Raw genomic sequence first — 230,686 nt, 5'->3', positions numbered from 1 at the left:
CCCAGTGAGCAGCATGGCCAGCGTCGATTTACCGCTACCGTTGCCGCCAATCAGGAACACCAGTTCGCCACGCCGTAACGTCAAATTGATCGGCCCAACCGCAAACCCTGATTGCTGTTCACCCGCCGCATAGTGGAATGCAACGTCGCGTAGTTCCAGCGTTTGCCACGCGCGAGCCTTTGGAGCCGGAAATGCCGGATCATAGTCCGCCAGTTTGAGCGTCTTCACTTTATTGAAGGCCACTTCGGCCGCAATCAGCGTCGGGAATGCCCCAACCGCCTGTAATAAGGGGGTACGCAGGAACAATAAGGTCAGGGAATAGGTCGCCGCCACCGTGGTATTCGCCCAGCCCAGGCTGTTTGCCATATAGAACACCAGGCCGATGGCGCCCAACATCATGATATTCGACCAGTTCACGGCGCTAAGGTGGAAGGTATCTGCACGGATAATATGATAACGGTAGTCACCGGCATCGGGCTGGTAAGCCTGCTGGAATAGCATTTTTGCCCGATCGCGGTTCAGCGCCAACTCTTTACGCCCATCGATCGCCGCTTGATAATGCAGATAGAGCCGCTCTTCCGCTTCGCGCACGCTGCTCAGGTGGCTATAAACCCGCGAGACCAGATACCAACTCCCCAAAATGGTGACCGTCACCCATATCGCTGTCACGCCCAACATGGCAGGCGACAACCAGCCCAGATAGGCAGCCGATCCCAAGGTCAGGATCACCCCCTGAACCAACTCCGGTAGGCGGACAAAAGCAATGGTGATATTGCGAATATCGCTCGACAGGCTAGCCAGCAGTGAGGCACTACCCAACTGTTCCAACCGTTCAATATGGGTATCCAATATTCGCTTCACCAGTTGACCACGCAGCCGGTAAACAAAATAGTGCCCCAACGAGGTCAACGCCAACTGAGAGCCGAGCGTAACCGCCATCAATAGGGCCAACAGGCCGAGAAACTGCGGCAACACCACTAGCGGGTTACCCGCCGCGCCCATCAGTTGCACGTTAATAAATGCAATGATGCCAATCCCCAACGCCGCACTGGCCATGGTTAACGCCATTACCGCCAGAAACGGCCAGCGATACTGCTGGAACACCACCCGTAACAACTCCATCAGAAACCCTATTCAAAAATCATGCACTGGCGGGCATTGTAGTTGGCGAAAGCGTGATATCAATAACAATTCTCATTTTGTTGGGTGAGCAGATGATGCCCCTGGCCTGGCCGTGCAGGCCAAACGCAGGGCGATGACTAAAGAAAATAGAGGGCTAGCAGCAGCTTATCGGGCTAAAAAACATTATTAACGCAATAATAAAAATCTCAAAAATAGGCATAAACCCAAAGATGTTCAAGTCGCTTTAGATAAACAGCTAACCGGTTAGATTAGATAAATCATTTCTAAATATACGGTTTACAAACCTATCCAACAGGGCTTCCTGATGATCAAGTGAGTTGATTTTTTCTTAATAAATAACCGTTAACCCCCCTTCAACCCTAGTAATAAGATAATGCTGTAGGATTAACCCCGCAGTAACACTGCTATTTTGTTTGCTGATAAGGGTATTCAATGTTTAAATGAATATACCATCCGTCATATTTGCTTTATTTAACTTAGGGATAAGAGAATGACAAAACGCAAATATCTCAGCCATATTGAAATTGAGAGAATGATCTCCGCCGTCCCGGACGGCGTCAACGGTTGCCGCGATCGTTGTATGCTGTTGATGTGCTTTATTCATGGATTACGCGTCAGCGAACTACGGGGACTGCGGCTGGAGGATATTGACCTGGCTACCAACCGCTTACACGTATCCCGCCTAAAGAACGGTTTTTCGGTCCAGCATCCTATTCAAATCCGTGAGCGTATCGCGCTGAGCCGCTGGCTGGCAAAGCGCCCGGGCTACCTGGAACCTGATAGCCCCTGGTTGTTTCTTTCTCGCCACGGTGGGCAAATTTCACGCCAACAGCTTTACCGATTAATAAAGTCCTACGGTGAATTAGCCGGTATCGACGTCCAGGTCCATCCCCATATGCTACGCCATTCCTGCGGCTATGCCCTGGCAGATAGAGGGATAGACACCAGACTCATTCAAGATTACCTGGGCCATCGCAACATTCAAAATACCGTTATTTATACTGCCAGCAATGTTGAACGCTTTCGGGTAATACATATTTAACCCAACGCAGGCCACCGATTAACACTGGCACCGCATTTTTTACTTCGCGGGTGTAGCTAGCTGTGTAACAGCCAATATTCTAACGTTATATATCATAGTCGATCACGATGGGATATCAGGGGCTGACCTTTATTGCCATAAGCCAAGCTTGGCGGCACGATCATCGTGATACTGCCGTGATTTGGCCGCTTGGAGATCGCCGGTCAGAATATCCATGGATAGCGGCTCAGTAACTGGATGATCGAGGTACCGTTCCGTCAGCTCTGCGGTATGCCCCGCCATACTTGATGACAGCACGGCGGGGCATCAAGCGATTTCCAGCCATCAATCACAGGCAAACTGCTGGCTAATGTTTTTTCTCAACGAGAACAGTTCGCTGTCGTTTTTAACCTGTAGTTTGCGCATGGCATTACATTTGTGCGCGCTGATGGTCTTGATGCTGCGTTGTTGCAGTTCAGCAATTTCCCGCAGGCTCATCCCGTTGAACAAGAACGACAGAACATCATTTTCGCAGCGGGTCAGATGATGCAGGCTTGAAACATCTTCAGGATCGCTACGCGCCAGGTAAGAGCCGATCAATGGACTCAATACGCGCTCACCGTTAAATACCCGGTGAAAGAACTCTCCGACCAGTGGCAATTCATCCCCACGGGACACCACGCTGATATTGGCCACATCAAGCAGCTTGCACAGATCCTCGCCTGTCTGGCTGCGGGTGTAAACAATGACCCGTAACTCAGGCTGCTGCGCACACAAATTCAGTAGAACTTCACGGCACTGCGCGATGGTTTCATTCAGGCCATTGAGTTCGGTGATGAGAATATCGACAGGTTGGTACAGCAACCTTTCGGCAACCGCAGCCATGCTGGTTTCCTGCACGATAATCTCATTGGCGACGTTAAGCGTGCCAATAAAGCAAGACAGCCCAGTAAGTGTGAGTGGGCTGCGATCCATTAATGCCAAGCCAAGCGGCTTTTGTGACAACGGTTGCATAGACGACTCCTGTATAAATATCTCGTTGATTCCATCCAGAGAATAAGTGCATAGCGATATCAAAGGTTAGCGGGCAAACACCGGGCCGGTCTTTGCCATCCACTTGCCTTGCAAATAAAGTTCACCATCATTCTGAAAGCCCAGCTTGTGCATCGCATTACGCTTGTGGGTGCTAACGGTGCGAACATCACGGTGCATCATCAACGCCGCGGTGGTCACGCTTTTGCCTGAAAACAGGTGTGTCAGCACATCCAGTTCACGGGACGTCAAGGCTTTGCCAATAGCAGACTGACTGCTCAACAATTGCCGCACCTTATGGCTATAGCTGCGACACCCCGACAAGACCTGCTTTACGCATTGCGCCAGCGCAACTCCAGGCTCCTGTTTGAGCACCAGCCCTTTGATGCCTGACGCGGTCAGCAATTGCAGCACCCGAGGATCGTCAAGAGCGGTACACACAATCATCGCCGTGGCTGGCCAATGCTCCAGGCACTGTGCAATCAGTCTTAAACCATCCAGAACCGACTCTTCTTCACCACACAGTTCCATAATCAACAGCCGGGCCGGGCGGTGGCGCATCAATCCAGGGATTTGCTCCAGATTACTGACCCGCTGTACCTCGTCCGTCAGGCCACAGGACTGGGCCAAAATATTACGCATTCCAAGTGCAGTGATGGGGCAAGATTCCATTACAATCACACCGTCCCCTTTTAACCCATTAGGGCTGGGGGAATGCGCACTCCCTCTCTGATAAGTATGAACCATTGTCATATTGAACCTCCCATTTCTGCTAAATACCCTTTTTTACTTCCTTGATAAATTGGTGTGCAAAAATGTCATTCCCTCTCATATATATGAGGGTTATCTCTTCTTATTTTTATTGATCAAACAACACATTGAAAATATAGCCAGCTATCAAAAATTAATAAGCCCCAGGCAATTAACTCAACAGACACAGGTAAAGCTAAAGCGGCCATAAAAAAATGGGGCCAGGTTTTCTTATGGCTAGAGGGTATTACTGGTGATTACTGATAGGTAAGAGCCACCTGCACAACCCCCTCAATACTGCCTGGGGTTGCCCCACCGTTAGTGCTAAAAGCGCGCGCCTTCAGCGGGAAGCTCGCCTTGTTGGTGGAGTGATCGACAAGCACGGTCATATCACTGCCGCTGCCCAACCGGCGATTAGCTCCTGATGTACTCCCATCAACCATTTCAATCTGCACAGCACCGGCAGGATTGGCCGCGGCGTTCTTATACAAATCCGCGCTTTCATCCGCTGCCGTACCGGTGAATGTCGCAGTAACGTCAGTGGTTGAAACGGGGCAATCACTCAGATCCAGGCTGAAACTCTCCCAATCGCTCCCCGCCCCCGCGGTCAGAGTATGTGCCTTAACTTCCCCCAGATCGACATTGACATCGCCCCCCACGGCATCGACCGTACACGGCGAAGCTTTAACCGTACCGGTAATCTTTATGCGTGCATCGACCGCCGAAGCCGAGCAACTGATCCCCATACCACCGAGAGCCAGGCACAATGCAGTCGTTTTAAAAATTGCTTTCATATCCATAATAAATATCCTTCTCCATTTTAATTAAACTTACTTTCGCAGAAAGTCCGAGCTTTCCGATGCAAACGGGATTATTCCATTTTTACCGTAATAGTCGCGGTTGCCTCAAAGTCTCCAACTTTCGGTGCTTTGCCGGTCGTGCTGATAGGGTAGATGTTCAATGTCGTCTGACTATCACTATCGATATTACCCAAGCCATTCATTTCCATAGACAGTTTGTCCCCAGGCGAAATAACCTGGGTATTTCCGCCACGCTTTTCTTCAATTCTGATCGCAATATCATCATTATCCGACGTCACTGAACCATTAGTGGTGGTGGTCTTCAGGGCAGTAGGATCATGAGGATTCACCTCCCCCTCAAACAGCAAGCTGATTTTTGCGCGTGTCGATAGGTTGGTGCACTCCAGATACAGGGTTTCTTCATGTATCTGGACGGTACTTGGCTTTTGGCCTTTATCTTTAAAATCGGTGGACATAATGCTGCCAAAGGGCACGGTAATCATTGGGTTTTTAAGTTCGCATTTTTGCGGCACGGTGATCTTACCGCTCATGCTCACTGACGCCGTTGGCCTGTTCCCCCGGCCTACATTGGGATCCGAATTAATATAGACATCCAACAAGGGAGAATAGGTTATTGTCGAGGTGCCAATGACCGCCTGTCTGAAATAGAGATGAACCAAGCCTTGTGCACCACTATCATAGAGTACGCCCTTACAATCCTGAGGCCGGTTAAAAAAACCATTCCCCCTCCATCCGTTGCCGGGGAAAGGCACAGGGAAATATTTATTGACGGCACCGGCAATATACACGTCCATAGCTGCAGAAAAATCATCGCTACCGCTCAATGAATAGAACTGCCTGCTACCATCCCCATCCGGCAGAGGCGCCCCCCTTGGGACAGCCATAATAAACGACTCTTTCATCCGAGTTTCACTACCGCAGTCGCAGTTGACCAGATACCCGTCCCCCTCGTTCTGCCACACATTTTCGGCCTTATTCACCTCATAAAAAGTCTTGCCAGCCGTGTTCTTATCCGGATGGTCGAACAGCTGATTAAAGGTAAAGTGATAACCCATAGTCGAGCCTGCAGGTTCGCACTGCCCGATGGCTGCCTGCGCCGACGGCAGGATCCCCAACCCTAAGGCGATAACTCCCCCGATTGCTGAATAATGCACTAACGATTTCCATTTATTCATCATTAAAGCCTTTATAAACATTGGCCATTCATCAGACGGATCCCGGCGCTATCTTTTTGCTCCGGCACACTGTAAGACACTTGGCATTGTTGCGACGCGGCGTTGCCCCATTTGACCAGCAACTTGCCGCTACCGGCCATCCCTGAGAGGAATACCTGACCACCGTCACCGACGATGCTGCCGTTATCTCCCCCATTGCTATCGGTTACGGTGGCACCGAACGGTACTGGCGCACCGCCCTGCCTCAACAGGGTCATCAATACCCGTTGGCCGATATTAGGTTTGAACTCGGCACGCACTATGGCACCACGGGTTGGGATCACCGTCTGACTGGTTATCGTCATATCGACATCATCCGGCAGAGTAGTGGTGTTTATCGCAATATTGTTTTTGCGATATACCGTGGCATAAGGCACTACGGCATAGCCACGCCAGTCGGTAGTCACCCCTGATTGGTTGGCTATATTGACACCCTTGGCTCCCGGTGCTTTCACCAGCACCGCCGTCTCATTCATCTGTTGCGAGAGTGTCAGACCGTCTTCGTGCAAGAGGATCCCGCCCTGTACCCCGTAGTTGAGGCGTTGATCGGAACGGTTATAGCCATACCCCACATTGACTCTGCCCAAGCCGCCACGATAGCCAAGGCTGCTATTGCCGTAAGCCCCGACTCCCTGGCTGGTGTAGCCCTGGCTGACGTTATAGCTCAGGTTATTACTGGGTAATGCGGTACCATTAAGGCCGACTGAGTTACTGGTGGTACCTTTGCGGCTGGTATTCAGGTTGTAACTTGCATAGCTGTCAGACAGCCTTCCGCCCAATGGCATGCTGATATTGAAGGCGAGAATATGGTCGTCGTAGTTGACGCGTTCGCCGCTGCTGTCATAACCATCTCTGCTGAAGGTATAGTTCAGGCCATAGCTGATGCTGTTCCAGCTATTGTTATAGCCAACGCTTACCGACTGGTTACGGCGCCGATCGTTCCAGTAATCCTCGTTGTACAGACTGAGCGACAGTGAACCTGCACCTTCCCATAGCGCCTGGCTCATCGACAGTTCAGCACGACTCTTCTTGTGGTTCTGACTTTGTGAAGTTTTGCCGCCGGTATAGGTATTTAACGTTTCCTGCAGGGTATAGAACCCCGCCGTCGAGTAACGATAGCTGGCCAAGGTGAAGCTGGTACCCGTTTCGACAAAGTTCTTGCCGTAACGCATACGCCACGACTGGCCACGCTCTTTGGCAGCAAATTCAGGTTTAGACCAAGCCTGGGTAACATCGGTAGAAAACGCGCCGATAACCCCCATGTTTTGCCCCCAGCCGAAAGCCAGTGCCTGATATTTGCTGGCGGCCTGCACGCCGCCGTAGAGGGTGGCGCCCCTCGGCAAGCCGTAGATCGCCGTGCCTTGAGTAAACAGCGTATCATCCACGTTACTGTTGGATGAACGATATTGGCCGCTGGTCAGGCTATATTTGAAACGCCCTTGCCGCTGTAACACCGGGACGGAAGCAAACGGCACCACTAGCCTTTGCTCGCTGCCATCGCTCTCTTTAATGCTCACTTGCAGATCGCCGCTGCCCGCCGTCGGGTAGAGATCGCTGATTTCAAAGGCCCCTGGCGGCACATAGCTCTGATAAATGACATAGCCGTTCTGGCGAACGGTGACCTGAGCGTTACTGCGGGCAATACCGCGTACCGTCGGCGCATAACCCCTCAAACTCTCTGGCAGCATGTCATCATCCGAGGCTAACTGACCACCACGAAAAGGCACGCTGTCAAACACCTCACTTTGAGAGGAGCTGTCACCCAGTATCAACTGGCTCTTCAGCGCCACGATGTCGCGTTGTAAATAGGTATTGATGGAATCCCAGTGGCTTTCGCCATCAGAGTCACGATTCCAGGTTGAGTAGTTACGCAGACGCCAGGCGCCGAGGTTGACCCCTGAACGCAGGTTGAGATAATAGCTATTGCTGTCCGAGCTGTTACTGCTTCGTGCCCAGCTGTTGGCACCGCTAAAGTTATAGTTAACCAACAGCGCCGGTATTCCCTGATCCCATTGGTCTGGCGAAACATAGCCACGCACGGTCGAGTTCAATGCCGCCTGGGGAATACTGATATCCAGCCGCTGTTGATTAAAACGGAACGAGGCCGATGCCTGAGGAATGATCTGCGCCAGATTAACGCACTGCCCAGAGGCCGGAATAGCGGGGAAGGAAGCGATCTTCACACCCATTGCCTCCAGCATATCGCTGCTTAAGCAAGGCTGCAGGCTGTCCTCACCTGCCGGGCTCCGCTGCAGGGAGAAATCAAGATCCTGGGTATCGATCATCCCCCCATTCAGATAGATATCAACCCGGTACGTACCTGGGGCTTGAGTCCGACCATCTTCAAAAACCGTCAGATCGGCCCCTCTCTGAGACGGATTATCAAGCTCCAGCAGTGCCGGGTTAAAGTAATCGCGGGCCTGTGCGCTACCGGACATTCCCATTAACATGGCAACCTGACATGAGATCAACCACGCCAACGGGGTACGGTTAAATCCGCGCGAGCCTATACGCTTCGGGTTTTTCATCCATTTAACTCCATTTATCAGCCGCGCCAGTAAATTCCGGCAAGCCGCGTCCCTTCCCTGAACTACCTGTGCAGGGATTAGCTGTATTTAATCTGGTGAATGCCTTATAGATTCCCGATAAACGGTTTAGTAATACCGCCGTAATCGTTAATAACTTCCCAGCTCAATGCCCCACCAGAGCTACCGTCGGGTAACTCGAAGCGTGCACTGGACTTCGGCGCAACCATGCTGACATTTTTCAGCGGACTACCATTAACCTTGACTGAGAACAGAGTGATAAAGTAGGGCGATGCATTGGTCACCTGAACCGCGTTACCGCTACGCTGCCAGGTCAATGTCTTGGCAGCATCCTCTAACGTACCGGGTAACCCCTGAGGGCGATAAATCAGCTTGATACGGGTCTTGACCGCAATTTGTAAACTGTTTTCCTGCTTCTTGGCTGAAGGAATAGATTTGATGTTCAGCCAATAGAGAGATTCTTTATCGGTCGGCAAATTCCCCCCGGCACGCACTACGCGTAGGATATTATTCTGCTCACCATCCAAACGGAATAAAGGGGGGGTAATGATAAATGGCGCCTTGGAGGTGTCCCCTTCGTTTGTATCAACCCAGGATTGGATGAGATAGGGCACCTTATCCGGGTTATTGATCCCCAGGGAGGCTTCTTTTTTACCACCGTCATAAACCAGGCGCGTTCCGCCGACAATAATGCCCGCCTGTACCTGCGCACCAAAGGTTAGTAACAGCGCTGCGACTATTGTGCTCCGCCAGACTTTCATTTCTTATTCACCACTTCGCCCATTGAGAGAAAGGCCAGGGGGTGACTTTCGCTCCCCTGACCAGCCTTATACCGCCCGTATCAGCCAAGCGGATAAAACTTACTGATAGATAATGGTAAAGTTGCTCACTGCATTAGCCTTGCCAGCAGTTACGGTGGCTGAAGTCGCGTAGTAACGTGCAACAAACCCGAGCACGTTATCATCGGTGCTGCTCAACGGGTAAACGCTTGAATCCGTGTGCAGGTTAATCACTTTGTTGTTGTTGTCAGCAATCTGAACACCAACACCCGTGGCCACACCCGGCTCTTCGGTCAGCGCCAGAACGGCATCGTTACCTGCGACCTGGATACCATCAAAACGCACTGTCGCCGCTGTAACCGTATCTGGGCAGTTTTGCAGGATCAGGGAGAAATCCTTAGAGGCAGCAGTTACGCCAGCGCCACCTTTGAATGCGCCGACATACACTTTACCCAAAGTAACGGTCTGGTTTTCTGAGTCAGAATGCACGGTACAAGCTTGATCGATGATCTCACCAGAGAAGTTTACTTTGCCGTCTGCAGCGAACGCAGCGGTAGAGAACGCGGAGGCAGCCAGTACAGCCACGGCGAGCAGATTCTTGTTCATATACTACTTTTCCTTTTAAATAATGCACTTCGAATGCGCGCATTTGTTTATTTTTGACATAACCCTATGTCATTCCTTTTTATTTAGTTCATCGACTGAAAGCCGCGTCCGCAAATAGCGATAGGGCAGTAATACCTTTCCAGCCAAACGATTCATTTTGAACTAAAGTGACTCCTTTGGTTTAACGTGCCAAGGATGGCCTTATAACAAATAATTTTCAGCTCAATATTCTGACAAATTGAATAATAAAAGAATTATTAACTGGATATAAAACAGGCAGGTTTTGCACTTGGCTTTTTATAGGTGTTTAAGTAAGAAAACACTTAAGGCTGGATGGGATTTTTTTAGGGCAGGAATTATTTAAATCATTGTTATTTAATGCATTTGTCAATCAAGGTGGATTATTGAATAGTTAGTGTTGACATTATTTTTGAGTATCCTTAGAGTATGTTGCAATTTAGTTCAAAGTGACTCATTAGACATATTTCCTCATACTTCAATCACCATACTTCCTTAAACCTTCTGGCATTACTTGCCGTATATAACACCGTATTCTGAATATTCCTATGGCCAAGAAAATCCTGAATCAAACGCGTATCAATTCCCCGGTCCGCCAAGGCAAAACCGCAGCCATGACGCAGCATATGGGGATGTGCATTGACCTCCAGATTGGCCGCCTCACTGTAATTACGAATTAGCCAATAAATACGTTGACGTGATAAACGAGATCCCCGGTTAGAAAGAAACAACCACTCGCTATCCGCACCACGATAATGTTTTCTCTTGGCCATCCAACGCTGTAAACACTTCCGCTCGCGCACATACAAAGGATGAACCGTTGAGAAGCCGTTTTTCAATCGATGAATATAAATATTGCCACCTTCAAGATCGATATCTGATAGCCGCCAGCTATTGATTTCACTCACGCGGCAACCATGGATAAAACACATATAAATCAAACAGTAGTCACGTTCTGGATTATTGCCTTTCAGCGTTGCCTCTAGCAGTTTTTCCACTTCGGAAGGCGTTAAATGTTTACGACTGGTCATAATACCTCTTTGACTTTTCACCAAAAGTATGTGGATTTTTCCTCCCTTTTATTTCCACAACAACGCTCAGGAGCATTAGCCCCCTACCTTCGGATAACATCCTGGATCCTAAGTGGAGTATAGCCGATAAGTAATCACGAAACAGCCTGGTCATGGAACAATGCTAATTGCTTATGATCTAACGCAACTTAGCCAACAATGAGATTAAAATCAGTAGTTCAGTTCAGCTGTAGGTTAATAAAACATCAAGGTTAAATTATGCAACATAATAACAACAGGATGAATGCAATAAATACAAAATATAAACACCCTGATGAAAAATTGAATAACACCCATCTCCAACAGCCAAATGGGACGTTGAGTAGAGAGGCTTCCTACAGCGGTTCCTTTAGAGAATAATCCCAAAATAAAAACACATAAAATAAATGACAAACATAACCCAAAACTATACAAAGAGGCATATCTATCGGAAAATACGTATATGAGTGGGTTGAAAATCAAACGGACCTGAATATATTCGCGGGAATGTACGGCAATAAAAAAGGGCACCGATAGACAGTGCCCCAACATAATACAGGAGGTATTAACGCGTTCAGACGGTAAAACCTCCGTCAAGGATCAGGCTCTGGCCCGTCATATAACGGCTGTCATCACCGATAAGAAACGCGGTGGTACGCGCCACCTCGCTGGCTTTGCCCAGGCGGCGCAGAGGAATCTGCTTGCGCAGCGCCTTCAGCGCCTCCGGCGGAATGGCCTGCGTCATCTCGCTTTCGATAATCCCGGGCAGCAGGCAGTTTACCCGGATACCAAAACGGGCCACTTCCAGCGCCAGAGATTTCCCCATGCCGATCATCGCCGCCTTACTGGCCCCATAGGCCGTTTGCCCGGTGTTGCCCTTGATGCCCGTCACCGAAGACATCAGCACCATCGCCCCCTCCCCCTGCGCCATCATGGCGGGCAGCAGGTGGTGGTTCCAGTAGAAGATGGCGTTCAGGTTGGTGTCGATCACCTGCCGCCAGCGCTCACCGGTTTGCTGGATATGCAAATCATCCAGCGTGATCCCGGCGTTATGGATCACCGCAAAAGGTGCACCGAGGCGTGCCAGCAACGGCGGAGCCACAACGTTCACCGCCTGCTCGTCACTGCCGTCACAGACGCAGCTTTCCACCCAGCCCGGCAAACCCGAGCAGGCTTCAATCACCGCCGTGCTGGCTGACTGAGCGTGACGGCAGGTGAACACCACGTTCCATTGCTTGGCCAGTTCTTCCACCAATGCGCGGCCAATCCCCCGGCTCCCACCGGTCACCAACACCCATTGTTTAGTCATGGGATTACTTTTGCGCATCGGCCAGGTTTTGACAGAGTTCACCCAGCGTCATAGTCGGCTGATTGATGAACATTTCTGCGGTGAGCGTTGCCCCGAACTCGCGTTTGGCCAATACCATCAGCTCCACATAGTCCAGGCTGTCCAGCTTCAACTGATGCAGGGGCATCTCTGGTGCCAGATCGGCCCTCTCGAGATCTTTGGCATCACAAATCATTTCCGTGACGGTATCGTAAACCTGTTGGTAGTTTTCCATGGTTATATCCCTATGTTAATGATCGGCCATTGGCCATGTTTTCAAGGTGATGGAAGTCGCGAGCAGCGGATGCCACTGCGTTCTGGCCTCGATCACCGTGCGTAACACCAATCCACTGCTTTTGTTTCCGATGATCAGCATCGGCTGAATGCAGTAGTACAGCCGATCTTCGGGTGCAAAAAGCGTTTCTGGGTTGAATAATCGGGCGCTGAAGTGAGTCTCATGATGTGTCTGTACCACTGGGCTCAGGGCAAACACCTCAATCAGCGTGGTGGCCTGCAGCTCCGGCAACGCCGTCGTCAGCGCCGCCAAGGTTTCCGGGGATTTCACCAGCAGTTGGAACAGCAGGGCGTCAAAGAAACTCCACGCCTGGGTGATCTCCGATGCCTGCCCCGGGAACGGCTGGCAGAGTGCCATCACCTCGTTAACGGTCAGCGCATGCTCGTGATCGCAAGCCACCAAGTCTAGTGATCTGGCCGGGGCCAGCTTGCTGCTGAAGCAGCTTTCCTGCGTGGCGCAATCCCGCAATTCACCGGTGATCTGCTTGCCGTTACCCGCTATCTGCAAGTGATACGGCGTCTGGCACAGCACCGGTCGGCGCATGCGGGTGCTGAAAACATAAAAGTCATGCTCCAACGGAGTCGCAAGCAACACCGCACTCAGATGACGTTTCATATCCAGCATCGCACGCATCCCATGGACGCTCAGTTGATCGGCTCCCATTTTACGTACGTGTTGCAGATCAAAGTGGATCGGGTTGTAGTCGCCGGAAAAGGCGGCCCACTCCTCGGCATCGCGCAAGGTGTAGTTGAGGATCATGCTCATGCCCGCCCGATAACCAACGCCGCGTTAGCGCCGCCGAAACCGAAGCTCAGATTCAAGATGTTCTGTAACCGGGCCGGGCGGTGCCCTTCGCTGACGTAGTCCAGATCGCACTCCGGATCGGCATTTTTCAGGTGACAGGTGGCGGGCATCAGTTGATGCTGTAACGCTTGCAGGCAGATGATGGATTCAAAGCTGCCGGCCGCCGCAATCAGATGCCCGGAGTAAGACTTGGTGCTGGAAAGCGGCGTGCTATAAGCCGCCTCGCCGAAGGCCAGCTTGATCGCCTGGGTTTCATTCAGATCGTTGAGGGGCGTAGAGGTGCCGTGCGCATTGATATAGTCAATCTCCTCCGCCGTCACCCCGGCCTGCCGCAAGGCGTGCTGGATGGTTGTCACCCGGGCAATCTTGTCTTCCGCCGGGGCGGTAAAGTCGAAGGCATCAGAGTAATTGCCGTAGCCCTTGATTTCCCCCAGGATGGTTGCCCCACGTGCCAGTGCGGCTTCGCGCTCTTCCAGGCACAACACGGCAGCACCTTCGGAAAGGACAAAGCCGTTGCGATCGAGGCTGAATGGGCAACAGGCCTTGCTGATGTCGTCCTGCTCACTCGTCAAAGCACGCAGCACATCGATATTCCAGACGGCAGTGTCGCTGCTTAACGATTCCCCTGCCCCGGCCAGCATCATCGAGGCACGGCCACTGCGGATCACCTCAAACGCATCGCCAATGGCGATCGTTCCGGTGGCGCAGGCCGCAATCGGGCTATTCTGATAGCCGCGCAGGCCCCAGAACAGGCTACAGGCGGCCGTCGCGACATTCGGCATGGACAGGAAACAGCCAAAGGGTGAACCCAGTCCTGCACGCAGAAAGTCCTCATGATTGTTTTGTATTTCATCCTGGCCCGCCCAGCCGCTACCGATGATGGTGCCGCACTCCAGCAGATCGTAATAGGCCGCCGGGCTTTCCCCATGGAAAGCCATCTCCATTGCTTCGCGGGCCGCCCCCAAGGCTAACCGGGCAAAGCGTGGCAAACGGCGGCGGATCGCGGCAGGCACCCCTTTCAAGTCAGGTTCGTCGTCTATCACCCCCAAAAAATGCGACTGGATCCCCACGGCAGATTTATCGTAATAGCGATAACCCAAGCGGTAATCCATCATCGCCGCCCAGCTTTGCTCGGTATTCATCCCTAATGGCGTGACCGCACCATAGCCTGTAACCACCACGCGACGTGGCAAAGCATCTCTATTCATGATCTCATCCTGTTATATCACCGTCTTTTTCCACACCGCCGCCCAACGCCAGCCACAGCTTCATGGTGGCATTGAGGTAGTTGTACTGCAGATCTGACAAATTGCTTTCAATGGTCAATAACGCATCCTCGGCCTCCAGCAAGGTCTGGAGAGAGGCAGCACCGGCATGATACTGGCTGCTGGCCAGCGCCAAACGCTGCTGACCAAGCCGCAGGTTGCGTTGTTGATTGATTTTTTGCTGTTGATAGCTAAGCCGTTGCGACATGGCGTTATCCACGTCGGCCAACGCGTTGTAGACCTGGCTGCGGAAAGTGATCGCCGCCTGCTTGACGTCCAAATCGGCTATTTCGATGGTCAGTTGCACGGTATTCCAGTTCAGGAAGGGTAAAGCAACACTGCTCCCCAAGCTTCTGCTCGGGTTACTGAACCACTGCTGGAAAATCGTGCTGCCCGCATTGAGTGAAGCACTCAGCGAAAGCGTAGGATAGAAGTTCAAGCGCTCCACATCCGACCCTGCCAGCGCAGCACGCAAGTTCTTTTCTGCCGCCTGCACATCAGGCCGACGAGCAATGACGACTACCGGCAAAGCGCTCGCTACCGGCACTTCCTGATTGATATCCAGGGAAGGGCGTTCGGCCTGACGATCGGTGGGTGAACGGTTGAACAGGATCGCCAGCGCATTACGGTTCTCTTCCCGCTGTTGTTGCAGCGTGCGGTAAGTGTTCTCACGATTAATCAGCGATTGCTGCGCCTGTTGCAGGTCGAGTTGCCCGGCGGCACCGGCGTCATAACGGGATTGCACCATCGCCAGCGTCTGCTGGCCAATTTCCAGCCCCGCCTGCTGTTGCTTGATTTGCTGATTAAGGTTGGCGATCTGCCAATAATACTGCGCCGTATTGCCGATGAGCGTCAGCGCGGTGTTTTGCCGATCCTGTTCCTTGGCCTCAGCCTGCCACTGCGCCTGCTCCCTGGTTCGTGCCAGTTTGCCCCACAAATCCAATTCATAGCTTAGCTCCAGCCCACTGCTGTAAGACTCTGTGGAGTTCGTATTCTGGCGTAGATTCTTGCTATTACTGACCCCGCCGTTTGCCGTCGCGGTTGGCGTCAGGTTGGTATTCTTCAGCCCGGCCGCCAGCCTCGCCTGCTGGAGTTGCAGCCCGGCAATGGCCAGATCGTTGTTGCTGGTCAGCACCCGCCCAATCAGCACGGAGAGCTGCGGATCGTCGAAGTTATCCCACCAATGCTCGGTGTGTTGCAGAAAATCGCTTCCGGTCTGCTGCATCCGCCACTCGGCAGGTACTGACAGCATTGGCCGCTGATAGTCGCTTTTCGTCAACGAGCCACAACCGCTCAGCAGCAGGGGCAACAGTAGTAGAGGGAGTTTGCTCTTCATCATTCGCGCGCCAACGCCTCCGTGGGATGCAGACGCGCCGCGTTGCGCGCCGGGAAAAAACCAAAACCCAGGCCGATCAACGCCGAGAACCCACAGGCCAGCACCAGCGGCGGCCAGGTAAAAATCATGGTGAACTCCTGCGTCACCAGGGAGAACATCACCCCGGCCAGCCCGGAGCCAATAATGCCGATCAACCCGCCCAACGAGCAGATCACCATCGCCTCAATCAGGAACTGACGCATGATGTCTGCGGGCCGCGCACCGACCGAAAGGCGTATGCCGATCTCATGGGTACGTTCGGTGACAGACACCAGCATGATGTTCATCACGCCAACCCCACCCACCAGCAGAGAAATCCCGGCAATGGCGGTGATCAGCAGCGTCATGGAATCCGAGGCTTTACGGATGGCCTTGGTCATCTGGTCATTGGTCTGGGTGAAAAAGTCGCGCCGGCCGTGCATCTGTTCCAACAGCCGTTCGACGCGCCCCTGTGCTTCGATAAGCGAAGTCCCCTCGTGCACACGCAGCATAATCGACTCGATCGGCATATCGCCGGACATGCGCTCCAGCACCGCGGTATAAGGCATCCAGGCACCCAACATCATGCCGCTGTATTTACCACCTTTACGTTCGGCAACGCCGATCACCCGGTAAGGCGTACCCGCAAGCTGGACGATCCCGCCCTCAGCCACTTCATCCGGCTCAAACAGTGTGTCGCGTAATTCCGGATCGATGATCACCACCGGCTCACGCTCATCCAGATCGCGCCGGGTAAAGCCGTTGCCGGAAAGGAAATTCAGGCCCTGCACACGAAAATAGGCGTTGCTGATACCGGAAATCGAAGCCATCGCCTCTTTGCCACCGCGCACGGCGGCCACGGTATTGCTGACCACCGGCGACACGCTGTCGACATAAGGCTGGTGCTCCAACAGCTCAACATCAGCCACCGTCAGCGAGCGGGCGAGATCCGGACGCGGTTTATCCCACCCCAGGCCGGGGCGAACATCTAACGTGCTGGTGCCCAATTGGCTAATTTCATTGAGTATATTTTGCCGAGCGCCCTCACCCACCGCCATTGACGACACCACGGAAGAGACGCCGATAATGATGCCCAACATCGACAAAAAGGCCCTTGCTCGGTGCCCCAGCAACGCACGCCAGGCCATCTTGACCGCCTCTTGCACGCTCGGCCAAAACGGGTTGCGCCCGGTAGCCGCGGCAACCGGCAGCGCAGGTTTGGTTTCCTGTAGGGCTAGCACCTCATTACGCTGGTCGGCCACGATCTCGCCGTCGCTGATTTCGATGATGCGCTGCGCCTGATTGGCCACGTCCCGATCGTGGGTGACGATAATGATGGTATGCCCCGAACGGTGCAGCGAGTGCAGGATCCCCATCAGTTCCTGGCCACTGGCACGGTCGAGCGCACCGGTCGGCTCATCGGCCAGAATAATTTCCGCCCCGTTCATCAACGCCCGCGCAATACTGACGCGCTGCTGTTGCCCACCGGAGAGTTGTGCCGGTTTGTAATCCATCCGGTGCTGCAACCCAAGCCGGGTGAGCAGGTATTCGGCCCGCGTCTCGCGTTCTGCCGCAGGCATCGCGGTATACAGGGCGGGAATGGCGACGTTTTCGGCAGCACTCAGATAAGGCATCAGGTGATAACGCTGGAAAATAAACCCGATGTACTGGCTGCGTAACTGGGCCAACTGCTCACTGCTGGCGAGTTGGGTGGAGATACCTTTGATCTGCATCTCGCCCTGTGTGGGCTTGTCCAGGCAGCCGATGATATTCATCAGCGTGGATTTCCCCGAGCCGGACGCGCCGATAATCGCCACCATTTCGCCACGCTGAATGGAGAGGGTGATATTTTTCAGTACCGCCACGGTCTGCAACCCGGAGACAAAATGCCGGGAGATGCCGCGCAGTGCGATCAAGGGAGCGGATGACTTAACCATTGCTAGCACTCCCGGCTGAATGCTGCACCAACACTACGCGATCGCCCTCTTTCAGCCCCTCTTTCACTTCGGCAAACTGGCGGTCGTTCAGACCGATGCGGATCCAGCGTGATTCAAGCTGTTTACCGTTCATCACCTGTACCTGATAACGATCTTTACCCTGCTGTTCACCAAAGGCGGCCACCGGCACGCGCAGGGCATTTTTCACCTGTTCGGTGATAATAAAGACCTGGGCGGTCATCGAGGTGCGCAACAGACGTTTGCTGTTGGCAATGGCAAACACACCGCTGTAATACACCGCCGAGGCTTGCTGATTGGCAGAACCTGACGAGTTGCCTTCCTGCAAGGCTTCGTTCGGGGCTTCCTGGATCGAACCCATCACGCTGTCGTAGCGCTGTTTTGGATCGGCAACAACGTAGAACCACAGCGGTTGCCCCACGCGCACCTTCAGGATATCGGTCTCCGAAATACGGGTGTGCACCGTCATGGTGTCCACATCCGCCAACACCAGAATGGTCGGGACGGTTTGTGACGACACGATGGTCTGCCCTTCTTTAGTGACGATCCCCAGCACTTCACCGTCGATCGGCGCGACGATGCGGGTGAAGCCCAGATTGGCTTTCGCGGTTTGCTGCTCCATCTGCGCCTGAACGATCTGCGCATCGTTGACCTTCAACTGGGCAAGCTGGGTTTGGTACTGCGCCTGCGCCTTCTCCAGATCGCTTTTCACGCCTGAACCATCGCGATCCAGCTTCATCTGACGCTTCAACTCCTGCTGATACTGCTTGAGCGTTGCCTGGGTGACCTGCTTCTGCGCCTGAGCGCTTTGCAAGGCAGCCTCCGATTTACGCAACTCATTCTGTTGCAAGGTCGGATCGATTTCCGCCAGCAGTTGCCCTCGGGTGACGCGATCGCCCTGCTTCACATACAGCTTTTGCAATTGTCCGTTAACCTGCGCACCGACGCTGACCTGCAGCGCTGGTTTGAGGATACCGGTGGCCAACACGGTTTTCTCGATATCGCCACGGGCGATCTCTTCGATGTCATAGGTATTATTCTGCGTAGGCCCAACGATGAACCAGGCGATCGTGCCGATCAACACCACCTGACACAGCAAGGCAATCGGCACTAGCCTGCGTTTATCCATGCCAAACATTTGCAACTTCATTAACTCATCGCCGTGGTTAACGCCGCTGGCGCTTCAAGCTCCGTGGCAACGCTCACCACATGGCCGTTACTCACGCGGTATACCCGATCGAACATCGGTAATACGCTTTCGCTGTGCGTCACGGTGATCAACGTTTTATGCTGCTCGCGGCAATGTGCCAGCAAGGTGGTCATCACCTGGTGCGCCGTTTCCTCATCCAGGTTGGCCGTAGGCTCATCGAGCACCAACACCGGACGATCGCTGTACATAGCTCGCGCCAGCAGCAGACGTTGGCGTTGCCCCTGAGACAGCCCTGCATGGCTTTCGCGGATCAGGGCATTCAACCCCCCCGGCAGTTTTTCTATCACCAAGCTCAGATTCAGCCCTGCAAGGGAACGCTCGACCTGCCGATGTTTGCGCTCATCAAACCTCTCATCAAACAGGGTGATATTTTGCAGCACCGAGGCATTGAACAAGATGTCCTCCTGGCTTTGCAGGAAGAACAACGCGTGCACCTGCTGATAATCGAGCGGCTGGCCATCAACAATCACCTGCCCCTGCTGGGGTGTCATCAGGCCGGTCATCACCTTCAGCAAGGTGCTTTTTCCCGCACCCGACTCACCCACAATGGCAATGCTTTTCCCCGGTTTGAGCGACAGGGAAAGGTCGTGCAATACCGGTTGCTGGGCGTCATAGGCAAAGGCGATATTTTTATAACGTAACTGCGAAGTGAATTTAGGGATGGGGGCAGGTAGCGCATCCTCCGCCCTATCCTGTTCAGACCGCGACGGGAACAAGTCTCTGGCGCGGGTATCGATCACGTGCAGTTGGTTCTTTTGCAGGACGGAGTAGAAAATCTTGGTGATATAAGAGGTGAAGATTTCACGCACAAAACTGTAGGCAAAGAACTCACCCAGCGTGATAGTGCCGTTTTTCAGCAACGGCAGCGCCAGCAACATAAAGAACACCATCTCCAGGCTACCGATCAACTGATACAGACTGCTTTTGACCTGCTCGTACATCTTCTGCTGTTGGCGACAGGTAAACAGCGCCAGAGCAAACTTGGCGAACATCCCTTTACGCTGGCTGTCCAACCCGGCGGACTTGATGGTGGAGAATCCTTGAATACTCTCCAGGATAAAGTCGCTCTGCTCGGCGGTTTTTACCTGCAACTGCTGGGTGTAGAAACGGTCACGATAGATGGCCCAAACGCTGACCAACCCCATCAGGGTGACCCCCACACCAGACACCATGGCCAGCAGCGGGCTCATGTAGCACATCACCGCCAGTGCGATAGCGCCGATGATCCAATCGGTACGCAGGCCGTTATCCAGTTCGATTTTAGTCCCCGACGCCATCTGCCAGTTGGAAAAACGGCTGAAGACTTCGCCCGGTGCGCGTTTATCAAAGAAGTTCAGCGAATTGCTGAGCAAGCGCGAGAATCCAGCCACGCTGTTGATCACCACAAAGCGTTTGATAAAGCGCTCGGTGATCCAACGCACGCCGAAGGCCAGCGTGGTCGAAACGACAAATGCCAACAGGAAGTAGAAGTAAGGGAAGTCGGTTTCACCTACGCTGGAAAAAACCTGATTGATGGCGCTGCTGACCATCGTCGGCATGATAAACAGCGTTAAAGAGATCAGAAACGCCAGTATCATCAGCCGGTAAATACCGGGGATACGCGCGGTTTCTTTCAGGCTCATGGTATCGGACGCACTGAAGCGTTTACTGGGCTTAACATTGGCCAACGCCTGAGGGTCAGGCTGGGCTTCACTGTCCAGTACCAACGCATAACCGCTGATTTCCATTTTTAGCGCATCAATAGGCAACAGTTGCTGGCCAATGCCTGGGTTCATCACGCAAACGTGATTACCTTTACGGTAGGCCAACACCACATAATGGCTCGCCCCATAATGCAAAATGGCGGGCAGCGGTATTTCCGCCAGTTCACCGTGCTCGAAGGCAACGGGATAGGCGGGCATCGCCAGCTCAGCCATGATGTCGCACAGTGTGGCCAGCGAGGTGCCATGCTGCGAGGCAGGATAGCGCTCACGCAGGCTTTCCAATGGCACACTGATGCCCTGCGTTTCCGCCATCATGGCGATGCAGGCCAGTCCACATTCATTCGTTTCGCCTTGAAACACCAGCGCCGGGATTATCTTTTCCATGATCTGACTTCTTCAATTTCCAGGTTATTCATTGATAAAAAATAACGAATGTGAGTGCCATAACAGCCAATCTTCAGGGTGCCTGACGATCGACGTTTCAATCAGTTCCGGCAGTTTGGCTTTCAGGTTGCAGGCCGCTATCGGCGGATCAATGTGGATCTTTATTCCCTGGTCGTAATACAGGTAATAAGAGACCACCTGCGCAGACAAGGCTCTGGCGATTCGAATAACGCCGCTGTGCAGGTTGGCCGGGCGATCAAACAGGCGACAACGGAGCTTCGCCGTTTTTGCCTCATTGGTATTGACGGTGTAATCCGGCGAGATATCGGGGAAAATCATGATATTGCATTGATGATCGGCCGCCGCCATAATCGCGCTCGTCAAATTGCCAGCAATCGCCCGGTTATCGTCATGGATAGAGCAGTAAGACAGGTTAATTCCCGCTTGCTGTCGCGTTCTTTCCTGATAGACCTCTGCACTGGCAGAAACCACTACCGTTGCCTGCCCCGGAAAAACCCCGGCCCCTACCATGCCAGCCAGCACGTCAGAGACCATATGCAGCGGTGCAAGCACCACCGGTTGCCCTGCTCGGTGCAAGGGCTCAACTACCGCGTTGAGCTGCACCTGACAGTGCTCCAACTGGGCCAGGAGCTGGGCATTACCGGCATAGGCAGCGGCCAGATCCAGCAAGCGACGCCGCTGACTGATCTTGGCAAAATCCACCTTGCGGCCATCGTTAATCAGGCATTGCTTATTGGCTGCGGCCACAAAAGCACGCCTGCGTTCCCCCCGGTTACTCAACCGCAGCCAGCGGCTAAACGCCGCCAGCCCAAGAAACCAACGATAATCGCCATGCCGCAGCAACCAGCAAGCAGTGTTGTTCTGTGCTCTACGCAACGGCAAAAAACTCCGCGCGACTTTTGCCAAGGCATCTCTCCATGCCAGGTAAACCCACACGGCAAAGAAACGCATTATTGCTCCAGCGGTTTATCATGCTGCAGCAGCGACAGCAGGTGATCGGCAAACTCAGGGAAATCGCGATCCTGCAGGGCCAGCCACTTCTTGCTGACGATAAAGGTTGGGGTCGCGTTGATTTTGTAGTGATCGGACACGGTGGTCATATAGCGCAGCAACTCTGCGACCTGCGGAGTTTGACTGGCAGCGTGATAAGCCGCGAGGTCGATACCGTTCTCCGCCAACCAGCTATCACGGTGTTGAGGGTGACTCAGATCGCTTTTTTGTTTGATGACGGCGTTATAGGCACTTTCACGGTGCTGCGGTTCAATGCCCATCACCGTCAGGGTGGCAAATAATGGGGCGAAACTTGCCAGGCCATTGCTCTGTGCATTATTGAGATGCAGGCGGACCAGTTTTGTACCTGCTGGCATACGCGCTTCCAGCTTGGCAATATTCTCTTCGTTTATGGCACAGTAGTGGCAGCCGTAAGAGAATATCTCGACGATGGTATTACTCTCGTTGATCGGGCTATTTTTGATCTCGTCATCGCTGACGGCAACCAGAGCTTGCTGTTCGATGCCCTGATTCAATACAAAATAGTGGAAATAGGCCGTCGTGATCAACGAGGAAATAACGATAATCGCCAAGGTGTAAATGAGAAGCTGCAGGGGTCTTTTGAACATAAACCGTACATCCTAAAAAAGGCACACCAATGAGATCTTATAACGGAGGGATAGCCATTTTTATTTAGCACGTAGCGCCGTTGGCAAGCCAAAAGTCATTACATCCCTGTCCATCAATAAGCACCATTTTCAAACAGGCCGATGCAAAAATCCTATCGCACCAGCCCAAACTTATATCCTGAAACTCAGGAAGAGCTTACGGTCGGCCAGCCGGGCAGTTGGCAGGATCAACAGAGGAGCTAGTCTGACTCACAATTCGGCCATTCTTATCCAGGCAAGTTCTAACGACATAGCAAGCACCACCAGCGCCACCCACATACTCAACAGCACAGACTCTTTTACATTTACCACCAACAATTGCACCTGCATCTAAGGTATTAACTTTTTTCACAGTATCGTCCTTTTTATAAAAGTGAAACAAAAACAGCCCGAGTAACATCTATCATCAGTGATAGAGTAATCCTACGCTTGATATAAAGGCACGATTAACCATACCTTTATTAAAGCGCAAGAAATTAGGTCAAACTGAATTATTTCGTTCTTTCAAAAGAGTTATGACCCAAGGATAGCCCGACGTTTAAATCAGATCAATAATAATTTTTGTGGCAATTGACACATTACAAAAAAATCATAACACCGCTAATACAGGATGTTTCTCGTTAAACAATAAGATTGAATACAATAAAAAATACGCCACTAGATATACCGTAAAAAATAACAATAGTTAATAAAGGATAATTCCCTGAGCGTAAAATCAGCCCCGCTTCAAGAACGAAAGATATTAAAGAAAATCTAAACGGTATTACGAGGTAATAATCGGAAGGAGAAAGCGGAGCAACTTGCAATGTTGATAACGCGAGGTGTACGGCAATGGGCTTTTTATCATAGCCAACACAATAATGCGGAAAATGATTCAGATCATAACCAGGAATCATCTTAATCCGTACCATCATCGGCATCCTGCCACCGCGGGTACTCATTATCTTAGTCGGGAAATCATTAGCGTTGATAGATTAGCCATAGCCAAAAACCGGGCCGACGGCATCAACTGAAGATAATTTACTCACATTGGCAAACGGCATACTAAGCTTGAAGAGTCTACGAGTGGTTGAAACTGAAGGAAACAATATGGGTTGCGCACGTCCGCTAGTGGGTAAGGGGAATAGCGCCGGGAGTGCGTGAAATCCGAAGTGGTTGTGTCCTACGGTCACAGTAGCAAGATTAAGTTCTCGCAGCAGCGTGAACAAAGGCCGGAGCTGGCCTAGACGAGCGGTAAGACGTGATGCATATGGTCAACGAGTTAACTCATCGCTCCCCCTAAAATCCGATCCTAAGAGATTGCATCGTGAATATAAAACTGGTTGCCGTTGTGCTTTGCACACTTTTTCTTACTGCCTGTGACAGAGAGACGCCGAAAGAACCCGCAAGCGTCCGTCCGGTGAACATTTTTGAGGTTAGCAACAGTGCCCAGCAAGGAGTACGCATCTTCCCTGCCAGGATTATCGCAGGTGACCGTACCGACCTGGCCTTCAAGCGCCCAGGGCAACTACAGCAATTGCTGGTGCGCGAAGGCGAACGAGTCAACCAGGGGCAAGTGATTGCCGAACTAAACAGCAATGACGCACGGCTACGGTTACGTGACCGGCAAGCCACGTTCGATCTGGCACAGGCTCAATTCAATCGTTTCGCCACCCTGAGTGCCCGCAATGTTATTCCCCGTGCCGAACTGGACGTTCATCGCGCAGCGCGTGATTCGGCCCAGGCCGCCTTGAAGTTGGCCAGGGAAGAGGTGAGCGATATGCAAATCCGTGCCCCCTTTACCGGTGTGATTGCCACGCTCACTGCCCGCAACTATCAAGTGATCCCGGCAGGCCAACCGATAGCGACCTTGAACTCGCTGGATTCACTGGATGTAGTATTCAGCATCCCTGAAAATCTGTTCATTGTGATTGATGAAAACAATGCACAGTACCAACCTATTGTTCTGTTGAACAACTTGCCGGGCCGCGAGTTTACCGCCCGCTATAAAGAACACACCACCAATACCACCGCAGGCTCATTGACTTATCAAATGACCCTGACCATGCCGCGCCCGCAAGACCTGCCAATGCTCTCGGGGATGAGCGGCAGCGTGAAAATCAACCTCGGTAATCTGGCCGGGGCTTCGCAAAAGGCCAATGTCATTGTGCCCGTCGAGGCGGTATTTAACCCGGATAACAGCCCACGCAATCAACCCCACGTGTGGGTGATCAAGGAACGTGATGGCAAACTGTTTGTGGAATCTCGTCAGGTTGAAACCGGGCAACTGACCGCTAACGGAATACAGATCGTCTCCGGTCTGGCCGATGGTGAACGGATCGTCGCCGCCGGTACTCGCGAACTGCGCCCCAATCAGGAAGTGCGCGCCTGGGTCCGTGAGCGAGGTCTGTAATGAAACTGACAGAGAATTTTATCAACAACGGCACCCGAATCTGGCTGGCGATCCTGCTGCTAGGTATTGGCGGTGTGCTGGCGTTTCTCAACATCGGCAGGCTGGAGGATCCGGCCTTTACCATCAAGACTGCGGTGGTGGTCACCCGCTATGACGGCGCTTCGGCCCAGCAGGTGGAGGAAGAAGTCACCCTGCCGCTGGAAAATGCCATTCAGCAGCTGCCTTATATTGATAACGTCACCTCCATCTCCAGCGTGGGGCTGTCGCAGATCACCATAAATATCCGTGCTGAATACGGTGCCGCCGAACTGCCACAAATCTGGGATGTGTTGCGCCGGCGCATTGGCGATGCCGCGATACGGTTACCGCCCGGTGCCAGCCCTCCGATAGTGAACGATGACTTTGGCGATGTGTACGGCTTCTTCTTCTCGCTATATGGCGACGGCTTTAGCAATCAGGAGCTGCGCAACTTTGCCGAGCTGCTACGCCGTGAGTTAGTGGTGGTGCCGGGCGTGGGTAAGGTGGGGATTGTCGGGGTGATCCCGGAAGAGGTGCAGATTGAGATTTCCCGCGCCCAGATGACCGCCGCCAATATTATCCCACAGCGGCTTTACGATCTGTTGAGCCGGCAGAACGTGGTATCCAACGCCGGGGATCTGTTGGTGGGCAGCGAGTCGATCAGGCTGCATCCCACCGGGGAATTTGCCAGCGTGCAAGAGTTGGGTAACCTGCTGATTAGCGAGCCGGGTAGCCCGCGCAGCGTTTACCTGCGCGACATCGCCACCATCAGCCAGGGCGTAACCCACTCCCCCAATAATATCTACCGTGCCAACGGGCGGCCTGCGCTCTCCATCGGCGTATCCTTTGCCCCGAATGTGAACGTGATTGTGGTGGGCGAAGCGGTCAAGGCCCGGTTGGCCCAACTGCAAGCCGAACGCCCCGCCGGGATGGATATCAGCGTTTTCTACGATCAGTCCCATGAAGTAGAAGGCGCGGTGAACGGCTTTATCATGAACTTCTTGCTGGCGCTGCTGATCGTGGTCGGCACCCTGCTGATCTTTATGGGGGTGCGTAGCGGGCTGGTGATCGCCGCCTCGCTGGCGCTGAACGTGCTTGGCACCCTGCTGATCATGAAGCTGTTCAACATTGAGCTGCAGCGCGTTTCGCTCGGGGCGCTGGTGATCGCCTTAAGTATGTTGGTAGATAACGCCATTGTGATCGTCGAGGGCGTGCTGGTTGGGCGGCAACAGGGTGAGAAGACCCTGCAGGCCATTAATAACGTGGTCAAACGCACCATGTTCCCGTTACTGGGGGCGACGGTGATCGCCATTCTGGCGTTTGCACCGATCGGCTTATCCAACGATGCCACCGGGGAATACTGTAAGTCACTGTTCCAGGTGCTGCTGATCTCCCTGATGCTGAGCTGGTTCACCGCCTTGACCCTGACGCCGGTATTCACCAAATGGGCGTTTGAAAAACAGAAAATGGCCGAGCCAAAGCCCGATGAGCCGGTCAAATCGCCTTATGATGGTTGGCTGTTCCGCGTCTATCGCAATCTATTGGGCAAACTGCTGCGCCAGCGCACCATTACGTTGGGGGTGCTGGCCGCGTTGATGGTCGTCTCGGTGATCGGCTTTGGCAACGTGCGCCAAAGCTTCTTCCCGCCGTCCAATACGCCGATCTTCTTCGTCGATCTCTGGCTGCCCTACGGCACCGATATCGCCTACACCGAAAAGATTGCTGCCCAAATCGAACAGCATATCCAGGCGCAAGACGGTGTCAGCGATACCATGGTCACCATCGGCCAGGGTGCGATGCGCTTTATGCTCACCTACAACGCGCAGCGGCAATATTCCAACTATGCACAGATAATGGTACGAGCCAAGCAGCTCAACCAGATCCCCGGTATGATCGGCCAAATAGAGGGCTACGTACGCAATAATTACCCCCAGGTGAACGCCCAGGCCAAACGCATCATGTTCGGGCCTTCGAATAACAGTTCCATCGAGGCGCGCTTTATCGGGCCGGATCCGAACGTGCTGCGAACGCTGGCGGCCAAGGCAGAAACCATCGCCAGCGCCGACCCCAATGCCGACGGCGTTATGCACGACTGGCAACAGCGCAGCATGGTTATTCGCCCGCAGTTCTCGGATTATCTTGGCCGTGAATTAGGGGTGGATAAACGCGAAATCGACAGTGCGCTGCGCATGAGTTTTGGCGGGATCACCGTCGGCCTATACCGTGATGGAACCCGGTTAATGCCGATTGTGTTAAGAACGCCGGACTCGGAGCGGTTGAATGCCGAACGGTTGAACGACGTGATGATCTGGAGCCAGGCGCGGCAGGCGTTTATTCCTATCGACAACGTGGTCAACGGCTTTACTACCGAGTGGGAAGACCCGCTGATCATGCGCCGGGATCGCAAACGCACCCTGACGGTTCAGGCCGATCCTAGCTCCCAGAGCGGTGAAACCTCTGCCGAACTGTTGCAACGCATCAAACCGGGTATCGATGCCATCCCATTACCGCGTGGCTATGAACTGAATTGGGGCGGCGACTATGAAAGTACCAAGGAAGCCCAGGCCGGGTTGTTCACCAGCCTGCCGGTGGCCTTTGTGATCATGTTCATCATCACCGTGCTGATGTTCAGCTCGCTGAAAAATGCCGTCGCGATCTGGCTGACCATTCCACTGGCCTTGATTGGGGTAACCGTAGGCTTCCTGCTAACCGGTATTCCGTTTGGCTTTATGGCGCTGATTGGCCTGTTGAGTTTAAGCGGCATGTTGATCCGTAACGGCATTGTATTGGTAGAGGAGATCGGGTTACAGCGACAGGAAAAACCGATCCTGGAGGCCATCATTGACGCTTCTACCTCGCGTTTGCGCCCTATCCTGCTGACGGCCTTTACCACCGTACTCGGCCTGGCCCCACTGCTTAGCGATGCTTTCTTCCAGAGCATGGCGGTGGTGATCATGTTCGGCCTGGGCTTCGCTACCGTGCTGACGTTGTTGGTGCTGCCGGTGATCTACAGCTGTATGAACTCCGATAAGCAAAAGGTCACACCGCAAACTGAGAGCTAAGACTTAAGTAAGGGCACTGCATAAGCCCGGTTGAATATTTGTATTCGATCGGGCTATTGCAAACGCGGGCATTGGTTTACTGTGTAGCCAGTTCAAAACCAAACACGGAGAAGTGCAAAGTGATTAAAGAAACAATCTTGGGATGTTCGCTGCTGTTGGTCTCTGCCACAGCGTTGGCCGGGGGTTGTGACAGCCCGCGTACCCCTTATGACGTGACCTACTGCGCGGCATTGGAGATGGTGCAGTTGGATCAAGAGATCAATGTGCAATACAAAAAGGTGATGGGGCTACTGACTCAGCCGCAAAAGCAGACGCTGAAGCAATCGCAGATCGAATGGCTGAAAAATCGGGACAGTCAATGTAGCGACGACTCCATGATCAATGTCGCTTGCTCAAACAAGACCATGCAAAGCCGTATCGATTTTCTGAAAAGCGTAGAGCGGGAATGCAAGAGTACCGGCTGTGACAGCAAAAAACTGGCTCAACAGCAGTAATAGGATCGGGGCGCCGACGCTGCGCCCCGACTAAAAAATCACTATTTGGTTAACGCGATAATGCCCAATGTCAGGCCAGCCACCGCTGCCGCCCCGCCTGCAATCGCCCCTGCGGTTTCCCAGTTATCCTGGGTGGTGCCTTTCATACAGGTATTGGTATGAACCAGACGGCCTTGGTCATCATAGACCGGTACGCAAGGCGACTCGGTAGCACACCCGGACAGTAAAACGGCCAGCAGGCCCGCTGCAATAAACTTACTCATACTCACACCTCGGCGTTCAACAGCCAAAAAAACATCAAATGAATGAAAATCGCGCCACTGTACCACCGATGCCTATAGCGATGGATCCGGAATAGTCGCAAAATGTGTGAGGGTGAAACAATTAGATTAGGGCTGGTGATGGTAAAGTTGGTTCATGCTTTATCGCGCTGCCTTCAATGGATGACGGACAGGGTATGAAAAATGAGTACATGAAGGAGTTCAGCATTTCCCCCTTCACACCACTAGCGCTGTTGATATTTTCTGATGGCAGGCTTGAGCAAACCACCAAACACATTGACCAGCAAGCCCACGATGATAACCAATGCACCGATCATTTGTTGCAATGATAGCCTTTCGTCTAATAGCCATGCGGCAGAGAGAATACCGATAACCGGCACCAGCAGCGTCAACGGCGCAACGCGCCAGGTTTCGTAACGGCTCAACAGGTTACCCCAGATGCCATAACCCATAATGGTGGCAACAAACGCCAGATAGATCAGCGCTAGAATAGTTTCGCCTTGAATATGCACCAGGCTGTCAATCAACTGAGTTTTCCCCTCAAACAGCCATGAGCATATGAAGAACAGCACCACTGGTACGGGCGTGCTCCACACCACCAGTGACATGATCGGCACATTGCGATCGCGCATAATCACCTTATTAGTGATATTCCCCAGTCCCCAGGATAACGCTGCGGCCAGCGTCAACATCATGGTGGTCAACGTGATGCCTGCCGTCGTTTGCCCAGCCATGCCCGCACTAGCCAACATAAACATGCCAACGGTGGCAATCATAATCCCGGCAATATGGTTCCACTTCAGCTTTTCGGCCAGCAGCAGCGCGCCGAGCAAAATGGTAAAGAAAGCCTGAGCCTGCAACACCAGTGATGCCAAGCCCGCAGGCATGCCAAGCTTGATCGCCATAAACAGGAAAGCGAACTGACCAAAGCTGATGGTGATGCCATACGCCAGCATCCAGCGGAGCGGGACCTTCGGTGGTTTGACAAACAGCATCGCCGGGAACAACACCAGCGCAAAACGCAGGCCTGCCAATAAAAACGGTGGCATGCCATACAGCCCAACTTTAATCACCACAAAGTTCAGCCCCCAGGCTACCACCACGAACAGCGCCAAAAACCTATCCTTCACTGACATCATGCATTCCTTTTATTTCCCGTAGAGAGGTTGCGACTCGTCAGGCCAGCAGCCACAGTATCAAGACGATTTATTGTTTATAGCCGAAATGTTAGCATTACCGGGCGGCATATGATGCTGCTGCACTACCTCTCGTATTATCGCGGCTGCTGAACCCCGATAACACCGATGAGGCATTAACATGACTGACATACGTGGCCGGGCCTGGCGCCTGGTTAATAACAAACGCAACAAACACCGTGAGATGGGGGATTTTCAACCCAAGTTCACCAAAGAGAAGCGGTGGAAAATGCTCTACACCCGCTCACATAAAATAACGCGAGCGAGTCAATTAGGCATAGAGTATCCGCAGATATCCCGCGCCGTAGCCCGGCGTAACGCACTCGATGAGATCGAATAACCATGAATGTGCTGTTTGTCTGCAGCCGTAATCAATGGCGCAGCCCTACCGCAGAACGTATATGGCAACGGACTCCCGGCCTGACCGCAAGGTAGGCCGGGACCAGCCGTCATGCCATTAAAACGGTGACGCCGGAGTTATTGCGCTGGGCAGATATGATTTTTGTCATGGAGCAAAAACACAAAAACCGGCTGGTGGCCGAGTATCGCCGCCTGTTGGAACACAAGCCGCTGCACGTTCTCGATATACCTGATGACTACCAATATATGGATCCCGAACTTATCACTCTACTAGAGCAATCTACTGAGCCATTCCTGCTGCCTTTCATCCTGAAATAATCTTCTAGGGGACATGTCCCCGTAAGTGGTGGATGCCAGTAAACGCTCTCTGCTCATCCAGATTAACCTTTCCTGAATTCCAGATTCAACGTACGAATAATCAATAGGATAACGTCATCGTAACGGTATCTTTATAGCTCCCCGCCGGCACATTCTGTTGTGATGGATCGGTAGCATAGAAGACTCTCAATTTTTGCTCTTTGCCATTGCCCTCCCCCGCGGCTTGATTTGCATCCCATACCTGAGTATGTAATTCATCTTTATACATCTGGTAACGTAAAAAAGTATCCGAGGTCTGCGATTTCATCTGGTGCCAACCAATGCTGTCGTTCCCCCCCTGAAAGCTAATGGTATAGGGCGTCGTGTTAGTACAACGCAGGGTAATATCTTGCGTTTGCGTCAGTTCCGATGAAAAGGCGCCATCAAAATGCACATCGGGGGTATTGATAATGCGGCAGTCGTCTTTCAGCGTTGCCGTCAAGGTAACCGTCGGGTTGTTATCGGCGGTCAAGTCAAGATCAGGGATGAGGGTGCGGCCAGAAGCCACCTGCCCGTTGAGACGAAGAGTAATGTTATCAGAGTAAGCTCCTGGTATGGGAGGCGATAAGGCAATCTTTTTCGGATCGGTGGTGATATGCACATGCGCAACGTAATCATACGGTCCACTGGGGATAGGCCATATACGACCTTTACCGCATGTGCCCTTTGTTGCACAATCATCAGGCATTTCTCCATCGGTGACTTTCTGAAAAATCTGCGGCATCAGAGAAGGAACAGATGCATCCGTTCCCCAATTGTAGGTTATTTTTTTATTCACCGTATCGACGCAAAGCAGATTGGACCCATGATTACCAAGGCAAAAGACAAAGGGCAATAAACTTTGGTTCGCCTGATTTGCCGACATGGCCAGAAAAGAAGTCGCGCTATTATGCTGCTGCTCTACCACTAACCCGATATGCTGAGCATCTTTGGTGGTGATATCGGGAGCCTGATCGCACCAGACATGAACCGCTTGGCTGTAATCCTGTGGGGTATCGGCCAGATCCAACGGAGAAACTGCCCCACCCGCAGTGAAATCGACTACTTCATCCGTCCAACTAATATCACAGATCTTAGACCAGTTTATGGTAATAGCCCAAGTCGAAGGCACAAAAGTCAGGCTAAGTGCCAGCAAAAGAAAATGCAGGGTTATTGTGCGCATGTCGCTACCTCAATGCCGTGTTTATTTTCTGCTGAAAGCTGGAAGGAACACCGTTTTTGTCCATCCGAAACCAGCGTGTAAGTCTCGGTCACCCGCGGCCTTCTCATTGAAACCAAGCCACCATTACCCAACAGCGCGACGGTATGGTGATGTTGATCCTGGATCTCGCTTCCTGATGTGAAAGTCACTCCACGTGGCGGAACAAGGCGCAGCAATACTTGGTCATTCAAGTTTTGTAGGGAAAACTTCGCGCTGTAACCCGAGTTTTCCGGCACAAAGAAACTCTTTCTCACGTCAGTGACATTGACATCTTCAGGCAAATAGGAAGGATCGATCGTGACCAGATTTTTTTCATAGGGGACGACGTCACTGATAAAACCAATCCCCTGATTATTCGTTTTGCCTTTCAAGGCTCCATCCAAGTAATACGGGACCCCCTCTACGCCATAGGTGTCCACTTTGACAAACGCATTTCCCACCGTTTTGGTGAAAAAGACGCTTTTATCCATAAACACCACACTCCCCTGCAGCCCAGCCCATGGCGTCAGATCCCTGTAACCATATGCCCCACCACTGGCGCTGAACGCTGGCGTTTTCCAAGTGGCAGACATATCGCGATAGCCCATGTCGGCATTTCTCTCGCGGCTATAATTCAGATCCCAATCAACCCCTAGCTCTGAACCGGAGTTATGCGTCAGTGAAACGACATTCGTACTGGCGTTACTGTTGCTCTGCATATTTTGTACACCGATTCGGGTATTACTGCCGAAAGGAAGTGATATCCCTAGCATAAAGTTATCCGCCCGGTCCTCAGAGAAGGCTTTACTGTAGGAAATCGACAGACTGAAAAGGTTGGCGACAAGGGTACTGTAAGACAGATTGGCTATTTTATGCGTAATGCCAATATCATCGCGCTGATATATAAGCCCAGCCCCCAGGACGCCAGCCGAAGCGCCAAGTGCATAAGAAGCAAAGATCTGATCCGAGGCTAATGCACTACCGTAATCAGAATCAAAACTGTCCAAATCCCGGTAGCCGCCGCTTGAGCGGATGTGACTGATGTTAATATTGGCGCGCTGGAATTGTTTGCTGTAACCAAGGTATTCTCTGGCACCTCGCCGCGAGTATTGCGCATCACTCATGGTAACCGTGGCATCAAGACGGCCCCAGCTATTCATATTGAACTGGACTCCGCCCCCCATCATCTTCAACCCGTCCGCGCCCTCAATATGGGAAAGTGCGGTGAGGCGGTCGGTCATACCATAGCGATAAGTACCACTGAGGGCGATATTCTTGTATTGATCATCCTGCCAACCATAATTGTAGCGCAGCGCTCCAACTGAAAAATTGAAGTCGCTTAATCCAGGACGCAGCATGTCAGTCTGGATACTGTAAGGAATACGGCTAGAGACCTGCCGACCATTCGCATCGGTGGTCACTACCGTCATAGTTCCATCACCATTAATAAAAGGGATATTGTTGATAACATAAGCGCCAGGATCGACATGAGAACTGGCCGAACGATAGCCATTCACAAAAAAGTCTAGCGAAGAGGGCGTCGAAGCAGTGCCTCTCAGACGCAGAGAGGGATAAGTGACAATATCGGGGCGTAGCGTGTAGTCCCGACGGAGCTGAATTCCCCCCATGTAGACACCACCAAAACCATTGCCAGAATCGGTTTGAATATCACCAAGTATCAGTTTTTGTGCACTGTTGCGATTATTGAAAACCCAACTGGTATTCAGCCGCTTGAATCGGGAATAGCCGTGCCCTCCTTGATGGAGATCGATATACTGCCCGGAAAGATTCACGTAGCCAAAGTGATTAAAGTAGCGCCCGTTCATCCAGGAAGAGAAATAACTACTGTTACGAGGGTGCTCATCATAAATATCGTAATCAAAAACAAAGCCTGGTGTTACATTCTCAGCGTAATAGGGGGAATTCCAGCGATCCGGGATTTTAACGAGCTGTAATGGTATCCAATCTGGAGGGATATCAATCGCCAACTCCAGCGTTTTGGCATTATAAATGGCGGTGACACCGCTGATTTTGCTGATGTCCACATAGTGATCTTTTACCTGATAGCCTGCATAACGAATGTGTAGGCTGTCCAGAGTCTCTGTAGACAGAGCAATCATACTGCCATTCATGATGACCCGCTCAGGAGAGGGCAAATGTTTCCCGTTTTCGCTAATATTGACCATGAAAATATGGTCCTGCCTTGCGTTGTTCTGGGCGGGAATAGTGTCAACGTAGGTTGCTGCATGAACCATCGCCGTCGGTATTATGATTAGCAGAGATACCGTAATCTTATTCATTATCATTTCGCTCTCGCTCTCAGCCAGGCGCAGGGAAAATTGCTGCTACTTATCTGGATGGATGAATTTCCAAAGCGCTTGCAGCAGCTGGAATTAAATGATCATGAGGGAGTACGAACGCCATTTTGGCATTTGGCAAAACATAGCTGACGGGAATATCCTGGTGATAGCATGATTTTTTTCCACATTTAAAATCAATGGAGGTGATTTTTACGTGTGTCTTATCATGATTCTCTATCCATAACGTATTTTTTTCAACAGACCACATTAAATGATGTTTTTCTTTTGGTACACCGTCTGCACCAGGAAGAATAGCGGGTTGCAACTCTTGCCCATAAACAAACAGGGGGAGAATATATTGCATGCGGATTTTTATATTGTTCTGTGTGCTCTTTTGATTTACATCAGGCGTCGGTAACTCGTCGATAATAACCTTTAAGTCATGCTCTTTGTCGCCTTGATTCTTGATACCATATATCCTTATCGGGATCTTTTTTTGCGGCGGTATAATGGTAAAAGCAGGTACCGTATAAACCTCATTTTGTTCCGCATACAAGTTCTTAGAGTCTGCCTGTTGCCAGTTCAATACCCTGACTTGCAGACTGACACTTTCACTACCTACGTTTTTTAACCAAAAAACGCTGTTCTTAGCACTACCAGTAAAAGAAATCGTGACCGGCCAGATTTCCATATTTGCTGCGGAAAAGCAATGAGTAGAAAATGCCAGCATGGCAAAAGAAAAAAGTAATTTATTCATGCGGTATTCCACCAAACAATTTATTTTGCATTTAGTAAGAGACAGTTATAGTTGCTGTATCTGTATAATGACCTGGTATAAGTGGAGATGGAGGGTGATTTATTTCCACGTCAATTTCAATTTTGTTATTTAACTCATCGGGGGTGAATACAATGGGCGTTTCCCATTCAATCTTCTTTCCCTCTTTCACTGCAAAAATCTGATAGGGGATCAGTTGATCATTTCCTCCATCTAATGCTAGCGCCCGGTTTCCCCCGCTTAAGGAATGCTGCCCACCATCAATGCTAATGGTTGCGTTAGCACCAGGTGTACACTGCAGGTTAAAATAGGTTTGGCTGGAAACTGAGGATTGACCAATCAATAGATCAGGCAGATCCACAGAAAGTTTATTGCTCCCTATGAATCTGCAACCGTTATTAATAGTGGCCGTGACATCAAACTTCGCGCTGACTTGCTGGCCAGCCTTAGCCTGTACAGGGGAATTCATGGTGGATAACCCCAGCACCAGTATCAAGGATGTTGAAGACAATTTGATGCCCATGACCTTCAATTACCAGCTTATGGTGGCTTTAATGGTGTCCGTATACTTCCCTGCCTGAGCATTTTGTGGAACCGTGGCCTTAGCATAGAGCACGACATCGCCAGAACTGGTGATTTTTACTGGCTCATTCGGTTTGATAATACTGGTACCTTCCTGATCGCTGGAAAGGGTATAGGGCATTTTCGTTGTACTATCTTCATTCAACATATTGTACATGTCTTTATCACCCTGTTTCCCTGCGTCTAATGTCAATGAAGGCTGTGCTCCCGCCGTACATTGAACATTCATTTTATCTTGTGCGTTTAGTTGAGAGCCTGCGGTTGCGCCAGTATCAGGAAAAGCTAACGTCATCCATTGCTGACCATCAGCGACAGTCGATAAGTCATTGGGTTGTTGGGCAGATTTAACAACGCAGCCGGGTAATACATTCAAGGAAACTGAAATTTCACCAGAAATAGAGCTGCTATTTACACTAGCATTAGCCACGACGGAAATGGCCGCACCAAGTAAAAAGCACAAGCTTCTTGCTTTAAAAAAATGACATTTCATTACAACCTCTTAAATATTAATTAAGAATTTTCGCAAAAGACTAAATCAATAACACCTGCAGTAAAACACGTTATTACCAATGAAAAAACCTCAATCGATCGTTTTTATCTATGTTACAGATTGGATATAAAACACAACAATCCCTTGTTTTAATTGCCATTTATAGTGAGTAAAAAAATCTGTTGAAATCTTTAGTTTCATAAATAAAAATAGCCTTACATAAATATATTTTTTTGATTTACACTTTGATATATCCCCTTACCAATTCCGTTATACAAAATAATTATCATCATTCAAAAAATGAAAGATAATTTTAATGGGAAATCAGGCCAAAACACAAAAATAAAGTTCAATAATAATTATCATTATTGAAGTGATAATGGGATCTATTATCTGAATAAAGTCATTATCATTACTGGTAATATTACAACGTATGGTCTGCCATCCGTGGGCCAGTACAGCCCGACGTTGAACGGTTGAAGTAACTTGAAGACGAGAATGCGCAGCCCGAAGAGGCTGCTCGTACATGTCATATTAGATAAGAAGGCGCTATAAGTAGCTCTGGACTGAAAGAATGACAAACTAAACGTAGTGTTGATGTGTGATATGACCATGGCATTGCAACGTTTCGCCTGCAAGAACGCCTGAGTTAAAACCCTGTTTAATATATTTACATGTGAATATCAATAATAGATAAAAGCTCCTTTGTAGTATATGCAATATAATCTGGCTTAACTTTCCAGTGTTTAGGTTCAGAAAGACTATATGCCGCAGCGACTGAGATAACATTAATTCCGAGTTCGGATTGTATGTTACGAGCAAATTGCGTATCAGACTCATGGTCACCTATATACATAATTGAATAATTTTTAGCACGGCCAAAAATTGACTTTAAACATTTAACACCACCAAATGGATGTGGTTTTTGGTAATGATTTGGAACATCATCGTAACCAACAATAGCTTTAAAAAATTCAGACACCCCATTTATTTCAAACACTCTACGGATATTTCCCTTTGAGTTTTGTGAGCAAATACCATGAGGGATATTTTTTGATTTAATTAAAACATCTTTAACACCATCAAAAAGCACAACTTTGGTTTTATTTTTATCTTGAAACTCTGCCCACAGGCTTCCGGCAATTAACATTTCTTCATGTGACAACCCATAGTAATCAATATATAGCTCTTGCCAATTTTTAGCTCTATGATTAGCAATATGGTATAACTCTTCACTCTGTAAGCATTTGGGTAAATTTTCTTTTGTCAAATGCGGCGCGACAATGGATAGAATCTCCTTAGTGATGGAAATATTTTTGGGAACGGTATTAACCAGTGTTCCATCATAATCCCAAAGTATTGCATCTAACTTCATTGAATCAATCTCTCACTGATAGTTAATCAACCTCAATCATAGCATAAAATCATATGCCATTAAACATGCCCCAACATTAGACCATGCCTAGAAAATCACTAAACCCTCATCAAAATTATTTACATAGAAAGAATTATTAAAATCACTCTTAATTTAAAGTAAACAATCATCATGGATTTTAAACTGCATTTGTGGCGTTGCCGCATTGATTCTAAGTTAAACTATAGTAAGTAATGTAGCTAATTAGTAAGTGAGATGTGCATGGTAATGATACCAGTGTGTAACCTCTAAAAATAAAATAAATATAATACAATATGTTAGTGGGGCGCCATTTATCATTATTTGGGTCTTGAAAATCTTGTTTTACATTTTTATTTTTCCCTTGATTTCCCTGTTTTGTTGAATGATAATTGACTTAAAGGTAATGGTGCTCTACCTTCTCCGAACCGCCACTTATAATTAAGTTATAAAGTGGATAATGGCGCCTGATATATTTTCGCTTATTCAAATAGGCTAACTTGTCAGGTATCGTCATGAAAAAATCAACAAAACCTCATTATTACTTGGTAAACGTAGAGAATAAACCCTCTACATCCATTCTTGCCTTTGTTTTACCCTGTATTTATTACCTCTGCTATTGCTCAAACTCTGTAATTAGCGATAGAAAACATCATGAAATGTTTTTTAAAACAGTGAGTTATAAGAATATGCATATATTGGACATTACCATCATGAATAAATTTTTAAAAACCCTGTTTTTAATAGTTACCATCATTTTAGTTAACAATATGGTGAGTGCCTCTATGAGAGGAGTGTCAAATCATCATCCTATCCATACAAAAACCGCAATTAAAAGACTGGGTAGATTATCTTTTAGAGCATCAATCAATAGACGAAACCATTGTTTAGTTTGTTAATATTACCATTGGCATTACATCATGGTGATATTAACAAAAAACATTTTCCACCAGAAAACCTTTAGTTATATCTAAGGAGTGAATTTTGAAAATTAAAAAAACATGCTATGCTATTCTTTTCCTCATTGCTCCGCTATCTGCACTTGCGGGGCAGGAGCTATCTTTAAATTCAGGTGTTACTTATATAGAAGGTAATGATGCAGGTGGTCATATACAAATAGGATATCAATATGATTTTACAAAAAACCTAGGCATTTATACTGGCTATGCGTATGGGCATGCAAACGTAGCTGGCGACACAACCTTCATCATTTCAGATGGTTACGCTCATCCTGAAAACATAACCTATCATACAATTCCGCTCGCCTTGCAAGCCACACTGCCTTTGGGGCATCATTCACTCTATATTCGAGCAGGCACTAACCTTTATCATGAAGATAATACTATTGAGAGTAAAAACGGACTTGGCCTTTATGGCGCCATTGGGTGGAAATATTATTTTGGTGATGAGCGACATTGGAATATCGGCTTATCTTATCAACGTATGAAAATGCACAATTACAATGCAAACATAGGGACATTTGATATAGGATATGGCTTTTAGTGATTAATCGGCTATTATTCCATCACTGGAGCACTCCCAATTCTACAGACTGCTTCTGTCCTCACGATGAGGCCTTTTCGAAGGCCTCTTGACAGATGCCGCTGTGATAACGGTGGCACCGGGTCCGGTTGTAGAGTACTTCAAAGTAGTCGTGAAACGTAATTCAGAATAATAAAATTCACCTAGAATTCAAAGTAGTGAAGCTTTAAACGATTTTCTGAATGTCAGGAAAAAATGATCACGGTCAAATTAGGCGGCATTTTTGTTGCACAGATTATAATTTTGCCCTATGCTTTTTTTTCAAGGTGATGGTGTTCCACCTTTCCCAACCGCCGGACTGTCCAGTTCGGATGATGACGCCTGATATACATTTTTGCTTTTATCCTTAGGCACGTATGTCAGGTACACTTATGAAAAAAAATCATCTTTTACCTTTGATCTTTCTTGCGTCTGATACCTCAGAGGAGACGCTGAAATGATCTATGTCTTTGGCCATCAGAATCCCGACAGCGACAGCATCTGCAGCGCGCTCATTACAGCAGACTGGCTGACAAATCTCGGCAAGCGCGCGACTCCTTTTAGGCTCGGTGACATTACACCTGAAACGGCGTTTATTCTGCAGCAGGCCGGAGTAGCCCCTCCCCCCTTGCTCGACGAAGACCTCAGTGGCAAACAGGTATGGCTGGTCGACTTTACCGATCTGGAACAGGGCCCTTCCTCACTTGCCGACGGCAACATTGTTGGCATCATAGACCATCACCGGCTGGGCACGGTTATGACACAGGATCCTCCGGATGTTTGGATACGTTCCTACGGCTGCTGTGCCACGGTGATCTGGCAAATCCTTACCCTTGAAAATCCTCAGCCGATCTCTTCATCTCAAGCCATCCTGATGTTAGGAGCGATACTGAGTGATACTGTTGCGCTCACATCACCTACCACTACAGCTCATGACATCGCTGCCGTGCAGTCATTATTCTCCATAAGCCAACTCAATTATGACTCTTTCGTGAAAGAGTTGCTGATCGCGAAAACAGATATTGGGGGGCAAACACCAGACTCACTTCTTAAGAAAGACGCCAAGCACTACCGGATTAACGCCCAGTCGGTGCTGCTTTCTCAAATCGAAGTCGCCAGCATGTCAGCAGTAGATGCAATGCTCGCTGACCTACTTATCGCATTAACAAAAGAGTGTCAGTCCGGCGATTTTGACATTGCGATGTTGGCGGTCACGGACATCTTTAAGAAAAACACAACGATATATTTCTCAGAAAATAATGCGCTCAATCTAACGTGTCTGTCTCTTCCAGGCATTATAAGCAGGAAAAAAGAGATACTGCCGTGGCTGACGGATACTTTCTCAACCTCCTCGAGGTAGTCAATGCAAATGTATAAACATGCTCTGTTAATGCTCAGCGATGAAACCGACGGCCAGTTTCTGCTTCAAAGTGTCGCCAGGAGTTTTCATGAACAAGGGACGGCGATCACCCTTGGACACCTCACTTCAGATCTTCAAGAGTTAGACATTACCTCAGACTCTTTAACGAAATACCGGCAGTCTGCTGAAATTATTGCGGCAAAAGCAATGCTTAGTCGGTTAGTGAAGACAGTCAATTTTCCCGTGGATGTGAAAGAGATAGTGACGATCAGCCGCTTTAAAGACCTAGAGGCCTACGTCGCCGATGCGGGTGTAGATCTGGTCATTATGGGACATAAAAACAGACTTTTCGGGATGCTCTCTTCCCATTCAATTGAATTCGTCAACCATCTGACCGTTGACGTGTTGATTAAGCATATTGCAACCAACTGATATTAGAGGTTTATATGAGCTTTATTATTGAAACAATCCATGCCCGTGAAATCCTGGACTCTCGGGGTAACCCAACCCTGGAAGTCGATGTTTCAACCCAATGCGGTACTGTTGCAAGAGCCTCCGTCCCCTCCGGAGCAAGTACCGGTTCGCGAGAGGCTATAGAGCGCCGCGATGGTGATAAAACGCGCTTCGGCGGGAAAGGTGTCCTCAATGCGATCAAAAGCGTTAACACTGAGATTCATAACAGCCTTAAAGGGCATGATGTACGCGATCAGCGCGGCATCGATAACATTATGATTGCCCTGGATGGGACGGATAATAAAGCGCGCCTGGGGGCAAATGCTATTTTGGGCGTTTCATTGGCCGTATCACGGCTCGCCGCTCAACTATCTCATACGCCTTTGTACCGCTATCTTGGTGGGATTGGGGCAAATCTGCTGCCGGTGCCTTGCATGAATATCATCAATGGGGGCGTTCATGCCCGCGGTCAGGGGGCTGACTTTCAGGAATATATGATTGCGCCTTACGGCGCACCAACGTTCAGGGAGGCCATGCGTTGGGGTAGTGAAGTATACCAGTCGCTTCGTCAGGTTCTTCTTGAAATGGGCCTGTCGACCGGTGTGGGCGATGAAGGAGGTTTTGCTCCGGCAGTTTCTTCAAATCGTGAACCGCTGGAACTGATTGTCCTTGCCATAGAGAGAGCTGGGTTCCGCCCTAATGAAGATATCGTTATCTGTATGGACCCAGCCTCCAGTGAGTTTTATCGAAACGGAAAATATCATCTGCGTACGGAGAATGCCGAGCTGACCTCGCAGGAGATGGCGGACTACTACCAGATGCTGGTTAAAACCTTCCCGATTGTCCTTATTGAAGATGGCCTCGCGGAAGATGACTGGGCAGGATGGAAAATTCTGCATGATCGATTGGGAGATCAGATTGAACTGGTTGGTGACGATCTGTTTGTGACCAATGTGAAGTATATACAGCACGGGATTGATGAAAATCTTGCGAATGCTGCATTGATTAAACTCAATCAGATTGGCTCCCTGAGTGAAACCTTTGATGCGGTTCAGCTCTGCCATGACAACAACTGGGGTGCCTTTATCTCACACCGCAGCGGAGAGACGATCGACAGCTTTATCGCCGATATGACAGTGGCCATGCGTGCAGGTCATCTCAAAACAGGAGCCCCGTGCCGGGGTGAGCGTATCGAAAAATACAACCAGCTCATGCGAATTGAGGATGAGTTGGGTTCGTCAGCACAGTTTGCAGGAAAGTCAGCCTTTAAATAACCTATCATGGCAATAACCCTGGCGAACCGCCGGGGTTATTAATGGATATATATTTATTCTTTCTATGCTTACACCTGCGATGCAAAGCTTGATTGTCATAAACAGGAAAGCAAACTGACCAAAGCTACTGAATATCGGGCACATGCCCCCAGAAGCGGAGATTTCCCTTGCAGTGAGCCGTGTATCATAAGCAGAAAATAGTCACTGAGTCTGGTAATCTACCAGGCTTGAGTTCCTTGGTTTTAAGCCTTCCGGCTAACTAGCTAGGGTACAGCAAGACACTAATTCAGGATTATGTGATTGATTATATGGATATAAAAGTATGATTGCCGAACATACCGCGTTTTTCGCCAGCTCCTCCAAGCGATGTGATGATGTGTCAGCCATCGAGCGTAGAATAGCGACAAAGACGCTCTACTTATTGCTTTCTCCCGTTTTCATACTTGTTTTCATTGCATCTCTGGCTACGCCAACCCTATTTTTTATCGAGGGTGATACCTTTCTACTTGGTGTTTTATTTTTATTGATCCTTCTCCCCTTGAATTATTTATTCTTTAAAAGAATTAGCGACAACTTAAAATTAAAGCATGGAGAGGTATACTTTAACGTCACCTCTCAAGGTGTTTTTTATACGCGATACAACGATCTGTCAGGCGGTGTAAGTCATTATCAGCTACTATGGCCAGAAGTCACTGGCTCGTTAGAGGACGGCACCAAGGCCACGATTGGCTTTCGTAATACGGGCTATAAAAACAACACTAAAAACCTGGTTATCTACACCGTAAACCAATCCGGTGAAACGAAAGAAAATTTAGTCCCGGTGCATGAAATAAAGAAATTCAAGCATCACTGGAACATTACACGTGCAATACTGATGCAGATTGCCTCGCTGCAACGGCCTGAGCTGGTGATTTCTGAGGAGGTTTTCTATGACTTCAATGTTAACCCCTCGACGTTTCAGTTTCAGAAGAAAAGCCTTCGAAGAAGGCTGGCAAACTTCGTTGGGATCACTACGTCACTTATCCTTATATGCGGGGCCTTGTATGGTGCATCTATAGGGCTTACAACGATTGAAATAAGTGGCTTCTGGTTTGCGATGTCTCTGGTGATTTTGTTTTTGGTTATGATATTAATCATCGCGTTCACCGTGGTGATCTTTGATCGCATCCCTTTCTTTAGGAATAGCTTTCCAGCGTATACTTTAGTTGCGTACAGAGCTGATTAAGAGCCATCAGGCGTTGCCATCAGGCGTTGCCATCAACGTGAGCGCTCCGTAGTATGGACCAGCTGATTTAAGGGATAGAGAACTTTTAAGGGGTGGTAACCATGCGTTTTTTGGCTTTGCTTTGTTTTTCTCTCCTTTCGTTTGCTGCACTCCCACAGCCCGCCTCGGCCATTGAAAATCCCAGTGCCTTTTTAGCACGGATTTATGCCACCTATAGCCATGATGAGGTTACAGCCGCATTCATCGGCGAAACAGGCCCGAAGCGGATTGCCTCAAAGAAATTCATCGCGGTGTTGGCAGAGGATCAGGCGCTAACCTTACCTGGCGATATGGGCTATCTTGACGCCGACCCGATCTGCCAGTGTCAGGATTATCAGAACCTGGTGGTGACGGATATCAATATTCTCTCTAACGATAATAAAAAATCGCATGCCACAGTCACCTTTCGCGCTTTTAGAGATAGCAACCTCACGACAACCACCGAGTTTGATTTAGTGGCTGAGAATGGGCAGTGGTTTATTGACGATATTTTTGATACCAATCAGCAGAGTGTTCGTCATGCTATTGATGCCAATAATAAAGCCCTGCGTATAAAGGGGGAAACATTGCCATAATCGCTAGTTGCCTTTGTCATTTGAGGGCTCACTGCGAACGCCTGACGCTATCGTGCCCTGCGCTTTTTCATCGCGCCATTGCTTGCGCAAAGAAAACATTTTCTCCAGGGCACGTCGTATGGTGGTTATCCAGCCAGCCGGCCGGGGATCCGCCAACATGCTTAATGCACGAGCATAGTCAAGTATCAGCCCTGGTGTCCAGGCCATCGTTTTTGCACGTTTACGTATTTGTACCGCCACCCATAATTCCGGCGTCGTGAGAATTTTACTCAACACCCACCAGTGGCCACGTTGCCCCCATATTTTACTCACTACGCCTTCCAGCGCCGCTTCAAGACCCCGTGCCACACTGCTTGAGCAGTTACGATAGGTGAGATTATAAGTATTGTCTTCACGATAAACTTCCCAGAACCGTTTCAGACGTTCAGCATCGTAGTTCCTGATCCGCACTCGCTGGGTTGAAGAACACCATGCACCTGACTCAGTCACATAATCCGGTTGGAATCTCCCTTCAACATTATTGTCTGCGGTTGCCCGTAGCAAGCGGGTAAATTGATCTGGCGACCGGTCAATATCGACCGCCGGATACAAACTGATATAAATACCTTCCGGAGATTCAAGTGCAGCATGGCCAGTGGAAATCACTCCGTTTTTATCCACCGCAGCAATATAACGATCAATAACAGGATGAGGCACCGTTGCACTCTTCGAGGATCCCACAGGAGTCCAGACATGTATGGTCAATGCAGGTTCATCATCATCCGGAGGACCTTCCCATTCAGTTACCAAAGGCGTGGTTATTGCGCTACTGGCTTCCTCTGCGGCCTTATTACCCAAAACTGCGGGGTTGACCTCCAGCTTTTTGACGCGCATCGCCAGCATAACCATATTCCACCCACCAAACATCAACCCCAGTCCTAAACAATAAGGTACGGTGCCGACATAATGGGTCGGATAGGGCTGAAAGAAGAAAATAGCTAACATAACTTCCAATACACCGCCAGCCACCACCAACTTCCAGTTTTTATAGCGCACGACCCCAGCGGAGACGATTTGCAGTAGCCCATCGGCCAAAAACAAAGTGCCAAAAATCATCGATAAAATAAAATGGCCATGGTGTTGCCCACTCAATATCAATATCGCGGCCAGTGAAAATGCTCCTCCTTTTACGTAACGCAAGGTACGTTGCCCGCCGATGCCGGTATGCGCGACCATCAACGTTGCCAGTCCCTCTACCAACAACAGGAAAGCGAAGGGATGCAAAGGGAAATAAATCGCGTCATCCAACGCATCGATGAAAACGATTAAACCCGCTAACACGCCTAACCAACCGGCAATCATCAATCCTCGCCAGCGGCTACGCAAATAATCAACCCCAAGTAAAATCATTACCAACCGAACCATGCCTTATCCCCTCTAATTGTAAGGCGGCTTGTCAGATCTACGCAGAGGTGCTCTTCCAAGATGGCATGAGTATAGTTTCCACCTCTGAAATCACGCAATTTGTGTCGTTTCAAACTGCATAGGTGCAACTACAGGCATTTCTGTACAAGATACTGGGTTGATTGGGGAAATGCGGGTTAAACCAAGTTGATATGGAAAATGATAAAAACGCTGTTAAATCAGAGAGTTGTTGATTTTGGTGGAGTTCGGGGAGACTTGAGATTGGAGCGGGTGAAGGGAATCGAACCCTCGTATGCAGCTTGGGAAGCTGCCGTTCTACCATTGAACTACACCCGCTTAGGTGTGCGACTGGCATTATAACCGGTTATGCGCGCCGGGCAAGAGAAGAAAGTGTATAACTGCCGATGTTTTAAGCGGTTAGCAACACCCTGCTCTCTTCAGGCGAAAAAAAACCGGCACAGTCGCCTGCACCGGTTTAATCACTTGGTGAGAATTACTTGCTCGGGCGCATGGCCGGGAACAGGATCACGTCGCGGATGGTGTGGCTGTTGGTCAACAGCATCACCATACGGTCGATACCGATGCCCAGACCCGCGGTTGGCGGCAGGCCGTGTTCCAGCGCGGTGACGTAGTCTTCGTCGTAGAACATCGCTTCGTCGTCACCAGCATCCTTCGCGCTAACCTGATCGGCAAAACGCTGCGCCTGATCTTCTGCGTCGTTCAGTTCCGAGAAGCCGTTACCGATCTCACGCCCACCGATGAAGAATTCGAAACGGTCGGTGATTTCCGGGTTTTCGTCGTTACGGCGTGCCAACGGAGAAACCTCTGCCGGATACTCGGTGATGAAGGTTGGCTGGATCAGATGGCTTTCCGCGGTCTCTTCGAAGATCTCGGTAACCACGCGGCCCAGGCCCCAGCTCTTCTCAACCTTGATGCCGATCGACTCGGCAATCGCTACGGATTTAGCCATATCGTTCAGATCGTCCAGATTGGTTTCCGGACGATATTTCTTGATCGCTTCGCGCATGGTCAGCTTGTCAAACGGCTTGCCGAAGTCGAACACCTCATCGCCATAAGGCACTTTGGTGTCACCCAGCACGTCCTGCGCCAGCGTACGGAACAGCGACTCAGTCAGTTCGATCAGGTCTTTGTAATCCGCATACGCCATATAGAGTTCCATCATGGTGAACTCTGGGTTATGACGCGGGGAAACGCCTTCGTTACGGAAGTTACGGTTGATCTCGAACACGCGCTCGAAGCCACCTACCACCAGGCGCTTCAGATACAGCTCTGGCGCGATACGCAGGTACATGTCGATGTCCAGCGCGTTGTGGTGAGTAACGAACGGACGAGCAGACGCGCCGCCAGGGATCACCTGCATCATCGGGGTTTCGACTTCCATAAAGCCTCGACCCACCATGAAGTTACGGATCGCCGCCATCACCTGAGAACGGATCTTGAAGGTGTTACGGGATTCTTCGTTGGCGATCAGATCCAGATAACGCTGGCGATAACGGGTTTCCTGATCGGCCAGGCCGTGGAACTTGTCTGGCAGTGGACGCAGTGCTTTGGTCAGCAGACGCAGCTCGGTACAGTGGATAGACAGTTCGCCAGTTTTGGTCTTGAACAGCTTACCGCGTGCGCCAAGGATATCGCCCAGGTCCCATTTCTTGAACTGCTCGTTGTAAACGCCTTCAGGCAGATCGTCACGTGCCACGTAAAGCTGAATGCGGCCACCCACGTCCTGCAGCGTCACGAAGGAGGCTTTACCCATAATACGGCGGGTCATCATACGGCCAGCCACGGTCACTTCGATACCCAGTGACTCCAGCTCTTCGTTTTCTTTGCTGCCGTATTCGGCATGCAGCTTGTCGGAGGTGGAATCACGACGGAAGTCGTTCGGGAACGCAATGCCGTTCTCGCGCAGCGCGGCCAGTTTTTCACGGCGTGACTGCAGCTCATTGTTGAGATCCAACGCCTGTTCGGCGCCTTGTGCTTGTTGCTCAGACATTTCTGTTCCTCATAACCCGGCTTTCAAACTTGCCTCAATGAATTTATCCAGGTCGCCATCCAGTACGGCCTGCGTATTACGTGTTTCGACGTTGGTGCGCAAATCCTTGATGCGGGAATCATCCAGCACGTAAGATCGGATTTGGCTGCCCCAGCCGATATCGGACTTGTTGTCTTCCAGCATTTGCTTGTCAGCATTTTTCTTTTGCATCTCGTATTCATACAGCTTGGCGCGCAGCTGTTTGAATGCCTGATCCTTGTTCTTATGCTGAGAGCGATCGTTCTGGCACTGCACCACAATGTTGGTTGGCAAGTGGGTAATACGCACCGCCGACTCGGTTTTGTTAACGTGCTGACCACCGGCACCGGAGGCGCGGTAAACATCAATGCGCAGATCGGCCGGGTTGATTTCGATATCGATATCGTCATCCACTTCCGGATAGATAAATACGGAACTGAAGGAGGTATGGCGACGGCCACCGGAGTCGAATGGGCTCTTGCGTACCAGGCGATGCACGCCGGTTTCAGTACGTAACCAGCCAAACGCGTAGTCGCCGATAATCTTGATGGTTGCCGATTTCAGGCCCGCGACGTCGCCGTCGGACTCTTCAATCACTTCCGTTTTAAAACCTTTGGATTCCGCCCAACGCAGGTACATGCGCAGCAGCATGCTGGCCCAGTCCTGTGCTTCGGTGCCGCCGGAACCTGCCTGGATATCCAGGTAGCAGTCCGCGCTATCATATTCACCAGAGAACATACGACGGAATTCTAGTTGTTCCAGCTTGGCGCTCAGTTGATCGAGCTCAACCACGGTCTCGTTAAAGGTGTCTTCGTCTTCCGCCTCGACTGCCAGTTCCAGCAGGCCCGTGACGTCTTCACAGCCTTGTTCCAGCTGATCGATGGTTTCAACAATGGCTTCCAGCGACGAGCGCTCTTTGCCTAATGCCTGAGCGCGTTCAGGTTCGTTCCAAACGTCCGGCTGTTCCAGCTCGGCGTTAACTTCTTCTAAGCGTTCTTTCTTGGCATCATAGTCAAAGATACCCCCTGAGAACGGCTGTCCGCTCGGACACATCCTGAATGCGGTTTTTTACCGGATTAATTTCAAACATGATTTTTTGCGTTCTTACGTTGATGTCGTCGATGGCGAAATGCCATTGGAACCGGTAATTCTAGCGGATCCAGTCGCCAGTTTATAGCGAGTTGGTCAGTTTTTGTGGGGGATTGAGATTAGGGCACCCGCAGGTGCCCTGATAAACCGGTTAACGCGGCCAGAGGTGTTGAATTAGCAACTGCACATTACGGTTGCCACGGAACTCATTCACGTCCAGCTTATACGCCAGTTCCACTTCTTTGATGCTGCTATCCGGCCACTGCGTGGTATCGATGTTGAAGGCGATGCCGTCCAGCAATGGGCCACCACCGAGCGGTTCGATCATCAGCTTCAGGTGTTTTTCGCCCACCAGCCGCTGTTGCAGGATACGGAACTTGCCGTCAAAGGTTGGCTCAGGAAACGCCTGCCCCCACGGCCCGCCCTCACGCAGAAGTTCTGCGGTGGTCAGGGTCAGTTCTTGCATCATCAGTTCGCCGTCCGACCAGATCACGCCTTCCAGCATGGCGGGATCTAGCCATTCGCCGACCAGTTCGCCAAAACGCTGGCGAAACTCGTCAAACTTGGCCTCCTCCAACGACAAGCCCGCCGCCATCGCATGGCCGCCGAACTTCATCATCAGCCCAGGATTCAGGGTATCGAGCCGCTCCAGCGCATCACGCATATGCAACCCGGCCACCGAGCGGCCAGAGCCTTTCAGAATGCCGTCGCCCGCAGGGGCAAAGGCGATCACCGGGCGATGGAAACGCTCTTTGATACGCGACGCCAGAATGCCCACCACGCCCTGATGCCACTCCGGGTGATACATCGCCAACCCGTAAGGCAGTTCAGTGGTCGTGCGTTCCAGTTGATCGCACAGCTCCAGCGCTTCCACCTGCATCCCCTGCTCAATCTCACGCCGGGTCTGGTTGAGCGCGTCGAGATCGTTGGCCAGCATACGCGCCTGGGCAATATCGTCGCTCAACAGCATGGCTACACCGATCGACATATCGTCCAGCCGCCCTGCCGCGTTCAGCCGTGGCCCAAGGGCAAAGCCGAGATCGCTGGCGGCCAATTGCCGCGCATCGCGGTTGGCCACCTCCAGCAAAGCGCGGATACCTGGCCGACACTTGCCAGCCCGGATGCGGTTCAGCCCCTGATACACCAGAATACGGTTGTTGGCATCCAGCGGCACCACGTCTGCCACCGTGCCCAATGCCACCAGATCCAGTAATTCGGCCAAATTAGGCATAGCCAGCGCGCGCTGTTCGAACCAGCCGCTGTCACGCAGCTTGGACCGCAACGCCAACATCAGATAGAAGGCAACGCCAACACCAGCCAGGGATTTGGAGGGAAAATCGCAGTCACGCAGGTTCGGGTTAACGATCGCCTCTGCCGCAGGCAGCGTATCGCCCGGCAGATGGTGATCGGTGACCAGCACCTGTATTCCCAAGCCGTGCGCAACGTCTACACCCGCATGAGAAGAGATGCCGTTATCGACCGTAACGATCAGCTCGGCACCCCGAGCCGCCGCCTGTTCCACCACTTCGGGGCTCAGGCCATAACCATCCTCAAAACGGTTGGGCACCAGATATTCGATGGAGCTACAGCCCATGCTACGCAAGGCCAGCACCGTCAGTGCGGTACTGGTGGCACCATCTGCATCAAAGTCGCCCACCACCATGATGCGACGGCCATCGGCCAGTGCCTGCTGCAATATCGCTACCGCAGCATCGATACCGCTCAACTGTTGCCAAGGCAACATGCCCTTGACGCTACGCTCCAGTTCCTGTTCACCCTTAACTCCGCGCAACGCGTATAAGCGACGCAACAGGGGGGGCAGGCTGGCGGGTAAATGGCTGGCATCTGCCGCCTCACGGCGGCGTAATTGGGTTTTAATACTCACCGTAACTTATTTCGTGGCTGCGGAGGCTGCATGCGCATCCAACATCGCGGCCATCTCTTTCGGCCCTTGGTAGCCAGGGACAACCATGCCGTTTTTCAGCACGATAGCCGGAGTACCGTTGATACCAAACTGTACGCCCAGTGCATAATGCTGGCTGATATCGGTTTTGCAGGTCGCCGGAGACACTGCGTCGCCCTTCATGGCGGCATCAAAGGCTTTAGCACGGTCTGCGGTACACCAGATGGAACGCATATCTTTCTCTGCCTGAGATTCCAGGCCCTGACGCGGGAACGCCAGATAGCGCACGGTGATCCCCAGATCGTTGTACTCTTTCATCTGCTCGTGCAGCTTGTGGCAATAGCCACAGGTGATATCGGTAAACACGGTGATCACGTGTTTCTCTTTCGCCGCTTTGTAGACGATCATCTGATCTTTCAGCGCTTCCAGACGGGTCATCAACAGTTGATTAGTCACGTTGACCGGCTCACCGCCGCTGACGTCAAACAGCGGCCCTTGCAGCACGTGTTTGCCATCTTCCGTCACATACAGCGTGCCGCCTTCGGTCAATACGGTTTTCAAACCAGCGACCGGCGAGGGTTGCACGTCTGCCTGCTTAATGCCCAGGCTACCTAGTGCTTTCTGAATAGCTGCATCGTCAGCATGGGCCGCACCGGTAACCGAAGCCACCAGCAGGGAGAGCAGCATTAAACCTTTTTTCATTCTTCCAATCCTTTCGATCCCTGCGCGTCAGGCGCGCGGGTGATGCTGTTGATGTAGCTGTTTCAATCTTTCAGTGGCTACATGAGTATAAATTTGTGTGGTTGAGAGGTCGCTATGCCCCAATAACATCTGTACGACACGAAGATCGGCCCCATGGTTCAGTAAATGGGTGGCGAAAGCATGGCGCAGCACATGCGGAGACAACCGTTCGCTGTCGATACCCGCTAGGATCGCATAGTGTTTAATCCGATGCCAGAACGTCTGGCGGGTCATTTGCTGGCTGCGGTTGCTGGGAAACAGCACATCCAGCGTCTGGCCGTTCAGCATCCAGGGCCTGCCGTGTTCCAGATAATTTTCGATCCAGTACACCGCTTCTTCGCCCAACGGCACCAGGCGCTCTTTGTTGCCTTTACCGATCACCCGCACCACGCCCTGGCGCAGGCTGACATCGCTGATGGTCAACCCCACCAGTTCCGACACGCGCAAGCCGGTGGCATACAACACCTCGAGCATAGCCTTGTCACGCAGCTCCAACGGTTGATCGACGCAAGGCGCCTGTAGCAAGGCCTCAACCTGCGCTTCGCTAAGATCCTTGGGTAACCGCTGCGGTAATTTGGGCGAGGCCAGCAACGCGGTGGGGTCATCCGCCCGCATTTTTTCACGGTTGAGATATTGGAACAGGCGGCGCATCGCGCTTAACAACCTGGCTGAGCTGGTCGCTTTGTATCCTCCCTCTACCCGTTCGGCGAGAAAGGCCTGTAAGTCCAGAGCTTCGGCCTGTAAAAGGCTGCGGTTGTTGAGAGCCAGCCAACCGGCCAGCGCCTGTAAATCGAGCCGATAAGAGGCCAGCGTATTCTCTGCCAGATTGCGTTCGATCCACAACGCATCCAGGAATTGCTCAATCAGCGCACTGTCTTGCTGTTGCACGCGGTCCCCTCTTCATTATCTTCATACCCTATGGATTTCAAGCTGCAGCTTGAAAGACGACGGGTATATGCCACAGGCATTATGCCTTAAGGTATACTCGTTGCAATTCTACACACGGCATTATAAACGGTTTAAATATGAAGATTGGTCTGTTTTACGGCTCCAGCACCTGCTACACCGAGATGGCGGCAGAAAAAATCCGTGAGATTCTGGGTGAAGACCTGGTCGACCTGCACAACCTGAAAGACGTTTCTCCCAAGCTGATGGAAGACTATTCCATCCTGATCCTGGGTATTCCAACCTGGGATTTTGGTGAGCTGCAAGAGGATTGGGAAGCGATCTGGCCGCAACTGACTGAACTAGACCTGAAAGGCAAGATCGTCGCCATGTACGGGATGGGCGATCAGTTGGGCTATGGCGAATGGTTCCTGGATGCGCTGGGGATGTTGCACGACCAGCTTGCCCCGCAGGGCGTGCAGTTTATCGGTTTCTGGCCGATTGACGGGTTTGAATTCACCAGCCCCAAACCGCTCAGCGCCGACGGCAAACACTTTGTTGGCCTGGCGCTGGATGAGGTGAACCAGTACGATCTGAGCGAAGAACGCCTGCAACAGTGGTGTGAACAGATCCTGCTGGAAATGGAACCGCTGCTGTAACGAAATGGGGCGCGATATCGCGCCCAACAAAATCCTTATTTCCACAACCTGAAACGGCTCTCGCCATTACTGGCCGGCGTCTCAGCGGTTTCTGGCTCAGCAGCGTTGCCTTTCGAGCGAGCCGGGTCGGCCACCTGATACCAGTCCAGTTTACGCGTCAGCAGCATAATGCCCGCCAGCACCCCGAACAGCAGCACCGAACCTAATACCAGTGCGTTATCTTCCGACTGCAACAGCATATACAGAATGCCATACAGCAGGAGCAGACTGGCGGCGAACAGCATGCCACGGCGCATCCCGCGCAGCACGGCGCTGAGGTAGAAGGCAATCAGTCCACTACAGGCCACGCTTGCCAGCAGGTAGGCTACGTCGAATCCCAGATGTTCCGAGAAAGCCAGCAGGATCAGGTAGAACAGCACCAGCGCCGCCCCCACCAACAGATACTGGATCGGGTGTACCCGCAGCCCGGTCAGGGTTTCGAACAGGAAGAACGCCATAAACGTCAGCCCCAGGAACAGCACCGCATACTTCACCGCTCGCTCGGTCAATTGATAGTGATCGACCGGTTCGATCAGGCTGGTCGTGAATGTCGGCAGCTTTTCCTCTTCCATAATGCCGTTGTCATACATGAAGGCGCTATTAATGTTGTTGGCAAACCAGGTGCTGCGCCAGCGGGCCGAGAAGCCTTTATCGGTCACCTTGCGCTCATCCGGCAGGAAGTTGCCGAGGAAGTTCGGGTGCGGCCAGTTGCTTTGTAATAGCAGCTCGGAACTGCGCCCTACCGGCACCAAAGACAAGCTGCTGGTCCCTGCCAGGTTCAGTGTGAAATCCGCCGTCAGCCCTTCTTTCTGCAACGAGGCCAGGGTCAGCGGTGCATGGATCCCCTGAGAAAGCCCGCTGACCAAAGTACCCGGTTCAAACTTGGCCTGCTGTTGAATGCCGTTGAGGGCAGAGATGCTTTTGATACCACGAGAATCGCTTAATGACAGCATCAGGAAGGGTTGGCCGACCGTAATGTTGCTATGCTGCAAATCCTCCAGATCGGGTTGGCCGAATTTCACCTGGAAATCCAGTGGCCCCTGATACACCTGAGTCTGGTAGATACCCAACTTGCGGATCTCAACGTTGGGCCTGCCATTCACCACCAAGGATTCGGGCAAGACAAAGCGTTGATAGCGGCTGGTCTCTATCTTGATTTCACCTTTTTCATTTTTCTTCTCTTCGCGCAAGGTGTACGGGATCACGATCACTGGCCCAAGAATACGCTGCGCCCGGCTAGTGCTTTCGCTCACTTGCCCCACCACGCTCTGGCGATAGCCGCTGCGTTCCTGTACCACATCCATGAGCATGCCCACCGGGATCATCATCAGGATCATCAATCCCAGCAGGGTGGTTATTTTCCAAAACAGTACCGATTTAAACATCGTGGCAGACTCCTTGTAGGTAATGTCGCTACGATAAAGTCGGCAAGTGAAATCAGAATGTGGTTATGTGAAGAGAAGGTGAAGTGCGGACAATATGTTGTAATCAGAGGGGTAAAGTGAGGATGGCCTTCGCGCCGGTGGGTTGCAGGTTTTGCAAGCGGATGGTGCCACGATGCAGGCGCGCCACTTCCTGCACGAAGTTCAGGCCCAGGCCGCTGCTCTTGGGTTTATCTTCCCGCGCCAGGGAATAGAAGCGTTCAAACACCTTATCCAGCGCATAGTCGGGTATGCCGCTGCCAGTATCGCAAAGGGTGAGCTGGTAATGATGCTCCAACCGCTCGCCATCAATACTGACCGAGCCACCCTCCGGGGTGAAATCCAGGGCATTATCCAGCAGGTTGCTCAGCGCCTGCCCCAGTAAAAAAGCATCCCCGGTCAGCGATGCTTCCGCTAATGCCCCCAATTCAATCGTGACACCACGCTGCGCCGCCTGTGCTTCTTTGCCCGCGACAATCTGCCGGACTAACGGCACCATCGCTACCGTAGCCAGTTCCAAACCGGGCCGGCTTTCTAACTGCGCCTGCACCAACAGCTTATCGACCAATTGTTGAATGCGGGCGCTCTGCTGTTCGATGTTGGTCAAAAAGCGTTTTGCCGTCGCCGGAGGCGGTGATTCCTGCAATAGTTCCGCCGCGCCACGGATCGCCGCCAGCGGGCTTTTCAGTTCATGAGTCAGGGTATGCACATACTGTTCAATGTAAGCCTTGCCTTCCAGCTTCATGCGCATGCTTTCCAACGCTTGTGCCAGTTGGGTAAGTTCAACGCTGCCCATGCGTGGTAACGGCACCGCCTCGCCGTGCGCCACTCCGTCGGCATAACTCACCAGGCGGTTGATCGAGCGGTTAATCCACCAGACGAAGCCCAGGCCGATCGCCAGCGCAATCCCCAGCAGCACCGCGCCCGCCAGCAAAATACGCCTCTCGCTGCGGCGGATCACCGGTGCCATGGTGCTGTTGGGCTTGCCGACGCTCAACACGCCGATAATCTGCCCTTGCTCCACCACCGGTGCGGCCACGTACATTACCGAACTGCTCTCGTCATCAGCAATCGTCCGGGTACTACGAGCACCGTATTGGCCACGTAATGTCAGATAAACATCGTTCCAGCGGGAGTAATCCTGCCCCAGCGCCTGGCCTGATGAATCGAAAATCACCTTGCCGCGCCCATCGGTAAGATAGACGCGATATTCGTTACGATCTTTACGGATCCCGGCAATATTGGCCCCGATCGGCCGCTGATTTAGCTGGGCGATAGCCTGTGCCAACTGACCTTTTGCCGCATCCCCATGTCTCATATCCAGCCGCGCCACCTGTGCCAGCAAGTTGGCGGTATCCACCAGCGTGCCTTCAGTGGCACGCCGTACGCCAGGTTTGACCTCCTGCACGAAAATGCTCAGTACGAAATAGCCCGCCACCGCCACAATCAGGAAATAGCCCAACAGCAGGCGCAGGCCAATCCTCATGGCTGGCGGCTCACGCTATAGCCTAAGCCACGATGGGTATGGATTGGGGGTTCTGCGGCATCGATCGCCCGCAGTTTGGCACGCAGCGTTTTGATATGGGTATCGACGGTACGATCCAGGCTCTCTTCCGCCTGGGCCCAAACGATGTCCATCAACTGCTGGCGGGAAAACACCCGGCCAGGCGCTTGCAACAGGGTTTTCAGCAACAAGAATTCATAGCGGGTCAGCGGCAACGGCTGCTGGTGGTAGCAGATAGTGGCCCCCTCTTCATCCAGGCTGAAGGCACCAAAATGATAAAGGGCAGGCTGTTGCAAGCACTGCTGCTTGTGTAAACGCCGTAGGATCGTGCGCACACGAGCGCTGACCTCACGCGGGGAAAAGGGTTTGGCGACATAGTCATCGGCACCGATTTCCAGCCCGATCAGGCGATCGAGTTCACCGCTGCGCGCGGTAAGAAACAGGATCGGTAAATCCACCGCCTGCGCCAGCAGCCGACGGCAAAGCTCAAAACCGTTGATATCAGGCAGGCCGACGTCGAGGATCACCAATGCCGGTAAGCCCTGTGGCAAAGCCTGCAAAGCAGGCTCGCCACGATCAAACCAACGCACCTGAAAGCCTTCGCTCTCCAGGGTATAAATCAGCGTATCCGCAATGCTGGGCTCGTCTTCTACCAGCCAAAGCAGCGGTTTCATTATACGTCCTCGTCGGTAGCGGATTGTTCAAACAACAACCGCTGACGCAGTTGGCGCCAATCCGCTTTGCTCATGGAATCCGAAGCCAACCACAGCCGATGGCGTTTTTTGCCGTTGGCCTGCTGAAGCGACAGTAAAATACCGAACCCTGGCATCCAGGGCTTGTTCACCATCAGCCATTCCTGGCCATGCCACTCAATCCGGCGTTCAGCCAGCAAACGCAGTTCTCCCTGCCTGGATGCAATGCGCTTTTGGCTGCGAATGCATTCAAACACCACCAACGTCAACAGCACTAACCAGATCGGGCCATAGCCTTCCGGCCAAGGGGCGATCAGGATCAGCAAAATCAGCAGGCCGTGAGTCAGCAACGAGACTAACTGGGTACGCCAGGAAACGCGGACATCACATCGCCACTGGGCCACGGGCTTTATTTCGCGTTTGGATCAGGGACACCATTCTCTGCAGATCTTGATCCTGCGGAGCGCCATGATTCATCAGCCAGTTGAACAAATCGGGGTCGTCACATTCGAGCAAGCGGATGAATACGACCTTGTCTGCATCACTCAGCGTATCGTATTCATGTTCGAAAAACGGCATGATCGAGATATCCAACTCGCGCATGCCACGGCGGCAGGCCCAGTGAATACGTGCTTTATTATTAATATCCATGTTGTTATGACTAACCTCTTTTCGGCATGGCTTGCCATGCTCTTGGGCAACCGACACTTGGTATGGCAACGCGCGCGCAATTTAATTCCGTCAGCCAACGATTTGGGTGCAATTGGGTCTCGTTGGCCGTAAGCGCCTAGAGTAACAATTTGACATACTCGCCGGGAAGGGCGTTTACCCAACAAAACGTAAAATGTCAAAAAAAGCGCTGCCTGGTAATAACTGCTTGCAAAGCCAGCCACCTCTTTTACCATGGTAGCAACCCCAACAGGTATGCTAAACATGCAGCAGGAACCGATTATGGCGTTCAATATTCCTTTTCCACCCCGTCAACCTTCCGCCTCCTCCCATCTGCCACTGACGCTGATCTCACTGGAAGATTGGGCCATGGTGCAGTTGAGCGGGCCAGACACGGTAAAATATCTTCAGGGCCAGGTAACGGCTGATATCGACAAACTGGCGGCCGATCAACACGTGCTGTGCGGCCATTGCGATGCCAAAGGCAAAATGTGGAGCAACCTGCGTTTATTCCACCGTGGTGAAGGCTTTGCCTATCTTGAGCGCCGTAGCGTGCTGGAAAGCCAACTAGCGGAAATAAAGAAATACGCGGTGTTCTCCAAAATCACCATCGCGGCAGACAGCAATGCGGTGCTGCTGGGCCTCGCTGGCCTTGAGGCGCGGGCCGCATTAGCGAAAGTGTTTAGCACCCTGCCAGATGCAGAACATCAAGTGGTGCAAGACGGCGATACCACTTTGCTGCACTTTGCGCTGCCAGCAGAACGTTTTGTGCTGATTACCACGGCAGAAACCGCCGCTCTGCTAGCTTCCAAGCTGGAAGGACAGGCTGAGCTGAACGACAGCCGCCAATGGCTGGCACTGGATATCGAGGCCGGTTACCCGGTGATTGATGCAGCAAACAGTGCACAGTTGATCCCTCAGGCGACCAATCTACAGGCGCTGGACGGGATCAGCTTCAGCAAAGGCTGCTATACCGGGCAGGAAATGGTGGCCCGCGCCAAGTTCCGGGGAGCCAACAAGCGTGCCCTGTACTGGCTGGAAGGTAAAGGCAGCCAGGTACCTCAGGCGGGTGACGATCTGGAGTTGAAGCTGGGTGAAAACTGGCGCCGTACCGGCACCGTGCTGGCGGCAAGCTTGCTGGCTGACGGAACACTGTGGGTGCAGGTGGTGATGAATAACGATCTGGAAGCGGACAGTGTGCTGCGCGTACGCGATGATGCCAGCAGTCAGCTCGCCATCAAGCCTCTGCCTTACTCACTGGCGGAAGAAAAGTAAGTGGTTTGGCCGCAGGCATCGAGCCTGCGGCCAGACGAGTTATTCGTCCAATTCCCCATCACGCGGCACCAGATAAATCAGCACCAGCAAAATAGTGACAAAGAAGCGGAAGGCATCGGGCACCCCGTTCCACTGTTTTGACATCCACATGCCAAACCACTCACCCCCAACTGACATAAAGGCCACCTGCCAGGTGAGGAAGCCTAACGTCAACCCTGCGATGGCAAAAGTCTTGGCCCGGTTAAAGCTGGCCGCAGGCAATTTCAGGCCGCACAGCAGGCGGATCCCCCCAATCCAACACAAAATAGCGGTAAGGGTTTCCAACGCAATAATGCCGATATATCCCACCTGATGCAGCCATGGCGACTGAATGGAACGATAGGTGATAGTGGCATCAGGGAAGATCGTATCCATCATAAAAACATGGCGTACGAAAGCGAAGTTGGTGTCGTAATCGGTGATATTGCCAAAGGCCACCAGTGAGGCAAATAGCGCGATAGCGCAAACCAGCAGGGCTTTGGATAAACGAACGATCATAGTGAAGAGTCCTGGGTAATGATTAAAGGCACCGGAAGGTGCAAATACCCCATAGATCTCAAGATGCAGGTCAGCCAGCAGCAAGCGCAGCCAACCCCCTGCGACTTGAAAGCGAGGGGTTTGGCGGGCTCAGAAATAACGCTAAGGCTTGCTGGATACCCGAAAGAAACAAGCGCCTCTTTTTAACCCAAAAGAAACGCTTTGGCAATATATCGACAACAGATGGGCAGGTTATACGTAAAGGTAGATCGCCATGAAGTGGCACACACTGCCGCCGAGCACAAAACCGTGCCAGATCGCATGGCCAAAACGGAAGCGTTTCGAGGCGTAGAAAATCACCCCTAGCGTATACACCACGCCCCCCACCGCCAGTAAAGTGACTCCACCGACGTCCAGGCGCATTGCCAACTGGTAAATCACGATCAGTGACAACCAGCCCATGGTTAGATAGGTCACCAACGACAGCACCTCAAAGCGGTGCGCAAATGCCAGTTTGAAAATCACGCCGAACAGCGCCAGCCCCCAGATCACCACCATCAGCCCTCGCGCCAACGGTGAGTCCAGCCCCACCAGCAGGAACGGCGTATAGGTTCCGGCGATCAGCAGGTAGATAGCGCAGTGGTCAAATTTTTTCAGCCAGTGCTTGGCTCCCTGATGTGGAATAGCATGATACAGCGTAGAAGCCAGATACAGCAGGATCATACTGCCGCCATACAGGCTATAACTGGTGATGGCCGTTACCCCAGCGCCGTCGTTTACCGCCTGAACCAACAGCAGCACCAGGCCGACAATCCCAAACACCAAGCCAATACCGTGGCTGATGCTGTTGGCAATTTCCTCTGCCCATGGATAAGCCGTGGCGGGCAACTGGTCTGCCCCGACTTTCACTTCGTCCTTTTTCCCCATAACGCGCAACCCCTCAAAACAACGCATATTGTGCGAATTAACTGCAAATGAGATTAACTGAGAACGATTCCAGTGTACACGTGTACGCTAAAATAAAACTGTGTACGCTTGTAACACCAAGCGAACATCGAAATCCTCAGCCTGCTGGGCTACAATCGATATGCTTTGCACCCTATGGATTTCAGTTACGGCTGAATACGGCGGGTATCCCATCATTCACCTCGAGGTTCGTACCATGTCATCCGCTGTACCCGCGTTAGACTTTGGCTCCATGACTCAAACCATCCAGTTTCTGATGGAAATCGACAAACTTAAAAGCGTGCAACGCCGTACCAAGGTGATGGGCACCCAGCGTCAGGAAAACTCGGCCGAGCACAGTTGGCACTTTGCCATTGCAGCCTTGAGCCTGGCCCCTTATGCCAGCGATGAAGTGAATATTCAGCGCGTGATCCAGATGGCTCTGCTGCACGATATCGTCGAGATCGATGCCGGTGACGTTATGGTTTACGATCTGGCGGCGCGAGCGGCGATCCACGATCAGGAAGTGGCGGCGGCAAAACGGCTGTTCGGGATGTTACCGGAACCTCAACGTGGCGTTTTCACCGATCTGTGGCAGGAGTATGAAGCAGGCGAAAGCGCCGATGCCCGCTTTGCACTGGTGCTGGATCGCTGCATGCCAATGCTGATGAACCTGCACAACGGCGGTCAGAGCTGGGTAGAGAATGATATCAGCCTGCAACAGGTACTGGACCGTAATACGATGATTGCCGATATCCATCCCGAGCTGTGGCAATATTTGGAACAGCATTTGCGGGATGCACAGCGTAAAGGCTGGCTGAAGTAATGCCCCTCACCCTAACCCTCTCCCACAGGGAGAGGGGACCGATCGAGTTCGCTGATTTCTCTGCGTAATACCCAATCTTCTTACTGCTCACTTCCCGCAGCAGCAAGGGCCAACCAAGCGCTCCGACCAACTCCCTCTCCCTGTGGGAGAGGGTCGGGGTGAGGGAACACCGCGATTGCCGTACTTAACGCCCTCCAGCGGCTTCGATAAAACTGCCGGTGACGTAGGACGCCGCATCGGAAAGCAGCCAGGCAACAGCTTGCGCCACTTCCTCTGGCTGACCACCCCGCTGCATTGGCAACGCAGACTTCACACGATCTACCCGCCCCGGCTCTCCTCCGCTGGCATGCATCTCGGTGTAAATACAACCCGGCCTAACACAGTTGACGCGTATCCCCTGTGCCGCCACTTCCAACGCCAGACCGGTAGTCAACGTATCCACCGCCCCTTTTGACGCCGCATAGTCAATATATTCCCACGGAGCCCCAAGTCGCGACGCAGCGGAAGAAACGTTGACGATCGATCCGCCCTGCCCACCATGCCGTAGCGCCATACGCTTTACCGCTTCGCGGCAGCAGAGAAAATACCCGGTGACGTTAGTCGTCAGCACCTTATTGATCCGCTCGGCGGTGAGTTGCTCAATGCTCGCCTGTTGGAACAAAATGCCTGCGTTATTGACCAGAGCACTGATTGGCCCCAACGTGGCTTCCAGTTCGGCAAACATCGCCACCACCTCTTCTTCCTCGGCGATATCTGCCTGCAGAGCCAGTGCCTTGCCACCCTGTTGGCGGATCTGCGCCACCACTAACTCAGCAGCAGCACTATCACGCAGATAATTGACCCCCACCGCATAGCCCTGCTGAGCTAGCAATAACGCCGTCGCACGGCCTATGCCCCGGCTGGCACCGGTCACTAACACTACTTTTGTCATTACGGTTCCTTGCTGTTGAGATCAGAAATAATAGCGGGTACTCACGAGGGCAAGCCAGACAACTTGCTGCTCAAAGATAGGTTAATCAGTGAACAGCAATCGCTGCGGTGCTGCAATAAAAAAGGGACACGGCATCATGCAGTGTCCCTCGATCATCGTTTTGGCAGATGGTGTTATTCGTAGTCGCTCATCGGTACGCAAGAGCAGAACAGATTACGATCGCCGTAGACATCATCCAGGCGTTTCACGCTCGGCCAGTATTTGTTCTCACGCACACCCGCTATCGGGAACACCGCCAGCTCGCGGCTGTAAGCATGCTGCCAGTCGCTGACCAATTCTGCCTGCACGTGCGGTGCGTTGACCAATGGGTTGTCTTCCAGTGGCCATTCGCCTTGCTGCACGCGGTCAATCTCGCTGCGGATCGCCAGCATCGCATCAATAAAGCGATCCAGCTCCACTTTGTTTTCCGACTCAGTCGGTTCAACCATCAGCGTGCCTGCCACCGGGAACGACATGGTCGGCGCATGGAAACCGTAGTCGATCAGGCGCTTGGCGATATCCATTTCGCTAATGCCTGTCTCTTCTTTCAGCGGGCGAATATCCAGAATACATTCGTGCGCCACGCGATGATCGCGGCCGGTATACAGCACCGGATAAGCGTCTTTCAGGCGGGTTGCGATGTAGTTGGCATTGAGGATCGCCACCTGGCTGGCCTGCTTCAGCCCTTCCGCGCCCATCATCCGGATATACATCCAGCTGATAGGTAAGATAGAGGCGCTGCCGAACGGTGCGGCAGAAACTGCGCCCTGCTGGGTGGTCACGCCATCAATCTGCACTACGCTGTGGCCTGGAACGAACGGTGCCAGATGAGACTTGACGCCGATAGGCCCCATGCCTGGGCCGCCACCGCCGTGAGGAATACAGAAGGTTTTATGCAGGTTGAGGTGCGATACATCCGCGCCGATATAGCCCGGTGTGGTGATTCCCACCTGCGCGTTCATGTTGGCGCCGTCCAGGTAAACCTGGCCGCCAAACTGATGCACGATCTGGCACACTTCGCGGATGGTTTCTTCATACACGCCATGGGTTGACGGGTAGGTCACCATGATGCAGGACAGGGCTTCCCCGGCCTGCTCGGCTTTCACCCGCAGATCGTGCAGATCGATGTTGCCGTTCTTGTCACAGGCCACGACCACCACGCCCATGCCCGCCATCTGGGCAGAAGCCGGGTTGGTACCATGCGCCGAGCTTGGGATCAGGCAGATATTACGCCCTGCCTCATTGCGGCTTTCATGATAGCGGCGGATCGCCAGCAATCCGGCATATTCACCTTGAGCGCCCGAGTTAGGCTGCATGCACACCGCATCGTAACCGGTCAGTTGCACCAACCATTGAGAAAGCTGCCCAATCATCACTTGATAACCTGCGGCCTGTTCTGGTGGGCAGAACGGGTGCAGTTCAGAGAATTCAGGCCAGGTGATCGGGATCATTTCCGCAGCGGCGTTCAGCTTCATAGTGCAGGAACCCAGCGGGATCATCGCCTGATTCAGCGCCAGATCTTTACGCTCCAAACGATGCATATAGCGCATCATCTCGGTTTCGCTGTGATAGCGGTTAAACACCGGATGCGTGAGGATCGGATCTTTACGCAGCATGGCCGCCGGGATCGACTGGCTGTTTTTGCTCACGGCTGCATCCAGCGCATCAATATCCAAACCGTGGTTATCGCCTGCCAACAGGGCAAACAGCGTCTGCACATCTTCACGGGAAGTGGCTTCATCCAGCGTGATGCCAACTGCCCCGTGGATATCGGTACGCAGGTTAATGCCAAAGCCCAGCGCGCGTTCCAGCACCGCCGCCTTATCTTTCACTTCCACGGTCAGCGTGTCGAACCAGGTTTGATGGCGCAGTGTCAGGCCCGCTTGTTGCAGGCCCGCGGCCAGAATATCGGTCAGGCGATGGATACGCCCGGCGATACGTTGCAGGCCTTGTGGACCATGGTACACCGCATACAGACTGGCGATATTGGCCAGCAGCACCTGCGAGGTACAGATATTCGAGTTGGCCTTTTCACGGCGGATATGTTGCTCACGGGTTTGCATCGCCATACGCAGCGCAGTATTGCCGGCAGCATCGCGGGACACCCCGATAATACGGCCAGGCATCGAGCGTTTGAATTCGTCACGGCAGGCGAAGAACGCCGCGTGTGGGCCACCGTAGCCCATTGGTACGCCAAAGCGTTGTGCAGAACCGAATACCACGTCGGCCCCTTGCTTGCCCGGTGCCGCCAGTAGCACCAGCGCCATAATATCGGCTGCCATGCTGGTGATGATTTTGCGCGTTTTCAGTTCTGCCAACAGGGCGCTGTAATCGTGCAGCTCACCGGTGGTGCCAACCTGTTGCAGCAGTACGCCAAACACCCCTTGCAGCTCCAACACCTTCGCCGGTTTGTCGACGATCACGTCAAAGCCAAAGGTCTCGGCACGGGTACGCACCACGTCCAGCGTCTGTGGGTGCACATCATCAGCCACAAAGAAGCGGTTGGCGTCTTTCAGTTTGCTGGCACGTTTGGCCAACGCCATCGCTTCTGCGGCAGCGGTAGCTTCATCCAGTAAGGAGGCAGAGGCCAGATCCAGCCCAGTCAGATCGAGAGTCAGCGTCTGGAAGTTGAGCAGCGCCTCAAGGCGGCCTTGCGACACTTCCGGCTGATAAGGGGTATAAGCGGTATACCAGCCTGGGTTTTCCAGCATGTTGCGCAGGATCACCGGCGGCGTCAGCACCGCGCTGTAACCCATACCGATATAGGATTTGTAGCGCTGATTCTGTGAGGCAATCGCCTTCAGTTCGGCCAGCGCCTGATGTTCCGTGGCCGCATCGCCTACCGGCGGAGGCCCTGGCAGTTGGATATCGGCTGGCACAATCTGCTGGATCAGCGCGCTGAGCGAGCGAGCGCCCACGGCTTCCAGCATCTGCTGCTGTTGCTCTGCGGAAGAGCCGATGTGGCGCTCGATGAACGCTTCGCTGTGTTCAAGTTGGCTGAGTGTCTGAGTCATTGCTACAAATTCCTGAATGCTTGCGGGGTACGGGATATAGCCTGAACTGCAAAACGCCCCACAGGGTAGTGGGGCGTGATAGTGATTATTCGTCGATGGAGGCCTGGTAAGCACCCGCATCTAGCAGCTTGTCTAGCTCTGACGCATCGGATGCCTTGATGCGGAACAGCCAACCTTCACCGTATGGCTCGCTGTTGACCAGCTCTGGGGAGCTTTCCAGTTCGCCGTTAACCGCGATGATCTCACCGCTGATTGGCGCATAAATATCGGAAGCGGCCTTGACCGACTCTGCGACGGCACAGTCATCACCCGCGGAAACCGTGGTGCCGACTTCCGGCAGATCGACAAAGACCATATCGCCCAGCAGTTCCTGCGCGTGTTCGGTGATACCGACAACGTATTCGCCGTTGCCTGCATCACGCACCCACTCATGGGAGGTGGCGTATTTCAATTCTGTTGGCACATTGCTCATTGGCCTGCTACTCCTTCGAAGAATAAAAACTAATTGATCAGTGACTTACCGGCACGAACAAAACCTGGCTTACAGACTTTCACCGGCATTTCACGGTTACGGATCTGTACGATGGCCTGCTCACCGATACCGGCCGGAACCCTTGCCAGCGCAATGCTGAAGCCCAAGGTCGGTGAGAAAGAACCGCTGGTGATCACCCCAACCTGAGGTTGACCGTTAGCATCGGTGAAATGTACCGGCAGCTCATTACGTAATACGCCTTTTTCCGTCATGATCAAGCCGACCAGTTGTTCGGTGCCATTTTCGCGCTGCTGTTCCAACGCTTCACGGCCGATAAACTGACGATCCTGCGGTTCCCAGGCAACGGTCCAGCCCATATTGGCAGCCAGTGGTGAAACGCCTTCGTCCATTTCCTGTCCGTAGAGGTTCATACCGGCTTCCAGGCGCAGGGTGTCGCGAGCGCCCAGCCCGGCAGGTTTTACCCCAGCGGCCAGCAGTTTCTGCCAGAAATCCACCACCTGCTCTTTCGGCAGGGCAATTTCATAGCCCGCTTCTCCGGTATAGCCGGTGGTAGCAATAAACAGATCCCCCGCCTGCACGCCGAAGAAAGGCCTCATGCCTTCTACAGCCTGCTTCTGTTCTGGGGTAAATAAGGTGGCGGCGCGCTCTTTGGCCTGTGGGCCTTGCACCGCAACCAGCGCCAGATCGTCACGCACCGTCAGCTCAACGTTGAACGGAGCCGCATGCTGTTCGATCCAGGCCAGATCCTTTTCACGGGTGGCGGAGTTCACCACCAGGCGGAAATAGTCTTCGGTAAAGAAATAGACGATCAGATCGTCGATCACGCCGCCGGACGCATTCAGCATGCCGGTATACAGCGCTTTACCCGATTGAGTGAGTTTGGCGACATCGTTCGCCAGCAGATAACGCAGGAATTCACGGGTACGAGCACCGCGCAGATCCACGATGGTCATATGGGAGACATCGAACATGCCGGCATCCTGACGCACGGCGTGGTGTTCATCAATCTGGGAGCCATAGTGCAGCGGCATCATCCAGCCATGAAAATCAACCATGCGCGCACCGCACGCCACGTGCTGGTCGTACAGTGGGGTTTGCTTTGCCATCTTTTCCCTCTTTCCACTCAAGTAGCCGAAGACAGGGTGTTATTACGCAATAAGGCGGGTGTAGCTCGCGGGCCTGATTGCGCGAAACACGCTGGCTGCTCAACACAATTGCCTCGCCAATGGTTAACGACGCAAACGATACCTTTGCCCTGACGTTAACACCGAACGCCCCTATTAACCATAAGTTAAAATAGGTTCGACCGGGTTCAGGGTCGGTAAAATGCCGCGTTAGTTTGCAGAGTTTTTCACTGGAAAAATGCGCTTTGAGGCACAAAATTAACAATTAAAGCGGCAAAAATCCGAAGTTATATAACAAACAGGGGCTGGGATAGAGAATTTCGGTTTTTGATAACCGACCATGGAATTAGAAAAAGTAATGAGAAATTCTGCCTGAAATTAGAATTTCTCAAACGAAGGAAGATATAAGGGAAATCGATGACGGGTAAACATGCAGATTAGCGGGCGCGGCATGTGGCGCCCCATAGTGAGGTTTGTCAGCTCCAAGCTGACTAGGCGAGCCAGTCCGGCAGATCGTTAAGCCCCATGGCCTGCCGCACCAGTTTCGGCTTCACGCCCGGCAGACTGTCGGCCAGCCTTAAGCCCACGTCGCGCAGCAGCTTCTTCGCCGGGTTATGGCCTGCAAACAGTTCGCGGAACCCTTGCATACTCGCCAGCATCACTGCGGCACCGTGCTTGCGGCGGCGTTCATAACGGCGCAGATACAGATGCTGGCCGATATCCTTGCCCTGACGTTGCAGGCGTTTCAGCTCGGATATCAGCTCGGCGGCGTCCATAAAGCCCAGGTTCACCCCCTGTCCGGCCAGTGGATGCACAGTATGTGCCGCATCCCCCACCAGCGCCAGACGATGGGCGGCAAAGCTGCGAGCGTATCGCCCGGTAAGCGGGAAGGTCAGCCGCTCGCTTTCAAGCTTGCAGTTGCCCAGACGCATATCGAAGGTCATTGCCAGCTCGCGGTTAAAGGCTTCCGGTTCCAGCTGTTGCAGCCGTTCAGCTTCTTCTGGCGCAACCGACCAGACGATAGAACTCAAATGCGGATCGCTAAACGGCAGGAAAGCCAGGATCCCTTCGCCATGAAACACCTGGCGGGCCGTAGCCAAATGGGGCTCTTCGGTGCGAATAGTGGCCACCAGCGCGCTGTGGCGGTAGTCCCAGAAGGTCAACGGAATATCGGCGTGCTGACGCAGCCAGGAGTTGGCTCCGTCGGCACCGATCACCAGCCGGGCGGTTAACATACGGCCATCTTCCAGCGTGACGAAGGCGTCGTTTTCCCCCCATGCCACCTGTTTCAGCGCAGCCGGGGCGAGCAGCGTCACATCGGCCAAGGTGGCCGCCTTGTGCCACAGCGCCTGCTGGATCACCTCGTTTTCTATGATATGGCCAAGATGGCTGAAACCACATTCGTCGCCGCGAAATGCGATCTTGCCGAAGCTGTCACGATCCCAGACTTCCATCGCGTTATACGGGCTAGCGCGCAGGTTGCGGATCTCATCCCACACGCCAATGCTTTGCAGCAAGCGCTCGCTGGCGGCGTTAATGGCAGATACGCGCAACGCTGGCTGTTCTGGCAGCGGTGATAAATCTGGCTGCCGATGTTCCAGCACCGCTATGCGCAGGCCACTGCCCTGCAAACCGCAGGCCAGTGCCAATCCCACCATACCGCCACCGGCGATAATCACATCAAATGATTGCATGCTGCTTGAGTTCCTTAAATTTGCCCCTCACCCCAACCCTCTCCCACAGGGAGAGGGAGCTGATTCGGTGACTTTTATCAAAATATTGCCCTACTTCGGCAAGGCAGGTAGGGCAAAAATTAGTGTTCATCCCAACTTCGACCCAACCCTCTCCGACAAGGAATATGAGGGAATAAATCAGCGTTCAACCCAGCCTAACGTGCGTTTGGCAAAGGCATCGCGCATGGCCGGTAGCTGCTCCATTGCCATCAGCCCCAGATTACGCCCGGCGACCAGCGGCGCGTAGCTATTGGCAAACAGGCGGATCAAACCGTCGGTGACACCGATGGTCGCCTGCTGATCCTGTTGCCGACGTCGCTGATATTGGCTCAATAGCGCATAGTCACCCAGATCGGTGCCAGCCTGCGCGGCTTCTGCCAGGGTTTCCGCCAGCGACATCACGTCTCGCAAACCCAGATTGAATCCTTGCCCGGCGATCGGATGTAGCGTTTGCGCCGCGTTGCCAACCAGCGCCAGACGATGGCTAACGTGCTGATTGGCCCTCAGCAGGCTAAGGGGGTAACTGTGGCGCTTACCCGCCTTCAGCATCTTGCCCAGCCGCCAGCCGAAGGCCTGTTGCAGCTCACTGAGAAAACGCTCATCACTCCAGCTATCGACCTGCTGACGAGCTTCCCGTGCGTGGCACCACACCAGCGAGCTACGCCCGCCAGACATTGGCAACAGTGCCAACGGCCCGTAGCGGGTGAAACGTTCGAACGCCCGCCCTTGCGGAGCCTCGGCCGTCGAAACGTTGGCAATGGTGGCAAACTGCGGGTAATCACTCTGCTGCCACTGGATATTGCAGGCCTGCGCCAGCGCCGAACGTGAACCATCCGCCGCTACCAGCAACTGGCCCGTCAGGCGCTGCCCGTTATCCAACTGCACTTCAGCGCGATCGACGGTACGCAGCACATCGACAACTTTAGCCGGGCAATGCAGGGTGATCCCTGGGGCCTTTGCCAGCAGGGCAAATAACCGCTGCCCAGCGTCGTGCAGTTCAATCACCTGCCCCAACGCCTCCACCTGATAGTCCTGCGCATGCAGGTTCACGAAACCGGCATGCCCGCGATCGCTGACGTGGACGTGAGTGATCGCCGTGGCACAGTCCCGCAACGCAGCCCAAACGCCGATACGCATCAGCTGTTGGCAGGTTCCCTGCGCCAGAGCAATAGCCCGTGCATCAAAGCCAGGATGCGCACGATCGTCTGGCAGGGTTGCCTCCACCAGATCGACGGCCACCTTGCCCTGAGTCAAAGATGAAATCGCCAGCGCCAACGTAGCGCCCGCCATCCCACCGCCCACAATGATTACGCTCATGTTATCTGGCCGCCGCCATCAGGGCTTCAATCGCGTCGGCATCCTTCACCACGCTGGCGGTCAAATTCTCATTACCGTCCTGGGTGATCAGGATGTCATCTTCGATGCGGATACCGATACCGCGATACTCCTGCGGCACATCAGCATCCGGTGCGATATACAAGCCAGGTTCTACCGTCAACACCATCCCTGGCTCCAGAACGCGATCGCGGCTCGCAGAGCCATAGTGGCCCACGTCATGCACATCCAGCCCCAACCAATGGCTCAGGCCGTGCATAAAGAACTGGCGGTGTGCCTGCTCGGCAAACAGCTGTTCCACGTCGCCCTTCATCACGCCCAGCTCAACCAATCCGGCGATCATGATGCGAACGACCTGATCGTTCACTTCGCGAATGCTGATACCCGGTTTAAACATTTCCAGCGCCTTGTTGATCGACGCCAGCACGATGTCATATACCTCACGCTGCGGCTTGCTGAACTTGCCGTTAACCGGGAAGGTACGGGTAATATCGCCAGCATAACCACGATATTCACAACCGGCATCAATCAGCACCAAATCACCGTCACGCATTTCACATTCGTTTTCGGTGTAATGCAGGATGCAGCCATTTTCTCCGCTGCCGACGATGGTGTTATAAGACGGGAAGCGGGCGCCCAGGCGGTTAAACTCGTGCAGGATCTCCCCTTCGAGCTGATATTCGAACATGCCCGGACGGCACTTTTCCATCGCACGGGTATGCGCCATGGCGCTGATTTCACCGGCGCGGCGCATAACGGCAACTTCTTCTGCCGATTTGAACAGGCGCATGTCATGTAGCCACGGACGGTAATCCGTCAGGGTTGCAGGGGCTTCCAGATTCTGGCGGAAGCCTTTACGCAGTTTATCCAGCGCGCCGAACAGGATTTCATCGGCATAGGCATATTGCCCCTGCGCGTGATACACCACGTCCAGGCCGTTGAGCAGCAGGTGCAGTTGATCGTTGATTTCGTCGAAGGCCAGCGCGCGGTCTACCCCCAGCTTGGCCGGAGCCGCGTCTTGACCCAAACGGCGGCCAAACCAGATTTCTGCCGTCAGATCGCGTACACGGTTGAACAGCACGCTGTGGTTATGAGTTTCATCACTCTTCACCAGGATCAACACCGCTTCCGGCTCGTTGAAACCGGTCAGATACCAGAAATCACTGTTCTGACGGTAAGGATATTCAGAGTCTGCACTACGCGTCGCTTCCGGTGCGGCGAAAATCACTGCCGCGCTGGCCGGAGCCATCTGTGCCAACAAAGCCTGACGGCGTTTATGGAATTCCTGCTGGGTCATCACATCTCCTGAAATCGGTTTATGCCACCTGCTGAACGCAGTCAGTAGGGGTTATCAGCGCTCTCGGCCAACGGACGTGGGATCCGCCGGTCAGTGCAACGTTGGCCTTTTATTTTCCGGGGCCGTCGGTTTCTGGCGGGTAAATTCAGTATGGCAAAGCAGCGCAGCAACGCGCACGTACTCCACCACTTCTTCCAGCGACTGTTCCAGTTCTTCCTGGTCTTCGCCTTCGTCATAACCCAGTTGAGCGATATTACGCAGATCGTCGATCGCCTCGCCCACTTCATCTTTCACCTGCGCCAGCTTCGGCTGCATCATGCCCAGCCCCAACAGGAAGTGGTTTACCCAACCCGCCAAGGCATCCGCACGGTCAAACACGCTGACGGTTTCGCCTTCCGGCATCATCAGTTGGAACATGAATTCATCATCTTCCAGCGTATCACGGGTGATTTCATGCAGTTGCTGTAACGGTTGGCTCAACGCCTGCGGGAAGGCAATGCCTTCGTTGGTCAGATCAAACACCAGCGTCTGCCAGCTGGCATCACGGTTGCCACCGCACAGCAGGCCACTGATCAAACCGTGCATCTCGGCTGCGGTCAAAGCAACCGCCTGCTGGTTAAGAGCCACGGTCAAAGATTGGTAACTTGGAAATGTATTCTGTATAGACATGCGCATTCGTCATCGTTGGCAGGATAAGTTCGTGTTATGCTACCACCAAGGTCCGTTGGTATACCAGTTGAGGCAACACCTCAGTGGCTAGTTATAATCAGCGCAGTCCGGGCAAACGTACGGTAAATACGCATTTTGCAACCGTTTTTTGTTTGGTAATGTTAGGCGCGGTAGATTACAACCAGGTACTGAAAAAGTGTTGAATCTTGGTACCCAGGTATATATAGTGGCGCCCGCTTCGGTGGCCCGGCAATGGCTGACCGGTGCTGGCGCGAAATTTAGGCAGGAAGGTGGCATGTCTGCACAACCGGTAGATATTCAAATTTTTGGCCGCTCGTTAAGAGTCAATTGCCCGCCAGAACAACAAGATGCGTTGAACATGGCAGCAGAAGATCTTAACCAACGGTTGCAAGATCTTAAAGTTCGCACTAGAGTCACAAATACAGAGCAACTCGTATTTATCGCAGCATTGAACGTCTGTCACGAACTTGCTCAAGAACGCTTGAAAACGCGTGACTATGCGGCCAATATGGAACAACGAATTCGTATGCTGCAACAGACCATTGAACAAGCGCTGCTTGAACAGGGTCGCATCTCTGAACGTCAGGATGCACAATTCGAATAACTTAAGTTGCTGGAGTTGAAGGCTCCGGCAATGAGTGAAAAATTTCTCTGAGATGTTTGCCAGCGGGCCAGTCCCCTGAGCCGATATTTAGTACCAACAGAATGTGATGATCCACGATCGGTGTGCATGCTCGGCCCGTCCGAGAAGCCTTAAGATTGTGACAGCACGTTCACCTTGAACCATGGGTTCAAGGGTTACAGCCTGCGACGGCATCTCGGAGATCCCTTCACCTGCGTTTTCAGTGTGTTAACTCACCACTACTGGCGAATCTAACACTATGTCATTGCAACCTCAGTTCGCTCAGCAACGCCAACTCATCCGTAACGAAATACGCCAACGACGTCGTGCCTTAACGCCCGCTCAACAGCATGATTTCTCCCAGCAAATAGCCAGTAATATTGCACAACATCCGCGCATTCAGGCAGCCAGACACATTGCGGCGTTTCTCTCTTTTGATGGCGAACTAGATACAGGCCCGCTGATCGAGCGGCTGTGGCAGCTAGATAAACAGGTTTATCTGCCGGTGTTACATCCATTCAGCCCTGGTAACCTGTTGTTCCTGCATTACACTGCGCAAACGCCGCTGGTGAGTAACCGCTTCAAAATCCTTGAGCCAGCGCTCGATGTCCGCCACGTCTTACCAGTGTCACTGTTGGATGTGGTATTGACGCCGCTGGTCGCCTTCGATTCGGCAGGGCAACGTCTGGGGATGGGCGGCGGGTTTTACGATCGCACCTTACAAAACTGGCAGCACGCAGGCCCCTATCCGCTGGGGATTGCGCACGATTGCCAACAGGTTAGCGCCCTGCCGGTGGAGCAATGGGATATCCCTCTGCCAGAGATTATCACCCCGTCACAAAGCTGGGCCTGGCCAATCTCCACATAGCAAAAGGCCGGATTGCTCCGGCCTTGGTGTTCCGTCGGTTACCGATTACAGCAGTAAGCGGGCACGGATGGTCCCTTCGATCGCTTTCATACGTTGCAACGCTGCATCAGCACGTTCAGTTTCCGCTTCGATATCGATAACCACGTAGCCAATTTCCGAGCTGGTCTGCAGATACTGGGCCGCGATGTTCACCCCTTCTTCGGCGAAGATCTGGTTAATCTGCGTCAGGATGCCTGGGCGGTTTTCATGAATATGCAGCAAACGGCTGGCGTTCGGGCCATGTGCTGGCAGCGACACCTCTGGGAAGTTGACCGCAGACAGCGTTGAGCCGTTATCGGAATACTTCGCCAGCTTACCAGCCACTTCATCACCGATGTTCTCCTGAGCTTCCTGGGTTGAACCGCCGATATGCGGCGTCAACAACACGTTATCGAACTCGCACAGTGGAGAATTGAACGGATCGCTATTGGTTGCAGGCTCTTCCGGGAACACGTCGATTGCCGCACCGGCCAGATGGTCGCTCGCCAAGGCGTTACACAGTGCCGGGATATCCACCACGGTGCCGCGTGAGGCGTTGATCAGGATCGCACCTGGCTTCATCAGCGCCAGCTCTTCGGTGCCGATCATGTTCTTGGTCGACAGCGTTTCCGGCACGTGCAGCGTGACCACGTCGCTCATATTGAGCAGATCGGACAGATGGCGCACCTGTTGGGCATTACCCAGCGGCAGCTTGTTCTCGATGTCGTAGAAGAACACTTTCATCCCCAGGCCTTCCGCCAGGATGCCGAGCTGAGTACCAATATGGCCGTAGCCGATGATCCCCAGCTTCTTGCCCCGCGCTTCATACGAGCCCACGGCCAGTTTCTGCCACTGGCCACGGTGTGCCTTGGCGTTGGCCGTTGGGATCCCGCGCAGCATCAACAGCAGCTCACCCAGCACCATTTCGGCCACGGATCGAGTATTGGAGAAAGGCGCGTTAAACACCGGAATGCCGCGTTTGGTCGCCGCTTTCAAATCAACCTGGTTGGTGCCGATACAGAAACAGCCCACCGCAACCAGCTTCTCTGCGGCCGCAAAGACTTCCTCGGACAGATGCGTGCGCGATCGGATACCCACGAAGTGTGCATCACGGATCGATGCCTTCAGCGCTTCGGTGTCTAACGCACCTTTGTGATATTCAATGTTGCTATATCCGGCAGCACGCAGGTTATCCACGGTGCTCTGATGAACCCCTTCTACCAACAGGAACTTAATCCTGTCTTTCTCCAATGATACTTTTGCCATTTACCCGACCCTATGTTCAGACTTCAGAAGCGGCTGTTTTCCCCTTTATACCCGTCATCCTTTAAACCACACGACGGGGATAGCTTTCAAATTGCCACCACACTGGCGGCAACCCAAAATCAACAGCACGTCCCTCCAACATAACAAAAATAACGCGCCCGGCAATACAAACGATTGCCTGCCCGTTAGCACAAGGCTCAGCGATGTCGATGGTTTCTGGTGGAAAATGCCATTGGGAAAGATTTAGGCAGAAGCTTAACGGAGGTTATTAACGGAATGTGACATATGTCACCAAATTCGCCCGTTTTAAGAAAAGATATTTTAAGACAAGAATTATGCGTGGCGGACCGTAAGCCAGTAAAAAGCGGCGAACCGGCTGAGACTTTGTCAGCAGGCTCACCGCTTTTACGGCCAGATTATCTGACCACTTTTTTTACGCCATCCGGCGTGCCAACCAACGCGACGTCCGCGCCACGGTTGGCAAACAGGCCAACGGTAACCACGCCAGCAATGCCGTTGATTTTGTTTTCCAACGCGATGGCATCGAGGATTTCCAGGTTGTACACATCCAGGATCACGTTGCCGTTATCGGTTACGACGTTCTGGCGGTATTCCGGCAGGCCGCCCAGCTTGACCAGCTCACGCGCCACGTAGGAGCGGGCCATCGGGATCACTTCTACCGGCAGCGGGAATTTACCCAGCACATCAACCTGCTTGGTGGAATCGACAATGCAGATAAACTGACGGGCAATGGCAGCAATGATCTTCTCGCGGGTCAGCGCTGCGCCACCGCCTTTAATCATCTGCATGTGGCCGTTGATTTCATCGGCACCGTCAACGTAGATATCCAACGAATCCACTTCATTGCTATCGAAAACGTGGATCCCCAGGCTTTTCAGCTTGGCGGTCGACGCGTCTGAGCTGGATACCGCACCTTCGATCTGGTGTTTGATCGAACCCAGCGCATCGATAAAGTGAGCCGCAGTCGAGCCGGTGCCCACGCCCACGATAGTGCCAGGCTTCACGTATTCCAATGCTGCCCAGCCTACCGCTTTTTTCAGTTCATCCTGAGTCATGATGTGTTCATTGCCTATGTACGAAAACGTGTGCGTATTATAGGGTAAATCACTGATGGCAACTTAGGCTAAAACACACTTATTTAACCTGACGCACATTTCTGCCCCTCCCTACGACGCCCGCTCTGAAAAGAGCGGCGGGATTTTTTCACCTGAGAAAGTGCAAAAATGTGGCATAGTGCCTGAATCAACTTACTAAAAGGGATCTTCTCTCCGATGAAACGCCCAGACTATAGAACGCTGCAAGCGCTGGACGCGGTGATCCGTGAGCGTGGCTTTGAGCGCGCGGCACAAAAACTTTGCATCACCCAATCGGCGGTATCCCAGCGCATCAAACAGTTGGAAAACCTGTTCGGCCAACCGCTACTGGTACGCACCGTGCCACCGCGCCCAACCGAGCAGGGTCAAAAACTGCTGGCCTTGCTGCATCAGGTCGAGCTGCTGGAAGAGGAGTGGTTAGGGAATGACAATGGGGTCGATACGCCGCTGTTGCTGTCACTGGCGGTCAACGCCGACAGCCTGGCAACCTGGCTGTTACCGGCGCTAAAACCGGTGCTGGCCGATTCCCCGGTGCGCCTGAATTTACAGGTGGAAGACGAAACCCGCACGCAGGAACGTCTGCGCCGGGGGGAAGTGGTGGGCGCGGTCAGTATCCAGCCGCAGCCGCTGCCAAGCTGCCTGGTCGATCGGTTAGGCGCGCTGGACTATCTGTTTGTCGCCTCGAAGGCCTTTGCCGATCGCTATTTCCCCAACGGGGTGACCCGTTCCGCCCTGCTGAAGGCACCAGCGGTGGCATTCGATCATCTTGATGATATGCATCAGGCTTTTTTACAGCAGAACTTCGATCTCTCGCCGGGCAGCGTTCCCTGCCATATCGTTAACTCGTCAGAGGCGTTTGTTCAGTTGGCACGGCAAGGCACCACCTGCTGTATGATCCCGCATTTGCAGATTGAGAGAGAGCTGGCCAGCGGAGAACTGATCGACCTGACACCGGGCCTGTTCCAGCGCCGTATGCTGTTCTGGCACCGCTTTGCCCCGGAAAGCCGCATGATGCGTAAGGTCACCGATGCGCTGCTGTCGCATGGGCATCAGGTGTTAAGGCAGGATTAAAGGCGCAGCGTGACGCCGCGCCCAGGCAAGAGATTACTTACTGCGCGGCGTTGGTTTTCAGCTCGAACACCACGTCCACCTGATCGTCGAAGTGAATGCTTTGCTGCTCGTAAGTCTGAGCGGCATCGCTTTCCGGTGCCGCAGAAGCGGCTTTAAACATGCGAGCTACCGGCATCGGCTGGTAGTTGGCAACGTGATAGCGAATGCTGTACACCGGCCCCAGCTTGGCCTTAAAGCCCTGCGCCAACGAAGCGGCTTGCTGAGTGGCATTTTCAATCGCTTTCTGACGTGCCTGCTCGCGATAAACCTCTGGCTTGGCTACCCCAAGCTCAACCGCACGAATTTCGTTCAAACCCGATTTCAGCGCACCGTCCAACAGCTCGTTGAGTTTATCCAACTGGCGCAAGGTTACCTGCACCTGGCGCACGGCCTGGTAGCCTTTCAGCTGCGATTCACCGGTTTTCAGATAGTCATATTCTGGCTGGGTACGCAGGTTGGCCGCATTGATATCTTTCTTTTCAATGCCGTTTTTTTGCAGGAAGTCAAAATACTGCGCTACGCGTTCATCAACCTGTTTTTTCGCCTGGGCGGCATCTTTGGCAGAGACGCTGACTTCGATCGCCAGCGTAGCAATATCCGGGGTGGCGTCCACGCTGGCCGTACCGGAAGTGACCACATGCGGCCCTTCAGGTACTTCTGCTGCCTGCAGCGCCAGAGGTAACGTGCCTAATCCAATCATTGCGGCCATGGCCAATGCTTTAAGCTTCACAGTGTCTCCTTGAATGACTAAATGCTTACCTTCAAAGCTAACACATCCTGCCGCCCTTGGAGTTCGGATTAGTGACAAATATAAGGGCTAATCGGGCTGTAGGGGCGCCGCATGCTGCGCCCGGCTCGCCCCTACGGCCGATTATTACCAATTAGCGGTTAGCCCATGCCAGGCCAATTGCAGTGCAATAACCCACATCACCAGCCCGACCAGGACGTTGATAATCCGTTGTGCCGTCAGGGTTTTCAGCCACGGAGCCAGCCATGAGGCCAGCAATGCCAAGGCAAAGAACCAGACGACCGAAGCACTGACCGCGCCAAGGGCAAACCAGGATCGAATGTCTGGCGTCAGTTGCCCTCCCAGGCTGCCGAGCACCACAAAGGTATCGAGGTACACGTGCGGGTTCAGCCAGGTGACCGCCAACATGGTCACCACAATGCGCCAGCGGTTTTGCTTCATCTCTTGCGCCGCTGTCAGCTCCAGATGTTGGCTAAACGCGGTACGGAAAGCCCCCCAGCCGTACCACAGCAGGAAAGCAACGCCGCCCCAGGTCACCAACGCCAATAGCATAGGTGAACTGCTGAGCAAGGCGCTACCGCCAAAGATACCGGCGCAAATCAGAATGATATCGCTCAACGCGCACAGCGAGGCGGTCATCAGATGATAATGGCGGCGGATCCCCTGGTTCATCACAAACACGTTTTGTGGGCCAAGCGGCAGGATCATCGCGGCGCTCAAGGCAAAGCCTTGCAGATAGATGGCTAACATGGTGTTCCTTCTGGCAATATCAGCGCCGGGAAAGCGGCGTGTGCTGTTCAACACGCGCATCATACGAAGAGAAAATTATTAGGGGAAATGGATATTTCTAATCAGGCATCAGTAATGCTAATGCTCAATCGTTACGGCGATGATCGATCCACTCTTCAATCTGAATCGGGAAGACATCTGGCGCCTTTCTCAGCATCCGCCGCACCAGATCCAGCACGGTATGTTGTGATAGCGCCTCTTCCATACGTTGCTGGGCAATATTCATCACCTGGCGTACGCCGCAAATGCCTTCACAGGCCCAGTCGGGCGCAGTTGCATCAAATACGGCCAAGCGTTGGCGTATCTCTTTGCAGTCGAAGATTGCCTTTTCACCGTCGATAGCCGCCACGATATCCAGCACGGTGATCTGATCGGCCGGTTTGGCCAGCCGGAAGCCACCGCCTTTACCCTCGGTGCTTTCAACCAGTTTAGCCTTGGAAAACTTGGTGAATATCTTGGCCAGGTAGTCATAAGGCACACCCTGCAATTCGGCGATTTCACGCACGCTCATCTCGCGCCCTTCGCCTTTGCTATCGACCATACACATCAGGCTATGGATGCCATACTCCACCCCGGAACTGTAGAACGCCATGTGTTCTCCGCACGATTAATTCTGAGTTAAATAGTAATTTCTTCCCTTCAACGATGCAATGCCAGCATACCTCCACGCCATAAATAATAAAAAGATAATAAAATTCAATAAATTAAACAAACCACATCCGGAATGACGTGTAAAAGGCTTGATGATCTTAACTACGATCAATATAGTCGTAGTTAATAATTAAGCCAATGTGCAGATGAAACAACAGCGGAGTGACAGTATGAAACAACAAATTCTTATCCTGGGTGCCGGTTTTGCAGGGATGTGGGCGGCATTGAGCGCGGCACGATTAGCCGATCTCCACGGTCGTCACGATATCGAGATTACCGTGCTGGCCCCCCAGCCTGAGCTGCGTATCCGCCCACGTTTCTATGAGTCCGAGGTGGAAAACTACGCCGCTCCGCTGCTGCCATTATTCGCAGTAACCGGGGTAAAATTCCTCGCCGGGGTTGCCAGTGAGATTGATAGCGCCGGCCAGCAGGTTTGGTACCGCAACGAGCAGGACCAACTGACTGCCGTACGTTACGATCGCCTGATCATGGCGACCGGTAGCCACATCGCTCATGCCCTACCAGGAGCACAGCTGTACGCCTTCAACGTCGATAAAATGGAGAGCGCAGCCCGCCTGGAGCGGCATCTTGCTGCGTTAGCCGAGCAGCCTGAGAGCGCCGCACGTAATACCGTCATCGTTTGTGGCGGCGGCTTTACCGGTATTGAGGTGGCCACCGAAATGCCTGCACGCTTACGGGCGATCCTCGGTGACTCAGCTGCAATTCGTGTGATTGTCGTCGATCGCAGCCCAGTGGCGGGAGGCCGTTACAGCGAGCAACTGCGCGACGTGATTAGCCAAGCCTCGGTAGAGTTGGGTGTCGAGTGGCGGCTGAATAGCGAGATTAAGGCCATTGACGAGAGCGGGCTGACGCTGAAAAACGGCGAACATATCGCCTCCAGCACGGTGATTTTAACCGTGGGCGTACAGGCCAGCCCGTTAACCCGGCAAATCCCGGGTGAGCGCGATCCGCAAGGCAGGCTGCATGTCGACCAGCAGTTAAGAGTGATTGGGCAAAACGCGGTTTATGCGACCGGCGATGTCGCCTTTGCCCGTACTGACGATCAAGGCAATCACGCCCTGATGACCTGTCAGCACGCCATTATGTTAGGGCGCTTTGTCGGCCATAACGTCGCTGCCGATCTGATCGGTATTGAACCCTTGCCCTACCGCCAGGTGAATTACGTTACCTGTCTGGATCTGGGGGCCTGGGGCGCGGTCTACAGCGAAGGTTGGGATCAGGTGGTGAAATTCACCAAAGAAGAGGGAAAGAAAATCAAAGTCTCCATTACCAACGAGTTGATCTATCCCCCGCAGGCGGAACGTGAAGTGGCCTTTGCCGCCGCCGATCCGTTAGCACCGTTTGTTTGATTGATTGAAATCCGTTCCCTCACTAGAAAGTGAGGGAACGTCAGATCATTACTCCGGCTGCTCTGCCGCTTTCGCTACATGGCGGACATGCACGTCCATCTGTGGGAATGGAATACCGATCTGGTGAGCATCCAACTGACGCTTGAAGTTTTCCATCAGATCAAAGTACACGTTCCAGTACTCGGCATTGGTGGTCCAAGAGCGGGTCACAAAGTTCAGTGAAGAAGGGGCCATTTCATTGAGGCGAACCGTCACGCCTTTATCGTGCATGATGCGCTTATCTGCCGCGATCACGTCACCCAACACTTTCTTCACCAGATCGATATCAGCGTCATAAGCTACACCCACCACGATATCCACGCGGCGGTTTGGCTCACGGGAATAGTTGATGATATTGCCCGCGATGATTTTACCGTTCGGCACCACAATGGTTTTGTTATCTGAAGTACGCAGCGTAGTGGAGAAGATCTGCACCTGATCTACCGTGCCGGAAACGCCACCCAGATCGACAAACTCCCCGGCCCGCAGCGGACGGAAGGCCACCAGCAGCACACCGGCTGCAAAGTTGGAAAGTGAACCTTGTAGTGCCAGACCCACAGCCAGGCCAGCGGCACCCAGCACGGCAATCACTGAGGTGGTCTGAACACCAATACGCCCCAGCACCGCAATAAAGGTAAACGCCAGGATGCTGTAACGCGCCATCGCAGCCAGGAAATCCGCCACGGTGGCATCGATGCCACGCAGCTTCATCACGCGGCTGAGCGCATTACTCACTACACGAGCCACCACTGAACCAATAATAAAAATCACGATCGCGGCAACAATATTCACCGCATACTGGATCAGCATATCCTGATGGTTGACTAGCCAACTGCTGGCATTGTTAATGCCTTCTACTACGTTAAGTTCTTCCATTCTGACGTCCTACTTGACATCCCCATGCGGGGAAAATGAGCAAAATATACTGGCGAAACAGGGCCAATAAACAAACCACAGCTAAGGGTAACCAACATTTTGCCGCAGTGCCAACCGCAACGGGTAAAATTTTCCACCAGTTTTACCAGGTATAACCTGAATAAATCTCGGGTTAACCTGGTATCAGCTATGATTGAAATGATTTTACGGTACAAGGAGAGCTTATCGTGATCGCTATTTTTCCCTCGCTGAAACACTATTGGCAAGTGCGCCCCAGGTTATTGATTTCGGTAGGCTTAGGGCTTCTGTGTATCGGGCTGCTTCCTGCTCATCTCCCATGGTTGCAACGGTTGATCGTTGGTTGGAACGTGATGGCCTGGATCTATTTATTATGCCTTTGGCATCTGATGCTGGGCTGCACGCCACAACGTACCCGGCAATTGGCACGCAAGCAGGACGAGAGTGCAAGCCAGGTATTGGCGTTGGTCAGTTTGGGCTGCGTAGTGAGCATTCTGGCCATCCTGTTTGAATTGAGCACTGCCAAACAGGTCAGCGATGCGTTGAAAACGCTGCATCTCGCCCTGACCGGCTCCACACTGGTGGTTTCCTGGCTGCTATTACCCACGGCATTCACCATGCACTACGCCCACCTGTTTTACCTCCAGCGGGCCAATACGGAGGTGTTACCACTTTTGTTCCCCGGCAAGCTGGCCGAGCCAAACTACTGGGACTTCGCTTATTTCTCCTTCACCATTGCCGTGGCTTCACAAACCGCCGACGTGGCCGTGGGCACCGCAGACGTGCGTAAAATCACCCTGTTGCAATCGGTGATCTCTTTTGTCTTCAATATCTTGATCCTGGGGCTGTCGATTAACGTTGGGGCGGGGTTATTGGGGTAGCTACTTAGGTGACGGGTGCCTGGGTAAAAAAAGAAAAGGCTCCCAAGGGAGCCTTTTAGCGTCAATCTGAACGGAGGGACGATATTACAGCACGTCTACCGCGTTCAGTTCTTTGAATGCCAGTTCCAGACGGGTGATCATGGAAGTCTGAGCAGCACGAGTCCATACGCGTGGATCGTAGTATTTCTTGTTCGGCTTGTCGGCACCTTCTGGGTTACCCAGTTGGCCCTGCAGATAGCCTTCGTTCTTTTTGTAGTAGTTCAGGATACCTTCCCAAGTTGCCCACTGGGTGTCGGTATCGATGTTCATTTTCACTACGCCGTAGCTGACCGCTTCTTTGATTTCTGCTGCGGTAGAACCTGAACCACCGTGGAACACGAAGTTCAACGCATTGTGCGGCAGGTTGTGTTTCTTGGAAACATAGTCCTGAGAATCGCGCAGAATGGTTGGAGTCAGTTTCACGTTGCCTGGCTTGTAAACACCGTGTACGTTGCCGAAAGAGGCAGCGATGGTGAAGCGCGGGCTGATAGCGTTCAGTTTTTCGTACGCGTAATCAACGTCTTGTGGCTGAGTGTACAGGGAAGAAGCGTCCATGTGGCTGTTGTCTACGCCATCTTCTTCACCACCGGTGCAGCCCAGTTCGATTTCCAGGGTCATACCGATCTTCGCCATGCGAGTCAGGTACTTGCTGCAAATTTCGATGTTTTCTTCCAGTGACTCTTCAGACAGGTCGATCATGTGTGAAGAGAACAGTGGCTTACCGGTCGCCGCGAAGTGCTTCTCACCCGCGTCCAACAGGCCGTCTAACCATGGCAGCAGTTTCTTAGCGCAGTGGTCGGTGTGCAGGATCACTGGCACGCCGTAATGTTCAGCCATCTGGTGCACGTGGTGCGCGCCAGAGATTGCGCCCAGGATCGCAGCACCTTGTGGCACGTCAGTTTTGATGCCTTTACCCGCGATAAAGCCAGCACCGCCGTTAGAGAACTGCACGATCACTGGAGCACGCACCTTGGCTGCTGTTTCCAGCACTGCGTTGATGGAGTCGGTACCCACGCAGTTTACCGCTGGCAGTGCAAAGTTGTTCTCTTTGGCAACTGCGAAGACTTTCTGCACGTCATCACCTGTGATGACACCTGGTTTTACGAAATCAAAAATTTTAGACATTAGACGTTGTCCTGTTTCGTTGGCCGTATACCCGTCGTCTTGCAAGCTACAACCTGCAAGCTAGTGGTAGCGATGGATAAATAGCGATTTTTTACCCCCACAGCTCAGCTGGGGAGCATAAACAAACGGGCGGCTTGCGCCCCCCGTTATCTGAATTACTGCTTAGCGCGCTCTTCCAGCATCACTACTGCAGGCAGAGGTTTCCCTTCAACGAATTCCAGGAAGGCGCCGCCGCCGGTAGAGATGTAGGAAATTTTGTCAGCGATACCGAACAGATCGATAGCTGCCAGAGTGTCGCCGCCGCCTGCAATGGAGAAGGCTTCGCTATCTGCGATAGCGCGTGCAACAATTTCGGTGCCCCGACGGAAGTTAGGGAACTCGAAGACGCCAACCGGGCCATTCCACAGAATGGTTTTGGCGTTCTTCAGGATAACGGCCAGACGCTCGGCAGAGACGTCGCCCATATCCAGAATTTGCTCGTTGTCTTGGATCTCGTTGGCCTGCTTCACCGTGGCCACAGCGGTTTCAGAGAACTCGGTCGCAACGCGTACGTCGGTTGGCACCGGAATATCGCAGGTTTCCAACAGTTTTTGCGCGTTCGGGATCAGATCGGGTTCGTACAGGGACTGCCCCACGTTATTCCCTTGTGCCGCCACGAAGGTGTTAGCGATGCCGCCACCAACGATCAGCTGATCGGCGATCTTGGACAGAGAATCCAGCACGGTCAGTTTGGTAGAAACTTTAGAACCACCAACGATAGCCACCATTGGGCGAGCCGGGTTACCCAGCGCTTTGCCCAGGGCTTCCAGTTCCGCAGACAGCAGCGGGCCTGCACAGGCAACTGGAGCAAACTTGCCCACGCCATGTGTAGAAGCCTGCGCACGGTGTGCAGTACCAAAGGCGTCCATCACATATACGTCGCACAGCGCAGCATATTTCTTGGACAGCACTTCGTCGTCTTTCTTCTCGCCTTTGTTGAAGCGAACGTTTTCCAGAACAACCAGTTCACCTTCTGCAACGTCAACGCCTTCCAGATAATCCTTCGCCAGACGGACTGGGGATTTCAGATGCTCTTTCAGATAGTTGACCACTGGCAGCAGGGAGAATTCTTCGTTGTACTCACCTTCGGTAGGACGACCCAGGTGGGAAGTTACCATCACGCGGGCGCCTTGTTTCAGCGCAGCTTCGATAGTCGGCAGGGAGGCACGGATACGCGCATCGGAAGTCACTTTACCGTCTTTCACTGGTACGTTCAGATCGGAACGGATCAGAACGCGTTTACCCGCCAGATCCAGATCGGACATCTTAATTACAGACATGGTGAACCCTCTTTGTTGATTCTCTATAAAGTTGCCTGAGCGACGCATCAACACCACGTTGATAGCGCCTTACTAGAAACCGCTTGCGGCCATTGCCCGTGTTGTATCCAACATCCGGTTGGCAAAGCCCCATTCGTTATCACACCAGACCAAGGTCTTGATCAGGTGCTGTCCGCTGACCCGGGTTTGCGTTCCATCAACAATGGCGCTGTGCGGGTCATGGTTAAAATCAATCGAGACTAATGGTAGTTCTGTATAGTCAACTATACCACGAAATGATCCCTGTGCCGCCTTTTGCAACAGCTGGTTTACCTCTGTGACCAACACCTTCGAGCTCACGCTGACGCTAAGATCGATGGCCGTTACGTTGATCGTCGGCACCCGCACGGAGATCGCTTCAAAACGATCGCAAAACTGCGGGAAGATGCGCGTAATGCCCGCTGCCAGCTTGGTGTCGACCGGAATAATCGACTGGCTCGCCGCGCGGGTACGCCGCAAATCCTGATGATAGGCGTCTATCACCGGCTGATCGTTCATCGAGGAGTGGATGGTAGTTACCGTGCCTGACTCAATGCTGTAGGCATCGTCCAGCAGCTTGATAATCGGAATAATGCAGTTGGTGGTACAGGAGGCGTTGGACACAATGCGATGCTCGCCACGCAGCGTTTGGTGGTTAACCCCAAACACGATGGTCGCATCCAGATCGTTACCGCCCGGATGGGCAAACAGTACCTTTTTTGCCCCTGCCGCCAGATGAGCTTCGCCATCTGCCCTGCTGCCGTATACACCGCTGCAATCCAGCACCACATCTACGCCCAGTTCACCCCAGGGCAACTGGTCCAGCTCGGGTTGATGTAACAGCCGAATGCTGTCATCTCCCACGCTCAACACGTCACATTCCTGGCGCACATCCCAGGCAAAGCGGCCGTGGCTGGAGTCATATTTCAGCAGGTGGGCCATCCCCTCGGCATGTGCCAGTTCGTTGATGGCGACGACGGAAATTTCGGCGCGTCTCCCCGATTCGTACAGTGCGCGTAAAACGCTACGGCCAATACGGCCAAAGCCGTTTATCGCTATGCGGATGGTCATGCTACTCCCTGAAAAAGGGCGATCTCTGGCGGTAATGTTCAACGTCAAGGATCGCGCAGACTGATTATCTCGCCTAGAGTACTTTAGCGCACCGCCTGCTGTGAATCGCTGCTTTGCATTATTCGTCAAACCCCATTGCTCATCGCAACCGCTCACTCTGGCGTTTCCACTGACAACAGTGATAACTGAAACGCTTCAGCCGAGCATAAACCAAAGTTTTGCCAAAAGGAACAGGTGCAACGCACTGCCTGTCATGTCGAAGAGACTTTGCGAAAATAAAATGATCTAGCGCACATTTTTACCCTCAACTCTCGTTAGCCAAATGAGGTCGAATGCGCAAATGACTTGCCGGTAACGCCAAGTTCTCCATAATGAACCCAGCGTTTGTTGGGTGAAGCAAATGCCGATGGGTACAATTCTCTTTCTTTTGTGGTCGATGTTATTTACAAGGAACCAAAATGAGTGAAATCAAAGTAGTCGCCCTGATTAAAGCCATGCCAGAACACCGTGCTACGGTAGATAAAGCGGTACGCGCCATGGTCGCCCCGAGCCGTTCCGAGCCGGGTTGCATCCAATATGATTTGCATGAAGAGCAGGGCCATCCGGGCGCGTTCGTCTTTATCGAGCGCTGGACTTCTGAGCAGGCGCTGAAAGAGCATATGGCAATGTCTTACCACGATGCCTTCCTGGCTGAATTGGAAGGGAAGCTAGTGAGTCTGGAAGTGAAAAAACTGACTCAACTGTAATTGTAACGATTAGGGGCGCTGTTCATTCTGCGCGCCCCTTTACACTCTAACAACAGCAAACAATTTCAGTTAATCAGCCCCTGGGGAAAATCCACAGATGCTCGGCGGGCAGAGACAGCGTGCACATTTCTTGGCCACGAACTTCACTACCATAGGCACGAACCGCAAAGTCCTCTGCCACCGTGCGGAACAGATACTCCCATCGGTCGCCCAGATACATACTGGTCAGCAGGGGTAGCGAGATCTGATTGCCTTGCGGATCTTCCCCCAAGCGTACTCGCTCAACGCGGATCACCGCAGTTGCTTCCTGCCCAGTGGTTAACCCAGCCCCAGCCTTACCCCACAGCCCCCAGTCTTTACCTTCGATCCGCGCGTTGCCTTCACGGATCTCCGTCACCTTGCCAAACAGACGGTTGTTGCTGCCCATAAATTCGGCGGTGAACAGGGTGGCAGGCGAGCCGTACATTTCCTGTGGCGTACCCTGCTGCTCGATCTTGCCGTTATTGAGCAGCAGGATCCGATCGGAAATTGCCATCGCCTCATTCTGATCGTGGGTTACCATCAGCGCAGAAAGGCCCAGTTTGATGATCAGCTCACGCAGGAACACCCGCGCTTCCTCTCGCAACTTGGCGTCCAGGTTAGATAACGGTTCATCCAGCAAGATCACCGGTGGGTTATAGACCAACGCACGGCCAATCGCCACACGCTGCTGCTGACCACCGGAGAGCTGATGAGGATGGCGCTTACCTAACTGCCCCAGACCGAGCTGTTCGAGTACCGCCTGTACACGCTGGGTAATTTCCGCTGCAGGCGTTTTGCGTAATTTCAGCGGATAGGCCACGTTATCAAATACGGTTTTGTGGGGCCATAACGCATAGGATTGAAACACCAGGCCCAGATTGCGTTCTTCCGCCGGGATCTCGCTGCGCGCCGTGCCGTTATAGACGGTATTGTTGCCAATAACGATTTTCCCCTGGGTGGGTTTTTCCAACCCGGCTACCGCTCGCAGCAAAGTGGTTTTACCACTGCCTGACGGCCCAAGTAGTGAAACTACCTCTCCCCGTTTGAGCTGCATCGAAACGCCCTTCAATACCGGGTTATCGCCGTAGGTCAGGTGCAGGTTATCTACCGAAAGCTCAATCATGTATTTTCACTCCAAATCGCAGGGCAATCCCTAGTCCTAACACGACCAGAAGGATGTTAATAAAAGAGAGCGCGGCGACAATATCAATCGCCCCCGCCGCCCACAGGGAAACCAGCATGGAACCTATGGTTTCCGTACCCGGTGACAGCAGATAGACCCCGGTGGAATATTCGCGTTCGAAGATCAGGAACATCAGCAGCCAGGATCCAATCAGGCCATAGCGGGAGAGCGGGATCGTCACATGGCGCGTGATCTGCCCGCGAGAGGCTCCGGTGCTGCGTGCAGCCTCCTCCAACTCGGGAGCAACCTGCAACAGCGTCGATGAGATCAGCCGTAGGCCATAAGCCATCCACACCACGGTATAAGCCAGCCAGACGCTGAAAATGGTGCTGCGCAGAGAGCGTAACCACACCACCAGGTTTTCACGCAGCCATTCGGCGATCGGTAGCGCGGAGAGCCAACCGGCTTTTAGCGATTTATCCAGCCACATCGGCAGGAACAAGAATACCCACAGGAAAGCCAAGCCTGCCAGTAAGCCAGGCACCGCACGCGGCACCAGTACGCTGTAATCCAGAAAGCGGGTCACGCCGTCAGGTTTACGGTGCATCGCAATGCCGATAAACAGATAACACACCACCGCCAGCGCACCACCAAACACCCCGATCGCCATCGAGTTGACAATCGCCCGCAGCAGGTTAGGTTGCTGCCATATGGTGCGGAAGGTGTTGAGCGACAGCTCATCCCAAATGGAAACCCCGACGCCCCAGTTGGAAATAAAGGCGCGCAGCACCACACCCACCAGCGGAACACCGATGGTAACGGTAAGCCACAAGACCACTACGCCACCGGCGACCCAGCGCCATTTACCCAACGGCAATGCACGGGCCTGAGAGGCTTTTCCCTTGACCGTGACAAAGCGGTTGGCGGTTCGCATCAGACGCCGTTGCAGCATCACCAGTGGAATGGTAATGCAGATCAACACCACCGCCACCGCCGCCATCAGATGGTAAGACGGCGTACCCAGCTTGTTGGTCAGTTGATACAGGTAAGTCGCCAGCACCAGGTTGCCTTCCGGGTCGCCCAGCACCAGCATCAGCCCAAACACTTCCAGCCCCAGGAAGAACAGCAACACGCTGGCATACAGGATCGACGGCCGCACCATGGGCAAGCTGACGGCGGTCATAACCTGCAACGGAGAAGCCCCGGCGGTGCGGGCGGCCTCTTCAACATCTGAACCGACGCTGCGCAGCGCCGATGAAATATAGAGATAAGCGTGGGGAACATGCGTCAGCCCGGCGATCACCACGATGCTACCCATCGCATAGATATTCCAGGGCACAAAACCCAGCAAGGATTCTGCCCACAGCGAGAAGAAACCGACCGGCCCGGCTGCCACTACGTAGCCAAAGCCCAACACCATCGGCGAAACGAAGATCGGCACCAGGATCAGCGGTTCAATAAAACGGCGGCCCGGCAAATCGGTTCTCACCATTAAAAATGCCAGTACGCCACCTAACGGAATGGAGATGACAACCAGGCCAAATGCCAGAATAAATCCGCTTTTCAGCGCCTTGTAGAAATCGGGGTCGGTAAAGATAAACCGGAAGGCCTCAAGGCTGAACACCTTGGAAGGCGAGAAAAACGGCGCGGAAAGGAAGCTTTGGATCACGATAAACGACAGTGGTACGTAGATAACCAGCGCGGTTATCAGCACCACCAAGCCGCGCGGCAGGCTCTGCCACTTGTTGCGCAATGCTTTCATAGACTGTCCCGATGGTGATATCCCCTGCATCCTGAGATGCACCGGGGTAGAGTTCCCTGTTTAAGCAATACAGGCTTCATGCTGAAGGAGAACGCAGGAAAGATTCTGTGCAGTTCCCCTCACCCTAACCCTCTCCCACAGGGAGAGGGGACTGATTGTGCTACCTATTCACTTCTGAGCCTGACCGTGGCACCGAACTGGCTCCCTTTTTCTTTTTTGAAGAGAGGGAACTGGATGCGCTACTTTCACTTTAGTGTCACTTCACAACACTCGTGCCACCGATTGGCTTCTGCACCCACCCACAACACAGAACCAGCTCCCTCTCCCTGTGGGAGAGGGTTGGGGTGAGGGGTAACAATGATTGGCGTGCCCTATTCCGTCATCACTTCGCAGCGGCGGTACGCCACTGTTTGATGTACTCCAGGCGTTTGGCAGGTTCCAGATATTCCAGCAGGCTTTCATCCACCGGGATTGGTTTCAACGCCTTACCCAGCATCTGCGTCATGCCATCGATGTCGTTCTTGCCTTCGATATCGTTGCGGATGGAGGGGATATCCGCCTTGTTGGCCAGGATATTCTGCCCTTGCTCAGACAGCACGAAGTTCACCCACAGTTTGGCCGCATTGCCGTTGGCCGCTTCCTGGCTGATAAAGGTCACTCGTGACAACACCAGCGTGTAGTCTTTGGGATACGAGATACCGAGTGAAGGGTCCGTTTTGGCTCGCGCCTCGGCATAGGACCCCAGGATATTAAAACCAATCAGGTTTTCGCCTGAGGAAACCCTTTCCATCATGGTGCCAGTGGAAGACTGCACGGCCAACCCGCCCTTGGCGATATCGGCCAAGGTAGCGAAGTAGTTTGGATCGGCCTTGAAGTCTTGCACCGAGAGCATGAAGCCCAGGCCCGACTTCTCGATGTCATAGGTGGTGACTTTCTTTTTGAATTTATCCGGCTGGCTGGCAATCAGCTTAGCCAGCGCGGCATGGGAGTCCGGCACCTCACTCTGCGGGATCAGGCGCTTGTTGTAGATAAACACCACCGGCTCATAAGTCGTGCCATAGGCCTTATCTTTCCACACGGCCCATTTAGGCAGTTGCCCCAGCTCTGGCGAGGCATATTCCAACGCATAGTCGGTGGCCAGCTTCAGCGCGGTATCCATAGAAGAACTCCACACCACGTCACCGCTAGTGCCCCCAGCCGCCTGCTCGCTGATATAACGGTTATACAGCTCGGTGCTGTTCATATCGTTGTATTCTACTTTGATACCAGGATACAGCGCTTCAAACCCCTGGATCAGTGCCCCTGCGGCTTTGGTATCCGTAGTGGAATACACCACCACCTTGCCTTCTTTTTTCGCCGCATCGACAATCTTTTGATAATCGGCCGGGTAGCCTGCCGGGAACTGCGCAAAGGCCGGGGCAGAGATTAAGACGGCCGCCGCCGCCATAGATACGCCAATCTTAAAAAACATACCATTAACTCCTGGTTGCATTTATAAAACCAAAAATTAACATATAGCGAATGGCGGTGGTTAAGCAACGCCGTTAATTCGCTATGTTGCTGTTTTGTGATGGTGGGCGATTTTTGGACAGCAACAGCCATGATTATCCAATCATTAAGGATTTCTTAATGTTGCTAGGCTGAGGATAGAGAAAGGAGAGTGGACGGGGAGTAAAAAATAAGGGGCGAATATTCGCCCCTTGCGCTGTTAAATCTTAGGCCGACTTATTTCAGCAACGCTGTAGCCTTGGCTACCACGTTGTCGACGGTGAAGCCGAACTCTTTGAACAATTGCTCTGCCGGAGCAGATTCACCGAAGGTGGTCATGCCCACGATCGCGCCGTTCAGGCCAACATACTTGTACCAGTAATCCGCGATACCCGCTTCCACCGCTACGCGAGCAGAAACTGCCGCTGGCAGCACGGATTCACGGTAGGCCGCGTCCTGCTTGTCGAAGGCGTCGGTAGACGGCATGGATACCACACGCACTTTACGCCCTTCGGCGGTCAGTTTGTCGGCGGCTTCAACGGTGATGCCTACTTCAGAACCGGTGGCAATCAGGATCACGTCCGGCGTACCTGCACAGTCTTTCAGCACATAACCACCGCGATAAACGTTCGCCAACTGCTCGGCGGTACGTGGCTGCTGGGTCAGGTTCTGACGGGAGAACACCAGCGTGGTCGGGCCGTCATTGCGCTCGATGCCGTACTGCCAGGCGATAGCCGATTCAACCTGGTCACAAGGACGCCAGGTGCTCATGTTCGGCGTCACGCGCAGGCTGGCCAACTGCTCAACCGGCTGGTGCGTTGGGCCATCTTCGCCCAGACCGATAGAGTCGTGGGTGTAGACGAACACGTTGCGGATTTTCATCAGCGCAGCCATACGCACCGCGTTACGGGCGTATTCCACGAACATCAGGAAGGTCGCAGAGTACGGCAGGAAACCACCGTGCAGCGCGATACCGTTGGTGATGGCGGTCATGCCGAATTCGCGCACGCCGTAGTGGATGTAGTTACCCGCCAGATCGTCACCCAGAGACTTGGAGCCGGACCACATGGTCAGGTTGCTTGGTGCCAGGTCAGCAGAACCACCAAGGAATTCAGGCAGCAGTTTACCGAAGGCTTCCAGTGAGTTCTGTGATGCCTTACGGCTGGCGATGTTAGCCGGGTTAGCCTGCAACTGCTCAACGAATTTCTTCGCTTCCGCTTTCCAGTTGGCTGGCAGTTCACCGCTGGTGCGGCGTTTGAACTCTGCGGCCAGTTCTGGGAAGGCTTTGGCGTAAGCGGCGAGTTTCTCGTTCCAGGCGGCTTCTTTAGCCTTACCAGCTTCTTTGGCATCCCACTGGGCATAGATATCCTGCGGGATTTCGAAGGCGGCATATTTCCAGCCCAGAGCTTCACGGGTAGCCGCAACTTCAGCTGCGCCCAGTGGAGCACCGTGGGAATCATGGGTGCCCGCTTTGTGTGGTGAACCGAAGCCAATCACGGTTTTGCACATCAGCAGGGAAGGTTTGTCGGTGACCTTATGGGCTTCTTCGATCGCGGCTTTGATAGAGTCGCTGTTGTGGCCGTCAACGCCACGCACCACGTGCCAGCCATAGGCTTCGAAACGCTTGGCGGTATCGTCGGTGAACCAGCCTTCTACGTGGCCGTCGATGGAGATGCCGTTGTCATCATAGAACGCGGTCAGTTTGCCCAGCTTCATGGTACCAGCCAGGGAACAGACTTCGTGAGAGATGCCTTCCATCATGCAACCATCGCCCATAAACGCATAGGTGTGGTGGTCAACAATCTCGTGGCCTGGGCGGTTGAACTGCGCGGCCAGCGTACGTTCGGCAATGGCGAAACCGATCGCGTTAGCGATCCCCTGGCCCAGCGGACCGGTAGTGGTTTCTACGCCTGGGGTATAACCATATTCTGGGTGACCCGGAGTTTTGGAATGCAGCTGGCGGAAGTTTTCCAGCTCGCTCATCGGCAGATCGTAACCGGTGAGGTGCAGCAGGCTATAGATCAGCATTGAGCCATGGCCGTTAGACAGCACGAAGCGGTCACGGTCAGCCCAGTGCGGGTTGGTTGGGTTGTGGTTCAGGTAGTCACGCCACAGGACTTCGGCGATATCTGCCATGCCCATAGGGGCGCCCGGGTGGCCGGAATTTGCTTTTTGAACGGCGTCCATACTGAGTGCGCGGATGGCGTTGGCAAGCTCTTTACGAGAGGACATGTTTTACTCCAGGTCGGATTAAAAAAGCGATCAAGATTTCTATTTTCTCAGACTCGGCATTGAAACAGCAATCCCTAATACCGAATGAGAGCGAGTTCATCACTAATGCGCACGTTCGGGACACATTTCGGAATATGGCTATTTCAGCCAAGCCTGCCGTACACTAGGCTATGCGCAGAATAATGGCAGCAGAACACAGTACCACCCCCTTTACTATCACAGGACGATAGAACGATGAAAATCCGTACTTCTTTGATTGCACTGAGCCTTACTGCTTTATTGAGCGGCTGTCAAAACCTTAATACCGATACCCTACTACAATCCGGTGCCCAGGCCTACCAGGCGGCGACGCTGAGCGATAGCGACGTCAAGGCACTCAGTGATAAATCCTGCGCAGAGATGGATAGCCAGGAGCAAATCGCGCCAGCAAGCAGCGAATATACCAAGCGCCTGAACAAGATCGCCGCAGCGTTGGGGGATAATATCAACGGTACCCCTGCAAACTACAAGGTTTACGTGACCAAAGACGTCAACGCCTGGGCGATGGCAAACGGCTGCATCCGCGTCTACAGCGGCCTGATGGACATGATGGATGATAACGAAGTCGAAGGCGTACTGGGCCATGAAATGGGCCACGTTGCGCTGGGCCACACTCGTAAAGCCATGCAGGTCGCTTATGGGACAGTTGCATTACGTACCGCAGCATCTTCAGCTGGCGGTGTAGCAGCCTCATTGTCTCAGTCGCAGTTGGCCGATCTGGGCGAAAAACTGGTCAATGCCCAGTTCTCTCAGAAACAGGAAAGCGAAGCGGATGATTACTCGTTCGATCTGCTGAAAAAACGCGGCATCAATCCTGCTGGCCTGGCTACCAGTTTCGATAAACTGGCGAAATTAGACGGTGGTCATGAAAGCAGCATGTTTGACAGCCACCCAACTTCCGAAGCCCGTGCCAAGCACATTCGCGATCGCATCGCTGCCGGTAAGTAACTCTATGTTCCCTCTCTTGGGAGTACGCCTCTGGAGAGAGGGAACTGAGTAAGCGGTCAGTACAGCTTCTGCGGTGGGCCAGCGAAGGTCAACGGCCCAACGCTTTTCATATCAACCTCTACCACCGATGGCCCTGGGTAATTAATCGCCTCCGCCAGCACGCCACCAAACTGCGCAGCATCGCTCACTTTCCAGGCTTTCAGCCCCATCGCCTCTGCCACCTGGCAGAACGCCGGAGTATGCAGTTCGTTATAATACTGGCGTCCAGAGAAATACTTGTCCTGAATGCCACGCATCACGCCATAGCCGCCGTCGTTCATGATCAGCAAGGTGATATTGGCCTGTTCCTGCGCCATGGTTGCCAGTTCCCCCAGGCCCAGCGCCAAACCGCCGTCCCCAACCAAGCCAACCACTTTACGCTGCGGGTTGGCAATGGCCGTGCCGATCGCCATCGGTAACCCCATGCCGATCGCTCCTGCCAGCGAGTGAATATTGCATAAAGGCGAAATGGCCCGGAACAGGCGGCTACCCCACACGCTGCCAGAAACGGTGATATCACGTACCAGCAGGCCATCCTGCGGCAGCGCAGCGGCGATAGCATCGTTCAGTTTGGCGTATTCACCAGACTGCTGGCGCAGTGCCGTTTCGGCCAACTCCACCGCACGGCCAATCTCGGCATCCCACTCGGCATTCACTTTCTCGCCGGGTGCCAGGCGTGCTGCCAGCGCACTCAGCAAGGCGGAACAGTCGCCATAAACCTGCTCATCCGCCAGATAATTACGGTTAGCCGCCGCCGGATCGATATCAATCTGTACCAACGGGCGCGGCAGTGGGAGTGACCAGGTACGAGTTTCGTTACTCCGCAGGCGGGAACCGGCCACCAGCGTCAAATCACACTGCGTCAGGATAGACTCAACGCTTGGCGAGTTGTGGAAGGCCCGTAGGCTGCGCGGATGGCTATCCGGTAAAATCCCACGCCCATGGGTGCTGGAGATCACTACCACACCGGCATCCGCCAACTGTTTCACCGCCTTACGACAGGCCAGCGCACCACCACCAACCCACAGTAATGGACGTTTGGCACGCTTCACCTGCTGGTAAAGACGTTCAACCGCAGCTTCATCCGCAGCAGGCAGCGCAGGAGGCAGTACCACCTTCCCTACCAGGCTGGCGGGAACCAGGCTGTTCTGAATATCGATCGGGATCTCTACCGCCACCGGGCCACAAGGCACGGTCTGAGCATCCAGAATGGCGCGCTGGATCACCGCGACCGCCTGCTCTGGCGAGTTCACCCGGTAGGCCTGTTTCGAACAGGCGCGCAGGAAGCCCAGTTGATCCTTGGTTTCGTGGATAAACCCGGCATCGGCGTCCAGATAGGCTTTCTCTACCTGACCGGTGATATGCAACAGCGGCGTATTGGCATTCAACGCTTCAATCATCGCACCGACGGCGTTACCGGCTCCGGCACCGGTGCTGGTCAGTGCCACCCCCAAGCCAGAAAAGCGCCCGTGGGCATCAGCCATGGTTACAGCACCTGCCTCACCGCGCGCCGGAACAAAACGGATCGCGCCACGCTGCCCAACGGCATCGGCAATCGGCAGATTGTGGATCGAGATGATGCCGTACATTGCCGCCACCTCGTACTGTTCCAACGTTCGGGCTATCGCCTCACCAACCGTAATTTTTTCGCTCATCATCTGCCTTCTTATTGTCTTTGATCGTAGGGTACGTCAGTCGCTCCAGCGGTTAGGCTGATTGCTGAGGGAGAGATACAAACTCTTTTGCTGCATATAGGCCTGGATGCCATGCAGGCCCTTTTCGCGCCCCAGGCCGCTTTGTTTAAAACCGCCAAACGGTGTGGAAATCGAGAATGTCTTGTAGGTATTGATCCAGACGGTGCCGGTTTCCAGCTGTTCCGCCAGCGCCATCGTGCGGGCAAAATCACGGCTCCAGATCCCGGCCGCCAAGCCATAGATCGAGTCGTTGGCTTGTTCGATCAGTTGCTGTTCATCATCAAACGGCAACACCACCAGCACCGGGCCAAAGATCTCTTCCTGGCAGGTGCGAGCACTGTTGCTCAGCCCTTCAATAATGGTCGGCAGGTAGTAGCAGCCCTGAGCCAACTGCGGATCGGCAGGAGCTTCACCGCCAATGAGCACCCGGCCCCCCTCCTGCTGAGCCAAGGCCACATAGTCCGCCACGCTCTGGCGATGCTTGTGGCTGATCAGCGGGCCAAGGTGGACACCGGCTTGCAGCGGGTTACCAATACGCAGCCCGGCGGTCAGCTCGCATAAACGGGCCAACAGCGGCTGATACAGCGAACGGTGCACAAACAACCGTGATCCGGCGATACATGCCTGCCCGGCCGAGCTGAAAATACCGTAGCAGATGCCACGTGCCGCCTGTTCCAGATCCGCATCTTCCAGCACGATAGTGGGCGACTTGCCTCCCAACTCTAGCGATGTAGGGATCAATTTTTCTGCGGCAATATGTGCCAAATGACGGCCAGTGGAAGTCCCGCCGGTGAAGGAGATCTTTTTCACCAACGGATGGCGAGCCAAGGCTTCACCAATCACCGACCCCTTGCCCGGCAATACGCTGAGTAATCCGGCAGGCAAGCCTGCCTGTTCAAACAGTTCGGCCAGCTTCAGCGCCATTAACGGCGTGGCTTCTGCCGGTTTCAGTACCACCGCATTCCCTGCCGCCAGCGCCGGAGCCACCTTCTGCATTTCACTGGCAATCGGTGAGTTCCACGGTGTGATCGCCGCTATCACGCCCAGCGGCTGATACTGGCTCAGCGTCATCGCATCACGGTTACGCTGGGTAGGAAGCTCCCCCTCCAACACCTCGCAGGCGGCAGCAAAATAGCGAGCCGTAGCCGCCGCACTCATGACCAGACCACGGGTCTCAGCCAGCGGTTTGCCATTGTCACGGGTTTGCAACTGCGCCAGGGCTTCCACTTGTTCAGTAATCAAATCGCTAACGCGATGCAGGATCGCTGCACGCTGATGCGGCACCAATCCACGCCAGCTCGGCTCGCGCCAGGCTTTTTCTGCCGCCGCAACCGCCTCATTCACATCCTCGACGTTCGCCGCTCGCAGGCGAGCATTCACGCTGCCATCAGCCGGGAAAACCGAACTCATCTCTTCGCCGCGCCCTTCGCACCAGCGGCCGGCAAGAAAAATCTTTAACGTTTCCATGCTTTGCTCCTGCCATTCAGGCAATAAAACCGCCGTCCACCAAACTGCGGCAGGCTTGTACCGCACTCAGCGCCGCCAGCGTTGATGTTTTCGGGTTGCTGGCCAGCGGGTTGCCGCACAGCTCAATCTGGAACTCGCCAAACTGGCCACACACCTGTAGGCGGTGAGTATTACGTTGAGTATGCGGATCTACCTGCAAGCGTACCCGCGTGGCATCCATCCCCAAGCCATGGAGCGCAATGGTGGCCGCTACGTTGGCGTTGGCTGGGAACATGCTTGCGGCTTCCCGCGCCGACCCCTCAAAGAACACCTGGGCTTCGCTGACCGCATCCAGATTAATCATTTGTTCCGCCGGGCTGCCGCGCCAACTGGCCGGGCTTTTGCTGGACTGATAGGTCACGCTGTCCAACCCGCCTTCCCGCGCCGAAGCCAGGCCATCCATACCCGCCACCGCACCAGACAGCACGATCAGCCGCCCGTGGTAACGTGCGCAGGACTGCTGCAAACGCTGCTGCAATGCGGCATCTGCCAGGGCGCCAGTAGAGATCACTGCCAGCCGCCAGCCACGTTTAACGATGGCCTCACCAAACTCGGCGACCGCCTGCTGGCTAGCACACTCCAGCACCAAGTCAGGTTGCCCGGTACACTGGTCAGGATGGGTCAACGCCTGCACCTGCCCGGCAAATGCGGCGTCGATCTCGGCATGATGCGCTTCCCGTGCCACGATCCAACCGACTGCCACGCCCTCCGGCAGGCGCGCCAGCACCTCTTTTGCCATCGCGCCATAGCCAATCATCATGATCTTCTTCATCTTTTCAGTCCCGTCAGAGATGGCGATTGAAGCCGCCGGAAACGTCCAGCGCCGCGCCGGTGGTAAAGGAGGACATGGGGGAGGCTAAAAACAGCAGCGCCCGTGCCGGTTCCTGCGGTTTACCCAAACGCCCCATCGGGATGCCACGCCGCTCGGCAATCCCCGCCGTCCACTGTTCCCAGCTTTGTTGTTGATCCTGGCGTTCGGCGAAACGCCGCCTCCATTGGCCCGACTCCACCATCCCCAGCAGGATGGAATTGACGCGGACTCCTTTGCTCACCAGCTCTTTGGATAAGGTCAGCGTCATATTGAGCAACGCGGCACGGGCTGCCGAGGTGGCAATCATGTGCTCTTCCGGCTGCAGGGCCAGCAGTGAGTTAACGCAGGTAATGGAGGCGATATCCGAGCGCTCCAGCGCCGGTAAAAAGGCCTGCACCGGGTTGATCACCCCGAACAGCTTCAGCTCTGCCTCATGTAACCAGGCCTCGCGCGGCGTCTGATCGAAATGCGCCACAAACCCCTGCCCGGCGTTGTTGATCAACATATCCACTGCGCCAAAATGCGTGCTGACCTGCTCGGCAAACTTGGCAACCTGCTCGGCGTCGAGCACGTCGCAGCGTAACGCCAGGATCTCCGCCTGCGGGAACTCTTCACGCAGGCTGGCCTCGGCGCTGGCCAGTTTGTCCTGATTGCGGCCACAGAAGGCCACCTTCGCCCCTTCGGCCAGCAGTAAACGCAGCGTCTCAAAACCGATCCCCGAGGATCCTCCGGTGACCACCGCCACTCGCCGCTCAATCTGAAAATTCATGGTTGGATTGCCCCCGTAAAGTCCTGCAAATAGCGGTTAAACAGCGCTGGCGCATCGAGATAGCTGGCATGCCCCGCCGCATCAATCAGACGCATCGTCGCATCCTGCTGTTGCGCCAACGTTGCGGCGCCCTCTGGTGGAGTGATGCGATCGACACTGCCACACCACACCTGTAACGGGCCGCGATAGCGCAGCAGGTAGTGGTTGATATCGTCATTGGCCAACATCCAGGCGGCGCTGAGAAAACCGGCCGGATTAAGTTGCTGCATGCCGCTGCGTACCCAGGCAATGTCCTGCGGATCCGCATCTTCACGTAGCAGTGCCGCCGCACGCTGTTCGCCGTAACCCTGTGGGCCAAGCGTTTCGATCATCTGTTTGCGTTGGCCATACACCTGCTGGCGTTTTTCCTGCGGCGCAGTGGCATAGCCCTGGGCCGGATCGGCCAGCACCAGTCCACTCAGCCCATCTGGGTTGGCAGCGGCAAAGGCACTGCCGATCAACGCACCGAGCGAATGCCCCACAATCAACGGCTGTTGTAGCTGCAACTCGGCGATCAGCCCCGCCAGCGCGTTGGCATAAGCGGCAGCATCTGGCTCTGTCTGTGCCAACGCTGCGCTACCGCCATAACCCGGAGCATCCCAGGCAATCAGGCGGTGCCCGTCCGTCAGGGCGCGATCGCTGAACTGTTTTACCCACGAAGCAGAACCGGAACTGATGCCATGCAGCAGCACAACTGCCCGGCCATGCCCGGCTTCGCGCCAACTTAGCCGCTGGCCTCCACAATCCGCCTGCTGGCGTTCCGGTAAGCTGTTCATCAGTTACGCTTCACTTTCGACAACGGGTGATCGGCCGGGTAAGTCGGGGTTTCCGGCTTGGCAGTACCGAGCATCACGCACATCAGAGCTTCTTCTTCACCGTGATTGAACAGGCCGCGATAAACCCCCGCCGGAACAGAAATCAGATCGCGCTCTTTCAGGATGGTTTCGTAATACTCTTCACCGTCCTGGATCATCAGTGTGATCTTGCCTTTGAGCATAAAGAACACTTCTTCAACGTCGTCATGCAGGTGTAATGGCCCCTCACATTTTGACGGCAGCACCATGGTGGAGAAGGTAAAGTTCCCCGCTGGAATGGTGTTGGTGTCGCTGACTACGCCGGTGGCACCGGTGCCGATATAGCGCATCTGCGCCCGGCGGTATTTCGGATCGTAGTCGGCCTGGAACTTCAGTGCGTTCCAGTCATATTTACGGCCTTCAAAACGGGCGATACGCGATTCCACCCACTTTTCCATTGTCAGATCCTGCGGCTTGATGCCGGCTTTATTCTCAACCTGGGACATGTTGTCTCTCCTTCGTTGCATCAATACTTATTCAGTAACGGCAGCAGAATGGCGCAGCCGACAAAGGCCATCACCACCAGGAACAGCAAACCGTTATCCATATTGCCGGTGGCGGCGATCAGTGCCCCCATCAGCACCGGTGCCAATGCGCCGGCAAAATTACCCAATCCGTTAAATACCCCACCAGCGGTAGCGCTCACCCGGCTGCTGGTGGCCTTGGCCAACAGCGCGAAGATGTTTGGCGCGCCGGCTCCCCACATAAAGGTGCTGAAGGACATGGCGGCGATCACGCTGTAGGTGCCCTGCATATACAGAACGACACCTAAACCGATCCCTGCACCGCACAGCGAGATGAAACAGGCTAACGCTCGGCGATCCATCTTGTCCGACAGCCAGGCCCCCACCACCTCGCCAAGCAACATGGCAATAAACGGCAGTGACGACAGGTATCCGGCGTGCTCCAGATGAATGCCTTTGCCTTCGATCAGATAGCTCGGCAGCCAGCCATTCATACCCCACAGGTAGGTGAGAAATGCGATGTTAAACAGGCAAATCATCCAGAAATGTGGCGTGCTGAACAGTTCGCGGCGCAGTTGCTTGCGTTCGGCAACGGCCGGTTTACTGGTGGTGCTGGCCGCCGGGCGTGCCACGTTCAGGTGACGCATGCCAAACAGCACCAGCAACATCACCGGCACGGTCAGAAACGCCATAAAGAAGAAGGTGGTTTCCCAGTTAAAGCGGCTGAGAATAAACAGCGTGACCGGGAAGCCCAGTGCCGCGCCGATCGGAGTCCCCAGCAGCCACAGCATGGTGGCACGCGCCTGGAGGCGCTGCGGAAAAGCCTGGCGTACGATGGCATAGGCCATTGGCAACAACGGCCCTTCGGCGATACCCAGCAGAATACGCAGCGTCATCATGGTGTGATAAGAGCGCGTCATCCCCATCAGCACCATCAGTACGCCCCAGGTCACCATCATGCCAATCAGCACTTTGACCGGATTGAGCCGATCGCCAATGCCGCTCAACAGCATCGAAGAGAAGCCGTAGGAGAACAAAAAAGCACTCATCAGCAGCCCGAGCCGGGTGGGATCAAAGCCGATGCCCATCGCCTGCTGAAACTCGTGGTCAGAAAACAGCGCGGCAATGCTGATCTTGTCGAAAAATGCCAGTAACACGCAGGCAAACAGGGCTGCCGGCACCGACCAACGGACGCTGGTTGGCGAATTTTCGGCAACAGCATCCCCCACCCGACCGCTGCGGGCGTCGATATCTTGCGTAGTCATAAAACGCTCCCTTTGGGTCGGGCGTTATTTCAACGCCATCAGAGAAAATTCCACATCCGCCAGTTGCTGCGGATCCAGTACCCGGCCGCTGGCCAGCCAGCGTTTACCCAGCTTGATGGTGCGTGCATCGTTAAACGCGACCAGTTGCACCAGTTGCCGGTCGGCATTCAGGGTGAAGAACAGTTGTGACTGCGGCGTGCGGCGCACTATCTGGTGAACGCCGCCGGTAGGAACGCCCAGGATTTGGATATTGGCGTCGTATTGATCCGACCACAGCCAGGCAACATCATCGTAAGGTGCGGCAAACGCATCCAACATGGCGCAAGCGGTGCTAATCGCCTGATTCTGTGCGTAGGCCCAGGATTGCAGACACAGGCCGAGGGTTGGATGGCGCGCAACATCGCCTGCGGCAAAAATGGCCGGGTGGCTGGTACGCCCTTGTCCATCTACGACGATCCCGCCTTCAAGCTTCAGCCCGGCGCTGTGGGCCAGTTCCAGATTCAACTCAACACCAATACCGACAACCACCAGGTCAAAGGGCTGCGCGGCACTGCTGGCACTGCCAATCCAGGCTTCACCCTCGCGATCTTCAAGCGTGATCTCGCCGCAGTCGCAATGCACGGTGACGCCTTGCTGTTGATGCAGTTCCAACAACGCCTGGGAAACGCTGGCCCCTACGCTGCGCATACACAACGCGGGTTGGCGCTCAAACACCGTCACGTCAACGCCCAGCTTGCGGGCCGAGGCGGCAATCTCCAGCCCAATCCAGCCACCGCCCACAATCGCCAGCTTTTGGCATTGTTGCAGGCCCTGGCGCAGGCGTGCCGCATCATCCCAGGAACGTAAGGTCATTACTCGCGGGTGCTTGGCCCAGTTGGCATCCGGCAGGCGTGGTCGGCCACCGGTGGCAATCAGCAGTTGATCGAACTGCAGTTGGCTGCCGTCGCTGAGCGTGACGATTTGCTGCTGTCCGTCGATGGCTTCGGCACGTAGCGGACGATGCCAATCGATATTCATCCCGGCCACCACTTCTTCACTGAACAGGCGGCTGAGTGGCGCACTACCATCCAACAGCGCCGCCTTGGAGAGCGGTGGGCGTTCGTAAAAATCATAAGGCTCGTCACTGATCACTGACAGCCTGCCGTTGTAGCCGCGATCGCGCAGCGTTTTCGCCGCCCAACCACCAGCTTGACCGCCGCCGATAATGACAATGCCTGCACGGGTTGGTTGGCTCATACCGCCCCCGGCTTCTTATGTTGGCGGCGGGTATCGTGATCGATACCGCCTTCGACCGCCCATTCGGTAAACGACACCAGCGAATGCTCCAGCTCACGCGGCTGCCAGTTTTCCGTCAGGTAGTCATCATTGGTGTAATACTCAAAGGCACCGCCGGTCGGGCTGTTGACGTACCAAAAATAGGCCGAGGAGATCGGATGGCGGCCTGGGCCAATAAAGGTGCTCCACTGCTCTTTATTCATCGCGATGCCACCGCCGATCACCTCATGGATATCGCGTACGGTGAAGGCGACGTGGTTCAGGCCCCGTGGGCGGTTAGGCAGTTTCAGCAGGAACAGGTTGTGATGGCCACCGCGTGCCTGGGTGCGCAGGAAGACGGCGCGGTCGATATAGCGGTCGGAAACCTGGAAACCGAGCAGATCGCAGTAGAAGCGCTCGGTAGCAGCCAAATCCTCAACGAAGAACACTACGTGGCCAATATTGACCGGCTCGGCTTTGGCATAAACCGGGCTTGGCTGGTCGATGCGGCGTACATCGCCCCATTGGTTGATGGGCGAAACGGGCAGCTCCACCGGTTGCTGCGCCGTAACGGCAAAACGCAGCGTCATACCGTTGGGATCGCGGCATTCCAGTTCTTCGCCAACGTGGCGGAAACCAGGCATCTGCGCCAACAGGGGCTGCAACGCAGCCAGCGCCGCAGGGCTTTCAACTGCCCAGGTCATGCGGCGCAGGGTTGAACCCGCCTCAAACGCGGCCGGTAAGACCTCGCTGTCTTGCGGATACAGCACCACGCTAGCCCCGCTCAGCGTGGTAAATTCACGGCGCGGTTCGCCCCAATGCTGTAGCGTCGGTTGCAGACCGAAGTCTTGCATGAATTTTTCGCACGTTGGCAGATCTTCGACGCCAAATTCCAGCTTTTCGATTCCGGTTATGCTCATTATTGTGCCTCACGTTCTCGCTGAATGCGTTTTTCAGGCATGATCGACCCCGGCCCATGAAGCTCATGAGTCTTATCCCTGCCTGAGTGATTGGTAGTGGGCGAATAGCGTCGCCCAGATAACAAAGCGTTTGGCCGGTTAGCCGACGTTAGCCTGCGGTGGCGCGCCTAACAGGCCCGATATTTTCACTGCGGCATCCCGGACTTCCATACGCAACCGCTCACGATCCGCCTTTGGGATCTCATCGGACGGCACCATAATGCTGACCACCGCTTCCACCCGCTGTTCACGGTTAAAGATCGGATAGACGATCGAGGAAATGCCGTGGCGGTAGAAAGATTCGCCAATCACATAGCCACGGGCCTTATCCTGCTGCACCATCTGCCACAGCGCTTCGCGATTGGCAGGAGTCCCCGGTGCCGCATCGGGCAAGGCGTCATGTGGGTATAGACGTTCAAACTCTTCCCGACTGGTGCTGGTCAGCAGCATCCGGCCAAGCGAGGTGCGGTGCGCCGGTAAACGGGTGCCGACGCTGACCTGATTGATCTGCGAACCAGCCGCGCTGACGCGGGCGATATAGATCACGTCATGTCCATCGCGGATCGCCAGATGGCTGCTGCATTGGCTGCGATCGCGCAGCTGCTCGATCACCGGTTGGCCAGCCTGGGCCACGTCCAATGAGGCGATATATTCAAAGCCCAGACGCAGTACTTTGATCCCCAATGCAAAGGTGTTGGTGCGCGGGTTGCGCTCCAAAAAACCCAGATGCTCCAACGTTTGCACCACGCGGTAGGCGGTTGCCTTCGGCATATCGACCAGGCGATGTAATTCTGCAAAGGTCATTTCCTTATGCTGCTCGCCGAAGGCCAGCAGCAGTTGTAACCCGCGATCCAGCCCCGGGATCAGATATTTACACGCTTGATCGTCTGCCATGTGCTGCTCCTAAAATGTTTGCCTGTCCGTCAGGCGGTCAGTTAAACACGAAACCACCGTTGACCGGTATCAGTTGGCCGGTGACAAAATCCGCCAGCGGCGACAGCAGATAGAGCACGCTACCGGTCACATCGTCCGGATGCTGTGCACCTGCCAGTGCCCGGCCTTGCTCGTACAGCTGATGCCGCTCGGCAGGGACATACTCAGTGGCTTCAACGCGCGTCAGACCCGGAGCAATGGCGTTGACGCAGATGCCCTGCGGCCCCAGCTCACGCGCCATGGAGCGGGTCATCGAGATGATCGCCCCTTTGCTCGCCACATAGGCCATCAGTTTCGGCGCCCCCCACAAGGCGGTATCAGAGGCAACGTTGACGATTTTGGCATGCGGCGTTTGGGCTAATAATGGCACCGCCGCCTGGCTCACCAACCAGGTCCCCCGCACGTTGACCCGCATGACCTTGTCCCACAGTTCAATGTCGTATTCCATCATGGTCTTGCCACCGACACCGGTTGCCATCGCAGCGTTGTTCACCAACCCGTCGATCGCGCCGCCCTTGGCAATCGCACTGAATGCCGCAGTGATGGATTGCGGTGAAGCCAGATCGATAACCTGAGCTTCAACCTGTGCCCCCTGCTCACGCAGGCTGGCGGCGCTGTCCTGCAACTCTTCCGCCAGGATATCGCACATCACCACGCTGGCCCCGGCCTGAGCCACCGCAGCGGCGAAGCTGCGCCCCAGCCCACGCGCCGCTCCGGTGACTACGATACGTTTCCCTGCCAGCAAGCCGCTCACTGTGCCGCCTCCAGCTCGCTAAGCGTTGCCAGTTGCTTTTGTGCCTCTTTCTGCATCATACGGCGCAGGCGGGAGAGGCCCACGTCATGCTGATACAGGTATTCACGACCACGCGCGTTCGGTGCCATGTTCTCCAGCACGATGCGATCCTGCTCCAGTACGTCCCAGTGCAGTTCTTCCAGACGGTTGCGGTACATAAAGCGCCATGCGTCACGCTGCCAGTCTTTCACTTTGCGGATACGCCAGAAGAATACCCGGCAGTGATCTTTATCTTCCGGCACCACCATGCCGATGATCCAGAAGTGGCCGCCTGGCCCAAAACGCTTTTTGTAAGGGATCGACAGACGCATCCAATAGGCACCGCTGCTACCAAATTCGACCCAGTCGAAGTTCACGCCAATCTGGCCGTTCTTTTTAAAGATGAAACCGCTGCCGGTGGGTTCCAGCGCCATATCGGCCTTGCGATCCCCTTCCGCCATCGAATGCGATGAGGAGTGCAGGTAAGTGCCATGCATCGGATCCATCACGTTTTCCAATGCGTATTGATAGTTGCAGTCCCAGCTGGCGGTACACAGGAAGTTGCTGTAGTTGGCCTCATCCGCCAGCTCTTGCGGGAAGTTCAGTTCGGCAGGCTGTTCATCGGCAGTGACGCCGAAATACAGGAACACCGCGCCATAAGCCTCTTTCGCCGGGTAGGATTTCAGGCATTTCTGCCCTACCAACGGGCAGCGGTCTACCGCTGGCACATCTTTAACCTCGCCATCGCCACCAACTTCAACGCCGTGATACCAGCAGGCAATGCGATCGCCAAGGTTCCAGCCCATCGACAGGCGAGCGCCACGATGCGGGCAACGATCTTCCAGTGCGTGGATCGCCCCTTGTTTATCGCGCCACACCACGATCTGTTGTTCAAGACGGGTGATGCCCACCGGGTTGTTACCCACTTCCCAACTGGCCAATACCGGATACCACATACCGCGCAGGCCCTGATCCAGATAGTCTTGTACCGTCTGCGCGGAGGATGTTGTGTTTGCTGTCATTGTCCTTCTCCCTGTGCGGCTCAGAAACCGTTGACGTGTAGGAATTCGCGGAACGTGGCTTCATTCCATGGCTGACCACTGCGATCGAACAGACGACGCTGATTGAGCGCACTGACGATCTGCTCCAGCTCCTCCGCCCCTTGCTCGAAGATCTCTTCCAGCGCGGCTACCAGTGAGGTTTCAAACCCGTCTGGCACGCGTGCCCGGGTTTGCCAGATCACATTCTGAAACTGGCCGGGTTGGTGGATTTGGCCGTTGCCGCCCTCACGCGCCGGGATCACCTGTTGGGTATCCGGCAGCCAAGGGTTGAAATCGGTAATGTGCTGCATGCTTATTCCTCCGCGATAAAGGTGATTTGGATTTGATTGTCGATCACCCGGGTAGGGTAGGTTTGCAGATCTCGGCCACCGGGTTCGCGCAGGCATTGGCCGCTACGCACATCGAACACCGCTTCGTGCAGTGGACACTCCACTTTTCCGTCATCGACAAACCCTTGGCTGAGCAAGGCATAGGCATGCGGGCAAACGTCTTCCAGCGCGTAATATTGACCGTCGATCAAATAGACGCCGACCTCTTTTCCCTCAATGTTGGCGGAGAAAGGAAAATCTTCTTTAACTTGAGACACTTCGCACACGTTCTTCCAGCTCATTGCTTCTGTCCTCTATCTGATTGTTTCATATATGAAACTCAGTTTCTTATTTAATACAGTCACTATAGATATGGCGAATCTTTCGTCAAGCCGGCAAAGGGAAGAATGTTAATGATTGGTTATTTTAAAGTTACAACTGCGGAGTGGATCACGAAAAAATGCAGCGGGGGTGTAAACAAAGCAAAACGGCCCCAGTCATCAAGACTGAGGCCGTTTAATTAGCAGTGATTGGCAGAAAACGCCGACTTAGCGCCCTTTCTTTTTGCGCCCCGGCTGAGCAAAACGCTTACGCGCCGGTGCTTGACTGCCCGCTTTATCCGCGGTTTTCTGCCCGCCACTCGCCGTTTTTTTCACCGCGGGCTTGGGCTTGGCCGCTTTCTTCGCAGGTTTAGCCTCTGAAGACGAGTCTTCAATCAACTTAAAAAGCTCAACCAGTTCGTCATCCGTCAAATCGCGCCATTCCCCTAACGGTAGCCCAGACAGGCCGACGTTCATGATGCGGGTGCGCTCCAGCTTGGTCACTTCATAACCGAAATGCTCACACATACGGCGGATCTGGCGGTTAAGCCCCTGTACCAGCACGATACGGAACACAAAGGGCGCTTCTTTCTTCACCTTGCATTTTTTGGTCACCGTGCCCAGCATCGGCACTCCGGCACCCAAACCACGAATAAAATCGTCGGTTACCGGTTTGTTGACCGTGACCAGATATTCCTTCTCGTGGTCATTACCGGCACGCAGGATCTTGTTCACCAGATCGCCGTGGTTGGTGAGGAAGATCAGCCCCTGCGAATCTTTATCCAACCGCCCGATCGGGAAGACACGGGTGCTGTGGTTGACGAAATCGACAATATTGTCTTTCTCACCGTCTTCGGTGGTGCTGACGATACCCACCGGCTTGTTCAGCGCAATAAAAATCAGATTGTCTTCGTTACGGGGTTCAATAAGCTGCCCGTTAACCTTGACCACGTCGCCAGCGAATACCCGATCGCCGAGCGCTACGCGCTTACCGTTGATAAAAACATTGCCCTGTTCGATGTAACGATCGGCATCGCGACGCGAGCAGATGCCGCTCTCGCTAATATATTTGTTGAGGCGTATAGATGGTTTAGTCAGCACGGTTCCTCCGTAAACGCGAAATACACTTTATCTTCACGGCAATATTTTCATGATGGGTTGACGGGTAAGGGCCGCTGCCAAGCGGGCGCAGCATAACGCGCCCCTACGGTCGACTATGTGCGACCCCTACCCATTCAGCAAACTGATTTAGCCCTGCTTTTTGGCCGCTTGCAGATACAACATTTCCAGGCCCAGCGTTGCCGCTGCCAGTGCGGTGATCTCAGACTGGTCGTAAGCCGGAGCTACTTCTACCACATCCATACCGACAATGTTCAGCGATTGCATACCACGCACCAGTTTCAAGGCGCGATCGGAGGTCAGGCCGCCGATCACCGGGGTGCCGGTGCCAGGTGCGAAAGCCGGATCCAGGCAGTCGATATCGAAGGTCAGATAAACCGGCATATCGCCAACGATCTGTTTGATCTGCGCCAGCAGATCGTCCACGCCACGATCGTTAACCTGCGCAGCATCCAGTACGGTGAAGCCGTTGTCACGATCGAACTCGGTACGGATACCGATTTGCACGGAGTGATTTGGATCGATCAGGCCTTCGTTCGGCGCATGGAAGAACATGGTGCCGTGGTCAAACTTGCTGCCGTTGGCATAGGTGTCGGTATGGGCATCGAAATGCACCAGCGCCATTTTACCAAAATGCTTGGCATGCGCGCGCAGCAGCGGCAGCGTCACGAAGTGGTCGCCGCCGAAAGAGAGCATGCGTTTGCCAGCTGCCAGCAGTTTTTCTGCGTGCGCCTGCAGCTTGTCGCTCATATCCTGGGCATCACCAAAGTTGAATACTACGTCACCACAGTCGACCACGTTCAGACGATCGCGCAGATCAAAGTTCCACGGCCAGCGCGCCCCTTCCCATGCCAGATTGGTAGAAACCTGGCGGATCGCCGCAGGGCCATGACGCCCACCGGCGCGGCCGGAGGTAGCCATATCAAAAGGAACACCGGTGATCACCCACTCTGCATCGCTATCGTAAGGCATAAAGTTCAGCGGAAAGCGCAGGAAACCAAAGGCGTTGGACACTAAGGAATTATCGGGCTGATGGCCTAAGGTACTCATATTTACCCTCATTTTTCAACGGTTCGCCCGTAGCCGGACGCTTGGGCGGTAGCAAAAAAAAATCCCTCCCGCGTCGTTAGCCCGACGAGAAAGGGATTTATTCGATGTCTGTTTCAATGAGTAGATTATCGCCGCAATTGGCTCACTCTTCAAGGTGCCCGTTGTCAGCAGATGCACAAGAAGGAACAACCAACCTGCCAGCATCGAGTTCGACTACGCGATCGGCAGAGGCTATCGTCTCGGGCCGGTGAGCAATCAGCAGGATGGTTAAGCCCAGGTTGCGCAAAGTGCTGCCGATCAGGATTTCATTGGTGACATCAAGATGGCTGGTTGCCTCATCCAGGATCAGTAACCGTGGGCGTTTATATAATGCCCGAGCCAACAGCAGGCGCTGCTTTTGCCCCCCCGACAGCGAATTACCCATTTCCCCAATCAACGTCTGGTAGCCCATCGGTAACGCGATGATATCCTCATGCAACTGCGCCAGTTGAGCACAGTGTTGCGCCCAATCCAGATCGCTGTGTTGAGAAAAAAAGGTGATGTTGTCGAGTATTGCCCCACGAAATAGCCGATCCTCTTGCATCACCGCGCCAATCATTTGGCGAACCTGCCCATATCCCGCGCGGTGATGCTCGATGCCAAACACCTGCAACCGCCCTGCCGTTGGCGGGTAAAGCCCCAGGAGGAGCTTGGCCAAGGTGGTTTTCCCGCAGCCAGAACGCCCTACCAGTGCCACCACCTCTCCAGGCATGATTCGCAACGCCGCTCCTGCCAAGATATCGTTACCTCCCTGGCCGTAGCTGAAGGTGATATTTTCCAGTTCCACAACTGGGCGATCCTCTCTCTGCTTGGGGAAAGCTACGGTAAGAGATTCTGCCGCCTGAGCACCGCCCTCCTTCTGGGTCAGCACAATATCTGCCAGCCGTTCGTTATAGACATCCAGCATTCGCCAGGCAAACGCCTTATCGATCAGGCCATTGATGCTGGCGGAAAAACGCCCTTGAAATGACATATACGCCACCAGCATGCCGATCGAGAACGAGCCCGACAGTACCGCATTGGCACCAAACCACAGCACCGCCGCGCCCACCAGGCTACCAATGACCTGGTTAATGATGTCGTAGCCGATGGCCAGCTTATGCTCACGCAGTTGGCTATTGCGCCTGGCGATATTCAGGTTACGCCAAGCTGATTCCCGCTGGGCCAGCGCTCCGTTAACCCGCAGGCTGAGCATGCCATGCAGCGTTTCCAGAAAGTGGCTTGATTCCAGGGTGCCCGCCGTCCAACTGTCCTCTGCCGCCCGGCGCAGGGTGCGAAACCATAGCACGCGTAATAAGCCGTATATCAGCGCTGCCCCTAGCGCCAGCATGGATAACGACACGCTGTAGAGCAACATCATGCCCAAGGTACCGACCACCAGCAATACGTCCAGCATCGCCTCAAGGATGCTGGTGGTGAGCGTATCCTGAATGGTATCGACCGCATCAAACTTGGCGCTGACGTTACCAATGTCACGCTTTTCAAACCAGTCGATCGGCAAACGCAGCAGGTGATGGAACACGTTGGCCGTCCACTGCATATTGAAATTGACCGCCATGGTGATGGTGGCCCATTGCCGGGCCAGGCCAATCAACGTCTGGGTCGCACTCATCAGCAGCATGGCAATGACAATCAGCACCAACAGGCTATCATCCAGCGCCACCAGGACTTCATCGATCACGATCTGATTGATCAACGGGCTAAGCAGGGCCAAGACTTCCAACGCCAGGGCAAAGCAGAAAATGCGCGCCAGCGCAGCCTTTAACCCTACCGTCTTGCCAACCAATTCCGTTAGCCGCACTTTCTTGCGTTCATCACGCTGCTCAAAGTCATGGGTTGGCGTCAGTTCCAACGCGACACCGGTAAAATGACGGTTAGCCTGTACCAACGACATGTTAACCACCCCGCATGCCGGATCGTGCAGTTCGATCTCGTTACCTTGTACCCGTTTAAGCACCACAAAGTGGTTAAGATCCCAGTGCAAAATGCAGGGTACGGTCAGTTGGCTGAGTTCCTCCAGCTCTAAACGTACCGCACGACCTGTTAATTTCAGGATCTGAGCGCATTCCATCAAATGCACGAAAGTCATGCCCTGCGTCGAAACACTGAATTTTGCTCGCAAGCTGGGGAGGTCAATACGGTAACCGTGCCAACCGGCGACCATCGCCAGGCAGGCTACCCCACATTCCGCCGACTCGGTTTGACGGATCAACGGCAAGCGGTGGCGCCAATGCAAATTCAGGTGCAAATGCTCGGTCCATTCCATGGCTATATTTTTCCTTGCAGGCTCCATAACGGTTCCAGCAGCCATTCATATAGCCGCCGCTTGTCCAGCTCGATATCTGCGGCCACCACCATCCCGGTGCGCAATAATTCCTGGCGGCCATACACGGTCACGCTGGGTTTATCTGGCACGACAATCACCCGGTAATGCCCCTCATTTTCTTTCCACACCACCGGGTTATGTGACATGACATCTGTCGGGCTGAGGCTGATGCGGGTCACCTCCCGCGTCGTGCCATACTGCACGCCAAATTTTTCATAGGGATAGGCCGCGAAACGCAAGCCAACCCGCTGATGAGGTTTGATAAACCCAACGGACTTGCTGGGCGCATACAGCTCAATCTGCATTTGGGCCGCCTGTGGCACCAGCGTTAACAGCGGCTCATTTTGGCTGACCGTTTGCCCCGCCTTGACCAACACCGCGGCAACACGCCCTGCCACCGGGGCAGCCAGCGTGCTCTCCTCCTGCGATTGCAGCTCTATCTGTTGTTGCCGGATCCCTTGTAGTAACCGGTCCAGCTCCACCCGGCGGCTTTGCCCCTGCTGCAACAAACTCCCCTGATCCGTTTCAACCGAGGCCAACTCACGCTTCAGGCGCTGTTGTACCTGCCGCTGGTTTTCGACATAACCTGCCGCGGCCGCCAGTTCGATCTGCTTTTGCTGATACTCAAGCTCGGAGACATACTTCTGCCGCACCAAACGTTGATAACGCTCCATCATCGAGCGGGTTAACTCCGCCTGGCGCAGTGTCTGCTTCAGGGCCTCATCGGCACTGCGCAATTCATCCTTCAGTTGGCTTGCCCGCTGCCGTAATCCCTGTATCTGCAAGGTATTGGCGGCAACTTCCTGATGCTGTTGCTGCACCAACATCTGATACTGCTGCGCCAGGGAGTTTTTTAGCGTCGCCAAGGTGGCCAAACCCTTGCCGTCATAGCGTTCGCCACTTAGCCGATAGAGTAATTGGCCTGCTGCAACCTCATCGCCTTCGTTAATCAGCAATGCTTCAACCCGTCCTTGCGTACGCGCAACCACTTTGACTACCCCGGTTGAAGGCATCACGACACCTTCCAGACGGGCTTTACGGGTATATTCACCCCCGATTAAAAAAGCGATTAATGCAGCCACCAAGAGCACGCTGGCACAGGCATAAAGCGTCATGTTCGGGCTGGGGGAAATCAGAATCCCTCCTTCGGCTCGCGTGGCCTGGGCAGCTAAATAGGCCTGGCGGTAGAGACGCGTCACGTGATTGAAGCAGCCAATTTGATCGTCTTAACGGCGATATAACGTTGTTCTGGCAATCTATTATTAACCATAAATATTACCGTTCCCTGTAAATGAAGTTAATAGCGGTTATTACCAATCGACACTTGAGCATTAGTTATTTAATTAAAGGTGACAGACTGTTATTTGCTTAATTTTAGAACAGAGATTTTCTTTAACAAAGAAATTACCAAAATAAACAGAACAACTCAACAATATCGTCAACTATTATTAATTGATTGATAACGTAAAATAAATAAGTAAAAGCCATCTCCGAGGAGATGGCTTGAGGCTACGGGGAAAACTCCACTGGCTAATATATTACAGCAAAGACTCTTATTAATTAACCAGCACCGGATCTGCACGATATTGCGTTGGGAACAGTTGCTGTAGCTGTTTTACCTTTGGCAAGTCATTCACCACGATATAGGGTTGATCCGGGTTAAGCGTGAGATAGTTTTGATGGTAAGCCTCGGCAGGATAAAAATGACCATTTTCCTCAATGCGGGTCACCAGTGGTTTGGCAAAACGCTTACTGGCATCCAACTGTGCAATATAAGCCTTGGCAACCTGCTGTTGTGATGCTGTCAGAGGGAAAACGGCTGAGCGGTATTGTGTGCCGCTGTCCGGCCCCTGGCGATCGAGCTCGGTTGGGTTGTGTGCTACCGAAAAATAGATTTGCAGCAGTTGGCCATAGGAAATCTGCTGTGGATCAAAGGTGACCTGCACCGACTCCGCATGGCCGGTATCCCCTCCGCTGACGGCCTCATAATTAGCCGTTTGTGCCGCACCTCCGGTATAACCGGATATGGCATTGGTCACGCCTTTAACGTGCTGGAAAACCCCCTGCACGCCCCAGAAACAACCGCCGGCAAAGATCGCGGTTTCCGTACGCGATGTCGTCGGCGCTTCGTCTTTTACCGGCGCAGGGATCGCTACCGCCGCCTCAGCATCACCCAGTGGCCAGGCAACGCTTTGTAAACAGAACCCGGCGGCAACCAATATCGCGCCCCATATGCCGTATTTACCTAGAGATGGCAGCTTTTTGTCTACGTTTCTCATGTTATTCCTCACTATTCTGGTTAGGCCGAGCTTGGCGTGAACAACATGGCGATGCCATTCATGCAGTAGCGCAAACCGGTGGGTTGTGGGCCATCGTCAAATACGTGCCCCAAATGCCCGCCGCAGCGGCTGCAATGCACCTCTTCGCGGACCATGCCCAACGTTCGATCCTTGCGCGTCGCCACCGCCTGTTCGAGGGGTTGCCAGAAACTGGGCCAGCCGGTATGGCTGTCAAACTTGGTGTGGGAAGAAAACAGCGCCTGCTGGCAACCCGCACAGGCAAACTGACCATCGCGGTGCTCATCGTTAAGTGGGCTGCTATAAGGGGGTTCCGTACCTTCCTCGCGCAAAACCGCATATTGGCTGGCTGAAAGCCGTTGCCGCCATTGTTCTGCGGTATAGTTGACGGCAAACGACTCCGCCATCGCCGAACGAGAGAAAAGTGCAGGCAGCAGGCCCACGGCATAGGCCACAGAGAGTGCTCCACCACCCAGAATAAAATACCGTCTGTTGATCATCATCGTTACCTCTGGTGCTATTCACCGACAATGACAAACTACAGAGAAAGTCGTGACCAAATCCTCACGGAGAGTTCACAAATTTGTGATAACTGAGAACACGGCATTAAGACGTTGAAAGTTTAAATGGATTTTCTAATTTGGCGGGGTTCGGGCTAAGAGGGAAAAATGAAGAGGCGCAGCCTCTGCCGCGCCCCTGGATAGAAAGTATGTCAGCTTATCGGGATAGTTTACTCATCTTCGAGATAAGTATAGCCATACAGACCGGCCTCAAACTCTTCGACAAATTGCGCCTGCAACTCCGCGTCAAGATCGGTTTCTTTCACCTGATCGCGGAATTTCGCCAACAGCGCGATCGGATCGAGCTGCACGTATTCCAGCATGTCGGCCACGCTATCGCCTTCATCAGACAGCTCGGTTTCTACGCTGCCATCAGGGAATACAAACACGTCTACCGAAGCCGTATCGCCAAACAGGTTGTGCATATTGCCCAGGATTTCCTGATAGGCACCAACCATGAAGAACCCCAGCAGAGGTGGGTTTTCCGGATCGTACGGAGGCATCGGCATGGTGGTGGCTACGCCGTCACCGTCAATATAGTGATCGATGGTGCCATCGGAGTCACAGGTGATATCCAGCAATACCGCACGGCCTTCTGGCGGCTTGTCCAAGCCTTCCAACGGCAAGACCGGGAACAGTTGATCGATACCCCAGGCATCCGGCATCGACTGGAACAGTGAGAAGTTGACGTAGAACTTGTCCGCCATCCGCTCCTGCAATTCGTCAATGATTGGCCGGTGCGCTCGATTGCTTGGATCGAGCTGCTGCTGGATCTTGTTGCAGATGTTCAGATACAGCTGCTCGGCATAGGCACGCTTGGTCAGATCCAACATGCCATGAGCATACTGGGTATGTACATCGTGCAGATCCATCTGGCTATCGTGCAGCCATTCACGCAACGAACGACGGTTCTCCGGCTCGTTCATTTCCTGCCAGGTTTCCCACATGCTTTCCAGCGCGCGAGGTGCATCTTCGACCGGAGGAACCGGCTCACAGAATTCGTTGCGCTCCACGCCAATGACGTTGGAAACCAGCACCGTATGGTGGGCGGTTACGGCACGGCCAGACTCGGTGATCACCGTTGGATGCGGCAGGCCATGCTCATTACAGGCATCACCGATCCCCCAAATCACGTTGTTGGCATATTCATTCAGGCCGTAGTTGACCGAACAGTCAGACTGCGAACGGGTGCCTTCATAATCCACACCCAAACCGCCACCCACGTCGAAACATTGAATGTTTACGCCCAGCTTATGCAGCTCTACATAGAAACGCGCAGATTCACGAACGCCAGTGGCGATATCGCGAATGTTGGCCAACTGAGAGCCCAGGTGGAAATGCAGCAGTTGCAGGCTATCCAGGCGGCCCGCTTCGCGCAGGGTTTCCACCAGCTTCAATACCTGAATGGCTGCCAGACCGAACTTGGATTTTTCGCCACCGCTCGACTGCCACTTACCTGCCCCTTGTGAGGCCAGGCGGGCACGCACGCCCAGGCGTGGGATCACATTCAGGCGTTCAGCCTCTTCCAGCACCATCTGGATTTCCGACATCTTCTCGATCACCAGGTACACCTTGTGCCCCAGCTTTTCACCGATCAGCGCCAGACGAACGTATTCACGGTCTTTGTAGCCGTTACAGACGATCACCGAGCGGGTCATACCAGCATGGGCCAGTACCGCCATCAGTTCTGCCTTGGAACCCGCTTCCAGCCCCAGTGGTTCACCGGAGTTGACCAGTGATTCAATCACGCGGCGATGCTGGTTAACCTTGATCGGGTAAACCAGGAAGTAGCCACCTTCATAGCCGAAGGATTCACGTGCACGTTTGAACGCGGCGTTAATGGAACGCAGGCGATGCTGCAAGATCTGCGGGAAGCAGAACAAGGCAGGCAGGCGCTGGCCATCTTTTTGGCGCTCTTTCACCAACTCGGCGAGATCGACGCGCGCATGCGGGACGTCTGGGTCCGGGCACACGCTGATGTGGCCCAGCTCATTGACGTCAAAGTAATTGTTGCCCCAGTAGGCGACGTTATAAGTGCGCAGCATCTTGCTGGCATTACGATCATTCATGGCAACCTCCTGCATGGAGCGTAAAGATAAATTATCACCCGCTACTGACGGGCGTTGGATCGGCATATCTTCAGACATTACTCGCCTCACCTTGCATACTGACGATATAGTCAGCCACTATCGCAGCTACAACCCGCGAGAACAACCCGGAAACACCCCATTTTAGCAGTGAATTCACCTGCCGTTCGTGGTCAGCGATCGGTTTATACCCAATAGATTTATTGTAAGACACCCTGTTCAAACCTCGTGAATCGGGTAAAGAATCATCCCACAGGAGAGCTGCAGGCTACCCTTGTTCAGTGCTTCAGACAGCCGTTAACCGGCCCGAGAATCCTGAGTAGCGCCCAGATGCGTATAACATCGGGTAGATGGTGTAGAGACAAGACGGGAAATAGCACAAGAATGCGCGCCAGAACGGCACTGCTGTTGAGAACCAACAACCAGTAGACAACGGATCATTAATCCAACCACCTCCACGCATGCCGCTCGCGATGAACGACAAAGCCTCTATATAGTATAAGAACGTGAACGTTCAATGAAGCGGCGGCCCCATTAGTGGGTACCTACGGTAGATCATGGCGCGGCGTTGCCGGGGTTTACAGAAAGTTTCAATTTTCTGCAACACGCTGTGCACCAAATGAACCGCGCGCGCAGTTTATACCGGACCCCCGGGCAAAATGCAAAATGAAAATTCGCCAGAAACTGTTTCAAGCGATGAAAATGGCGGCAAGCGGTTTGCCCAAAAGAGCGTTAGGGCAAAAAATTACTGGCAATCCGGCTAAAGGCTGACCTAAAATAGACGTCCAGATGTTAATCCATCTATACCGATTAACTGATAAACTGCTTAACGGCTTTGCCTGAGGGGCGTTGCAGGATGCATCTCGCCATCAGCGGAAGACCCTTCGCTTTGATGCCCGGATCTCCAGCGCTGTGCAGTAATTTCCAACCCGTCTTTTGCAAGGTAAAGAACACCATGGCTAAACACCTCTTCACGTCCGAATCTGTTTCAGAAGGACATCCGGATAAAATTGCCGATCAGATCTCGGATGCCGTTCTTGATGCCATCCTGGAACAGGATCCAAAAGCCCGCGTAGCCTGCGAAACCTACGTGAAAACCGGCATGGTGCTGGTTGGCGGCGAGATCACCACCAGCGCCTGGGTCGATATCGAAGAGATCACCCGCAAAACGGTGCGCGAGATTGGCTATATTCATTCCGATATGGGCTTTGATGCCAACTCCTGTGCCGTACTGAGCGCCATCGGTAAACAATCACCGGATATCAACCAGGGTGTTGACCGCAGCGATCCGCTGGAGCAAGGCGCTGGCGATCAGGGCCTGATGTTCGGTTATGCCTCTAATGAAACCGACGTGTTGATGCCTGCACCAATCACTTATGCCCACCGGCTGGTTCAACGCCAGGCCGAAGTGCGTAAAAATGGCACCCTGCCTTGGCTGCGCCCAGATGCCAAAAGCCAGGTCACGTTCCAGTATGACGATGGCAAAATCGTCGGTATTGATGCCGTGGTGCTGTCCACCCAGCATTCCGATGATATCGCGCTGAAAGATCTGCAAGAAGCGGTGATGGAAGAGATCATCAAGCCGGTACTGCCAGCCGAGTGGCTGACCGCAGGCACCAAATACCACATCAACCCAACCGGCCGTTTTGTTATCGGTGGCCCAATGGGTGACTGTGGTCTGACCGGCCGTAAAATCATCGTTGATACCTACGGCGGCATGGCCCGTCACGGTGGCGGCGCGTTCTCCGGCAAGGATCCTTCCAAGGTTGACCGCTCTGCAGCTTATGCGGCGCGTTACGTGGCAAAAAACATCGTTGCCGCAGGCCTGGCAGATCGTTGTGAGATCCAGGTGTCCTACGCTATCGGCGTAGCGGAACCGACTTCCATCATGGTGGAAACCTTCGGTACCGAGAAGATCTCAACCGAGCAACTGACCCTGCTGGTGCGTGAGTTCTTCGATCTGCGCCCATATGGCCTGATCCAGATGATGGATCTGCTGCAACCGATCTACCGTGAAACCGCAGCTTACGGCCACTTTGGCCGCGAACACTTCCCATGGGAAGCGACCGACAAGGCAGCCCAGTTGCGTGAAGCGGCTGGCTTGAAGTAAGCCAGAGCGTTAGACCTAACAACGGCGAGCCTGAGGCTCGCCGTTTTCGTTTGTAGACTAAACATAGTCAACCGGATCGATAACTCACGGAGTCTTCTGAACTGCACCACTCAAGGTTAACTGTAAATTTACTTTCATGTTATCCGAGGGAGAAAAATGAGCAACGCTGTTTCGAATAACGGCTTTGCGCTACAGTAGCCCTCCAATTTCCAGCCGGATGGATAACATGCCAACCGTGATTTCTACCGAATCTTTCAGCAGCATCATCCATTTTGTGACGGCTGCAAATTCAAGTAGCTTTACTCAAGCTGCTGAACAGCTAGGTGTGTCCAAATCAGCAATTGGAAAAAGCATTCAGCGTCTGGAAAATAACCTCGGTACGCCTCTATTCCATCGAACCACGCGGAAAATCAGCCTTACGACAGAAGGAGAAGCATACCTGGCAAGCTGCCAGAGTGCGCTAGAGACATTACAGATGGCCGAGATGGCGTTACGTTCGAAACTAACGGAACCCGTAGGCACAGTCAGAATTGATCTTCCTGCTGCCTTTGGCCGTTCGGTCATGATGCCGGTGTTGATGGACATGACGAAACGCTATCCCCACCTGAAACTGACCATTACCTTTAATGACCGGATCATCGACCCTCTGGATATAGGTTTTGATCTCGCCATTCGTTTCGGGGCGGTTAAAGATACCACCGACCTTGTAGCCCGCAAGCTGAATGAGCAGCACCTGATTATCTGTGCATCGCCAGCCTATCTTTCTGCCTATGGCACGCCTGAAACCTTAGCCGAACTGAGTATCCATCGCTGTATTTTAGCCTGGCGCGGCGGAGCACCTTTAAGCTGGTTGATTCGGGATGGTGAAGGGAAAGACGTCAGACTTAAACCCGCACCTTTTCATCAAATCAGTGATGGCGACGCTATGATAGATGCCTGTATCGCCGGAGCCGGTGTGATTCAATTTCCGGAGGCGTTACTAAGACCGCATATACAGAGTGGTAAATTAGTGCCAATACTTGAAGCATACAACCCCTCACCAACCGAATTGAATGTCATATGGCCTCGAGCCCGTCATCTGCTACCAGGAGTACGCTTTATCATTGATGAATTAATCGCGTTAGCCGCACAAAAAACCTTCGGCTAATTGTAGATTTTTATTCTACGCTGTGTGCTCTTTTAGACAGTTTATCCACTTTTTTTACCCTAGTAGGATCCCTCCAACGTCAGATTACCTGACATATCATCCATTCTTGTAGGGGTTCTAAAATGCCAGTAGTCAATATTCAGATGTTCGAGGGCCGTGACGACGCTAAACCTGCAATTGCTAAAGCGGTAACCGACGCTATCGCCACACACGCAAAAGTTGATCCGCAGTATGTGTATGTCATTTTCAATGACGTAACGACAGACAACTGGGCAATTTCCGGTGAACTCTTTTCCGAAACGCTTAAAAAGTTGAGCTGATAGTTACGGTTATAAACGACGGGCCAGAAGCCCGTCGTTTGGGTTTGTAGAGAATGGGTGCTCATAGATCTGCACGCTTACAACCAACGGGCGGGAGCAGGCCCCCGCCGTTGGGTTGCCTTACCGTTCGGATTCGTAGGCCAAAATGGCCGCAACCTCCGTGTTACCCGATCGAATACGCAGCTCGCAAAGTTTGCTGCGCGTTATCCATACCAACAAGATAACCGTGGTACAGATAATGACCAGTTTTACGATATCTCCTCTGTTTGGCATCATGCCTCCTTATCCTTGCCTCGCGGCGAGTAAGAAGCTAACCTAACGTTGTGGAGCGTTAGAGTTGGCCTCGGGTTGATATTATCGACTCGGGGCTTTTCTCTTTGTACCTTTCGCTCAGGCTCCAGATACAAAGATCCAGAGCACCCATCCGCAGTATATTCATCTCACCAGCCCGACCAGCGGCCGTTTCACCCCTAATTTTCAACTTTGCGCAGTGCCACGCAATGCATTGTAACGGCCTGAAAAAACAGCGCTCAATGACCGTGGCAATATTGCTGAATGTGTAGGCCGAACTAACCTGAACGGGCATAGCAGGATGAATGTGTGAGCAGACTCAAACAACGAACCGTCAGCCCGCCGTTTGAATTTGTAAGAGATGGGCGCTCATAGATCTGCACGCTTACAACCAACGGGCGGGAGCAGGCCCCCGCCGTTGGGTTGCCTTACCGTTCGGATTCGTAGGCCAAAATGGCCGCAACCTCCGTGTTGCCCGATCGAATACGCAGCTCGCAAAGTTTGCTGCGCGTTATCCATACCAACAAGATAACCGTGGTACAGATAATGACCAGTTTTACGATATCTCCTTTGTTTGGCATCATGCCTCCTTATCCTTGCCTCTCGGCAGATAAGAAGCTAACCTAACGTTGTTCGGCGTTAGAGTTGGCCTCGGGTTGATATTATCGACTCGGGGCTTTTCTCTTTGTACCTTTCGCTCAGGCTCCAGATACAAAGATCCAGAGCACCCATCCGCAGTATATTCACCTCTCCAGCCCGACCAGCGGCCGTTTTACCCCTAATTTTCAACTTTGCGCAGTGCCACGCAATGCTTTGCAACTGCCTGAAAAACCAAGGGCCCAGCAATGCTGAGCCCTTGGTGGCAATGGTGGTAACCCAAGATAGTCTACGAAGTTTGCTTACGCAGCAGATAGACAAAGTACGGCGCGCCAATAAAGGTCGCCAGCAGCCCTGCGGGGATTTGGTAAGGGAACATCACCATTCGGCCACACCAGTCCGCAAACACCATCAGCAGGCCGCCTAGCAGTGCAGCAATCACCATCTGCGGCAGCGCCCGGCGGAATCCCAACATGCGGGCCATATGCGGTGCCATCAGGCCAATAAAACTCAGCGGCCCGACGGTTAACGTCGCCATCGCCGTCAGCGTTGCCGCCAGCAGCAAAATGCTCAGCCGGGTCGGCGTCAGGGCAATCCCTACGGAACGTGCTGTAGCGCCGCCCAACGGCAGAATTGTCAGCCAACGTCTACACAGCGGGGCCAAGACAATCAACACGCCAGCAATCGCCGCCGTACGTATTGCCTGCGGAGCATCCACCGAGTAGGTAGAGCCGGAGAGCCACACCAACAGCCCTCCCATGCGGGGATCGCCACTGGCCAACAGCAGGAAAATGGTCGTACTAAAGGCGGTGCTGAGGGCGATACCCGCCAACAGCATGCGTTCGGTAGAGAATCCGCCACGTCCAGCCGCAATCATGATGATCAACAGCGTAGCCGCCGCCCCCAGACTCCCGGCGGGTAACAACCACATAAAAGCATCACCAGGGACGATAAACAGCATCATCACCACGCCGAAAGCCGCGCCGGAACTGATCCCCAGCACTTCCGGGCTGGACATCGGGTTACCGGTCAGTTTCTGGATCAGCGTTCCGGCTACCGCCAGCATCATCCCGGCCGCCAGGGCTGAAACCACTCGTGGCCAGCGCCAAGGCATCAGCGCCTGTAATTCACTGCCTACGCTCCAGTGCCAGCCGTGGGGGTTTTGCCCAAACATCAGCGCCACCGCAATCCCGGCCAATAGTAAAACGCTCCCCAGCAGGATCCATATCGGTAAGCGGCCACGTTCGACAGGCACTTTGTCGCCCAAATCCATCGGCGGCGGGGTTGCGCTGCTGCGTAAGCGTGGTAACAACCAAAGCAGCAACGGCGCACCAATCAGCGCCGTCGCCGCGCCGGTCGGGATTTCACGCCACACCAGCGTCAGCCAGATCATCACCTGATCGGTCAACCACAGCAGCAATGCCCCCAATAGCGGAGCCAACATCATGCGGTGGGCCAGACGGCGAGCTCCCAGCATCTTGGCCATCAACGGGGCAAATAGGCCGATAAAACCGATCACGCCGACCGCATTGACCAACATGGCGCTGAACACAATCGCCACCGCCAACGCCGCAAAGCGCGACATTGCCAGGCCCAGGCCCAGATTACGTGCCACGCCGTCATCCAGCCCTAACAGCGTTAATGGGCGGATCAATAACGCAGCCAGCACGGCAACCAGCAGCAAGCGCGGCAGGATAAACTGCACGGTCCCCCAATCCTGCTGATTTAGTGCACCGGTGCTCCACAGGAACAAGCCTTGCAGCTGATCGTAATTGAACAACGCCAGCAGACTATTGACTGCCCCGCAGTACAGCCCAAGTACCAGACCGGCCAGGATTAACATCACAGGCGACATCCGTTTTCCCCAGGCAACGCCGAACACCAGCCCACCGACCACAATGGCACCGACCATCGCCGCCAGCTGTCGGGTCAATTCGCCCCCAGGCAGCATCCACAACGTGGCAATCGTCAAGCCTAGCTGAGCCCCGGCAGCCACGCCAAGCGTGGCAGGTTCCGCCAAAGGATTACGTAATACCTGCTGGAACAGTACGCCGACCAATCCCAACCCTGCTCCCACCAGTAACGACACCGACAGGCGTGGCAACAGGCTGTAGTGGAACAGCATCTGATCGACATTGTCGATGTCTGGTTGTACCAAAGCCTGCGACCACTGCCCCCACGGCAGTTGATGCAGCAGGTTGAAGAACGTCAGGCCACCCGCCGCTGCCAGCAGTAACAGGATCAGCGCTATCGGCAAGATATGCAGGCGTGCACTCATGAGCGAGCCTCCTGCGCCTGCTCCAGCAAGCGGCAAAAACGCATGGCCGAAAGCGTAGCCCCGTAGAACCACACCGCTGGAACCTGCCGCAGTTGGCCCTGGCGGATAAATGGCAAGGCCTGCCACAACGGCGTCTTACTGACCTTATCCATCATGGCTTGATTACCATGATCGAGATAAATCGCTCGCGCATTTTTTATTGTCGCCAGGCGTTCGATCCCCACCACCGAGGTCCCCCAAAAGTTGGTTTCCCCCTGCCAGGCATTCTCGATGCCTAGCTGATCCATCACTTCCTGAAACAGACTCTTCTGGCCAATCACCAACACATGCCGAGGATCGAGCAAAGAAAACAGCAGCAGCGACTGTTGCCGATACCCCACCAGGCGGTTACGCGCCTCCAGCATGAAAGCATCAAACTGTTGCAGATGCTGGGTAGCCCGCGCCTCCAGACCTATCCGTTGTGCCAGCTGCAGCAACGAGTTTTTGCCCACGGTGAGCGGTTTACCGCTGCCGTCGTTAAAACCAAACTCCATGGTCGGGCCGATAGGCTGCAGTTTTTGTGGCGAAGGGCCATAGCCTTTGGAAAGCAGGATCAGAGAAGGTTTGAGTTGTTGCAACAGCTCCAGATTGGGTTCGGTACGTTGACCGACGTCGATCACCGAGTCCGGCAACCGAGGATCTTGTACCCACAGGTTGTAGTTGTGGATATCGGCAACCGCCTGCGGCATCACGCCCAGTGCGATCAGCAGCTCGACCGGTAGCCACTCCAATGCCGCGATCCGGGTGATATCGGGCAAGCCTGTCGCACGCGACGGTAAAGAGAACAACAGAGGCGATAATGCCATCGCCGTTAATAAACGCCGGCGCAGCGGGTCATGATGAAAATCGGCAGAGGTAGGCATTAATACACGAAGCTCACTGGTGCACCGCCACTTGGATGCGGCAATATGCCCATCGGGATGCCGTAGATCTGTTCCAACACCGGCCCTTGCATCAGTTCGAGCGATGACCCCTGGGCAATCATTTCGCCGCCGCGTAACGCCACCAGATGGTCGCAATAACGAGCCGCCATGTTGATGTCATGCAGCACTGCAATCACCGTCAGGCCGCGTTCATGGCTCAGGCGTTGGATCAACGCCAGCACTTCAACCTGATGGGCAATATCCAACGCCGAGGTCGGTTCATCCAGCAACAAACAACGGCTATCCTGCGCGACCATCATCGCCAGCCAGGCCCGTTGGCGTTCGCCACCGGAGAGGCTGTCTACCAGGCGGTTGGCAAAGGGTTTCAGCCCCACCAACCCGATCGCCTCTTCCACCAGCTCGCGATCGCCAGCCTTGAAACGGCCTAACGCACCGTGCCACGGGTAGCGGCCGATGGCGACCAGTTCGCGCACCGTCATCCCTTCCGCTGCGGGCAATTGCTGCGGCAAATAGGCCACTTGGCGAGCAAAGGCTTTGCTATCCCATTGGCCCAGCGGTTGCCCATTAAGCAATGCCTGGCCAGAGGTAGGATTTTGGTGACGACCAAAGATTTTCAGCAGCGTGGATTTGCCGGAGCCATTATGACCAATCAATCCACACACTTTGCCTTGAGGAAAGGCCAATGACAGCGGCTGTAACAGCACCCGCCCTGGCACGGCAAAGCTCACGCGGTCGAGCTGGAAAGTAGCATCGCGATTAAGGTGTTTATCCTGCATAGGCCCTGCTTGGCAGGGAGCGACCAAAGGCCGCCCCCATTAGCCGATTAGAAACTGAAGGTTGCCGTGGCGACCACTTGACGTTCTGCCCCCCAGAAACAGCCATAGGTGGCGAAACAGCTAGAGACATACTCTTTATCAAACAGATTGTTAACGTTAAGCGCTACGGAAGAACCTGGCAGGTTGAAGCGCGCCAAATCATACTTGACCACGGTATTCCACACGGTGTAATCCGGCACTTTGAAGGTGTTGGCTTCGTCACCATAGGTCGAGCCGGTATAACGCACACCCGCGCCCAGCGTCAGACCACTCAATGCCGTTTCGTGGAAGGTATAATCTCCCCACAGCGAGGCCATATGCTTAGGAATGATCGCCGGCGTATTGCCTTTGTTGGTGGTGTCTGCAGTGTATTCAGCATCGGTATAGGTATAAGACGCCAGCAGGTTGACGTTAGCCGTCAGTGCCGCTTTGCCTTCCAACTCTACGCCGCGAGAGCGGATCTCCCCGGTTTGCTGCTGGAACCAACCTTTATCGGCATGCTCAACATCCGTGACCAGGTTATTTGACTTGGTCAGTTGATAGAGGGCAATGGTGGCTGAGACAGGGCGATCTTTTGGCATGTACTTCACACCAGCTTCATACTGTTCGCCTTTGGAAGGCACAAAGGCCTTGCCGTCAAAACCTGCGCCCACGTTCGGCTCGAAGGATTGTGCGTAGCTGACATATGGCGAGATGCCGTTGTCGAACAGATAGTTCAGGCCGATGCGATTGGTAGACTGGTGGTCTTTCTGCTCACTGTAGGGGATCGTAGCCGCTTCAGTGCGATCCTCAACGGTGCTTTTTGCCCAGTCATAACGCGTACCGGCTGTCAGGATCCACTGGTTCCACTCGGCCTGTTCCTGCAGGTAAATACCCACCTGCCGTTGGCCATTGACCTTACTGGTTGGGTTTAACGCTCCCTTGGTATAATTTCCAAACTGCGGGTTGGCTAGATCCAGTGGACTCGCCACACCCCAGCCGCCCTGAATATCGTTACTCATGCGCATAAAATCTACGCCAGCCAGCAACGTATGATCCACGCGGCCAGTAGCAAACTTGGCCTGGCCCTGGGTATCGACGCTGAAGTTATTCAGACGCTCATCCGAAGCGATATAGTTACGGTTGAGGGTCGTATTGTCTGCATTGACCCCGGTGCCATAGATATTGTTCTGGTTGGTATGCAACTGCATATAACGCAGGTTCTGGCGTACGGTCCAGGTATCATCGAAATCATGGGAGAAGCTGTAACCAAACATGCGCGTCTGGCGCGAATAGAAGTTACTCTTTTCACCTTCGTTGAAGCTGGTTGGCAGCTTGCCATAAGGCGCGTTAACCACCGTTCCCTGCATCGGTAACCAGCCGTAGTAGCCGAGGTTAGGATCGTTTTGCAGGTAAGAATACAGCGTCAGGTTGGTATGCTCATCGGGCTGCCAACTGAATGAAGGCGCAATGGTATAGCGTTTTTCCTTGGCCATCTCCTGCTGAGCGTCAGCGTCTTTGGCCAACCCGGTCAGGCGGAAGGAATACTTGCCGTCATCATCCAATGCATTACTGAAATCAAAGCCAGTCTGGAACAGGTTATCTGTACCCATTTTAAATTGGATTTCTTTCAGCGGTTCCGTGGTTGGGCGCTTGCTGATCAGCGAGATAATCCCACCCGGGCTGCTTTTACCGTAAAGCACGGAAGAAGGCCCGCGCAGCACTTCGGCCCGCTCGAGGAAATAAGGATCGATTACGGCTTCGTTAAAATAGTCGCCTTGCAGCTTCAATCCGTCCAGATAGATATTCTGGTTGACCGAGCCAAAACCACGAATATAAACCGCATCATAGACGTTGGAGCTGCCGCGGCTGCCCACCATCACACCGGGGGTGAAGCCTAACGCTTCTTTCACCGAGGAAGGCTGCATAACGTCCATTTGTTCACGCGTGACCACCGATACCGATTGAGGGGTCTTCACTAGCGGCGTATCCGTTTTGGTGCCGGTCGCGCTGCGTTTCGCCACGATGGTGCCAACTGGGCCCCAGGCGCTTTCCTGTGAAGCACCACCGTTGCCGCCCCCTACCACCGTAATAGTATCGGCATCTGCGGCAGCCGTCGTCTGAGCAGCAACCGCAGGCAAGGTTAGCGTAGCCGCGATCGTGGCAGCCAAAACGCTTACGGGGAACAAGCCAGATCTGGCTGGTGATGAGGGATGACGCTTGGTCGGCATGTCTGGTTTCTCTGATGTAGTTTGATAACGAATGTGAACGATAATAATTATTATAAGCGCGGCATTTTATGCAGAAGGCTAACGGAACTGCAAGCGTATTTCGGCCGTAAAAAGGCTATGGGATTGGCGCGGTAACCGCATTAACAGAGTGGAAATAAAACCGACAACAAAAAAAGGAAAGCCCGTAACAGAACGCTACGGGCTTGATAACGCGGTAAAATCAAATGATAAATATGCTTAACATAACGGCTGTGGTTTATTTGCCAAACATATCTTTTATCCAGCCAGCAACGCCGTCGGCATCTTTCTGTTCGCCAGCTTGCTGCTGCTGAGTTTGTTGCTGCTCGGCCTGGCTTGCCTGGCATAGCCCCTGCGGGTTTTCAGTCCAAACCGGGATGGTGCGCCAACTGCTGCCACTACAGATAAAGTTACCGGCAGAATCAATACCCATCTGGCTAATGCCTTCCGGTTGTTGCAGCTTCAGCACCAGCGGCGTCTGGTTTTCCAGATAGCGTCGATACAGCGTCAAGGCGCCGTTGGCACCGGTCAGCTTGGCCGGGCCGTTATTGTCACGCCCTACCCAGGCAATCGCCACTTCCTTACCGTCGATACCGGCAAACCAGCTGTCACGCAGATCGTTAGTGGTACCGGTTTTAGCGGCCAGGTTGTAATTAGGGAACTTGACCGACAGCGAACGGGACGTCCCGCGTGCCACACCCTGCTGCATAGCGTACAGCGTCAGGTAAGCCGCCTGTGCTGGCACCATACGTTCCGCCTGCGGGAAGCTCTGATACAACACTGTACCGTCTTCCGCAATCACCGAACGCACGGCAGACAGTGGCGCACGGTTACCCCCGCTGGCGATGGTCTGGTATTCCTGTGCCACTTCCATCGGCGTCAGGCCAATGGCCCCCAGCAACATGGAAGGCATTGGAGTAATCGCCGATTTAGGAATACCCAGTTTTTGCAGGGTAGCGCTGATCTGATCCAGCCCCACCGACATCCCCAGGTTGACCGTTGGCACGTTGAGCGAGTTGGCCAACGCATCCACCAGCATCACTCGGCCACGGAACTGACGATCGTAGTTATTCGGCTGCCACGAACTGCCATTAGACAGTTTGATCGACAGCGGCTGATCGGCCAGCCAGGTATTGAGCCGATACTTATCCGGTTCCGACAGCGCGGTCAGATAGGTTGGAGGCTTGGCCAGTGACCCTACCAGACGGCGCGCCTGCAGCGCACGGTTAAAGCCGGCAAACTGAGGATCGGCACCGCCCACCATGGCACGAACCTCTCCGGTAAAGCGATCGACAATCACCATCGCCGCTTCCAGATCGTTCAGGTGACGCGCAGCACGCAGCGCCGGGATACCGTCTTCCACCGCCTTCTCGGCCGCATCCTGTGAAACCGGATCCAGCGTAGTGAAGATCTTCACCCCGGAAAGATCGTTAACCTTATCACCCAGCTTTGCCTGCAACTCCTGACGCACCAACTGCATAAACGCAGGCTGCGGTGAAATCACCCCACCTTTCGGCTGTACGCCCAGCGGACGAGCACTCAGCATGTTGTACAGCTCAGCGTCGATCACCCCCTGGTTCTGTAACAGCTTGAGCACCAGGTTACGACGCTCCAGCGCCAGCGTTGGGTTACGCCAAGGGTTATACAGCGAGGCCCCTTTCACCATGCCCACCAGCAGCGCCTGCTGATCCAGACTCAGTTCATCGACTGGGCGACCAAAGTAGTACAGGCTGGCCAACGGGAAGCCACGGATCTGATCGCTACCGCTCTGGCCGAGATACACCTCGTTCAGATAAAGCTCCAGAATACGGTCTTTGCTATAACGGTAATCCACCAGCAAAGCCATGTAGGCTTCGTTGACCTTACGCCACAGCGAACGCTCGTTGGTCAGGAACAGGTTTTTTACCAGTTGCTGAGTCAAGGTACTGCCACCCTGCACCGCACGCCCGGCTGTCAGGTTGGCCACCACGGCACGGCCAATGGAGTAAAAGCTGATACCATCATGCTCGTAGAAATGGCGGTCTTCGGTAGCGATTAGCGTGTCGACCAGCAGATCAGGGAAACCAGAGCGCGGCACAAACAGGCGTTGCTCGCCATTCGGCGATTGCAGCATGGTGATCAGGCGCGGATCGAGGCGGAAGAAGCCAAAGTTACGCTGATTTTCCATGTTGACGATTTTCGCCAAGCCATTGTTTTGGAAATCGAGGCGAGCGTGGATCTGGCCTTCTTTGCCATCCGGGAAATCAAACGGGCGGCGCAGCATCTCGATGCTGTTGGCCTGCACGGTAAACTCTCCAGGCCGGGTCATGCGGCTGACCTGGCGATATTGCATCCCTTCCAGCAGGGCAACCATTTCTTTCTTGCTGTAAGGCATACCCGGCTCAAGGTTGACCATGCGGCCATACACCGCCGCCGGTAGCTGCCAGACTTTGCCATCGATGCGGCTACGGATCTGGGAATCCAGATAAACTCCGTAGATCGCCAGCAGCACCGCAATCACCAGGAACAGTTTTATCAGCAGGCCGAGCCAACGGCGCTTTTTACGCGGCGACTTCGCTTTTACCTTGGGCGGCATGCGTTGTTCCTCTTCGTCGTCATCGTACTCATCATCGTCATACTCATCCTGATACTCGTCTTCTTCATAATCGTCGTCACGCTGACGACGCGCCGGTTTACGCGGCACATTACGTTTTGGTTGTTTGCCTTTGCGCCCGATGGGCTCGCGGTCATCCCCAGCCATTGCGGTTCTTCTCCACGCTTGCAGCACTCTATACCCTATGGATTTCAAGCTGTAGCCAGGCGACAAGCTATCTCATCCCCAGGAGCTTACTTTTGGGTAAGTGACTGGGCTGTGATAGCGCAGGTAACAACGCTGCAGCTTGAAAGACGACGGGTCCGTTATTTTGTCGCTTAATCTGTCCCTAAGCCATCTGGCTGAACAGAAGAAACATCTGAATTCGTTACTGGTATTTCTTGGTGCGCCGGGTGGGGGCGGTATTGGCCGGGTCGTCTGGCCATACGTGCTTGGGATAGCGCCCCTTCATTTCCTTTTGCACCTCGCGGTACGCCCCTTGCCAGAAAGCGGCCAGATCGCCGGTGATCTGCAATGGCCGGTGCGCCGGAGAGAGTAACTCAAGCACCACCGGGATGCGACCCTCAGCCAACGTTGGGCTATGCTGTTCACCAAACATCTCCTGTAAACGCACCGCCAATACCGGCGGTTTATCGGCATCGTAGCGGATTGGTAAACGACTGCCGGTCGGCACAGCATAATGAGTTGGCAGGGCATTATCCAGCCGTTGCTTTTGCTGCCAGTTCAACCGGCGGGCCAAGGCTTCAGCGATATTGACCTGCTTTAATCCGCGCAGATCGCGTACGCCGCTCAATGACGGCAGCAACCAGCTTTCCAGGGAGTCGAGCAACGTCTCGTCATCCACTGGCGGCCACTCGGCCTCTGGCAACCAACGCTGGGCACAGTGTAAACGCAGGCGCAACTGTTCGGCAGCGGTATCCCAATCAAGCACGGCCAATCCCTGGGCGCGGACCCAGTTTATCAGTGCCTGTTGCAGTTCCTCTTCCGCCGGTTTGGCCAGCGGCTGAGCCCGCAGCGTTAAGCGGCCTATCTGTTGGCGCTTCCAGGCCCGCAGGGTGCCCTTTTCTTCATCCCACTCGACGGCGGTCTGGCTGCTGACAATCTCAGGCAACCGAGCCACCAGCGCATCAATTTCGATCGGTAACGCCAGCAGGATGCGGGCATCCGGGCTGTTATGGCCTTGCAGCAGGCTGGGAATAATCAACCAGGGAGCCCTGGAGAGCGCTTCATCCTGATCCATCGCCGCGCCCAGGCCATTGGCCAACAGATAGCGGCCATCCTGTCCACGCCGTTGGGCGATACGATCGGCAAATGCCTGCGCCAGCAAAGGGGCGGCCAGACCAACGTCAATCTGTCCGCTTTTTTGCGGTAAGCGCTTACTTAATTGGTTTGCCCGGCGCTGCCAATGCGGCTGTGGGCGGCTCAGCCAATAGCCGATATCCATCTGCCCGCTGCGTGGCGGTTCCTCCAGCAGGGCAGCCAACATCGCCGCCGTGGCTACTCCATCGGCTCCCATCTTGGCACCGGCACACAGCATGGCCGCCAGTCTGGGTTCGCACCCCAACCCGGCCATTTGGCGACCAATGGCTGTGAGCTTCTCGCCGTCATCGATAGCTGCCAGGGTATGTAATAAACGGCGAGCAGCAGCTAATGCCGCCAACGGTGGCCGATCGAGCCAGGTAAGTTGATCCACATCCACACAGCCCCATTGCAGCAGCTCTAGCCAGAAGCTGGCCAGATCGCTTTGCAGGATCTCCGGTTCCGCATGTTCCGCAGCGCGCTCCGCCTGCTCTTTGGCAAACAGATGCCAGCAAATTCCGGGTTCCAAGCGCCCGGCACGCCCGGCGCGCTGGATCATCGAAGCCTGGCTGATGCGCTGGGTGACCAATCGCGTCAGGCCATTACGGACGTCATAACGCGCTACTCGCTCCAGCCCGCTGTCGACGACCAGGCGGATGCCTTCAATGGTCAAGCTGGTTTCGGCAATATTGGTCGCCAACACCACTTTACGCCGCCCGTGCTGCGCCGGTTGGATCGCCTTTTGCTGCTGTGTCAGCGGCAATGCGCCATACAGCGGACAGAGATCGGTATCCGCTGGCACCTCGCCAATGAGCCGTTCCTGCACGCGGTTAATCTCCGCCACGCCAGGCAGAAATAACAACAGCGAACCTGATTGCTCAGCCAATAGGCGCTTTACCGCCGAGGCAACGCCATCCTCCAACCGCTGGTGACTAGGTAATGGCTGGTACTGCCGTTCAACCGGGTAGCTTCGTCCTTCTGACACCACCACCGGCGCTTGCGGCAGCAGTTGTGACAAGCGCGCATTATCCAGCGTCGCCGACATGATCAGCAGTTTCAGATCGTCACGCAGGCCCTGTTGCACATCCAGCAGCAAGGCTAAAGCCAGATCGGCCTGTAAACTTCGCTCGTGGAATTCATCAAGAATAATCAACGAGACGCCCTGCAGTTCAGCGTCCTGCTGCAACATGCGGGTGAGAATGCCTTCGGTCACCACCTCCAGCCGCGTCTGCGGCCCGCTTTTGCTCTCGGCACGCATGCGATAGCCCACGGTCTGGCCCGGTTCTTCACCCAGCTGTTGCGCCAAGCGATACGCGACGTTTTTTGCCGCCAGCCGCCGTGGTTCCAGCATGATGATACGTCCCGGCAGCCCAGCTTTTGCCAGGATCTGCAACGGCAGCCAGGTGGATTTCCCGGCACCGGTGGGGGCATGCAACAACACCTGCGGGGCAGATTGCAGTGCGGCAAGCAGCTCATCAAGAACCGCGCTGATGGGCAATGAGGACACAAAACTCTCCCTGGGGTAGTTAATGGACGGCGCACATTGTAGCATTACGCCCCGTGTTTCATTGATATTCCGGGGTTCCATGTCCAGTTCGCGCCGCCTGTTCTTTGCCTTGTCGCTACCCGATGCCTTGCAGCAGCAGGTGATCCGCTGGCGTGCCGAGGCATTTAAACCCGAAGATGGCCGCCCGGTAGCCGCCGCCAATCTGCATCTGACGCTGGCCTTTCTCGGCGAGGTCAGCGCACAGAAAGAACAGGCACTAAAAACGCAGGCAGGGCGTATCGCACAGACGGGTTTTAGCCTCAATCTGGACGATCTTGGCCACTGGCCGCGCCCCGGAGTGGTGTGGCTGGGCAGCAAACGCCCCCCACGCGCGCTGTTGCAGTTGGCGGAGTTGTTGCGTTCGCAAGCGGCCCGCAGCGGTTGTTATCAAAGCCCGTTGCCGTTTCATCCCCATATCACGTTATTGCGGGCTGCAACCCAACCGGTCGCTATTCCTCCTGGCACGCCGGGTTGGCCGTTCAACGCCAGCCATTTCTCTCTCTACCAATCGTCGTTTGAACAGGGCCGCACCCGCTATCACGAATTAGAGCAGTGGCCACTCGGCCCACAGGATAAATCATGATCTTTGACCCACCGCTAAAACCGGCCACGCTCATCAAGCGCTACAAACGTTTTCTGGCCGATGTGATCACCCCTGAAGGCGAAACCTTTACCCTGCACTGCGCCAACACCGGCGCCATGACCGGCTGTGCTTCGCCAGGGGACACTGTGTGGTACTCCACTTCGGATAACGCCAAACGCAAATATGCCCACAGTTGGGAGCTGACGCATACCCAGGCAGGCGACTGGATCTGCGTCAACACCCTGCGGGCCAACACTCTGGTTCGTGAAGCCATTGAGCAGAATATAATCAGTGAATTATCCGGTTACAGTAAAATCACCGGCGAAGTGAAATATGGCGGCGAAAACAGCCGTATCGATTTGTTATTACAGGCAGAAAACCGGGTTGACTGCTATATTGAAGTTAAGTCAGTCACACTATTGCAACATCAACAGGGCTACTTCCCTGATGCCGTAACGCTGAGAGGGCAGAAGCATCTGCGTGAGTTGCAAAACGTGGTTGAACAAGGGCAGCGGGCGGTGCTGTTCTTTGCCGTGTTACACAGCGGCATCGATCGGGTCACCCCAGCAAATCATATAGATGAGCATTATGCGGTGCTACTAGCGCAGGTTCAGCAGTTGGGAGTAGAAGTTGTTTGTTACGGGGCAAAATTATCACCTGACGGTATCTCGCTAAGCGCTAAGTTACCGTTTTTTATTGGCTAGCGGTGCCGGGCACAAATAAATCGACAACCGGATATTGCGTCGCCAAATACGCCTTCCTTCACACCATTGTCAAGCAGGCGACAGGAATAATTGCCATCCCTCTTCCCTTCTGTTATTTATAGCGGCCTGTTTTTCCCCCGTATTGGGGATTCGACATACCCTACTAGCATTAAAGGGTATAGTGCGTGTGTATGTAGGAGAAGCAATATGCAAGAAGGGCAAACCCGTAAAACCTCGTCCTTGAGCATTCTCGCCATCGCTGGGGTGGAGCCGTATCAAGAGAAACCGGGCGAAGAGTACATGAACGACGCCCAGTTGACGCATTTCAGGCGCATCCTTGAAGCATGGCGCAACCAACTCAGGGACGAAGTCGATCGTACCGTGTCGCATATGCAAGAAGAGGCAGCCAACTTCCCCGATCCGGCAGACCGTGCCACTCAGGAAGAAGAGTTCAGCCTCGAACTGCGTAACCGTGACCGCGAGCGCAAACTGATCAAAAAGATCGAGAAAACGCTGAAGAAAGTAGAAGACGATGATTTCGGCTTCTGCGAGTCTTGCGGCGTGGAGATTGGCATTCGTCGCCTTGAAGCGCGTCCGACTGCCGATTTGTGCATCGACTGCAAGACGTTGGCCGAAATCCGCGAAAAGCAGATGGCCGGCTAAGCAGTTGTTACCTCCTGCGGCGCGTGCCAATAACGCGCGCCGCACAGAGTTAAGGGAAGTAATCCCTTCAGATATGCTAGCAAGTCACTATGTGGGGCGCTTTGCCCCATCGCCTTCCGGGGATCTGCATTTCGGTTCGCTGATTGCCGCTCTGGGAAGCTACCTCCAGGCTCGTGCTCAACGCGGGCAATGGCTGGTACGTATTGAAGATATCGACCCTCCGCGCGAAGTCGCCGGAGCTGCCGGGCGTATCTTATCCGCACTCGAACACTATGGTCTCCACTGGGACGGCCAGGTCATCTATCAATCCCAACGCTCTGAAGCTTACCGTGCGACCCTTGATTGGCTACAACGCCAGGATCTCAGCTATTACTGCACCTGTACCCGCAGCCGCATCCAGCAGATCGGCGGTTTGTATGATGGCCATTGCCGCCAGTTACGGCTTGGCCCGCAGGGTGCCGCGATCCGCTTACGTCAATCAAACCCGGTATATGCCTTCCACGATCGGTTGCAGGGCGAGCTTCGGGCCGATCAAGCGCTGGCACAGGAAGATTTCATCATCCGCCGCCGCGATGGCCTGTTTGCCTACAATCTGGCGGTGGTGATCGACGATCATTTTCAAGGCGTGACCGAAATCGTCCGCGGTGCCGACCTGATCGAACCCACAGTGCGCCAGATTGCGCTGTATCAGCAACTACAGGCACCGGTTCCCGCCTATGTGCATTTGCCGCTGGCGCTGGGGAACAACGGCATTAAACTGTCAAAGCAAAATCACGCCCCTGCGCTGCCCACTGGCGATCCACGGCCAGTACTGGTTGCTGCCCTGAAGTTTCTGCACCAACCGCTGCCGGAAAACTGGCAAGATCTTGATCTGCCGTTATTATTGAGCTGGGCGGTTGAGCATTGGCAGTTGGCAAATGTGCCACGTCAGCAAGCGATCCCGCAGTGTGAAAACACAACGGCATTCTCAAAACAGCTGGGGTAAGCTATGATTAGCCGCTATTTTTTTGTTAGCGCCATTTTTATCCGTCACTATCGAGGTGTACCATTTTTACCCGAGTAGCCAATTTCTGCCGTAAGGTACTAATCCGCGATGACAAGTTGACCCGCGAAGATGCGCCGGCCAGCGATAAAAACCAAGTCCGCGAAGAAAGCGCGCCTGCAGAACCGTTAGCAACAACGCCACCGCGCTCAACCGAGAGCGGCAGAGAGACACCTGCCCGCCGTCCAGCGCCGCGTAAACGCCCGCCATTTGTAGCCGCAGAGGGAACGCGCTCAATGACCGTTATCCCCCGCGATCAACATGCGATCTCGCGCAAAGATATCAGCGAAAACGCGCTGAAAGTGCTGTATCGCCTGAATAAATCCGGTTACGAAGCCTATCTGGTCGGCGGCGGTGTACGCGATCTGTTGCTCGGCAGAAAGCCGAAAGATTTCGACATTACTACCAACGCCACCCCAGAGCAGGTGCGTAAACTGTTCCGCAACTGCCGCCTGGTCGGCCGCCGTTTCAGGCTGGCGCACGTGATGTTCGGGCCGGAAATCATCGAAGTCGCCACCTTCCGTGGCCACCACGAACAGAGTCAGGAATCTGACAAGAACTCCTCCCAGCAGGCCCAGAACGGCATGCTGCTGCGCGATAACATCTTCGGTACCATCGAAGACGATGCCCAGCGCCGCGATTTCACCATCAACAGCCTGTATTACGGCGTAGCCGACTTTGCCCTGCGTGATTACGTCGGTGGCATGCGCGATCTGCAACAGGGCGTGATCCGCCTGATCGGCGATCCGGAAACCCGCTACCGTGAAGATCCGGTGCGTATGCTGCGCGCAGTGCGCTTTGCCGCCAAGTTGGACATGACCATCAGCGAAGAAACCGCCGAGCCTATTCCACGCCTGGCCTCGCTGCTGCACGAAATCCCACCTGCACGCCTGTTTGAAGAAGCGCTGAAGCTGCTGCAAACGGGTTACGGTTACCAGACCTACCTGAAGCTGTGTGAATATCAGCTGTTCCAGCCGCTGTTCCCATTGATCGCGCGTAACTTCACGCCGAATCACGACACGCCGATGGAGCGCATTCTGGAGCAGGTATTGAAAAATACCGATCACCGCCTGCAAAACGACAAGCGCGTCAACCCGGCGTTCCTGTTTGCCGCCATGCTGTGGTACCCACTGCTGGAGCACGCACAGAAACTGGCGCAGGAAAGCGGCCTGGCCTATTACGACGCCTTTGCGCTGGCCATGAACGACGTGCTGGACGAAGAGTGCCGTTCACTGGCAATCCCCAAACGAATCACTACACTGGTACGTGACATCTGGCAACTGCAGTTACGCCTGTCCCGTCGTCAGGGCAAGCGTGCGCACAAGCTGATGGAACACCCTAAATTCCGTGCGGCGTATGATTTGCTGGCACTGCGTGCCGAAGTGGAAAACAACCCGGAGATGCTGCGTCTTGCCGAATGGTGGGATGAGTTCCAGGTGGCCACCGCGGCCCGCCAGAAAAACATGTTGAGCACGCTAGGCGAAGATCCGGCACCGCGTAGGGCTCGTCAACGCCGCCCACGCCGCAGGACTCCAAATAACGAAGGAGCATAATGATCCGCGTTTATATCGCGCTGGGTAGCAATCTGGCGCAACCTTTGCAACAGGTGAATACCGCGCTGGAGGCGTTGGAGCATATTCCACGCACCCGTCTGATCGCTTGTTCACCGCTGTACCGCACCAAGCCGCTGGGGCCACAGAACCAGCCGGATTATCTCAACGCGGTGGTGGCACTGGATACCCAGTTGCCACCGGAACAGCTACTCGATCACACCCAGGCGATAGAACGTAATCAGGGCCGAGTGCGCAAAGATGAACGCTGGGGCCCTCGCACGCTGGATCTGGATATGATGCTGTACGGCGATCTGGTGATCGACACCGATCGTCTCACGGTGCCCCATTATGGCCTGAAACAACGTGAATTTATGCTCTACCCGCTGGCGGATATCGCTCCGGATCTGGTCTTCCCAGATGGTGAAACGCTGGCAGAGTGCCTGCAACGTGTGCCAAAAAACGGCATGACGCTGTGGCATCAGCCCAAGGCTTGAATACCGCCCCCAGACAAGGTTATCGTTGCGATAAACCCACCCTCCTGCCGATTGGCAAAGCTAACACGTAGCCCATGCAGGCTGGCAATCCGCTGCACAATAGACAAGCCCAGCCCGCTTCCCGTCTGTTCTTGCCCCGGTGGGCGATAAAAGCGCTCCCCCAGTCTTTCCAGATGCTCAGCCGTGACGCCAGGACCATCGTCCTCCACCGTCAGTTGCCGCTGGCTAAGCGTGACCGTAACCGTGCCACCGGCCGGAGTGTAACGTACCGCATTGTCCACCAGATTGCGTACCAACAGCGATAACAGCAGCGGCTGGCCCGATAATGCAGGAGGTTCGCCCTGCTGCTGGTAACGCAGTGTGATCCCGGAGGTATGCGCCTGTCGATCCAGCTCCGCCAGGGTCATCGGCACCCATTGGCACCAGTCGACCAAGGCCAGATCGTGCAAATCGGCGAGCGAGTCCAGCCGGGACAAGGTGAGCAGTTGATCCACCAGGCGCGTGGCTCGATCGATACCCACCGTCAGGTTGTTCACCGCATGTTCACGCATGGGCACATCGTCTCCCGCCAGTTGCACCACCTCGGTCTGTACCCGCAATGCGGCCAATGGGCTGCGCAACTCATGGGCAGCATCCGAAGTAAACCGACGCTCACGCACCAACAGGCTATTAATGCGCGTAAACAACGTATTGAGCGCCTCGACCAGCGGACGCACCTCGCTAGGTACCTGATGTACATTCAGCGGCGTAGCGTCGTCTGGGGCTCGTTTACGCAGGCTGGCGGCCACCTCACGCAGCGGTCTTAGCTCGCGGCCTACCATCAGGGCAATCAACAACATCAGGATCGGCAACGTCACCAGCCAGGGCAGCAACTGCCCCATCACCAACCCCAACGCCATATCATGCCGATAATCCCATTCCTGGCCGACCACAATACGGTAACGGCCATCCGGGCTGGTGAGCCATAGCAACCGCCAGCTGTCGCTATCTCCTTTGCGTTGACCATCGACAAACCCTTGCCGCTCGCCGTCAAACTGAAAATCCTCACCGTTCTCACCGTCATTGAGCAGCATGCGTCCATCGTGGGAAAAGATGGCGAACGCCAACGCATCATCGTCCTGCTCTCCGCGTTTACCGTGGTTCAGCATCTTCTTGGTTTTCGGCAGACTGCGCACTTGCTGATTAGCCAGTAAATCCCCCAGATCGGCGGTCGCCAGCCGTTTGGCAAACAGCATCTGTTGGGTGTCGAACACTTCGTTGATATTGTGGCGCGTCATCATCCACGCCACCACGCTGGCAGAGCACCAGGTCAGCAATGCCAGCAGGCTGAAGATCAGGATCAGCCGCAACCGCAAACTCAATGACTTCACGGCTCATCCCCCAGCGTGTAGCCCACGCCATGTACGGTGCGGATAAAGCCGTTACCCAGCTTGCGCCGCAGATGATGGATATGGACCTCAACCGCGTTACTGCTCACGTCATCATCCCAGTTATACAGTTTTTCCTGGATCAGCGGCCGTGCCAGCACGCGCCCCTTGTTGTGCAGAAACAATTCCAGCACCGCCAGTTCGCGTGGGGTCAGCGTTACGGGTTCACCGTTGCAGCTCACGCTGCGCGATGCGGCATCAAACACCAGGTTGCCATGGACCAGTTGGGGCGTCAGTTGCCCATGGCGGCGACGGATCAACGCCTGTAAACGCGCGGCAACCTCCGTCAGGGCAAAAGGCTTGCACAGGTAATCGTCGGCTCCGCTTTGCAAGCCGCTGACACGCTGTTCCAGTGCGTCACGCGCTGTCAGGATCAGCACCGGCACATCCTGTCCGGCCTGACGCCACTGGCGCAGCAAATCCAACCCGTCCAACCCCGGCAAGCTGAGATCGAGGATCACCGCATCATAAGGAGCGCTATCCAGAGCGTTCTTTCCGATGATGCCATCGGTGAACCAGTCGAGGTTAAACCCCAGCTTGGTCAAGCCCGCCTTGATGCCATCACCGATCAGTTTGTCGTCTTCAATCAACAGAATTCTCATGGACTCTCCCTCTAGACAGACCATTACATCATAAGCTTCTTAAGAACATCTTAACCATCAGCATCGGAGCTACCCACCCCTGAAGGGTTACAGTAGAATGACAGCACTTTTTACCACCGTGCTACAAATCCAGGCCGCGCGGTTACTGCAGGAGACGTTGTGATGAAACCTACCACCCTGAGCCATTTACGCCAGTGGAAGCAGGAGCAGCGCAAGTTTGCGACTATTACCGCCTACGATGCCAGCTTTGCCCAGCTGTTTGAAGAACAAGGTATTAAAGTATTGCTGGTCGGCGACTCGCTGGGAATGACGCTGCAAGGGCATGACTCAACGCTGCCGGTAACCGTGGCCGACGTGGCTTACCATACCCGCGCGGTACGCCGTGGGGCACCAGCCAGCCTGCTGTTGGCCGACCTGCCTTTCATGAGTTACGCCACGCCAGAGCAAGCCTGCCAAAGCGCGGCCGAGGTGATGCGCGCTGGGGCCAACATGGTCAAAATAGAAGGCGGCAGTTGGCTCTGCGAAACGGTGAAAATGCTCACGGAGCGCGCCGTCCCCGTCTGTGGCCATCTTGGCCTCACGCCACAATCCGTCAACGTGTTTGGCGGCTACAAGGTGCAGGGGCGCGATGAGTTGGCGGCCAAGCAACTGCTGATCGACGCCCAGAATCTGGAGCTGGCCGGTATGCAGTTGCTGGTGCTGGAGTGCGTACCAACCGAACTGGCCCGCCAGGTTACCGAAGCCTTGTCGATCCCGGTGATCGGTATTGGTGCCGGCAATGCTACCGATGGTCAGATCCTGGTGATGCATGACGCCTTGGGGATCACCGGCGGCCATACCCCTAAATTTGCCAAAAACTTTCTGGCGCAGGGCGGCGATATTCGCGGCGCCGTGCAGCTGTATATTCGGGAAGTCGAGCAAGGTATTTATCCCGACGAAGAGCACTCGTTCAACTGAGTGACCGGCCACGATTGATAGCTAACTAGCTTATCCCTCAACACCGAGGAGTTATGGAATGGTAATTATCGAAACCCTGCCACTGCTGCGCCAACAGATCCGCCGCTGGCGGCAAGAGGGCAAACGCGTTGCGCTGGTGCCCACCATGGGCAATCTGCATGAAGGCCATATGACGCTGGTGGAAGAAGCCCGCGCCCGTGCCGACGTGGTGGTAGTGAGCATTTTCGTTAACCCGCTGCAGTTCGAACGCGCAGACGATCTGGAGCGCTATCCGCGCACCTTGCAGGAAGACTGTGAAAAGCTCAATCGGCGTAATGTCGAGTTGATCTTCGCCCCTGCCCCGGCCGAAATTTACCCCAAAGGGCTGGAAGAACACACCAGCGTTGATGTACCGGTGATCTCCACCATGTTGGAAGGCGCCAGCCGCCCGGGCCACTTCCGTGGAGTCTCCACCATCGTCAGCAAACTGTTCAATCTGATCCAGCCGGACCTGGCCTGCTTTGGCGAGAAGGATTATCAGCAGTTGGCGTTGATCCGCAAGATGGTGGCGGATATGGGCTATGACATTGATATCGTTGGCGTGCCGACGGTGCGGGCCAAAGACGGGCTGGCGCTAAGCTCTCGCAACGGTTATCTCACCGCAGAAGAACGCAAGGTCGCACCGCAGTTGAGCAAAATCATGAACGCCCTGGCGGAGCAGCTAGGCAACGGTGAACGCCACGTCGAAGAGCTGCTGGCACAGACCGCCGAGAAGCTGCGCGAGGCAGGTTTCACCCCAGACGAGCTGTTTATTCGCGATGCCGACACGCTGCAACCGCTGGGCGTAGAAAGCCGCCGGGCCGTGGTGCTGATGGCCGCCTGGTTGGGTAAAGCCCGCCTGATCGATAATCAGCAAGTCGATCTGACGCAGTAAGCCATTTGTTATACAGTCGTTGCCGTTTTTACCCGGTTGGCGGTAGACTGATCGGGTTTTCGGTGACGATAAATATTGCAAGGAAGCAGCTCTTCTTCAGCCGCCTGAAAAGGCCGATATTCAGTTAGGTAACGCTATGATACGTACTATGTTGCAAGGCAAGCTGCATCGGGTGAAAGTGACTCAGGCTGACCTGCACTACGAAGGCTCCTGCGCCATTGACCAGGATTTTCTGGAAGCCGCCGGGATCCTGGAATATGAAGCGATCGATATTTACAACGTGGATAACGGCCAACGTTTCTCCACCTATGCCATCGCCGCCGAACGCGGTTCGCGCATTATCTCGGTCAACGGTGCGGCCGCCCGCTGTGCCTGCGTAGGTGACAAACTGATCATCTGTTCTTACGTGCAGATGAGCGATGCCGATGCCCGCCAGCACCACCCCAAAGTCGCCTACTTTGAAGGTGACAACCACCTGCAACGCAAGGCGAAAGCCGTCCCCGTTCAGGTTGCCTAAAAAAATCGGGCGCTTTCAGCGCCCGTCTTCTCTCTATTCCGTTACCGTCACACCCGGCAACGCACCAGACTTGTTGGCTATCCGCTCCGCCATGGTGGGGATGGAGTCGGTGCGCAGGATATACAGCCGTTTCAAGGTATAGGGATTATCGCCCGGCTTAACTTTGCCCTGCACCGTGGTCACCGCCATATGAAGCCCGGCATCTTTTGCCGCCTGGATCGCCTTTTGGTTATAACCACCAAACGGATAGGAAAGGTACAGCACATGCGGATTAAACTGCTCCAACGCCCGTCTTGAGTGCTCAAAATCGAATTCGATGTTATGCAGCGAACGGCTGAGCAGGATCGGCTGGCGGTTGCCATCGGTGCGATGCAGGAAATGGGTATGCGACTGAATATCAAACACATCCTGGATCGTTTTCAGCTCCGAAATGCTCATAAACTGCAACGAATCCGGGTTCCATTTTTGCGGATGACGTTTGATGCGTGAAGAGATGATAAACGCCGTCGCGCGGAAACCGTAATCCTTCAGTACCGGATACGCGTAGCGATATACCGATTTCAACCCGTCATCAAAGGTCAGCACCACCACTTTGCCCGGCAGGTTGATTTGATTATTCAGGTAGGCTTCCAGCTGGTACATCGAGATGGTGTCATAACCCGTCTGCTTCAAATAGGTCATCTGGTTGCTGAAGGCCACGTCCGAGGTGGTCGTCGACGTATTACGGAAACGTTTGTTCTCTTCGTTTTTCAGCAGATGGTGATAAGTCAGCACCGGAATGCCGTTGTCGACCTCACAGTCCAATTCGCTGATAAATCCCAGACGATCGCCGATATTGACTTCGTACCAGGTGTTATTGAGCCGATCTTTCAGCTTGCCGATAATCGGATAGCGCAGGTTCTCTTCCAGTACGCCAAAGATTTCACTTTTGTTATCCGCCGCCGTGTAGACGTTAATTGCACGCTGGGTGATCAGGTTCTGATTGGTCAACGGCTTGTTCAACTCCCCCAGATCGTCCTTCACCTTACGGGTCTTGCTGATGGCGCGAACGTCGTCTTTATCGATAAAGCCGGTGCCGTAGCCGAACTTAAGCTCGTAATATTCCGCGTCCGCCGGGAACATCTGGATCAGTTGTCCTTTTTTCACTTCACCGACCGGGATCACATGCTCACCGATCAACGAATAAACCTCGCTGTTACGCTGCACTTCCATGTATTGGGCTTGAACAGCGCTGTCTTCTGACAGCAAATCCGCCAACGCTACAGGTGCCAACAACGACATAACAATGCCGAGTAGTCCTGCTGTTATCTTATGTTGAGGCTGCATGATTTGTTCTGCTTACGAGTGCGTCATGAAAAAATGAAGAAAATGTGGATTTCCAGCATAGCACGATTTAAATCGCCGGGAGAAAGGGCTTATTGCCTTAAATTTATAGATTTAGCTGATGTGTGTGCCAAATCAATAAACTCCCTCCCCCGACAACAGGGGAGGGAAATCACATCAGGAACGCAAACCGCGGCCACGCTCAATGAGATACCAGGCCAACCCGTAGAACACCGCAATGAATGCCACCAGCACCAGCATGGTCAGCGCTAACGGCACGTCGGAAATGCCCAGGAAACCGAAGCGGAAACCGCTGATCATATAGACGATCGGGTTCAGTTTGGAGACCGCCTGCCAGAACGGCGGTAACAGCGTCAGCGAGTAAAATACCCCGCCCAGATAGGTCAGCGGCGTCAGCACAAAGGTCGGGATCAGGCTGATATCGTCGAACGTGTTGGCAAAGACCGCATTAAGTAAACCGCCTAGCGAGAACAGGATCGCTGTCAGCAGCAGCGTTACCGCGATCACCCACCAGGAATGGACCACCAGGGGAACGAAGAACAGCGAGATCACCGTCACCAGGATCCCCACACAGATACCCCGCGCCACGCCACCGCCAACATAACCGGCAATGACAACATGCGTTGGCACCGGTGCCACCAGCAACTCTTCAATATTACGCTGGAACTTGGCGCTGAAAAACGACGCTGCCACGTTGGCGTAGGAGTTGGTAATCACCGCCATCATGATCAGGCCCGGCACGATAAACTGCATATAATCAAAACCGTGCATCTCACCAATACGCGACCCAATCAGGTTGCCAAATATGATGAAATACAGGGTCATGGTGATCACTGGCGGTACCAGCGTCTGGATCCAGATGCGGGCAAAGCGGTTGATCTCTTTAGCCCAGATGCTTTTCAAGGCCACCCAATACAAATGCATCATGCTTGCTCTCCACTGCCGTTCACCAGGTTGACGAACAGCTCTTCCAGCCGGTTGGCCTTGTTACGCATACTCAGGACCTGGATCCCCTGCGCGCTCAGTTGGGTGAACAGACCGTTCAGACCTTGCTCACGCATCACTTCTACTTCCAGCGTGGAGGTGTCCGTCAGACGGCTGTGGTAACCCTCAAGATGGGGCAATGGGCTTTTCGCCGCCAGATCCAGGATGAAGGTTTCGGACTTCAGTTTGGCCAACAGCCCCTTCATCGAGGTGTTTTCTACCAGCTCACCGTTCTGGATGATGCCGATATTGCGGCACAGCATTTCGGCTTCCTCCAGATAGTGCGTGGTCAGGATAATGGTAGTGCCCTGGGCGTTCAGCTCTTTGAGGAAGCCCCACATCGAACGACGCAGCTCGATATCTACCCCGGCAGTCGGTTCGTCGAGGATCAGCAGTTTGGGCTGATGCATCAGCGCACGGGCAATCATCAGGCGACGTTTCATCCCGCCAGACAGCATACGCGCCCGCTCGTTACGTTTCCCCCAGAGATCGAGCTGATTGAGATACTTCTCTGCCCGTGCCATCGCCTCGCGGCGTTCTACGCCATAGTAACCCGCCTGGTTGACCACAATCTGCAGCACGGTTTCAAACGGGTTAAAGTTAAACTCTTGCGGCACCAGCCCGAGCTGGCGCTTGGCGTTAACGATATCCTTATCGATATCGTAACCAAATACCCGCACCGTGCCCGCCGTCTTGTTGACCAGCGAACTGATAATGCCGATGGTGGTGGATTTCCCGGCGCCGTTTGGCCCCAGCAGGGCATAAAAGTCCCCCGCCTCCACGTTCAGATCGATGCCGCGCAATGCCTTGACGCCACCGGCGTAGGTTTTGGTCAGCTGCGCTATTTCCAGTGCATAATTCATAAGTTATGAGAGTACCTTGTGATGGAGTTGGCTGCCGAACTTGTCTAAGAGGGAGTTTATCATCAGCGGCCCGATTACCGAGTTGAATCCGTGCGCATATCTATAGGGCAGAAAATTGCTTAACTGTTCCGATTTCCAAATTGTGACGCTTGCCATATATTACATCAACGCAATTCGTTCATAACAGGCCAATAACCGCCATGCAAGAAATCGAAAGGCTTATCGCCAACAACCAAGCCTGGTCCGCTAACATCAACAAGGAAGATCCCGGCTTCTTTGAACGTTTGGCTCAAGCGCAAAAACCGCGATTCTTGTGGATCGGCTGCTCAGACAGCCGCGTGCCCGCCGAACGCCTGACCGGCCTGGAGCCGGGTGAGCTGTTCGTTCACCGTAACGTGGCCAATCTGGTGATCCATACCGATTTGAACTGCCTGTCAGTGGTGCAATATGCCGTCGACGTGCTGGAGGTGGAACATATCATTATCTGTGGTCACCTGGGCTGCGGTGGAGTAGAGGCGGCGGTAGAGAACCCGGAACTGGGGTTGATCAACAACTGGCTGCTGCACATTCGCGATCTGTGGTACAAGCACAGTTCCCTGCTCGGCGAGCTGGAACCGGAACAACGTCTGGATGTGCTGTGCGAGATCAACGTAATCGAGCAGGTGTATAACCTGGGCCACTCAACCATCATGCAGTCTGCCTGGAAACGCGGCCAGAAAGTGATGATCCACGGTTGGGTATACGGTATCCAGGATGGTCGTCTACACGATCTGGAAGTCACTGCTACCAGCCGTGAAAGCCTGGAGATGGGCTACCGCAAAGCGATAGCCACGCTCAAGCAGGAAAAAGGTTCTAGCGCCTTATAGTAGGTTCAGCGCCCTGCTGAACCCCGGCCAGATTATTCGTCCAGCATCACCACTTTGCCGATGTAAGGCAGATGGCGATAACGCTGGGCGTAATCGATGCCATAACCCACCACGAACTCGTCCGGGATCGGGAAGCCAACGTATTCCACCGGCACTTCAACCTCACGGCGCTCAGGCTTGTCCAGCAGCGTACAAATCGCCAGGGACTTCGGCCCGCGCAATGCCAGGATCTCGCGCACCTTGTTCAGGGTGTTGCCGGAATCGATGATGTCTTCGACGATCAATACGTCTTTACCACGGATGTCTTCATCCAGATCTTTGAGGATTTTTACGTCGCGGGTGGTAGACATGCCGCTGCCGTAGCTGGAGGCGGTCATAAAATCGACCTCATGCGGCACTTCAATGGTGCGGCACAGATCGGCCATAAACATGAAAGAACCGCGCAGCAGCCCGACCAGCACCATATCGCTGCCGCTATCGCGGTAATCTTCGGTGATCTGGCGGCCAAGTTCAGCAATACGGGTCTTAACTTCCTGCTCGGAAATCATTACTTCTACAGTGTGTTTCATAGTTTTCAGGTCAGTTGCCGGAAGAAGGGCGCAGAGTTTAGCATAGCTGGCGGGCGGTGGCGACGCGAGTGCGTCACCACTTTACACGCTGCGGCGTGGTTAGCCGCAGCCTGGGATAATTTAATCGGCTACAGTGAAGCCTAACATCATGCCGGTATCTTCATGTTCCAGCAGGTGGCAGTGGGCCATATAGGCCTGATCGGCACTGGCCAGATGATTGAAACGCACCAGCACTTCGCTGCGCCAACCTTCTACCAGCACCGTATCTTTCCAGCCTGCCCGGTGGGCCGCCGGTGGCTTGCCGTTTTCCGACAGAATACGGAACTGGGTGCCATGGATATGGAACGGGTGCATCATCACGTCGCCCTCACCGGAAATGGTCCATTTCTCGTATTTACCGCGCCTGGCCTCAAACGCCGGCTTGGCCATATCATAGGCTTTGCCGTTGATGGTATTGGCATGGCTGAAATCAAACGGTTTGCTGCCATGATCCATCTTGCTGTGGTCCATTCCCGCCATGTTGCTCTGATCCATGCCTTGCATCTTACTATGGTCCATACCAGCCATGTTACCCGCGGCATTGCCATGATCCATGCTCATCCCGGCCATCGCCTGATGCCCATAGCGATCCATCAGAGCCTGCATCCCCAGCATATCCAGCTTAGGATCCATCATCAGTTGCAACCAGCGTTCCTGCACCCCGGCCAGCGATGGCAATGCAGGCAATTTCACCAGGCTGTCCGGCATGGATTTCACGCCCAGCGCCAGTGATGGTTGAATATGCAATACCGGCAGCGGCTGATCGAACGGGGCCAACGTCATACCCATTTGCTTCACTGGCAGGGTAACGATATCGAACGGCTTGCCATCGGAGGCATCGACCAACACTTCAAAGCGCTCGCCCATCAGCATCGGCAGTTCGGTCAGCTTAACCGGTTCGCCCAGGAAACCACCGTCACTGGCAATCACGTATAATGGCCGATTGTCGCTGGTGGACAGGTTAAGCGAGCGGGCGTTACAGCCGTTCAGGAAACGCAGACGCAGCCAACCGCGTGGCGCGATGTGTTGCGGATAGGCAGCACCGTTGGTGAACATACGGTCACCAAACCAACCCACGGCCGCGCTCATGATGTCCAACTGATATTCGATTTGGCCGTCTTTGCCCAGGCGCTTATCTTGCAGGATCACGGGAATATCATCTGTTCCCCAGGTTTTCGGCAAGGGCAGTTGGCTGCTTTCTTCATCTTCCAGCAGCACCAATCCGCCCAGCCCCATCATCACCTGCTGGCCGGTTTTGCCATGCGTATGGGGATGGAACCAGCAGGTAGACGCTGGCTGATCGGCAGTGAAACTCACCGTGCGGGTGGTGCCGGGTTGGATCAAGGCCTGTGGACCACCGTCGACATTACCGGGGATCTCCAACCCGTGCCAGTGTACCGTGCTGGCCTCAGGCAGTTTATTACTGATATCCACCGTCACCGGCTTACCCCGTTGCAAACGGACCGCTGGGCCAAGCAACGCACCGTTAATCCCCCAGGTGCGGGTAGCCACGTTAGGCAACCAGTTCATCTCACCGGTTTGCAGCGCCAACGCGATCTTTCCTTGTGCATCTGGCGTCAAAATCGGTGGGATCGGCAAGGCCGGACGATCGGCCGCCCAGACGGCACGGCTCCATAATGGCAAGGCGCTTGCGGCACCTATTGCGGCGGTCAGTTTGATAAAATCACGGCGTAACATCGCTGGTTCCCTTTTCTCAGTGATCGAAAGCTTAAGGTCCGCAGCCTAAACCCTCCCCTTAGTGGAAGGTCAAGAGCTACGATTAAGGAGTGTTAAGCCCGCATAATTAATTTGGTGCCTTTACAGCCAAGTGTGGTAACGTCAGCAAATATTGAACAGGTCTATTTCATGATGAAAAAAACAACGTTGTTGATGCTGTTGCTGACTATGCTGGGCTTTTCCAATGCCAGCCTGGCGCTGAATGAATCCGAAGCGGAAGATCTGGCCGATCTGACCGCGGTGTTTGTCTATCTAAAAAACGACTGTGGCTATAATGATTTGCCTAACGCGCAAATCAAACGCGCCATCGTGTACTTCGCCCAGCAAAACCGTTGGGATTTGACTAATTATAATAGCTTTAATATGAAATCCCTGGGTGAAGACAGCTACCGCGATCTCAGTGGCATCGCTATCCCTACCCCCAATAAGTGCAAATCTCTGGCGCGCGACTCCCTGAGTCTGCTGGCCTACGCCAACTAATCACTCCCCTGCTTCTACCAACCCTGCCAGCAATACCGGCTGGGTTGGCTATCGCCTATCTATTGCCCTGCCGACAATGCTGTAATTTGCCACACGGAGGGTTTATGATGTTGCGCTCATTTTTCATGGTTGTTATTACGGAGTAACCCGCACATGACCCAGAAAGAGATTTGGTATGAAACGTTACATGCCAACTTTGGCCAGTACTTCTCAGTAGAGCAGGTACTTTACCGTGAGAAGACCGAGCATCAGGATCTGGTGATCTTTGAAAACCCGGTGCTGGGCCGCGTGATGGCTCTCGATGGCGTAGTGCAGACCACCGAGCGCGATGAGTTTATCTATCACGAAATGATGACCCACGTGCCGCTGCTGGCCCATGGCCAGGCCAGGAAAGTGCTGATTATCGGCGGTGGCGACGGTGCTATGCTGCGTGAAGTTTGCCGTCATCAGGGCGTTGAACAGATCACCATGGTTGAGATCGACGCGGGCGTGGTGGAATTTTGCCGCCAATACTTACCTAATCACAACGCTGGTGCCTATGACGATCCCCGCTTCAAACTGGTGATCGACGACGGCGTCAATTTCGTCAGCCAGAGCGACGAAAAATTCGACGTGATTATTTCTGACTGTACCGATCCAATCGGCCCCGGTGAAAGCCTGTTTACCTCGGCGTTCTATGAAGGTTGCGCACGCTGCCTCAACGAGGGTGGCATCTTCGTAGCCCAGAACGGCGTTTGCTTCCTGCAACAGGACGAAGCAGTCAACAGCCACACCAAGCTCAGCCAGTATTTTAACGACGTCAGCTTCTATCAGGCAGCGATCCCGACCTATTACGGCGGCATCATGACCTTTGCCTGGGCCAGCCAGAATCCGGCTTTGCGCCAGCTGGATGTCACCACGCTGCAACAACGCTTTCATCAAAGTGGCTTAGACTGCCGCTACTACAATCCGGCAATTCACGCTGGCAGCTTTGCCCTGCCGCAGTATTTGCTCAATGCACTGAACGTTTCACGTTAAGCGAGAAGATAGGGGCTAAACCTAATTGCAAAAGATCAAACTGCACGGCTTTAATAACCTGACCAAGAGCCTGAGTTTTTGTATTTACGATATTTGTTATGCCAAAACCGCAGACGATCGCGATGGCTATATCGCCTACATTGACGAACAGTACAATGCCAACCGCCTGACCGAGATCCTCAGTGAAACCTGCTCGATCATTGGCGCCAATATTCTCAACATCGCCCGCCAGGACTACGATCCACAAGGCGCCAGCGTCACCATTCTGATGAGCGAAGAGCCGGTCGATCCGAAAGACGTGGATACCTCTGAGCACCCAGGGCCGCTGCCAAAGACGGTGGTAGCACATCTGGATAAAAGCCATATCTGTGTTCACACCTATCCAGAAAGCCACCCAGAAGGCGGCCTGTGTACCTTCCGGGCCGATATTGAAGTCTCTACCTGCGGCGTGATTTCACCGCTCAAAGCACTGAACTATCTGATCCACCAATTGGAATCCGATATCGTCACCATGGACTATCGCGTACGCGGTTTCACACGCGATGTAGCCGGTGTGAAGCATTACATCGATCATGAGATCAATTCGATCCAGAACTTTATGTCCGAGGATATGAAGGCGCTGTACCACATGATGGATGTGAACGTGTATCAGGAGAACATCTTCCACACCAAGATGCTGCTGAAGGATTTCGATCTGAAACACTATCTGTTCAACGCCAGGCCGGACGAGCTGAGCGAAGAGGAGCGGAAAAGGATCACCGATCTGCTGTGGAAAGAGATGCAGGAGATCTACTACGGGCGCAACATTCCGCACCTGTGATGTTGAGATACAGGGCAGCCGAGGTTGCCCTGTCAGTCACACCAGATGCAAGCCTGCGGGTAAATCCGCCAGCTGCTGTTGTGCAGTGGCAGCCAGCGCCTTATCGGTGACGATATCCGTCAGGCTGCCAAGCGGTGCCACACAAAATAACGAGTAGGCAGCGTATTTACTGCTATCTGCCAACAGCACCCGCTGGCGGGCATTGGCCATCAAATCCTGCTTCAAGCCCGCCTTCTCTTCGGTTGGGGTGGTAATACCGTTCTCAATACTCCACGAGTTACAGCTGACAAACGCAATATCCGGATAGATCCCTCGCAGCAATCTGCGCCCATGATCGCCGACGCAGGACTGGCTGCTGTCATCAATACGGCCACCAATGATGGTCACCTCGATCTGTTTAAATCCTGAGAGAAACAGTGCGATATGCAGATCGGCGGTGATCACCCTCAGCGGGAGATGTGTCAAGTGCCGCGCTAACTCCAACATAGTGGTACCCGCATCCAGCACCACTGCATCACCGGCTTTAACCATCGTGGCCGCAAATTGGGCGATAGCCCGCTTCTCCTGCGGGTTACGCAGCTGTTTTTCGTTAGTGGTAGGCTGTGCGGGGATAAAACGGTTGAGGGCCACGCCGCCATGGCTGCGATTGATGATCCCCTGCTCATCCAGCTTGATCAGATCGCGCCGGATGGTGGCAGGAGAAGCATCGATAGCGCTGACCAATTGCTCAACGGTGACCAGATTATGGGCTTTCAGATAATCCAGAATCTGGTCCTGGCGAGTTTGTGGCTTCATGACGTCCGTGGTATCACGCCAACTGAGTGGCTAATTTAATCGAGATCGCCATGCTCTCAGACTTGGCTTTACCTGTCCAGGCAATATCAAACGCGGTGCCGTGGTCGGCAGAAGTTCGGATAAACGGCAGACCCGCCGTGATGTTAACCCCATCGTAGAAGCCCAGCAGCTTGAGGGGGATATGCCCCTGATCGTGATACATGGCGACCACCATATCGTACTGGCCTTCATAAGCCTGCAGGAAGACGGTATCCGGTGGGCACGGGCCTGAGACATCGATCCCAAGCTGTTTTACTGCCGCAATCGCCGGGCTGACGATGTTGATCTCTTCATCGCCAAACAGACCATGTTCACCCGCGTGGGGGTTAACGCCCGCGACCGCGATCCTTGGATGTTTAAAACCGACGCGCTTGAGGAAGGTATCCGCCATCGTCACCACCGTTTCGATCCGCTCGGCATTCAGCGTATCAAGGAACTTGCGCAGGGCGATGTGGGTGGAAACATGGATCACCTTCAGCTTATCGGTGTACAACACCATCGCATAATCCCGACTGTGGGTCAGTTTTGCCAACAACTCCGTATGGCCTGGATACAGATGCCCGGCCAGATGCAGCGCCTCTTTATTCAGCGGCGCCGTGGCGATGGCCATTACCTCACCTGCCATGGCCAGTTCGGTGGCACGCTTTACGCATCGGTAAGCCAGATCGCCCGCTTGTGCCTGCACTTTCCCTGGTGTCAGCGCTGCGGGGTCCTCTAGCGGTTCATCAATCACGTTGATAATACCGGGCGCGAAGCGTGCCTCCGAAACCTGCTGGATCGGCCTCAACTCGACCTTTGGCACGATCCCCAATGCCTGAATACGTTGCAACGTTTGCAGACAGCCCACCACGACCGCTGGCGTTCCCGCCAACTCACCTTCAGACAGCGCCTTAATGATAATCTCTGGCCCAATGCCTGCCGGATCGCCCATGGTGACCGCAATCGTGTTATTTGCCACTGTACATCTCCTCAATAAAATAAAGTGCATCCCGCAGCGTTGAAGCGCCGCCAAATCCTCCGGCCTTGGTGATCACTGGCAGATCGTCGATCTCGCTGTTGACGAACGTGCCACAGGGCACACAAGGAACAACCTCACTGGTGATACGGTAACCTTCCGCACCCAGCGCTCTCGCAACCGCAATGGCGATGTCACCGCCGGTCAGGAACAAGCCACCAATCTGAGCCTGATTGATAATCGCCAAGGTGATGGAGCCTAATGTCTGGCTGATTTTGTCCCCCAACTGCTGGCGCGAAAGATCATGCTTTTCACAAAGCGTATCGATCATCTGGCGAGCATCGGCATCTCTGCAGGTGCGCAGTACACAGTGCTGCCTATCCCGCAGGACGCTGGCTGCCTGGCGGATAATTTCGTCTACCGCAGACTGGCTGTGCGGTTGCAACAAGGCTTCGACATCAATATCTAAAATACCCAGTGACTTCTCTTCTGCGGCAAACACAATCTGCTGCCGGGTGGCTTCACTCATCGAACCGGCAACCACCAGCACGGGCAGACGCTGGCGAGCGGCCAGATAGCTGCTGGCTGGCAATGCATTTGCCAATCCGGCAGCACCTACCAGCAGATAACGGCAGCCGAGTTGCTGAATTGCCTGTGCCAACTGCGCCAGATCGCCATCCGTTTCGGCATCCACTACCACAATCGCTGGCCCGTTGCGGCTCAGGAGCGGCAACTCGCGGCCTAGCTCGCCACTGCGTACTACCTGTAAATTCAACTCATGGATCGGGTAGGCCGTCTGCAAGCCAATCAAGGTCTTGATATGAGAAGACACGATCGGCGTTTTCGGATCGCTGGCGAACTCGGTCTCCACCAACGGCACGCCGTGAACCCGGCATTCGCCATTGAGCGTTACCCGACCTGCTGCGGGGATGGCTGCGGCCACGATAGCCAACTGCGCACCGCTGGCGACCATCGCCGCCTCGATCTCTGCTCCCACGTTACCGCGAAAGGTCGAGTCGATTTTTTTATACACCAAGGGCGGGGTATCGCTCTGGCAATAAGCCCGCAAGGCTTCACTTACCTTGGCGCTGGCCATTGCAGGAGATAACGCCCGGCTTTCAGTATTGATCACCAGCACATCCGTACGCCGGGTAGACTGCGGTAGTTCGTTGAGCACCACGTCGGTACGCGCGCCCTTTTTTGCCAATTGCACGCCGGTATCGTTAGCTCCGGTAAAATCATCGGCAATCACGATCATCTTCATGCTGTCTCCTTCAGCGCTACGCCCTTAGCGGCATTACGCTTCGCCACCCAAGAACTGAGAATCGGGGTCAGTATGGCGGTGGTGATCACCGAAGCGGCAATCAACGGGGCCGCAGCCGCCGCGACGCTAGCTAACGAAGGATCCGCCTGGGCAATCGCCAATGGCGTCGCCACCGCATTTCCGGCAGTGCTCGATGCTGCCGCACCGGCGATACCTGAGCCCCCCACCAGTCGATCGGCGCGAATATTAAAGAAACCGCCGACAAAAGTGGTCAACACGCCGAGCAGAACCCCAGCCATACCGCCTTGCAGTAACATTTCCAGATTGATGCCAGCACCGAGCGCGAAGGCAAAGAATGGGATCAGGATTGGGCCCCCCTTGGTGAGGAAGTCACGCATCTGATGATCCAGATTACCCAACATCATCCCTACCAGCAGGGGAACCAACACCGCCACCAACGCCATCAATGGGATATTCGCCATACCTGCCGCACCCAGCGCGATCATGGTGAAGAACGGCCCGTCATTCAGGGATAGGATCGAAATCGCCCCGACGTCCCGCTCATTACCAAACTCGCCGACCAACGCCGCATACAGGCCACCGTTGGAGTTGCTCATTGCGGCAATGATCGCCACGCCGGTCAGGCCAAAAATACCTTCCGCCCCAAACAGATGCTCAACGCCTAGCCCCAGGGCCATGGCAACCAGCAGTTTGGTCAAGGTAATGGTGCCGCCCTGCAACAGTGCCTGCGGAGCCGCCTTGAAGCTGATACCGGCCCCCATACACAGCAGGAAAGCACCAATCAGTGGAGCCGCACCGTTTTTGAACAGTGCCGTGGTGAAGCCGCCAATATCCAGCGCCTGTGGAGCAAAGGTGTTGATCATTGCGCCAAGCACCAGCGGGACGACCATCATCCCCCCAGGGATTTTCTCTATTGTCGCCTTAATTTTCATCCTACCCTCGTCATTGTGATTTATTTTAATCAAAATGATTATATAAAATCAAAAAAGAAAAAATCGGCGCTGTGTCGCAGATTAAAAAATCAGTGACATGATTATTTGATTTTATTTAATCATTACAGAAGGGAGAAAAGGCGGCCGAGAATCGGCCACCTGGGACTCACAAGGGGAGCAGCATCCTGCCCCCGTCTGGATAATCAGTAGTTGAGCATAAACGAGCGGTAGGCTTTCAGCACCGTCAGGAAGTCTTCGATACCGCAGAAAGAGAGGCTCTCTTCGTCGTAGTAGTTCATCCCCTCCTCCATCTCGTCGCCTTCGAACTCCAACTGGTTGGCGCGGATCATCACCTCTTCACCGTCCATCAGCAACGTGTATTCATGGCCTTCCAACTGCCACTGACGCTCACTGCCCTTGACCCCTGCCGCACCGGCTTCAATACGGTCCAGCAGGTTAAAATCACCGTTGAGCTCTTCATTAATCCAATGGCCGATGGCCTCATGCCCCATCGAAAATCTGACCACCACCTGACCGGTTACGTCACGCAGAAATTCGTAATCCATAGCATGCCCTCCTGAGCTTTTTTATAAGTGTAACCCTTAATTCGCCACTATCTCAGTGGGCGCTCGCAAAGTTGATCGATTGGGCCAAATAAACTGCGGCGCAATATAACGGTTTATCCTTGGGCTTGGGAAGGCTCTCTGTGCCTGCTATGGACGGGCAATTGTTGTTATCATGGCTCTCATTAGCCCTTACCCAAGCCTGAGCCGATGATCGACAGCGAAATCACCCTGAAAAAATTGGAAATCTTTCTGGCGTTTATGGAGAAGGAAAACATCGGCCGAGCCGCAGAACAGCTTGGCTTGAGCAGCGTTAGCGTGCATCGTGCATTACATACTCTGGAAGAGGGTTTTCGCTGCCCGCTGTTTATTCATAAAGGGCGTAACCTGCTGCCCCTGCCCGCTGCGCAAACGCTGGCAGAATACGCCCGCGATATCGTGGATCTCACCTACAAAGGCATCGAAGAAACTCGGCTAAAGGCGGGGTTTGGCCAGCAACGCATGCGTATCGGCACGCTCTACTCACTGACGCTGGAAACCATTCCACGGTTGATCATGGGGCTGAAGGTACGCCGCCCGGCCATGGAGATCAGCCTGACGATGGGATCGAATGAGGATCTGCTGGCCCAGTTGGGGAACCAATTGCTGGATGCCATCCTGATTTCGGTTTCGGACAGCCAAATCGATCCGCTGCGCTTTGAGATCCTGCCACTGTTTGAGGATGATATCTATCTTGCCGCACCGGCAGCCTCGGCGCTAAACAGCGATGGCACTGCAGACCTGCAAGACTTTCGCAGCCAGAAGTTTGTCTCCCTGACCGAAGGCTTCGCCACTTATCACGGCTTTAGCGAAGCGTTTCAGATTGCCGGTTTTGAACCGGAAATCGTCACCCGGGTGAATGATATTTTCTCAATGCTCAGTCTGGTGCAGGCCGGGGTGGGCTACACGCTGGTGCCAGGGCGAATGAAGAAGATGTATGAACACACGTTGAAATTACTGCCGCTGTGCGAACAGTACCAAATGCGCCAAACCATTGCGCTGGTGTTCAACCGTAACCAGCAGCAGGATCCGAACCTGCTGGCGTTGACGGCGGAAGGCCGTATGTACGCACGCGGTGAAGGGCCGGTTTAATCGCGCCGATATTTGGCCACAATGCCGCAGACCGCGTTCAGCCCCAGTTGGCAACGGGACAGCGCTTCCCCCTGCTCCATCACTTTTTTGGTCAAGCCGGTTAATACCGCGCCCGGCGGCATTTCGATCGCCAGACGGACTTCCCGTTCGTAGGCCGCCACCATCGCCTCATGCCAGCGCACGGTGCGGGCCATATTGAAGGCCAGATCGTCAGCAATCCGCTCCGGCTGCCATAACACGCGCCCACTACTGCCGCTGAGATACGCAACCTGTGGCCGATTGATGGTTACCTGCTTCATGGCCTGCGCCAGCTTTTCCGCCGGTTGTGCCAACAGGGCACAGTGGGAAGGGACGCTCACCGCCAAACGCTGGGTTTTCGCCGCACCGGCGGTTTTCGCCAACGCCATGACCTGCACCATTGCGGCTTCGCTGCCCGCGATAACCAATTGGTCTTCGGCATTGATATTGGCCAGATAGACCGGTAGCTCAGCGCTGTTGACCTCTGCTATCAGCGTTTCCACCTGGCGTAACGGCAAGCCAACAATCGCCGCCAGGCCATATCCCGCAGGGTAAGCCTCCTCCATTAGCTGGCCGCGTAACGCCACCAGCCGGACGGCATCGGGAAATGCCAAAGCCCCAGCGATCACTGCGGCCGGAAAAGCGCCGATGGATAACCCACTGACAAAGTCAGCCTCGACCCCGTGCTGCTGTAATTCCCGCGCGTAGGCCACGCCGGCTATCAGCAGGCAAAGCTGCACTGCCCGGGTTTTCTGTAAGGCTTCGGCGCTGTCCAATGCCAATACGTCCTGGTCAAGAACAGCGCAAGCCTCGCTTAACAACCGCTGGGTTGTTTCATTGGCCGGCAGTTGGTGCAGCATTTGAGGCACCTGCGGTCCCTGACCGGGAAAGGTAAATAAAATCTTCATCAGATCTCCTGAGAGCTGGCCCATGGATCCGTCGTCACCAACGGCCCCTCAGCGGTTTTCAGCATCGCTCGTCCATCCCGCAGCCATTCGCTCAGGGCAAAGCCGCCGAGCGGTGTTTCTATCTGGGCATCGGCGCGGCAAGGCAGCGCCTGCAACCACTGCACCAGCCGCTGCAACTCATCAAGGCTGGCAGGCTGCGGGCAGCGAACCAGCAGATCCAGATCGCTGTCGGCATGCATCACCGGGATTTCGGTCGCCAGCGCATAACCACAGCTGCCGGTCACGCCCCAGCCCCACGGCCAAGGCCGCTGAGCCAGCATGATGAGCGCCTGCACCGGAGGCTGGGAAACAAAGCTCGAGTGCAGCAATGCCAAGGGTTCACTCACCAAAGACTCCGGAGTCACTATGCGCCGGATAGCCTCTTCGTTAACCCAAGCTGCGGCGCGCTGGCTGCGTTTCATACCCCGGATCCCCACCGGGATCCGCCCGTTACCCTGAACATCGCGCCGCACCACCAGCGGTAATGAGGTGCGCCACTGCTGGCTCACCCACTCCGGCAACGCCTGGTCGGCGCTGAGGGCAGAACGGTCACTAATCCAAATCAGGTCATGCGGGCGAATCATCGGTTGCTCCAGTTACATCCCTGAGGTCAGAGTGATAAACAGCGGTAAGGTAATGATACACAACACGGAACTGATCAGTAACGTGGCTTCGGCATCCGGCGACTGCACGCCAAAACGGTTACCAAAGACGATACCGAAGAAACCGGCAGAAAGGGCGATCATCAAAATAGCGGTGATAGCCACGCTACCGTGCAGGCCCAATGCCAGCACCAGCCCCCAGGCAATAAACGGTTGGATCAGCAGTTTGGTTACGCTCGACAGCAGTACCGGGCCGTTGATCTGCAACTTACGGGCAGATAGGATCACGCCGGTCAGGAACAGCGCCGTCGCCGTAGCCGACAGGCCAAGCGGTTTGATCGCGGCCAGCACCATTTCAGGCATATGAACGCCTATCGCCGACAGCACCACCCCAAGCAGCGGCCCCCAGACGATCGGTTTTTTTACCGAGCGCCACATCAGCACCGGCAACATGCCCAGGCTGGAACCCTGAACCCCACCGGCTGTACGGGCCTTCTCACGCTCAAGGATCAGCAGGCAGAACGGTGTCATCAGTACCGAACCACAGGCGATAGCCACCGCCACAGACAACGAGGTTCCCGGCGTTTCCCCCAGCACGCTACCGAGGATCGGCAGGCCCAGCGCAGCATAGTTGGGCAACGCCACGGTGAGCGTCAGCACCGCGGCATCCTGCGGAGACTTATGGAAGATCCCGGTGCAGGTAAAATAGATCGCCGCATAGGTGATCCACATCGCCAGCACCAACACCACGATCAGCGGCGACTGTTCAACGATCCCCGCCCAAGGCGTTTGTACGGTGGCACCGAACAGGGCCGCCGGCAGGGCAAAATCCATCACGAAGATGTTGAGTAATGAAACGTTCTGGTTATCGACCATTTTTGCCTTACCGGCAAAAAAGCCCAGCAGCATAATGACAAAAATCGGTGCCAAGGCATGAATAATTACGTATGTCATAAATCACCTGTTAAAAAGAAAAAATCAGTCAGATCAGGTGCGATGGTGTTAGTTATATTGTTATATGCAGGTGAAGCTTTATGCCGGGTCGGAACGCATCACATGCGCCCTCCCGGCGGGTAGTATTTTGTTCCTGAACTCTGACGTAAAAATGGCTAGCGTGGCATTACCACTCTGCGCGCATACGTTCACGCACCAGCGAAGAGCTATGGCGGTTGTCTGCCCCCAGGCGGTTAGTTAAACCAACGCCTTCACTGCGTGTTTTAGCAATCGCCTGGACCACCGAGTGGCGTACCAGATTAAGCTCCTGCTCACTGGCCTGCAGCGGGTCACGGATATCCAGTAACTGTTCCAGCAGGCCCAGCGAGCTGTAATGCTCGATGTCATAGGCCATCGGTGGAATGGTTGCTGCCAGCTTCTCCAGCGCCTCTACGGAGCGTAACGTGATGCGCGCCGCAGACTCTTTGCCCATCGCATGGATCATCACGCCAGCATCGTTGAAGGCGATCAAGCGGTTGGCCTGATAGCCGTGCGCCAGAAACGCGCCGGACATGGCTTTCCCGACGATCAAACCAATCACCGGGTGACCGGCCAGCCGAGCCTTGGCATAAGCCCCGGCCGCACCGGCCAACGCCTGATGAATACCAAAGGCCTCTTCCCGACGCCCGTAGGCCTGGCTCGGCACATCGATCACCGCCACGATAGCGCGCTTTTGTGCTTTACCAACGTCGGCCGCGACCGCTTCACTGACTACCTGGGCTAACGTCCAACCTTCCAGCAAACCTACTTCACCGCGTGCGGCGCGTGGGTAATGGTTATTTGCATCCGGCACCACGGCGATAAAACGTACCGGTTGGCCCTCTAGTTCAGCGTCCGCGACTCGGATCGAGGCGCACTGCCCCTGGCGCTGCTCGGCACCTGCCGTCAGCAAAGAGAACCAATATTCTCCACGGCTTGATGATGACGTACTCATACCCGATCCTCCGCAGCAAACAGTTGAGCAATGACCGCCGAGTCCGCCTGCTGGCGGGTGTCGAATTGCGACAGTTTCGGCAAGTAGTAGTGATAATTGTCGGAACGGTGCTGAGCAGGCACGCCGCGTTGCAGGCAACCTGTCATCGCAGCCTTGACCGCATGTAACGCATCAGGGACTTCTTCATCGACAAAGCCGCTGCGATAGCGCACATCGCCACCGGTCATGCTCCAGATAAAAGGCCGATCGCGAGAATCGTATTCTTCGATACCGGCTTCCTGTTCAATTACCTGTGGGCCGTTTAAGCCCAGGCGCGCTTCACGGGTGACAATCAGGTAGCTGCATAATGCTGCCGCGATCGACATCCCGCCAAAGCAGCCCACGGTTCCGGCAATAATGCCCACCACCGGGGTATATCGGCGCAGATCGACAATCGCCGCATGAATATCCGCGATCGCGGCCAGCCCCAGGTTGGCTTCCTGCAAACGCACGCCACCGGTTTCCAGCAGCAATACTGCCTGAGTCGCAATGCCGTTGCGGTTATCTTCTGCTGCCAGTTCCAGGGCCGCGGCCATCTTGGCACCGGAAACCTCCCCCATACTGCCGCCCTGAAACGCCCCTTCTACCGCCACTACCACTGCCGGTTGACCGTCAATGGTGCCTTTGGCGACCACCATGCCGTCATCGGCCTGGGTGACTATGCCTTGTGGCTCCAGCCAAGGTGAAGTAATACGCTCAAATGGCCCCAATAGTTCACGAAAACTGCTGCTGTCCAGCAGATTACGAGCGCGCTCCCGGGCGCTGAGTTCGATAAAGCTGAGATCATCACGCATGGGCGGCCTCCTCAAATACCTGTTCGATACGCAACCGAGCCACCCCCGGCGTAGCGCCGAAGTCGTTAATCTCTAACCGTCCTGCAGGTAAATCACGCAAAGAAGCCAAGCGTTCAAACAGGTGCTGCCAACGCTGACGACTACCGTCTACGGAGGTTTTGATCGCCACCGTCAGCGTACCGTCAGCTGCAGGCTCAAACAGAGCCTCCATGTCACCGGAGCCCACGACTCCGGTCAGTGCCTTACCCGGCAGCGTAATGCTGGCCGGATAACTCAAATCGATATGTTCCATAACATCCTCTGGATTGATTATTCAGCGGGCCGTAGCCCGATCGAGGAACAGAGCCGCAGCCAGCAAATCGGCTGCGCCACCGGGTGAAGCGTTACTCGCCAATAGCCGTTGTTCCAGTTTGGCCAACGCCGCCTGCCCTGCCGGATGTTGATATCCTCCGGCATGCAGTACCTCGGCGGCCCCCTGCTGCATCGCTTTCAGCGCCGTTAGCCCACCGCGCGACAACACACAGGTATCGCTCAGGGTGGTCATGATGGCCATCAGCGCATCGATCTGCGCGGCTGACTCACTGGCCCCTTGGCTCCTGCTGTGCCACAGCTGCGGCAGCGCCCGTTGCATCACATGCGGAAAACCTTGCTGGGCCTCTTCCCTTGCGCCTGGAACCTGATAGCGTTGAGTGGCTCGCAAGCCTTTGCTGAACACTTTCGGGCTGGCGTGGTCCGGCAATTGCGCCAACTGGGCGGCTAATACGCAGCTGCTGGATGGTGTTGCGTTACCCCCTTGCATGGCTACCGCCGTCACCAGCAAGCCCATCGCCCAGATCGCCCCGCGATGCGTGTTAACACCGGCAGTGGCTGCCATCATCCGCTGTTCACCTTCCCGACCAATCCGGCCAACTTCCTGGCGTAACGCGCTATCTGCCGGACGCTGCCACCCGGCAATCGCCAGCCGATGGAAGACCGGCGTCAGGCTGTGAGCCGAACGTTCCATCAACGCCAGCGTCAGATCCTGATGCGCACCGGAGCCCCGGGCATCCACCAGCCCCGGTTTCGGGCTGAGGCGCGCCTCATCCACTAGCGCCTGCGTGGCAAGCTCCGCCAATCGTGCGGCAACCCGATCCGCATCAGAGGCGATTAAACAGGGGGAAAGTTTCATTACCAGCTCCGGAATTTAGCTGGCGGGTTATACAGGCCGCCGGACCACTCGACCAGATCCGCTACGCTGCCCGCAGCCAGCAAAGAACGCGAAGCATCGGTGCGGCGAATATCGAGATCTTCCGGGAACACCACTTTGCCTTCACGGCGCAGTTCAGCCACGCGTTTGGCGTCCACACCCAGCCCGATATCGGTGATACCGGCTACCGCAGCCACCATGGCGCGGCGCTCTTCCAACGAGCGTGCACGATACAGATAAGCGATGCCCTCTTCGGTCAGCACGTGGGTCACGTCATCGCCGTAAATCATCACCGGTGCCAGCGGCATACCAGACTCTTGCGCCACATCAACGGCATCGAGTTTTTCGACGAAGGTTGGTTTGGCTCCCGCCTGGAAGGTTTCCACCATCTGCACCACCAGCTTGCGGCCACGAGCCAATGGATCCGGCTCTTCGATCATATCCAACCAGGCAGGCGTAGCGTGGCGACGACCGTGTGGATCGTGCCCCATGTTCGGTGCGCCGCCAAAACCGGAGAGGCGGCCACGGGTCACGGTAGAAGAGTGAGCCATACCGTCGATCTGTAAGGTGGAGCCGATAAACATATCTACGGCGTACTGACCGGCCATCTGGCAAAACGCGCGGTTGGAGCGCATGGAGCCGTCACTACCGGTAAAGAAAATATCCGGGCGAGCGGCAATGTAATTCTCCATCCCCAGCTCACCGCCAAAGCAGTGCACGGTCTCAACCCAACCGCTTTCGATCGCCGGGATTAGGGTTGGATGTGGGTTCAGAGTCCAGTGTTTACAGATTTTACCTTTCAGGCCCAGCTGCTCACCGTAGGTAGGTAACAGCAGCTCGATGGCGGCGGTGTTAAAACCGATACCGTGGTTCAGCGATTGCACCTGATGTTTGGCGTAGATGCCTTTGATCGCCATCATCCCCATCAACACATGCACGGGTTTGATCAGACGCGGATCGCGGGTAAACAGCGGTTCAATAAAGAACGGCTTGTCTGCCACCACCACAAAATCGATCCAGGAACCGGGGATATCAACTCTTGGCAGATCCGTTTCATCGTCGACCAGTTCGTTGACCTGAGCGATGACGATGCCGTCTTTAAACGCGGTGGCCTCCACCAGTGCCGGGGTATCTTCGGTACTTGGCCCGGTGTACAGATTGCCATGACGATCGGCCTTGAACCCGGCCACTAGCGCCACGTTCGGCACCAGATCCACATACAGGCGGGAATAGAGTTCTATATAAGTGTGGATGGCTCCGATTTCGAGCTGCCCATCTTCCAGCAGTTGGGAAATGCGCAGGCTCTGGGTACCAGAGAAGGCAAAATCGAGCTTGCGAGCGATACCCTTTTCAAAAATATCCAGATGCTCGGCGCGGCCAACGCTTGGCATGATCATATGCAGATCGTGAACCTTGGTGGGGTTGACCTCGGCGAGCATACGGGAGAGAAAATCGGCCTGTTTCTGGTTATTGCCTTCCAGCACCACCCGATCGCCAGAAACCAGCAGTTTTTCCAGCACGCTGGTCAGATCGGCGGTGGGGATCAATTTGCCCTGCGACTGCCCTTGCACACTCGCGATACGGCGTTTTTTTTCCTGCCGCCGGGTATCCCAAACGCGCGTGGGGCTTTGATGAAGCGACATACCTCAACCTCCTGAGTTTACTTGGTTCGGTTTAGTACGGTTAGAGTAAGAGTCTAGGAGAGCGCCATCAATCAAGCAGGGGGATGGTTTGTTAGCCTGAGAGTAATGATTTCATCAAAACAATACTAATCAATCAGTTAATATCAATAAAAGCGCGAGATGATCACAAAAAAACGGGGAACCCAAAGGCTCCCCGTGATGATGCTAACTCAGTACCGAATTACACCGCGGTTTGGAAGATCACGCCGTCGGCTTTTTCCGTGTACTGGGTCAACTGGTCGAAGTTCAGGTAGCGATAGGTATCCGCCGCCGTCTTGTCGACCTGTGCCATATAGGTCTGATACTCATCAGGCGTTGGCAGACGGCCCAGCAATGATGCCACTGCAGCCAGCTCTGCGGAGGCCAGATAAACGTTGGCTCCGGTACCCAGACGGTTCGGGAAGTTACGAGTCGAGGTGGAAACCACGGTCGCACCGTCCGCTACGCGTGCCTGGTTACCCATACACAGTGAACAGCCAGGGATCTCGATACGTGCCCCGCTCTTGCCAAAGACGCTGTAGTAGCCTTCTTCAGTCAGTTGCGCTGCGTCCATCTTGGTTGGCGGAGCCACCCACAGGCGAGTTGGCAGTTGGCCTTTATGCTGATCCAACAGTTTACCTGCCGCACGGAAGTGGCCGATGTTGGTCATGCAGGAACCGATAAACACTTCGTCGATCTTGCTGTTGGCCACGTCAGACAGCAGGCGTGCGTCGTCCGGATCGTTCGGCGCACACAGGATTGGCTGCTTGATATCGGCCAGATCGATTTCGATCACTGCGGCATATTCTGCATCCGCATCGCCTTCCAGCAACTGCGGATCCGCCAGCCATTTTTCCATCCCCTGAATACGGCGCTCCAGGGTACGGCGATCGCCATAACCTTCGGAGATCATCCACTTCAGCAGCACGATGTTAGAGCCCAGATATTCGGCGATCGGTGCCTTATCCAGCTTGATGGTGCAACCGGCGGCGGAACGCTCTGCCGAGGCATCGGTCAGCTCAAATGCCTGCTCGACCTTCAGCTCCGGCAGACCTTCGATCTCCAGAATGCGGCCAGAGAAGATATTCTTCTTGCCCTTCTTCTCTACGGTCAACAGGCCCTGCTGGATCGCGTAGTAAGGGATAGCATGCACCAGATCACGCAGGGTGATACCAGGCTGCATTTTGCCTTTGAAGCGCACCAGCACCGACTCAGGCATATCCAGCGGCATCACGCCGGTAGCGGCAGCAAAGGCCACCAGACCAGAACCTGCCGGGAAGGAAATGCCGATCGGGAAGCGGGTGTGGGAATCGCCACCGGTACCCACGGTATCCGGCAGTAACATGCGGTTCAGCCAGGAGTGGATCACGCCATCGCCAGGGCGCAGCGAAACGCCACCACGGTTCATGATGAAGTCTGGCAGTGTATGATGAGTGGTGACGTCCACCGGTTTCGGGTAGGCGGCGGTATGACAGAATGACTGCATCACCAGATCGGCAGAGAAGCCCAGGCAAGCCAGATCTTTCAGCTCGTCACGGGTCATCGGGCCGGTGGTATCTTGCGAACCTACCGAGGTCATCTTAGGTTCGCAGTATTCGCCAGGGCGAACACCAGCAACGCCACAGGCGCGGCCAACCATTTTCTGCGCCAGCGAGAAGCCCTTGCTGCTAGCCGCTACCGGCTTGGCAATACGGAACACTTCGCTGTGCGGCAGGCCAAGCGCTTCACGCGCCTTGGTGGTTAGCCCACGGCCGATAATCAGTGGGATACGGCCACCGGCACGCACTTCATCCAGCAACACATCGGTTTTCAGCTCGAAGCTGGCAACCAGTTCGCCGGTTTCATGGTTACGCACTTCGCCTTTATACGGGAAGATGTCGATCACATCGCCCATGTTCAGGTTGGAGACGTCCACTTCGATCGGCAACGCACCGGCATCTTCCATAGTGTTAAAGAAGATTGGCGCAATCTTGCCGCCCAGCACCACACCACCGCCACGCTTGTTCGGCACGTAGGGGATGTCGTCGCCCATAAACCACAGCACCGAGTTGGTAGCAGATTTACGGGAAGAACCGGTACCAACCACGTCACCGACGTAGGCCAGCGGGAAACCTTTCTTGTTCAGCTCTTCAATCTGCTTGATTGGGCCAACGCTACCCGGCTGATCCGGGAAAATACCTTCACGTTCGCTCTTGAGCATGGCCAGCGCATGCAGTGGGATATCTGGACGTGACCAGGCATCCGGAGCGGGTGACAGATCGTCGGTGTTGGTTTCGCCAGTCACTTTGAACACGGTCACGGTAATCTTTTCCGCTAACGGTGGGCGTGACAGATACCATTCGGCATCGGCCCAGGACTGCATGATCTGCTTGGCGTGTGGGTTACCGGCTTTGGCTTTCTCTTCTACGTCGTAGAAGTTATCAAACATCAGCAGCGTATGGGAAAGCGCCTTGGCAGCAATCGGTGCCAGCTTTTCGTTATCCAACGCGTCGATCAGCGGATGAATGTTGTAACCGCCCTGCATGGTGCCTAGCAGTTCAATGGCTTTTTCGGGGGTAACCAGGGGAGAAGTGGCTTCGCCTTTGGCAACGGCTGCCAGAAAACCTGCTTTGACATAGGCGGCTTCGTCGACGCCCGGTGGTACACGGTTAATCAGCAGGTCTAACAGAAATTCTTCTTCGCCTTTTGGCGGATTTTTTAATGATTCAACCAGCGCTGCCATTTGTGTCGCATCTAATGGCTTAGGGACGATGCCCTCTGCAGCACGCTCGGCCACGTGCTTACGGTATTCTTCTAGCACGACTTTCTCCTCGCTCTCATTGTCATTTATTGTGCCTGGCGTTTTATATTCAAACCGGGTTTAGCGCACGGCGATATTTGACGGGGCACTGCTGTCGATATCCTGGACTGTAAGTAAGGTACAGTGCCCGGTTCCGCCCAGCCAGCATATCAGGATTTGAATCGGTTGTTAATTCGTTCACATAAAAGCAACATTAAATCTTTGCTGAATCGTTGACCGCAGCGTAATCGGCTGCAAAGCAGGCGGGACGGGCTTGGGTTCGTTACGGCACAACAGCAATCTCAGCCCAATGAGCACAACATAACATCCCTACTTTTACAATGGTTATCGATAGAGTTGGGGGAAATTGGCGGGCATTGGGCACAAAAAAACCGCCATAAAGACGGTTTTTTTGTATCCGCCGGTGTTAGCAGGCACCGAACGGATTTTTTACATCGTTAAAGAACGATACAAGCACTACCAAGTTCCACCATTCTGCGTAAAGATGGTTAAAAAATCAACCAATTTGATGCAAAAAAACGCTGTTTTATGTACTCTGATTTTGGGTCTGTTCTACCGGTTTAGCAGCCGGTCATCGGGCTTGAGAACAGTGCTGCAACTACTGCGATACAAGCATTACCAAGTGCTTGTTCCACCGGGGCTTTCCCGGTGAAGTCGCGGTGGTCGTGGTTCCACAAGGAACGCGCAATGAAAGGGAGATCACTCATTATCCTGCTCATTGTACTGGGATCGGTGTTTGGCGTCAGTAAAGGTGGCTGGTCAGTTTCCGGCAACCAACTGATCTTCAACGTCGTACTCCAGAACAAGTAAGCTACTGGCCGCTCTTTGAGCGGCCTTTTATCCGCTACTCACCAAATAAAAACGGCCCCTTTACAGGAGCCGCTTATCAACCTGATCAACCGCAGAAATTACTTCTTCTTGGCTTTCGGGTTTGGCAGATCGGTGATGCTGCCTTCGTAGATCTCTGCTGCCAGGCCTACGGATTCGTGCAGGGTTGGGTGAGCGTGGATAGTCAACGCGATATCTTCCGCATCACAGCCCATCTCGATCGCCAGACCGATTTCACCCAGCAGCTCGCCGCCGTTGGTGCCGACAATCGCGCCACCGATGATACGGTGCGTTTCTTTGTCGAAGATCAGTTTGGTCATACCATCTGCACAGTCAGAAGCGATAGCACGGCCTGAAGCTGCCCACGGGAAGGTGGACGTTTCGTAGCTGATGCCTTTCTCTTTGGCTTCTTTCTCGGTCATCCCTACCCATGCCACTTCTGGCTCGGTGTAAGCGATAGATGGGATCACTTTCGGGTCGAAGTAGTGCTTCATACCGGCGATAACTTCGGCAGCTACGTGGCCTTCATGCACGCCTTTGTGTGCCAGCATCGGTTGACCGACGATGTCACCAATCGCGAAGATGTGCGGCACGTTGGTACGCAGCTGTTTGTCGACGTGGATAAAGCCACGGTCGTCAACTTCTACACCGGCTTGGCCAGCGTCCAGCAGTTTACCGTTCGGCACACGGCCAATCGCTACCAGCACCGCGTCGTAGCGCTGTGGTTCTGCAGGGGCTTTTTTACCTTCCATCGTGACGTAGATGCCGTCTTCTTTGGCTTCTACCGCGGTCACTTTGGTTTCCAGCATCAGGTTGAACTGCTTGCTGATACGCTTGGTAAAGACTTTCACCACGTCTTTATCTGCAGCCGGGATCACCTGGTCGAACATTTCAACCACGTCGATCTGTGAACCCAATGCATGGTATACGGTGCCCATTTCCAGGCCGATGATACCGCCGCCCATAACCAGCATGCGCTCTGGAACGGTTTTCAGCGCCAGTGCATCGGTGGAATCCCACACGCGTGGATCTTCATGAGGAATAAATGGCAGTTGGATCGGACGGGAGCCTGCGGCGATGATGGCATTGTCGAAGTTGATGGTGGTTGCACCATTCTCGCCTTCAACCACTAGCGTGTTGGCGCCAGTGAATTTACCCAGGCCGTTGACCACTTTCACTTTGCGGCCTTTAGCCATGCCAGCCAGACCACCGGTCAGCTGATTGATGACTTTCTCTTTCCAGACGCGCACTTTGTCGATGTCGGTTTTCGGCTCGCCGAAAACGATGCCGTGTTCGGCCAACGCTTTGGCTTCTTCGATCACTTTGGCAACGTGTAACAGTGCTTTGGAAGGAATACAGCCCACGTTCAGGCAAACACCACCCAGAGTGGAGTAACGCTCAACCAGAATGGTTTCCAGACCTAAGTCAGCGCAACGAAAAGCAGCAGAGTAACCTGCAGGGCCCGCCCCAAGTACCACGACCTGAGTTTTAATTTCAGTACTCATCATGACCTCTTAATTGTTTTGTCCGGCGGGTCAGACGTCATTTTTATTGCTAGTCGATCTCATAACGCCCTTCATCCACCGGGACGCATACACCGCGAGCAGTTTACAGAATTGTTAATAATCTGCAAAGCGTGTTCGAGTGACCCGTGTCCCAACAATTCTGTCGAGTCATGCAAAACCCGACAAAACTGCTACTGAATTACTAAGGGCGCAGCATGCTGCGCCCTTTTTTCATTACATCACCAGACGGCGAATGTCGGCCAGCATGTTGTTGATGATGGTGATAAAGCGCGCACCGTCAGCACCGTCAATCACCCGGTGGTCGAAGGAGAGCGACATTGGCATCATCAGACGCGGCGTGAACTCTTTACCGTTCCAGACCGGTTCCATCGCAGACTTGGAGACACCCAGGATAGCCACTTCCGGCGCGTTAACAATCGGCGCGAAGTGAGTAGTCCCGATACCGCCCAGGCTGGAGATGGTGAAGCAACCGCCCTGCATTTCGCCTGCGGTCAACTTACCGTCACGCGCTTTTTTGGAGATCGCCATCAGTTCACGGGACAGCTCAGTGATGCTCTTCTTGTTCACATCCTTGAATACCGGAACCACCAGGCCATTTGGCGTATCTACCGCCACACCGATGTTGATGTATTTCTTCAGCGTCAGCTTCTGGCCGTCTTCGGACAGTGAGCTGTTGAAGCGTGGCATCTGCTCCAGGGCAGCGGCAACGGCTTTCATGATGAACACCACCGGGGTGAACTTCACATCCAGCTTACGCTTGGCAGCTTCGTCGTTCTGCTGCTTGCGGAACGCTTCCAGATCGGTGATATCGGTCTTGTCGAAGTGAGTCACGTGCGGGATCATCACCCAGTTGCGGCTCAGGTTGGCACCAGAGATTTTCTGGATGCGGCCCAGTTCAACTTCTTCGATCTCACCAAACTTGCTGAAGTCCACTTTCGGCCACGGCAGCATGCCTGGCAGGCCACCACCGGTAGCGGCAGGAGCGGCTTCGGCGCGTTTGACCGCGTCTTTCACGTAAGCCTGAACGTCTTCGCGCAGGATACGGCCTTTACGACCGGTGCCCTTCACTTTCGCCAGGTTAACACCAAACTCACGCGCCAAGCGGCGGATGACTGGGGTAGCGTGAACGTAGGCGTCGTTTTCAGCGAACTCGCCTTTACCAGCAGCAGGTGCAGCCGCTTTAGCTTCCTGCTTGGCTGGAGCCGGAGCTGCTTCTGCTTTCTGGGCCGGAGCAGCGGCAGGTGCTGGTGCAGCGCCTTCCACTTCGAACACCATGATCAGAGAACCGGTTTTCACTTTGTCGCCGGTAGCGATTTTGATTTCTTTCACGGTGCCCGCGAACGGTGCCGGAACTTCCATAGAAGCCTTGTCACCTTCAACGGTGATCAGTGACTGCTCAGCGGCAACTTTATCGCCCACTTTCACCATCACTTCGGTCACTTCTACTTCGTCGCCGCCAATGTCTGGCACTTCGACGTTTTTCGCCGCGCTTGCCGCAGGGGCAGCAGCCGGTGCCGCCTGGGTAGCCGCAGCAGCAGGGGCAGCAGCCGCGCCAGCCACTTCGAAGACCATAATCAGGGAACCGGTTTTCACTTTGTCACCGGTGTTGATTTTGATCTCTTTCACGGTACCGGCGAATGGCGCAGGCACTTCCATAGAAGCCTTGTCGCCTTCTACGGTGATCAGAGACTGCTCGGCAGTCACGGTATCGCCAACTTTCACCAGGATCTCGGTGACTTCAACTTCGTCCGCCCCGATGTCCGGCACTTCAACGTCTTTGGCTGCGGCAGCGGCAGGAGCCGCGGCCGGTTTTTCTTCTGCCTTGGCGGCTGGTGCGGCAGCGGCCGCACCTTCTGCTTCAAAGATCATCAGCAGTTTGCCCGTCTCGGTTTTATCACCGACGGCAACTTTGATCTCTTTCACCACGCCAGCCTGCGGCGAAGGCACTTCCATGGAGGCTTTGTCGCCTTCCACGGTGATCAGCGATTGTTCAACTTCAACCTTATCGCCAACCTTCACCAGGATCTCGGTGATTTCAACTTCATCTGCACCGATGTCCGGCACTTTGATTTCGATAGACATTGTTCAGTACCTCTTATGCCAGACGCGGGTTAACTTTTTCTGGGTTGATGTCGAATTTCTTAATCGCATCAGCGACCACAGAAGCTTCAATTTCACCGCGTTTAGCCAGTTCACCCAGAGCAGCAACCACCACGTAGGAAGCATCAACTTCGAAGTGGTGACGCAGGTTTTCGCGGCTGTCTGAACGACCGAAGCCGTCAGTACCCAGTACGCGATAATCGCTGGCTGGTACGAAAGTACGAACCTGCTCTGCGAACAGCTTCATGTAGTCGGTAGACGCTACCGCTGGCGCCTCGTTCATCACCTGAGCGATGTAAGGCACACGTGGGGTTTCGGTTGGGTGCAGCATGTTCCAACGCTCACAGTCCTGACCATCACGCGCCAGTTCGGTGAAGGAAGTTACGCTGTAGGTGTCAGAACCCACGCCGTAGTCTTTCGCCAGGATCTGCGCAGCTTCACGCACATGACGCAGGATCGCACCGGAGCCCAACAGCTGTACTTTACCTTTGCTACCTTCCAGAGTTTCCAGCTTGTAGATACCTTTACGGATACCCTCTTCTGCGCCCTGTGGCATGGCTGGCATGTGGTAGTTTTCGTTCAGCGTAGTCAGGTAGTAGTAGACGTTTTCTTGCGCGTCACCGTACATACGCACCAGGCCGTCATGCATGATCACCGCGACTTCATACGCGTAAGCCGGATCGTAAGAGATGCAGTTAGGGATGGTCAGAGACTGAATGTGGCTGTGGCCATCTTCGTGCTGCAGACCTTCGCCGTTCAGGGTAGTACGCCCTGAAGTCCCGCCGATCAGGAAGCCACGCGCCTGTTGGTCACCCGCTGCCCAGCACAGGTCGCCGATACGTTGGAAACCGAACATGGAGTAATAGATGTAGAACGGGATCATTGGCAGATCGTTGGTGCTGTAGGAAGTCGCTGCGGCCAACCAGGAAGAGGCTGCACCCAGTTCGTTGATACCTTCCTGCAGGATCTGGCCTTTCTCGTCTTCTTTATAGTATGCAACCTGCTCACGGTCCTGCGGGGTGTACTGCTGGCCGTTCGGGCTGTAGATACCGATCTGACGGAACAGACCTTCCATACCGAAGGTACGCGCTTCGTCGGCGATGATTGGCACCAAGCGATCTTTGATCGACTTGTTCTTCAACATCACGTTCAGGGCACGCACAAAGGCGATGGTGGTAGAAATTTCTTTGTTCTGCTCTTCCAGCAGTGAGCTGAAATCTTCCAGAGCTGGCATTTCCAGCTTCTCGGTGAAGTTCGGCAGACGAGTCGGTACATAGCCTTGCAGCGCCTGACGGCGTTCGTGCAGATACTTGTACTCTTCGGACTCTTTCTCGAAGGTGATGTATGGCAGTTTTTCGATATCGGCATCGGCCACTGGCACGTTGAAACGATCGCGGAAGTGGTGAACCCCTTCCATGTTCATTTTCTTCACCTGGTGAGCGATGTTCTTACCTTCCGCAGTTTCACCCATGCCGTAACCTTTGATGGTATGGGCCAGGATCACGGTTGGTTTGCCTTGGGTATCCTGCGCTTTTTTCAGTGCAGCAAAGACTTTCTTCGGATCGTGACCACCACGGTTCAGCGCCCAGATTTCGTCGTCGGTCATATCTTTGACCAGCGCGGCGGTTTCTGGGAAGCGGCCGAAGAAGTGCTCACGCACGTAAGCGCCGTCTTTGGATTTGAAGGTCTGGTAGTCGCCGTCCAGGGTTTCGTTCATCAGTTGGATCAGCTTGCCGCTGGTATCTTTACGCAGCAGTTCATCCCAACGACCGCCCCAGATCACTTTCAGCACCTGCCAGCCAGCACCTGCGAAGATGCCTTCCAGCTCGTTGATGATCTTGCCGTTACCAGTGACCGGGCCATCCAGACGCTGCAGGTTGCAGTTGATGACGAAGACCAGGTTGTCCAGCTTCTCACGGGTTGCGATGGTGATCGCACCTTTGGATTCTGGTTCGTCCATCTCGCCGTCGCCCAGGAAGGCATAAACGGTCTGGCCAGAGGTGTCTTTCAGACCACGGTGTTCCAGATACTTGAGGAACTTGGCCTGATAGATGGCGCTGATCGGGCCCAGACCCATGGAGACGGTCGGGAACTGCCAGAATTCAGGCATCAGTTTTGGATGCGGGTAAGAGGACAGGCCTTTACCGTGCACTTCCTGACGGAAGTTGTTCATTTGATCTTCGGTCAGGCGGCCTTCAAGGAAGGCACGTGCATAAACGCCCGGAGAGATGTGGCCCTGGAAGTAAACCAGATCGCCGCCGTCTTTCTCGTTGCGAGCACGGAAGAAGTGGTTAAAGCAGACTTCATAGAAGGTCGCAGAAGATTGGAAGGAAGCCATGTGGCCGCCCAGATCCAGATCTTTCTTGGAAGCACGCAACACGGTCATCACGGCGTTCCAACGGATAGCAGAACGAATACGACGCTCCAGATCCAGGTTGCCCGGGTATGCCGGTTCGTCTTCTACCGCGATGGTGTTGACGTAGTTGTTAGCCGCAGCACCCGCTGCAACGCTAACACCGCCCTTGCGGGCTTCTCCCAGCACCTGATCAATCAGGAACTGAGCGCGTTCAACACCCTCTTCACGGATGACCGATTCGATCGCCTGCAGCCAGTCGCGGGTTTCGATCGGATCCACGTCATTGTTTAAACGTTCTGACATGGTGGTATTCCTTATCTGTCTAATGGTTTGTTTGGAGCCTGTCTTCGTGCGTTCTGTCATAAAACGCACGAAGACAGGCTCATCAGTTTGGTTGCCGCTTAAGTACTTAACTAAGCACTCCGAGCTTTATCTCTACAAGCTGGTGTGCCTTGAAGAGAACCACTCTTAATCCTTGCGTTGCTGGAGACGCCGCAGCGATCGATCACGCCGGGTGTGTTCCCTGCTGAGATCCAGCAAAATTTCCTCGATAAACGCCAAATGGCGGTGCGAGGCTTCACGGGCCTTTTCAGGTTCGCGTGCCACAATCGCCTCAAAGATCCCGGCGCGATGGCTACTCACTGTTGCCAACATCTCACGGCGCGAGTAGAGCAATTCAAAGTTCTGACGAACGTTCTGTTCCAGCATCGGGCCCATACAGCGCAGCAGATGGAGTAACACAACGTTGTGGGCAGCCTCGGTCACGGCAATTTGGTATTGCATGACCGCGTCGGCTTCGGCGTCTAGATCGCCACTGTCCTGAGCTTGCTGGATCACATGATGGCAGTCGCGGATGCGCGCCAGATCTTCGTCAGTCCCACGCAACGCCGCATAATAGGCAGCGATACCTTCGAGGGCATGACGGGTTTCGAGCAGGTCGAATTGTGATTCAGGATGATCGGCCAGCAGTTCAGCCAGCGGATCGCTGAAGCTCTGCCACAGATTAGTTTGTACAAAGGTGCCGCCTCCCTGGCGACGCAGGAGCAGCCCTTTAGCTTCCAGACGCTGAATTGCCTCTCTCAGAGAAGGACGGGAAACATCAAACTGTTTCGCCAGCTCGCGCTCTGGAGGCAGCTTTTCGCCTGGACGTAGCGTACCCTCGAGGATCAGGTATTCGAGCTGCTGCTCGATAACATCTGACAACTTGGGTTGGCGGATTTTGCTGTAGGCCATGGGTGATTTCTTCTCTGCGAAGTGCCCGGAGTCAATTGGTAATACCAATTTCAAAAACGTGACGGTAAAGTAACAAAGTATTCACCTCCTGTCCATATGGGCCTTGATCGAAATCATGAATGCCGCACATTTTAACACTTCAATCCATAAGCCTTTGCAAACCGGCAACCCAGCGTTGGTAATACCATTTACGAGGTAGTCGCCAAATTTAACTTTTGTGAAACCTCTGGTTAGAAGAATGCCGGGGTTATATGGCAAGGAGATTAAGGGTTATTTTCGCTTTACTACCGCTTCCCCAGCCCCTCCCCGTTAACAAAAAAACAACAACAATGGCGATTATTTTTGCCAATTCTGTGAGTTATTGCTTATTTCGTGCACGCAATCCCCCCGCTCGTCACACAACCCGCATTTTGTTGCCTAAACTGCTGCAATCTTCATCATTCGAACAACAAAGCAGGTGCAAACTTTCGCACATACCATTATTCTCTGCCAAACGGTAGCGACACCGTAGAATTTATAGCTATAACGTCGTAAACAAAAAACAACACACATCGTAATCATTACTTTACGGTAATGAGCATTATGTCAGCACAGAGGGTTTCATTGATGGATGGTCAACAGCATGGCGACCAGCTAAAGCGCGGCCTGAAAAACCGCCATATCCAGCTGATCGCCTTAGGTGGCGCAATAGGTACCGGTCTGTTCCTCGGTATCGCTCAAACAATAAAAATGGCCGGTCCGTCGGTCATCCTTGGTTATGCAATTGGCGGTTTTATTGCCTTCCTGATCATGCGTCAACTGGGTGAAATGGTGGTTGAAGAGCCGGTGGCCGGATCGTTTAGCCACTTCGCCTATAAATACTGGGGGAACTTCGCCGGTTTCGCGTCCGGCTGGAACTACTGGGTGCTGTACGTGCTGGTTGCCATGGCGGAACTGACCGCGGTGGGCATTTACGTGCAGTACTGGTGGCCGGAGATCCCAACCTGGATCTCCGCTGCCGTGTTCTTCCTGGCCATCAACGCCATCAACCTGTCGAGTGTGAAGGTCTATGGTGAAATGGAGTTCTGGTTCGCCATCATCAAAGTAGTCGCCATCATCGGCATGATCGCCTTTGGGGCCTACCTGCTGTTCAGCGGCCTCGGCGGCCCGGAAGCCAGCGTCACCAACCTGTGGGCCCAGGGCGGGTTCTTCCCGAACGGCACCATGGGGCTGCTCATGGCGATGGCGGTGATCATGTTCTCCTTCGGTGGATTGGAGCTGGTGGGCATTACCGCCGCCGAAGCCGATAACCCGGAAAAAAGTATCCCAAAAGCCACCAACCAGGTGATCTACCGCATCCTGCTGTTCTATATCGGTTCGCTGACTATTCTGCTGTCACTCTATCCGTGGGGCAAAGTGGTCGAAGGCGGCAGCCCGTTCGTGCTGATCTTCCATGCGCTGAACAGCAATATGGTCGCAACGGTGCTCAATATCGTGGTGCTGACGGCTGCGCTGTCGGTCTACAACAGCTGCGTCTATTGCAACAGCCGCATGCTGTACGGCCTGGCCAAACAAGGTAATGGCCCGAAAGCCCTGCTGAAAGTGGATAGCCGCGGTGTGCCGGTAGTTGCCATCGGTTTCTCTGCGTTGGCAACCGCACTGTGCGTGCTGATTAACTACCTGATCCCAGGCCGTGCCTTTGAGCTGCTGATGGCGCTGGTGGTGTCTGCCCTGGTGATCAACTGGGCGATGATCAGCCTGGCACACCTGAAATTCCGCAAGGCGAAAAACCAAGAAGGCGTCGAGCCGAAGTTCAAGGCCTTCTGGTATCCGTTCAGTAACTATCTGTGCCTGGCCTTTTTGGCCGCCATTCTGGTGATTATGTATCTGACACCGGGGATCCAGATTTCCGTGCTGCTGATCCCGGTATGGCTCGCTATTCTCGGCATCGGTTACTTCATCAAGCAGCGCGGCCAGCGTGCTGTAAGCGCGACCAATACCCACTGATATCGTTGTTGACGATCAATAGGCCCGCATGCGGGCCTATTGTTTTTCTTCACTATTAATGGGCGTTGCGCAGAGCCTTCACCTGCTCGGCGGTGATATCCGCTGGCAGCCCACCCCAAGTGACACGCAGGTAATTCACCAGCTCGGCAATTTGCGCATCATCCAGACGATCGGCAAAGCCCGGCATGCTCTGCATACTTTCGTTGCCGGGGAACTGCTGCGCTGGTAGCCCGTCCAGCACCGAAACGATCAGGTTCTTGCCGTCTGGTTGGCGCAGCGTGGCGTTATCACGCATCGCTACTGCAACATGCGGTATACCTGCACCATCACGCTCATGGCAGGCGGAACACTGATCGAGATAGGTGATACGCCCGGCATCGCTGCCCTGCCCGATTTTAGCGGCAACCGGCTGTGGTGGCTTGTCGCCCATCAGGTAGGTCACCAACGCCCGATGATCTTCCGGCGTCAAATGACGAGTGCTGAGATCGACGACCATGTGCATTTCGCTAAACGCCGAGCCCTGCGGCGCTAACCCGGTGCTGAGGAAACGGCTTAGATCCTCTGGCGTCCAGCCGCGCTGAGCCAAAGCCTGTGGCGTGATATCCGGTGAGATAAACCGCCCCAGATCGCCGCCCTGCATCGGCTTGCTCAGTTCCATCTGCCCCAGCATGCCCCGTGGCGTATGGCATTCACCACAGTGGCCAAGCACGTCAGACAGGTAACGGCCACGCTGCCATTCGGCGGAGTTCCCCTCCGAGCTGGCCGGTAACGGATCGCTGTTGCGGAACAGCAAATTCCAACCGATCAACGCCATCCGCTGGTTGAACGGGAATGGCATCTCGTTGGCTGGAATGGCCACATCCACCGCCGGGCGCGACATCAGATAGGCATAAATAGCATCCGCATCCTCACGCGAAATGCCTTTGTAGGAGGTATAAGGCATCGCCGGGTACAGATGGCGGCCACCCGGAGCTACCCCCTGCGTCAACGCCAGGAAGAAATCATCCTTGGTCCAGCGGCCAATACCCTGATCGGCAGAAGGCGTCAAGTTGCTGCCATAAATGGTGCCGAACGGGGTATCCAGCGGATAGCCTCCCGCCAGCGGTGCCCCACCAGCGGCGGTATGACAGGCGGCACAGTCGGCAGCCTGCGTCAGGTAACGCCCACGGGCAATCTGTTCGCTGCTGGCGGTAACCTGCTGGACTGGGCCGTCGTAGCTGCGGTTTTCCCGCCACCACAGCACGGCGATGACAATCGCCGCAATCAGCACAATCAACAATGCGAGACGTTTTTTCATTACGCCGTCTCCTTCAGCAGGCCTGGGGTTTTCAGCACCACGTCACGCACCGCCTCGTAATAACGGACATAGCCGGTACAGCGGCAAATATGGTTTTCCAACGCCTGCTCAATCGCGCCTTCCAACTGGTCACGCAGGATTGGCTCACGCTTGAGCTTCTCGACAAAGATGGTGGCCGCATTGACAAAGCCCGGCGTGCAATAGCCACACTGGAAGCTGTAGTGATCGAGGAACGACTGCTGGATAGGCGAGAGTTCAACCACTTCGCCCTGATTATCCACCTGCGCAACGCCTTCGATGGTGCGTACCTGTTTGCCATTGAAAAAGTGAGCACCGGTGATACAGGTACGGATTTCTTCGCTGGTGCCACTTGGATGGTCGAGGATCGCCACGCAGGCGTGGCAAATACCCTGCCCGCAGCCGAGACGTGATCCAGTCAGATCGAGATATTCATGCAGAAAATCGATCATCATCAGCCCTTCCGGTACCTCGATAGGGCCATATTGTTTGCCGTTAATGGTCAGGGTAATGGGTTGGGTTTTAATGCTCATGGTAACACCTCAAGAATATTTTCGGCACGGACGGGCAAATCACGGAAACGATGACCGGTGGCATGGGCAATGGCGTTAACCAGTGCAGCGACCACCGGGATCATGACGACTTCCGCCATTCCTTTCGGCGGATCGGTTTCCGACAGCGCAGGCAGGATGTCACCGGTCTGTTTCCAAACCGCCACATCGCTGGCGCGCGGCAAATGGTAACGGTTAAAATTCCAGGTGCCGTTACCCGGCCCATCTTCGTACAGCGGTAAATACTCATGCAGCGCATGGCCGATCCCCATCGCCAAACCGCCCTGCAACTGGCCAGAAACCAGCTCAGGCACGATCAGGTTGCCACACTCCATGATCGAATGATGATTCAGCAGTTCGACCTTGCCGGTGGCGATATCCACCGCTATTTCCGTCAGCGTACCCACGGCGCTGTAATAGGTCACAGCGGCGTTATTACGCTGGGTTGGCGGGTAATAAACCTGCTCACGCTCCAGAGCGCTAAACTCGCCGTGGCCAGTGCGTATCGACAAGCCGTCGACAGGCAGGCGCTCGCTGTGATTATTCAGCTTGAAGTCCGCTTCCGCCCACTGCCAGCGGTTGAAGACATGCACCACCGCGCCGGTCAGGTTGCCCATCTGATAGGCTTTCTTCGCCAACAGCTCAAACGGCAATATCTGCATACCGGCCGCCGTCAGGCCACCTTCCACCCAGCGAGCATCTTCTTTACGCACCACCAGCGGTGCCGCCTGGCCACCACCTATACCCGACTGCCAGATAGACAGCGCGGCAGGCCACAGCCCCTGTTCAAACACCAGCCGGGCCGCTTCACGCGTGCTGTGCGAGAAATAGTAAGCGGAATTGCTGGCGCTGGAAGGAGAACAGTAGCTTGGTGTCCAGTTCGGGTTGGTTTGCAGCTTGTCCTGCTCATCCTGCGACATCGTGTAGGGATCGCCGCTGGTCACCATCGGCAACAGGGACCAATCGGTCACCGAGAAATGAGCCTCATCTGCCGGTTTCCCCAGCCATTGTGCACATAGCACCGACTGCGACGTTGACATGCCGGTGCCCATTTCGGCCCCGCTGTGATACAGCGAGATACGCCCGTCCTCGCTGAACTCCACACGAGCAAAGGAGGTTTCAGCCCCGGTGCCAAAATCTTTCTGCACGCAGCCAAAGCCTACGCCATAGCGTTTGCCGGGATTCTTACTCTCAAACTCCACCTTACGCTCGGCTCGTTTGCGCCACATCTCATGTTGTGAGGCTTTCACCAGCACTTCATCGGCGCGAATAGCCCCTGCCGGGATTGCACCCTGGGTATTTTTCATGCCGGACTTAAGCACGTTGCGCAAACGAAACTCGATCGGATCGAGCTTCAGCTCTTGTGCCAATTCGTCCATCATCATCTCGGTGGCGGCCATGCTTTGCAACGTGCCGTAACCGCGTGCGGAACCCGCATCGATGGCACGAGAGGCCAGCCCGACCGAGGAAAGATCGCTTTTCGGGAAGTAGTAAATCGACTGTGCCGCCGTAGCCCCCACCATCACTACCGATGGCGTAAAGTTACAGCGCCCACCACCGTCGGCGGTCATTGCCCCTTGGAAGGCCTGCAATACGCCGGTCTGTTTGTCTACCGCAATGCGGTAATCCATATCGAAGGCATGGCGTTTGATCGAGGTCTGGAATTGCTCATAGCGGTCATTAGCCAGCCGCACCGGTAGCCCGTCACCGTACAGCGCGGCAACCGCACCGTAATACGGGAAGTTATAGTGATCTTTCGAGCCGTAGCCCACGGTGTAGCACGGGTGCAGGATTAGCTGTTTAACCGGCTGATGACGTTTGGCCAACATGCGTGGCATTTCGTCCGCTACCTCCTGCGGGGACTGGGTCGGGATCACCAGATGCAGGGTCTGGCTGGCGGTATCAAACCAGCCATTGGCGTTGTCCGGCTCCAGGGCCGAAGTATCAACGGATTGCGTGGTATAGCGGCGTGACATTACCAACCAGTCCTGCGGTGGGGTTTGCAGTTGGTCGGCAATCATCCCGGCGTAGTACATGCCTTCCTGATCCAGCTTGCCGCCCTCACGCCCTTCCGGCCACACCGGCAGATGTCTGCGCATCGAAAGTGGGAAGATAGGGGTATCTTTCAGGCTGGAGAAGCGATCGTCATCGAATGGCTTTTCGCCCCCGACGCGCACGTAGCGGAAGCTGCCCCATGGATCGCGCTGTAACGGGCCGGTTTCAGTACCATACTGGATCACTTCGTCGTGGAATTTCAGCTTGTCTTTGGCAAAGCGGAAACGAGCAAAATCATGATAGATCAGGATTGCCACCGCATGGCCGAGATAGGCTGGGGTTTTCCCTGTGGGCAGCAGCATGTCATCGCCATAAAACGCCGGGAAGGCCAAACCATCACGCTCAAGATCTTCCGCCGTTACTATCCGATCCGGTTGCAGATCGTCACCCAGCAGGGAGAGATCGATACCGGTAAACAGACGATCGGCTTTCGTGGCGCGCAGAATAAAGGCATGAGCCTGCTGCTGCGGCCAGTGTGGCATATCAACGGCACGAATATCGCGGGCAAACACTTTCTGGCCCATGACCTTGGAGCGGCCATCGATACGGTAGCGAATGCGTTTAGTCTGCGCATCCCAGTTGGGCGATTGCAGGATCTTCTGCTCAAACAGCGCGGCATAAGCGCGGCTGTAAAGAGGCGCGAGGTAGACTGACACCCCCGCTATCACGGCACCCTTGATAAAACGGCGTCGTGACGGGTTGAAATTGCTCATAAAATATCCTTTACGTTCTTATCTACCCCCTAACATCTAGATGCAGGCATTAGCGCCTTAACCCGAAGGCTGGAGGTAAGTCGTTTTTTATCGGTTTTGTTGCGCAACCGCTGGTAACCTTGCCGAAGACGTTATAATCATAAGCTTATAACCAAAATTATGTGAGTATTAACATTTTGTTTTCATAAAATGAAACACTTGGAAACATGTAATGCATCTATAGTGTGGCTGATTTGCGCAAACGCGGGCAAAAGAGATGACGACAGGTATCGTGATTACCGCCGCCGGGCGGGGTGAGCGTTTTATTCAGGCCGGTGGCAGTGGCAACAAGCTTAACGCCCTATTACAGGGCAAGACGGTGTTCGAACATACGCTGCAACAGGCGCTAGCCTCCGGTTTACCGGTGCAGGTCGTCACCCGGCCAGAAAACCTGCCGGTGCAACAGGTTTGTGCCGCATATCAGGTTCCCTGCACCTTACTGGCCAGCGGTGGGCTGGGTGAATCTATTGCCGCAGGCGTTGCCGCAACCGCAAACTGGAATGGCTGGCTGATCCATTTAGCGGATATGCCTTTTGTCTCGCCGCAGATCTTTGTGCAGGTAGCAGCAGCGCTGAGCCAACACAACATCGTTCGCCCCAGTTTCCAGCACCAACCCGGCCATCCAGTGGGGTTCACCGCCATTTTGCGCAAACAACTGTGTGCATTGCATGGCGATAATGGTGCGCGAGAGCTGCTACGCAGTCACGGGGAGGTTTACCTACTCCATCTCGACCAACCGGGCATCGTGCAAGATATCGATCTCCCTTCCCAGCTAGTAGCGAATGAGTCCATTAATTAATGCAACACCTTGATATCACCGTAGTTGGCCAGGCAATCAACTGGCTGGAACAGCAGCCGGTGTGGCTGTGTACCGTATTGAACACGTACGGCTCATCACCACGTTCTCCAGGCGCGTTGATGGTGGCTACCCGCGACGGACACTATTGTGGATCGTTATCCGGTGGCTGCGTGGAAGAAGACTTCTTGCGCCGTCTGGCTGAGGGGGAATATCAAGCCGCCAGTCAGGTGATCCGCTATGGTGCTGGCGGGCTAACCCCCAGCGTGGCGCTGCCCTGTGGTGGCGTGCTGGACGTATTGATCGAGCATCTGCCCGCAGGCCCTGCCAGCATTAGCTACTTGCGTAATATCGCCGAGGCCTTGGCTGGCCATCATGCCCTGGTCAAGCACCTGACCTTGCCCAATGCCTGTAGCGCGCTGGAAACCACCAGCTTTGCCAGCGCCACCCAGGTCGTGCGCAACCAACAGGAGATCCAGTTGCACATCGCCGCCGCTCCTCGGCTGCTGATTGCCGGGCTTTCTAGCGTCGCGCTGTATTGCGCCGACTTTGCCAGCGCACTCGGCTTTGAAGTGTTGGTATGCGAAAACCGCCCGGAAGCGTTGGAAAACTTCGCCACACAGCTCAAACCACATATCACCTTGCTACGCCAGTTCCCAGCCAAATTCATTGAGGCAGGCGGTTGCCACGCCAACACCGCGATTGTGGCGCTGACCCACGATCCGCGTATGGATGATTTAACCCTGATGGAGGCGATCTACACCCCGGCGTTTTACATCGGCGCGATGGGTTCCCAACGGAACAGCGATCGCCGCCGCCAGCGGCTGCAACAGATCGCCGAATTCAGCCCACAGGAACTCGGCCGTATCCATGCGCCGATCGGCCTGCCGCTTGGCAGTAAAACCCCGGCGGAGATCGCGCTGGCCGTGATGGCCGATATCGTGCAGCAGAAGAACCAACTCCGCCAACCCATTTGAATACCTGACGCGATCCTTCGGCTATGACAAATCATTGGCCGGTCAAAATGAAAGCGATTACACAAATTGGCATATAAAATCACCAATCCTATTTTAAACCATGGTTTAACATCTCATATTCATGATGTTAAATCGTAAGCCATAAACACATTGAGTGTAACCGATTACACCAAATGTGATCGATAGCACGTTAAATCATCACCTAGACCAATAACATTGCCTATTAACGAATCATCTATCTGGTTAACCGAGGCCGTTATGAGTACATCATCAACAAGTAAAGGCAGATCGAATGCCCAAGTGACCTTCTTTGTCTGTTTTCTGGCAGCACTGGCAGGCTTACTGTTTGGGCTGGATATCGGCGTGATCGCCGGAGCATTACCTTTTATTGCTCATGAATTCCAAATCACTTCCCAACAACAAGAATGGGTGGTGAGCTCAATGATGTTCGGTGCAGCAGTTGGCGCTGTCGGCAGTGGCTGGCTCTCTTACCGGCTGGGGCGCAAATACAGCCTGATGATTGGCGCCGTGCTGTTTGTCATTGGCTCGCTTTGCTCTGCTTTCGCCCCCAACAACGACATTCTGCTGGTTTCCCGCGTTCTGCTCGGCCTGGCAGTAGGCATCGCATCCTTCACTGCCCCGCTGTACCTTTCTGAAATCGCGCCTGAACGCATTCGCGGCAGCATGATTTCCATGTACCAGCTAATGATTACGATAGGGATCCTGGGGGCTTATCTGTCCGATACGGCTTTCAGCTACAGCGGTTCATGGCGCTGGATGCTGGGTATTATCACCCTTCCGGCTTTGTTGCTGTTCGTTGGCGTGTTCTTCCTGCCCCGCAGCCCTCGCTGGTTAGCGTCACGTGGCCGTGATGCAGAAGCCAGGAAAGTGCTGGAAATGCTGCGAGATACGACCGAACAGGCGAAAGCCGAACTGGATGAGATCCGTGAAAGCCTGAAAATCAAGCAAAGCGGTTGGGCACTGTTCAAAGACAACAAGAATTTCCGCCGTGCGGTCTATCTTGGCGTATTGCTTCAGGTTATGCAGCAGTTCACCGGCATGAATGTCATTATGTATTACGCGCCGAAAATTTTCGATCTGGCCGGTTTTGCCAGTACAGCGCAACAAATGTGGGGAACGGTGATCGTCGGGTTAGTGAACGTGCTGGCAACCTTTATTGCCATCGGCCTGGTGGATCGTTGGGGCCGTAAACCTACGCTTAAGCTGGGCTTCCTAGTGATGGCCATCGGCATGGGGACATTGGGCACCATGATGAATATCGGCATGAATACGCCTGCGGCTCAATACTTCGCGATACTGATGTTGATGATGTTTATTGTCGGTTTTGCCATGAGTGCCGGCCCGCTGATTTGGGTATTATGTTCAGAGATCCAACCGCTTAAAGGCCGTGATTTCGGTATCACCTGCTCAACGACGGTAAACTGGATCGCCAACATGATCGTGGGGGCCACCTTCCTGACGATGCTCAACAGCCTGGGCAGCGCGCATACCTTCTGGATCTATGCCGGGCTGAACCTGGTCTTTATCTTCATTACCATTGCCCTGATACCTGAAACCAAAAATATTTCTCTGGAACATATCGAGCGAAATCTGATGGCAGGGAAACCGTTACGGGAGATTGGTTCACACTGATCGAGGTCTTTGATTATCGCCCGTTTCGGGCGGTATTTACATCCGCAACGGCAATCAGGAGCGCGGGCTGGTTTTCTCTGCGAAGGCTTTGTCTGGCACTATTGGGATGAGATACTCATATTCCAGGTACAGCTCTTCGTCACCATCGAGCGAGTAGCTATGCTGCGCAATATCGTACCCTTCCCGGCGTACCAGATTAAACTGCGGCAGAAGTTTGGTATAAACGCTGGCAATATGCTCGTGAAGGGCCACCGGTTTGCCAGCATAGCGAAAGCGACAATAACCGCCGCTGATTTCCGGAAGTTCCGGCAAAGATTTACCTTTGGCGATCGCTTTATCAACCGCAACAAAATAGTCGACCTTCACCCGCTCACCATCCGGCGTAAAATTGGTTAGTGCATAAAGTTTATCTGGATTTAAACTAAACTCGTCACAAAAACGATCCTTTATTCCATCACGAATTGCCGCGTGGGATTCGCCCAACTGTTCAATTTCGATGTGATAAGAATAATACTGACCGGCCAGCGAGTAGCTGTCTGGTTTAACCTCAACATAATCAATAGAGATATCGCTAGGTTGATTCAGCGACAGCGATTGCACCAGATGGCTGAAATCACAATTCTGGGCCTTACGGTAGGCGCTAGGTGTGACAGAGAAATGTTTTTTGAAACAGCGTGAGAATGTCTGTTGGGAATCGAACTGATATTCCAACGAAATATCCAGAATGCTTTTCTGCGTAAAGCGTAATGAAAAGGCCGCCAGATAGAGGCGACGGGCGCGGATATAAGCAGCAAGTGGCAGGTTGGTCTGTCGGCGGAACATGCGCTGCAGATACCATTTCGAGTAGCCGGATTTTTCGCAAACAATATCCAGTGATAGTGGATTGCGTAGGTTATTTTCTATCCAGACCAGTAATTCTTTGATATGCGTTTCCTGCGTCACCATTACTCTTCCTAGCCAAAATTGTCCACGGCAATGGTATACAGATTTATTTAGAGCGTCCAAAGCGACGACACTATTTTACAAAGGTTGACGAATTCATCACAAACATCACAGCTTGTTACTCAAAGTACAAGCCGCCCACCAGGGGCGGCTATCAATCAGATTACTTCACACAGCGCGTACATTGAGATTCCTGGATCTTCTGGAAGAAATCATTCCCTTTGTCGTCCACCAGAATAAAGGCCGGGAAATCTTCCACTTCGATTTTCCAGATAGCTTCCATACCCAGTTCAGGATATTCCACACACTCCAGGCTCTTGATGCTCTGCTGTGCCAGCACCGCCGCCGGGCCACCAATGCTGCCAAGATAGAATCCGCCGTGCTTGTGGCAGGCATCCGTCACCTGCTGGCTGCGGTTACCTTTGGCCAGCATGATCATGCTGCCGCCGTGTGACTGCAACAGATCGACATAGGAGTCCATGCGCCCTGCCGTGGTTGGCCCCAGAGAACCTGAAGCATAGCCTTCTGGCGTTTTGGCCGGGCCCGCGTAGTAGATCGGGTGATCTTTCACGTACTGCGGTAAACCTTCGCCACGATCCAGACGCTCTTTCAGCTTGGCATGGGCAATATCACGCCCAACGATGATGGTGCCGCTCAGGGAAAGACGGGTAGACACCGGATACTGTGACAGCTGCTTGAGAATATCGGCCATCGGGCGGTTCAGGTCCACCTTGATCGCTTCCCCTTCACCCGCGCGGCGCAGTTCCTGTGGAATAAATTTACCTGGGTTATGCTCCAGTTTCTCCAGCCAGATCCCCTCACGGTTGATCTTGCCTTTGATATTACGGTCGGCGGAGCAGGAAACCCCCATCCCCACCGGGCAAGAAGCGCCGTGGCGTGGCAAACGCACTACGCGCACGTCGTGGGCAAAGTATTTGCCGCCAAACTGTGCACCCAGGCCCAAATTCTGGGCTTCTTTCAGCAGTTCCTCTTCCAGTGCCACATCGCGGAACGCCTGGCCATGTTCGTTGCCTTCGGTTGGCAGCGCATCATAGTATTTGGTTGAAGCCAGCTTCACGGTCTTCAGCGTGGCTTCCGCCGAAGTGCCACCAATCACAAAGGCCACGTGGTACGGTGGGCAGGCCGCGGTGCCCAGAGTACGCATCTTGTCGACCAGATAGTCTTTCAGCTTACCTGGGGACAGCAGCGCCTTGGTTTCCTGATACAGATAGGTTTTGTTGGCCGAACCACCGCCCTTGGCGATACACAGGAATTTATACTCGTCACCATCCACGCTGTAGAGATCGATCTGCGCAGGCAGGTTGCTGCCGGTGTTGACCTCCTGGTACATATCCAGCGCGGCGTTTTGCGAATAGCGCAGGTTGTCTTCGATAAAGGTGTTATATACCCCACGCGACAGGGCTTCTTCGTCCCCACCACCGGTCCAGACGCGCTGGCCCTTTTTACCCATGATGATCGCCGTGCCGGTATCCTGGCAGGTTGGCAAAATACCCTTGGCGGCGATTTCTGAGTTACGCAAAAATTGCAGCGCAACGTACTTGTCGTTTTCACTGGCATCGGGGTCATTGAGGATATCCGCCACCTGCTGCTGGTGCGCAGGGCGCAACATGAACGAGGCGTCGTGGAAAGCGTGCTGGGCGAGCAGGGTCAGGGCTTGCGGGTCAACCTTGAGGACTTCCTGGCCGGCAAATTCGCCGACGGAAACGTGGTCACGGCTTAGCAGATAGTATTCGGTATCGTCTTTCTTCAGCGGGAACGGATCTTGATAATGGAACGGTTTATTCGACATTGATCTCTCACTTGCAACATCAGCTGCGTTAAATTCACACTTACCCAGCGTGCTCGGGGCGCGCTGCGTCAAAAAAACTCCCCACACCTTACGTATTTTTAGGTAGTCAGTTATTGCGCCAAATCGCAAAATAACCTGTATTAACGTAGGGACTTAACGCTGGCGATGTTTTTCTGACCTCATCCGGTGAGAACTGCGGGTACAGACTCATCATGCACGGATTATTATCCCGCAGTTAACACAATGATTACAATCGATGTGAGTCGATCGGCTTATCATTGTGGGAAAATAGCTGCCCCCCAGAAGCGATTTCCTTACTGCTCCCGTTGCCAGCCGCCGCATCATTGCTTAAGCTAGCGCCATTATGAACAGAGTAAGAATCCCCATTGCGCTGCAACAGGCGGTAATGCGCTGCCTGCGAGACAAATTGCAGCTGGCGCGGCAGCATTTTGCCGTCGAGTTCCCAGAGCCCAAGATCCTGTATCAGCAACGCGGTACCAGCGCGGGCACCGCCTGGCTGCAAGCCTGGGAAATCCGCCTCAACCCAGTGCTGCTGATGGAAAACCAACAGCCGTTTATCGACGAAGTGGTCCCCCATGAGTTGGCTCACCTGTTGGTGTTCCGCCAGTTTGGCCGCGTGCCGCCGCATGGCCGGGAATGGCGCTGGATGATGGAAAACGTATTGCAGGTTCCCGCCAGCCGTACCCACCAGTTTGAGACTCGCTCGGTACAGAGCAAAACCTTTCCCTACCGCTGCGATTGCCAGCAGCATCAGCTGACCCTGCGCCGCCATAATCGGGTGATGCGCGGCGAGAGCGAATACCGCTGCCGCCAGTGCGGTGAAAAGCTGACATTTTCCGGTTAATCAACGCCGTTAACAATAATATTTATAAGTTAAAACAATCCATTATCTCTATTTGCACCTGTCGGTGACTTCCGTTACCCTGCCTGCCTTTCCAATTTTGAGCTGTTTTGGAATATGCATCGCAAAATTTTATTTTTAGTCGTATTGACGGCCTCCAGCGGCACGCTAGCCAAGGGGATTAATAACTTTACCCAGGCCAAGGCTGCTGCCGCCAAAATCAACCAGGACGCCCCAGGCAGCTTTTATTGTGGCTGCAAGATCGACTGGCAAGGTAAGAAAGGCATTCCCGATCTCGCTAGCTGCGGCTATCAGGTCCGTAAAAATGCCCAACGCGCCGGGCGCATCGAGTGGGAACATGTGGTTCCGGCCTGGCAGTTCGGCCATCAGTTGCAGTGCTGGCAACAGGGTGGGCGTAAAAACTGCAACAAGGATCCGGTTTATCGCCAGATAGAGATCGATCTGCACAACCTGCAACCCGCCATCGGTGAAGTAAACGGTGACCGTAATAACTTTATGTACAGCCAGTGGCGGGGTGGCGAAGGGCAATACGGACAGTGCCAAATGAAGGTGGACTTCAAGAACAAGCAGGCCGAGCCACCGGCCCGTGCGCGAGGTGCCATCGCCCGCACCTACTTCTACATGCGCGATCGCTACCAGTTGCCGCTTTCACGCCAGCAAACCCAGCTGTTTGAAGCCTGGAACCGCCTATATCCGGTCAGCGCCTGGGAATGTCAACGTGAAGCACGCATCGCCATAGTACAAGGGAATCACAACCCTTATATTCAACAGGCTTGTCAGCAGCAAAAAGGCTGACCTACTATAGTGCTTTCGCGCTGCCCATCGGCAGCGCCGTTTCATTGAGCCAGGATCTGACAATCATTATGCGTAAACCCCGCATTTACCATCCAGAGCCCTTGAGCGCCAGTGCAGAAATTGCATTGAGCGAGGATGCCGCCAATCATGTCGGCCGCGTGCTGCGGATGAGCGCCGGGCAGGCACTGCAACTGTTCGATGGCAGCAACCAGGTGTTTGAGGCAGAAATCACCCGGGTGGATAAAAAGAACGTGCTGGTTCAGATCAACGCCGGGCAACTGGAAGATCGCGAATCCCCCCTCAACTTACATCTTGGCCAGGTGATCTCCCGTGGCGAAAAGATGGAATTCACCATCCAGAAATCCATTGAGTTGGGGGTGAACGTGATCACTCCGCTATTTTCCGAGCGCTGCGGCGTTAAACTCGACGGTGAGCGCCTGGAGAAAAAGCTCCAGCAGTGGCAAAAAATCGCCATCGCGGCCTGCGAGCAATGCGGCCGCAACCGCATTCCGGAAATCCGCCCAGCGATGACTCTGGAACACTGGTGCGCCGAGCAGGACGATAGCCTCAAGCTGAACCTGCATCCACGCGCCAGCCAAAGCATCAATACCTTGCCGTTGCCGGTAGTCAGCGTACGTCTGCTGATTGGGCCGGAGGGCGGATTATCCGCCGAAGAAATTGCCATGACCACAGACTATGGATTTACTGATATCCTGCTGGGGCCACGCGTTTTGCGTACAGAAACCACCGCGCTCACCGCAATTACCGCTTTGCAGGTTCGTTTCGGCGACCTGGGCTAAGGACCTGTCTTCACAGGTTCGTAAGGAGAAGAGATGATCAAGCTCGGCATCGTGATGGACCCTATCGCATCCATCAATATCAAAAAAGACACCAGCTTTGCCATGCTGCTCGAAGCGCAGCGCCGCGGCTGGGAACTGCATTATATGGAGATGAACGATCTCTATCTGCATGCCGGTGATGGCCGTGCCCGCACGCGTCTGCTGAACGTGAAAGAAGACAAAGCGAGCTGGTTCAGCTTTGGCAGTGAGCAGGATCTGGCGTTGCAGGATCTGGATGTGATCCTGATGCGCAAAGATCCGCCGTTCGACACTGAATACATCTATGCGACCTACATCCTGGAACGGGCCGAAGTGAAAGGTACGCTGGTAGTCAACAAGCCACAGAGCCTGCGTGACTGTAACGAAAAGCTGTTCACCGCCTGGTTCCCGGAGCTGACGCCAGACACCCTGGTCAGCCGCAGCGCTGCCCATATCCGCAAATTCCACCAGCAGCACGGCGACATCATCCTCAAGCCGCTGGATGGCATGGGCGGGGCCTCTATCTTCCGCGTGAAGCAGGACGACCCCAACCTGTCGGTGATTATCGAAACCCTGACCGAGCACGGTAGCCGCTTCTGCATGGCGCAAAACTTCCTGCCAGCCATCAAGGATGGGGACAAACGCATTCTGGTGGTGGATGGCGAACCGGTGCCTTACTGCCTGGCGCGTATCCCTGCCCAGGGCGAAACCCGTGGTAACCTGGCCGCCGGTGGCCGTGGTGAAGCGCGCCCGCTGAGCGAAAGCGACTGGAAAATTGCCCGCGCGGTTGCCCCAACGCTAAAAGAGAAAGGGCTGATCTTTGTTGGCCTGGACGTGATCGGCGATCGCCTTACCGAGATCAACGTCACCAGCCCAACCTGCGCCCGTGAGATCGAAGCCGCATTCCCGGTTTCCGTCACCGGCATGCTGATGGACGCCATTGAAAAACGTCTGGCCGCGAAGTAGGCAGACGACGCGCCCTCTCTCATTAGGAGAGGGCATGTATTTTACTTCCCAATTGAATTAACGCCATGAATTTACAGCACCATTTCCTGATTGCCATGCCCGCGATGCAAGATCCGCGCTTCAAACGTTCGGTGATATACGTTTGCGAACATAATGACGACGGAGCCATGGGATTAGTGATCAACAAGCCCGTGGAACATTTCACCGTGGAGACGGTGCTGGATAAACTCGACATCAAGCCTTCACCGCGCGATCCGGCGATCAGCCTGGATAAGCCTGTGTTCGCTGGCGGCCCACTGGCTGACGATCGCGGCTTTATTCTGCACACCCCACGCAAAGGCTTTGGCTCCAGCATTCAGATCTCACCGGCCACCATGATCACCACCTCAAAAGACGTGCTGGAAACGCTTGGCACGCCAGATCAACCCGCCGATGTGCTGGTGGCGCTTGGCTATGCTGGCTGGGAAAAGGGCCAGTTGGAACAAGAGCTACTGGAGAATGCCTGGCTGACGACCGAGGCTGACACCGACATTCTGTTCCACACGCCAATCGCCAACCGCTGGCGTGAAGCAGCCAACCGCCTTGGCATCGATATTCGCAGCATTGCCAGCCACGCAGGACACGCCTGATGACTAACCGCACCATTATCGCCTTCGACTTCGGCACCAAAAGCATCGGCGCGGCTATCGGCCAGGAAATTACCGGCACCGCTCGGGCGCTGGCGGCCTTTAAAGCTCAGGACGGTGTTCCTGACTGGCAGAAGATCGAACGCCTGCTGAAAGAATGGCAGCCAGACCTGGTGGTGGTTGGCTTACCGTTGAATATGGATGGCACCGAGCAGCCACTGACCGAACGAGCGCGTAAATTTGCCAACCGGCTGCATGGCCGCTTTGGCGTGCAGATTGCCCTGCATGATGAGCGCCTGAGCACCGTTGAGGCACGGGCCAATCTGTTTGACCATGGGGGATTCCGCGCATTGGATAAAGGCAGCGTCGATTCTGCCTCCGCCGTGGTTATTCTCGAAAGCTGGTTTGAGCAACATCCGGGCTGATTTTCCGTGCCGGGGCGAAGCGGCTGAACATGATCGCGCCAGCCGTCGGCACAACATCCTGCTCAGATTCAGGCAACTCAAGCGTATCCGGTAGCTCAAAGCTGTCCAACGTGAGGTTGTTTATGCGGTACGGTGTCAGATTGCTTATCAACGCATAGCCCCGCCAGTCGGTAGTTACACCATACTGATTATCGACGCCGATCCCCGGCGTACCCGGCACGCTGACGATAGCTATAGTCTCTCCTAACGTCTGCCCCAGCGTGATCCCTTCCTGATGCGCCATCAGGCTACCGGAGAGTTCCATATTCTGCTGGCGATACCCTTTGCCTTGAGAATAACCGGCCCGCACCTCGCCAGCGTTATATTGATAATTGCCGCTCACGTCCTTGCTGTTGCCGTATCGCTGGCTCTGACTGGTGCTGGCGTTGTAGCTCAGGCTATAGTCGGAAAGCAAGGTTCCGCTGACGCCTATCCGCCGGCTGTCGGTCCGATCGTTAGCCAGCGTATGATCGTAGTTCAGCTTCATACGTGGCACACCCAATGCACTCAACGGCAGCGAGACAGATAGCCCCAACTGGGCCTGTTCTTTGCCATACGAGGGGCGGTTATATTCCGCATACAGCGCAACGTCTACCTTACCCAGGCTGGAGCTGAAACCCATCTCGACGCTGGTCTCGCCTCTTTGATTACCCCGAGTGGCCTCTCGAACCAACGTCAGGTAGAGGCTGTCTGAATCGGACAGATACTGGTTATAACGCGCCTCCAGGCGATACTTTTTTTCCTCGTCAAAGTCACCGACAAAAATGCCGTCTTCCCAGTCCCACCAATAGGTGCTCTGCTGATCTATCGCCGTGCCAAACGTACGATAGCGCTGCCGCGGATAGTATTGTGCCATCAGGCTGAGGGAAGACTCCCAGGCAGGGAAAGCCTTGGCGTAACGCATACGCGCCATGCCGCCAGTGTCCGGCGCTGAACGCCTCGGCTGACGGGCAGATGAAAACGTGTAATCCGCCGAGATCGCCCCCCAGTGGTTAAGACTCTTACCAATCCCGACCGCCGCGCTGCGATAAATATCGGCCCCTTGGAAACCACCATATAGCGTAACCTTTCCCGATAACCCGTAGCTAAGTGACGCCTGCGCAAAGCTCGGCTGATCCTCTTCCATGCCGTAGTAGGGTTGGTATTTACCCACCGTGGCGTCGTAGCGCCACTGGCCGACGTAAACCAGGTTAGGCATGGAGGAGTAAGGAATTTTTCGTTCAGTTTCGGTGCTATCACTTTCCCGTATTGTGACGGTAAGATCCCCCTCAATCGCGGGCGGATAGACATCTTTCAACACAAAAGCACCAGGGGAAACAAACGTTTGGTAGATCACTTCACCGTTCTGGCGCACTCTCACTTCCGCATTGCTGCGGGCGAAACCTCGGACCCAGGGCGAAAATTGCCGCAGGCCATCCGGTAGCATCCGGCTATCTGACACCAGGCTCATGCCACGGAAGCGGACGTTGTCGAATAACGCTGACGGCGTTACGCTGTCGCCTACGGTCAGTGTGGCGCGCCAGGCTTTGATATCACGATAGGCCAATGCCTTTTCAGTATGCCAGGTCGGCTCCCCCCAGGTATCTTTCTGATAAACAGGTTGATAACGCAGTCGCCAAGGGCCGATATTGGCCCCAGCGGTAACATCGGCATACAGGCTGTCGTGACGTTGCGCAGTGCGGTAGTTTTCACCCGCATAATGGCCATAATTAAACTGGTAGTTAACAAATGCCGCATTGATACCATCATCCCAACGGCCGGCTAGCTTGCTGTCACCCAGTAAGCTAGCCGGGATATCTACCGTCAGCAATTGTGCTATCGGCTCAAAGAACACCCCAATTTTTCGGGCATTCAATACGTCAGGCAGAATACAGCCCTCCGGGGTCGTTTCCATCACCATCGCAGCATCACGTATCCCCCACTCACGTAGCAATGGGGCATTAATACACGGCTGCTCATCCTCCCCCAGATTAACGGCCACCTCGCCCTTAACGTTATCGTTAATAATAAGATAGACGTTATTTATTTCAGCCCTGGCACCGTTAACCAACAGGCCTAACGACATAATGGCAATATGAAAAGTGGGTTTCATTCGTTCCCTGAGTGCTAACCACAATATTTACCCAACACAAAAAGAGGCGCATCTGCGCCCCTTAATTACCAAATCATGGCTGCTTATTTCTGTGCCGCTGCCAGTTCAGCACGAGCCTGTTTCAGCTCTTGTTTGATTTCTTTTACGTCAGCCTGCTTTTCTTGCAGTTTTTTCTCGTACTTAGCCACTTTCTTGGCGTCGCCTTTAGCCTGAGCTTCGCGCAGGTCGGCTTTAATTTCCTGGACGTCTTGCTGCTTGTCAGCCAGTTTCTGTTCCAGCTTGGTGACTTTCTTCTGAGCGTCCTGCAGCACGCTGCCGTTGGTGCAATTGGCATTCACTTCGCTCAGAGCGCGCTTCAGACCCGCTACGCGGTTGTAGTTACCATACTTCTCAGCCTGCTGGATCTGATATTCGATCGCAGCACGTTTGGCATTACAGTCATAAGCCGCATTAGCCATGGTAGTGAAGCTAGCACCCAGAACCAGAACCAGTGGCAGAACCGCTAATTTAGTAATGTTTTTCATAATGTTATCCTTAAACGTCATTACACATGGGGAACACCACGCCCCCCTTCCTGTGCGGCAAAGAATAAGGTGAAGCGGATTACCTTAAAATCTACAAAAGCCTTAATCACTCTGTAGGAAGAGACTATTCTCCTGTAGTCCGTTGTAGCCTACTTAAGGTGCTGAGCAGCCGTTGCGCTTCCCCCTGCACCGCCGTTGCGGTTGCCTGAACGGGGTTATCATGCAATGACTGACAAGCTTGATTCAATTTTTCAGCATTCACCAACCGGGCCGCACCGGCCAATTTATGAGCCAACGCCCGTATGCTTATCAGGTCCATCGGTTGTTGCTTCATGTCCATGGCAAGTTGCGTGCAGTCTTCCTGTAAACAATCCAGCAACGTTTGGATGAACTCTTGCAATACCTTTGGCTGGCGCAATTCCGCTGGCAAGTCTTCCACGTCAAACGCAGGCTCCTCTTCAGTGTTCCCCGCATCAGTCAGTGGCAGCATAGACAATTTCGTTTTTAATATGCTCAGGTTAACCGGCTTGAACAGGCAGTCATCCATTCCCGCCTGCAGACATGCCTCCCGTGCACTTTCTTGCGCATTGGCCGTCAGCCCCCAGATCACCGTAGGAACGGACTGCTGTTCACGCTCGAGGTGCCTGATTTGGCGGCTCAGGCTGTAACCATCGCGTTCAGGCATCTGGCAGTCGGTGATAATCAGGTTGAAGCTCTCCTGCTCCAACAACTGCAGCGCCTGCTCCCCATCCCCCACCGCACTGGGCTGATGGCCTAGAAACTGCAACTGTTGGGTCAATAACATTCTGCCCGCAGGATGATCTTCAACGATCAGGACCCGCAGTTGGGATGGTGCCATCGGGGCTGGTTCCTCCAGAGGTGTTTGAGGGGGGAATTTCAGCAATCTCGGCACCGAAAGCAGCACGGTGACGTCGCTGCCAATCCCAACCTCACTGTTCAATGCGATGGTTCCCCCCATCATCTCCACCAGCTTGCGGCAAATATACAGCCCAAGCCCTGTCCCGCCAGCCTCTCCATTGCCCTGAGTAAAGGGTTGGAAAAGACGCTCTTGAGTGGCTGCATCAATCCCCTTGCCAGTATCAGAAACACGTAGCCGCAGATCCGCTCGTTCTTCGCTAATCTGATCGACCGCGACACTGAGCGTGACCTGCCCCTGCTCGGTAAACTTGATGGCATTACTGACCAGATTGGATAGCACCTGCTTGAAACGCATGGGATCAACTAACACATCGCCGGTGATCTCCGCGTCAATATCCAACCTGAACGCTAACCCTTTTTGGCGTGCCACACCGTCAAATAACATCGCCACGGCTTCAATCAGGCGACGGATATCTGCACGCTGTGGATGCAGGATCAGACGGTCCGCCTCAATGCGTGAGATATCAAGAATGTCACCAATCAAGGCCAGCAGAGAATGGGCGGACTCATGTGCAACGCTCAGCAGTTCTCGATCTAAAGCTTCCTCCCGCTGCGGGCGGTTCAGCAACAGTTCCAACATGCCGATAATGGCATTGAGCGGAGTGCGGATTTCATGGCTCATGGTGGCCAGGAAGGTGGTTTTAGCCCGGTTGGCACTGTCAGCACGCTCCTTCGCCTGCTGTAACTGAGCAATCAGGCGATCGCGTTCGGTCACATCGAACCACCCGCCAATTTTTCCTTCAGCACGCTGATCTTCAGTAATCAGCAATTGGCCCCACTGCTGTAAAATGCGCGACTGGCCCCCAAACTGCATAACAGATAAAACCGGTTCCTGCTCACCGCCCCGGCCAATATCCAACGCAACAGGTAACTGCAGTGAGTAGTTCTCCAGTGAGCTACCGATCACCGTCTCTGCTGGAACATTGATGGCATTAAAAAACGGCGTATTCGCCATCACTATCTGGTCTTTCAGATTGGTGATGTAAATCGGCAAGGGCACGCTATCGATGACCGCCTGGCAACGCTGCACCAGGCGGCGATTATTGCGCAACCGGCTGATAACCAAGACTATCACCAGCATTGCCAGCAACAGAACGATCAGTAACCACGCAGTGGAATAACAGTGGGCAAGCAATTTTCCATCACCCGGTGTCCCTTCAAGCAGATAGGTATTGTTATACCAATTGCTGGTCATCGCATGGATATCCTCTGGGGGGATATTCAGCAATGCCTTGTCGAGGATAGTTGCCAGGGGATACTCATTGCCAGAGACACCTATCACAAAACGCGCCGGTTCAATATCCAGAGCACTCAGAATACTTAACCCCGAGGAGGGCTCCCGAGCCAGGAAGTAATCGGCGCTAATCATCGGCAACACGAGTGCTTCTGCCTTTCCCGCTTTTAGCGCCTCAATACCGGCTTGGGGTGAAGGCACGGTAATGATCCGGCTATCGGGGTACTGTTCCCGCAAAAGAACCTGCAGAGGGTGCCCTGCCACCAGAGCAATCAACTGCGGCGGATCATGGCTAATCTGCTCCTGGATCCCCAGCAATACCCAAGAGTTGAATAAATAAGATCGAGTCGTCAGCAACCCGTTAGGCCAGATTGCATCTAACGTCACGCCAGCGACAATGTCCGCCCTGCCGGTTTTCACCGCATTCAGGGAGTCTTGCAGTGATTGCGCGCGGATAATGTCAAACTTGAGCCCTATACGGCTAGAGATAGCCTCCATCACATCGGCTGTCAGACCACGGAACTCCCCCTGAACGTCGAAGAAGCCCAGAGGGGCAAAATCGCCATTAACGGCCAAGCGCACCCTGGGATGTTCTTCCACCCACTTTCTTTCCAGTGAGGTTAGCAGCAGGTGTTCATCGCTTTGTGACATGGGGATCCCGCCATTCCAGCGGCTCTGGATCTCTGCATGGGTGCTTTCCGGAATGCTCGCTAAAACAGCGTTCAGTATTCGCTGTAAACGCACATTTCCGCTGGCCATGCCAAAGGAGAAACCTTTGATGTCCTGCTGTGGCAGCAATTGCAAACGCAGATTGTTCAGGTTGCCCTGATTGATTAAATAGCGAGCCACCGTGGCATCACCAATAAAAGCGTCCAGCTTCTTGAACGACAACGCCTCCAGCGCCCGACGCGGTATGTCAAAAACCTGATAATCCGCCGGAAAGCTTGCTACCAAGCTCTGATTACCACTGTATAGGCGTTCGATAGCAATCCGCTTGGGGGGATTCTGTTGCAGCAGACTGTCGGTGCGCACCACCAATGCCGGTGAGGCAGAGACATAAGGCGTAGAAAGCAGCATGTCGGGATCGGCTACGTTTTTTGCAGCGACATTGCCGATCAGATCGACTTCTCCCTTATCCAGACTACGCCGCAGGGCTGAGGCATCTTCGTAGTAACGCACCTTTATCTGTACGTTAAGGTTATAGCCGATGATCCCCAGGTAATCAGCATTGATACCCCCATAATCCCGGGTGCCACTGATGATATCAAAAGGAGAATAATTGGGGGCCGCAATGCCGAAAACCAGCACACGTTTACGGCGCAACCATTGCCAATCATCACTGGTTAGCTCGGGTTCGGATAATTGAACCTGGCTACGGCTAAGCAAATTAGTTTCACGAAATGCTGGAACTTCCTCAGCGGAAACACCAAAGCAAAAAAACAAAAGTATCAAAAGGAATTTATTCATCGTCAGGTCGTTCGCTCTGATGATGAAAAAAAGCCACTAAATCTTCCGTACTGCTAACTTTTAGTTTTTCCATCAGACGTGTCTTATAAGTGCTGATAGTTTTATTACTCAAAATCAGACGATCGGCTATTTCCTTATTGCTAAGACCCTCTGACAAATACCGTAACACGGTCAGTTCACGATCGGAAAGATTCGTAAGATTATTCTTGCTTTTTTGCGGTGCGTTTAGCAAAGGCATCAGAGTAATCTGTGGAAAACAGGCATAGCCTTGCAGCACCAACTGGCACAATGGAGCCAATTGGCTGACATCCTGATCCTTGTTGAAAAAGCCGCTAGCTCCGGCACGCAACGCTCTTTCTGCGTAGCTCCCCGTGGGCAGGCTGGTATAGACCACTACTTTAATAGCGCTGTCTACCTGGCGAATATGCTGTAGGATCTGCAGCCCATCCATTTTGTTCAGCATGATATCAAGGATTACCAGCTTAGGCGTATTTTCCCTTATTTGCGCCATGGCATCCAGACCGTTAGTTGCGGTAAAGATCGAGTCATTACCTAATGAAGATAAAATTGCTTTCACAGCGAAACAAATTGCAGGGTGATCGTCAACAATCAGCCAGGAACTCATAAGAATATCCTTATCCTAATACTAATCCTAAAAATAACAGCGCAAAGATAGCTGCTTAATAGTGCAACGGGGTTCGCACTTAAGTTACCAATATACTTCGCTCTCGCACACAACCTCTGTGCTATTGATTGCAATTAAAAATAAGGGGGAGAATAGTTAATTGATTGTGGCATTATAATATTCCCTGCGCAACACGCTGTTGCAGACCCTGTTCAAAAGTTTGCATGCCTGACTGCGCACCGGTTTGCAATACGCTGACCAACTGATGAGTTTTCCCTTCGCGGATCATGCTGCTCACCGCCGCCGTGGCCGTGAGGATCTCGTAAATGGCAACACGCCCTCCCCCGGGCTTGCTCAGCAGCTTTTGCGCGATCACCGCCTGCAGGCTACTGGCTAACTGAGCCCGAACATAGGCTTTCTCTTCCGCCGGGAAGACATCCACCAGCCGTTCCACCGCCTGTGGCGCGCTGCGGGTATGCAAGGTAGCCAAGACTAAATGGCCGGTTTCTGCCGCGGTCAACGCCAGCCGAACGGTGGTGGTATCACGCAGTTCCCCCAGCAGGATCACGTCTGGATCCTCACGCAGTGCGGCCCGCAACGCATCGTCAAAACTGTGGGTATCCCGCCCTAACTCGCGCTGCTGAATCAGGGAACGCTGGCTACGATGGATAAACTCGATCGGATCTTCCAGCGTGAGGATATGGCGGCGCTGATGCCGATTAATAAAGTCGATCATCGCCGCCAACGTGGTCGACTTGCCACTGCCGGTAGCGCCGGTGACGAGTATCAAGCCATCTTCGCGCTGCAGCAGCGCCGGAATAATTTCCGGGGTGGTCAGTTCGGCCAACGTGGGGCACTGGCTGGCGATCCTGCGTAACGCCACGGAGACCCCGGTATTCTGCAAAAAGAAATTGGCACGCAGCCGGGTGCCACCAGCAAGGGCTAACGCCAGATCGAGCTGCCCCACCTGCTGGAGTTGCTGCCACATCGTCTTCGACAACTGCGCTTGGCACCATGCCTCCATCTGCTGTTGGGTAAGGATTTCCCCACTTTCCACAGCCTGGAGTTCACCATCGATACGTAACATTGGCAGATGGCCGGTACAAAGGTGCAGATCGGAGGCATTATGCTTTACACTAAGAGCCACAAATTCATCGATATCCATATCAATCTCCCGGGTTAATCATGAGCACTATCCAACAGAATCTGCAGGATGTCAGGAGCCGTATTGCCGCGGCCGCTCAAGACTGCGCACGCATTCCAGAAGAAGTGACATTGCTTGCAGTCAGCAAAACCAAACCTGCGGAGGCGATCGCACAAGCCATCGCCGCAGGCCAGCACGCATTCGGCGAGAATTACGTGCAGGAAGGGGTAGACAAGATCCAGTATTTTGCCCAGCGGCCTGAAGGGGCTGGATTGGAATGGCACTTTATCGGCCCGTTGCAATCCAATAAAAGCAGGCTGGTGGCAGAGCACTTTGCCTGGTGCCACACCGTTGACCGCTTGCGTATTGCCCTGCGCCTGAGCGATCAGCGCCCCGCAGAAATGCCGCCGTTAAACGTGCTGATCCAGATAAATATCAGTGACGAGCAGAGTAAATCTGGCATTGTATTGAGTGAGCTGCCAGCGCTGGCCGAGGCGGTAGCCGCATTGCCTAACCTGTGCTTGCGTGGGTTAATGGCCATCCCAGCACCGGAACACGACTATCAGCGCCAACTGGCGACATTCGGCCAGATGAACGACGCTTTCCAGGAGCTCAAGCAGCGCTATCCGCAGGTGGATACGCTGTCGATGGGCATGACAGATGATATGCAGGCAGCGATCGCCGCTGGTAGCACGATGGTTCGTATCGGCACCGCAATTTTTGGTGCCCGTGACTACTCGCACACCACCGTATAACGAGGATTTGATGCAACATCGCAAAATTACCTTTATTGGTGCCGGTAATATGGCTCGCGCTATCATTGCGGGCCTGGTCGCCGGTGGCTATCCGGCAGCCGCCATCAGCGTTTGTGCGCCGTCAGCAAAAAACCGTGACGCCCTGGCCGCCGAATATGGCATCAACAGCAGCGCAGACAACATCACCTGTGCACAACAGGCCGACGTCGTGGTCCTGGCGGTGAAACCGCAAATGATGGCGCAGGTTTGCTTACCTTTACAGGAACAGGTCGATTTCTCCGGTAAACTGGTGCTGTCGATCGCTGCGGGTATTCTGGTGAGCCGTTTCTATCAAATGCTTGGTGAAGGCTTGAATATCGTGCGCATCATGCCCAATACCCCTTCATTAGTGGGTAAAGGGATGAGCGGGCTGTATGCTCCCGAGCAGGTTAGCCAACAGGATCGTGATTACACCCGCGATCTGATGAGTTCGGTGGGTAAAGTCTGCTGGGTCGATGACGAAAACGGCATTAATGGCGTGATCGCCGCGGCAGGCAGCGCACCGGCCTATTTCTTCCTGTTTATGGATGCCATGCAACAGGAGGCCGAGCGTATGGGGTTCAGCAGCCAGGCCGCGCGCGATCTGGTGCAGCAAGCCGCTATCGGGGCTGCGGCATTGGCCGCCGCTAATCCGGAGATTTCGCTAGCCACTCTGCGTGAGCAAGTGACCTCCAAAGGGGGCACTACCGCCGAGGCGTTGCGGGTATTCAACGAACAACGGTTGCCAGAGACCGTTGCCAAAGCCATGCAGGCCGCTGTTTCCCGTGCGCAGGAAATGGAAAAATCATTTTAACTATGCCCGATGAGTTTCAGGCCGCCAAGGTGGTCTGAAAACCAAGGGGATAACCCAGAAGTTAAGGAGAAGGGTAACTTACATGCTAACGCTGACTTTCCTGGTCAAAACCGTCGTTGATATTTACGTGATGGTGCTGCTGTTGCGCATCTGGATGCAACTGACGCGCACTGACTTTTATAACCCGTTTTCACAGTTTGTGGTGAAAATCACCCAGCCGATCGTCGGCCCACTGCGCCGCATCGTTCCTTCGATGGGGCCGGTAGATAGCGCCTCATTGCTGTTGGCATTCCTGCTGATGACCATCAAATATCCGCTACTGCTGCTGATCCAGAGCGGTACCCTGTCACTCAGCCTGTACAACTTGCTGTTTGGCCTGATTTCTCTGATCAAATCCGTCGGCTACCTGATCTTCTGGGTGATGATCATTCGCGCCTTGATGAGTTGGATCAGCCAGGGCCGCAGCCCGATTGACTATGTGATGTTCCAGCTTACCGAGCCGTTGATGGCCCCTATCCGCCGCGTGATCCCGGCGATGGGCGGCATTGATTTCTCCGCGATGGTAGTGATCCTGATCCTGTATCTGATCAACTACCTGGGAATGGATCTGTTTGGCGAGCTCTGGTTCCTGCTGTGAGTGCAGTCACTACGCACCTGGACGGGCTGGTGGTCAGGCTATATATTCAGCCCAAAGCCAGCCGCGATCAGATTATTGGCCTGCATGGCGACGAGATAAAAGTCGCCATCACCGCACCGCCGGTTGATGGCCAGGCCAATGCCCATCTCATCAAGTTTATCGCCAAGCAGTTCAAAGTGGCGAAAAGCAACGTGCTCATAGAGAAAGGCGAACTGGGGCGGCACAAGCAACTGCGCATCCTCAACCCGCAACAGATCCCGGACGTCATCACGGCGCTGATCGAATAATTTCAAGGTATCTATATATGCAAAAAATCGTTCTTGCCACCGGCAACCCCGGCAAAGTGCGTGAACTCGCCGAACTGCTGGCCGATTTCGGCTTTGACGTGGTAGCACAAACCGATCTTGGCGTAGACTCCGCCGAAGAAACCGGCCTAACGTTTATTGAAAACGCTATTCTCAAAGCCCGCCATGCTGCGCAAATCACCGGCCTGCCAGCGATTGCCGACGACTCTGGCCTGGCAGTCGATGCCTTGGGCGGCGCTCCGGGTATCTACTCTGCCCGCTACGCCGGTTTAGAGGCCAGCGACCAGCAGAATCTGGACAAGCTGCTGGTGACGCTGAAAGACGTGCCTGCAGGCAAGCGCGGTGCTCAATTCCATTGCGTGCTGGTGTATATGCGCCATGCAGAAGATCCCACCCCGCTGGTATTCCACGGTTGCTGGAACGGTGAGATCACTTTTGAAGCGGCCGGCGTTGGCGGCTTCGGTTACGATCCGATCTTCTACGTACCAGATTTGGGCTGCACAGCAGCAGAGCTGACGCGGGAAGAGAAAATTGCCATTTCCCACCGTGGCAAGGCGTTGAAGTTGATGTTGGAAGCGATGCGTAATGCCAGCTAACAGCGTACAACTGCCCCCGCTCAGCCTGTACATCCATATTCCCTGGTGCGTACAAAAGTGCCCATACTGTGATTTCAACTCGCATGCCTTGAAGGGCGAAGTCCCGCACCAGGAATATGTCGAACATCTGCTGGCGGATCTGGATGCCGATTTGCCGCTCGCCAGCGGTCGTGCAATCAGCACCATCTTTATCGGTGGTGGTACGCCGAGCCTGTTGAGTGCCGAAGCCATGCAAGCGCTGCTGGATGGCGTGCGGGCGCGCATTCACGTCGAGGATGACGCCGAGATCACCATGGAAGCCAACCCAGGCACCGTGGAGGCCGATCGCTTTAGCGGCTACCAGCGCGCCGGGGTGAACCGCATCTCGATTGGCGTACAAAGCTTTAGCGCCGAGAAGTTAACCCGTCTGGGGCGCATTCATGGCCCGGATGAGGCCAAACGCGCGGCGCATCTGGCAACCGGCCTGGGCCTACGCAGTTTCAATCTGGACCTGATGCATGGCCTGCCGGATCAGTCACTGGAAGAAGCGCTGGACGACCTGCGTCAGGCTATCGCTCTTAATCCGCCGCATCTGTCCTGGTATCAACTCACCATCGAGCCAAATACCCTGTTCAGCTCACGCCCGCCGGTATTGCCGGATGATGACGCACTGTGGAATATCTTTGAACAAGGCCATGAGCTGTTGAGTGCCGCCGGTTATCAGCAGTACGAAACCTCTGCCTACGCCAAACCGGGTTATCAGTGTCAGCACAACCTCAACTACTGGCGCTTTGGCGACTATCTGGGGATTGGTTGTGGCGCACACGGCAAGCTGACCTTTGCCGATGGCCGCATTCTGCGCACCGCCAAAACCAAGCATCCGCGCGGATTTATGCGGGGTGACTATCGGGACAAGCTGCATGAAGTCGAGGCGCACGATCGGCCATTCGAGTTCTTTATGAACCGCTTCCGCCTGCTGGAAGCGGCGCCACGCGCCGAGTTCGCCCAATATACCGGGCTGGATGAGAGCGTGATCCGCGCACCATTGGACGAAGCGCTAGCTAAAGGCTATCTGCAAGAGACGCCAGAGTATTGGCAGATCACCGAGCATGGCAAACTGTTCCTTAATTCGCTGTTGGAACTTTTCTTGCCGGAAGAATAGCTTAGGTAGAATTGCAGGCTCAACTGTCACACGCTTATCTGGCAGGGGTAATAGGTTCCGTCGAGTTAAGAGTGCAACGCTTAAAACAACGGAACCTGTTGACGTCAAACCTTAGTTCAGTGCCTTAACCAGATCCTTACGCTGGGTTTCCAGAGCCGTTACGCGCTTACACACGTCGCGACCAAAGTTCTGGAAATCCTGCTCCTGATTATTCCATTCGTTCTTGATGGCCTGCTGTAGCCCACCCAAGTTGCCCATGATCGCCTGCAACGGGTTGCCATTGCTGTTGGCAACCTGCTTGACGCCCATTTCGTTCAGGCTGTCCTGTAATACGCCGCCCATGCTCTGCTGCACGATATTGCGGCCATCCTGCTCCACCTGAGCGATTGCCTTATGGTGGAACGTGAGACCGTCGCTGCGATGTTCGATGATACGGTTCATCTGCTGCTTCAACTGATCGTTGAGCGTGGTCAGGCGGTTACGCACGTTGCTGTCAGTGCCCAGTTGCTGAACGATGACTTTATCCAACGCTACCCGCGCCGTCTCCAGATGCTGCTGCGCGCCCTGATCGATCCAAGGTAAATCTTTGCGCAATGCGTTCTGGTAGCTGAACGCCTTCTGGCGCTGGTTATCATTCAGGCTCAATGCTTTGCCATCACGAGTGACGTCACCGTCGGCGGTGATTTGCAGGTTACCGCCAGCCCCCACCACCTGCACGGTCTGTGGGCTGATAATCACGTCATCCTGTGGCCTGACGCTGCACTGATACTCGGCATGCGCCTGTGAAGCCGTTAACAACAGCAAGGCCAATCCGGTTCTCTTTAACATAGTTTCTCCTGACTCCCTTCCAACCGCATGTGCGATGGAGTTAAAAAATCGAACGGCTAATGCGTTGAGACAACAGTTCTAGTGCAGCAGTTCCCGCCAATGAGTTACCGGATGCATCCAGCTCCGGCGACCAGACGACAATCGACAGTTCATCAGGGACGATGGCGATAATCCCGCCGCCCACTCCCGACTTGCCCGGCATGCCAACCCGATAGGCAAATTCGCCAGCGCCATCATACATACCGCTGGTCATCATCAGGGCGTTAATTTGCCGGGCCTGCAAGGGGCTGATCACCTCTTCACCATCAAGCGTCCGGCCCTGGTTAGCCAGGTAGACAAAGCTGCGTGCCAGCTCAACGCAGCTCATCCGTAACGCGCAGTAGTGAAAATAGGTTTGCAGCACGGTCAGCACGTCATTGTCGAAGTTACCGAACGACTTCATCAGATAGGCGATGGCGGCATTGCGATCGGAATGCTCAAATTCGGAACGCGCCACGCGAATGTCATACGACAGATCATCAACGCCTGCCAGTTGGCGCACCACTTCCAACATCCGCTGCTTGGGAGCACTCAGCCGGGTTTGCAGCATATCGCATACTACCAGTGCTCCAGGGTTGATAAACGGGTTGCGCGGTTTGCCCTGTTCCATCTCCAACTGCAGCAACGAATTAAACGGCAGGCCAGAGGGCTCTTTCCCCACCCGCTGCCAGATTTCACCTTCCTGATAACGCGTTAGCGCCAGCGTCAGGCTCAATACCTTGGAGATCGACTGGATCGAAAAGCGCTCCGTCGCGTCCCCGGCCTGAAACAGCTCGCCGTCAACGGTACAGACGGCGATCGCCAGCCGATCGGCAGCAACTTCCGCCAGCGCGGGAATATAGTCTGCAACCTTGCCTTGCCCAATCAACGGGCGTACCTGTTGCAGGATCTCCTCCAGCAACGCGTTATCTAATGTTGTTACCACCGCGCTCACTACTCCAGAAAGGACACCAGATAAAACAAAGGTGCCATTAAGGCACCTTCGGCAATGCTAATCGGACGGGATCAATCCCACCAGATGTCGAACAGATCGCTGGTTTTCACATCATTCAGCTTACGTGCTTCCAGCCAGTTTTTGATCAGCTCACGGTGTTCTTCGGTGCAATGACCAATCTTCTGCAGGCAGATCAAACCTTCCCACTGCAGGTAGCCACTACCGTCAAACGCCAGGCCGTTCGGCTCGATCACTTCATCGATAAACGCGTCCAGGGTGCTGTCGATATCTTCAACGGCGGTCCCTTCGGCAAAACGCCAGGCGACGGAGAAGCCCAGTTCCTGAAACTCTTCGATATGCAACTTTTTACGTAAACGACGACTACGGTTCTTAGCCATTATTCCATCCTCTCAAACATCAAATCCCAAACGCCATGTCCCAGACGCTGGCCACGTAATTCAAATTTTGTCAGCGGACGCGAGTCCGGACGCGGTACGTAATCATTGCTCTCGGAGAGATTACGGTAACCCGCGCTGCTGCTCATGACTTCCAGCATGTGTTCCGCATAGGGTTGCCAGTCGGTGGCCATATGGAATACGCCACCGACTTTTAATTTGCGCTGCACCAGCTCAACAAACGGCGTCTGTACGATGCGGCGTTTGTTGTGGCGCGCCTTGTGCCACGGATCCGGGAAGAACAGCTGCACCATATCCAGTGAAGCGTCCGGGATCATATTCTGCAAGACTTCTACCGCATCGTGGCACATCACCCGCAGGTTGGCCAACTCCGCCTCATGGGCATCGGCCAGACAGGCACCCACGCCCGGCGAATGGACCTCGATCCCCAGGAAATTCTGCTGCGGGTTATTGCCCGCCATGGTGACCAGCGAAGCCCCCATGCCAAAACCAATCTCCAGCACGGTTGGCGCTTCACGGCCAAACAGCGCGGCGATATCGACAGGTTCAGCCTGATATTCCACGCCCATCACCGGCCAATAGTTGTCCAGCGCCTGCTGCTGGCCTTTGGTCAACCGCCCCTGGCGGCGAACAAAACTGCGGATACGGCGCATCGCGCGGCCGTTCTCATCAAATTCTGGGGAGATGACGTCATTAATCATAGTGCTTTCTGTCTATTTGGCTGCCAATTAGGGGAACGCGCATTATGCAAAGATACCTTGCTTTAGCAAGCGTTCATCATCATACCGGATGTGCTACTGCGGAAAGTTCCGGTTTACAGCACCATCACTCTATGCTGCAATCGCGCATCATTATTTATCTGCCGGATAGCGAACTCGCTCATGATGCAAGCACAACAGTTCTCGCACGTAGTGCTTGACTGGTACCAACGCTATGGCCGCAAAACGCTGCCGTGGCAACTCGATAAAACGCCTTATCAAGTATGGCTCTCTGAGGTGATGCTGCAACAAACTCAGGTTGCCACCGTTATTCCTTATTTTCAGCGCTTTATGGCACGCTTTCCGAACGTGCGAGCCTTGGCCGAAGCGCCGCAGGATGAAGTCCTGCATCTGTGGACCGGGCTTGGCTATTATGCCCGCGCCAGAAACCTGCATAAAGCGGCGCAGACCATTGTCGCACAGCACGGCGGTGAGTTCCCGACAACCTTTGAAGAAATTGTCGCGCTGCCTGGCGTAGGCCGTTCAACTGCTGGCGCCATTCTCTCTCTGTCCCAGGGGCAGCACTACCCGATCCTAGACGGCAACGTCAAGCGCGTACTGGCCCGTTGCTATGCCATAGCTGGCTGGCCGGGCAAGAAAGAGGTGGAAAATCGCCTGTGGGAGATCAGCGAAGAGGTCACGCCGGCAAAAGGGGTTGGCCAGTTCAATCAGGCGATGATGGATCTGGGAGCGATGGTCTGCACCCGTAGCAAACCCAAATGTGAGCTATGCCCGCTCAATATCGGCTGCATCGCCAATGGCAACAGCAGTTGGGCCAACTACCCAGGCAAAAAACCCAAGCAAACCCTGCCGGAAAAAACCGCCTACTTCCTGATGCTGCAACAGGGTGATGGCGTCTGGCTGGAACAGCGCCCAGGAACTGGCCTGTGGGGCGGACTATTCTGCTTCCCACAGTTTAGCGCGCGGATCGATCTTGAACTCTGGCTGCAACAGCGCGGCCTGCAAGGTAGCCGTTTAGAGCAAATGACCGCCTTCCGCCACACCTTCAGCCATTTCCATCTGGATATTGTGCCTATGTGGCTGAACATCGACAAAGCGGGTAGCGCCATGGATGCAGGTTCCGGTCTCTGGTATAACTTAACGCAGCCCCCTTCGGTCGGGCTGGCCGCGCCGGTTGAGCGCCTGCTACAGCAGTTGGCCAAACAGTCCCCGACCCAACCCGGTTTATTTGGCAACAGCGCCATTGACGAGGAATTAGCATGAGCAGAACCATTTTTTGTACCTTCCTGCAGCGTGACGCCGATGGGCAAGACTTTCAGCTCTATCCAGGGGAAGTCGGCAAGCGCATCTACAACGAAATCTCCAAGGAAGCCTGGGGAGAATGGATGAAGAAGCAGACCATGCTGATCAACGAGAAAAAGCTCAACATGATGAACGTGGATGACCGCAAACTGCTGGAACAAGAGATGGTCCGCTTCCTGTTCGAAGGGCATGAGGTCCACATCGAAGGCTATACGCCACCGAGCGAATAAGATTTTCCGGGCCAGGCGCTGGCCCTTTCCCCCTGTTTAATTCTTCGCGTATACGGCTTTAACAAGATGAAGAAAATGTTAGCTTTGCTAGTGATAGCGCCTTTGCTGATCTCCTGTTCTGGCAAAAAAAACGACGTGGTCAGTGAAGCCTATGTCAAAGACACCAACGCCTTTGATATTTTGATGGGCCAATTTGCCCACAATATCGAGAACATCTGGGGACTGAGCGAAGTTCTGATTGCCGGGCCAAAGGACTACGTCAAATATACCGATCAATATCAGACCCGTAGCCACATCAACTTTGATTCGGGCACCATCACTATCGAAACCATCGCCACCACCGATCCTGCTGCTCATCTGCGCCAGGCGGTGATCAGCACCCTGTTGATGGGTGACGATCCAGGCTCGATCGACCTCTATTCCGACGCCAATGATATCCAGATCAGCAAAGAGCCGTTCCTGTATGGCCAGGTGCTGGATAACAAGGGCCAACCCATCCGCTGGGAATGGCGGGCGGCACACTTCGCCGACTACCTGCTGCAAAACAAGCTAAAAAGGCGCACCTCGGGCCTGCACGTGATCTACTCTGTGACTATGCAGTTGGTGCCTAACCACCTGGATAAACGTGCACACAAATATCTGCCGATGGTTCGCCAGGCGTCTGAGAAATACGGCGTCGAAGAGTCGTTGATCCTGGCAATTATGCAGACCGAATCCAGCTTTAACCCGTATGCGGTAAGCGGTTCCGACGCGCTGGGCCTGATGCAGGTGGTGCAGCATACCGCCGGTAAAGACGTGTTCCAGAGCAAAGGTAAATGGGGCACACCAAGCCGCAGCTACCTGTTTGATCCGGAGAACAACATCGATACCGGTACTGCCTATCTGGCGATCTTGCAGAACAACTACCTGGGCGGCATTCAGAACCCGACCTCACGCCGTTATGCGGTGATCACCGCATACAACGGAGGGGCTGGTAGCGTGTTGCGGGTGTTCAATAGTGACAAAGCGAAGGCGGTAACCATCATCAACAGCATGCAGCCTGGTGATATTTATCAGACTCTGACCACCAAGCATCCGGCGGGTGAATCGCGCCGTTATCTGGTGAAGGTGAACAACGCGCAGAAAAACTACCGGCGGAAGTAATCGTTGGTGGGAAAATACGGGGCTGGGGGGAGACATGTTTCCCCTCACCCTAACCCTCTCCCACAGGGAGAGGGGACCGACCGAGTTCGCTATCAGTTGCAGAAACTTACCTAACCACGGTACTAACCAGCTTTCTTTTTTCGGTGAAATAGATTGATCGCGGCACTTGATGACAACACCAAGTCAACTCCCTCTCCTTGTGGGGACCGACCGTGCTAGATCTTAGCTACGGCATTCATCCTCAACATCACCTTGTTACAGATTAACGTCCACACCTGGGTACGGTGCAATGGCGAACGCCGAACTGGGGCCAAATAACGGGCTTCATTGCTTAATCATATAGCCAAAAATCCGTTTCCAGCCGTGATCTTTCTTCTCGATATACACGCCCTGCAGCTCCGGTGAGAAGCCAGGTAAGCGGTTGATGCCCTCCTCCAGTGCCAGGAAGTAACGCTGTACCGCACCGCCCCACACTTCGCCTGGCACCACGCACAACACGCCCGGTGGATAAGGTAAGGCACCTTCCGCCGCGATGCGCCCTGCTGCCTGGGCGATCGGCACCAGCTCAACGTTGTCACGGATAAACTCGACGTTGGCATCCTGCGGATTCATCATCACCGGCGGGAAATGATCCTGACGGAACATCTCTTTTTGCAACTGCTTCACGTCGAAGCTGACGTACAAATCGTGCATCTCCTGGCAAAGTTGACGAAGGGTGTAGCCTGCATAACGCTGCTGATTCTTGCGATAAACCGTCGGCAAGACCTCACTCAGTGGCGCATCTGCCTCGACGTAACGCTCGAACTGCACCAGCATATCCACCAGATGATCCATTTTCGCCGGGTTCTCCGCCGGGGTGAGCAGGAACAGGATCGAGTTGAGATCGCACTTCTCCGGCACGATGCCGTTCTCACGCAGGAAGTTGGCCAGAATGGTGGCCGGGATACCGAACTCGGTGTACTGACCGGTGGCCGCATCAATCCCCGGCGTGGTCAGCAGCAACTTGCAAGGATCGACCAGATACTGCCCCTGCGCATAACCGGCAAAGCCGTGCCATTGCTCACCCGGTACAAAGTTGAAGAAGCGTGCGTCGTTGGCGATCAGGTCAGTATCGTAGTCCTGCCAGTTCTTGCCTGCCACCTGCGGTGGAATAAAGGGCCGCAGCTGCGAGCAGCGTGCCAACAGTTGTTTACGCGTGTCGATCCCCAGCTTGACGCACTCCATCCACATGCGGCGGCCAGCGGCACCGGCATGCATCTTGGCGTTGACGTCCAGCGCGGCAAACAGCGGATAAAACGGGCTGGTTGAGGCATGCAGCATAAACGCATTGTTGAGATGCTTATGGTTGCAGTGGCGCTTCTGGCCTTTAATGTGATCGTCTTTCTTGTGGATCTGCGAAGTCTGCGAGAACCCGGCCTGCTGCTTATGCACCGATTGCGTGACGAAAATACCCGGATCGTGCTCATCCAATTCCAGCAGCAACGGCGAGCACTCCTTCAGCATCGGGATAAAGCCTTCATACCCCACCCAGGCCGAATCAAACAGGATGTAATCGCACAGATGGCCGATGGTATCGATCACCTGACGGGCGTTATAAATCGTGCCGTCATAGGTGCCGAGCTGAATGATCGCCAGGCGGAAAGGCCGTGTCGCATTGGCCTTTTCCGGGGCTACATGGCGGATTTGCTCGCGCAGGTAAGCTTCATCAAAGCATTGGGAATCGATGCCGCCGATAAAACCAAACGGGTTACGCGCGGTTTCGAGATACACCGGCGTCGCCCCAGCCTGGATCAACGCGCCGTGGTGATTGGATTTATGGTTATTGCGATCGAACAGCACCAGATCGCCACGCGTCAGCAGCGCGTTGGTCACCACTTTATTGGATGCCGAAGTGCCGTTCAGCACGAAGTAGGTTTTATCGGCGTTGAACACTTTCGCCGCGTGTTTTTGCGCATCCTTGGCCGAGCCTTCGTGGATCAGCAGATCGCCCAGCTTCACATCGGCGTTGCACATGTCCGAACGGAAAATCGTTTCGCCGTAAAACTCGAAAAACTTGCGCCCTGCCGGGTGTTTGCGGAAAAACTCGCCGCCCTGATGGCCCGGGCAGGCAAAGGTTGAGTTCTCCATTTCCACGTAGGTTTTCAGCGTTTTGAAGAACGGCGGTAACAGCGCCTGCTCGTAGGCATCGGCGGCGGCCTCCAACTGCGCCATGTAAAACGCTTTGGTCGCTGCAGCCAAGGCAAATACGCCAGTAATCAACGGCAGGTGATCCGGAGAAAGCTGTTCATCCCCCTCAACGGCTACAAACGTCGGGATCTCAAAGCCGGTCGCTTTAAGCGTTGCCAGAATACCGGCATCCACATCGCTAACGGAGACCACGGCCGCCGCCACATCGGTATAGTCAGTCTGCCCCACGCGCACAATTTCGCGCAGGGTTTCAATGCTGGCTACCAGGCTGGCGCTGGTTGCTATCTTCAATTCTTTCATCATGCTGAGTCTCAAACGGTTAAGGATGAGGGTGTGCCACTGGGCACATAATGAGATAACCCTGGTTATCCCGGCAAAGTGATGAGCCAAGGCGCAACCATGACCGGCCGATGCGGGTAGGCATCAGACAACTATCGGGGACTGGGATCGGCAGCGTCCGATAGACATCAGTAAAATCAGAGCCGCAGCTCTATTTTTAATCATGCCTAACAGCGAGCATTGGCTAGCTTTACCGCATAAGGGGCAGCGGTGTTCGCATAAATGGCGTTAAGGATAAATGGAGTGATGGCATCATCAGACGTCTGGAGCGCAGCTGCGCTGAGGTGGTTAAACCCGTCATGCCTGTACTCCTCTGTGATGAAGTGGGGAATTCGCGCAATGATTACACGTTTTTTTCGAGGGTTCAAGCCGGTTAATAGTTACTATTAATGCATAATTATTTATTGATACCGTGTGGGTTTCCCCACACGGCCAGGCAGGCGTTGATTAGAACAGGTTGAACTTGTAATCCACCTGCAGTTCGATCGAGTGGTTCTGAGCGCGCATCGGCTTGCCATCCGAGGTCAGCTTCGGCTGGTTGCTCTGGCTCTGGTAGTTCCAGGATGGGCCACCGGACAGCTGCACTGCCAGGTTTTTCAGTGCAGGCTGTGACGGCGTCCAGCGGGAGTAAACCAGGGTTTCACCACGCTCAATGCTATGGCCTCGGTACTTCATCCCCCAGCCATAGTTGGTGACCATCCCCAGCTCAACTTCTGGCGTAACGGCATAGCCGAAGGTCCAGGCCAGCATCTTTTCCTTATCGCCCACATAGTCGTTACCCCAACTGTCGGCCATGGAGTTAAAGGTGCCACGGCTGTGCTTGGCCAGGTGCCACTCAAAGCGCCCTAACCCGTTGCCATTATCGAGTGAGGCACGGGTGTATGAAGCCCCAACCTTGTGCTTCCAACGCTCGGCGCGCCATTCGGCGTACATCGCATAATGGTAGGCATCATCATCGAACGTCTTGTGGCGGGTGGACATGCGGGTCCAATCTTGCAGACCATGGTTGTAATACAGCTGGCTGGCAAGCTTGATGCGATTTTCCGCCCAGGACGCCGGTTGCCACCCCAGTTCCACCCCGTGGCGTTGCATATAGTTATGGCTTTCACCCAGGAAATAGAGTGCGCTATAGCCGTGATCGCTATAGCTCAATTCACCGGTCGCAATGCTGCTGATCTCCTTTTTATCCGCAGTGAGGAAATGGATCTTATCCGGAGAATCCCTGTCGCTATAACGGGTCACGTAGGCACCGCGTACCCGTACTGGCCCGGTAGCCGCTTCACCACGCAAGCCCAGATAGGTACTTGGAATAGCGCGCGTGGAGTTATTGAGTGCGCCCCATTTTTTAATCTGCTGCCAACCGGAATAAAGGTGCAGATAGGTGTCATCATCACCCAAACGCCCTTTCAGGTAGAGCTGACCCATCTTGTTGAAACCTTTCGCCTGGCCGTTGTCGTTATACAACACGCTACGGCCCCAGAAATCATCGCTGGCGGCCAGCTTAATCACGCCATAATAAGAAGCGTCTACTCCCAACATATCTGCAAAATAGCCGGACTGATAATCAAGCGTGATCCCCTGCCCCCAGGCCGTTTGGATGGAGCGTTCCCCATAATCCTCGGTGCTTAAATTTTTAAACACGTTACGGAAAGAAAGATCTGCGTGGCTATCATTAATAAAACTTGAGAAGAGATGATCGCTTGCCTTTATTTCCTCTGCACTGAGGGGTAAAGAGAACATCAGTGCAAACAATGCAAGAGGCTTTTTTATTTTAAATTTATTGATTTGATACATAGAAAAATCCCGTTTTCTATCTACTCACCCAGAACTATTTTAATTAAATGATTTCTAGATAATGTTGGAAATGTTTCACCCCGCAACCAGGGTGAAACACGGCTAATATTATTATTCTGTAATAATGGTATGGATCAGTTTTGGTGCTTGCGCCTTATCGGCAAGGGTGATGCTGTCATAGATTTTCGCCATGACGTTCGCCACATCCGGGCGGTTGGCATGGATCGTCACCAGTGAGTCACCGATGGCGACCCGATCGCCGACTTTTTTATGCATCATCAGGCCCACGGCCAGATCGATGTCATCTTCCTTGGTGGCACGACCGGCACCGAGCAACATGGCTGCCACGCCGATTTCATCGGCCACAATATTGGCTACCACACCCGCCTGCTTGGCCGGAACCTCAATCAGGTATTTAGCCTGCGGCAGCTTCTCTGGATGATCCACCATTGAAGCATCGCCGCCCTGGTTGGCCAGGAAGTCACGGAACTTGGCCAACGCCTTGCCGTTATCGATCACCTCTTGCAGCATGGCGCGCGCAGCCGGTAACGAATCGGCCTTCTTCGCCAGCACGACCATTTGGCTACCCAACTGCATGACCAGTTCGGTCAGATCTTCCGGGCCTTCGCCACGCAGCGTATCGATGGCTTCCTTCACTTCCAGCGCATTACCGATGGCGTAGCCCAAGGGCTGCGACATATCGGAGATCACCGCCATGGTATTACGGCCCACGTGGTTACCAATGCGCACCATCGCCGTGGCCAACTCGACGGCATCTTCAGTGGTTTTCATAAACGCACCGGCACCGGTTTTCACGTCCAACACGATGGCATCGGCACCCGCCGCAATCTTCTTGCTCATGATCGAACCGGCGATCAGCGGAATGGAGTTCACCGTACCGGTCACATCACGCAGCGCATACAGCTTCTTATCCGCCGGGGTCAGGTTACCGGTCTGGCCAATCACCGCCACCTTGTCGCGGTTCACCAGCTCGATAAACTGTTTGCTGGAGATTTCCACATGGAAACCGGCCACCGCTTCCAGCTTATCGATAGTGCCGCCGGTATGCCCCAGGCCACGGCCAGACATCTTCGCCACCGGGATATCCAGCGCCGCTACCAGCGGTGCCAGCACCAACGTGGTGGTATCACCCACGCCGCCGGTGGAGTGCTTGTCTACCTTGACGCCTTCGATCGCCGAGAGATCGATTACGTCACCGGAGTTCACCATCGACATCGTCAGATCGGCACGCTCACGGTCATTCATATCCTGGAAGAAGATCGCCATCGCCAGCGCACTGGCCTGGTAATCCGGAATATCTCCCCGGGTGTAGCCGTTAACAAAAAACTCGATCTCTTGCGTAGTCAGCTCTTTTCCATCGCGCTTTTTGGCGATGATATCAACCATTCTCATTGTCATTCCCCGGATCTTTATTTCTGTAAGTCGATCTTGTAAACGGCAAAACCGATATCGTCTTTTCCTACCAGCGTCATTGGATGCTGTGCGGACTGTTTGATGTAATCAGCCGCATTCTGGCTTGGTGAGGTCTCGATGCGGATATCCAACGGCTTATCCGCAGTAATTTGCGCGATCCGCCAGTTGTTTTTTACCTCTGGCTTATATGCGCCATGCTGTTTGGTCTGCTCGGAGATGTAGTTGGCCACGATAGTGCGCACTTCATCCGGCGAGGAGATAACGATATTTTTTTCACCCGTGCCGGCGAATTTGCCGGTAAATGCCCGGTAATTGTTCACGGCAACCAGGAATGGCGCGTCTGCTACCACCGGCTTACCTTTATAGGTCAGCGACTTGATACGCTGGGCCTGTGGATTGATCACGTTGCAATCCACGTCATAACGCGCAGGCTGGGTCACGTCGATCTGATAGCTCAGATCGTCAAACATATCGAAGTTGTAGGCCCGGAAACCGTTCCAGTTGAGCAGTGACTGTGGCTTATCGCTTTTCACGTCGATCTGGTTGTACATGCCCGCAGAGCACTCCAACCACTCTTTCAGATCGCTGCCTTTCACTTTCACTGCCGCCAGCGTGTTGGAATACTGGTAAAGATCGGCCGCGTTACGGAAGCTCAGAGGCCCTTTACGCATATCAACGAAGGCCGCCGGGTCGTTCTTCCTGCCACCCGCCTTGAACGGTGCCGCAGCAGAAAGAACTGGGATATCAGCCAGATCCGGATCGCCCTGAATAAAGTGTTCAACGTAGGCTTTCTGCGCCGCACGGATGATCTGGATGGCCGAGGAGTCCTGCACTAATGACAGATAGGTATTGGTGTCTTCGGCAATGGTGCCAATCGGCTTGTTAACAAATTCACGGGTGTCGTTATGCGCCTGCTCCAGCGTTTTCACCAGCGTAGCCTTGGCCTCGACCAGCGATTTGTCATTCTTCTTATCAAAAATTGGGCGGGCTTCTGCACGGCTGGAGACCACCTTCCACTTATTGGTTTCCCCTTCCAGCACCAGGTCGATCACCCCCAGGTTATCCGCCCAGTGGCCCGGCATGACTGCGGGTACGCCATTAACCGTACCCTTTTCAAGATCTACCCCAGGAATAGCGGCGAAATCCTTGCTTGGGAAAATACCGTGAGAGTGGCCAAAGGTAATGGCATCGATGCCTGGAACCTGCGTGAGGTAGTAGACCGAATTTTCTGCCAGCGCCTTGTAAGGATCGGCAGAGATGCCGGAGTGGGCGATAGCAATCACGATATCCGCCCCTTCTTTACGCATCTGTGGCACCAGTTCCCTGGCAGTTTCGGTAATATCTTTGGCGACCACCTTGCCCGACAGCTTGTCCTTGTCCCACAGCACAATCTGTGGCGGTACGAAGCCGATATAACCGATGCGCAGCTTATGCTCTTTACCCTCGGTATCTTTTACCGGCGTGTCCACGATCAGGTACTGTTTGAAATAAGGCTTGTTGGTCTTGGCGTCATAGACGTTGGCGTTGATGTACGGGAATTTGGCCCCGCTAATCGCCATTTTCAGGTAATCCAGCCCGTAGTTGAACTCGTGGTTGCCCAGGCTGCCGACTGCATAATCGAGGGTGTTCATCGCCTGATAAACCGGATGCACATCGCCCTTCTTCAGGTTGGCAGCGGCATAGTCCGCCATCGGGCTACCCTGGATGATATCGCCGTTATCGACCAGCACGCTGTTGGTCGCTTCTGCGCGGGCAGCATCAATCAAGGTGGCCGCTCTCACCAAACCGTACTGAGCGGTGGCTTTATCTTTGTAATAGTCATAATCCATCATGTTGCCGTGAACGTCGGTGGTTTCCATGATACGGAGATCCACCGTTGCGGCATGCGCAGCGCCTGCAACCAACAGGGCCACTAACGATAGCTTGAGGGGAGAAGTCATTTTCATCACATATTCCTTATTGTTATAGCGATAGCAGGCCACAACCTCTTGATGTGGCCTTGAGCTAATTAAAAGAAGAAACCTACGACGGCGGCGTTCAGGAAGCTGACCAGCGTGGAGCCGTAAAGCAGCTTCAGGCCAAAGCGGGCTGCGACATTACCTTGCTTGGAGTCCAACGCCTTGATGGCACCGACGATAATGCCGATAGAGGAGAAGTTGGCGAACGACACCAGGAACACCGAGATAATCGCCATGGTACGTTCAGAGAAGTTGTAATCACCCTGTGACAGGTTGAGCATGGCAACAAATTCGTTGCTGACGATCTTGGTTGCCATCAGGCCACCGGCCTGCACCGCTTCGTGCCACGGCACCCCCACCAGGAAAGCCAGTGGTGAGAACACATAACCCAATACCCCTTGGAAGGAAATGCCAAATGCAGCGGTGAATAGCGCGTTAGCCATAGTGATCAGCGCAATAAAGCCGATCAGCATCGCACCAACGATAATCGCTACCTTGAAGCCATCGAGGATGTATTCGCTCAGGACTTCGAAGAAGCTCTGCTTCTCCCCTTCAACGACATCCAGAATGTCTTCCTCAGGCTTGACCTGATAAGGGTTGATCAGCGACGCCATGATAAAGCCACCAAACAGGTTCAGCACCAAGGCAGTCACCACGTAGCGCGGATCAAGCATCACCATGTAAGCGCCCACAATCGCCATGGAGACCGTCGACATGGCAGAGGTACACAACGTATACAGGCGATGCTCCGGCAGCAGGCCGAGCTGTTTTTTCACCGAGATGAACACTTCAGACTGACCGAGGATCGCCGAAGCCACCGCGTTATAGGACTCTAAGCGCCCCATGCCGTTGACTTTGCTCAGCGCCAGGCCGATGTACTTGATGATAAAGCCCAGGATGCGCCAGTGCTGCAGGATACCGATCAGCGCGGAGATAAATACGATGGGCAGCAAAACGGACAGGAAGAAAGAGATCTCGCCGTGATTCACCAAACCACCAAAGACGAAGTTAACCCCTTCGTTGGCATAGGAGAGCAAATTGCCAAATACCCCGGCGATCACGCCAATCACTTTATTGCCTACGTCGGTCTTTAGCAGCAGTGCGGTCATCAAAAACTGGCAGGCCAGCATGACGAAAATCGGACGATAGCGAATGTTTTTGCGATCGTTGCTCACTAAAAGCGCCAAAATACAGATAGTAACGATACACGCTATCCCTATGATATATTTCATCTTTTCCCCAAAATTATCTGTGAACTTTTACGTTCCGTTGCCGAGCCTTGTACCCTGGCGTTTGCCGGGAACTAATGATGTTATTATCGAAACATAACACAGATAATATGTTATTAAAGTTACATCGATCACATTTAAAAATGACAATAGCCTTAAAATACATATATGTAACATGTTGTACTTATCACTAACATTAACTTGATTAGGGAATAGGCAAGGGTAAACATTGTTGGGGTGAGTTTTTCGATCTCTGGTGTCGGGCGTTTTGGGGGAGAAGGGAGAATGCTGGCGCAGGAAGGTAGCCCTGCCCTTGCTTGAAATTAGAGCAATCGCTCGGCTTTGTGACAGAAACCCATTGACGACACAGGGCCAAATACGGTTTAATGCGCCCCGTTGCCCGGATAGCTCAGTCGGTAGAGCAGGGGATTGAAAATCCCCGTGTCCTTGGTTCGATTCCGAGTCCGGGCACCAACCATTCAGAGACGGACGCCTTTTGGCGTCCGTTTTGCTTTATAAAGTCAACATGTTATCCCGTTCTTCATGTTCACTACTGTTCATTAAAATACACTGGCAGCCACCACTTTTTGTTGGTAAAAAAGTTGGTAAACTCAGTTCGATGAGTTTTTTACCAACATTTGAACTACTGGAGGCCCGCCATGCGCTTAACTGATATTGCAGTAAAAAACGCCAAGCCTTCTGATAAACCGACCAAAATCTCTGATGGCAAAGGGCTGTATCTGCTTGTGCATCCGAATGGGTCAAAGTATTGGCAGGCTGCTTATCGTTTCGATGGTAAGCAAAAAGTCTACTCAATTGGCACCTATCCTGCTGTATCACTCGCAGAAGCTCGTATAAGCCTCTTGGAGATGAAATCTCTGTTAGCCAGTGGTATCGACCCACTTCAACAAAAAAAGGCTGTAAAAGCTGAAGAGCGTGGAGATTTTACGTTTGAAGCTGTAGCGCGAGATTGGCACAAAAAAATGTCTGTTAGTGAGCGGTGGATACCTCAACACAGTGAACGGATTCTGAACAGCCTCATCAATCATCTTTTCCCAGCTATTGGCTCAAAAGATATTACGAAGCTAACCACCCGCGATCTGCTTCTTCCTCTGCGTAAAATTGAGGCCAAAGGCCAGCATGAAACAGCTTCACGTCTGAAACAGCGTATTACCGCTATCATGCGTTATGCTGTTCAAGAAGATATGATTGCTCAAAACCCAGCGAATGAACTCGGTGGCACATTAATCTCGCCTAAGCGGACTCATTATCCCGCTCTTGAACTTGAGCAAATACCCGATCTATTAAGTCGCATAAATGCTTATAAAGGCCGCAAACTCACTGTATTAGCTTTAAAGCTAACTATACTTGTATTCATTCGTTCAAGTGAACTACGCTTCGCTCGCTGGCCTGAAATAGATTTTGAAAATCAACTTTGGATCATTCCGCCCAATCGTGAAGAAATCAAGGATGTAAAATTTTCTGAGCGTGGTTCTAAAATGCGTATACCGCATTACGTCCCTTTATGTCGGCAAGCCATCGAAATATTAAAAGAACTGAAAGAAATCAGTTATGATATGTCTGATGGGCAAGGATTAATTTTTATTGGTTGCAATGATTACCGTAAACCAATGAGTGAAAATACAGTTAATAAAGCCTTACGATTAATGGGTTATGACACCCAAAAAGATATTTGTGGTCATGGCTTCCGAACAATGGCTTGTAGTTCTCTTGTTGAGTCAGGTATATGGACTGAAGACGCAATTGAAAGACAAATGAGCCATAAAGAACAAAACAATGTCCGTGCTGCTTATACTCATAAAGCGAAGCATATTACGCAGCGTCGTTTGATGATTCAATGGTGGGCTGATTATTTGGACGCAAACAAAGAAAGGCATATTATGCCGTTTGATTTTGCCAGATCAACGCTCTGACTACAGACACAAAAAAGAGGCTTCACGCCTCTTTTCATGATATCAAATGGCGAATATTTCATTCCATCCATTTTTAGTCTTAACAGGCCTTAAATATGAGCCAACAAATGCTTCTATTTCGGACAGAAGAAGTTCAATTTGGAGGGGAGATAATAAAGCTACAGTGCTTTTAATAAACTCTGATATATCCACAAAATTGAATGATTTATTTTTGTACGTTAGAACACCTTCTTGATACCCGTTCAAAGTATTTATATCATCCGGTAGTCGGCATATGAATATAATGGATTTCTCCAGAGAGTCTGTATCAGCAAGGGACTGAATACTATCGTCCAATCTTTTGTAATCGATTTTTTTAACAGTTATTTCGTAGAGATTTAATATTACACCTTCTTTTTCTAGCCATATATCAGCAGGCTTTTTCGATGTAGTATTAGTTCCAAAAACACTTTCATCTCCGCCAATAACATTAATAGATGACTGGCTATATAGGGAAGATAATATTTTCGAAATAACAAACTGCGGTATAGTTCCAGACTCAGGATAATTAAGGGTAAAGCTAATTAACTTTGAAGCAACGATCTGATTTGAAAGGAAAGTTTCATTAAGAGTATGAATAACTACTGAACCACACTCTTGTGAATAAGATAACAAACGGAAAAAGAAATAATTGACAATTTTTTGCCGAATAGCATCATCATCTTCACTGCTAATAATTCTTAATAAATCAACTGCAGCCATCGCAGTTTTCTGAGGTCTTCTCCCCTTAGCCCAATTTTCGTCTAAAACATTATTATTTTTTGCTACATTTAATGGATCTGATTTCCCACAGGGTATTTTCATTTCCTGAAATGCGTAAAATATTCCATTTTCAAAGATAGATCGTGGATTACATTTATAGAAATCATTCAAATAATCATAGTTATCATCAAGAAATTTGCCTGTTAAAGCAGTAGCAACAATTCCTCTAAACCCCATAGCTTTAACATAAATTAAATCTTGAGTGATAGATTTAATTCTTTGGAAATCAGGTAAATCTTCAAAATCACTTTCATTTAGTTGAGCTACAGTTGATAGTTGATCTAAAATAAACTGTTTGGCTTTATCATTTCTTGTTTGAACATTCATTTTTTATCCATAACGAAAAAATTGATTATTATTTCACGGAGTTTTTTATTTTCAGATATTCTATAAACTTCCAACATTTTCTTTAATTCTAAAACGTCTAAGCGGCGCTCTTTATGTTCTACTTTGGATATATCAGCCTGAGTAAGATTAAGCGCAATCGCTACCTCCAATTGAGATAGACCAAGGCGCTTACGCTCTTCAGCAAGCCTGTCTATTAACTCGCTATAAACCGGGCTGTGGATAGATTTTTTAGTATTCATAATCAATAAATTATGCTATAACAAACAAAATATTCGAAATTCACATATTTTGAAGAGGTTTTATGAAGGCAGTATCTCTCTTTTGTGGTGCGGGTGGTATGGATGTTGGCGTCCAAAACGCAGGTTTTGAAATTGTTGCGGCTAATGAGCTAGATCCCTACGCTTGCAAAACCTATAGAGAAAATCATAAAGAAACCGTTCTTTATGAAGGAGATATAGAAAAAAATCTTGATGCGATAGGCACACATAAAGGTGTCGATTTAGTAATCGGAGGGCCACCGTGCCAAGGTTTTTCAGTTGCTGGCAGAATGGATCCGAATGATCCACGCTCAAAACTGGTGTTCTCATATTGTGACGTCATTGAACGAGTCATGCCTAAAGCGTTTATAATGGAAAATGTCAAAGCTTTAGGAGCATTAGAAAAATTCAAGGGGATTAGAGAAGAGATATTTAGAAGAATGTCAGCATTAGGATATACACTTTCAATGGTAATCCTTAACGCAAAAGATTTTGGTGTCCCTCAATCCAGAGAACGTGTTTTTATTATAGGTATATTTGGTAAAAATAAACAAATAACATACACTGACTTCGAACACAAAAAAGAGAAAGCCATATCTTTACGTGAAGCTATAATACATCTTGGCCCCGCAGGCAGTGAAAAAAACTCAAGAATTACCAAGGCAAAAATTACTCTTGCCGAAAAACCTGTGCTGAGAAAGTCCCCATATGCTGGTATGCTTTTTAATGGTCAGGGCAGACCTCTAAATCCTGATGCATGGTCAAGCACACTGCCTGCAAGTATGGGTGGAAACAGAACGCCCATAATTGATGAAGGGCATTTATATGACGATATGCCAAGCTGGGTTGAAGAACATCACAAAGCTTTAATGGAAGGTACAAAAAAAGCGGAATATGGAGATGCTCCCAAAAGATTAAGAAGATTGACGATTGATGAAGCAATCATACTACAAACATTCCCAGATGATTATATTTTCGTTGGTCCTCAATCAAAAGTATTTAGCCAAATAGGCAATGCGGTACCTTGTAAATTAGCTCAAGTCGTTGCTGAAGTAGTCAAAAGCAAACTATCGAAAAAAACAAACCATCAAGAAAATGATAGTACGCATCAACTACCCTTAGAGATTATATAGCTTAGAGGTGATAATATATAAAAGAGGCCTCACGCCTCTTTTATTTTATCTTTACCGTTCTATGTTTCAAATTTTGATCATCATCTTGCTGTATTGATTTTAATATTTCACTTTTCACTCTTGCTTTGAGTTTTGATTTAAATCTATTTTCATTTTCAGCTAAATGAGATGGCTTTTTCTTTATTTCTTCTTTAACTATTTTTTCTTTATTCTTTGGCTGAATAACTGGTTTTTTAATACCCAAACGTTCTCTTATTTCTTCGATCTTAGTTGCTCTACTATTGAAACGGCTACCGCTCTTGAGTCTAAATTTATTTGTGGCTGCGTTGGCTGTTTCTGCATGATCAAGTATCCTACCAATAGAACCGCTGCTAAATTTAGAACTCCCACTATTGAAGCCACCTTGATTATAAGGCTTGATTGGTTCTTTATTGTATTGTCTTTTAACTCTGTTGAGTACTTGTGCAGCTTTTTGTGTTGTTCTTCTAACTTTTGGGCCTGTTGGTCTATTATATTTTTCGCTGAGTTTAAAGCGGTTGTTGTTGCCTCTAATGAGTTGTTCACTCTGGTTAGTGTCTGTTGTGTCTGGTTTAATGCCGTACTGACCGACTCCGATAATATCATCATTGATTCCGTCAGAGGTTCTACTGTCATTGAAATCTGATTCAATAAGTGATCGTCCAATACTATTTTCGTCATCTGTTTTTCTTGCTGCGAATCTTCTAACGAGTTCATCATCTCTATTTTTGTCATATTTCACCTTCGTTTTAATAGTGTTCCAGCTAAATTTTTTCCCCAACTGTGAGCCTTTGAAATAAATATTTTTTTTATTATTTTTGATACCAAACGACACTCCGGCGACGTTGCCAGTGCTTGCAACGTTAAAGGCCGGCTCAATGCCTACAGCCTGCAGACGTTCTACGAACGTGGACAAATCAGGCTTACCGACTAAAGCCGCTTGTAGTGAGTTCTGTAGCACTAAACGGGCTGGTTTCTCACCTACCCTCAAGGCTTGCTCGATCTCTGCTTTGGTTGGTGCTGATACGTCTGATTTTTGGCCTTGTAAACCTTTTGTAATAGTTAAGTCGTGCTTTACTTCTAAGCGTTCACAAGCTGCTATTGTATTAAATGCTGAGTGCTGACCGTGCCAGACTGAACCGTCTAAACCAATGCGGTTGGCTACTATATGAATATGGTCTTGATCTGTATCTTTATGACGCACACAAATATATTGATGTTTGTCTATATCGATATTCATTTCTTTCAAATAGTCTTTTGCTATCTCTTGCCATTGTTCATCTGTTAAATGTTCATTTTTGGGAAGAGATAAAAAAGCGTGAAACACTGGTTTTTTTATATCTTGTCTAAAGCTGCTTACAGTTTTAAACTCATCAGTTAAATCACTAACGTTATTGTTATCTGCTGACATATTGCTACAAATAAAACTGTGATCATCCTTTAATATATAATCAACTCTATTTTTAAATGATTTACCTGATTTAGCTACGTATCCCTTCATAATTTAGATCCTTGTTTATCTCTAATATTCTTCTACTAACTTGCTTTATATTAAACATAAGTTTATCAACTTCATTTTTATCAAAATACTCATTGCCATTTAGTTTTTTAGTTGATTGATTTATATTATTACCAATAGCTGAAAGCTGTATATATGTTTTCTGGTTAATTTCTGGCATCTTTCTTCTTACAACAGGTTCAGATTTTAATATTTCTCTTCGTATGTAATGGCCTCTTTCAAGTCCAGAGGCTTCCACTAATGATTTTAAATATTCAAACTCTGCTTTGTTTACTCTAAACTGTATAGATATATCTCTGCGTTCTTCGTGATTTAATTCTATACGACCTCTTTTTCTGTCTGTATCCATATTTTATTTTCCACCTGTAAACATATAATCTCTTATAGCTTTTATATAGTCTTCATCATTTTCATCAATCAACGATTTTAGAAGGTCATCAGCTTTATTTTCTTGTATATATCTATGAGCTACAAAATAGCACAACCTTTTTTCATCACTATTTGTTTCACAAAAAGATATATCTTTATCTTGTTCAATGTAGTAAAAAAATCGTGCTAACAACTCAAATTTCATTTTTTGGCTCATTTGTTTCTCTATGTCATCATCAATCATATTCTATTGTTCCTCTTATATTTTATAAGTTCTTTTTTATCTATCATTTTTCTAACATCTGATATTGCTTGCTTTGCTTCGCTTGAAGAGTTTGTCTTAGCCATACAACTACGAATCATGAACGCACCTAAAAGAATACAAAGAAGCATCATTGCTACAGATACAAGCATCATATTATTTCCCCTCCGTATTTATTGAATAAATCAGAATAAATAAAAGTAAGTTCAGCATATTGTTCATCAGTATCATTATTACATATAAAATCATATATCCTCTTGATTATTACTTGCTCTACAAAATATTCCGTATATACATCAAAAAGACTATCTCTATTAACATCTAACTCTGCGTTTGCTTGTATATAAAAAAAGCATCTTTGATATAAAATATCAGTTAATTTATTAATAGCTTTGTGCTCATCATCATAAATATATTTTAAATCAAAATACATTTTTAACGCTCTTTTATATTGTTCATTATTGAAATAAAAAGCATTACTTTCTAAGAAATAATCTTTATCCGTATATACAGCTAACTTACTATCGAAATTTTCAAAATCTTCATGCATATTAAACACTCCTATATATATTTATAATATCCAATGTAAAACTATGGTTTGCCGCCAACCCTTGATAGGGTGCAGGCGGAAGGGTAGATCTTTTAACAACCCTCCAAGCGTAGCGCGTGGGGGCAATCCGAAGGATTGGGTAAATAGCGGATACGCTATTACACCTTGCCTCAGTTTCCGAAAAACAAAAATAAAGCTGAACTCAACCTATATTTAAATAAATAACCGATCTAAAAAGTTTGTCAATATAGCGGCTACATAAATAAATACACTGCACGCCGAATAAAATGCAAATAAAAGATAGGGTAAATAATATATTGTCTTTCTGGTAGCTGTGCGTAATAGGTAGCTTTGCGTAAAATTTGCAGCTTGGTCAAATCGTCAAGTAATAGATCGCGGGGTCCCGCTGACGGATTTTATGTCAGTGGGTTCCGATTTATTACTTGATGACGCAATGAAGGAAATAAACTTTAGATAGGTGATGGTTCGCACTGCGAGCCATCACCTTGGAAGGCGTGTTTTACATTCTTCTTCTAAAAGAAACCCTGTCAGAAAAAGACATTTTACTGACAATAAAAGCTACAATGCCTACTATCGGTAAACTTATAGTCCCCGCCGCTATTCCAGCAATCATACTGATCAAAATAGACATAATAAAAGTGCCGAATATGACTAAAAGGATGCACCAGTTAGGTGGGGAACCGTATAGAACTGAAGCTTGGCAACCAGTGCATACGTGAACTCCTTTCTGACTTTCTTTTAGACAGTAAGGACACTGAATAATATTTTTTTCCATTTCCTAATCCTTTTTGAATATCGCGCCTTGATAAATGACACCGTCTTTTACTTTTTCTATTTTAAAAGTCCAAGATCCGAGATCTTTGTTTTGCGTTTTGGCGATATAAAGAGGCTTTTGGCTTTCATCCCAGCTTTTAACTGTAAAAACACCATCGCGAAACTTGATCACGTCTTTATTAATATCAAGTTTGACGCCATACTGCGGACTAACATAGTTGCCGTAGATGCCATCATCACCACAACCCGAAAGCAGGACGGCAAGACCTGCTGCTAACATCAACTTACGCATATTTTTTCCTCACCAATGGCACAGATCTACGATCGACCTGTAAACGTCCTAGAATTCAATTATTTTCATGCCCAGTCATATCGTTTGTACCGATCGAAAAGCACCATATGATAGCCATCACCTATCACAATACTTAAATCGATCGATACAACCAATTAATCACCGATCGATAATGCGCCATTTGATTGTTAAAACCTATTAATATCGTTTTATCGATCTTTTATATCGATCATTTTATTGACGATTTATCTCTGGATGTTGGATAACGTGACAGGCTATCTGACGCGGGAAATATTTTAATATCTAATATCTAGTTTTACATTTTACTTTATCTGACTTCGCCCTATATATTTTTTAGTTCTAGTTTTACTTTATGTTTTATTAGTGCCATGAATAAATGGCACCTTGCTTATTTATATTTTTATATCTAATTCCCTCCTTTATTTTATCTAAAAAATTTCGTACTAGTTGTACTTATAATTTAATTTAAAGGCATTGGGTTTTAGATGGCGACTTTCAGTCGTAGTAGTTTTCCTCCGAAGGAGGAAATAGTTTTTCTTGGAGCATTCCCCCCCCTCCCCCCACGCGAAAAATGAAAATCGCTAAAGAAGATGGAGAAAGGATAAAGAATGCTCATTGCGCTTTGATTACTCAAAAAGTATTCAAACCGTTTCCAGTCTGATACTCCCCCCCACGACCCGCGCAAACCTTACCATGATCCTTTAAGCACTTCTCGTTTTACTAAAGAAGCTATAACGCTTTATAAATTTTAGGTAAGGCGATTCAGGCTGACAACATCGCTCCCGGTTAACCGTTGTCGCAATAACTATAAGATTCACCATCACTTGAGGGACCTTCGTATTCTTATACCTGATACAACAGGTTTTAACGTTATTGCTTTTGAGGATTAAAAAGGATTCTGGAAATGGTATTTAAAAGACTTGTAAAAAGTTGAGATTTAGATTTGACAAATATGAAAAGATTATTTAATACTTTATTATATTTGTAATCACGTTCCTGTTTAACTGATTACAAGACTTAAAAAAGTCAGCGAAAACTTTTTTAGTCCTTAAAAAGTCAGATTTAATATCTGGCTTTTTTTGTATCTTTATTTTTTATAGATCTCTATATATTACCTGTCAATAGAGAATGAAAAATATTTTAAAAACCATGTTTAATTAGAAAAAAGGATAAATAAAAAAGGCCGGATAAAATCCAGCCTTTACTCACAGCATATAATATTTTTCATATATAGCCTTAAAACGCTCTGTATGCGGTTTTGAGACATTTTACACTAAAAATAGTGTAATCATATTCAAGCTAACAAATAGTAGGTGAGAGTGTTTTTACGCAGCTTGATTCCGTGAGGAAAAAATCTTTTCATCAATCCAAGCATCGATTTCACTTTCTACAAAGGCGATAGTTCTTTCACCGGTTCTAACAGGCGTTGGAAAACGATTATTTTTGATTAGGTTATAAATCCACGTCCGACCATAACCAGTCCGGTCGATTACTTCAGAAATGCGAATTAGTTTTTTCTTCTGCGTCATATATTTCTCCATCGTCGTTTGATGGAATGTATTATTCGAATATCGCTTATGACGATCAACCACATTTACGAAAAATCTCTGGATTTTTCATGACATTTGAGGTAACAGCATCTAAAATCACAACTAAGTTAATTAAAAACAATTGGTTATAATATTTAGCAAAAAGTGCTATTTTTCTTACCGTATCGGATGTGTCGATGTTGGCCTGTAAGCTTTACGTCTCATGCGGTTTGATGTTCAGTAATGTTCACTGGCGTTCACTACCGTAAACTATTGATTTAAATTGACTTGCATCGCAATTTGTTGGTAAAGGTTAGTTGGTAAAACAAAAGTGTAGTTATTTTTCTTCATTTAAAACATAGGAATAAAATGATGTTCGATTCCGAGTCCGGGCACCATCATTTAGAAGAACCCGCCTATGGCGGGTTTTTTGCTTTCTGACAGCGATCAAAGCGTTTCTATCACCCGGCGTAAAAGACGCACCCGGGGTTCGATGCTGGACAACTCCAGATATTCTGCCGGGCTATGGAAGCCAGCCCCAATTGGGCCAAAACCATCCAGTGAGGGAATATCAAGCGCGGCGGTATGGTTGGCATCAGAACCACCACCGACGGCCTGCCAGCGAACGTCAATATTCTCCAACCTACCCGCAGACTCCACCTTCGCCATCAGCTGTTCGGTTTTTGCTGAGGGTGACATGGCGGGCACATGAGCCTGTAATGTCACATTGAGGCGAACATCGGCAGTAAAGCAGTGAGGCGTAGGGGTTCGCATTAGCCGATCGACACGCTCAAATTCGTCGTTCTGCCAGAAGCGGACATCCACTATCGCTTGCGCGTGGTCCGCAACTACATTGGCTGCAGAACCTCCACTCACCACTCCAACATTCAGGGTCGTCCCCAGTTGCGCATTGGCAAACTGATTAAGATGAAGTATCCAGTGGGCCATTTCATTGATTGCGGAACGCCCATTATCAGGATCGTTACCGGCGTGGGCGGCGACGCCGTGAAATTCCAGCTCGTAGCGGGCCATTCCCTTGCGAGCCTTGACCAGTGAGCCATCCGCACGGGCGGCCTCGCACACCAGCACGCAGCGGCTGCGTTTCGCCAGTGCGCCAATCCATTCATGTGAGTAAACCGACCCCGTCTCCTCATCAGGGTTCATGGCAATCGCGATAGAGAGACGTTCTTTCGCCTCTGCAGACAGTTCCCGCATTGCCCAAAGAATATTAAGGAGCCCGCTCTTCATATCCGCCACGCCGGGGCCATAGGCGCGATCCTCCTTGATGCTCATGGGGCGCGTCGCTACGGTACCTACCGGGAAAACCGTATCCAGGTGACCTACCAGTAGCACATCAAAGTGTGGACTATTGGGTTTGTTGGCAGCAAAAACGCCGGGCCCCACTTTATCGCCAAGATCGACAATTTCGCTGTGCCAGCCGAGCTGCTGATATTTCTCATGCATATTGCCAGCAATGGTGGCAACTCCGTCCAGCGTATTGGTACCACAGTCCACATTAACCAAGGAGGCCAACTCTGCCAGATAGTCGTCTAATTGCATGGTGTTTCCCCTGTTCTTTTGTGCAGGCTGCGCGTGCACTGAAATTAAATCGAGGGAGAGTACGATCCCGCACTCGCCCCGCAGGTCGCCGTGCCTCTAGATAAAAATGTGCATCAGCAACATGGCACCGAAGGCATTCAGTACCGAGATGGCTATCATCAACGGGATCAGTTTGGCGTTGGTGCCAATGACCCCAAGGATGCGTCCGGCATACTGGATCTGGGACCCCATCAGATAGATGGCCGGTGCCAGGATAGCCAGATGTTCTCCAGTCAGGATCCCGCTATCGAACAGGCTAACGGCTACACCGATCCCACCGCCCATTGACATCCAGCCTCCGATCAGGACCGCTGCCGCCTCGCCCGGCAAGCCGAACAGCTGCATCAGGGGAGCAAAAATGAAAGCCAGCCCGTCCAGTGCGCCAGTAATGGTCAACGCCTTGATCACCACAAAGGCCATCAGAACATTGGGCAAGGTACTGGTTGTGGCAATGGTCCAGCCTTTGCGCGCGCCAGCAACAAAAACATCGGTGATCATGGGTTTGGATTCAGTCGTCATGCTCATGGTGCTCTCCCTATGCCTTATGGATTTCAGAAGATGCGTTATCTTGACGACGCATTTTCAGCAACAAACGAAAAATATTCGCGCCAACGATTTTCATAAAA

At 53.4% G+C, this 230,686-nt stretch carries 209 protein-coding genes, 2 tRNA genes, 1 other RNA gene, 1 pseudogene and 1 riboswitch (2 of these 214 only partly in view); of the genes and pseudogenes, 63 read left to right on the top strand and 150 right to left on the bottom strand.

Annotated features, from left to right (window positions below; translation table 11 throughout):
- A protein-coding gene (locus ACKWMY_RS03500; protein ID WP_409485890.1) for a multidrug ABC transporter permease/ATP-binding protein crosses the window boundary here: on the bottom strand, positions 1–1,122 show its 5' portion. It extends 531 nt beyond the left edge of the window; the window shows 1,122 of its 1,653 coding nt (coding positions 1–1,122); its start codon is at positions 1,120–1,122; the stop codon falls past the left edge of the window.
- Between the two features lie 511 nt (positions 1,123–1,633).
- Here ACKWMY_RS03500 and ACKWMY_RS03495 point away from each other — a divergent pair.
- Positions 1,634–2,185, top strand: a complete 552-nt coding sequence (locus ACKWMY_RS03495) for a tyrosine-type DNA invertase (RefSeq protein WP_024529452.1) — start codon at positions 1,634–1,636, stop codon at positions 2,183–2,185.
- 129 nt (positions 2,186–2,314) lie between these two features.
- On the opposite strand, the gene ACKWMY_RS03490 is transcribed toward ACKWMY_RS03495, so the two are convergent.
- The 20 genes from ACKWMY_RS03490 to ACKWMY_RS03395 form a co-directional block, all read right to left on the bottom strand.
- Positions 2,315–2,482: a hypothetical protein gene (locus tag ACKWMY_RS03490; protein ID WP_161629493.1), complete on the bottom strand. Its 168-nt coding sequence runs from the start codon at positions 2,480–2,482 to the stop codon at positions 2,315–2,317.
- 27 nt (positions 2,483–2,509) lie between these two features.
- Positions 2,510–3,178, bottom strand: coding sequence for a response regulator transcription factor (locus tag ACKWMY_RS03485; protein ID WP_074031376.1), 669 nt, complete (start codon positions 3,176–3,178; stop codon positions 2,510–2,512).
- Positions 3,179–3,244: 66 nt separating this feature from the next.
- Complete coding sequence (locus ACKWMY_RS03480; protein ID WP_233169409.1) at positions 3,245–3,838, bottom strand: response regulator transcription factor; 594 nt, start codon at positions 3,836–3,838, stop codon at positions 3,245–3,247.
- 365 nt (positions 3,839–4,203) lie between these two features.
- Positions 4,204–4,746, bottom strand: coding sequence for a fimbrial protein (locus ACKWMY_RS03475; protein WP_051372386.1), 543 nt, complete (start codon positions 4,744–4,746; stop codon positions 4,204–4,206).
- 71 nt (positions 4,747–4,817) lie between these two features.
- Positions 4,818–5,963, bottom strand: a complete 1,146-nt coding sequence (locus ACKWMY_RS03470; RefSeq protein ID WP_409485889.1) for a fimbrial protein — start codon at positions 5,961–5,963, stop codon at positions 4,818–4,820.
- On the bottom strand, positions 5,954–8,509 hold the full coding sequence (locus tag ACKWMY_RS03465; protein ID WP_308871479.1) for a fimbria/pilus outer membrane usher protein: 2,556 nt from the start codon (positions 8,507–8,509) through the stop codon (positions 5,954–5,956). The genes ACKWMY_RS03470 and ACKWMY_RS03465 overlap by 10 nt, the downstream gene beginning before the upstream one ends.
- 104 nt (positions 8,510–8,613) lie before the next feature.
- On the bottom strand, positions 8,614–9,288 hold the full coding sequence (locus tag ACKWMY_RS03460) for a molecular chaperone (protein WP_261160402.1): 675 nt from the start codon (positions 9,286–9,288) through the stop codon (positions 8,614–8,616).
- 99 nt (positions 9,289–9,387) lie between these two features.
- Entirely contained in the window at positions 9,388–9,912 is a 525-nt protein-coding gene (locus ACKWMY_RS03455) for a fimbrial protein (protein WP_074031379.1), read from the bottom strand.
- Positions 9,913–10,412: 500 nt separating this feature from the next.
- A complete protein-coding gene (locus ACKWMY_RS03450; protein ID WP_409485888.1) occupies positions 10,413–10,961 on the bottom strand; it encodes a tyrosine-type DNA invertase in 549 nt (182 codons plus the stop codon).
- Positions 10,962–11,553: 592 nt separating this feature from the next.
- Positions 11,554–12,288 (bottom strand): SDR family NAD(P)-dependent oxidoreductase, encoded by a 735-nt coding sequence (locus ACKWMY_RS03445; RefSeq protein WP_199061471.1) that lies wholly within the window; start codon positions 12,286–12,288, stop codon positions 11,554–11,556.
- A gap of 4 nt (positions 12,289–12,292) precedes the next feature.
- Positions 12,293–12,541 carry an acyl carrier protein gene (locus ACKWMY_RS03440; RefSeq protein WP_199061473.1) on the bottom strand — a complete coding sequence of 83 codons (249 nt, stop codon included), beginning with the start codon at positions 12,539–12,541 and terminating at the stop codon, positions 12,293–12,295.
- Between the two features lie 15 nt (positions 12,542–12,556).
- Positions 12,557–13,366, bottom strand: coding sequence for a hypothetical protein (locus ACKWMY_RS03435; protein ID WP_409485887.1), 810 nt, complete (start codon positions 13,364–13,366; stop codon positions 12,557–12,559).
- Entirely contained in the window at positions 13,363–14,613 is a 1,251-nt protein-coding gene (locus ACKWMY_RS03430; RefSeq protein ID WP_409485886.1) for a beta-ketoacyl-[acyl-carrier-protein] synthase family protein, read from the bottom strand. The genes ACKWMY_RS03435 and ACKWMY_RS03430 overlap by 4 nt, the downstream gene beginning before the upstream one ends.
- A 4-nt stretch (positions 14,614–14,617) precedes the next feature.
- Positions 14,618–16,006, bottom strand: a complete 1,389-nt coding sequence (locus ACKWMY_RS03425; RefSeq protein ID WP_409485901.1) for an efflux transporter outer membrane subunit — start codon at positions 16,004–16,006, stop codon at positions 14,618–14,620.
- Complete coding sequence (locus ACKWMY_RS03420; protein WP_261160398.1) at positions 16,006–17,961, bottom strand: ABC transporter permease; 1,956 nt, start codon at positions 17,959–17,961, stop codon at positions 16,006–16,008. The genes ACKWMY_RS03425 and ACKWMY_RS03420 overlap by 1 nt, the downstream gene beginning before the upstream one ends.
- A complete protein-coding gene (locus tag ACKWMY_RS03415; RefSeq protein WP_074029762.1) occupies positions 17,954–19,129 on the bottom strand; it encodes an efflux RND transporter periplasmic adaptor subunit in 1,176 nt (391 codons plus the stop codon). The genes ACKWMY_RS03420 and ACKWMY_RS03415 overlap by 8 nt, the downstream gene beginning before the upstream one ends.
- On the bottom strand, positions 19,129–21,276 hold the full coding sequence (locus tag ACKWMY_RS03410) for a peptidase domain-containing ABC transporter (protein WP_409485885.1): 2,148 nt from the start codon (positions 21,274–21,276) through the stop codon (positions 19,129–19,131). The genes ACKWMY_RS03415 and ACKWMY_RS03410 overlap by 1 nt, the downstream gene beginning before the upstream one ends.
- A 24-nt stretch (positions 21,277–21,300) precedes the next feature.
- Entirely contained in the window at positions 21,301–22,248 is a 948-nt protein-coding gene (locus tag ACKWMY_RS03405; RefSeq protein ID WP_409485884.1) for an ABC transporter, read from the bottom strand.
- Positions 22,248–22,916, bottom strand: a complete 669-nt coding sequence (locus ACKWMY_RS03400) for a DsbA family protein (protein WP_409485883.1) — start codon at positions 22,914–22,916, stop codon at positions 22,248–22,250. Before ACKWMY_RS03400 ends, ACKWMY_RS03405 begins: the two co-directional genes overlap by 1 nt.
- 659 nt (positions 22,917–23,575) lie before the next feature.
- Positions 23,576–23,869 carry a hypothetical protein gene (locus ACKWMY_RS03395; RefSeq protein WP_409485882.1) on the bottom strand — a complete coding sequence of 98 codons (294 nt, stop codon included), beginning with the start codon at positions 23,867–23,869 and terminating at the stop codon, positions 23,576–23,578.
- Positions 23,870–24,261: 392 nt separating this feature from the next.
- Here ACKWMY_RS03395 and ACKWMY_RS03390 point away from each other — a divergent pair, with 392 nt between their 5' ends.
- The 3 genes from ACKWMY_RS03390 (at position 24,262) to ACKWMY_RS03380 (ending at position 28,921) form a co-directional block, all read left to right on the top strand.
- Positions 24,262–25,347: an efflux RND transporter periplasmic adaptor subunit gene (locus ACKWMY_RS03390; RefSeq protein ID WP_024531045.1), complete on the top strand. Its 1,086-nt coding sequence runs from the start codon at positions 24,262–24,264 to the stop codon at positions 25,345–25,347.
- Positions 25,347–28,427, top strand: coding sequence for an efflux RND transporter permease subunit (locus ACKWMY_RS03385; protein WP_409485881.1), 3,081 nt, complete (start codon positions 25,347–25,349; stop codon positions 28,425–28,427). The genes ACKWMY_RS03390 and ACKWMY_RS03385 overlap by 1 nt, the downstream gene beginning before the upstream one ends.
- Before the next feature lie 119 nt (positions 28,428–28,546).
- Positions 28,547–28,921, top strand: coding sequence for a lysozyme inhibitor LprI family protein (locus ACKWMY_RS03380; RefSeq protein ID WP_024484999.1), 375 nt, complete (start codon positions 28,547–28,549; stop codon positions 28,919–28,921).
- Between the two features lie 41 nt (positions 28,922–28,962).
- Here the strand turns inward: ACKWMY_RS03380 and ACKWMY_RS03375 are convergent, their stop codons facing one another.
- On the bottom strand, positions 28,963–29,184 hold the full coding sequence (locus ACKWMY_RS03375; protein ID WP_021179822.1) for a hypothetical protein: 222 nt from the start codon (positions 29,182–29,184) through the stop codon (positions 28,963–28,965).
- Between the two features lie 242 nt (positions 29,185–29,426).
- Positions 29,427–30,338, bottom strand: coding sequence for an EamA family transporter (locus ACKWMY_RS03370; protein ID WP_409485900.1), 912 nt, complete (start codon positions 30,336–30,338; stop codon positions 29,427–29,429).
- 181 nt (positions 30,339–30,519) lie between these two features.
- Here ACKWMY_RS03370 and ACKWMY_RS03365 point away from each other — a divergent pair, with 181 nt between their 5' ends.
- Both ACKWMY_RS03365 and ACKWMY_RS03360 read left to right on the top strand, forming a co-directional pair.
- Positions 30,520–30,738 (top strand): hypothetical protein, encoded by a 219-nt coding sequence (locus tag ACKWMY_RS03365; RefSeq protein ID WP_024531042.1) that lies wholly within the window; start codon positions 30,520–30,522, stop codon positions 30,736–30,738.
- 2 nt (positions 30,739–30,740) lie between these two features.
- Positions 30,741–31,076, top strand: a pseudogene (locus tag ACKWMY_RS03360) (low molecular weight protein tyrosine phosphatase family protein).
- Between the two features lie 100 nt (positions 31,077–31,176).
- On the opposite strand, the gene ACKWMY_RS03355 reads toward ACKWMY_RS03360, so the two are convergent.
- The 6 genes from ACKWMY_RS03355 to ACKWMY_RS03330 all read right to left on the bottom strand — a co-directional run bounded on the left by ACKWMY_RS03355 (position 31,177) and on the right by ACKWMY_RS03330 (position 37,817).
- Positions 31,177–32,277, bottom strand: coding sequence for a spore coat U domain-containing protein (locus ACKWMY_RS03355; RefSeq protein WP_199061502.1), 1,101 nt, complete (start codon positions 32,275–32,277; stop codon positions 31,177–31,179).
- Complete coding sequence (locus tag ACKWMY_RS03350) at positions 32,265–34,595, bottom strand: fimbria/pilus outer membrane usher protein (RefSeq protein ID WP_409485880.1); 2,331 nt, start codon at positions 34,593–34,595, stop codon at positions 32,265–32,267. Before ACKWMY_RS03350 ends, ACKWMY_RS03355 begins: the two co-directional genes overlap by 13 nt.
- A 49-nt stretch (positions 34,596–34,644) precedes the next feature.
- The gene (locus ACKWMY_RS03345) at positions 34,645–35,352 is read right to left on the bottom strand and encodes a molecular chaperone (RefSeq protein ID WP_409485879.1); all 708 of its coding nucleotides are present in this window, start codon (positions 35,350–35,352) and stop codon (positions 34,645–34,647) included.
- A gap of 31 nt (positions 35,353–35,383) precedes the next feature.
- A complete protein-coding gene (locus tag ACKWMY_RS03340) occupies positions 35,384–35,893 on the bottom strand; it encodes a spore coat U domain-containing protein (RefSeq protein WP_409485878.1) in 510 nt (169 codons plus the stop codon).
- Between the two features lie 9 nt (positions 35,894–35,902).
- A complete protein-coding gene (locus tag ACKWMY_RS03335) occupies positions 35,903–36,442 on the bottom strand; it encodes a spore coat U domain-containing protein (protein WP_024531036.1) in 540 nt (179 codons plus the stop codon).
- Between the two features lie 670 nt (positions 36,443–37,112).
- Complete coding sequence (locus ACKWMY_RS03330) at positions 37,113–37,817, bottom strand: HAD family hydrolase (RefSeq protein WP_409485877.1); 705 nt, start codon at positions 37,815–37,817, stop codon at positions 37,113–37,115.
- A 1,002-nt stretch (positions 37,818–38,819) separates the two neighbouring features.
- On the opposite strand from ACKWMY_RS03330, the gene ACKWMY_RS03325 reads away from it, so the two are divergent.
- The 6 genes from ACKWMY_RS03325 (at position 38,820) to ACKWMY_RS03300 (ending at position 44,282) form a co-directional block, all read left to right on the top strand.
- Positions 38,820–39,338 (top strand): outer membrane beta-barrel protein, encoded by a 519-nt coding sequence (locus ACKWMY_RS03325; RefSeq protein ID WP_409485876.1) that lies wholly within the window; start codon positions 38,820–38,822, stop codon positions 39,336–39,338.
- A gap of 295 nt (positions 39,339–39,633) precedes the next feature.
- Positions 39,634–39,708, top strand: a riboswitch (Fluoride riboswitch).
- 105 nt (positions 39,709–39,813) lie between these two features.
- On the top strand, positions 39,814–40,716 hold the full coding sequence (locus ACKWMY_RS03320; RefSeq protein WP_409485875.1) for a manganese-dependent inorganic pyrophosphatase: 903 nt from the start codon (positions 39,814–39,816) through the stop codon (positions 40,714–40,716).
- A gap of 3 nt (positions 40,717–40,719) precedes the next feature.
- On the top strand, positions 40,720–41,148 hold the full coding sequence (locus ACKWMY_RS03315) for a universal stress protein (protein WP_409485874.1): 429 nt from the start codon (positions 40,720–40,722) through the stop codon (positions 41,146–41,148).
- Positions 41,149–41,162: 14 nt separating this feature from the next.
- Positions 41,163–42,443, top strand: coding sequence for a phosphopyruvate hydratase (gene eno, locus ACKWMY_RS03310; RefSeq protein ID WP_409485873.1), 1,281 nt, complete (start codon positions 41,163–41,165; stop codon positions 42,441–42,443).
- Between the two features lie 322 nt (positions 42,444–42,765).
- A complete protein-coding gene (locus ACKWMY_RS03305; RefSeq protein WP_409485872.1) occupies positions 42,766–43,668 on the top strand; it encodes a hypothetical protein in 903 nt (300 codons plus the stop codon).
- Positions 43,669–43,769: 101 nt separating this feature from the next.
- Positions 43,770–44,282 (top strand): DUF3828 domain-containing protein, encoded by a 513-nt coding sequence (locus ACKWMY_RS03300; RefSeq protein ID WP_074029729.1) that lies wholly within the window; start codon positions 43,770–43,772, stop codon positions 44,280–44,282.
- Positions 44,283–44,285: 3 nt separating this feature from the next.
- On the opposite strand, the gene ACKWMY_RS03295 is transcribed toward ACKWMY_RS03300, so the two are convergent.
- From ACKWMY_RS03295 to xerD, 7 genes are all read right to left on the bottom strand, one after another.
- Positions 44,286–45,686 carry an HdeD family acid-resistance protein gene (locus tag ACKWMY_RS03295; protein ID WP_409485871.1) on the bottom strand — a complete coding sequence of 467 codons (1,401 nt, stop codon included), beginning with the start codon at positions 45,684–45,686 and terminating at the stop codon, positions 44,286–44,288.
- 262 nt (positions 45,687–45,948) lie between these two features.
- Positions 45,949–46,022: transfer RNA gene (locus ACKWMY_RS03290), tRNA-Gly, on the bottom strand.
- A 157-nt stretch (positions 46,023–46,179) separates the two neighbouring features.
- Positions 46,180–47,697: a lysine--tRNA ligase gene (lysS, locus tag ACKWMY_RS03285; RefSeq protein ID WP_024530770.1), complete on the bottom strand. Its 1,518-nt coding sequence runs from the start codon at positions 47,695–47,697 to the stop codon at positions 46,180–46,182.
- A 9-nt stretch (positions 47,698–47,706) separates the two neighbouring features.
- A protein-coding gene (gene prfB, locus ACKWMY_RS03280) for a peptide chain release factor 2 (RefSeq protein ID WP_098929871.1) occupies positions 47,707–48,805 on the bottom strand; the annotation gives its coding sequence in 2 pieces (ribosomal slippage) (positions 47,707–48,729 and positions 48,731–48,805; 1,098 coding nt in all).
- Between the two features lie 150 nt (positions 48,806–48,955).
- Positions 48,956–50,689: a single-stranded-DNA-specific exonuclease RecJ gene (gene recJ, locus ACKWMY_RS03275; protein WP_409485870.1), complete on the bottom strand. Its 1,734-nt coding sequence runs from the start codon at positions 50,687–50,689 to the stop codon at positions 48,956–48,958.
- 6 nt (positions 50,690–50,695) lie between these two features.
- Entirely contained in the window at positions 50,696–51,409 is a 714-nt protein-coding gene (gene dsbC, locus ACKWMY_RS03270) for a bifunctional protein-disulfide isomerase/oxidoreductase DsbC (RefSeq protein ID WP_024530768.1), read from the bottom strand.
- Between the two features lie 27 nt (positions 51,410–51,436).
- Positions 51,437–52,336 (bottom strand): site-specific tyrosine recombinase XerD, encoded by a 900-nt coding sequence (gene xerD / locus ACKWMY_RS03265; protein WP_021179811.1) that lies wholly within the window; start codon positions 52,334–52,336, stop codon positions 51,437–51,439.
- Positions 52,337–52,473: 137 nt separating this feature from the next.
- Between xerD and fldB the strand changes: the two genes are divergently transcribed.
- Positions 52,474–52,992: a flavodoxin FldB gene (fldB, locus tag ACKWMY_RS03260; protein WP_021179810.1), complete on the top strand. Its 519-nt coding sequence runs from the start codon at positions 52,474–52,476 to the stop codon at positions 52,990–52,992.
- A gap of 35 nt (positions 52,993–53,027) precedes the next feature.
- Here the strand turns inward: fldB and creD are convergent, their stop codons facing one another.
- The 5 genes from creD to sdhE form a co-directional block, all read right to left on the bottom strand.
- Positions 53,028–54,416, bottom strand: a complete 1,389-nt coding sequence (creD, locus tag ACKWMY_RS03255; protein ID WP_309047728.1) for a cell envelope integrity protein CreD — start codon at positions 54,414–54,416, stop codon at positions 53,028–53,030.
- 103 nt (positions 54,417–54,519) lie between these two features.
- Positions 54,520–55,938 carry a two-component system sensor histidine kinase CreC gene (creC, locus tag ACKWMY_RS03250; RefSeq protein WP_211135950.1) on the bottom strand — a complete coding sequence of 473 codons (1,419 nt, stop codon included), beginning with the start codon at positions 55,936–55,938 and terminating at the stop codon, positions 54,520–54,522.
- Complete coding sequence (gene creB, locus ACKWMY_RS03245) at positions 55,935–56,630, bottom strand: two-component system response regulator CreB (protein ID WP_409485869.1); 696 nt, start codon at positions 56,628–56,630, stop codon at positions 55,935–55,937. Before creB ends, creC begins: the two co-directional genes overlap by 4 nt.
- On the bottom strand, positions 56,630–57,052 hold the full coding sequence (locus tag ACKWMY_RS03240; RefSeq protein WP_024530764.1) for a protein YgfX: 423 nt from the start codon (positions 57,050–57,052) through the stop codon (positions 56,630–56,632). The genes creB and ACKWMY_RS03240 overlap by 1 nt, the downstream gene beginning before the upstream one ends.
- Entirely contained in the window at positions 57,033–57,299 is a 267-nt protein-coding gene (gene sdhE, locus ACKWMY_RS03235) for an FAD assembly factor SdhE (protein WP_024530763.1), read from the bottom strand. Before sdhE ends, ACKWMY_RS03240 begins: the two co-directional genes overlap by 20 nt.
- A 300-nt stretch (positions 57,300–57,599) precedes the next feature.
- Between sdhE and ygfZ the strand changes: the two genes are divergently transcribed.
- Entirely contained in the window at positions 57,600–58,592 is a 993-nt protein-coding gene (ygfZ, locus tag ACKWMY_RS03230; RefSeq protein WP_074029782.1) for a tRNA-modifying protein YgfZ, read from the top strand.
- Positions 58,593–58,631: 39 nt separating this feature from the next.
- Here the strand turns inward: ygfZ and ACKWMY_RS03225 are convergent, their stop codons facing one another.
- Together ACKWMY_RS03225 and trhA are read right to left on the bottom strand one after the other, a co-directional pair.
- Positions 58,632–59,129, bottom strand: a complete 498-nt coding sequence (locus ACKWMY_RS03225; RefSeq protein WP_021179803.1) for a DUF2165 family protein — start codon at positions 59,127–59,129, stop codon at positions 58,632–58,634.
- Positions 59,130–59,360: 231 nt separating this feature from the next.
- Complete coding sequence (gene trhA, locus ACKWMY_RS03220) at positions 59,361–60,035, bottom strand: PAQR family membrane homeostasis protein TrhA (protein ID WP_024530761.1); 675 nt, start codon at positions 60,033–60,035, stop codon at positions 59,361–59,363.
- A 235-nt stretch (positions 60,036–60,270) separates the two neighbouring features.
- Between trhA and ACKWMY_RS03215 the strand changes: the two genes are divergently transcribed.
- Positions 60,271–60,879 (top strand): HD domain-containing protein, encoded by a 609-nt coding sequence (locus ACKWMY_RS03215; protein WP_074029726.1) that lies wholly within the window; start codon positions 60,271–60,273, stop codon positions 60,877–60,879.
- A gap of 184 nt (positions 60,880–61,063) precedes the next feature.
- On the opposite strand, the gene ACKWMY_RS03210 is transcribed toward ACKWMY_RS03215, so the two are convergent.
- From ACKWMY_RS03210 to ACKWMY_RS03175, 8 genes are all read right to left on the bottom strand, one after another.
- Entirely contained in the window at positions 61,064–61,810 is a 747-nt protein-coding gene (locus ACKWMY_RS03210) for an SDR family oxidoreductase (protein WP_409485868.1), read from the bottom strand.
- A gap of 173 nt (positions 61,811–61,983) precedes the next feature.
- Positions 61,984–64,863, bottom strand: coding sequence for an aminomethyl-transferring glycine dehydrogenase (gene gcvP, locus ACKWMY_RS03205; RefSeq protein ID WP_074029725.1), 2,880 nt, complete (start codon positions 64,861–64,863; stop codon positions 61,984–61,986).
- Between the two features lie 85 nt (positions 64,864–64,948).
- Entirely contained in the window at positions 64,949–65,335 is a 387-nt protein-coding gene (gcvH, locus tag ACKWMY_RS03200) for a glycine cleavage system protein GcvH (protein WP_098929864.1), read from the bottom strand.
- 29 nt (positions 65,336–65,364) lie between these two features.
- Positions 65,365–66,462, bottom strand: a complete 1,098-nt coding sequence (gcvT, locus tag ACKWMY_RS03195; protein WP_161712856.1) for a glycine cleavage system aminomethyltransferase GcvT — start codon at positions 66,460–66,462, stop codon at positions 65,365–65,367.
- Between the two features lie 509 nt (positions 66,463–66,971).
- Positions 66,972–68,174: an FAD-dependent 2-octaprenylphenol hydroxylase gene (gene ubiI, locus ACKWMY_RS03190; protein WP_024530755.1), complete on the bottom strand. Its 1,203-nt coding sequence runs from the start codon at positions 68,172–68,174 to the stop codon at positions 66,972–66,974.
- 177 nt (positions 68,175–68,351) lie between these two features.
- Positions 68,352–69,530, bottom strand: coding sequence for a 2-octaprenyl-6-methoxyphenyl hydroxylase (ubiH, locus tag ACKWMY_RS03185; protein WP_173408783.1), 1,179 nt, complete (start codon positions 69,528–69,530; stop codon positions 68,352–68,354).
- 1 nt (position 69,531) lies between these two features.
- Complete coding sequence (gene pepP, locus ACKWMY_RS03180) at positions 69,532–70,845, bottom strand: Xaa-Pro aminopeptidase (protein WP_021806207.1); 1,314 nt, start codon at positions 70,843–70,845, stop codon at positions 69,532–69,534.
- Positions 70,846–70,935: 90 nt separating this feature from the next.
- Positions 70,936–71,514 carry a YecA family protein gene (locus tag ACKWMY_RS03175; RefSeq protein WP_024486381.1) on the bottom strand — a complete coding sequence of 193 codons (579 nt, stop codon included), beginning with the start codon at positions 71,512–71,514 and terminating at the stop codon, positions 70,936–70,938.
- 295 nt (positions 71,515–71,809) lie between these two features.
- Between ACKWMY_RS03175 and zapA the strand changes: the two genes are divergently transcribed.
- The 3 genes from zapA (at position 71,810) to ACKWMY_RS03160 (ending at position 73,025) form a co-directional block, all read left to right on the top strand.
- Complete coding sequence (gene zapA / locus ACKWMY_RS03170) at positions 71,810–72,139, top strand: cell division protein ZapA (protein ID WP_021179791.1); 330 nt, start codon at positions 71,810–71,812, stop codon at positions 72,137–72,139.
- 41 nt (positions 72,140–72,180) lie between these two features.
- A non-coding RNA gene (ssrS, locus tag ACKWMY_RS03165) (6S RNA) lies at positions 72,181–72,364 on the top strand.
- A 52-nt stretch (positions 72,365–72,416) separates the two neighbouring features.
- Complete coding sequence (locus ACKWMY_RS03160; protein WP_409485867.1) at positions 72,417–73,025, top strand: 5-formyltetrahydrofolate cyclo-ligase; 609 nt, start codon at positions 72,417–72,419, stop codon at positions 73,023–73,025.
- Between the two features lie 45 nt (positions 73,026–73,070).
- On the opposite strand, the gene serA is transcribed toward ACKWMY_RS03160, so the two are convergent.
- Both serA and rpiA read right to left on the bottom strand, forming a co-directional pair.
- Positions 73,071–74,309, bottom strand: a complete 1,239-nt coding sequence (gene serA / locus ACKWMY_RS03155) for a phosphoglycerate dehydrogenase (protein ID WP_024486383.1) — start codon at positions 74,307–74,309, stop codon at positions 73,071–73,073.
- A 416-nt stretch (positions 74,310–74,725) separates the two neighbouring features.
- Positions 74,726–75,385, bottom strand: coding sequence for a ribose-5-phosphate isomerase RpiA (rpiA, locus tag ACKWMY_RS03150; RefSeq protein WP_024530750.1), 660 nt, complete (start codon positions 75,383–75,385; stop codon positions 74,726–74,728).
- Positions 75,386–75,601: 216 nt separating this feature from the next.
- Between rpiA and ACKWMY_RS03145 the strand changes: the two genes are divergently transcribed.
- Positions 75,602–76,495, top strand: a complete 894-nt coding sequence (locus ACKWMY_RS03145; protein WP_021179788.1) for a LysR family transcriptional regulator ArgP — start codon at positions 75,602–75,604, stop codon at positions 76,493–76,495.
- A 37-nt stretch (positions 76,496–76,532) separates the two neighbouring features.
- On the opposite strand, the gene ACKWMY_RS03140 is transcribed toward ACKWMY_RS03145, so the two are convergent.
- The 3 genes from ACKWMY_RS03140 to ACKWMY_RS03130 all read right to left on the bottom strand — a co-directional run bounded on the left by ACKWMY_RS03140 (position 76,533) and on the right by ACKWMY_RS03130 (position 78,663).
- Positions 76,533–77,264: an oxidative stress defense protein gene (locus tag ACKWMY_RS03140; protein WP_021806211.1), complete on the bottom strand. Its 732-nt coding sequence runs from the start codon at positions 77,262–77,264 to the stop codon at positions 76,533–76,535.
- 144 nt (positions 77,265–77,408) lie between these two features.
- Positions 77,409–78,032: an arginine exporter ArgO gene (argO, locus tag ACKWMY_RS03135; protein WP_024530749.1), complete on the bottom strand. Its 624-nt coding sequence runs from the start codon at positions 78,030–78,032 to the stop codon at positions 77,409–77,411.
- Between the two features lie 124 nt (positions 78,033–78,156).
- Positions 78,157–78,663, bottom strand: coding sequence for an RrF2 family transcriptional regulator (locus ACKWMY_RS03130; RefSeq protein WP_024530748.1), 507 nt, complete (start codon positions 78,661–78,663; stop codon positions 78,157–78,159).
- A gap of 229 nt (positions 78,664–78,892) precedes the next feature.
- Between ACKWMY_RS03130 and ACKWMY_RS03125 the strand changes: the two genes are divergently transcribed.
- A complete protein-coding gene (locus ACKWMY_RS03125) occupies positions 78,893–80,092 on the top strand; it encodes an NAD(P)/FAD-dependent oxidoreductase (RefSeq protein WP_074029713.1) in 1,200 nt (399 codons plus the stop codon).
- 48 nt (positions 80,093–80,140) lie between these two features.
- Here ACKWMY_RS03125 and mscS read toward each other — a convergent pair whose 3' ends face one another.
- A complete protein-coding gene (gene mscS / locus ACKWMY_RS03120; protein ID WP_021806216.1) occupies positions 80,141–81,007 on the bottom strand; it encodes a small-conductance mechanosensitive channel MscS in 867 nt (288 codons plus the stop codon).
- A gap of 230 nt (positions 81,008–81,237) precedes the next feature.
- Between mscS and ACKWMY_RS03115 the strand changes: the two genes are divergently transcribed.
- Positions 81,238–81,906 (top strand): DUF1345 domain-containing protein, encoded by a 669-nt coding sequence (locus ACKWMY_RS03115; RefSeq protein ID WP_161740416.1) that lies wholly within the window; start codon positions 81,238–81,240, stop codon positions 81,904–81,906.
- 84 nt (positions 81,907–81,990) lie between these two features.
- Here ACKWMY_RS03115 and fbaA read toward each other — a convergent pair whose 3' ends face one another.
- From fbaA to epd, 3 genes are all read right to left on the bottom strand, one after another.
- Positions 81,991–83,070 carry a class II fructose-bisphosphate aldolase gene (gene fbaA / locus ACKWMY_RS03110; protein WP_021179781.1) on the bottom strand — a complete coding sequence of 360 codons (1,080 nt, stop codon included), beginning with the start codon at positions 83,068–83,070 and terminating at the stop codon, positions 81,991–81,993.
- Between the two features lie 155 nt (positions 83,071–83,225).
- Positions 83,226–84,389: a phosphoglycerate kinase gene (pgk, locus tag ACKWMY_RS03105; RefSeq protein WP_024485678.1), complete on the bottom strand. Its 1,164-nt coding sequence runs from the start codon at positions 84,387–84,389 to the stop codon at positions 83,226–83,228.
- Positions 84,390–84,461: 72 nt separating this feature from the next.
- On the bottom strand, positions 84,462–85,478 hold the full coding sequence (gene epd, locus ACKWMY_RS03100; RefSeq protein ID WP_021806218.1) for an erythrose-4-phosphate dehydrogenase: 1,017 nt from the start codon (positions 85,476–85,478) through the stop codon (positions 84,462–84,464).
- Positions 85,479–85,936: 458 nt separating this feature from the next.
- Here epd and ACKWMY_RS03095 point away from each other — a divergent pair, with 458 nt between their 5' ends.
- On the top strand, positions 85,937–86,224 hold the full coding sequence (locus ACKWMY_RS03095; protein WP_186579066.1) for a putative quinol monooxygenase: 288 nt from the start codon (positions 85,937–85,939) through the stop codon (positions 86,222–86,224).
- A 73-nt stretch (positions 86,225–86,297) separates the two neighbouring features.
- On the opposite strand, the gene ACKWMY_RS03090 is transcribed toward ACKWMY_RS03095, so the two are convergent.
- The 4 genes from ACKWMY_RS03090 to tkt form a co-directional block, all read right to left on the bottom strand.
- Entirely contained in the window at positions 86,298–87,368 is a 1,071-nt protein-coding gene (locus tag ACKWMY_RS03090; RefSeq protein ID WP_261160281.1) for an ABC transporter ATP-binding protein, read from the bottom strand.
- On the bottom strand, positions 87,361–89,130 hold the full coding sequence (locus ACKWMY_RS03085; protein WP_074029700.1) for an ABC transporter permease: 1,770 nt from the start codon (positions 89,128–89,130) through the stop codon (positions 87,361–87,363). The genes ACKWMY_RS03090 and ACKWMY_RS03085 overlap by 8 nt, the downstream gene beginning before the upstream one ends.
- A gap of 382 nt (positions 89,131–89,512) precedes the next feature.
- Positions 89,513–90,601 (bottom strand): ABC transporter substrate-binding protein, encoded by a 1,089-nt coding sequence (locus ACKWMY_RS03080; protein WP_409485866.1) that lies wholly within the window; start codon positions 90,599–90,601, stop codon positions 89,513–89,515.
- Positions 90,602–90,855: 254 nt separating this feature from the next.
- Positions 90,856–92,850: a transketolase gene (tkt, locus tag ACKWMY_RS03075; protein WP_409485865.1), complete on the bottom strand. Its 1,995-nt coding sequence runs from the start codon at positions 92,848–92,850 to the stop codon at positions 90,856–90,858.
- A 234-nt stretch (positions 92,851–93,084) separates the two neighbouring features.
- Here tkt and ACKWMY_RS03070 point away from each other — a divergent pair, with 234 nt between their 5' ends.
- Positions 93,085–93,837, top strand: coding sequence for a M48 family metallopeptidase (locus tag ACKWMY_RS03070; protein WP_024528292.1), 753 nt, complete (start codon positions 93,085–93,087; stop codon positions 93,835–93,837).
- 56 nt (positions 93,838–93,893) lie between these two features.
- Here ACKWMY_RS03070 and ACKWMY_RS03065 read toward each other — a convergent pair whose 3' ends face one another.
- The 21 genes from ACKWMY_RS03065 to speA form a co-directional block, all read right to left on the bottom strand.
- Positions 93,894–95,531 carry a thiamine pyrophosphate-binding protein gene (locus ACKWMY_RS03065; protein ID WP_024528293.1) on the bottom strand — a complete coding sequence of 546 codons (1,638 nt, stop codon included), beginning with the start codon at positions 95,529–95,531 and terminating at the stop codon, positions 93,894–93,896.
- 36 nt (positions 95,532–95,567) lie between these two features.
- Positions 95,568–97,037 carry an aldehyde dehydrogenase gene (locus tag ACKWMY_RS03060; RefSeq protein ID WP_065684507.1) on the bottom strand — a complete coding sequence of 490 codons (1,470 nt, stop codon included), beginning with the start codon at positions 97,035–97,037 and terminating at the stop codon, positions 95,568–95,570.
- A gap of 16 nt (positions 97,038–97,053) precedes the next feature.
- The gene (locus ACKWMY_RS03055) at positions 97,054–97,848 is read right to left on the bottom strand and encodes an aspartate dehydrogenase (RefSeq protein WP_173408774.1); all 795 of its coding nucleotides are present in this window, start codon (positions 97,846–97,848) and stop codon (positions 97,054–97,056) included.
- Between the two features lie 13 nt (positions 97,849–97,861).
- Positions 97,862–98,656 carry an SDR family oxidoreductase gene (locus ACKWMY_RS03050; RefSeq protein WP_409485864.1) on the bottom strand — a complete coding sequence of 265 codons (795 nt, stop codon included), beginning with the start codon at positions 98,654–98,656 and terminating at the stop codon, positions 97,862–97,864.
- The gene (locus ACKWMY_RS03045; RefSeq protein ID WP_024528297.1) at positions 98,653–99,471 is read right to left on the bottom strand and encodes an alpha/beta fold hydrolase; all 819 of its coding nucleotides are present in this window, start codon (positions 99,469–99,471) and stop codon (positions 98,653–98,655) included. Before ACKWMY_RS03045 ends, ACKWMY_RS03050 begins: the two co-directional genes overlap by 4 nt.
- Positions 99,471–99,995 (bottom strand): cupin domain-containing protein, encoded by a 525-nt coding sequence (locus ACKWMY_RS03040; protein WP_021179767.1) that lies wholly within the window; start codon positions 99,993–99,995, stop codon positions 99,471–99,473. The genes ACKWMY_RS03045 and ACKWMY_RS03040 overlap by 1 nt, the downstream gene beginning before the upstream one ends.
- A 20-nt stretch (positions 99,996–100,015) precedes the next feature.
- Complete coding sequence (locus tag ACKWMY_RS03035; protein WP_021806229.1) at positions 100,016–101,278, bottom strand: MFS transporter; 1,263 nt, start codon at positions 101,276–101,278, stop codon at positions 100,016–100,018.
- 24 nt (positions 101,279–101,302) lie between these two features.
- Positions 101,303–102,514: an NAD(P)/FAD-dependent oxidoreductase gene (locus ACKWMY_RS03030; RefSeq protein WP_024528298.1), complete on the bottom strand. Its 1,212-nt coding sequence runs from the start codon at positions 102,512–102,514 to the stop codon at positions 101,303–101,305.
- Entirely contained in the window at positions 102,511–103,452 is a 942-nt protein-coding gene (locus ACKWMY_RS03025) for a VOC family protein (protein WP_021806231.1), read from the bottom strand. Before ACKWMY_RS03025 ends, ACKWMY_RS03030 begins: the two co-directional genes overlap by 4 nt.
- A 138-nt stretch (positions 103,453–103,590) precedes the next feature.
- Positions 103,591–104,385: an IclR family transcriptional regulator gene (locus ACKWMY_RS03020; RefSeq protein WP_024528299.1), complete on the bottom strand. Its 795-nt coding sequence runs from the start codon at positions 104,383–104,385 to the stop codon at positions 103,591–103,593.
- 37 nt (positions 104,386–104,422) lie between these two features.
- Positions 104,423–105,178, bottom strand: a complete 756-nt coding sequence (locus tag ACKWMY_RS03015; RefSeq protein ID WP_409485863.1) for an SDR family oxidoreductase — start codon at positions 105,176–105,178, stop codon at positions 104,423–104,425.
- Positions 105,175–106,218 carry an aromatic ring-hydroxylating dioxygenase subunit alpha gene (locus ACKWMY_RS03010; protein WP_308871219.1) on the bottom strand — a complete coding sequence of 348 codons (1,044 nt, stop codon included), beginning with the start codon at positions 106,216–106,218 and terminating at the stop codon, positions 105,175–105,177. The genes ACKWMY_RS03015 and ACKWMY_RS03010 overlap by 4 nt, the downstream gene beginning before the upstream one ends.
- 20 nt (positions 106,219–106,238) lie before the next feature.
- Positions 106,239–106,547 (bottom strand): recombinase-like helix-turn-helix domain-containing protein, encoded by a 309-nt coding sequence (locus ACKWMY_RS03005; RefSeq protein WP_024484370.1) that lies wholly within the window; start codon positions 106,545–106,547, stop codon positions 106,239–106,241.
- Between the two features lie 2 nt (positions 106,548–106,549).
- Positions 106,550–106,867: a Rieske (2Fe-2S) protein gene (locus ACKWMY_RS03000; RefSeq protein WP_021179759.1), complete on the bottom strand. Its 318-nt coding sequence runs from the start codon at positions 106,865–106,867 to the stop codon at positions 106,550–106,552.
- Between the two features lie 246 nt (positions 106,868–107,113).
- A complete protein-coding gene (rluF, locus tag ACKWMY_RS02995) occupies positions 107,114–107,986 on the bottom strand; it encodes a 23S rRNA pseudouridine(2604) synthase RluF (RefSeq protein ID WP_409485862.1) in 873 nt (290 codons plus the stop codon).
- Positions 107,987–108,133: 147 nt separating this feature from the next.
- Positions 108,134–109,054 carry an agmatinase gene (gene speB / locus ACKWMY_RS02990; protein WP_024484368.1) on the bottom strand — a complete coding sequence of 307 codons (921 nt, stop codon included), beginning with the start codon at positions 109,052–109,054 and terminating at the stop codon, positions 108,134–108,136.
- A 142-nt stretch (positions 109,055–109,196) separates the two neighbouring features.
- Positions 109,197–111,359 carry a peptidase domain-containing ABC transporter gene (locus tag ACKWMY_RS02985; RefSeq protein WP_409485861.1) on the bottom strand — a complete coding sequence of 721 codons (2,163 nt, stop codon included), beginning with the start codon at positions 111,357–111,359 and terminating at the stop codon, positions 109,197–109,199.
- A 2-nt stretch (positions 111,360–111,361) separates the two neighbouring features.
- Positions 111,362–112,618 (bottom strand): HlyD family secretion protein, encoded by a 1,257-nt coding sequence (locus ACKWMY_RS02980; RefSeq protein WP_409485860.1) that lies wholly within the window; start codon positions 112,616–112,618, stop codon positions 111,362–111,364.
- A gap of 357 nt (positions 112,619–112,975) precedes the next feature.
- Positions 112,976–113,698 (bottom strand): peptide-methionine (S)-S-oxide reductase MsrA, encoded by a 723-nt coding sequence (gene msrA / locus ACKWMY_RS02975; RefSeq protein WP_074029662.1) that lies wholly within the window; start codon positions 113,696–113,698, stop codon positions 112,976–112,978.
- Between the two features lie 20 nt (positions 113,699–113,718).
- Positions 113,719–114,219, bottom strand: a complete 501-nt coding sequence (gene msrB / locus ACKWMY_RS02970; RefSeq protein ID WP_226906451.1) for a peptide-methionine (R)-S-oxide reductase MsrB — start codon at positions 114,217–114,219, stop codon at positions 113,719–113,721.
- 227 nt (positions 114,220–114,446) lie between these two features.
- Positions 114,447–116,423, bottom strand: a complete 1,977-nt coding sequence (gene speA, locus ACKWMY_RS02965; RefSeq protein WP_024484363.1) for a biosynthetic arginine decarboxylase — start codon at positions 116,421–116,423, stop codon at positions 114,447–114,449.
- 895 nt (positions 116,424–117,318) lie between these two features.
- Here speA and metK point away from each other — a divergent pair.
- From metK to ACKWMY_RS02950, 3 genes are all read left to right on the top strand, one after another.
- Positions 117,319–118,473, top strand: a complete 1,155-nt coding sequence (metK, locus tag ACKWMY_RS02960) for a methionine adenosyltransferase (RefSeq protein ID WP_021179751.1) — start codon at positions 117,319–117,321, stop codon at positions 118,471–118,473.
- Between the two features lie 226 nt (positions 118,474–118,699).
- The gene (locus tag ACKWMY_RS02955) at positions 118,700–119,620 is read left to right on the top strand and encodes a LysR family transcriptional regulator (RefSeq protein WP_024528306.1); all 921 of its coding nucleotides are present in this window, start codon (positions 118,700–118,702) and stop codon (positions 119,618–119,620) included.
- A 122-nt stretch (positions 119,621–119,742) separates the two neighbouring features.
- Positions 119,743–119,940, top strand: a complete 198-nt coding sequence (locus ACKWMY_RS02950) for a tautomerase family protein (RefSeq protein ID WP_065684517.1) — start codon at positions 119,743–119,745, stop codon at positions 119,938–119,940.
- A 120-nt stretch (positions 119,941–120,060) separates the two neighbouring features.
- Here ACKWMY_RS02950 and ACKWMY_RS02945 read toward each other — a convergent pair whose 3' ends face one another.
- The 8 genes from ACKWMY_RS02945 to hrpB all read right to left on the bottom strand — a co-directional run bounded on the left by ACKWMY_RS02945 (position 120,061) and on the right by hrpB (position 132,516).
- Positions 120,061–120,216, bottom strand: coding sequence for a Hok/Gef family protein (locus ACKWMY_RS02945; RefSeq protein ID WP_080673338.1), 156 nt, complete (start codon positions 120,214–120,216; stop codon positions 120,061–120,063).
- 443 nt (positions 120,217–120,659) lie between these two features.
- Positions 120,660–120,812, bottom strand: a complete 153-nt coding sequence (locus ACKWMY_RS02940; RefSeq protein WP_409485899.1) for a Hok/Gef family protein — start codon at positions 120,810–120,812, stop codon at positions 120,660–120,662.
- A 305-nt stretch (positions 120,813–121,117) separates the two neighbouring features.
- A complete protein-coding gene (gene fhuB / locus ACKWMY_RS02935) occupies positions 121,118–123,106 on the bottom strand; it encodes a Fe(3+)-hydroxamate ABC transporter permease FhuB (RefSeq protein ID WP_409485859.1) in 1,989 nt (662 codons plus the stop codon).
- A complete protein-coding gene (gene fhuD / locus ACKWMY_RS02930) occupies positions 123,103–124,008 on the bottom strand; it encodes a Fe(3+)-hydroxamate ABC transporter substrate-binding protein FhuD (protein WP_409485858.1) in 906 nt (301 codons plus the stop codon). Before fhuD ends, fhuB begins: the two co-directional genes overlap by 4 nt.
- Positions 124,008–124,805 carry a Fe3+-hydroxamate ABC transporter ATP-binding protein FhuC gene (fhuC, locus tag ACKWMY_RS02925; protein ID WP_409485857.1) on the bottom strand — a complete coding sequence of 266 codons (798 nt, stop codon included), beginning with the start codon at positions 124,803–124,805 and terminating at the stop codon, positions 124,008–124,010. Before fhuC ends, fhuD begins: the two co-directional genes overlap by 1 nt.
- A gap of 47 nt (positions 124,806–124,852) precedes the next feature.
- The gene (gene fhuA, locus ACKWMY_RS02920; protein WP_024528311.1) at positions 124,853–127,054 is read right to left on the bottom strand and encodes a ferrichrome porin FhuA; all 2,202 of its coding nucleotides are present in this window, start codon (positions 127,052–127,054) and stop codon (positions 124,853–124,855) included.
- A gap of 256 nt (positions 127,055–127,310) precedes the next feature.
- Positions 127,311–129,812, bottom strand: a complete 2,502-nt coding sequence (mrcB, locus tag ACKWMY_RS02915; protein WP_024528312.1) for a bifunctional glycosyl transferase/transpeptidase — start codon at positions 129,810–129,812, stop codon at positions 127,311–127,313.
- 220 nt (positions 129,813–130,032) lie between these two features.
- Entirely contained in the window at positions 130,033–132,516 is a 2,484-nt protein-coding gene (gene hrpB, locus ACKWMY_RS02910; RefSeq protein ID WP_409485856.1) for an ATP-dependent helicase HrpB, read from the bottom strand.
- Positions 132,517–132,550: 34 nt separating this feature from the next.
- Here hrpB and thpR point away from each other — a divergent pair, with 34 nt between their 5' ends.
- The 6 genes from thpR (at position 132,551) to folK (ending at position 137,549) form a co-directional block, all read left to right on the top strand.
- Positions 132,551–133,093 (top strand): RNA 2',3'-cyclic phosphodiesterase, encoded by a 543-nt coding sequence (gene thpR / locus ACKWMY_RS02905; protein WP_074029660.1) that lies wholly within the window; start codon positions 132,551–132,553, stop codon positions 133,091–133,093.
- On the top strand, positions 133,090–133,797 hold the full coding sequence (sfsA, locus tag ACKWMY_RS02900) for a DNA/RNA nuclease SfsA (protein WP_211135034.1): 708 nt from the start codon (positions 133,090–133,092) through the stop codon (positions 133,795–133,797). Before thpR ends, sfsA begins: the two co-directional genes overlap by 4 nt.
- Before the next feature lie 207 nt (positions 133,798–134,004).
- On the top strand, positions 134,005–134,460 hold the full coding sequence (dksA, locus tag ACKWMY_RS02895) for an RNA polymerase-binding protein DksA (protein WP_021179742.1): 456 nt from the start codon (positions 134,005–134,007) through the stop codon (positions 134,458–134,460).
- Positions 134,461–134,533: 73 nt separating this feature from the next.
- The gene (gene gluQRS / locus ACKWMY_RS02890; RefSeq protein WP_409485855.1) at positions 134,534–135,445 is read left to right on the top strand and encodes a tRNA glutamyl-Q(34) synthetase GluQRS; all 912 of its coding nucleotides are present in this window, start codon (positions 134,534–134,536) and stop codon (positions 135,443–135,445) included.
- 293 nt (positions 135,446–135,738) lie between these two features.
- On the top strand, positions 135,739–137,055 hold the full coding sequence (gene pcnB, locus ACKWMY_RS02885; protein WP_370505577.1) for a polynucleotide adenylyltransferase PcnB: 1,317 nt from the start codon (positions 135,739–135,741) through the stop codon (positions 137,053–137,055).
- Positions 137,055–137,549, top strand: a complete 495-nt coding sequence (folK, locus tag ACKWMY_RS02880) for a 2-amino-4-hydroxy-6-hydroxymethyldihydropteridine diphosphokinase (RefSeq protein ID WP_024528318.1) — start codon at positions 137,055–137,057, stop codon at positions 137,547–137,549. The genes pcnB and folK overlap by 1 nt, the downstream gene beginning before the upstream one ends.
- Here folK and qseC read toward each other — a convergent pair.
- Complete coding sequence (gene qseC, locus ACKWMY_RS02875; RefSeq protein ID WP_409485854.1) at positions 137,534–138,919, bottom strand: quorum sensing histidine kinase QseC; 1,386 nt, start codon at positions 138,917–138,919, stop codon at positions 137,534–137,536. The two genes, folK and qseC, sit on opposite strands and share 16 nt — an antisense overlap.
- A complete protein-coding gene (gene qseB, locus ACKWMY_RS02870) occupies positions 138,916–139,578 on the bottom strand; it encodes a quorum sensing response regulator transcription factor QseB (RefSeq protein WP_199063329.1) in 663 nt (220 codons plus the stop codon). Before qseB ends, qseC begins: the two co-directional genes overlap by 4 nt.
- Positions 139,579–139,740: 162 nt before the next feature.
- Between qseB and panB the strand changes: the two genes are divergently transcribed.
- From panB to panD, 3 genes are all read left to right on the top strand, one after another.
- Positions 139,741–140,535, top strand: coding sequence for a 3-methyl-2-oxobutanoate hydroxymethyltransferase (panB, locus tag ACKWMY_RS02865; protein WP_024528320.1), 795 nt, complete (start codon positions 139,741–139,743; stop codon positions 140,533–140,535).
- A gap of 58 nt (positions 140,536–140,593) precedes the next feature.
- Entirely contained in the window at positions 140,594–141,448 is an 855-nt protein-coding gene (gene panC, locus ACKWMY_RS02860) for a pantoate--beta-alanine ligase (RefSeq protein ID WP_024528321.1), read from the top strand.
- 136 nt (positions 141,449–141,584) lie between these two features.
- Entirely contained in the window at positions 141,585–141,965 is a 381-nt protein-coding gene (gene panD, locus ACKWMY_RS02855) for an aspartate 1-decarboxylase (protein ID WP_024484346.1), read from the top strand.
- Between the two features lie 33 nt (positions 141,966–141,998).
- Here panD and ACKWMY_RS02850 read toward each other — a convergent pair whose 3' ends face one another.
- The 3 genes from ACKWMY_RS02850 to ACKWMY_RS02840 all read right to left on the bottom strand — a co-directional run bounded on the left by ACKWMY_RS02850 (position 141,999) and on the right by ACKWMY_RS02840 (position 145,156).
- Positions 141,999–143,291 (bottom strand): polysaccharide deacetylase family protein, encoded by a 1,293-nt coding sequence (locus tag ACKWMY_RS02850; RefSeq protein ID WP_024528322.1) that lies wholly within the window; start codon positions 143,289–143,291, stop codon positions 141,999–142,001.
- A 174-nt stretch (positions 143,292–143,465) separates the two neighbouring features.
- Positions 143,466–144,236 (bottom strand): ABC transporter permease, encoded by a 771-nt coding sequence (locus tag ACKWMY_RS02845; protein WP_024484344.1) that lies wholly within the window; start codon positions 144,234–144,236, stop codon positions 143,466–143,468.
- Positions 144,233–145,156 carry an ABC transporter ATP-binding protein gene (locus ACKWMY_RS02840; protein ID WP_024528323.1) on the bottom strand — a complete coding sequence of 308 codons (924 nt, stop codon included), beginning with the start codon at positions 145,154–145,156 and terminating at the stop codon, positions 144,233–144,235. Before ACKWMY_RS02840 ends, ACKWMY_RS02845 begins: the two co-directional genes overlap by 4 nt.
- Positions 145,157–145,356: 200 nt before the next feature.
- On the opposite strand from ACKWMY_RS02840, the gene can reads away from it, so the two are divergent.
- A complete protein-coding gene (gene can / locus ACKWMY_RS02835; protein WP_024528324.1) occupies positions 145,357–146,022 on the top strand; it encodes a carbonate dehydratase in 666 nt (221 codons plus the stop codon).
- Between the two features lie 32 nt (positions 146,023–146,054).
- Here can and hpt read toward each other — a convergent pair whose 3' ends face one another.
- Positions 146,055–146,591: a hypoxanthine phosphoribosyltransferase gene (gene hpt / locus ACKWMY_RS02830; protein WP_071681992.1), complete on the bottom strand. Its 537-nt coding sequence runs from the start codon at positions 146,589–146,591 to the stop codon at positions 146,055–146,057.
- Between the two features lie 120 nt (positions 146,592–146,711).
- Positions 146,712–148,328 (bottom strand): multicopper oxidase CueO, encoded by a 1,617-nt coding sequence (gene cueO, locus ACKWMY_RS02825; RefSeq protein WP_409485853.1) that lies wholly within the window; start codon positions 148,326–148,328, stop codon positions 146,712–146,714.
- Between the two features lie 171 nt (positions 148,329–148,499).
- On the opposite strand from cueO, the gene ACKWMY_RS02820 reads away from it, so the two are divergent.
- The 3 genes from ACKWMY_RS02820 (at position 148,500) to speD (ending at position 150,684) form a co-directional block, all read left to right on the top strand.
- Positions 148,500–148,847 carry a YacC family pilotin-like protein gene (locus ACKWMY_RS02820; RefSeq protein ID WP_037375824.1) on the top strand — a complete coding sequence of 116 codons (348 nt, stop codon included), beginning with the start codon at positions 148,500–148,502 and terminating at the stop codon, positions 148,845–148,847.
- A 153-nt stretch (positions 148,848–149,000) separates the two neighbouring features.
- A complete protein-coding gene (gene speE / locus ACKWMY_RS02815; RefSeq protein WP_021806257.1) occupies positions 149,001–149,864 on the top strand; it encodes a polyamine aminopropyltransferase in 864 nt (287 codons plus the stop codon).
- 25 nt (positions 149,865–149,889) lie between these two features.
- A complete protein-coding gene (speD, locus tag ACKWMY_RS02810) occupies positions 149,890–150,684 on the top strand; it encodes an adenosylmethionine decarboxylase (RefSeq protein ID WP_074029651.1) in 795 nt (264 codons plus the stop codon).
- 36 nt (positions 150,685–150,720) lie between these two features.
- Here speD and ACKWMY_RS02805 read toward each other — a convergent pair whose 3' ends face one another.
- The 5 genes from ACKWMY_RS02805 to yacL form a co-directional block, all read right to left on the bottom strand.
- Positions 150,721–151,479, bottom strand: coding sequence for a DeoR/GlpR family DNA-binding transcription regulator (locus tag ACKWMY_RS02805; protein ID WP_024528328.1), 759 nt, complete (start codon positions 151,477–151,479; stop codon positions 150,721–150,723).
- Positions 151,480–151,492: 13 nt separating this feature from the next.
- Positions 151,493–152,506, bottom strand: a complete 1,014-nt coding sequence (locus ACKWMY_RS02800; protein WP_051372329.1) for a D-threonate 4-phosphate dehydrogenase — start codon at positions 152,504–152,506, stop codon at positions 151,493–151,495.
- Positions 152,466–153,737 carry a D-threonate kinase gene (dtnK, locus tag ACKWMY_RS02795; protein WP_409485852.1) on the bottom strand — a complete coding sequence of 424 codons (1,272 nt, stop codon included), beginning with the start codon at positions 153,735–153,737 and terminating at the stop codon, positions 152,466–152,468. The genes ACKWMY_RS02800 and dtnK overlap by 41 nt, the downstream gene beginning before the upstream one ends.
- Entirely contained in the window at positions 153,734–154,690 is a 957-nt protein-coding gene (locus tag ACKWMY_RS02790) for a 2-keto-3-deoxygluconate permease 1 (protein WP_065684536.1), read from the bottom strand. Before ACKWMY_RS02790 ends, dtnK begins: the two co-directional genes overlap by 4 nt.
- A gap of 203 nt (positions 154,691–154,893) precedes the next feature.
- Positions 154,894–155,256, bottom strand: a complete 363-nt coding sequence (yacL, locus tag ACKWMY_RS02785) for a protein YacL (protein WP_021179705.1) — start codon at positions 155,254–155,256, stop codon at positions 154,894–154,896.
- A gap of 207 nt (positions 155,257–155,463) precedes the next feature.
- On the opposite strand from yacL, the gene ACKWMY_RS02780 reads away from it, so the two are divergent.
- Complete coding sequence (locus ACKWMY_RS02780) at positions 155,464–156,384, top strand: LysR family transcriptional regulator (protein ID WP_024528332.1); 921 nt, start codon at positions 155,464–155,466, stop codon at positions 156,382–156,384.
- Here the strand turns inward: ACKWMY_RS02780 and mdcH are convergent.
- The 9 genes from mdcH to acnB all read right to left on the bottom strand — a co-directional run bounded on the left by mdcH (position 156,381) and on the right by acnB (position 166,358).
- Positions 156,381–157,310, bottom strand: coding sequence for a malonate decarboxylase subunit epsilon (gene mdcH / locus ACKWMY_RS02775; protein ID WP_409485851.1), 930 nt, complete (start codon positions 157,308–157,310; stop codon positions 156,381–156,383). The two genes, ACKWMY_RS02780 and mdcH, sit on opposite strands and share 4 nt — an antisense overlap.
- Complete coding sequence (locus ACKWMY_RS02770; RefSeq protein ID WP_261160264.1) at positions 157,310–157,933, bottom strand: malonate decarboxylase holo-ACP synthase; 624 nt, start codon at positions 157,931–157,933, stop codon at positions 157,310–157,312. Before ACKWMY_RS02770 ends, mdcH begins: the two co-directional genes overlap by 1 nt.
- 12 nt (positions 157,934–157,945) lie before the next feature.
- Positions 157,946–158,905 (bottom strand): AEC family transporter, encoded by a 960-nt coding sequence (locus tag ACKWMY_RS02765; RefSeq protein ID WP_024528335.1) that lies wholly within the window; start codon positions 158,903–158,905, stop codon positions 157,946–157,948.
- Between the two features lie 166 nt (positions 158,906–159,071).
- Entirely contained in the window at positions 159,072–159,878 is an 807-nt protein-coding gene (mdcE, locus tag ACKWMY_RS02760; RefSeq protein ID WP_024528336.1) for a biotin-independent malonate decarboxylase subunit gamma, read from the bottom strand.
- Complete coding sequence (locus tag ACKWMY_RS02755; RefSeq protein ID WP_409485850.1) at positions 159,875–160,711, bottom strand: biotin-independent malonate decarboxylase subunit beta; 837 nt, start codon at positions 160,709–160,711, stop codon at positions 159,875–159,877. The genes mdcE and ACKWMY_RS02755 overlap by 4 nt, the downstream gene beginning before the upstream one ends.
- Complete coding sequence (locus tag ACKWMY_RS02750; protein WP_021806268.1) at positions 160,704–161,003, bottom strand: malonate decarboxylase subunit delta; 300 nt, start codon at positions 161,001–161,003, stop codon at positions 160,704–160,706. Before ACKWMY_RS02750 ends, ACKWMY_RS02755 begins: the two co-directional genes overlap by 8 nt.
- 21 nt (positions 161,004–161,024) lie before the next feature.
- Positions 161,025–161,879, bottom strand: a complete 855-nt coding sequence (locus tag ACKWMY_RS02745; RefSeq protein WP_409485849.1) for a triphosphoribosyl-dephospho-CoA synthase — start codon at positions 161,877–161,879, stop codon at positions 161,025–161,027.
- On the bottom strand, positions 161,879–163,540 hold the full coding sequence (gene mdcA / locus ACKWMY_RS02740; protein WP_409485848.1) for a malonate decarboxylase subunit alpha: 1,662 nt from the start codon (positions 163,538–163,540) through the stop codon (positions 161,879–161,881). The genes ACKWMY_RS02745 and mdcA overlap by 1 nt, the downstream gene beginning before the upstream one ends.
- A 220-nt stretch (positions 163,541–163,760) precedes the next feature.
- The gene (gene acnB / locus ACKWMY_RS02735) at positions 163,761–166,358 is read right to left on the bottom strand and encodes a bifunctional aconitate hydratase 2/2-methylisocitrate dehydratase (RefSeq protein ID WP_409485847.1); all 2,598 of its coding nucleotides are present in this window, start codon (positions 166,356–166,358) and stop codon (positions 163,761–163,763) included.
- Between the two features lie 687 nt (positions 166,359–167,045).
- On the opposite strand from acnB, the gene ACKWMY_RS02730 reads away from it, so the two are divergent.
- The gene (locus ACKWMY_RS02730) at positions 167,046–167,168 is read left to right on the top strand and encodes a hypothetical protein (RefSeq protein ID WP_255518680.1); all 123 of its coding nucleotides are present in this window, start codon (positions 167,046–167,048) and stop codon (positions 167,166–167,168) included.
- Positions 167,169–167,266: 98 nt separating this feature from the next.
- On the opposite strand, the gene lpdA is transcribed toward ACKWMY_RS02730, so the two are convergent.
- The 4 genes from lpdA to pdhR all read right to left on the bottom strand — a co-directional run bounded on the left by lpdA (position 167,267) and on the right by pdhR (position 174,401).
- Positions 167,267–168,691 (bottom strand): dihydrolipoyl dehydrogenase, encoded by a 1,425-nt coding sequence (gene lpdA, locus ACKWMY_RS02725; RefSeq protein ID WP_021806270.1) that lies wholly within the window; start codon positions 168,689–168,691, stop codon positions 167,267–167,269.
- Between the two features lie 234 nt (positions 168,692–168,925).
- Entirely contained in the window at positions 168,926–170,794 is a 1,869-nt protein-coding gene (gene aceF, locus ACKWMY_RS02720; RefSeq protein WP_261160260.1) for a pyruvate dehydrogenase complex dihydrolipoyllysine-residue acetyltransferase, read from the bottom strand.
- Between the two features lie 13 nt (positions 170,795–170,807).
- Positions 170,808–173,471 (bottom strand): pyruvate dehydrogenase (acetyl-transferring), homodimeric type, encoded by a 2,664-nt coding sequence (gene aceE, locus ACKWMY_RS02715; protein WP_024528344.1) that lies wholly within the window; start codon positions 173,469–173,471, stop codon positions 170,808–170,810.
- A 165-nt stretch (positions 173,472–173,636) separates the two neighbouring features.
- Positions 173,637–174,401 (bottom strand): pyruvate dehydrogenase complex transcriptional repressor PdhR, encoded by a 765-nt coding sequence (pdhR, locus tag ACKWMY_RS02710; RefSeq protein ID WP_021179689.1) that lies wholly within the window; start codon positions 174,399–174,401, stop codon positions 173,637–173,639.
- A gap of 606 nt (positions 174,402–175,007) precedes the next feature.
- On the opposite strand from pdhR, the gene ACKWMY_RS02705 reads away from it, so the two are divergent.
- Positions 175,008–176,387, top strand: a complete 1,380-nt coding sequence (locus ACKWMY_RS02705) for an amino acid permease (protein ID WP_074029640.1) — start codon at positions 175,008–175,010, stop codon at positions 176,385–176,387.
- A 55-nt stretch (positions 176,388–176,442) separates the two neighbouring features.
- On the opposite strand, the gene ACKWMY_RS02700 is transcribed toward ACKWMY_RS02705, so the two are convergent.
- The 3 genes from ACKWMY_RS02700 to ACKWMY_RS02690 are packed head-to-tail and all read right to left on the bottom strand — an operon-like array spanning position 176,443 to position 181,021.
- Positions 176,443–177,684 (bottom strand): c-type cytochrome, encoded by a 1,242-nt coding sequence (locus ACKWMY_RS02700; protein ID WP_409485846.1) that lies wholly within the window; start codon positions 177,682–177,684, stop codon positions 176,443–176,445.
- On the bottom strand, positions 177,684–178,235 hold the full coding sequence (locus ACKWMY_RS02695; protein WP_065684544.1) for a (2Fe-2S)-binding protein: 552 nt from the start codon (positions 178,233–178,235) through the stop codon (positions 177,684–177,686). The genes ACKWMY_RS02700 and ACKWMY_RS02695 overlap by 1 nt, the downstream gene beginning before the upstream one ends.
- Positions 178,232–181,021, bottom strand: coding sequence for a xanthine dehydrogenase family protein molybdopterin-binding subunit (locus ACKWMY_RS02690; protein WP_065684545.1), 2,790 nt, complete (start codon positions 181,019–181,021; stop codon positions 178,232–178,234). Before ACKWMY_RS02690 ends, ACKWMY_RS02695 begins: the two co-directional genes overlap by 4 nt.
- A 256-nt stretch (positions 181,022–181,277) precedes the next feature.
- On the opposite strand from ACKWMY_RS02690, the gene ACKWMY_RS02685 reads away from it, so the two are divergent.
- The 3 genes from ACKWMY_RS02685 (at position 181,278) to ACKWMY_RS02675 (ending at position 184,486) form a co-directional block, all read left to right on the top strand.
- Positions 181,278–181,859, top strand: coding sequence for an NTP transferase domain-containing protein (locus tag ACKWMY_RS02685; RefSeq protein WP_161711681.1), 582 nt, complete (start codon positions 181,278–181,280; stop codon positions 181,857–181,859).
- Positions 181,859–182,833 (top strand): XdhC family protein, encoded by a 975-nt coding sequence (locus ACKWMY_RS02680; RefSeq protein ID WP_065684547.1) that lies wholly within the window; start codon positions 181,859–181,861, stop codon positions 182,831–182,833. The genes ACKWMY_RS02685 and ACKWMY_RS02680 overlap by 1 nt, the downstream gene beginning before the upstream one ends.
- Before the next feature lie 258 nt (positions 182,834–183,091).
- The gene (locus ACKWMY_RS02675; RefSeq protein ID WP_409485845.1) at positions 183,092–184,486 is read left to right on the top strand and encodes a sugar porter family MFS transporter; all 1,395 of its coding nucleotides are present in this window, start codon (positions 183,092–183,094) and stop codon (positions 184,484–184,486) included.
- Positions 184,487–184,540: 54 nt separating this feature from the next.
- Here ACKWMY_RS02675 and ACKWMY_RS02670 read toward each other — a convergent pair whose 3' ends face one another.
- Together ACKWMY_RS02670 and fumA are read right to left on the bottom strand one after the other, a co-directional pair.
- Entirely contained in the window at positions 184,541–185,431 is an 891-nt protein-coding gene (locus tag ACKWMY_RS02670) for a helix-turn-helix domain-containing protein (protein WP_098929816.1), read from the bottom strand.
- A 160-nt stretch (positions 185,432–185,591) separates the two neighbouring features.
- Positions 185,592–187,238 (bottom strand): class I fumarate hydratase FumA, encoded by a 1,647-nt coding sequence (fumA, locus tag ACKWMY_RS02665; RefSeq protein WP_024484031.1) that lies wholly within the window; start codon positions 187,236–187,238, stop codon positions 185,592–185,594.
- A 364-nt stretch (positions 187,239–187,602) separates the two neighbouring features.
- Between fumA and ACKWMY_RS02660 the strand changes: the two genes are divergently transcribed.
- From ACKWMY_RS02660 to ruvX, 6 genes are all read left to right on the top strand, one after another.
- On the top strand, positions 187,603–188,103 hold the full coding sequence (locus ACKWMY_RS02660; protein ID WP_021806282.1) for a SprT family zinc-dependent metalloprotease: 501 nt from the start codon (positions 187,603–187,605) through the stop codon (positions 188,101–188,103).
- A gap of 114 nt (positions 188,104–188,217) precedes the next feature.
- Positions 188,218–188,916: a deoxyribonuclease I gene (endA, locus tag ACKWMY_RS02655; RefSeq protein ID WP_024528353.1), complete on the top strand. Its 699-nt coding sequence runs from the start codon at positions 188,218–188,220 to the stop codon at positions 188,914–188,916.
- A gap of 68 nt (positions 188,917–188,984) precedes the next feature.
- Positions 188,985–189,716 carry a 16S rRNA (uracil(1498)-N(3))-methyltransferase gene (gene rsmE / locus ACKWMY_RS02650; RefSeq protein WP_024528354.1) on the top strand — a complete coding sequence of 244 codons (732 nt, stop codon included), beginning with the start codon at positions 188,985–188,987 and terminating at the stop codon, positions 189,714–189,716.
- 33 nt (positions 189,717–189,749) lie between these two features.
- The gene (gene gshB / locus ACKWMY_RS02645; RefSeq protein ID WP_024528355.1) at positions 189,750–190,700 is read left to right on the top strand and encodes a glutathione synthase; all 951 of its coding nucleotides are present in this window, start codon (positions 189,750–189,752) and stop codon (positions 190,698–190,700) included.
- Positions 190,701–190,765: 65 nt separating this feature from the next.
- Positions 190,766–191,329 carry a YqgE/AlgH family protein gene (locus ACKWMY_RS02640; protein ID WP_024484035.1) on the top strand — a complete coding sequence of 188 codons (564 nt, stop codon included), beginning with the start codon at positions 190,766–190,768 and terminating at the stop codon, positions 191,327–191,329.
- Positions 191,329–191,751, top strand: coding sequence for a Holliday junction resolvase RuvX (gene ruvX, locus ACKWMY_RS02635; protein WP_021179674.1), 423 nt, complete (start codon positions 191,329–191,331; stop codon positions 191,749–191,751). The genes ACKWMY_RS02640 and ruvX overlap by 1 nt, the downstream gene beginning before the upstream one ends.
- On the opposite strand, the gene ACKWMY_RS02630 is transcribed toward ruvX, so the two are convergent.
- The 5 genes from ACKWMY_RS02630 to ACKWMY_RS02610 form a co-directional block, all read right to left on the bottom strand.
- Entirely contained in the window at positions 191,714–193,882 is a 2,169-nt protein-coding gene (locus ACKWMY_RS02630; protein ID WP_409485844.1) for a fimbria/pilus outer membrane usher protein, read from the bottom strand. The genes ruvX and ACKWMY_RS02630 overlap by 38 nt on opposite strands.
- Positions 193,883–193,965: 83 nt before the next feature.
- Positions 193,966–194,406 carry a DUF1090 domain-containing protein gene (locus tag ACKWMY_RS02625; RefSeq protein WP_409485843.1) on the bottom strand — a complete coding sequence of 147 codons (441 nt, stop codon included), beginning with the start codon at positions 194,404–194,406 and terminating at the stop codon, positions 193,966–193,968.
- A 124-nt stretch (positions 194,407–194,530) separates the two neighbouring features.
- Complete coding sequence (locus tag ACKWMY_RS02620; RefSeq protein ID WP_409485842.1) at positions 194,531–197,965, bottom strand: ATP-binding protein; 3,435 nt, start codon at positions 197,963–197,965, stop codon at positions 194,531–194,533.
- Between the two features lie 73 nt (positions 197,966–198,038).
- A complete protein-coding gene (locus tag ACKWMY_RS02615; protein ID WP_409485841.1) occupies positions 198,039–198,671 on the bottom strand; it encodes a response regulator in 633 nt (210 codons plus the stop codon).
- 172 nt (positions 198,672–198,843) lie between these two features.
- The gene (locus tag ACKWMY_RS02610; protein ID WP_024528360.1) at positions 198,844–199,836 is read right to left on the bottom strand and encodes a type IV pilus twitching motility protein PilT; all 993 of its coding nucleotides are present in this window, start codon (positions 199,834–199,836) and stop codon (positions 198,844–198,846) included.
- 20 nt (positions 199,837–199,856) lie between these two features.
- On the opposite strand from ACKWMY_RS02610, the gene ACKWMY_RS02605 reads away from it, so the two are divergent.
- The 6 genes from ACKWMY_RS02605 to hemW all read left to right on the top strand — a co-directional run bounded on the left by ACKWMY_RS02605 (position 199,857) and on the right by hemW (position 204,081).
- Entirely contained in the window at positions 199,857–200,570 is a 714-nt protein-coding gene (locus tag ACKWMY_RS02605; protein ID WP_024528361.1) for a YggS family pyridoxal phosphate-dependent enzyme, read from the top strand.
- Positions 200,571–200,580: 10 nt separating this feature from the next.
- The gene (gene proC / locus ACKWMY_RS02600) at positions 200,581–201,402 is read left to right on the top strand and encodes a pyrroline-5-carboxylate reductase (protein WP_211135108.1); all 822 of its coding nucleotides are present in this window, start codon (positions 200,581–200,583) and stop codon (positions 201,400–201,402) included.
- 82 nt (positions 201,403–201,484) lie between these two features.
- Entirely contained in the window at positions 201,485–202,039 is a 555-nt protein-coding gene (locus tag ACKWMY_RS02595; RefSeq protein ID WP_021179666.1) for a YggT family protein, read from the top strand.
- Positions 202,036–202,326: a DUF167 family protein YggU gene (gene yggU, locus ACKWMY_RS02590; protein ID WP_211135110.1), complete on the top strand. Its 291-nt coding sequence runs from the start codon at positions 202,036–202,038 to the stop codon at positions 202,324–202,326. The genes ACKWMY_RS02595 and yggU overlap by 4 nt, the downstream gene beginning before the upstream one ends.
- Positions 202,327–202,343: 17 nt before the next feature.
- Positions 202,344–202,940 carry an RdgB/HAM1 family non-canonical purine NTP pyrophosphatase gene (gene rdgB / locus ACKWMY_RS02585; protein ID WP_024528364.1) on the top strand — a complete coding sequence of 199 codons (597 nt, stop codon included), beginning with the start codon at positions 202,344–202,346 and terminating at the stop codon, positions 202,938–202,940.
- Complete coding sequence (gene hemW, locus ACKWMY_RS02580) at positions 202,930–204,081, top strand: radical SAM family heme chaperone HemW (protein WP_074029619.1); 1,152 nt, start codon at positions 202,930–202,932, stop codon at positions 204,079–204,081. The genes rdgB and hemW overlap by 11 nt, the downstream gene beginning before the upstream one ends.
- A gap of 111 nt (positions 204,082–204,192) precedes the next feature.
- Here hemW and ACKWMY_RS02575 read toward each other — a convergent pair whose 3' ends face one another.
- The 4 genes from ACKWMY_RS02575 to trmB all read right to left on the bottom strand — a co-directional run bounded on the left by ACKWMY_RS02575 (position 204,193) and on the right by trmB (position 206,999).
- Positions 204,193–204,909 carry a DUF2884 domain-containing protein gene (locus ACKWMY_RS02575; protein WP_409485840.1) on the bottom strand — a complete coding sequence of 239 codons (717 nt, stop codon included), beginning with the start codon at positions 204,907–204,909 and terminating at the stop codon, positions 204,193–204,195.
- Between the two features lie 40 nt (positions 204,910–204,949).
- The gene (gene glsB, locus ACKWMY_RS02570; protein WP_024528367.1) at positions 204,950–205,873 is read right to left on the bottom strand and encodes a glutaminase B; all 924 of its coding nucleotides are present in this window, start codon (positions 205,871–205,873) and stop codon (positions 204,950–204,952) included.
- Between the two features lie 80 nt (positions 205,874–205,953).
- Positions 205,954–206,280: a YggL family protein gene (locus ACKWMY_RS02565; RefSeq protein ID WP_024528368.1), complete on the bottom strand. Its 327-nt coding sequence runs from the start codon at positions 206,278–206,280 to the stop codon at positions 205,954–205,956.
- A complete protein-coding gene (gene trmB / locus ACKWMY_RS02560) occupies positions 206,280–206,999 on the bottom strand; it encodes a tRNA (guanosine(46)-N7)-methyltransferase TrmB (RefSeq protein WP_021806299.1) in 720 nt (239 codons plus the stop codon). The genes ACKWMY_RS02565 and trmB overlap by 1 nt, the downstream gene beginning before the upstream one ends.
- Before the next feature lie 180 nt (positions 207,000–207,179).
- Here trmB and mutY point away from each other — a divergent pair, with 180 nt between their 5' ends.
- The 3 genes from mutY (at position 207,180) to mltC (ending at position 209,692) form a co-directional block, all read left to right on the top strand.
- A complete protein-coding gene (gene mutY / locus ACKWMY_RS02555; protein WP_024528369.1) occupies positions 207,180–208,280 on the top strand; it encodes an A/G-specific adenine glycosylase in 1,101 nt (366 codons plus the stop codon).
- A complete protein-coding gene (locus ACKWMY_RS02550) occupies positions 208,277–208,549 on the top strand; it encodes an oxidative damage protection protein (protein ID WP_024484083.1) in 273 nt (90 codons plus the stop codon). The genes mutY and ACKWMY_RS02550 overlap by 4 nt, the downstream gene beginning before the upstream one ends.
- Before the next feature lie 66 nt (positions 208,550–208,615).
- On the top strand, positions 208,616–209,692 hold the full coding sequence (gene mltC, locus ACKWMY_RS02545; protein ID WP_021806301.1) for a membrane-bound lytic murein transglycosylase MltC: 1,077 nt from the start codon (positions 208,616–208,618) through the stop codon (positions 209,690–209,692).
- 324 nt (positions 209,693–210,016) lie between these two features.
- On the opposite strand, the gene speF is transcribed toward mltC, so the two are convergent.
- From speF to ACKWMY_RS02520, 5 genes are all read right to left on the bottom strand, one after another.
- Positions 210,017–212,179: an ornithine decarboxylase SpeF gene (gene speF / locus ACKWMY_RS02540; protein ID WP_211135965.1), complete on the bottom strand. Its 2,163-nt coding sequence runs from the start codon at positions 212,177–212,179 to the stop codon at positions 210,017–210,019.
- A gap of 486 nt (positions 212,180–212,665) precedes the next feature.
- A complete protein-coding gene (locus tag ACKWMY_RS02535; protein WP_409485898.1) occupies positions 212,666–213,958 on the bottom strand; it encodes an OprD family outer membrane porin in 1,293 nt (430 codons plus the stop codon).
- A 165-nt stretch (positions 213,959–214,123) separates the two neighbouring features.
- The gene (locus tag ACKWMY_RS02530; protein ID WP_024528372.1) at positions 214,124–215,425 is read right to left on the bottom strand and encodes a pyrimidine-nucleoside phosphorylase; all 1,302 of its coding nucleotides are present in this window, start codon (positions 215,423–215,425) and stop codon (positions 214,124–214,126) included.
- Between the two features lie 17 nt (positions 215,426–215,442).
- Complete coding sequence (locus ACKWMY_RS02525) at positions 215,443–217,386, bottom strand: bifunctional 2',3'-cyclic-nucleotide 2'-phosphodiesterase/3'-nucleotidase (protein ID WP_409485897.1); 1,944 nt, start codon at positions 217,384–217,386, stop codon at positions 215,443–215,445.
- Positions 217,387–217,454: 68 nt separating this feature from the next.
- Positions 217,455–218,636 carry a NupC/NupG family nucleoside CNT transporter gene (locus ACKWMY_RS02520; protein ID WP_409485839.1) on the bottom strand — a complete coding sequence of 394 codons (1,182 nt, stop codon included), beginning with the start codon at positions 218,634–218,636 and terminating at the stop codon, positions 217,455–217,457.
- Between the two features lie 395 nt (positions 218,637–219,031).
- Here ACKWMY_RS02520 and ACKWMY_RS02515 point away from each other — a divergent pair.
- Positions 219,032–219,107, top strand: a tRNA-Phe gene (locus tag ACKWMY_RS02515).
- Between the two features lie 185 nt (positions 219,108–219,292).
- A complete protein-coding gene (locus ACKWMY_RS02510) occupies positions 219,293–220,567 on the top strand; it encodes a tyrosine-type recombinase/integrase (protein WP_409485838.1) in 1,275 nt (424 codons plus the stop codon).
- A 42-nt stretch (positions 220,568–220,609) separates the two neighbouring features.
- Here the strand turns inward: ACKWMY_RS02510 and ACKWMY_RS02505 are convergent, their stop codons facing one another.
- Together ACKWMY_RS02505 and ACKWMY_RS02500 are read right to left on the bottom strand one after the other, a co-directional pair.
- Positions 220,610–221,695 (bottom strand): hypothetical protein, encoded by a 1,086-nt coding sequence (locus tag ACKWMY_RS02505; protein ID WP_072055856.1) that lies wholly within the window; start codon positions 221,693–221,695, stop codon positions 220,610–220,612.
- Positions 221,692–221,955: a helix-turn-helix domain-containing protein gene (locus tag ACKWMY_RS02500; protein ID WP_032428371.1), complete on the bottom strand. Its 264-nt coding sequence runs from the start codon at positions 221,953–221,955 to the stop codon at positions 221,692–221,694. The genes ACKWMY_RS02505 and ACKWMY_RS02500 overlap by 4 nt, the downstream gene beginning before the upstream one ends.
- A 62-nt stretch (positions 221,956–222,017) precedes the next feature.
- Between ACKWMY_RS02500 and ACKWMY_RS02495 the strand changes: the two genes are divergently transcribed.
- Positions 222,018–223,106: a DNA cytosine methyltransferase gene (locus ACKWMY_RS02495; protein ID WP_032428372.1), complete on the top strand. Its 1,089-nt coding sequence runs from the start codon at positions 222,018–222,020 to the stop codon at positions 223,104–223,106.
- Positions 223,107–223,146: 40 nt separating this feature from the next.
- On the opposite strand, the gene ACKWMY_RS02490 is transcribed toward ACKWMY_RS02495, so the two are convergent.
- The 11 genes from ACKWMY_RS02490 to ACKWMY_RS02440 form a co-directional block, all read right to left on the bottom strand.
- Entirely contained in the window at positions 223,147–224,625 is a 1,479-nt protein-coding gene (locus ACKWMY_RS02490; RefSeq protein WP_409485837.1) for a relaxase/mobilization nuclease domain-containing protein, read from the bottom strand.
- Positions 224,606–224,992: a plasmid mobilization protein gene (locus ACKWMY_RS02485; protein ID WP_409485836.1), complete on the bottom strand. Its 387-nt coding sequence runs from the start codon at positions 224,990–224,992 to the stop codon at positions 224,606–224,608. The genes ACKWMY_RS02490 and ACKWMY_RS02485 overlap by 20 nt, the downstream gene beginning before the upstream one ends.
- Positions 224,993–224,995: 3 nt before the next feature.
- The gene (locus tag ACKWMY_RS02480; protein WP_046687806.1) at positions 224,996–225,256 is read right to left on the bottom strand and encodes a hypothetical protein; all 261 of its coding nucleotides are present in this window, start codon (positions 225,254–225,256) and stop codon (positions 224,996–224,998) included.
- Positions 225,253–225,429 carry a hypothetical protein gene (locus ACKWMY_RS02475; RefSeq protein ID WP_167337854.1) on the bottom strand — a complete coding sequence of 59 codons (177 nt, stop codon included), beginning with the start codon at positions 225,427–225,429 and terminating at the stop codon, positions 225,253–225,255. Before ACKWMY_RS02475 ends, ACKWMY_RS02480 begins: the two co-directional genes overlap by 4 nt.
- Positions 225,426–225,824 (bottom strand): hypothetical protein, encoded by a 399-nt coding sequence (locus ACKWMY_RS02470; protein ID WP_409485835.1) that lies wholly within the window; start codon positions 225,822–225,824, stop codon positions 225,426–225,428. Before ACKWMY_RS02470 ends, ACKWMY_RS02475 begins: the two co-directional genes overlap by 4 nt.
- Positions 225,825–226,344: 520 nt before the next feature.
- Positions 226,345–226,620: a hypothetical protein gene (locus ACKWMY_RS02465; RefSeq protein WP_072055859.1), complete on the bottom strand. Its 276-nt coding sequence runs from the start codon at positions 226,618–226,620 to the stop codon at positions 226,345–226,347.
- Between the two features lie 3 nt (positions 226,621–226,623).
- A complete protein-coding gene (locus tag ACKWMY_RS02460) occupies positions 226,624–226,911 on the bottom strand; it encodes a hypothetical protein (RefSeq protein WP_046687808.1) in 288 nt (95 codons plus the stop codon).
- A gap of 1,346 nt (positions 226,912–228,257) precedes the next feature.
- Entirely contained in the window at positions 228,258–228,461 is a 204-nt protein-coding gene (locus ACKWMY_RS02455) for a helix-turn-helix transcriptional regulator (protein WP_072055860.1), read from the bottom strand.
- 447 nt (positions 228,462–228,908) lie between these two features.
- Complete coding sequence (locus ACKWMY_RS02450) at positions 228,909–230,021, bottom strand: M20 family metallopeptidase (protein WP_409485834.1); 1,113 nt, start codon at positions 230,019–230,021, stop codon at positions 228,909–228,911.
- A 96-nt stretch (positions 230,022–230,117) separates the two neighbouring features.
- Entirely contained in the window at positions 230,118–230,579 is a 462-nt protein-coding gene (locus tag ACKWMY_RS02445; protein ID WP_037434993.1) for a YjiG family protein, read from the bottom strand.
- A 16-nt stretch (positions 230,580–230,595) separates the two neighbouring features.
- Positions 230,596–230,686, bottom strand: partial view of a nucleoside recognition domain-containing protein gene (locus tag ACKWMY_RS02440; RefSeq protein WP_409485833.1) — the final stretch only. It continues 644 nt past the right edge of the window; 91 of the gene's 735 nt are visible here — the last part of the coding sequence; its start codon lies beyond the right edge, outside the window; the stop codon is at positions 230,596–230,598.

The sequence above is a fragment of the Serratia sp. J2 genome (assembly GCF_046269175.1).
GTDB classification, from domain to species: Bacteria; Pseudomonadota; Gammaproteobacteria; order Enterobacterales; family Enterobacteriaceae; genus Chania; species Chania fonticola_C.
Note: the sequence above shows the minus strand (reverse complement) of the source record. Positions and strands in the feature narration are given on the sequence as shown.

Excerpts from the sequence above, each read along its gene's own strand:
- ACKWMY_RS02630 (WP_409485844.1), bottom strand. The coding sequence starts at position 193,882 with ATGAAACCCACTTTTCATATTGCCATTATGTCGTTAGGCCTGTTGGTT.
- ACKWMY_RS02755 (WP_409485850.1), bottom strand. The coding sequence starts at position 160,711 with ATGCGTGATGATCTCAGCTTTATCGAACTCAGCGCCCGGGAGCGCGCT.
- rdgB (WP_024528364.1), top strand. The coding sequence starts at position 202,344 with ATGCAAAAAATCGTTCTTGCCACCGGCAACCCCGGCAAAGTGCGTGAA.
- ACKWMY_RS03355 (WP_199061502.1), bottom strand. The coding sequence starts at position 32,277 with ATGCGCACAATAACCCTGCATTTTCTTTTGCTGGCACTTAGCCTGACT.
- ACKWMY_RS02780 (WP_024528332.1), top strand. The coding sequence starts at position 155,464 with ATGATCGACAGCGAAATCACCCTGAAAAAATTGGAAATCTTTCTGGCG.
- ACKWMY_RS03445 (WP_199061471.1), bottom strand. The coding sequence starts at position 12,288 with ATGACTAAACAATGGGTGTTGGTGACCGGTGGGAGCCGGGGGATTGGC.
- ACKWMY_RS03300 (WP_074029729.1), top strand. The coding sequence starts at position 43,770 with ATGCGTTTTTTGGCTTTGCTTTGTTTTTCTCTCCTTTCGTTTGCTGCA.
- ACKWMY_RS02955 (WP_024528306.1), top strand. The coding sequence starts at position 118,700 with ATGCCAACCGTGATTTCTACCGAATCTTTCAGCAGCATCATCCATTTT.
- ACKWMY_RS02670 (WP_098929816.1), bottom strand. The coding sequence starts at position 185,431 with ATGGTGACGCAGGAAACGCATATCAAAGAATTACTGGTCTGGATAGAA.
- ACKWMY_RS03340 (WP_409485878.1), bottom strand. The coding sequence starts at position 35,893 with ATGGGCATCAAATTGTCTTCAACATCCTTGATACTGGTGCTGGGGTTA.
- ACKWMY_RS03000 (WP_021179759.1), bottom strand. The coding sequence starts at position 106,867 with ATGAGCTGGAAGAACGTGTGCGAAGTGTCTCAAGTTAAAGAAGATTTT.
- ubiI (WP_024530755.1), bottom strand. The coding sequence starts at position 68,174 with ATGCAATCATTTGATGTGATTATCGCCGGTGGCGGTATGGTGGGATTG.
- can (WP_024528324.1), top strand. The coding sequence starts at position 145,357 with ATGCAAGAAATCGAAAGGCTTATCGCCAACAACCAAGCCTGGTCCGCT.
- mdcA (WP_409485848.1), bottom strand. The coding sequence starts at position 163,540 with ATGTCGCTTCATCAAAGCCCCACGCGCGTTTGGGATACCCGGCGGCAG.
- ACKWMY_RS03125 (WP_074029713.1), top strand. The coding sequence starts at position 78,893 with ATGAAACAACAAATTCTTATCCTGGGTGCCGGTTTTGCAGGGATGTGG.
- ACKWMY_RS03335 (WP_024531036.1), bottom strand. The coding sequence starts at position 36,442 with ATGAAATGTCATTTTTTTAAAGCAAGAAGCTTGTGCTTTTTACTTGGT.
- ACKWMY_RS02770 (WP_261160264.1), bottom strand. The coding sequence starts at position 157,933 with ATGATTCGCCCGCATGACCTGATTTGGATTAGTGACCGTTCTGCCCTC.
- ACKWMY_RS02465 (WP_072055859.1), bottom strand. The coding sequence starts at position 226,620 with ATGGAAAAAAATATTATTCAGTGTCCTTACTGTCTAAAAGAAAGTCAG.
- pcnB (WP_370505577.1), top strand. The coding sequence starts at position 135,739 with ATGACCGTTATCCCCCGCGATCAACATGCGATCTCGCGCAAAGATATC.
- ACKWMY_RS02605 (WP_024528361.1), top strand. The coding sequence starts at position 199,857 with ATGAGCACTATCCAACAGAATCTGCAGGATGTCAGGAGCCGTATTGCC.
- ACKWMY_RS03010 (WP_308871219.1), bottom strand. The coding sequence starts at position 106,218 with ATGACAGCAAACACAACATCCTCCGCGCAGACGGTACAAGACTATCTG.
- ACKWMY_RS03040 (WP_021179767.1), bottom strand. The coding sequence starts at position 99,995 with ATGTCCCAGGTTGAGAATAAAGCCGGCATCAAGCCGCAGGATCTGACA.
- hpt (WP_071681992.1), bottom strand. The coding sequence starts at position 146,591 with ATGAAACACACTGTAGAAGTAATGATTTCCGAGCAGGAAGTTAAGACC.
- ACKWMY_RS02685 (WP_161711681.1), top strand. The coding sequence starts at position 181,278 with ATGACGACAGGTATCGTGATTACCGCCGCCGGGCGGGGTGAGCGTTTT.
- ACKWMY_RS03460 (WP_261160402.1), bottom strand. The coding sequence starts at position 9,288 with ATGAAAGTCTGGCGGAGCACAATAGTCGCAGCGCTGTTACTAACCTTT.
- panB (WP_024528320.1), top strand. The coding sequence starts at position 139,741 with ATGAAACCTACCACCCTGAGCCATTTACGCCAGTGGAAGCAGGAGCAG.
- ACKWMY_RS02700 (WP_409485846.1), bottom strand. The coding sequence starts at position 177,684 with ATGAAAAAACGTCTCGCATTGTTGATTGTGCTGATTGCGGCGATTGTC.
- fldB (WP_021179810.1), top strand. The coding sequence starts at position 52,474 with ATGAAGATTGGTCTGTTTTACGGCTCCAGCACCTGCTACACCGAGATG.
- ygfZ (WP_074029782.1), top strand. The coding sequence starts at position 57,600 with ATGGCGTTCAATATTCCTTTTCCACCCCGTCAACCTTCCGCCTCCTCC.
- ACKWMY_RS03160 (WP_409485867.1), top strand. The coding sequence starts at position 72,417 with ATGTCATTGCAACCTCAGTTCGCTCAGCAACGCCAACTCATCCGTAAC.
- ACKWMY_RS02480 (WP_046687806.1), bottom strand. The coding sequence starts at position 225,256 with ATGATTGATGATGACATAGAGAAACAAATGAGCCAAAAAATGAAATTT.
- ACKWMY_RS02745 (WP_409485849.1), bottom strand. The coding sequence starts at position 161,879 with ATGAAACTTTCCCCCTGTTTAATCGCCTCTGATGCGGATCGGGTTGCC.
- pepP (WP_021806207.1), bottom strand. The coding sequence starts at position 70,845 with ATGACCCAGCAGGAATTCCATAAACGCCGTCAGGCTTTGTTGGCACAG.
- ACKWMY_RS02750 (WP_021806268.1), bottom strand. The coding sequence starts at position 161,003 with ATGGAACATATCGATTTGAGTTATCCGGCCAGCATTACGCTGCCGGGT.
- fumA (WP_024484031.1), bottom strand. The coding sequence starts at position 187,238 with ATGTCGAATAAACCGTTCCATTATCAAGATCCGTTCCCGCTGAAGAAA.
- ubiH (WP_173408783.1), bottom strand. The coding sequence starts at position 69,530 with ATGAGCGTAATCATTGTGGGCGGTGGGATGGCGGGCGCTACGTTGGCG.
- fhuC (WP_409485857.1), bottom strand. The coding sequence starts at position 124,805 with ATGCAGGATAAACACCTTAATCGCGATGCTACTTTCCAGCTCGACCGC.
- ACKWMY_RS03145 (WP_021179788.1), top strand. The coding sequence starts at position 75,602 with ATGAAACGCCCAGACTATAGAACGCTGCAAGCGCTGGACGCGGTGATC.
- ACKWMY_RS03465 (WP_308871479.1), bottom strand. The coding sequence starts at position 8,509 with ATGAAAAACCCGAAGCGTATAGGCTCGCGCGGATTTAACCGTACCCCG.
- gcvT (WP_161712856.1), bottom strand. The coding sequence starts at position 66,462 with ATGGCAAAGCAAACCCCACTGTACGACCAGCACGTGGCGTGCGGTGCG.
- ACKWMY_RS03425 (WP_409485901.1), bottom strand. The coding sequence starts at position 16,006 with ATGAAGAGCAAACTCCCTCTACTACTGTTGCCCCTGCTGCTGAGCGGT.
- ACKWMY_RS02450 (WP_409485834.1), bottom strand. The coding sequence starts at position 230,021 with ATGCAATTAGACGACTATCTGGCAGAGTTGGCCTCCTTGGTTAATGTG.
- ACKWMY_RS02495 (WP_032428372.1), top strand. The coding sequence starts at position 222,018 with ATGAAGGCAGTATCTCTCTTTTGTGGTGCGGGTGGTATGGATGTTGGC.
- gcvH (WP_098929864.1), bottom strand. The coding sequence starts at position 65,335 with ATGAGCAATGTGCCAACAGAATTGAAATACGCCACCTCCCATGAGTGG.
- ACKWMY_RS02575 (WP_409485840.1), bottom strand. The coding sequence starts at position 204,909 with ATGTTAAAGAGAACCGGATTGGCCTTGCTGTTGTTAACGGCTTCACAG.
- speF (WP_211135965.1), bottom strand. The coding sequence starts at position 212,179 with ATGAAAGAATTGAAGATAGCAACCAGCGCCAGCCTGGTAGCCAGCATT.
- ACKWMY_RS03060 (WP_065684507.1), bottom strand. The coding sequence starts at position 97,037 with ATGGAAACGTTAAAGATTTTTCTTGCCGGCCGCTGGTGCGAAGGGCGC.
- serA (WP_024486383.1), bottom strand. The coding sequence starts at position 74,309 with ATGGCAAAAGTATCATTGGAGAAAGACAGGATTAAGTTCCTGTTGGTA.
- ACKWMY_RS03480 (WP_233169409.1), bottom strand. The coding sequence starts at position 3,838 with ATGCGTAATATTTTGGCCCAGTCCTGTGGCCTGACGGACGAGGTACAG.
- ACKWMY_RS03345 (WP_409485879.1), bottom strand. The coding sequence starts at position 35,352 with ATGAATAAATTACTTTTTTCTTTTGCCATGCTGGCATTTTCTACTCAT.
- ACKWMY_RS03070 (WP_024528292.1), top strand. The coding sequence starts at position 93,085 with ATGAAAATCCGTACTTCTTTGATTGCACTGAGCCTTACTGCTTTATTG.
- hrpB (WP_409485856.1), bottom strand. The coding sequence starts at position 132,516 with ATGCTACAATGTGCGCCGTCCATTAACTACCCCAGGGAGAGTTTTGTG.
- ACKWMY_RS03470 (WP_409485889.1), bottom strand. The coding sequence starts at position 5,963 with ATGTTTATAAAGGCTTTAATGATGAATAAATGGAAATCGTTAGTGCAT.
- ACKWMY_RS03080 (WP_409485866.1), bottom strand. The coding sequence starts at position 90,601 with ATGTTTTTTAAGATTGGCGTATCTATGGCGGCGGCGGCCGTCTTAATC.
- dksA (WP_021179742.1), top strand. The coding sequence starts at position 134,005 with ATGCAAGAAGGGCAAACCCGTAAAACCTCGTCCTTGAGCATTCTCGCC.
- ACKWMY_RS03435 (WP_409485887.1), bottom strand. The coding sequence starts at position 13,366 with ATGAGCATGATCCTCAACTACACCTTGCGCGATGCCGAGGAGTGGGCC.
- ACKWMY_RS03395 (WP_409485882.1), bottom strand. The coding sequence starts at position 23,869 with ATGATGGTACGGATTAAGATGATTCCTGGTTATGATCTGAATCATTTT.
- cueO (WP_409485853.1), bottom strand. The coding sequence starts at position 148,328 with ATGTTACGCCGTGATTTTATCAAACTGACCGCCGCAATAGGTGCCGCA.
- dtnK (WP_409485852.1), bottom strand. The coding sequence starts at position 153,737 with ATGAAGATGATCGTGATTGCCGATGATTTTACCGGAGCTAACGATACC.
- rpiA (WP_024530750.1), bottom strand. The coding sequence starts at position 75,385 with ATGACTCAGGATGAACTGAAAAAAGCGGTAGGCTGGGCAGCATTGGAA.
- ACKWMY_RS03485 (WP_074031376.1), bottom strand. The coding sequence starts at position 3,178 with ATGCAACCGTTGTCACAAAAGCCGCTTGGCTTGGCATTAATGGATCGC.
- zapA (WP_021179791.1), top strand. The coding sequence starts at position 71,810 with ATGTCTGCACAACCGGTAGATATTCAAATTTTTGGCCGCTCGTTAAGA.
- ACKWMY_RS03065 (WP_024528293.1), bottom strand. The coding sequence starts at position 95,531 with ATGAGCGAAAAAATTACGGTTGGTGAGGCGATAGCCCGAACGTTGGAA.
- ACKWMY_RS03450 (WP_409485888.1), bottom strand. The coding sequence starts at position 10,961 with ATGACCAGTCGTAAACATTTAACGCCTTCCGAAGTGGAAAAACTGCTA.
- ACKWMY_RS03130 (WP_024530748.1), bottom strand. The coding sequence starts at position 78,663 with ATGGCGTTCTACAGTTCCGGGGTGGAGTATGGCATCCATAGCCTGATG.
- ACKWMY_RS03415 (WP_074029762.1), bottom strand. The coding sequence starts at position 19,129 with ATGAAGTTGCAAATGTTTGGCATGGATAAACGCAGGCTAGTGCCGATT.
- trhA (WP_024530761.1), bottom strand. The coding sequence starts at position 60,035 with ATGGGGAAAAAGGACGAAGTGAAAGTCGGGGCAGACCAGTTGCCCGCC.
- ruvX (WP_021179674.1), top strand. The coding sequence starts at position 191,329 with ATGACTAACCGCACCATTATCGCCTTCGACTTCGGCACCAAAAGCATC.
- mdcH (WP_409485851.1), bottom strand. The coding sequence starts at position 157,310 with ATGAAGATTTTATTTACCTTTCCCGGTCAGGGACCGCAGGTGCCTCAA.
- ACKWMY_RS02610 (WP_024528360.1), bottom strand. The coding sequence starts at position 199,836 with ATGGATATCGATGAATTTGTGGCTCTTAGTGTAAAGCATAATGCCTCC.
- ACKWMY_RS03430 (WP_409485886.1), bottom strand. The coding sequence starts at position 14,613 with ATGAATAGAGATGCTTTGCCACGTCGCGTGGTGGTTACAGGCTATGGT.
- ACKWMY_RS03225 (WP_021179803.1), bottom strand. The coding sequence starts at position 59,129 with ATGATCGTTCGTTTATCCAAAGCCCTGCTGGTTTGCGCTATCGCGCTA.
- ACKWMY_RS02765 (WP_024528335.1), bottom strand. The coding sequence starts at position 158,905 with ATGACATACGTAATTATTCATGCCTTGGCACCGATTTTTGTCATTATG.
- ACKWMY_RS03420 (WP_261160398.1), bottom strand. The coding sequence starts at position 17,961 with ATGGTTAAGTCATCCGCTCCCTTGATCGCACTGCGCGGCATCTCCCGG.
- ACKWMY_RS02490 (WP_409485837.1), bottom strand. The coding sequence starts at position 224,625 with ATGAAGGGATACGTAGCTAAATCAGGTAAATCATTTAAAAATAGAGTT.
- creB (WP_409485869.1), bottom strand. The coding sequence starts at position 56,630 with ATGAAACCGCTGCTTTGGCTGGTAGAAGACGAGCCCAGCATTGCGGAT.
- mdcE (WP_024528336.1), bottom strand. The coding sequence starts at position 159,878 with ATGAGTACGTCATCATCAAGCCGTGGAGAATATTGGTTCTCTTTGCTG.
- lpdA (WP_021806270.1), bottom strand. The coding sequence starts at position 168,691 with ATGAGTACTGAAATTAAAACTCAGGTCGTGGTACTTGGGGCGGGCCCT.
- proC (WP_211135108.1), top strand. The coding sequence starts at position 200,581 with ATGCAACATCGCAAAATTACCTTTATTGGTGCCGGTAATATGGCTCGC.
- ACKWMY_RS02505 (WP_072055856.1), bottom strand. The coding sequence starts at position 221,695 with ATGAATGTTCAAACAAGAAATGATAAAGCCAAACAGTTTATTTTAGAT.
- ACKWMY_RS03030 (WP_024528298.1), bottom strand. The coding sequence starts at position 102,514 with ATGAGCCAACCAACCCGTGCAGGCATTGTCATTATCGGCGGCGGTCAA.
- ACKWMY_RS03440 (WP_199061473.1), bottom strand. The coding sequence starts at position 12,541 with ATGGAAAACTACCAACAGGTTTACGATACCGTCACGGAAATGATTTGT.
- qseB (WP_199063329.1), bottom strand. The coding sequence starts at position 139,578 with ATGAGAATTCTGTTGATTGAAGACGACAAACTGATCGGTGATGGCATC.
- ACKWMY_RS02615 (WP_409485841.1), bottom strand. The coding sequence starts at position 198,671 with ATGAGTTCCTGGCTGATTGTTGACGATCACCCTGCAATTTGTTTCGCT.
- mscS (WP_021806216.1), bottom strand. The coding sequence starts at position 81,007 with ATGGAAGAACTTAACGTAGTAGAAGGCATTAACAATGCCAGCAGTTGG.
- endA (WP_024528353.1), top strand. The coding sequence starts at position 188,218 with ATGCATCGCAAAATTTTATTTTTAGTCGTATTGACGGCCTCCAGCGGC.
- folK (WP_024528318.1), top strand. The coding sequence starts at position 137,055 with ATGATCCGCGTTTATATCGCGCTGGGTAGCAATCTGGCGCAACCTTTG.
- ACKWMY_RS02500 (WP_032428371.1), bottom strand. The coding sequence starts at position 221,955 with ATGAATACTAAAAAATCTATCCACAGCCCGGTTTATAGCGAGTTAATA.
- fbaA (WP_021179781.1), bottom strand. The coding sequence starts at position 83,070 with ATGTCTAAAATTTTTGATTTCGTAAAACCAGGTGTCATCACAGGTGAT.
- ACKWMY_RS03305 (WP_409485872.1), top strand. The coding sequence starts at position 42,766 with ATGATTGCCGAACATACCGCGTTTTTCGCCAGCTCCTCCAAGCGATGT.
- ACKWMY_RS02730 (WP_255518680.1), top strand. The coding sequence starts at position 167,046 with ATGAAAGGGAGATCACTCATTATCCTGCTCATTGTACTGGGATCGGTG.
- hemW (WP_074029619.1), top strand. The coding sequence starts at position 202,930 with ATGCCAGCTAACAGCGTACAACTGCCCCCGCTCAGCCTGTACATCCAT.
- ACKWMY_RS03090 (WP_261160281.1), bottom strand. The coding sequence starts at position 87,368 with ATGATTGAGCTTTCGGTAGATAACCTGCACCTGACCTACGGCGATAAC.
- ACKWMY_RS03055 (WP_173408774.1), bottom strand. The coding sequence starts at position 97,848 with ATGAAGAAGATCATGATGATTGGCTATGGCGCGATGGCAAAAGAGGTG.
- ACKWMY_RS03095 (WP_186579066.1), top strand. The coding sequence starts at position 85,937 with ATGAGTGAAATCAAAGTAGTCGCCCTGATTAAAGCCATGCCAGAACAC.
- pdhR (WP_021179689.1), bottom strand. The coding sequence starts at position 174,401 with ATGGCCTACAGCAAAATCCGCCAACCCAAGTTGTCAGATGTTATCGAG.
- ACKWMY_RS03295 (WP_409485871.1), bottom strand. The coding sequence starts at position 45,686 with ATGGTTCGGTTGGTAATGATTTTACTTGGGGTTGATTATTTGCGTAGC.
- ACKWMY_RS03050 (WP_409485864.1), bottom strand. The coding sequence starts at position 98,656 with ATGAATTTTCAGATTGAGCGGCGAGTGGCGGTGGTCACCGGAGGATCC.
- ACKWMY_RS03385 (WP_409485881.1), top strand. The coding sequence starts at position 25,347 with ATGAAACTGACAGAGAATTTTATCAACAACGGCACCCGAATCTGGCTG.
- epd (WP_021806218.1), bottom strand. The coding sequence starts at position 85,478 with ATGACCATCCGCATAGCGATAAACGGCTTTGGCCGTATTGGCCGTAGC.
- ACKWMY_RS02520 (WP_409485839.1), bottom strand. The coding sequence starts at position 218,636 with ATGAAATATATCATAGGGATAGCGTGTATCGTTACTATCTGTATTTTG.
- ACKWMY_RS03045 (WP_024528297.1), bottom strand. The coding sequence starts at position 99,471 with ATGAACAGCTTACCGGAACGCCAGCAGGCGGATTGTGGAGGCCAGCGG.
- ACKWMY_RS02530 (WP_024528372.1), bottom strand. The coding sequence starts at position 215,425 with ATGAGAATGGTTGATATCATCGCCAAAAAGCGCGATGGAAAAGAGCTG.
- speB (WP_024484368.1), bottom strand. The coding sequence starts at position 109,054 with ATGAGTACCTTAGGCCATCAGCCCGATAATTCCTTAGTGTCCAACGCC.
- aceF (WP_261160260.1), bottom strand. The coding sequence starts at position 170,794 with ATGTCTATCGAAATCAAAGTGCCGGACATCGGTGCAGATGAAGTTGAA.
- creD (WP_309047728.1), bottom strand. The coding sequence starts at position 54,416 with ATGTTTAAATCGGTACTGTTTTGGAAAATAACCACCCTGCTGGGATTG.
- ACKWMY_RS02800 (WP_051372329.1), bottom strand. The coding sequence starts at position 152,506 with ATGCACTTTATTTTATTGAGGAGATGTACAGTGGCAAATAACACGATT.
- ACKWMY_RS03405 (WP_409485884.1), bottom strand. The coding sequence starts at position 22,248 with ATGCGTTTCTTTGCCGTGTGGGTTTACCTGGCATGGAGAGATGCCTTG.
- ACKWMY_RS02455 (WP_072055860.1), bottom strand. The coding sequence starts at position 228,461 with ATGACGCAGAAGAAAAAACTAATTCGCATTTCTGAAGTAATCGACCGG.
- ACKWMY_RS02525 (WP_409485897.1), bottom strand. The coding sequence starts at position 217,386 with ATGACTTCTCCCCTCAAGCTATCGTTAGTGGCCCTGTTGGTTGCAGGC.
- ACKWMY_RS02535 (WP_409485898.1), bottom strand. The coding sequence starts at position 213,958 with ATGTTCTCTTTACCCCTCAGTGCAGAGGAAATAAAGGCAAGCGATCAT.
- ACKWMY_RS02470 (WP_409485835.1), bottom strand. The coding sequence starts at position 225,824 with ATGCATGAAGATTTTGAAAATTTCGATAGTAAGTTAGCTGTATATACG.
- ACKWMY_RS02690 (WP_065684545.1), bottom strand. The coding sequence starts at position 181,021 with ATGAGCAATTTCAACCCGTCACGACGCCGTTTTATCAAGGGTGCCGTG.
- ACKWMY_RS02475 (WP_167337854.1), bottom strand. The coding sequence starts at position 225,429 with ATGATGCTTGTATCTGTAGCAATGATGCTTCTTTGTATTCTTTTAGGT.
- ACKWMY_RS02625 (WP_409485843.1), bottom strand. The coding sequence starts at position 194,406 with ATGAAAAACATTACTAAATTAGCGGTTCTGCCACTGGTTCTGGTTCTG.
- ACKWMY_RS03020 (WP_024528299.1), bottom strand. The coding sequence starts at position 104,385 with ATGGCAGACGATCAAGCGTGTAAATATCTGATCCCGGGGCTGGATCGC.
- panD (WP_024484346.1), top strand. The coding sequence starts at position 141,585 with ATGATACGTACTATGTTGCAAGGCAAGCTGCATCGGGTGAAAGTGACT.
- ACKWMY_RS02695 (WP_065684544.1), bottom strand. The coding sequence starts at position 178,235 with ATGAGCATTAAAACCCAACCCATTACCCTGACCATTAACGGCAAACAA.
- ACKWMY_RS03370 (WP_409485900.1), bottom strand. The coding sequence starts at position 30,338 with ATGTCAGTGAAGGATAGGTTTTTGGCGCTGTTCGTGGTGGTAGCCTGG.
- gshB (WP_024528355.1), top strand. The coding sequence starts at position 189,750 with ATGATCAAGCTCGGCATCGTGATGGACCCTATCGCATCCATCAATATC.
- ACKWMY_RS03475 (WP_051372386.1), bottom strand. The coding sequence starts at position 4,746 with ATGGATATGAAAGCAATTTTTAAAACGACTGCATTGTGCCTGGCTCTC.
- mltC (WP_021806301.1), top strand. The coding sequence starts at position 208,616 with ATGAAGAAAATGTTAGCTTTGCTAGTGATAGCGCCTTTGCTGATCTCC.
- ACKWMY_RS02460 (WP_046687808.1), bottom strand. The coding sequence starts at position 226,911 with ATGCGTAAGTTGATGTTAGCAGCAGGTCTTGCCGTCCTGCTTTCGGGT.
- ACKWMY_RS02680 (WP_065684547.1), top strand. The coding sequence starts at position 181,859 with ATGCAACACCTTGATATCACCGTAGTTGGCCAGGCAATCAACTGGCTG.
- ACKWMY_RS02550 (WP_024484083.1), top strand. The coding sequence starts at position 208,277 with ATGAGCAGAACCATTTTTTGTACCTTCCTGCAGCGTGACGCCGATGGG.
- ACKWMY_RS02510 (WP_409485838.1), top strand. The coding sequence starts at position 219,293 with ATGCGCTTAACTGATATTGCAGTAAAAAACGCCAAGCCTTCTGATAAA.
- eno (WP_409485873.1), top strand. The coding sequence starts at position 41,163 with ATGAGCTTTATTATTGAAACAATCCATGCCCGTGAAATCCTGGACTCT.
- sfsA (WP_211135034.1), top strand. The coding sequence starts at position 133,090 with ATGATCTTTGACCCACCGCTAAAACCGGCCACGCTCATCAAGCGCTAC.
- ACKWMY_RS02840 (WP_024528323.1), bottom strand. The coding sequence starts at position 145,156 with ATGAATTATGCACTGGAAATAGCGCAGCTGACCAAAACCTACGCCGGT.
- fhuA (WP_024528311.1), bottom strand. The coding sequence starts at position 127,054 with ATGCCGACCAAGCGTCATCCCTCATCACCAGCCAGATCTGGCTTGTTC.
- ACKWMY_RS03410 (WP_409485885.1), bottom strand. The coding sequence starts at position 21,276 with ATGGAAAAGATAATCCCGGCGCTGGTGTTTCAAGGCGAAACGAATGAA.
- mrcB (WP_024528312.1), bottom strand. The coding sequence starts at position 129,812 with ATGGCTGGGGATGACCGCGAGCCCATCGGGCGCAAAGGCAAACAACCA.
- metK (WP_021179751.1), top strand. The coding sequence starts at position 117,319 with ATGGCTAAACACCTCTTCACGTCCGAATCTGTTTCAGAAGGACATCCG.
- ACKWMY_RS02945 (WP_080673338.1), bottom strand. The coding sequence starts at position 120,216 with ATGATGCCAAACAGAGGAGATATCGTAAAACTGGTCATTATCTGTACC.
- ACKWMY_RS03455 (WP_074031379.1), bottom strand. The coding sequence starts at position 9,912 with ATGAACAAGAATCTGCTCGCCGTGGCTGTACTGGCTGCCTCCGCGTTC.
- speE (WP_021806257.1), top strand. The coding sequence starts at position 149,001 with ATGACCCAGAAAGAGATTTGGTATGAAACGTTACATGCCAACTTTGGC.
- ACKWMY_RS03350 (WP_409485880.1), bottom strand. The coding sequence starts at position 34,595 with ATGAATAAGATTACGGTATCTCTGCTAATCATAATACCGACGGCGATG.
- gcvP (WP_074029725.1), bottom strand. The coding sequence starts at position 64,863 with ATGACTCAGACACTCAGCCAACTTGAACACAGCGAAGCGTTCATCGAG.
- thpR (WP_074029660.1), top strand. The coding sequence starts at position 132,551 with ATGTCCAGTTCGCGCCGCCTGTTCTTTGCCTTGTCGCTACCCGATGCC.
- mutY (WP_024528369.1), top strand. The coding sequence starts at position 207,180 with ATGATGCAAGCACAACAGTTCTCGCACGTAGTGCTTGACTGGTACCAA.
- ACKWMY_RS03400 (WP_409485883.1), bottom strand. The coding sequence starts at position 22,916 with ATGTTCAAAAGACCCCTGCAGCTTCTCATTTACACCTTGGCGATTATC.
- ACKWMY_RS02845 (WP_024484344.1), bottom strand. The coding sequence starts at position 144,236 with ATGATGCATTTGTATTGGGTGGCCTTGAAAAGCATCTGGGCTAAAGAG.
- speA (WP_024484363.1), bottom strand. The coding sequence starts at position 116,423 with ATGTCTGAAGATATGCCGATCCAACGCCCGTCAGTAGCGGGTGATAAT.
- argO (WP_024530749.1), bottom strand. The coding sequence starts at position 78,032 with ATGTTAGCCATCTATCTGCAAGGCTTTGCCTTGAGCGCCGCGATGATC.
- lysS (WP_024530770.1), bottom strand. The coding sequence starts at position 47,697 with ATGTCTGAGCAACAAGCACAAGGCGCCGAACAGGCGTTGGATCTCAAC.
- ACKWMY_RS02675 (WP_409485845.1), top strand. The coding sequence starts at position 183,092 with ATGAGTACATCATCAACAAGTAAAGGCAGATCGAATGCCCAAGTGACC.
- fhuD (WP_409485858.1), bottom strand. The coding sequence starts at position 124,008 with ATGCCTACCTCTGCCGATTTTCATCATGACCCGCTGCGCCGGCGTTTA.
- tkt (WP_409485865.1), bottom strand. The coding sequence starts at position 92,850 with ATGTCCTCTCGTAAAGAGCTTGCCAACGCCATCCGCGCACTCAGTATG.
- msrA (WP_074029662.1), bottom strand. The coding sequence starts at position 113,698 with ATGAGAAACGTAGACAAAAAGCTGCCATCTCTAGGTAAATACGGCATA.
- ACKWMY_RS02805 (WP_024528328.1), bottom strand. The coding sequence starts at position 151,479 with ATGAAGCCACAAACTCGCCAGGACCAGATTCTGGATTATCTGAAAGCC.
- gluQRS (WP_409485855.1), top strand. The coding sequence starts at position 134,534 with ATGCTAGCAAGTCACTATGTGGGGCGCTTTGCCCCATCGCCTTCCGGG.
- ACKWMY_RS02565 (WP_024528368.1), bottom strand. The coding sequence starts at position 206,280 with ATGGCTAAGAACCGTAGTCGTCGTTTACGTAAAAAGTTGCATATCGAA.
- ACKWMY_RS02940 (WP_409485899.1), bottom strand. The coding sequence starts at position 120,812 with ATGCCAAACAAAGGAGATATCGTAAAACTGGTCATTATCTGTACCACG.
- pgk (WP_024485678.1), bottom strand. The coding sequence starts at position 84,389 with ATGTCTGTAATTAAGATGTCCGATCTGGATCTGGCGGGTAAACGCGTT.
- ACKWMY_RS02790 (WP_065684536.1), bottom strand. The coding sequence starts at position 154,690 with ATGAAAATTAAGGCGACAATAGAGAAAATCCCTGGGGGGATGATGGTC.
- ACKWMY_RS03005 (WP_024484370.1), bottom strand. The coding sequence starts at position 106,547 with ATGCAGCACATTACCGATTTCAACCCTTGGCTGCCGGATACCCAACAG.
- ACKWMY_RS02850 (WP_024528322.1), bottom strand. The coding sequence starts at position 143,291 with ATGCAGCCTCAACATAAGATAACAGCAGGACTACTCGGCATTGTTATG.
- ACKWMY_RS02640 (WP_024484035.1), top strand. The coding sequence starts at position 190,766 with ATGAATTTACAGCACCATTTCCTGATTGCCATGCCCGCGATGCAAGAT.
- ACKWMY_RS03315 (WP_409485874.1), top strand. The coding sequence starts at position 40,720 with ATGCAAATGTATAAACATGCTCTGTTAATGCTCAGCGATGAAACCGAC.
- ACKWMY_RS02985 (WP_409485861.1), bottom strand. The coding sequence starts at position 111,359 with ATGGAATGGACCGAGCATTTGCACCTGAATTTGCATTGGCGCCACCGC.
- ACKWMY_RS03320 (WP_409485875.1), top strand. The coding sequence starts at position 39,814 with ATGATCTATGTCTTTGGCCATCAGAATCCCGACAGCGACAGCATCTGC.
- msrB (WP_226906451.1), bottom strand. The coding sequence starts at position 114,219 with ATGATGATCAACAGACGGTATTTTATTCTGGGTGGTGGAGCACTCTCT.
- ACKWMY_RS02950 (WP_065684517.1), top strand. The coding sequence starts at position 119,743 with ATGCCAGTAGTCAATATTCAGATGTTCGAGGGCCGTGACGACGCTAAA.
- ACKWMY_RS03495 (WP_024529452.1), top strand. The coding sequence starts at position 1,634 with ATGACAAAACGCAAATATCTCAGCCATATTGAAATTGAGAGAATGATC.
- ACKWMY_RS03025 (WP_021806231.1), bottom strand. The coding sequence starts at position 103,452 with ATGAGCATAACCGGAATCGAAAAGCTGGAATTTGGCGTCGAAGATCTG.
- sdhE (WP_024530763.1), bottom strand. The coding sequence starts at position 57,299 with ATGGATATTAATAATAAAGCACGTATTCACTGGGCCTGCCGCCGTGGC.
- panC (WP_024528321.1), top strand. The coding sequence starts at position 140,594 with ATGGTAATTATCGAAACCCTGCCACTGCTGCGCCAACAGATCCGCCGC.
- ACKWMY_RS03085 (WP_074029700.1), bottom strand. The coding sequence starts at position 89,130 with ATGAAAGCATTGCGCAACAAGTGGCAGAGCCTGCCGCGCGGCTTGGTG.
- ACKWMY_RS03215 (WP_074029726.1), top strand. The coding sequence starts at position 60,271 with ATGTCATCCGCTGTACCCGCGTTAGACTTTGGCTCCATGACTCAAACC.
- ACKWMY_RS02445 (WP_037434993.1), bottom strand. The coding sequence starts at position 230,579 with ATGACGACTGAATCCAAACCCATGATCACCGATGTTTTTGTTGCTGGC.
- rsmE (WP_024528354.1), top strand. The coding sequence starts at position 188,985 with ATGCGTAAACCCCGCATTTACCATCCAGAGCCCTTGAGCGCCAGTGCA.
- yacL (WP_021179705.1), bottom strand. The coding sequence starts at position 155,256 with ATGGATTACGAATTTCTGCGTGACGTAACCGGTCAGGTGGTGGTCAGA.
- creC (WP_211135950.1), bottom strand. The coding sequence starts at position 55,938 with ATGAGGATTGGCCTGCGCCTGCTGTTGGGCTATTTCCTGATTGTGGCG.
- ACKWMY_RS03175 (WP_024486381.1), bottom strand. The coding sequence starts at position 71,514 with ATGTCTATACAGAATACATTTCCAAGTTACCAATCTTTGACCGTGGCT.
- ACKWMY_RS02485 (WP_409485836.1), bottom strand. The coding sequence starts at position 224,992 with ATGGATACAGACAGAAAAAGAGGTCGTATAGAATTAAATCACGAAGAA.
- fhuB (WP_409485859.1), bottom strand. The coding sequence starts at position 123,106 with ATGAGTGCACGCCTGCATATCTTGCCGATAGCGCTGATCCTGTTACTG.
- dsbC (WP_024530768.1), bottom strand. The coding sequence starts at position 51,409 with ATGAAAAAAGGTTTAATGCTGCTCTCCCTGCTGGTGGCTTCGGTTACC.
- trmB (WP_021806299.1), bottom strand. The coding sequence starts at position 206,999 with ATGATTAATGACGTCATCTCCCCAGAATTTGATGAGAACGGCCGCGCG.
- ACKWMY_RS03330 (WP_409485877.1), bottom strand. The coding sequence starts at position 37,817 with ATGAAGTTAGATGCAATACTTTGGGATTATGATGGAACACTGGTTAAT.
- ACKWMY_RS03035 (WP_021806229.1), bottom strand. The coding sequence starts at position 101,278 with ATGACTACGCAAGATATCGACGCCCGCAGCGGTCGGGTGGGGGATGCT.
- ACKWMY_RS03365 (WP_024531042.1), top strand. The coding sequence starts at position 30,520 with ATGACTGACATACGTGGCCGGGCCTGGCGCCTGGTTAATAACAAACGC.
- ACKWMY_RS02705 (WP_074029640.1), top strand. The coding sequence starts at position 175,008 with ATGGATGGTCAACAGCATGGCGACCAGCTAAAGCGCGGCCTGAAAAAC.
- ACKWMY_RS02660 (WP_021806282.1), top strand. The coding sequence starts at position 187,603 with ATGAACAGAGTAAGAATCCCCATTGCGCTGCAACAGGCGGTAATGCGC.
- ACKWMY_RS03210 (WP_409485868.1), bottom strand. The coding sequence starts at position 61,810 with ATGACAAAAGTAGTGTTAGTGACCGGTGCCAGCCGGGGCATAGGCCGT.
- aceE (WP_024528344.1), bottom strand. The coding sequence starts at position 173,471 with ATGTCAGAACGTTTAAACAATGACGTGGATCCGATCGAAACCCGCGAC.
- ACKWMY_RS03375 (WP_021179822.1), bottom strand. The coding sequence starts at position 29,184 with ATGAGTAAGTTTATTGCAGCGGGCCTGCTGGCCGTTTTACTGTCCGGG.
- ACKWMY_RS02595 (WP_021179666.1), top strand. The coding sequence starts at position 201,485 with ATGCTAACGCTGACTTTCCTGGTCAAAACCGTCGTTGATATTTACGTG.
- ACKWMY_RS02820 (WP_037375824.1), top strand. The coding sequence starts at position 148,500 with ATGAAAAAAACAACGTTGTTGATGCTGTTGCTGACTATGCTGGGCTTT.